Annotated in this window: 219 protein-coding genes, 3 tRNA genes, 3 rRNA genes, 3 pseudogenes and 1 riboswitch (2 of these 229 only partly in view); of the genes and pseudogenes, 86 read left to right on the top strand and 142 right to left on the bottom strand. The window is 69.0% G+C overall.

From position 1 onward, the window contains the following. From mobF to BLT44_RS15160, 3 genes are all read right to left on the bottom strand, one after another. On the bottom strand, window positions 1-846 hold the start of the coding sequence (mobF, locus tag BLT44_RS04470; RefSeq protein WP_010155290.1) for a MobF family relaxase. The gene continues 3084 nt to the left of window position 1, outside the view; the window shows 846 of its 3930 coding nt (coding positions 1-846); the start codon lies at window positions 844-846; its stop codon lies off the left edge, out of view. A gap of 501 nt (window positions 847-1347) precedes the next feature. Then, on the bottom strand, window positions 1348-1980 hold the full coding sequence (locus tag BLT44_RS04465) for a hypothetical protein (protein ID WP_010155291.1): 633 nt from the start codon (window positions 1978-1980) through the stop codon (window positions 1348-1350). An 8-nt stretch (window positions 1981-1988) separates the two neighbouring features. Beyond that, window positions 1989-2351 carry a hypothetical protein gene (locus tag BLT44_RS15160; protein ID WP_143025975.1) on the bottom strand — a complete coding sequence of 121 codons (363 nt, stop codon included), beginning with the start codon at window positions 2349-2351 and terminating at the stop codon, window positions 1989-1991. A 355-nt stretch (window positions 2352-2706) separates the two neighbouring features. Here BLT44_RS15160 and BLT44_RS15770 point away from each other — a divergent pair, with 355 nt between their 5' ends. From BLT44_RS15770 to BLT44_RS15150, 3 genes are all read left to right on the top strand, one after another. After that, complete coding sequence (locus BLT44_RS15770; RefSeq protein WP_218130073.1) at window positions 2707-4203, top strand: hypothetical protein; 1497 nt, start codon at window positions 2707-2709, stop codon at window positions 4201-4203. A gap of 71 nt (window positions 4204-4274) precedes the next feature. Continuing rightward, window positions 4275-5009, top strand: a complete 735-nt coding sequence (locus BLT44_RS15765) for an LPXTG cell wall anchor domain-containing protein (RefSeq protein ID WP_010155292.1) — start codon at window positions 4275-4277, stop codon at window positions 5007-5009. A 2-nt stretch (window positions 5010-5011) separates the two neighbouring features. Continuing rightward, window positions 5012-5524: a hypothetical protein gene (locus BLT44_RS15150; RefSeq protein WP_143025973.1), complete on the top strand. Its 513-nt coding sequence runs from the start codon at window positions 5012-5014 to the stop codon at window positions 5522-5524. Window positions 5525-5612: 88 nt separating this feature from the next. Here the strand turns inward: BLT44_RS15150 and BLT44_RS04445 are convergent, their stop codons facing one another. From BLT44_RS04445 to nrdH, 5 genes are all read right to left on the bottom strand, one after another. After that, window positions 5613-5801 carry a hypothetical protein gene (locus BLT44_RS04445; RefSeq protein ID WP_010155294.1) on the bottom strand — a complete coding sequence of 63 codons (189 nt, stop codon included), beginning with the start codon at window positions 5799-5801 and terminating at the stop codon, window positions 5613-5615. Window positions 5802-5893: 92 nt separating this feature from the next. After that, a complete protein-coding gene (locus BLT44_RS04440) occupies window positions 5894-6565 on the bottom strand; it encodes a hypothetical protein (protein WP_029608087.1) in 672 nt (223 codons plus the stop codon). A gap of 157 nt (window positions 6566-6722) precedes the next feature. Then, the gene (locus BLT44_RS04435) at window positions 6723-7274 is read right to left on the bottom strand and encodes a thermonuclease family protein (protein WP_010155297.1); all 552 of its coding nucleotides are present in this window, start codon (window positions 7272-7274) and stop codon (window positions 6723-6725) included. 15 nt (window positions 7275-7289) lie between these two features. Continuing rightward, window positions 7290-7691 (bottom strand): hypothetical protein, encoded by a 402-nt coding sequence (locus BLT44_RS04430; RefSeq protein ID WP_010155298.1) that lies wholly within the window; start codon window positions 7689-7691, stop codon window positions 7290-7292. 60 nt (window positions 7692-7751) lie between these two features. Then, entirely contained in the window at window positions 7752-7979 is a 228-nt protein-coding gene (gene nrdH, locus BLT44_RS04425; protein WP_010155299.1) for a glutaredoxin-like protein NrdH, read from the bottom strand. Between the two features lie 558 nt (window positions 7980-8537). On the opposite strand from nrdH, the gene BLT44_RS16150 reads away from it, so the two are divergent. From BLT44_RS16150 to BLT44_RS04390, 9 genes are all read left to right on the top strand, one after another. After that, window positions 8538-9050, top strand: a complete 513-nt coding sequence (locus BLT44_RS16150; protein ID WP_363746167.1) for a DUF6153 family protein — start codon at window positions 8538-8540, stop codon at window positions 9048-9050. Window positions 9051-9323: 273 nt separating this feature from the next. Further along, entirely contained in the window at window positions 9324-10163 is an 840-nt protein-coding gene (locus BLT44_RS04420) for a F510_1955 family glycosylhydrolase (RefSeq protein ID WP_010155300.1), read from the top strand. A 328-nt stretch (window positions 10164-10491) separates the two neighbouring features. Next, window positions 10492-11265: a M23 family metallopeptidase gene (locus tag BLT44_RS04415; RefSeq protein ID WP_081473296.1), complete on the top strand. Its 774-nt coding sequence runs from the start codon at window positions 10492-10494 to the stop codon at window positions 11263-11265. 226 nt (window positions 11266-11491) lie between these two features. Beyond that, complete coding sequence (locus BLT44_RS04410; RefSeq protein WP_010155301.1) at window positions 11492-11773, top strand: metal-sensitive transcriptional regulator; 282 nt, start codon at window positions 11492-11494, stop codon at window positions 11771-11773. 30 nt (window positions 11774-11803) lie between these two features. After that, window positions 11804-12160 (top strand): heavy-metal-associated domain-containing protein, encoded by a 357-nt coding sequence (locus tag BLT44_RS04405; protein WP_081473297.1) that lies wholly within the window; start codon window positions 11804-11806, stop codon window positions 12158-12160. 54 nt (window positions 12161-12214) lie between these two features. Beyond that, window positions 12215-14377 carry a heavy metal translocating P-type ATPase gene (locus BLT44_RS04400; protein ID WP_414531128.1) on the top strand — a complete coding sequence of 721 codons (2163 nt, stop codon included), beginning with the start codon at window positions 12215-12217 and terminating at the stop codon, window positions 14375-14377. A gap of 20 nt (window positions 14378-14397) precedes the next feature. Next, entirely contained in the window at window positions 14398-14859 is a 462-nt protein-coding gene (locus tag BLT44_RS16145; RefSeq protein WP_363746162.1) for a DUF6153 family protein, read from the top strand. Window positions 14860-14944: 85 nt separating this feature from the next. Beyond that, a complete protein-coding gene (locus tag BLT44_RS04395; protein WP_029608090.1) occupies window positions 14945-15544 on the top strand; it encodes a DUF305 domain-containing protein in 600 nt (199 codons plus the stop codon). 269 nt (window positions 15545-15813) lie between these two features. Further along, window positions 15814-16509, top strand: a complete 696-nt coding sequence (locus tag BLT44_RS04390; protein ID WP_050803087.1) for a DsbA family protein — start codon at window positions 15814-15816, stop codon at window positions 16507-16509. 158 nt (window positions 16510-16667) lie between these two features. Here BLT44_RS04390 and BLT44_RS04385 read toward each other — a convergent pair whose 3' ends face one another. Then, on the bottom strand, window positions 16668-18407 hold the full coding sequence (locus BLT44_RS04385; RefSeq protein ID WP_074689962.1) for a DUF262 domain-containing protein: 1740 nt from the start codon (window positions 18405-18407) through the stop codon (window positions 16668-16670). Window positions 18408-18857: 450 nt separating this feature from the next. On the opposite strand from BLT44_RS04385, the pseudogene BLT44_RS04380 reads away from it, so the two are divergent. Then, window positions 18858-19421: pseudogene (locus BLT44_RS04380) on the top strand (recombinase family protein); the annotation flags it as partial. 116 nt (window positions 19422-19537) lie between these two features. Here the strand turns inward: BLT44_RS04380 and BLT44_RS04375 are convergent. The 8 genes and pseudogenes from BLT44_RS04375 to BLT44_RS04345 all read right to left on the bottom strand — a co-directional run bounded on the left by BLT44_RS04375 (window position 19538) and on the right by BLT44_RS04345 (window position 25449). Next, window positions 19538-19942 (bottom strand): arsenate reductase ArsC, encoded by a 405-nt coding sequence (locus BLT44_RS04375; RefSeq protein WP_010155309.1) that lies wholly within the window; start codon window positions 19940-19942, stop codon window positions 19538-19540. A gap of 24 nt (window positions 19943-19966) precedes the next feature. Then, on the bottom strand, window positions 19967-20959 hold the full coding sequence (locus tag BLT44_RS04370; protein ID WP_010155310.1) for a metalloregulator ArsR/SmtB family transcription factor: 993 nt from the start codon (window positions 20957-20959) through the stop codon (window positions 19967-19969). Continuing rightward, a pseudogene (gene arsB, locus BLT44_RS04365) lies at window positions 20956-22052 on the bottom strand (ACR3 family arsenite efflux transporter). Before arsB ends, BLT44_RS04370 begins: the two are co-directional and overlap by 4 nt. Window positions 22053-22128: 76 nt before the next feature. After that, window positions 22129-23106 (bottom strand): thioredoxin-disulfide reductase, encoded by a 978-nt coding sequence (trxB, locus tag BLT44_RS04360; protein ID WP_029608093.1) that lies wholly within the window; start codon window positions 23104-23106, stop codon window positions 22129-22131. Window positions 23107-23669: 563 nt separating this feature from the next. Beyond that, a complete protein-coding gene (locus BLT44_RS16140; RefSeq protein WP_363746381.1) occupies window positions 23670-23765 on the bottom strand; it encodes a multicopper oxidase domain-containing protein in 96 nt (31 codons plus the stop codon). A gap of 32 nt (window positions 23766-23797) precedes the next feature. Continuing rightward, window positions 23798-23905, bottom strand: a pseudogene (locus BLT44_RS16135) (multicopper oxidase domain-containing protein); the annotation flags it as partial. Between the two features lie 71 nt (window positions 23906-23976). Next, complete coding sequence (locus BLT44_RS04350) at window positions 23977-25035, bottom strand: CPBP family intramembrane glutamic endopeptidase (protein WP_081473299.1); 1059 nt, start codon at window positions 25033-25035, stop codon at window positions 23977-23979. 21 nt (window positions 25036-25056) lie between these two features. Beyond that, entirely contained in the window at window positions 25057-25449 is a 393-nt protein-coding gene (locus BLT44_RS04345; protein ID WP_010155316.1) for a hypothetical protein, read from the bottom strand. A gap of 146 nt (window positions 25450-25595) precedes the next feature. Between BLT44_RS04345 and BLT44_RS04340 the strand changes: the two genes are divergently transcribed. Beyond that, window positions 25596-26204 carry a DUF5134 domain-containing protein gene (locus tag BLT44_RS04340; RefSeq protein ID WP_010155318.1) on the top strand — a complete coding sequence of 203 codons (609 nt, stop codon included), beginning with the start codon at window positions 25596-25598 and terminating at the stop codon, window positions 26202-26204. A 3-nt stretch (window positions 26205-26207) separates the two neighbouring features. On the opposite strand, the gene BLT44_RS16105 is transcribed toward BLT44_RS04340, so the two are convergent. From BLT44_RS16105 to BLT44_RS04310, 7 genes are all read right to left on the bottom strand, one after another. Beyond that, complete coding sequence (locus BLT44_RS16105; RefSeq protein WP_331270903.1) at window positions 26208-26534, bottom strand: CPBP family intramembrane glutamic endopeptidase; 327 nt, start codon at window positions 26532-26534, stop codon at window positions 26208-26210. 12 nt (window positions 26535-26546) lie between these two features. Further along, a complete protein-coding gene (locus BLT44_RS16100) occupies window positions 26547-27017 on the bottom strand; it encodes a hypothetical protein (protein ID WP_331270904.1) in 471 nt (156 codons plus the stop codon). A gap of 14 nt (window positions 27018-27031) precedes the next feature. Then, window positions 27032-29272 (bottom strand): heavy metal translocating P-type ATPase, encoded by a 2241-nt coding sequence (locus tag BLT44_RS04330; RefSeq protein ID WP_010155319.1) that lies wholly within the window; start codon window positions 29270-29272, stop codon window positions 27032-27034. Then, on the bottom strand, window positions 29269-31329 hold the full coding sequence (locus BLT44_RS04325; RefSeq protein ID WP_010155320.1) for a cytochrome c oxidase assembly protein: 2061 nt from the start codon (window positions 31327-31329) through the stop codon (window positions 29269-29271). Before BLT44_RS04325 ends, BLT44_RS04330 begins: the two co-directional genes overlap by 4 nt. Beyond that, on the bottom strand, window positions 31326-31559 hold the full coding sequence (locus tag BLT44_RS04320) for a heavy-metal-associated domain-containing protein (RefSeq protein ID WP_010155322.1): 234 nt from the start codon (window positions 31557-31559) through the stop codon (window positions 31326-31328). The genes BLT44_RS04325 and BLT44_RS04320 overlap by 4 nt, the downstream gene beginning before the upstream one ends. A gap of 88 nt (window positions 31560-31647) precedes the next feature. Continuing rightward, a complete protein-coding gene (locus tag BLT44_RS04315) occupies window positions 31648-32463 on the bottom strand; it encodes a M56 family metallopeptidase (RefSeq protein WP_010155323.1) in 816 nt (271 codons plus the stop codon). A 7-nt stretch (window positions 32464-32470) separates the two neighbouring features. Then, on the bottom strand, window positions 32471-32848 hold the full coding sequence (locus BLT44_RS04310; RefSeq protein ID WP_010155324.1) for a BlaI/MecI/CopY family transcriptional regulator: 378 nt from the start codon (window positions 32846-32848) through the stop codon (window positions 32471-32473). 85 nt (window positions 32849-32933) lie between these two features. Here BLT44_RS04310 and BLT44_RS04305 point away from each other — a divergent pair, with 85 nt between their 5' ends. Then, a complete protein-coding gene (locus BLT44_RS04305) occupies window positions 32934-33155 on the top strand; it encodes a hypothetical protein (protein WP_010155325.1) in 222 nt (73 codons plus the stop codon). Window positions 33156-33168: 13 nt separating this feature from the next. Here BLT44_RS04305 and BLT44_RS04300 read toward each other — a convergent pair whose 3' ends face one another. Beyond that, window positions 33169-33549: an ArsR/SmtB family transcription factor gene (locus BLT44_RS04300; RefSeq protein ID WP_010155326.1), complete on the bottom strand. Its 381-nt coding sequence runs from the start codon at window positions 33547-33549 to the stop codon at window positions 33169-33171. Window positions 33550-33692: 143 nt separating this feature from the next. Here BLT44_RS04300 and BLT44_RS04295 point away from each other — a divergent pair, with 143 nt between their 5' ends. From BLT44_RS04295 to BLT44_RS04285, 3 genes are read left to right on the top strand one after another with little or no spacing between them, the layout of a single operon-like run. Then, window positions 33693-34634, top strand: a complete 942-nt coding sequence (locus BLT44_RS04295) for a cation diffusion facilitator family transporter (RefSeq protein ID WP_010155327.1) — start codon at window positions 33693-33695, stop codon at window positions 34632-34634. Between the two features lie 31 nt (window positions 34635-34665). After that, entirely contained in the window at window positions 34666-35820 is a 1155-nt protein-coding gene (locus tag BLT44_RS04290; protein ID WP_010155328.1) for a heparan-alpha-glucosaminide N-acetyltransferase domain-containing protein, read from the top strand. A gap of 25 nt (window positions 35821-35845) precedes the next feature. Beyond that, window positions 35846-36202: a hypothetical protein gene (locus BLT44_RS04285; protein WP_010155329.1), complete on the top strand. Its 357-nt coding sequence runs from the start codon at window positions 35846-35848 to the stop codon at window positions 36200-36202. 111 nt (window positions 36203-36313) lie between these two features. Here BLT44_RS04285 and BLT44_RS04280 read toward each other — a convergent pair whose 3' ends face one another. The 3 genes from BLT44_RS04280 to BLT44_RS15760 form a co-directional block, all read right to left on the bottom strand. Then, window positions 36314-36529 carry a hypothetical protein gene (locus BLT44_RS04280; RefSeq protein ID WP_010155330.1) on the bottom strand — a complete coding sequence of 72 codons (216 nt, stop codon included), beginning with the start codon at window positions 36527-36529 and terminating at the stop codon, window positions 36314-36316. 62 nt (window positions 36530-36591) lie between these two features. Beyond that, entirely contained in the window at window positions 36592-37521 is a 930-nt protein-coding gene (locus BLT44_RS04275; RefSeq protein WP_010155331.1) for an SURF1 family cytochrome oxidase biogenesis protein, read from the bottom strand. Between the two features lie 108 nt (window positions 37522-37629). After that, window positions 37630-37830: a hypothetical protein gene (locus BLT44_RS15760; protein ID WP_029608095.1), complete on the bottom strand. Its 201-nt coding sequence runs from the start codon at window positions 37828-37830 to the stop codon at window positions 37630-37632. A gap of 65 nt (window positions 37831-37895) precedes the next feature. On the opposite strand from BLT44_RS15760, the gene BLT44_RS15755 reads away from it, so the two are divergent. Both BLT44_RS15755 and BLT44_RS15750 read left to right on the top strand, forming a co-directional pair. Continuing rightward, the gene (locus tag BLT44_RS15755; protein ID WP_029608096.1) at window positions 37896-38357 is read left to right on the top strand and encodes a hypothetical protein; all 462 of its coding nucleotides are present in this window, start codon (window positions 37896-37898) and stop codon (window positions 38355-38357) included. Window positions 38358-38544: 187 nt separating this feature from the next. Further along, the gene (locus BLT44_RS15750) at window positions 38545-38682 is read left to right on the top strand and encodes a hypothetical protein (protein WP_196794981.1); all 138 of its coding nucleotides are present in this window, start codon (window positions 38545-38547) and stop codon (window positions 38680-38682) included. A gap of 25 nt (window positions 38683-38707) precedes the next feature. Here the strand turns inward: BLT44_RS15750 and BLT44_RS04265 are convergent, their stop codons facing one another. The 23 genes from BLT44_RS04265 to trxA form a co-directional block, all read right to left on the bottom strand. Continuing rightward, a complete protein-coding gene (locus BLT44_RS04265; protein ID WP_074689958.1) occupies window positions 38708-39994 on the bottom strand; it encodes a M23 family metallopeptidase in 1287 nt (428 codons plus the stop codon). 37 nt (window positions 39995-40031) lie between these two features. Beyond that, entirely contained in the window at window positions 40032-40379 is a 348-nt protein-coding gene (locus tag BLT44_RS04260) for a DUF6804 family protein (protein ID WP_010155336.1), read from the bottom strand. Beyond that, window positions 40376-41017, bottom strand: coding sequence for a signal peptidase II (locus BLT44_RS04255; RefSeq protein ID WP_143025971.1), 642 nt, complete (start codon window positions 41015-41017; stop codon window positions 40376-40378). Before BLT44_RS04255 ends, BLT44_RS04260 begins: the two co-directional genes overlap by 4 nt. After that, a complete protein-coding gene (lnt, locus tag BLT44_RS04250; protein ID WP_010155338.1) occupies window positions 41014-42672 on the bottom strand; it encodes an apolipoprotein N-acyltransferase in 1659 nt (552 codons plus the stop codon). The genes BLT44_RS04255 and lnt overlap by 4 nt, the downstream gene beginning before the upstream one ends. Before the next feature lie 49 nt (window positions 42673-42721). After that, window positions 42722-43729 (bottom strand): c-type cytochrome biogenesis protein CcsB, encoded by a 1008-nt coding sequence (gene ccsB, locus BLT44_RS04245; protein WP_010155339.1) that lies wholly within the window; start codon window positions 43727-43729, stop codon window positions 42722-42724. Between the two features lie 2 nt (window positions 43730-43731). Next, complete coding sequence (locus BLT44_RS04240) at window positions 43732-44472, bottom strand: DsbA family protein (RefSeq protein ID WP_010155340.1); 741 nt, start codon at window positions 44470-44472, stop codon at window positions 43732-43734. Further along, the gene (gene resB / locus BLT44_RS04235) at window positions 44469-46190 is read right to left on the bottom strand and encodes a cytochrome c biogenesis protein ResB (RefSeq protein ID WP_010155341.1); all 1722 of its coding nucleotides are present in this window, start codon (window positions 46188-46190) and stop codon (window positions 44469-44471) included. Before resB ends, BLT44_RS04240 begins: the two co-directional genes overlap by 4 nt. Beyond that, the gene (locus tag BLT44_RS04230; RefSeq protein WP_010155343.1) at window positions 46171-46935 is read right to left on the bottom strand and encodes a cytochrome c biogenesis CcdA family protein; all 765 of its coding nucleotides are present in this window, start codon (window positions 46933-46935) and stop codon (window positions 46171-46173) included. The genes resB and BLT44_RS04230 overlap by 20 nt, the downstream gene beginning before the upstream one ends. Further along, entirely contained in the window at window positions 46932-47513 is a 582-nt protein-coding gene (locus BLT44_RS04225) for a TlpA family protein disulfide reductase (protein ID WP_010155344.1), read from the bottom strand. Before BLT44_RS04225 ends, BLT44_RS04230 begins: the two co-directional genes overlap by 4 nt. A 121-nt stretch (window positions 47514-47634) precedes the next feature. Next, window positions 47635-48024: a hypothetical protein gene (locus BLT44_RS04220; protein ID WP_010155345.1), complete on the bottom strand. Its 390-nt coding sequence runs from the start codon at window positions 48022-48024 to the stop codon at window positions 47635-47637. Window positions 48025-48140: 116 nt separating this feature from the next. Next, entirely contained in the window at window positions 48141-48518 is a 378-nt protein-coding gene (locus BLT44_RS04215; protein WP_010155346.1) for a hypothetical protein, read from the bottom strand. Beyond that, the gene (locus BLT44_RS04210; protein WP_010155347.1) at window positions 48518-49438 is read right to left on the bottom strand and encodes a cytochrome c oxidase assembly protein; all 921 of its coding nucleotides are present in this window, start codon (window positions 49436-49438) and stop codon (window positions 48518-48520) included. Before BLT44_RS04210 ends, BLT44_RS04215 begins: the two co-directional genes overlap by 1 nt. 49 nt (window positions 49439-49487) lie before the next feature. Further along, the gene (locus tag BLT44_RS04205) at window positions 49488-50243 is read right to left on the bottom strand and encodes a M23 family metallopeptidase (RefSeq protein WP_010155348.1); all 756 of its coding nucleotides are present in this window, start codon (window positions 50241-50243) and stop codon (window positions 49488-49490) included. Window positions 50244-50703: 460 nt separating this feature from the next. Then, entirely contained in the window at window positions 50704-51126 is a 423-nt protein-coding gene (locus BLT44_RS04200; protein ID WP_010155349.1) for a hypothetical protein, read from the bottom strand. A gap of 64 nt (window positions 51127-51190) precedes the next feature. Next, the gene (locus tag BLT44_RS04195; RefSeq protein ID WP_081473301.1) at window positions 51191-53245 is read right to left on the bottom strand and encodes a heavy metal translocating P-type ATPase; all 2055 of its coding nucleotides are present in this window, start codon (window positions 53243-53245) and stop codon (window positions 51191-51193) included. After that, complete coding sequence (locus tag BLT44_RS15850) at window positions 53242-53418, bottom strand: recombinase family protein (RefSeq protein ID WP_010155352.1); 177 nt, start codon at window positions 53416-53418, stop codon at window positions 53242-53244. The genes BLT44_RS04195 and BLT44_RS15850 overlap by 4 nt, the downstream gene beginning before the upstream one ends. Window positions 53419-53674: 256 nt before the next feature. Next, window positions 53675-54277, bottom strand: a complete 603-nt coding sequence (locus tag BLT44_RS04185) for a cadmium resistance transporter (RefSeq protein ID WP_010155353.1) — start codon at window positions 54275-54277, stop codon at window positions 53675-53677. Then, a complete protein-coding gene (cmtR, locus tag BLT44_RS04180; protein WP_010155354.1) occupies window positions 54274-54633 on the bottom strand; it encodes a Cd(II)/Pb(II)-sensing metalloregulatory transcriptional regulator CmtR in 360 nt (119 codons plus the stop codon). Before cmtR (BLT44_RS04180) ends, BLT44_RS04185 begins: the two co-directional genes overlap by 4 nt. A 193-nt stretch (window positions 54634-54826) precedes the next feature. Next, the gene (locus BLT44_RS04175; protein ID WP_010155355.1) at window positions 54827-55198 is read right to left on the bottom strand and encodes a rhodanese-like domain-containing protein; all 372 of its coding nucleotides are present in this window, start codon (window positions 55196-55198) and stop codon (window positions 54827-54829) included. A 23-nt stretch (window positions 55199-55221) separates the two neighbouring features. Continuing rightward, window positions 55222-55743: a DUF4395 family protein gene (locus BLT44_RS04170; protein WP_010155356.1), complete on the bottom strand. Its 522-nt coding sequence runs from the start codon at window positions 55741-55743 to the stop codon at window positions 55222-55224. Window positions 55744-55760: 17 nt separating this feature from the next. Next, window positions 55761-56537, bottom strand: a complete 777-nt coding sequence (locus BLT44_RS04165) for a sulfite exporter TauE/SafE family protein (protein ID WP_010155357.1) — start codon at window positions 56535-56537, stop codon at window positions 55761-55763. Between the two features lie 17 nt (window positions 56538-56554). Beyond that, a complete protein-coding gene (locus BLT44_RS04160; RefSeq protein WP_010155358.1) occupies window positions 56555-57973 on the bottom strand; it encodes an MBL fold metallo-hydrolase in 1419 nt (472 codons plus the stop codon). A gap of 143 nt (window positions 57974-58116) precedes the next feature. Further along, window positions 58117-58485, bottom strand: a complete 369-nt coding sequence (trxA, locus tag BLT44_RS04155; RefSeq protein ID WP_010155359.1) for a thioredoxin — start codon at window positions 58483-58485, stop codon at window positions 58117-58119. A 296-nt stretch (window positions 58486-58781) separates the two neighbouring features. Here trxA and BLT44_RS04145 point away from each other — a divergent pair, with 296 nt between their 5' ends. Both BLT44_RS04145 and BLT44_RS04140 read left to right on the top strand, forming a co-directional pair. Next, window positions 58782-59075: a metal-sensitive transcriptional regulator gene (locus BLT44_RS04145; RefSeq protein ID WP_010155360.1), complete on the top strand. Its 294-nt coding sequence runs from the start codon at window positions 58782-58784 to the stop codon at window positions 59073-59075. Further along, window positions 59075-59425 carry a DsrE family protein gene (locus BLT44_RS04140; RefSeq protein ID WP_010155362.1) on the top strand — a complete coding sequence of 117 codons (351 nt, stop codon included), beginning with the start codon at window positions 59075-59077 and terminating at the stop codon, window positions 59423-59425. Before BLT44_RS04145 ends, BLT44_RS04140 begins: the two co-directional genes overlap by 1 nt. Before the next feature lie 267 nt (window positions 59426-59692). Here the strand turns inward: BLT44_RS04140 and BLT44_RS15145 are convergent, their stop codons facing one another. The 3 genes from BLT44_RS15145 to BLT44_RS04135 form a co-directional block, all read right to left on the bottom strand. Further along, on the bottom strand, window positions 59693-60397 hold the full coding sequence (locus BLT44_RS15145; protein ID WP_143025970.1) for a DUF6338 family protein: 705 nt from the start codon (window positions 60395-60397) through the stop codon (window positions 59693-59695). Window positions 60398-60664: 267 nt separating this feature from the next. After that, complete coding sequence (locus tag BLT44_RS15140; protein ID WP_143025969.1) at window positions 60665-60991, bottom strand: TM2 domain-containing protein; 327 nt, start codon at window positions 60989-60991, stop codon at window positions 60665-60667. A 392-nt stretch (window positions 60992-61383) separates the two neighbouring features. Then, a complete protein-coding gene (locus BLT44_RS04135) occupies window positions 61384-61665 on the bottom strand; it encodes a hypothetical protein (protein ID WP_010155363.1) in 282 nt (93 codons plus the stop codon). Window positions 61666-61801: 136 nt separating this feature from the next. Between BLT44_RS04135 and BLT44_RS04130 the strand changes: the two genes are divergently transcribed. Both BLT44_RS04130 and BLT44_RS04125 read left to right on the top strand, forming a co-directional pair. Then, window positions 61802-62239 carry a LexA family protein gene (locus tag BLT44_RS04130; protein ID WP_029608101.1) on the top strand — a complete coding sequence of 146 codons (438 nt, stop codon included), beginning with the start codon at window positions 61802-61804 and terminating at the stop codon, window positions 62237-62239. A gap of 4 nt (window positions 62240-62243) precedes the next feature. Next, the gene (locus tag BLT44_RS04125) at window positions 62244-62444 is read left to right on the top strand and encodes a Y-family DNA polymerase (RefSeq protein WP_010155365.1); all 201 of its coding nucleotides are present in this window, start codon (window positions 62244-62246) and stop codon (window positions 62442-62444) included. A gap of 96 nt (window positions 62445-62540) precedes the next feature. On the opposite strand, the gene BLT44_RS04120 is transcribed toward BLT44_RS04125, so the two are convergent. Further along, on the bottom strand, window positions 62541-62930 hold the full coding sequence (locus BLT44_RS04120) for a heavy metal-responsive transcriptional regulator (RefSeq protein ID WP_010155367.1): 390 nt from the start codon (window positions 62928-62930) through the stop codon (window positions 62541-62543). 104 nt (window positions 62931-63034) lie between these two features. On the opposite strand from BLT44_RS04120, the gene merA reads away from it, so the two are divergent. The 5 genes from merA (at window position 63035) to BLT44_RS04095 (ending at window position 66898) form a co-directional block, all read left to right on the top strand. Beyond that, window positions 63035-64459, top strand: a complete 1425-nt coding sequence (gene merA / locus BLT44_RS04115; RefSeq protein ID WP_010155368.1) for a mercury(II) reductase — start codon at window positions 63035-63037, stop codon at window positions 64457-64459. A 20-nt stretch (window positions 64460-64479) separates the two neighbouring features. Beyond that, complete coding sequence (merB, locus tag BLT44_RS04110; RefSeq protein WP_010155369.1) at window positions 64480-65130, top strand: organomercurial lyase MerB; 651 nt, start codon at window positions 64480-64482, stop codon at window positions 65128-65130. A gap of 89 nt (window positions 65131-65219) precedes the next feature. Continuing rightward, window positions 65220-65459 carry a hypothetical protein gene (locus tag BLT44_RS04105; RefSeq protein WP_010155370.1) on the top strand — a complete coding sequence of 80 codons (240 nt, stop codon included), beginning with the start codon at window positions 65220-65222 and terminating at the stop codon, window positions 65457-65459. Next, window positions 65456-65974 carry a TlpA family protein disulfide reductase gene (locus BLT44_RS04100; protein ID WP_006947551.1) on the top strand — a complete coding sequence of 173 codons (519 nt, stop codon included), beginning with the start codon at window positions 65456-65458 and terminating at the stop codon, window positions 65972-65974. Before BLT44_RS04105 ends, BLT44_RS04100 begins: the two co-directional genes overlap by 4 nt. 3 nt (window positions 65975-65977) lie before the next feature. Continuing rightward, a complete protein-coding gene (locus tag BLT44_RS04095) occupies window positions 65978-66898 on the top strand; it encodes a cytochrome c biogenesis CcdA family protein (RefSeq protein WP_006947554.1) in 921 nt (306 codons plus the stop codon). Between the two features lie 225 nt (window positions 66899-67123). Here the strand turns inward: BLT44_RS04095 and BLT44_RS15135 are convergent, their stop codons facing one another. The 3 genes from BLT44_RS15135 to BLT44_RS04075 are packed head-to-tail and all read right to left on the bottom strand — an operon-like array spanning window position 67124 to window position 71128. Next, a complete protein-coding gene (locus BLT44_RS15135) occupies window positions 67124-69712 on the bottom strand; it encodes a hypothetical protein (protein ID WP_143025968.1) in 2589 nt (862 codons plus the stop codon). Next, window positions 69705-70061, bottom strand: coding sequence for a helix-turn-helix domain-containing protein (locus tag BLT44_RS04080; RefSeq protein WP_010155374.1), 357 nt, complete (start codon window positions 70059-70061; stop codon window positions 69705-69707). Before BLT44_RS04080 ends, BLT44_RS15135 begins: the two co-directional genes overlap by 8 nt. Further along, window positions 70058-71128 carry a tyrosine-type recombinase/integrase gene (locus BLT44_RS04075; protein ID WP_229119376.1) on the bottom strand — a complete coding sequence of 357 codons (1071 nt, stop codon included), beginning with the start codon at window positions 71126-71128 and terminating at the stop codon, window positions 70058-70060. The genes BLT44_RS04080 and BLT44_RS04075 overlap by 4 nt, the downstream gene beginning before the upstream one ends. 502 nt (window positions 71129-71630) lie before the next feature. Here BLT44_RS04075 and BLT44_RS04070 point away from each other — a divergent pair. From BLT44_RS04070 to BLT44_RS04060, 3 genes are read left to right on the top strand one after another with little or no spacing between them, the layout of a single operon-like run. Beyond that, window positions 71631-72686 carry a tyrosine-type recombinase/integrase gene (locus BLT44_RS04070; RefSeq protein ID WP_040505147.1) on the top strand — a complete coding sequence of 352 codons (1056 nt, stop codon included), beginning with the start codon at window positions 71631-71633 and terminating at the stop codon, window positions 72684-72686. Beyond that, window positions 72676-73011 carry a helix-turn-helix domain-containing protein gene (locus BLT44_RS04065; protein ID WP_010155377.1) on the top strand — a complete coding sequence of 112 codons (336 nt, stop codon included), beginning with the start codon at window positions 72676-72678 and terminating at the stop codon, window positions 73009-73011. Before BLT44_RS04070 ends, BLT44_RS04065 begins: the two co-directional genes overlap by 11 nt. A gap of 6 nt (window positions 73012-73017) precedes the next feature. Then, window positions 73018-74979 (top strand): hypothetical protein, encoded by a 1962-nt coding sequence (locus BLT44_RS04060; RefSeq protein WP_231291505.1) that lies wholly within the window; start codon window positions 73018-73020, stop codon window positions 74977-74979. Between the two features lie 51 nt (window positions 74980-75030). Here the strand turns inward: BLT44_RS04060 and BLT44_RS04055 are convergent, their stop codons facing one another. The 3 genes from BLT44_RS04055 to cmtR (BLT44_RS04045) are packed head-to-tail and all read right to left on the bottom strand — an operon-like array spanning window position 75031 to window position 77731. Beyond that, on the bottom strand, window positions 75031-75363 hold the full coding sequence (locus BLT44_RS04055; protein WP_010155380.1) for a thioredoxin domain-containing protein: 333 nt from the start codon (window positions 75361-75363) through the stop codon (window positions 75031-75033). A 41-nt stretch (window positions 75364-75404) separates the two neighbouring features. Beyond that, on the bottom strand, window positions 75405-77375 hold the full coding sequence (locus tag BLT44_RS04050) for a heavy metal translocating P-type ATPase (protein WP_010155381.1): 1971 nt from the start codon (window positions 77373-77375) through the stop codon (window positions 75405-75407). Next, window positions 77372-77731, bottom strand: coding sequence for a Cd(II)/Pb(II)-sensing metalloregulatory transcriptional regulator CmtR (gene cmtR / locus BLT44_RS04045; protein WP_010155382.1), 360 nt, complete (start codon window positions 77729-77731; stop codon window positions 77372-77374). The genes BLT44_RS04050 and cmtR (BLT44_RS04045) overlap by 4 nt, the downstream gene beginning before the upstream one ends. A gap of 90 nt (window positions 77732-77821) precedes the next feature. On the opposite strand from cmtR (BLT44_RS04045), the gene BLT44_RS04040 reads away from it, so the two are divergent. Together BLT44_RS04040 and BLT44_RS04035 are read left to right on the top strand one after the other, a co-directional pair. Beyond that, window positions 77822-78826 carry a DUF4113 domain-containing protein gene (locus BLT44_RS04040; protein ID WP_342341527.1) on the top strand — a complete coding sequence of 335 codons (1005 nt, stop codon included), beginning with the start codon at window positions 77822-77824 and terminating at the stop codon, window positions 78824-78826. Beyond that, window positions 78823-79032, top strand: coding sequence for a hypothetical protein (locus BLT44_RS04035; protein ID WP_010155384.1), 210 nt, complete (start codon window positions 78823-78825; stop codon window positions 79030-79032). Before BLT44_RS04040 ends, BLT44_RS04035 begins: the two co-directional genes overlap by 4 nt. Window positions 79033-79044: 12 nt before the next feature. Here BLT44_RS04035 and BLT44_RS15125 read toward each other — a convergent pair whose 3' ends face one another. After that, window positions 79045-79239, bottom strand: a complete 195-nt coding sequence (locus BLT44_RS15125; RefSeq protein ID WP_143025966.1) for a hypothetical protein — start codon at window positions 79237-79239, stop codon at window positions 79045-79047. Between the two features lie 723 nt (window positions 79240-79962). Here BLT44_RS15125 and BLT44_RS15120 point away from each other — a divergent pair. Together BLT44_RS15120 and BLT44_RS04025 are read left to right on the top strand one after the other, a co-directional pair. Then, window positions 79963-80379, top strand: a complete 417-nt coding sequence (locus BLT44_RS15120) for a hypothetical protein (RefSeq protein WP_143025965.1) — start codon at window positions 79963-79965, stop codon at window positions 80377-80379. Between the two features lie 2 nt (window positions 80380-80381). Continuing rightward, a complete protein-coding gene (locus tag BLT44_RS04025; protein WP_074689955.1) occupies window positions 80382-81524 on the top strand; it encodes a tyrosine-type recombinase/integrase in 1143 nt (380 codons plus the stop codon). A 39-nt stretch (window positions 81525-81563) separates the two neighbouring features. Here the strand turns inward: BLT44_RS04025 and BLT44_RS04020 are convergent. The 4 genes from BLT44_RS04020 to BLT44_RS04005 form a co-directional block, all read right to left on the bottom strand. Further along, window positions 81564-81654, bottom strand: a tRNA-Ser gene (locus tag BLT44_RS04020). Window positions 81655-81716: 62 nt separating this feature from the next. Beyond that, on the bottom strand, window positions 81717-83024 hold the full coding sequence (locus BLT44_RS04015) for an LCP family protein (RefSeq protein WP_029608105.1): 1308 nt from the start codon (window positions 83022-83024) through the stop codon (window positions 81717-81719). A gap of 208 nt (window positions 83025-83232) precedes the next feature. Continuing rightward, window positions 83233-84885, bottom strand: a complete 1653-nt coding sequence (locus BLT44_RS04010; RefSeq protein WP_074689953.1) for a hypothetical protein — start codon at window positions 84883-84885, stop codon at window positions 83233-83235. Between the two features lie 114 nt (window positions 84886-84999). Then, window positions 85000-87660 (bottom strand): helix-turn-helix transcriptional regulator, encoded by a 2661-nt coding sequence (locus BLT44_RS04005; RefSeq protein WP_074689951.1) that lies wholly within the window; start codon window positions 87658-87660, stop codon window positions 85000-85002. A 97-nt stretch (window positions 87661-87757) separates the two neighbouring features. Between BLT44_RS04005 and BLT44_RS04000 the strand changes: the two genes are divergently transcribed. The 9 genes from BLT44_RS04000 to BLT44_RS03960 all read left to right on the top strand — a co-directional run bounded on the left by BLT44_RS04000 (window position 87758) and on the right by BLT44_RS03960 (window position 99095). Beyond that, window positions 87758-88636: an exodeoxyribonuclease III gene (locus tag BLT44_RS04000; RefSeq protein WP_010155392.1), complete on the top strand. Its 879-nt coding sequence runs from the start codon at window positions 87758-87760 to the stop codon at window positions 88634-88636. Window positions 88637-88702: 66 nt separating this feature from the next. Then, window positions 88703-89560: an exodeoxyribonuclease III gene (locus BLT44_RS03995; protein WP_010155393.1), complete on the top strand. Its 858-nt coding sequence runs from the start codon at window positions 88703-88705 to the stop codon at window positions 89558-89560. A gap of 62 nt (window positions 89561-89622) precedes the next feature. Next, entirely contained in the window at window positions 89623-90630 is a 1008-nt protein-coding gene (gene trpS, locus BLT44_RS03990; protein ID WP_010155394.1) for a tryptophan--tRNA ligase, read from the top strand. Between the two features lie 32 nt (window positions 90631-90662). Beyond that, complete coding sequence (locus tag BLT44_RS03985) at window positions 90663-92834, top strand: bifunctional lysylphosphatidylglycerol flippase/synthetase MprF (protein ID WP_010155395.1); 2172 nt, start codon at window positions 90663-90665, stop codon at window positions 92832-92834. A 146-nt stretch (window positions 92835-92980) separates the two neighbouring features. After that, a riboswitch (FMN riboswitch) is annotated at window positions 92981-93121 on the top strand. 58 nt (window positions 93122-93179) lie between these two features. Further along, window positions 93180-94385: a bifunctional diaminohydroxyphosphoribosylaminopyrimidine deaminase/5-amino-6-(5-phosphoribosylamino)uracil reductase RibD gene (gene ribD, locus BLT44_RS03980; protein WP_074689949.1), complete on the top strand. Its 1206-nt coding sequence runs from the start codon at window positions 93180-93182 to the stop codon at window positions 94383-94385. Beyond that, entirely contained in the window at window positions 94385-95098 is a 714-nt protein-coding gene (locus tag BLT44_RS03975) for a riboflavin synthase (RefSeq protein WP_010155398.1), read from the top strand. Before ribD ends, BLT44_RS03975 begins: the two co-directional genes overlap by 1 nt. Further along, the gene (ribA, locus tag BLT44_RS03970; protein WP_010155399.1) at window positions 95095-96402 is read left to right on the top strand and encodes a GTP cyclohydrolase II; all 1308 of its coding nucleotides are present in this window, start codon (window positions 95095-95097) and stop codon (window positions 96400-96402) included. Before BLT44_RS03975 ends, ribA begins: the two co-directional genes overlap by 4 nt. Window positions 96403-96489: 87 nt before the next feature. Next, window positions 96490-96978, top strand: coding sequence for a 6,7-dimethyl-8-ribityllumazine synthase (ribH, locus tag BLT44_RS03965; RefSeq protein WP_010155400.1), 489 nt, complete (start codon window positions 96490-96492; stop codon window positions 96976-96978). 152 nt (window positions 96979-97130) lie between these two features. Beyond that, the gene (locus BLT44_RS03960; RefSeq protein WP_074689947.1) at window positions 97131-99095 is read left to right on the top strand and encodes an ABC transporter ATP-binding protein; all 1965 of its coding nucleotides are present in this window, start codon (window positions 97131-97133) and stop codon (window positions 99093-99095) included. Between the two features lie 9 nt (window positions 99096-99104). Here BLT44_RS03960 and BLT44_RS03955 read toward each other — a convergent pair whose 3' ends face one another. Further along, on the bottom strand, window positions 99105-100232 hold the full coding sequence (locus BLT44_RS03955; RefSeq protein WP_010155404.1) for an acyltransferase family protein: 1128 nt from the start codon (window positions 100230-100232) through the stop codon (window positions 99105-99107). Window positions 100233-100272: 40 nt separating this feature from the next. Here BLT44_RS03955 and BLT44_RS03950 point away from each other — a divergent pair, with 40 nt between their 5' ends. Both BLT44_RS03950 and BLT44_RS03945 read left to right on the top strand, forming a co-directional pair. Next, on the top strand, window positions 100273-100881 hold the full coding sequence (locus tag BLT44_RS03950; RefSeq protein ID WP_010155405.1) for an SOS response-associated peptidase family protein: 609 nt from the start codon (window positions 100273-100275) through the stop codon (window positions 100879-100881). A 181-nt stretch (window positions 100882-101062) separates the two neighbouring features. Beyond that, a complete protein-coding gene (locus tag BLT44_RS03945) occupies window positions 101063-101725 on the top strand; it encodes a TetR/AcrR family transcriptional regulator (RefSeq protein ID WP_010155406.1) in 663 nt (220 codons plus the stop codon). A 97-nt stretch (window positions 101726-101822) separates the two neighbouring features. Here the strand turns inward: BLT44_RS03945 and BLT44_RS03940 are convergent. From BLT44_RS03940 to BLT44_RS03925, 4 genes are all read right to left on the bottom strand, one after another. Further along, window positions 101823-101894 (bottom strand) — tRNA-Thr (locus BLT44_RS03940). 71 nt (window positions 101895-101965) lie between these two features. Continuing rightward, window positions 101966-103564 (bottom strand): alpha/beta hydrolase, encoded by a 1599-nt coding sequence (locus tag BLT44_RS03935; RefSeq protein ID WP_010155407.1) that lies wholly within the window; start codon window positions 103562-103564, stop codon window positions 101966-101968. Window positions 103565-103575: 11 nt separating this feature from the next. Next, window positions 103576-104745, bottom strand: a complete 1170-nt coding sequence (locus BLT44_RS03930) for a DNA polymerase III subunit delta' (RefSeq protein WP_010155408.1) — start codon at window positions 104743-104745, stop codon at window positions 103576-103578. Between the two features lie 276 nt (window positions 104746-105021). Beyond that, window positions 105022-105669, bottom strand: a complete 648-nt coding sequence (locus BLT44_RS03925) for a YigZ family protein (protein ID WP_010155410.1) — start codon at window positions 105667-105669, stop codon at window positions 105022-105024. 52 nt (window positions 105670-105721) lie between these two features. Between BLT44_RS03925 and BLT44_RS03920 the strand changes: the two genes are divergently transcribed. After that, the gene (locus BLT44_RS03920; RefSeq protein ID WP_074689945.1) at window positions 105722-106102 is read left to right on the top strand and encodes an RNA-binding S4 domain-containing protein; all 381 of its coding nucleotides are present in this window, start codon (window positions 105722-105724) and stop codon (window positions 106100-106102) included. Here BLT44_RS03920 and BLT44_RS03915 read toward each other — a convergent pair. Continuing rightward, the gene (locus tag BLT44_RS03915; RefSeq protein ID WP_074689943.1) at window positions 106099-117990 is read right to left on the bottom strand and encodes an isopeptide-forming domain-containing fimbrial protein; all 11892 of its coding nucleotides are present in this window, start codon (window positions 117988-117990) and stop codon (window positions 106099-106101) included. The genes BLT44_RS03920 and BLT44_RS03915 overlap by 4 nt on opposite strands. Before the next feature lie 269 nt (window positions 117991-118259). On the opposite strand from BLT44_RS03915, the gene BLT44_RS03910 reads away from it, so the two are divergent. Further along, window positions 118260-119246 carry a hypothetical protein gene (locus BLT44_RS03910; RefSeq protein WP_040505154.1) on the top strand — a complete coding sequence of 329 codons (987 nt, stop codon included), beginning with the start codon at window positions 118260-118262 and terminating at the stop codon, window positions 119244-119246. A 71-nt stretch (window positions 119247-119317) separates the two neighbouring features. Here the strand turns inward: BLT44_RS03910 and BLT44_RS03905 are convergent, their stop codons facing one another. Together BLT44_RS03905 and BLT44_RS03900 are read right to left on the bottom strand one after the other, a co-directional pair. After that, window positions 119318-120382 (bottom strand): Rv2578c family radical SAM protein, encoded by a 1065-nt coding sequence (locus BLT44_RS03905; protein ID WP_029608110.1) that lies wholly within the window; start codon window positions 120380-120382, stop codon window positions 119318-119320. A 49-nt stretch (window positions 120383-120431) separates the two neighbouring features. Further along, window positions 120432-121358, bottom strand: a complete 927-nt coding sequence (locus BLT44_RS03900) for a helix-turn-helix domain-containing protein (RefSeq protein ID WP_081473302.1) — start codon at window positions 121356-121358, stop codon at window positions 120432-120434. A 198-nt stretch (window positions 121359-121556) separates the two neighbouring features. Between BLT44_RS03900 and fdhA the strand changes: the two genes are divergently transcribed. Then, window positions 121557-122768 carry a formaldehyde dehydrogenase, glutathione-independent gene (gene fdhA, locus BLT44_RS03895; RefSeq protein ID WP_010155416.1) on the top strand — a complete coding sequence of 404 codons (1212 nt, stop codon included), beginning with the start codon at window positions 121557-121559 and terminating at the stop codon, window positions 122766-122768. Window positions 122769-122822: 54 nt separating this feature from the next. Here fdhA and BLT44_RS03890 read toward each other — a convergent pair whose 3' ends face one another. The 4 genes from BLT44_RS03890 to BLT44_RS03875 form a co-directional block, all read right to left on the bottom strand. After that, on the bottom strand, window positions 122823-123125 hold the full coding sequence (locus BLT44_RS03890; protein WP_010155418.1) for a chorismate mutase: 303 nt from the start codon (window positions 123123-123125) through the stop codon (window positions 122823-122825). Window positions 123126-123139: 14 nt separating this feature from the next. Next, entirely contained in the window at window positions 123140-124426 is a 1287-nt protein-coding gene (locus tag BLT44_RS03885) for an adenylosuccinate synthase (RefSeq protein WP_010155419.1), read from the bottom strand. Between the two features lie 143 nt (window positions 124427-124569). Further along, a complete protein-coding gene (locus BLT44_RS03880) occupies window positions 124570-124986 on the bottom strand; it encodes a DUF3151 domain-containing protein (RefSeq protein ID WP_010155420.1) in 417 nt (138 codons plus the stop codon). A 30-nt stretch (window positions 124987-125016) separates the two neighbouring features. Beyond that, on the bottom strand, window positions 125017-125505 hold the full coding sequence (locus BLT44_RS03875; RefSeq protein WP_010155421.1) for a YajQ family cyclic di-GMP-binding protein: 489 nt from the start codon (window positions 125503-125505) through the stop codon (window positions 125017-125019). A 410-nt stretch (window positions 125506-125915) separates the two neighbouring features. Between BLT44_RS03875 and BLT44_RS03870 the strand changes: the two genes are divergently transcribed. Further along, window positions 125916-127337 carry a dicarboxylate/amino acid:cation symporter gene (locus BLT44_RS03870; RefSeq protein ID WP_050803091.1) on the top strand — a complete coding sequence of 474 codons (1422 nt, stop codon included), beginning with the start codon at window positions 125916-125918 and terminating at the stop codon, window positions 127335-127337. Between the two features lie 121 nt (window positions 127338-127458). On the opposite strand, the gene BLT44_RS03865 is transcribed toward BLT44_RS03870, so the two are convergent. Genes BLT44_RS03865 through BLT44_RS03855 form a run of 3 tightly spaced genes read right to left on the bottom strand, consistent with a single transcriptional unit; the run spans window position 127459 to window position 129436 of the window. Beyond that, window positions 127459-128169, bottom strand: coding sequence for a hypothetical protein (locus tag BLT44_RS03865; RefSeq protein WP_010155423.1), 711 nt, complete (start codon window positions 128167-128169; stop codon window positions 127459-127461). Beyond that, complete coding sequence (locus BLT44_RS03860) at window positions 128166-129080, bottom strand: ABC transporter ATP-binding protein (protein WP_010155424.1); 915 nt, start codon at window positions 129078-129080, stop codon at window positions 128166-128168. Before BLT44_RS03860 ends, BLT44_RS03865 begins: the two co-directional genes overlap by 4 nt. Then, window positions 129077-129436, bottom strand: a complete 360-nt coding sequence (locus BLT44_RS03855) for a GntR family transcriptional regulator (protein WP_010155425.1) — start codon at window positions 129434-129436, stop codon at window positions 129077-129079. Before BLT44_RS03855 ends, BLT44_RS03860 begins: the two co-directional genes overlap by 4 nt. A gap of 204 nt (window positions 129437-129640) precedes the next feature. On the opposite strand from BLT44_RS03855, the gene BLT44_RS03850 reads away from it, so the two are divergent. Further along, entirely contained in the window at window positions 129641-130459 is an 819-nt protein-coding gene (locus BLT44_RS03850) for a siderophore-interacting protein (protein ID WP_010155426.1), read from the top strand. Window positions 130460-130664: 205 nt separating this feature from the next. Here the strand turns inward: BLT44_RS03850 and BLT44_RS03845 are convergent, their stop codons facing one another. The 9 genes from BLT44_RS03845 to BLT44_RS03805 form a co-directional block, all read right to left on the bottom strand. Then, a complete protein-coding gene (locus BLT44_RS03845) occupies window positions 130665-131231 on the bottom strand; it encodes a hypothetical protein (protein WP_074689941.1) in 567 nt (188 codons plus the stop codon). A gap of 50 nt (window positions 131232-131281) precedes the next feature. After that, the gene (locus BLT44_RS03840; protein ID WP_074689939.1) at window positions 131282-131848 is read right to left on the bottom strand and encodes a hypothetical protein; all 567 of its coding nucleotides are present in this window, start codon (window positions 131846-131848) and stop codon (window positions 131282-131284) included. Window positions 131849-131912: 64 nt separating this feature from the next. Then, on the bottom strand, window positions 131913-132479 hold the full coding sequence (locus BLT44_RS03835; protein ID WP_010155429.1) for a hypothetical protein: 567 nt from the start codon (window positions 132477-132479) through the stop codon (window positions 131913-131915). Beyond that, the gene (locus BLT44_RS03830; RefSeq protein ID WP_010155430.1) at window positions 132476-134029 is read right to left on the bottom strand and encodes a hypothetical protein; all 1554 of its coding nucleotides are present in this window, start codon (window positions 134027-134029) and stop codon (window positions 132476-132478) included. The genes BLT44_RS03835 and BLT44_RS03830 overlap by 4 nt, the downstream gene beginning before the upstream one ends. 3 nt (window positions 134030-134032) lie before the next feature. Continuing rightward, a complete protein-coding gene (locus tag BLT44_RS03825; protein WP_029608113.1) occupies window positions 134033-134323 on the bottom strand; it encodes a hypothetical protein in 291 nt (96 codons plus the stop codon). A gap of 307 nt (window positions 134324-134630) precedes the next feature. Next, the gene (locus BLT44_RS03820; RefSeq protein ID WP_010155432.1) at window positions 134631-135272 is read right to left on the bottom strand and encodes a response regulator; all 642 of its coding nucleotides are present in this window, start codon (window positions 135270-135272) and stop codon (window positions 134631-134633) included. Continuing rightward, a complete protein-coding gene (locus tag BLT44_RS03815) occupies window positions 135269-136600 on the bottom strand; it encodes a sensor histidine kinase (protein WP_074689937.1) in 1332 nt (443 codons plus the stop codon). Before BLT44_RS03815 ends, BLT44_RS03820 begins: the two co-directional genes overlap by 4 nt. 99 nt (window positions 136601-136699) lie before the next feature. After that, window positions 136700-137617, bottom strand: a complete 918-nt coding sequence (locus BLT44_RS03810) for an ABC transporter permease (protein WP_010155436.1) — start codon at window positions 137615-137617, stop codon at window positions 136700-136702. Next, window positions 137614-138498, bottom strand: coding sequence for an ABC transporter ATP-binding protein (locus tag BLT44_RS03805; protein WP_040504932.1), 885 nt, complete (start codon window positions 138496-138498; stop codon window positions 137614-137616). The genes BLT44_RS03810 and BLT44_RS03805 overlap by 4 nt, the downstream gene beginning before the upstream one ends. A gap of 168 nt (window positions 138499-138666) precedes the next feature. Here BLT44_RS03805 and BLT44_RS03800 point away from each other — a divergent pair, with 168 nt between their 5' ends. Beyond that, complete coding sequence (locus BLT44_RS03800) at window positions 138667-139737, top strand: threonine aldolase family protein (RefSeq protein WP_010155438.1); 1071 nt, start codon at window positions 138667-138669, stop codon at window positions 139735-139737. Between the two features lie 225 nt (window positions 139738-139962). Here BLT44_RS03800 and codB read toward each other — a convergent pair whose 3' ends face one another. The 5 genes from codB to BLT44_RS03775 form a co-directional block, all read right to left on the bottom strand. Next, window positions 139963-141246 carry a cytosine permease gene (gene codB, locus BLT44_RS03795; RefSeq protein WP_010155439.1) on the bottom strand — a complete coding sequence of 428 codons (1284 nt, stop codon included), beginning with the start codon at window positions 141244-141246 and terminating at the stop codon, window positions 139963-139965. Continuing rightward, window positions 141243-141749 (bottom strand): nucleoside deaminase, encoded by a 507-nt coding sequence (locus tag BLT44_RS03790; RefSeq protein WP_010155440.1) that lies wholly within the window; start codon window positions 141747-141749, stop codon window positions 141243-141245. Before BLT44_RS03790 ends, codB begins: the two co-directional genes overlap by 4 nt. A 138-nt stretch (window positions 141750-141887) precedes the next feature. Beyond that, entirely contained in the window at window positions 141888-143465 is a 1578-nt protein-coding gene (locus tag BLT44_RS03785; protein WP_010155441.1) for a tripartite tricarboxylate transporter permease, read from the bottom strand. Between the two features lie 2 nt (window positions 143466-143467). After that, window positions 143468-144142, bottom strand: a complete 675-nt coding sequence (locus tag BLT44_RS03780; RefSeq protein ID WP_010155442.1) for a tripartite tricarboxylate transporter TctB family protein — start codon at window positions 144140-144142, stop codon at window positions 143468-143470. Next, window positions 144139-145140 (bottom strand): tripartite tricarboxylate transporter substrate binding protein, encoded by a 1002-nt coding sequence (locus BLT44_RS03775; protein ID WP_010155444.1) that lies wholly within the window; start codon window positions 145138-145140, stop codon window positions 144139-144141. The genes BLT44_RS03780 and BLT44_RS03775 overlap by 4 nt, the downstream gene beginning before the upstream one ends. 192 nt (window positions 145141-145332) lie before the next feature. Here BLT44_RS03775 and BLT44_RS03770 point away from each other — a divergent pair, with 192 nt between their 5' ends. After that, window positions 145333-146568: a sensor histidine kinase gene (locus BLT44_RS03770; RefSeq protein ID WP_010155445.1), complete on the top strand. Its 1236-nt coding sequence runs from the start codon at window positions 145333-145335 to the stop codon at window positions 146566-146568. Beyond that, on the top strand, window positions 146565-147395 hold the full coding sequence (locus BLT44_RS03765; RefSeq protein WP_010155446.1) for a response regulator transcription factor: 831 nt from the start codon (window positions 146565-146567) through the stop codon (window positions 147393-147395). Before BLT44_RS03770 ends, BLT44_RS03765 begins: the two co-directional genes overlap by 4 nt. Before the next feature lie 19 nt (window positions 147396-147414). Here the strand turns inward: BLT44_RS03765 and BLT44_RS03760 are convergent, their stop codons facing one another. Beyond that, window positions 147415-148134 carry a FadR/GntR family transcriptional regulator gene (locus BLT44_RS03760; RefSeq protein WP_010155447.1) on the bottom strand — a complete coding sequence of 240 codons (720 nt, stop codon included), beginning with the start codon at window positions 148132-148134 and terminating at the stop codon, window positions 147415-147417. 275 nt (window positions 148135-148409) lie between these two features. Here BLT44_RS03760 and BLT44_RS03755 point away from each other — a divergent pair, with 275 nt between their 5' ends. Continuing rightward, a complete protein-coding gene (locus tag BLT44_RS03755) occupies window positions 148410-150164 on the top strand; it encodes a 2-isopropylmalate synthase (protein WP_010155448.1) in 1755 nt (584 codons plus the stop codon). 25 nt (window positions 150165-150189) lie between these two features. On the opposite strand, the gene BLT44_RS03750 is transcribed toward BLT44_RS03755, so the two are convergent. Then, window positions 150190-150804, bottom strand: a complete 615-nt coding sequence (locus tag BLT44_RS03750; RefSeq protein WP_029608117.1) for a LysE/ArgO family amino acid transporter — start codon at window positions 150802-150804, stop codon at window positions 150190-150192. 90 nt (window positions 150805-150894) lie between these two features. On the opposite strand from BLT44_RS03750, the gene BLT44_RS03745 reads away from it, so the two are divergent. The 3 genes from BLT44_RS03745 (at window position 150895) to BLT44_RS03735 (ending at window position 153473) form a co-directional block, all read left to right on the top strand. Then, window positions 150895-151773, top strand: a complete 879-nt coding sequence (locus BLT44_RS03745; protein WP_010155450.1) for a LysR family transcriptional regulator ArgP — start codon at window positions 150895-150897, stop codon at window positions 151771-151773. A 25-nt stretch (window positions 151774-151798) separates the two neighbouring features. Further along, on the top strand, window positions 151799-152803 hold the full coding sequence (locus BLT44_RS03740; RefSeq protein ID WP_074689935.1) for an AEC family transporter: 1005 nt from the start codon (window positions 151799-151801) through the stop codon (window positions 152801-152803). 94 nt (window positions 152804-152897) lie between these two features. Continuing rightward, on the top strand, window positions 152898-153473 hold the full coding sequence (locus BLT44_RS03735; protein WP_010157804.1) for a nitroreductase family protein: 576 nt from the start codon (window positions 152898-152900) through the stop codon (window positions 153471-153473). 21 nt (window positions 153474-153494) lie between these two features. Here the strand turns inward: BLT44_RS03735 and BLT44_RS03730 are convergent, their stop codons facing one another. The 9 genes from BLT44_RS03730 to BLT44_RS03690 form a co-directional block, all read right to left on the bottom strand. Further along, on the bottom strand, window positions 153495-153914 hold the full coding sequence (locus BLT44_RS03730) for a hypothetical protein (RefSeq protein WP_010157803.1): 420 nt from the start codon (window positions 153912-153914) through the stop codon (window positions 153495-153497). A 3-nt stretch (window positions 153915-153917) separates the two neighbouring features. Then, a complete protein-coding gene (locus BLT44_RS03725; protein ID WP_029608395.1) occupies window positions 153918-154709 on the bottom strand; it encodes a uroporphyrinogen-III synthase in 792 nt (263 codons plus the stop codon). Window positions 154710-154878: 169 nt separating this feature from the next. Beyond that, a complete protein-coding gene (locus BLT44_RS03720) occupies window positions 154879-155139 on the bottom strand; it encodes a DUF3618 domain-containing protein (RefSeq protein WP_010157801.1) in 261 nt (86 codons plus the stop codon). Beyond that, on the bottom strand, window positions 155136-155600 hold the full coding sequence (locus BLT44_RS03715; protein ID WP_010157800.1) for a phage holin family protein: 465 nt from the start codon (window positions 155598-155600) through the stop codon (window positions 155136-155138). Before BLT44_RS03715 ends, BLT44_RS03720 begins: the two co-directional genes overlap by 4 nt. Beyond that, window positions 155597-156046, bottom strand: a complete 450-nt coding sequence (locus BLT44_RS15840) for a YtxH domain-containing protein (protein ID WP_010157799.1) — start codon at window positions 156044-156046, stop codon at window positions 155597-155599. Before BLT44_RS15840 ends, BLT44_RS03715 begins: the two co-directional genes overlap by 4 nt. Window positions 156047-156159: 113 nt before the next feature. Next, a complete protein-coding gene (locus tag BLT44_RS03705) occupies window positions 156160-157635 on the bottom strand; it encodes a hypothetical protein (RefSeq protein ID WP_143025963.1) in 1476 nt (491 codons plus the stop codon). Beyond that, the gene (locus BLT44_RS03700; protein ID WP_010155454.1) at window positions 157628-158836 is read right to left on the bottom strand and encodes a CPBP family intramembrane glutamic endopeptidase; all 1209 of its coding nucleotides are present in this window, start codon (window positions 158834-158836) and stop codon (window positions 157628-157630) included. The genes BLT44_RS03705 and BLT44_RS03700 overlap by 8 nt, the downstream gene beginning before the upstream one ends. 268 nt (window positions 158837-159104) lie before the next feature. Then, window positions 159105-160490: a glycine--tRNA ligase gene (locus BLT44_RS03695; protein WP_010155455.1), complete on the bottom strand. Its 1386-nt coding sequence runs from the start codon at window positions 160488-160490 to the stop codon at window positions 159105-159107. A 135-nt stretch (window positions 160491-160625) separates the two neighbouring features. After that, window positions 160626-161096, bottom strand: coding sequence for a CBU_0592 family membrane protein (locus BLT44_RS03690; RefSeq protein WP_010155456.1), 471 nt, complete (start codon window positions 161094-161096; stop codon window positions 160626-160628). A 147-nt stretch (window positions 161097-161243) separates the two neighbouring features. Here BLT44_RS03690 and BLT44_RS03685 point away from each other — a divergent pair, with 147 nt between their 5' ends. After that, complete coding sequence (locus BLT44_RS03685) at window positions 161244-162173, top strand: LysR family transcriptional regulator (RefSeq protein ID WP_010155457.1); 930 nt, start codon at window positions 161244-161246, stop codon at window positions 162171-162173. On the opposite strand, the gene BLT44_RS03680 is transcribed toward BLT44_RS03685, so the two are convergent. Next, window positions 162170-163135 carry a 2-hydroxyacid dehydrogenase gene (locus BLT44_RS03680; protein ID WP_010155458.1) on the bottom strand — a complete coding sequence of 322 codons (966 nt, stop codon included), beginning with the start codon at window positions 163133-163135 and terminating at the stop codon, window positions 162170-162172. The genes BLT44_RS03685 and BLT44_RS03680 overlap by 4 nt on opposite strands. Before the next feature lie 57 nt (window positions 163136-163192). Between BLT44_RS03680 and BLT44_RS03675 the strand changes: the two genes are divergently transcribed. After that, complete coding sequence (locus BLT44_RS03675) at window positions 163193-164035, top strand: endo alpha-1,4 polygalactosaminidase (RefSeq protein WP_029608118.1); 843 nt, start codon at window positions 163193-163195, stop codon at window positions 164033-164035. Window positions 164036-164163: 128 nt separating this feature from the next. Further along, entirely contained in the window at window positions 164164-164541 is a 378-nt protein-coding gene (locus BLT44_RS03670) for a hypothetical protein (protein WP_074689931.1), read from the top strand. 10 nt (window positions 164542-164551) lie between these two features. Here BLT44_RS03670 and BLT44_RS03665 read toward each other — a convergent pair whose 3' ends face one another. The 5 genes from BLT44_RS03665 to BLT44_RS03645 all read right to left on the bottom strand — a co-directional run bounded on the left by BLT44_RS03665 (window position 164552) and on the right by BLT44_RS03645 (window position 171098). After that, complete coding sequence (locus BLT44_RS03665) at window positions 164552-164824, bottom strand: helix-turn-helix domain-containing protein (protein WP_074689929.1); 273 nt, start codon at window positions 164822-164824, stop codon at window positions 164552-164554. A 149-nt stretch (window positions 164825-164973) separates the two neighbouring features. After that, window positions 164974-165090, bottom strand: a 5S ribosomal RNA gene (gene rrf, locus BLT44_RS03660). Between the two features lie 125 nt (window positions 165091-165215). Then, window positions 165216-168322, bottom strand: a 23S ribosomal RNA gene (locus BLT44_RS03655). A 466-nt stretch (window positions 168323-168788) separates the two neighbouring features. Then, a 16S ribosomal RNA gene (locus tag BLT44_RS03650) occupies window positions 168789-170314 on the bottom strand. The 16S, 23S and 5S rRNA genes sit together here, the layout of an rRNA operon. 699 nt (window positions 170315-171013) lie before the next feature. After that, a tRNA-Tyr gene (locus BLT44_RS03645) sits at window positions 171014-171098 on the bottom strand. A 115-nt stretch (window positions 171099-171213) separates the two neighbouring features. On the opposite strand from BLT44_RS03645, the gene BLT44_RS03640 reads away from it, so the two are divergent. Further along, on the top strand, window positions 171214-171675 hold the full coding sequence (locus BLT44_RS03640) for a GNAT family N-acetyltransferase (protein ID WP_010155460.1): 462 nt from the start codon (window positions 171214-171216) through the stop codon (window positions 171673-171675). Window positions 171676-171679: 4 nt separating this feature from the next. On the opposite strand, the gene BLT44_RS03635 is transcribed toward BLT44_RS03640, so the two are convergent. From BLT44_RS03635 to BLT44_RS03615, 5 genes are all read right to left on the bottom strand, one after another. After that, window positions 171680-175498: a proline dehydrogenase family protein gene (locus tag BLT44_RS03635; RefSeq protein ID WP_244887463.1), complete on the bottom strand. Its 3819-nt coding sequence runs from the start codon at window positions 175496-175498 to the stop codon at window positions 171680-171682. Window positions 175499-175558: 60 nt separating this feature from the next. Then, the gene (locus BLT44_RS03630) at window positions 175559-176350 is read right to left on the bottom strand and encodes an ABC transporter ATP-binding protein (RefSeq protein ID WP_010155464.1); all 792 of its coding nucleotides are present in this window, start codon (window positions 176348-176350) and stop codon (window positions 175559-175561) included. 4 nt (window positions 176351-176354) lie between these two features. Next, the gene (locus tag BLT44_RS03625; RefSeq protein WP_010155465.1) at window positions 176355-177413 is read right to left on the bottom strand and encodes an ABC transporter permease; all 1059 of its coding nucleotides are present in this window, start codon (window positions 177411-177413) and stop codon (window positions 176355-176357) included. A gap of 75 nt (window positions 177414-177488) precedes the next feature. Then, window positions 177489-178496, bottom strand: a complete 1008-nt coding sequence (locus BLT44_RS03620) for an ABC transporter substrate-binding protein (protein ID WP_010155467.1) — start codon at window positions 178494-178496, stop codon at window positions 177489-177491. Window positions 178497-178664: 168 nt separating this feature from the next. Beyond that, on the bottom strand, window positions 178665-179222 hold the full coding sequence (locus BLT44_RS03615; RefSeq protein WP_010155468.1) for a YbhB/YbcL family Raf kinase inhibitor-like protein: 558 nt from the start codon (window positions 179220-179222) through the stop codon (window positions 178665-178667). Window positions 179223-179452: 230 nt separating this feature from the next. Between BLT44_RS03615 and BLT44_RS03610 the strand changes: the two genes are divergently transcribed. Together BLT44_RS03610 and BLT44_RS03605 are read left to right on the top strand one after the other, a co-directional pair. Beyond that, window positions 179453-180256 (top strand): FadR/GntR family transcriptional regulator, encoded by an 804-nt coding sequence (locus BLT44_RS03610; RefSeq protein ID WP_040505161.1) that lies wholly within the window; start codon window positions 179453-179455, stop codon window positions 180254-180256. A gap of 10 nt (window positions 180257-180266) precedes the next feature. Then, entirely contained in the window at window positions 180267-181823 is a 1557-nt protein-coding gene (locus tag BLT44_RS03605) for a carboxylesterase/lipase family protein (protein ID WP_074689926.1), read from the top strand. A 65-nt stretch (window positions 181824-181888) separates the two neighbouring features. On the opposite strand, the gene BLT44_RS03600 is transcribed toward BLT44_RS03605, so the two are convergent. Continuing rightward, complete coding sequence (locus BLT44_RS03600) at window positions 181889-182632, bottom strand: MerR family transcriptional regulator (RefSeq protein ID WP_074689924.1); 744 nt, start codon at window positions 182630-182632, stop codon at window positions 181889-181891. Window positions 182633-182760: 128 nt separating this feature from the next. On the opposite strand from BLT44_RS03600, the gene BLT44_RS03595 reads away from it, so the two are divergent. Then, the gene (locus tag BLT44_RS03595) at window positions 182761-183699 is read left to right on the top strand and encodes a tRNA uridine(34) hydroxylase (RefSeq protein ID WP_010155472.1); all 939 of its coding nucleotides are present in this window, start codon (window positions 182761-182763) and stop codon (window positions 183697-183699) included. A gap of 203 nt (window positions 183700-183902) precedes the next feature. Here BLT44_RS03595 and BLT44_RS03590 read toward each other — a convergent pair whose 3' ends face one another. From BLT44_RS03590 to BLT44_RS03565, 6 genes are all read right to left on the bottom strand, one after another. Then, window positions 183903-184661 (bottom strand): ABC transporter ATP-binding protein, encoded by a 759-nt coding sequence (locus BLT44_RS03590; protein ID WP_010155473.1) that lies wholly within the window; start codon window positions 184659-184661, stop codon window positions 183903-183905. Beyond that, window positions 184658-185485 (bottom strand): ATP-binding cassette domain-containing protein, encoded by an 828-nt coding sequence (locus BLT44_RS03585; RefSeq protein WP_010155475.1) that lies wholly within the window; start codon window positions 185483-185485, stop codon window positions 184658-184660. Before BLT44_RS03585 ends, BLT44_RS03590 begins: the two co-directional genes overlap by 4 nt. Further along, window positions 185482-186303: an ABC transporter permease gene (locus BLT44_RS03580; RefSeq protein WP_010155476.1), complete on the bottom strand. Its 822-nt coding sequence runs from the start codon at window positions 186301-186303 to the stop codon at window positions 185482-185484. Before BLT44_RS03580 ends, BLT44_RS03585 begins: the two co-directional genes overlap by 4 nt. Beyond that, a complete protein-coding gene (locus BLT44_RS03575) occupies window positions 186300-187262 on the bottom strand; it encodes an ABC transporter permease (protein ID WP_010155477.1) in 963 nt (320 codons plus the stop codon). The genes BLT44_RS03580 and BLT44_RS03575 overlap by 4 nt, the downstream gene beginning before the upstream one ends. 96 nt (window positions 187263-187358) lie before the next feature. After that, the gene (locus BLT44_RS03570; RefSeq protein ID WP_010155478.1) at window positions 187359-188864 is read right to left on the bottom strand and encodes an ABC transporter substrate-binding protein; all 1506 of its coding nucleotides are present in this window, start codon (window positions 188862-188864) and stop codon (window positions 187359-187361) included. Between the two features lie 44 nt (window positions 188865-188908). After that, the gene (locus tag BLT44_RS03565) at window positions 188909-189733 is read right to left on the bottom strand and encodes a DUF1684 domain-containing protein (protein WP_010155480.1); all 825 of its coding nucleotides are present in this window, start codon (window positions 189731-189733) and stop codon (window positions 188909-188911) included. Between the two features lie 273 nt (window positions 189734-190006). Between BLT44_RS03565 and BLT44_RS03560 the strand changes: the two genes are divergently transcribed. Then, complete coding sequence (locus BLT44_RS03560) at window positions 190007-190993, top strand: hypothetical protein (protein WP_143025962.1); 987 nt, start codon at window positions 190007-190009, stop codon at window positions 190991-190993. A gap of 66 nt (window positions 190994-191059) precedes the next feature. Here BLT44_RS03560 and BLT44_RS03555 read toward each other — a convergent pair whose 3' ends face one another. Beyond that, the gene (locus BLT44_RS03555; protein ID WP_010155482.1) at window positions 191060-193036 is read right to left on the bottom strand and encodes a M13 family metallopeptidase; all 1977 of its coding nucleotides are present in this window, start codon (window positions 193034-193036) and stop codon (window positions 191060-191062) included. A 47-nt stretch (window positions 193037-193083) separates the two neighbouring features. Between BLT44_RS03555 and BLT44_RS03550 the strand changes: the two genes are divergently transcribed. The 5 genes from BLT44_RS03550 to BLT44_RS03535 all read left to right on the top strand — a co-directional run bounded on the left by BLT44_RS03550 (window position 193084) and on the right by BLT44_RS03535 (window position 197186). Beyond that, window positions 193084-194424, top strand: coding sequence for an MATE family efflux transporter (locus tag BLT44_RS03550; RefSeq protein ID WP_074689920.1), 1341 nt, complete (start codon window positions 193084-193086; stop codon window positions 194422-194424). A gap of 84 nt (window positions 194425-194508) precedes the next feature. Continuing rightward, a complete protein-coding gene (locus BLT44_RS03545; protein WP_010155485.1) occupies window positions 194509-195762 on the top strand; it encodes an MFS transporter in 1254 nt (417 codons plus the stop codon). 24 nt (window positions 195763-195786) lie between these two features. Next, the gene (nucS, locus tag BLT44_RS03540; RefSeq protein ID WP_010155486.1) at window positions 195787-196479 is read left to right on the top strand and encodes an endonuclease NucS; all 693 of its coding nucleotides are present in this window, start codon (window positions 195787-195789) and stop codon (window positions 196477-196479) included. A gap of 82 nt (window positions 196480-196561) precedes the next feature. Then, window positions 196562-196723: a hypothetical protein gene (locus BLT44_RS15555; protein WP_040505165.1), complete on the top strand. Its 162-nt coding sequence runs from the start codon at window positions 196562-196564 to the stop codon at window positions 196721-196723. A 136-nt stretch (window positions 196724-196859) separates the two neighbouring features. Further along, window positions 196860-197186 (top strand): DUF7882 family protein, encoded by a 327-nt coding sequence (locus BLT44_RS03535; protein ID WP_029608122.1) that lies wholly within the window; start codon window positions 196860-196862, stop codon window positions 197184-197186. Between the two features lie 69 nt (window positions 197187-197255). Here BLT44_RS03535 and BLT44_RS03530 read toward each other — a convergent pair whose 3' ends face one another. The 7 genes from BLT44_RS03530 to BLT44_RS03505 form a co-directional block, all read right to left on the bottom strand. After that, entirely contained in the window at window positions 197256-197459 is a 204-nt protein-coding gene (locus BLT44_RS03530; RefSeq protein ID WP_010155489.1) for a hypothetical protein, read from the bottom strand. 43 nt (window positions 197460-197502) lie between these two features. After that, window positions 197503-197649 carry a hypothetical protein gene (locus BLT44_RS15550; protein WP_155819007.1) on the bottom strand — a complete coding sequence of 49 codons (147 nt, stop codon included), beginning with the start codon at window positions 197647-197649 and terminating at the stop codon, window positions 197503-197505. A 133-nt stretch (window positions 197650-197782) separates the two neighbouring features. After that, entirely contained in the window at window positions 197783-198079 is a 297-nt protein-coding gene (locus BLT44_RS03525; protein ID WP_010155490.1) for a hypothetical protein, read from the bottom strand. 20 nt (window positions 198080-198099) lie between these two features. Then, window positions 198100-198444 (bottom strand): hypothetical protein, encoded by a 345-nt coding sequence (locus tag BLT44_RS03520; protein WP_010155491.1) that lies wholly within the window; start codon window positions 198442-198444, stop codon window positions 198100-198102. Between the two features lie 182 nt (window positions 198445-198626). Continuing rightward, complete coding sequence (locus BLT44_RS03515) at window positions 198627-198818, bottom strand: hypothetical protein (RefSeq protein ID WP_010155492.1); 192 nt, start codon at window positions 198816-198818, stop codon at window positions 198627-198629. Next, window positions 198811-199605: an alpha/beta fold hydrolase gene (locus tag BLT44_RS03510; protein ID WP_010155493.1), complete on the bottom strand. Its 795-nt coding sequence runs from the start codon at window positions 199603-199605 to the stop codon at window positions 198811-198813. Before BLT44_RS03510 ends, BLT44_RS03515 begins: the two co-directional genes overlap by 8 nt. Then, entirely contained in the window at window positions 199605-200246 is a 642-nt protein-coding gene (locus BLT44_RS03505) for a TetR/AcrR family transcriptional regulator (protein ID WP_010155494.1), read from the bottom strand. Before BLT44_RS03505 ends, BLT44_RS03510 begins: the two co-directional genes overlap by 1 nt. Window positions 200247-200385: 139 nt before the next feature. On the opposite strand from BLT44_RS03505, the gene BLT44_RS03500 reads away from it, so the two are divergent. Genes BLT44_RS03500 through BLT44_RS03485 form a run of 4 tightly spaced genes read left to right on the top strand, consistent with a single transcriptional unit; the run spans window position 200386 to window position 202902 of the window. After that, complete coding sequence (locus BLT44_RS03500; protein WP_010155495.1) at window positions 200386-200997, top strand: biotin transporter BioY; 612 nt, start codon at window positions 200386-200388, stop codon at window positions 200995-200997. Further along, window positions 200994-201743 carry an energy-coupling factor ABC transporter ATP-binding protein gene (locus BLT44_RS03495; protein ID WP_010155496.1) on the top strand — a complete coding sequence of 250 codons (750 nt, stop codon included), beginning with the start codon at window positions 200994-200996 and terminating at the stop codon, window positions 201741-201743. Before BLT44_RS03500 ends, BLT44_RS03495 begins: the two co-directional genes overlap by 4 nt. Next, window positions 201740-202423: a CbiQ family ECF transporter T component gene (locus BLT44_RS03490; RefSeq protein ID WP_010155498.1), complete on the top strand. Its 684-nt coding sequence runs from the start codon at window positions 201740-201742 to the stop codon at window positions 202421-202423. The genes BLT44_RS03495 and BLT44_RS03490 overlap by 4 nt, the downstream gene beginning before the upstream one ends. Window positions 202424-202440: 17 nt before the next feature. Then, window positions 202441-202902: an SseB family protein gene (locus tag BLT44_RS03485; protein WP_010155499.1), complete on the top strand. Its 462-nt coding sequence runs from the start codon at window positions 202441-202443 to the stop codon at window positions 202900-202902. Between the two features lie 108 nt (window positions 202903-203010). Here the strand turns inward: BLT44_RS03485 and BLT44_RS03480 are convergent, their stop codons facing one another. Further along, window positions 203011-203583, bottom strand: a complete 573-nt coding sequence (locus BLT44_RS03480) for an HdeD family acid-resistance protein (protein WP_010155500.1) — start codon at window positions 203581-203583, stop codon at window positions 203011-203013. A gap of 268 nt (window positions 203584-203851) precedes the next feature. Here BLT44_RS03480 and BLT44_RS03475 point away from each other — a divergent pair, with 268 nt between their 5' ends. Continuing rightward, a complete protein-coding gene (locus BLT44_RS03475) occupies window positions 203852-204157 on the top strand; it encodes a cupin domain-containing protein (RefSeq protein ID WP_010155501.1) in 306 nt (101 codons plus the stop codon). Between the two features lie 19 nt (window positions 204158-204176). Beyond that, window positions 204177-204668, top strand: a complete 492-nt coding sequence (locus BLT44_RS03470; protein ID WP_010155502.1) for a GNAT family N-acetyltransferase — start codon at window positions 204177-204179, stop codon at window positions 204666-204668. 3 nt (window positions 204669-204671) lie between these two features. Here BLT44_RS03470 and BLT44_RS03465 read toward each other — a convergent pair whose 3' ends face one another. From BLT44_RS03465 to BLT44_RS03450, 4 genes are read right to left on the bottom strand one after another with little or no spacing between them, the layout of a single operon-like run. Then, window positions 204672-205082: an acyl-CoA thioesterase gene (locus BLT44_RS03465; RefSeq protein ID WP_010155504.1), complete on the bottom strand. Its 411-nt coding sequence runs from the start codon at window positions 205080-205082 to the stop codon at window positions 204672-204674. 4 nt (window positions 205083-205086) lie between these two features. Then, entirely contained in the window at window positions 205087-206649 is a 1563-nt protein-coding gene (locus BLT44_RS03460) for a chlorohydrolase family protein (protein WP_010155505.1), read from the bottom strand. Beyond that, a complete protein-coding gene (locus tag BLT44_RS03455) occupies window positions 206646-207482 on the bottom strand; it encodes an ATP-binding cassette domain-containing protein (protein ID WP_010155506.1) in 837 nt (278 codons plus the stop codon). The genes BLT44_RS03460 and BLT44_RS03455 overlap by 4 nt, the downstream gene beginning before the upstream one ends. Beyond that, window positions 207479-208255, bottom strand: coding sequence for an ABC transporter ATP-binding protein (locus BLT44_RS03450; RefSeq protein WP_010155507.1), 777 nt, complete (start codon window positions 208253-208255; stop codon window positions 207479-207481). The genes BLT44_RS03455 and BLT44_RS03450 overlap by 4 nt, the downstream gene beginning before the upstream one ends. Window positions 208256-208359: 104 nt before the next feature. On the opposite strand from BLT44_RS03450, the gene BLT44_RS03445 reads away from it, so the two are divergent. From BLT44_RS03445 to tagD, 3 genes are all read left to right on the top strand, one after another. Beyond that, window positions 208360-208647, top strand: coding sequence for an MFS transporter (locus BLT44_RS03445; protein WP_010155508.1), 288 nt, complete (start codon window positions 208360-208362; stop codon window positions 208645-208647). 56 nt (window positions 208648-208703) lie between these two features. Further along, on the top strand, window positions 208704-208922 hold the full coding sequence (locus tag BLT44_RS03440; protein WP_010155509.1) for an SCO4848 family membrane protein: 219 nt from the start codon (window positions 208704-208706) through the stop codon (window positions 208920-208922). Between the two features lie 93 nt (window positions 208923-209015). Beyond that, on the top strand, window positions 209016-209414 hold the full coding sequence (tagD, locus tag BLT44_RS03435; RefSeq protein WP_010155510.1) for a glycerol-3-phosphate cytidylyltransferase: 399 nt from the start codon (window positions 209016-209018) through the stop codon (window positions 209412-209414). Between the two features lie 57 nt (window positions 209415-209471). Here tagD and BLT44_RS03430 read toward each other — a convergent pair whose 3' ends face one another. The 4 genes from BLT44_RS03430 to BLT44_RS03415 all read right to left on the bottom strand — a co-directional run bounded on the left by BLT44_RS03430 (window position 209472) and on the right by BLT44_RS03415 (window position 215563). Further along, window positions 209472-212708: a M14 family zinc carboxypeptidase gene (locus tag BLT44_RS03430; RefSeq protein ID WP_176783264.1), complete on the bottom strand. Its 3237-nt coding sequence runs from the start codon at window positions 212706-212708 to the stop codon at window positions 209472-209474. A gap of 139 nt (window positions 212709-212847) precedes the next feature. Then, window positions 212848-213627, bottom strand: coding sequence for an amino acid ABC transporter ATP-binding protein (locus BLT44_RS03425; RefSeq protein ID WP_029608124.1), 780 nt, complete (start codon window positions 213625-213627; stop codon window positions 212848-212850). Continuing rightward, window positions 213624-214652, bottom strand: coding sequence for an amino acid ABC transporter permease (locus BLT44_RS03420; RefSeq protein WP_010155514.1), 1029 nt, complete (start codon window positions 214650-214652; stop codon window positions 213624-213626). Before BLT44_RS03420 ends, BLT44_RS03425 begins: the two co-directional genes overlap by 4 nt. An 11-nt stretch (window positions 214653-214663) precedes the next feature. Next, a complete protein-coding gene (locus BLT44_RS03415) occupies window positions 214664-215563 on the bottom strand; it encodes an ABC transporter substrate-binding protein (RefSeq protein WP_010155515.1) in 900 nt (299 codons plus the stop codon). 283 nt (window positions 215564-215846) lie between these two features. Here BLT44_RS03415 and BLT44_RS03410 point away from each other — a divergent pair, with 283 nt between their 5' ends. The 3 genes from BLT44_RS03410 (at window position 215847) to BLT44_RS15545 (ending at window position 221627) form a co-directional block, all read left to right on the top strand. Continuing rightward, window positions 215847-218423, top strand: a complete 2577-nt coding sequence (locus tag BLT44_RS03410) for a helix-turn-helix transcriptional regulator (RefSeq protein WP_143025960.1) — start codon at window positions 215847-215849, stop codon at window positions 218421-218423. Window positions 218424-218461: 38 nt separating this feature from the next. Further along, window positions 218462-219370 carry an isoprenylcysteine carboxylmethyltransferase family protein gene (locus BLT44_RS03405; protein WP_010155518.1) on the top strand — a complete coding sequence of 303 codons (909 nt, stop codon included), beginning with the start codon at window positions 218462-218464 and terminating at the stop codon, window positions 219368-219370. Between the two features lie 64 nt (window positions 219371-219434). Continuing rightward, window positions 219435-221627, top strand: a complete 2193-nt coding sequence (locus BLT44_RS15545; protein WP_176783263.1) for a hypothetical protein — start codon at window positions 219435-219437, stop codon at window positions 221625-221627. Window positions 221628-221683: 56 nt separating this feature from the next. Here the strand turns inward: BLT44_RS15545 and BLT44_RS03395 are convergent, their stop codons facing one another. Continuing rightward, a complete protein-coding gene (locus BLT44_RS03395; protein ID WP_010155520.1) occupies window positions 221684-222067 on the bottom strand; it encodes an MmcQ/YjbR family DNA-binding protein in 384 nt (127 codons plus the stop codon). 193 nt (window positions 222068-222260) lie between these two features. On the opposite strand from BLT44_RS03395, the gene BLT44_RS03390 reads away from it, so the two are divergent. Together BLT44_RS03390 and BLT44_RS03385 are read left to right on the top strand one after the other, a co-directional pair. Continuing rightward, window positions 222261-223154, top strand: coding sequence for an ABC transporter ATP-binding protein (locus BLT44_RS03390; protein WP_010155521.1), 894 nt, complete (start codon window positions 222261-222263; stop codon window positions 223152-223154). A gap of 65 nt (window positions 223155-223219) precedes the next feature. Beyond that, on the top strand, window positions 223220-223245 hold the 5' portion of the coding sequence (locus BLT44_RS03385; protein ID WP_010155523.1) for an iron-siderophore ABC transporter substrate-binding protein. The gene runs 1027 nt beyond the window's last position; 26 of the gene's 1053 nt are visible here — the first part of the coding sequence; it begins with the start codon at window positions 223220-223222; its stop codon lies beyond the right edge, outside the window.

Raw genomic sequence — 223245 nt, 5'->3', positions numbered from 1 at the left:
GCGCTGCAGGACGTCTTCGACGGTCCACTCGATGCCGAAACGGGAGGAGAGTTCGTCCATGAGGACGCCGTCGTAGTACGCGCCGGCCGTGGCCACGGCTGGCATCAGGGACCAGCGGGAGTCGATCGTGCGCCAGCGGCCGTCTTCTCCTTGGACCCGGTTGGAGACGAGCATGTGCGTGTGGAGCTGCGGGTCTCCCTCACGGGAGTCCCAGTGATCGAACAGTGCGGCGGAGATCCCGCGCACGTGCGCCTGCGCGACACCGTCTGCCCCGGTGCGGGTGCGAATGATGTCGGTTTCGAGTTTCTCGATCGTTGCTTGAATCGCGGCGTGGTGGGCTTGCCGGATCTCGTCTTTCAGTGCGGGATCTGCAAGCGCCCACCACGAGCTCACGCTCTTGGGTGGGGAGAACACGAACTCGAACCCGGCCACGGACTGTCTCTCGGGCTTCTCGGTGACCTCTCGCCGGATCTGGTCTGCGAGCGCTTCGAATTCGGGCTCGCTGAGGTCACGGTTCTTCGGGTCGGCGGCTGCCGCCTGGATCTTCCGCTCGATGCGTTTCTCGAGCGGGAGGACGGTGTTGTATTTGCGGCCGAGCTGTTGCCCGGTGGTGGGGTGCACGCCATCCCCGAAAAGTGCGACGAGTTCGCGTTCTTCAACTGCCGTGCCGACGTCGAGGCCGAGTGCGGTGGCTCCGCTTCCGGCCCACGCGCCGGGTGGGGTGCCGTTCGACATGTAGTACGCGGCTTTGCCTTCGGCGCGGTCGATGGTGTGCTCGTCGGCGACGGTGTTCATGAGGTAGCCCCAGGCGTCTCGCGACGCACCAATGAGGGTGACGGTCATCATGGTTCAGTTCTCGTTTCTTCGGGCGGCTCGTTGGGCGCGTTTGCGGCATGTGGCGTCGCAGTAGCGTCGGCGCCGGCTCTTCCCGTGAGGGAAGGGCGTCATGCAGAACGCGCAGTGGACCGGGGAGAGATCGCTCGCTGCCCGGTAACCGCGCTTGCGGCACGTCGTGGAGCAATACATGTGGCGTGGATTGCGTCGATCCGGGAGGAAGACGTTGGAGCAGTGCGGGGCGGCGCACGAGTACAGCAGAATGCTGGTGAGGACGTCGACGCGTCGCGCGCGTGCTTTCTCGGCAAGGTTCTGGCAGGTGTTGCTGCAGTACCGCCGTTGCTTGGTGGGGGTCAGGAACGTGCGCTCGCATCCTGACCGCTCACACCGGGTCTCCCAACCGGTGCCTTCTGGTCGAGGAGCAGCCGGGTGGGCGAGCCCTCGTGACTGCCGGATGCGTTTCTCGAAATCGCGTTGGGCTTGCGTCTTTCTCATGGGGTCACCGCGGTTAGATCACACATACATCCACTCCGATCCCCATGCGACGTGGTGGCCGTCAGGCACGGGCTGGTGTGCTCGCTCTAGGAGCGCATCGACGTCTTGCACGGGGCCGGCGAGCCGGGTGCTGGGTGACGGAAGGTCGAAGTGCTGCATGAGGTCGCTGACGTCGGCTGAGTCGAATGCAGGGGCGACGATGTAGAACGACTCGATTGCGCCGACGACGATCTTGGGTTGCTGGGTCGGTTCGATCAGGAGCGACAGGAGCGGTGTCCATCCCCGCAACATGGCTTCGTTGTAGGCGCCCTCAACCTGCGACAGCACGGGTGCGTCGCTTTCGAGAGGCTCCGTGATTCTGAGGGAGAAGTCGGCACGCTTCGTGGCTTCGTAGAACCAGGGGTGCGCTGAGGTGAGTTGGGCGACCTGTGGGAACGGGAACGAGAAGTCGTTGTGCCAGGTGTGACGGATGATCGGGTTCATCCACTCGGGGACGCTTGGGTTGTCGCCGGACGGGTCTGCGAGCATCGCTGCCTGCCACGCCTCCCATTCCGCGGGCGACCACTTTCTCACGTAGTCGTCGTCGAGGCCGGCGACGTTCTTGAGCCAGGCGAGTGAGTGCTGCAGCTTCTTGAGTCGGGAACGGATCATGGGTTCTCCTATGCAGACGGATCGGTAGAGGGGCAGGGCAACCAGGCTTCTGAGTGGGAGAGCTCGATGCTTGCGCTGTCGAGCTGGCTCCGAGCGCGGTCGTGATCATGGCTGGCTAGCGCGAACGTGACTCCCTCGGAACCTGAATCCGCGGACGCAGCGTCGAGGCGGTTTAGGAGGGATCGAATTGCGTCGATACGTGCATCGGTGACGATGATGTCGCTTTCGGTGATCCCTCGCCAAGACCAGGCTTCAAGGGCGTCAGCCCGCGACGCGTACTGCGTGCTCGTGATGCGTCGGCCGGTGAGTTCGTCGTAGTCGTTGAACAGCACTCGATGGCACTCGACGGGGTGGGCTTCGATCTGAATCACGGTGGTTGGGAAGGGCAAGAGGGGCCTCCGGGATGGGTTCTGATGTGGACGTTCAAGGTGAAGATGTGCGGGGCTGCGCAGTTCGTGTCACGGAACGCGGGACGCGGTTTCCCTCGAATGCCAGTCGTGTATGGGTGAAAGTCCGGCGAAATGCAATGGAGCCGGACAGAGCAGCGCGAGGCGCTGCGGGCAGTGGCAGGCCGGAGGGCTGCACGTACAGATGGGGTTCGTGTGCGCAGTGAAACGAACGGTGGGGTGCGGGTGTGCTGATGGGTGAATAGCGGCGTGGCTGGCAGGAGCCGGGGCGGGGGTGTCGTCCTCCCCCTTGGTGCGCGCGTCGGCCTATCTACAGGGCATGAGCGATCACCCCACCCCAGCAGTGCCCGCGATCGTGCAGTGCACGTTCTGCCTCTGCCCCAACATCATCACCGCCGACGATCTCGAGGCGCTCTGCAAGAACTGCGGACTCGACCTCTCCCGCCTGGGCGTCTCAAGTGCCGCCCCGGCGCCGCCTGAAACTGATGGCACGGTCTTCTCGCAGGGGCCGGACGACACTCTCAACGGTGCTCAGGCGATCGCGACGCTCTTCGCTGATGAGACGTCACCCGACAAGGCTGCTTCCGTCGTCGATGCACCACCCATCGAGACGACAGCGACAGCGACAGCCGAGGCGGCCGCGAATCCAAAGCCGACCCCGATGTCGACGTCGACGCGGAGGTCGCCGATTCATCCGTGGGTCATCACTGGCGCGTTCGCGGTCCTCATCGTGGGCGCGATCATCACGACATGGGTGCTGCTCTCGACTCCCCCGAGCGTCGCGTCGGCCGACGCAGCGCCGAAGCAGGCGACACCGATCACCCTCGAAGGCTGGAACGCGACACCCGCCTGGACCTTCGACGCGACAGCAGAGGAGACCGCCGAGAGCGCTGACGGTGCGACACTGCTCGTCACGACCCGGGATGACGCTTCGATCGTGGACACGACGACCGGAGATCTGCTCGCGACGCAGGAGCTCGGCGGCGACACGTCGGCACGCGCCTACTGGGCAGGCGACACTGCCCTCGTCGTCGACGGCGACACCCTGCGCCTCTGGTCAGCAGGGCAAGGATCTGGCTCAGATGTATCGGGCGACACCGAAAGCGACCAGGCAGGGTGGGCGACGACGAAGCTCGGCGACGCGACAGTGTCGCTTCGCGGCGACGCGATCTTCGCTGTCGCAGAGGTCGGGGCAAAGTACGAACGCATTCACGCCGACGCGTCACGCGACGCCGTGACCGTTCCGACCGAGGGTGCTGTCCCTGTCGCGGCATCCGGCGACACGATCACCTGGGGCACCAACAAGGGTGTCGCCTACGTCACCGCCAGGGACGGGAGCGACAGTCGCGACACCGTCCTCGCCGCGCCCACAGACGCTGCGTCCGTGTCTCGCTGGATCAGCGGCGACACGAAGCATGTCTATGTCGTGTGGAGCGACGGCGACACTGACACGGTCGCCGTCCACTCGCTCGAGAGCGGTGATGCCGTTTCGACCCACCCCCTCTCTGCTGACCGAGAAGCGGCAGCGACATCGACCCGGGACGGGGCGCATGTCGCGTACGCCGGTGTGCTGATCGACGCGACGACAGGTGCCATCACCGAAACCAGCCACGACATCGACGGGACCGTGGGCGAGCGGTTCCTGACGACAGACCCGCTCACTCTCGTGAACCCGACCGGAGACGCGACGCCCCTCGAAGGCGACAGCGTGACCCTGGTGGCGATGTCGCCAGACGGAGATCTCGTCGTGAGTACCGGCGACGCGATCGCCTCCCTCGCTCCGGCATCCGCAGACGCAGGTGCGCGGACCCCGTGATCTGTCTCATGAAGCCGGCCCGAATGCGCGGACCTCCCACGAGGCCGGCCATCGACCACCACCCCACATTTATGGAGAAGAACCCCGTGAAAATCAGACCCTTCATCACTGCAGCAGTCGCTGCCGGCATCGTCCTCGCCCCGACCGCGGCGATGGCAGACGACACCATCGCAGACACCCCCATGACCACCGAGTTCCAGGAGACGGAAGTCTTCGCGAACGCGCAGGACTGCGAAGCGACACCGGCGCCCCCGGCCCCGGTCGCCCAGACCGTAGTGGCCGAAGATGCCGCCCCCGCCCCAGGGGATCTGTCTACCGAGAACACGGTGACGGCAGAGAACGTCAAGGTAGTCCCCGGTGACCTGCCTGAGGCGCCGGCCGATCCGGTCGACTGCGGAACCCCGACCATCCCGTCCCTCCCCGGTGATGGCCACATCGACCCGGTCGAACCTGTTGACCCGGTCAACCCCGTCGAGCCGGTCGATCCTGTCGCCCCGGTCGCCCCGGTGGATCCCGTCGTGCCGGTCGCCCCGGTGGATCCCGTGGTGCCGGTGGCGCCGGCAGATCCGATCGAACCGGTCGCACCGGTGGATCCGGGCGTGGTGCCCGGTGAGTCTGTCACTCCGGTGGGGTGGACCGAGACGCCGAATCAGAACATGCAGCAGATCTCGTACCCTGATGCGTTGGCGACGACGGGCGGGGAGCCGGCCAGCTGGCTCGGAGCCGCTGCAGCAGCGACGCTCGCTGCAGGAGCTGCCCTGTTCGCGTTCGGCCGCCGCAAGCGCGGTGCAGAGGCAGCGGTGTAGCGATGAGCACGGCGACTGCAACGACCAACATCATCGTCACGCACGCGTGCGGTCACGCTCATGCGCGGGATCTTTCCGACACTGCGGCATCGCTGCGTTCGGATAAGGCGAAGTGGTGGGCGACCCAAGAATGCAAGCCGTGTAATGCGGAGACGTTCGCCGCCCGGCAACGGGCAAAGCCCGTCTCCGCGGAAGTGAAGGCCGCGCGTGCGGCTCGCCTGCAAATGGCCCTCGATGATGCGCAGCGAATGAACCTGCCGCCGCTGCAGGGCTCTGAGAAGCAGATCCCGTACGGCACCGAGCTGCGCTACGACGCGATGCGGCTCTTGTACGAGGAGCTCGTGCAGTCGGAACGGATGACTGAGGACGAGTACGACGAGAAGGTCACGACGCTCGCGCGCAGGATCAATCGGGCGAAGTTCTGGATCGAGCACAAGGAATCGTCCATCGACGACTTCCTCCTGGACCTCGCGGACCCCGGCGATCAGAACATCGGCACGGAGAACCCGTACTAGAGGGAACTGGGCCACTCTCGTAACAGACAGAGCGCCCTGCCGCGGTGAATACCGTGGCAGGGCGCTCTGCTGTTTGGCAGGTGCGTTTCTAGTCGATGCGCTGCCAGCTCAGGAGCATCGCGTCTGCTGGAATCGGGCACGCGATCTTCGCGGCTTCCCAGGTGGATGCTTGGGCTCCCTCGATGAGTTCGCTCACATAGTCGTCAGACTTTCGGAGGTGCCGTTGGTCCTCAGCGATGGTGGAGGCGTTCGGGTAGATGAGAGCTGCAGCACGCATACGCTCAGGATAGATGCCTGCCTATAGATCAGAGCACCCTCGCGCGGTGTGAACCGCGCCAAGGTGCTCTGTGACGTTGACGAGCGCTGAACTCAGTACATCGGACCCGCCGATGGTGCCTGCCGCTGGTGCTGCGATGCCTGCGCGGTAGGGCCATGAAGGGCATCGTGTGTGGACTGCTCACGAGCGCGGTGGTTCACCCAGTCGGCCGTGAACTCGATGAGCGCTTCGACTTCGTCCGTTTCGTATGTGCGCGTCCCCCGCAGCTTCCACTCGGCACCGGTATGAGCGCGGGTGTACCGGTCGACCTCCCACGAATTCGGTATGCGGTCCGGGTCTGAAGAATCGGTGCCGATGTACTGCTCAGTGAAGGCGAGGCGGTGATCGTCGGCGGTGTTCTCGATCACATAGTGTCCGATGCCGAAGCTGTCCGGGTCTCCTTCGTACAGCGAGACGGCGTTCTCGTGCCGCGCGGTGATGACGCGGAGCGATTGATCAAGATGCGTCATCGCGGCCTCCCGGGTTTGTCGTTGACTGCTGGTCTCGAAACCGAGTTCGACGTCCTGGTGCTCGTCGACGCGGAGGATGTAGCCGGCATCGGTTTTCTGCACCCATCCGGTGAAGACCGTCTCACCGAATTCGTCGGTGAAATCAACCTTGCCGAAGTCATCCGAGGCGGCGCCGGCGCCGGTCGACCAGGGCTTGGGTTCGAGCCGGTAACCGGAGTCATAAGCGTTCACGTTTTCTGGCATCTGCGTCTCCATCGCTGGTGGTACTCCCCCGGTGATGATCCGCTGCACGGGATCTCGGGGCTCACCACCTAGACGCAGCACTCAGCGCACTTGCCCATCACGATCCGCCTCGAGCTATTCAGCACAGCTCGCAACGTTCACATGCCAGTCGAGCAGCCACTCAGCCTGCTCAGTTCGTGGGCGTGCAGGCTCCCCAGAGTCCCGCTCCAGCTTTGCGGGCGCTGTTCTCTGCATTGCGAAACTCGGCCTGGCCGACGTAAGGCTTGGAGTACGTGTACTCGTGTCCCGCGCCCTGCACGAGGAGCTGCTCGGCCACGTTGCCGGCGTCGGTGTGCAGGTGGCGCAGGAGACGCCCGTACCGGTCGACGTCTCCCTGGGACGGGTCGCTGATGAGGTCGACGTCCTGGCCGTCGAGCAGCGCGACGAGTGCGGTACGCGCTTCCTGCGCCCAGCGTTCGTCTACGGTGCCGCCCCGGCCGATTTCTGGGGTATCGATGCCGATGATGCGGACGCGGTTCACGGTGCCCTCGGCGTCGACGGTCTTGATCGTGTCTCCGTCGATCACGGCAACCACCTGCTGCGTCGATGAGTTCGTCGCAGTGCCGGGGTTCCTCCCCGGGGCGTCGACGTCGATGTTCTGTGCGGCGATGAAGGCAGCGATCGTTACGGCCACGAGCGTGACGGCGAGCTTCGTGATGCGGGTGACAGTGCGCTTGTTCACGGCGCTTCCTGTGATCTAGTTGCGGTAGCCGGCGCGGTATCCAATCGGGACGAACGCGATCCCAGTGTCTGGGAAGAGGTCGAGGTCGCCGAGTTCGTTGACGTACTCGTACGCTTCCTCATCTGTTGCGAAAACTCCGAGAATCCGGCCCTCGAATTCGTCGCTCGCCTGCGCGATCCACACACCTGGCTTGTCTGCCCGATGGTCAATGTCGCTGTTCGTGGTTCCACTGCTCGGCCGCCCCACGCGATATCCAATCGGGAAAAACACCGGCTCAGAAGGCGAGAAGGTGCCGGCAAGTTCTTCGACGAACTTCTGCCCGTCGTTCTCCGATTCGAAAACGCCCAAAAGGCGGCCGTCCCACTCCTCGGTCGGCTGCAGGATCCACACCCCTGACTTCGATGTCTGCTCTTCCATATCGCTGTCCTTTGTTCTTCAGGTGAGCTACCCCACTGCGGGGCACATGTCATGATTCAATCAGCCAACGAGGCCGGCGATTTTGTCGGGTCGAAACCCACTCCAGTTGTCGTCGTCGGTAACCACGACGGGGGCTTGCATGTACCCCAGTTCCTTGACGGTCTGGAGCGCGGCTTCGTCGGTCGAGAAATCCACGACGTCGTAGACGATCCCTTTGCTGTCGAGAGCGCGATAGGTCGCGGTGCACTGCACGCAGCTGGGCTTCGTGTACACAGTGATGGTGTTCATGGTGTGCCTCCTGTGACCTAGATGCGGTACCCCGCGCTGTTCGTGATTTCCTCCCTCACGTTTTTTGCCGTGAAGGCACGTATGTGCCTGCGGAGGCGCGCAGCGTGGAGCCCGACCGGAGGGGCACCCCTGCGTGGCGCAGACACGCGAGGGTGTACCGTCAAGCAACGCCGCGAAGCGGGGGTGCGACCGGTTGGGCGGAACGCGAAGTGGCCGTATGCTGCCGAAGGCTTCACTGCAAAAAACGGGGCGTAGCCCGAGAAGAAAAGAGCCGGCCTCCGTGCCGGCTCCTCCAGGCGCATGACGTGCGCACGATTCAATGAAGGGTGAATGTGAAGAGGTTGCTTAGCGTGCTGATCGCGATCGGCATGGTCGTCGCGGCTGCCTACGTGGCCCTCGTCATCCACATGGACACTACGTGCCACCTCCCTGACAAATTCTGCGTCAAGGAAGTTTCCTGGCTCAATTAAGCCATCGGCCTGGCAAGAACCAGTAGCTCTCGGCTTCTTGACTTTAGAGATACCCAGATAAAAGTGCTAGCGTGCACGGCAGTCCGAGATGAAATTGAGTACCGTGAACCCCATTCCGCAGCAACGCACAGGCCACCGGCCTCATGCGTATCTCTGGTTCGCGGCGGCTGGTCTCATCGTTTTGGTGATTGCCGGCCTCCTAGGGATGCACACACTGAGTGTCAGCTCCACGGAAAACGGCAGAGGCACGGATGCTCAACCTTCGGCCGTGACTTTCTCTGACGGCGTGGGGAATCATGGTGTTGACGTTCTAACTCCTGCTGCGGGCATCGGAGACCCAAGCTTGGTGAGTGGTACGGCGCACACCGATTCATCACCTTGTGGTGTGGAATGCGATCCAGTCGGACATTCCGATGAACACGGGATGCTGGCAATGGCGTGTGTTCTAGCTCTGATGATCGGGTTGCTCATACTCAGGCGGCCTCTCTTCAGACGCCTAACGAACCTTCACAGGGCAATATTTCTGCCCTTTTCTTACCTTTTTGTGGCGCGCTATGTCAGGCCGCCCTCCCTTATCTCGCTGTCAATCAGTCGAACCTGAATCGACCCCGGCGACCGCACGTGCGCTCTGAGTGACCTGTCTCGGTACGGCCAGTATTGGCCAATTCTTCCCGAGTTGAAATTGGGCATACCCATCGTTCCGTGTTGACTCTGAAACAAGAACGAGTCGAGCGCACCGGTCCAAATTTGCTTTGGACACTGCACGTGTATCCGAGCGCTTATTCATGCCCAGACGCGGAACTGAGCTTCTTGCAGCTCTGGGCTCAGACAGATTTAGGGCGTTTTACGCCTCAGTAGAAATTCGGAGAACATAGTGAAGAGATCTTTCGCTGCCTTCATCCTCACCATTGGAGCTTTCACTGTCGTGGGGTGTGCATCTCCAGGCAACCCCCCTGCTGATACGTCTCCGCCACGTATCGAGCATGTGCACTCCATCACGGGCGACCCCAGAAGCGAGGGCGTTCTCCTCGGCACACACAACGGCATCTTCACCGTCACCCTCGGTGGCAAAGTAAATGGTCCTGTGGGAGGCAACGACTTTGACGCGATGGGATTCACCCTTCTAGGGGACGCTTTCATAGCGTCGGGTCATCCCGGCCTAGAGACCCCAGAACAACTCGGTTCCCCAAACCTGGGCATCATTCGAAGCGATGATCAGGGCGAGAATTGGGAACCAGTGTCAATGAATGGTGTCGAAGATTTTCACGTGCTTACAGCTAGCACAGACGGCACTCTCTACGGCGTTGGCTCGTCGGAGCAAGTCCTGCTCAGAAGTTCGGATGCTGGCCTCACCTGGGAGAAAGGGGCCCGGATCGAAGCCGTTGACGTCACGAAGGCAAACGAATCGGTGTACGCATTGACCAAGGATGGGCTTCAACAGAGCGCGGACGATGGAGACACCTTTGTCCCGGTCGCTGAGGCTCCGCTCTTCTACGCAATTGAGGTGAAAAGCAATGGAGCGCTCGTCGGGGTCGATGTTGAAGGAACTCTCTGGCAAAACGACGCGCAAGGGGACTGGGTTCAGATTGCGCAGGCCGAGGGGACCGTACAAGCCCTCGGTATCGCACTCAATGACGCTCCGGTCTGGGTTGATGATCGTGGCGTGGTCGAACTCGCGACTGATGAAGTCAGAGTCATTGCCGGAAACGGCTAACGAGCGGAGTTACGCGCATGAACCCCAATCAGAACCCCTTCAAAAATTCCACTGCGTTTATCATCGCAATCCTTGTGCTGACGGCAGCTATTGCAGTCATAGGATATGCAGCGATCGGAGCACTGTTCTCGTGAATTTCTCATTTCCCACTGAGACCCAGCAGACACCCAAGAGCGCGGCATCCGCCTCAAGTAGTCGGACGGGTAGCGGCCGTGGCACTGTGCGACCACAGCAGCTGACTCCTCACGGCCGTCTGATCACGTCACCTCCCCGAGCGTCTGGCAGGCAGCGCGGTCGCACCAGACCAGGACCCTCAGGAGAGTCCTACATGACACCGCTCCCTGCCTGGAATATCAGCACCAAAGACACCTCATTCACCGGTCTTTCGACCGATGCCGATGAAACCTCTCATTCGGGGTTACCGACGAAACGCTCCTGGAAACGTATCGTCTCTGCGGCCTCATCATTTGTTTGTGTGGGAGCACTGCTCACTGCCACCCTCTTCCCATTGAACAGCTCAGCCGCCGAGCCCCTCACCACCCAGGCATCGATACAACCACAGAAATTGTTCAGTGAAGAAGACGCTGGACCCGTAGCGGATGCCTTGCAAGCAGTCTCCATCAAGACCATCCCCCTGCCGCCGAACGTAACCGCCGAGAAAGGGCTGGTCGACGCGAGTTCGCTCTCTGACTCATCCGTGCGATACCCCTTCGATGAGCAGTGGCCAAATACCGATAGTTTCGGCTATCGCACCGAGCCCGTCGCGCAATTCCACGACGCCCAGGACATTGGAGCGCCAGGAGGCACATCAATTCGGGCGATCGCGAGTGGTGTCGTCTTGGAGGCTGGGTTTGCAACTGACGGTTGCGGATTCGGCCTCAAGCTGCAGCACAACATCAATGGGCAAGACCTCACGAGCCGGTACTGCCACATGGAAGCCAACTCGCACTCCTATCAGGTCGGCGACACGGTCAAGATAGGTGATGAAGCCGGTCGAGTCGGAAACACCGGCATGTCCTTCGGACCTCATTTGCACCTTGCCCTGCGATTGAACGGCGAACCCATCGATCCGCTCCCGTACATCCAAGCGAACGAAAAGTGAGATAAAGGCCCTCTTGCAACGACGCTCTGGTTCAAGCCCCGAGAGGACCACATTGGATCCAGGGCGACCGTAGTCTCGTAGCCGTTTGCGAGGCATGGACGTGACCTCCGGGCGAGCACGAGCATTCCGGTGGCTAAGCAAAGCGGGAGGCTCACAAGCGGTCGGCGGCATGGGCGTCCAGCATCGCCTATTGAATTTTATACCCCCTGGGGGTATAGTGCATCATGTGAACGGCTACGAACAGAACAAGGATGACTTGCAGAAGCGATTGCGTCGCGTCGAAGGCCAGGTACGCGGAATCGCGCGGATGGTTGACGACGACAAATACTGCATCGACATTCTGACGCAAGTCTCAGCCGCGACGAAAGCGCTTGAAACCGTCGCCCTATCGCTCCTCGGCGACCACCTCAGCCACTGCGTTGCTGAGGCAAGCGCAGAAGGCGGCCAAGTAGCTGCCGACAAGATCCGTGAAGCTCAGGACGCAATCGCACGATTGGTCCGTTCCTAACCCAACCCGCTCGACTCGGAGGAGAACATTATGATTGACAGTTTCGATGCCCCGCAGGTGGCCATCATTTCGGGCTCCGCTTGTTGTGCGACGCCGGTCACCTCCGATACCACTCGTGCAACGACGGCCGAAGTGACCAACAAGATTCTCGTATCCGGCATGACTTGTTCCCACTGCGTTGCAAGCGTGACCGAAGAACTCACGGGTATCAGCAATGTCGAGAGCGTTTCTGTCGAGCTCAACGCCGGCGGTATTTCGCGGGTCACTCTCCAAGCCACGGCCCCGGTCGACGCTGCCGCGATTCAAGGGGCTATCGAGAACATTGGATATTCCGTTGAAAACCCGCTTGATCTAGCAGTCGGGTATTCCGACAATGAGAACGCCTGAAGCGTTCGACGCGTGATTTGTCACCGAAAAGGTGCATGTTCGAAGGAGACTTCAATGAGTCAGCTCGACCCTGAACAAAGCGAACCAGCAGACCACGGCGCTCTTCCAAGTGACGCTTCCACGTCAGGGAATACCCCTGGCCACATGACGCACGAGCATGTTAGCCACCGGGATCAGGCTCCTGCAGCCGGTCACTCCGAGCACGGACATTCGGATCACGGAGGCCACGCGGGTCACGGAGATCACGTCGCAGGGTTTCGGAAACTGTTCTGGCTCATGCTCATCCTCGCGGTGCCCGTCGTGGGATTTTCCACGATGTTCTCAATGCTTCTGGGCTATTCGCTGCCGGAGACTCAGTGGGTGAGCTGGGTATCCCCTCTCCTTGGTACCGTCATGTATGTATGGGGCGGCGCCCCATTCCTCACGGGCGCTGTCAGCGAGCTTCGCGCCCGCAAACCGGGGATGATGCTCCTCATCGCTCTGGCAATCACTGTCGCTTTCCTCGCTTCCTGGGGTGCAAGCCTCGGAATACTGCACCACGAGCTGGACTTCTGGTGGGAGCTGGCGCTACTGATCGTCATCATGCTTCTAGGCCACTGGATTGAGATGCGATCTCTCGCTCAGACCACTTCTGCGCTCGATTCGCTGGCCGCGCTTCTTCCTGACGAAGCGGAGAAGGTCGAAGGGCAGAGCACCATCACCATCGCTCCCGAGGATCTCGAAGTTGGCGATGTCGTCGTGGTCCGCCCGGGAGGGCGTGTACCTGCCGATGGGCGAGTCATTCAAGGTTCCGCCAGCATGAACGAGTCGATGATCACTGGCGAATCTCACCCAGTTCGTCGCAGCGTCGGGGACCAGGTCGTTGCCGGCACCGTTGCAACCGATTCAGGCATTCGTGTTGAAATTACGGCGGTAGGACAAGACACCGCGCTTGCCGGTATCCAGAAACTTGTTTCTGAAGCGCAAAACTCGTCGTCTCGGGCGCAGCGACTAGCCGACCGCGCCTCTGCATGGTTGTTCTGGTTCGCTCTCATCGCAGCAGCAATTACCGCACTCGTGTGGACCGTGGTTGGTTTACCTGATGCTGCGGTGATTCGCACGATCACTGTCTTGGTGATCGCATGCCCTCACGCCCTTGGCCTCGCGATTCCTTTGGTGGTCTCCATTGCCACTGAGCGAGCTGCACGAGGAGGCGTCCTCGTGAAAGACAGGCTCGCCCTGGAAAGCATGCGGACGATCGATACGGTGCTGTTTGATAAGACGGGAACCCTTACCGAGGGCGCGCCTGCTGTAACGGCTGTCCACCCGACGGGGCAGCTCGACTCAGATGCACTGCTGGTCCTCGCGGCGGCAGCAGAAAACGATTCTGAGCACCCTCTCGCTCGCGCAATCGTGAACGCAGCGAAGGTAAAAGAGCTCGCAATCCCGAACGCCACTGACTTTGAGTCTTCGCCGGCTGTCGGCGTCCGAGCTCGAGTCGATGGTCGCATCGTGCAGGTCGGCGGCCCCTACCTGTTGCAGCAGGAACATGTAGAGGAACTTCCCATTGCTGAACTGTGGCGAAAAGAAGGGGCGATCATCCTGCATGTTCTCATCGAGGGAGAAGTGGCCGGCGCTCTGCGGCTTGCCGATCAAATTCGGCCCGAGTCTCTTGCCGCCGTCACCGCTCTGAGAGATCGCGGCGTTGACGTCGTGATGATCACTGGCGACGCCGAAGCCGTCGCCGCGACTGTATCAACGGATATCGGTATTGATCGTTACTTCGCAGGCGTACGGCCCGAAGACAAAGCCTCCAAAGTGAAAGAACTGCAAAACGAAGGACGCAAAGTTGCCATGGTCGGAGATGGCGTAAATGATGCACCAGCTCTCGCCCAAGCCGACGTCGGAATCGCTATCGGTGCTGGCACCGATGTAGCGATTGCATCAGCCGGAGTGATTCTCGCAAGCGATGACCCCCGGTCAGTGGTGTCAGTCATCGAGTTGTCGCGTGCAAGCTATCGCAAAATGAAACAAAACCTGTGGTGGGCGGCCGGATACAACCTCATTTCTGTTCCACTCGCTGCTGGCATCCTCGCCCCTATCGGGTTCGTGCTTCCGATGTCGATAGGCGCCATCCTCATGTCACTTTCCACGATTGTTGTGGCCCTGAACGCCCAACTACTGCGCCGTCTGGACCTCCGCCCAGAAGCAGTTGCCAGAAAGCAACTCGCGAGCTAGCAGTACGTACGCTGGAATGGATGGAGGTGCACATGACTGTGGTCGTCACGATGGGACCTGTACGTGATTCGCGTTCGCGAGTTCGTGCACTCTTCAAAATGGTCGCCATCACGGTCGGAGTGATCGCGGGACTTCTCGCGATGCACTCTTTTAATTCGCACCTCGTGCCTGCTCGGCACAGTGCCACTGTGGAAACGCAGAACATTGTCGGGTTCGCCCACCCTGGTGCCGATGAAGCGGCGTCGGACAGTGACCCTGCAGGTACTCCTTCACACGGATGTATGAATTGCACTGGCAGCGTTACTTGGATGGAATGTGCTCTCGCGCTCCTCCTCACTGTCGCACTCTTCATTGGAAGCCGTTTGAGCTGGCGCACCAGTGTGTCCCGAGAAGGAAATAGCGCGCGCGTCTCGCGATGGAAAGCCCACATCCGACCCCTTCCGCCGCCTTCGTTGGAGGCGCTCGGAATCAGTCGAACTTGAATAGCGATGAGCCGGCATTAGCGCTGGCATTTCCCTCTTCTGCTCACTCGTATTGAGCATCCTCAGCGAATTGGAGAATCCATTCATGAAAACTCGTACCGCGGCGACCGCCGCGATCACACTTACTGCCATGCTCGCCCTCGCTGGCTGTGCCGGAAACACCGACACAAGTAGTGACATGACCGAGATGGACCACGGGAGCACCAGTAGCTCAGAAACCGCAACCACGGAAGCAAACGAAGCAGACACCATGTTTGCCAGCATGATGATCGAACACCACAGCCAGGCGATCGAAATGTCCGACACCATACTCAGCAAAGATGGTATTGATGAGCGGGTCGTCTCGCTCGCAGGCGAGATAAAAGATGCCCAGGCACCAGAAATCCAACAGCTGGAAAGCTGGCTTGAAGATTGGGGTGCCGACACCTCGGAAATGGGAAGCATGGATCATGGTGCCGGCATGATGTCCGAGACGGACATGCAGGCCCTCGACGAGGCGACGGGCGCGGAAGCCTCACGACTATTCCTTGAGCAGATGATCGAGCATCACCGTGGCGCGATCGATATGGCTCAGGATGAAGTTGACAATGGATCCAACCCGGATGCCGTTGCGTTAGGGCAGAAAATCATCGACGACCAAACAGGTGAGATTCAGAAGATGGAAGAGATTCTCGCGTCTCTATAGACGATAGGGTGGGGCGGCCATTTCTAGTCGCCCCACTCTCCCCCGCGGCGACCGTACAAGAGCTACGGTCCTTCCGGCCTATAGGGTCAGCTGATCCTGCGACCGTGGCCGGACTGCAAGTAGATTGCTTGTTGCAGCCGCGAGGTTAGTTAGCTGAAGCCGTGTCTCCGAAAAGAATTCGGTTCCCTCTGGCGCTGCATTGCGATTGGGACACCCTCTGGCCTCCCACGCCTCGTCCCATTCCCCCGCTTGTGTTCATCGGAGAAATCTTGGAGAAATCGATTCGCCCATCTTTTTGGGGACCGCTCAGTACGTCGACCAAAGCTGCGATCATCTCCGTGCCAGCAGTGTTGCTTGTTGCAGCCATCGCAATTTTTTGGACCATACTCAGTCGCCCCGAACCCGTTGCGTTGCCGACCGGCGACAAAGCGGCTCGAACGCTCGCCGAAGACTCCCACTATTTGGACTCAGCGGGACCGGATGCGCCCACCGTCGTCGAGTTCCTGGATTTCGAGGGCGAGGCCTGCGGTGCTCTCTACCCATACATTGAGCAAATGCGTGAGAAGTACGACGGCCGAATTAACTACGTCGTCCGGTACTTCCCCCTCAATGGTCACTTCAACTCCATGAACGCCGCCATCGCGGTTGAAGCTGCAGCCGAGCAAGGCAAGTACGAGGATATGTTCCATCTCATGTTCAAAACACAGAAGCAATGGGGGGAAGGCCGTGAGTCCGAGGCCGAACGATTCCGAGGGTACGCCGAGCAGATCGGCCTCGATATGGAACGGTTTGATAATGCGGTTGCGGCCCCTGATACGAAGGCTCGAGTCCAAAAAGACTTCGACGCAGGTGAAGCCCTCGGTGTGACAGGCACCCCGACCTTCTTCCTCGACGGGGAAACGATCGAGCTCACAGGCCCAGAGGACCTACCCAACGCGCTCGATGCTGCGCTCTCGGCGGAGTAGCGCCACGCCAAACTTGCCCGTAAGCCGATCCCTCAGCGGGCGCTCTCCCCGCTCCCTCGGAAATCGTGGGGTTTAGTGCTTTTGGCCGGGGTTCTGGAATTGCTGCGTTTCGCATTGTAAGTGTCTTGAAACAACGAGGTCACGAGACGCAGATCGGCCTAACGAGGCAATTTGGGCCACGTCGCCACCGCGAGTACAGCTAGCTTTTGCTGCCGTGTCTCTATGACGGAGGACGTCCAATCGGATTCGGCCCCAGCTTGACTGGTGAGGTGGAGCACCGACGACGTCAAGACGGATTTCTTCACTGGCCAACCCTTATTCCCGATCCGGTCATTCACACCCTTCTTCAGCAGGACATGATTTCCAACCCGATCAACAAAACTCCGACGGTCCTCGAGTGAGAAGGACGGCCAATCGGCGTCTTTAGCGTTCTTAGGGAGCACATGCTCGAGGTTTACAAGATCTACGTCGTCATTCACGATGAGTTCGGGTTCCGTGTCACCTCTTTCAGTGAGTTCAAGCGAGCGAAGCAGGTACCTAGACAATTTAGGCGTCGTCCGCCAGGCCGCGAATCCGGCCTGAAATACAGCATCGGAGGGAACGAGCGCTCCCACCTTTGTCTTCGTCAAAATGTCTTCTGTTGTTGTGACCCGGCCTCGCCGGATTTCGACTGCTGCGTCGCAAAACGCTGCCTCAGCTACACCACCGCTCAAATTGCCGGAGGACAGCATTCGTATGGACCACGAAACGAGTGTCGGCACAAAGCGTTCGATCTCTTTCGCATCAAAAGTCGTGAGCGCGGCTAAAACCAAAGGCCGGTATCGCTCGACCTTTAGGTCCGCCAGGATATCGGCTGCACTGCCAACGGATCCGGCAAACTCGGACCAATAGTCGCTATCTGATCGGATGATCGCGTAGTAAAGTCGCGAAGCGTCCTTCAGTTCTTGGGTGAACTTTACTGCCGAATCCGGATCGGTAACGACCCCCTTCAATTTTCCGTAAACCTCTCGTTCTCGCACTAGGCCGAACTTAGAGCTGAGCAAGTGTCGAGCAAATGTCGTGAACAGCCGGTTTCCGACCTTGTCGATTCCGAGATTGCTCAATGTGGCGAGCCAACCGGCCTGAACCTCATCCAATCTGGCTCCCGACTGACTGAAGAGAAAATTCTTCAGCAGGTCGGCGATTGTCAGATCGGCTCCCCGATCATTCAGAGTTTCGAAAATCATGAACGCATCGGCTTCAGTGGCGACCACAATTGCCACGACTTGGACGCTCTCGTCCAACCAAGTTTCGAGTTCGCCGAGTTTCAATGCCCAGTCCGGTCCGTAGCTGTCTGCAAAAGCATTTACTTTGCGCTGCAGAAAGTCGTACGCCTCGCTCAGGAGACGCTGGCTGAAGTTCGATGGTTCGACGCCGTTTTCGCCTTGAATAATGTGTCGCTGGTAGTAATCACGATCTTCGGAGTTGAGGATGAGCTTTGGAAGATCCGCTCGAGCGCGTTTGTCATACTTACCGAGAAACTCCTGTTGCGTGGAGTTCCCGTCGTTCGTTTCTCCCCCCGAGTGGTAACGGTTGCGGATAGCAGCCAAGAGCAAAGATGCCGTAGCGAGGCGCTGCTGACCATCAATAACGCTCTTGCGACCGAGACCATCTTGGTCGTTCCCCGCCAGTACGACCGTGCCCAAGAAGTAGCTGACTTGGTTAATGAAGCTACTGTGCAGATCGTCCCAGAACTCGACCACCTGCTGCTTGTCGATACTTGTGTCGCGTTCAGTCGCAGACTTCGAAACAGTCATCCATGAGTAAGACCGTTGGTATGCCGGTACGGACAGCGTGCGGGTACGCAGCAAGGCGGCAATCCCAGATGCCTCATATTGGAGAAACTCATTCTGCGACATTCGGGCTCCTAATCTTCGTGCGCCACGACAGCCGTAGTGCCTCGTTTCGACAATAGTGCCCAGGCAATAACGAGTTCGAGAGTCTAACCGCGCCAATAAGCCGTGCGAGTTAGCCACGAAGGTTCCTCTCGAAACTTTGAGATTCGAGGTGTTTCGCTATCCCTCCAACGACAGATGTCGGCAGGCGGGAGTTTTGGTATAGAAGCGATTCTTATAACTATGCGTCACAACCCTGTCTTCGAATTTCGATCTTCACCGACTGTCGTAACGCACCTGGAGATTTAGTCGTCATCGAATAACTTAACCACTGATGTACCGCCCGTAAGCCGGTCGCTCACCGGGCGCTCATTCCGCAGAAACCTCGCTGCGGAAACATAGGGGATCTAGGTGCTCGTATACCCCGCCCGATTAAATGCCCGCTAACGGGGCCATAAATGCGACACTAAGTACATGAGCGGGTTAAAAATTGGGTACGCACGTGTTTCGACTAGCGGGCAAGACCTCACCGCGCAGCGTGAAGGACTCATCGCTCTCGGCGTCGACGCGGAGAACATTCACGTCGACCATGGCCTGGCCGGCACGAATCGCAGTCGCCCCGGACTGCGCGAAGCGCTGGTCGCGGTGCGTGCCGGCGATACGCTCGTCGTCACCAAGCTCGACCGACTTGCACGGTCGCTACCCGATGCTCGAGATATCGCCGACGAACTCACTCGCAAGGGTGTCTCACTCAGCCTTGGTGGATCAATCTATGACCCCGCCGACCCGGTAGGCCGGCTCCTGTTCAATGTGCTCGGGATGGTCGCGGAATTCGAGGCAGATCTTATTCGAGCCCGCACTCGTGAAGGAATGGCGATCGCGAAAGCTGCCGGGAAGCTCCGCGGGAAGCAGCCCAAGCTCACGGCTACAAAGCGCCGCCATCTGCTCGCCACTCACGCGGCTGGCACCCATACGCAGACGGAGCTCGCCGAACTGTTCGATATCTCTCGCGCCACGGTGTACCGCGAGCTCCAACGGGCCTTACCCCCCCCCAGCCGGCGATCTAGCGTCGCGAAGAAGGTACCTCTTATCCTGCGGTGCGCCGTGACAACCTATGCTGCTCCTCACGAACGGTCGCTTCTAGGGTTTGTGAGCTACACCAATTCACTCACAAGCTGACTGATACGTATACGGATCTCGTCACGGATGGGTCGTACTGAGTCAAGATCCTGCCCGGCCGGATCATCAAGCTTCCAGTCCTCGTAACGTTTCCCGGGGAAGAACGGGCAGGCGTCACCGCAGCCCATTGTGATAACAACGTCAGAGGCCTGTACCGCTTCTGTGGTGAGTACTTTGGGCTGCTCAGAAGTGATGTCGATACCGAGTTCCGCCATCGCGGCGACGGCCATTGGGTTGATTTGATCGGCTGGCATCGAGCCGGCCGATCGAACCTCGATGCGGTCTCCGGCGATGTCGCGCAGGAATCCTGCGGCCATCTGGGACCGACCAGCGTTATGGACACAGACGAACAGTACGGAGGGCTTATTGGTGTCAGTCATAAATGCGTCGCTCCAGATAGTTGGTTAGTGGGTGAGGTCGTCGACGAGGGTGCGAACTCGGGCGGCAATGTCATCCCGGATGGCTTGCACGCCCGCGTCGGATGCGAGAGCGGGATCGCCCACGGCCCAGTCCTCGTAACGGACGCCCGGGATGATGGGGCATACATCTCCGCACCCCATCGTGATCACCACGTCTGCCGCACGAATCGCATCGTCGGTGAGGGGTTTTGGGAACCGGTCAGCTGCGGCACTTTCCCCTTCGATGTCAGCGATCAGCGACCGCACGTGAGGGTGGATCACATCGGCCGGTTGAGACCCGGCCGAGCGAGCGATAACGCGTCCGTCCGAGATCTGATTCACGAGCGCTGCGGCGAGCTGGGAACGACCGGCGTTTGCGACGCAGACAAACAGCACTTGAGGTGCGGATGTGTCGTGATGTTTCGTGAGGTCACTGATGCGTTGGCGGGCGAACCGTTCGGTGAGTGGGATGAGCGCAGTGGTCACTCGTGCGGTGCTGACGAGCGCTGTGTAGGACTCACGCACGATGGAGCGAACGATCTGTGCGTCGAGCTCGGGTACTTCTGCGGCGAGTTCGTCAGCGAGTCGGGTCACTCGGGCGTCAAAGTCCGGGCGCACCACGTCCGCTGACTGGGTATCCAGCGGCCTTGCCAGTGCGACCGGGGCGAAAGATTCGAGTAGCGCCGTGACTGCTTGCTGCCGGCCGGGTGTGATCCGGTACCAAACCCACGTACCGCGCCGCTGTGCCGTGAGGACGTCAACCTCTTTGAGTACTTTCAAGTGGTGGGACACGGTGGGTTGGGAGACGTTGGCGAGTTCGGCGAGATCGCATACGCACGATTCGCCGCGCGGGTCTGCCGCAATCGCGGACAGCATGCGGAGCCTGAGCGGATCAGCAAGCGCTTTCAGTGTGGCTGCGACCGTCGAGGCCGCTTCCTGCCCGATCGCGTGCGCGGCGATGGGGCCGCAGTCTTCGGCCGTGGTGAGGGTGGCGCTCATGCTGTCGTCCTTTCCGACGTATACGGGTCACTGTTGAACCAAGCTCTCGCGGCCCACAAGGACACATATACAAGCCCGACGAGCACAGGGACTTCGATCAGTGGCCCGACAACGCCGGCCAATGCTTGACCGGAAGTCGCGCCGAACGTGCCGATGGCGACAGCGATGGCGAGTTCGAAGTTGTTTCCAGCCGCGGTGAACGCCAACGTCGATGATCGGGCGTAGCCCAGCCCCAAGGCTTTGCCGGCAAAAAGACCCACGAACCACATTGCTGCGAAATAGACCAGCAATGGCAGCGCGATGCGGGCAACATCTAGCGGTCGAGAGATGACCTGATCGCCTTGGAGAGCGAACAGCAGCACGATCGTGAACAGCAATCCGTACAGGGCCCAGGGGCCGATCTTGGGGATGAACGTTTCCTCGTACCAATGGCGGCCTTGCGCTTTTCCCCGATGAACCGGGAAGCAAACCCAGCAATCAGTGGTACCCCCAGGAATATGAGCACGTTCAGTGCGATCTGTCCGATCGAGATGTCGAGCCCTTGCGAATCAAGCCCCAGCCACGCCGGGAGGATGGTGAGGTAGAACCATCCCAAGAGGGAGAACGCGACAACCTGGAAGATTGAGTTGATCGCTACGAGGACCGCGGCAGCTTCACGGTCGCCACAGGCGAGATCATTCCAGATAACGACCATCGCGATGCAGCGGGCGAGCCCCACGATAATCAGCCCGGTACGGTATTCGGGGAGATCGGGAAGAAACACCCATGCCAGAGCAAACATCAGGGCCGGCCCGATGACCCAGTTCAGCGCGAGCGAAGAGATCAAGAGTTTCCTGTCCCCGGCGACGGCTGCGACCTTGTCGTAGCGTACTTTCGCGAGAACGGGGTACATCATGATCAGCAACGCCAGAGCGATGGGGACCGAGATCCCACCAACTTCGAGGTGCGCGAGCACCGTAGAAACGCCAGGAATGAACCGTCCCAGTAGGAGGCCGGCGACCATGGCTAGCCCGATCCAGAGCGGTAGCCAACGGTCGAGCGTTGACAGCTTGCGTGTCGCAGATGGTGCGGTGGGGGTCGTTCGGGTGCTCATGCGTGGAGCGCCTCCATTTTTTCGACGATGACAGGCTCCGGGTGGGCATCGGTGACGGTAATGGTGGTTGCGAGAGTCATGCGAAAACCTCCTCGGACCGCGGATGGGTATCCATCATGTGATCGAGAGTGCTGAGGAAGTGTTGGGCGTCCTGGGCGGCAGCGCAGCCCGTCCCGGCAGCGGTTATGGCTTGACGATAGGTGTGGTCGACCAGGTCGCCTGCAGCGAACACCCCTGGGATGTTGGTGCGGGTTGATGGATGTGCGACTTGCACGTACCCATCGGCGTCTGTATCAATGGTGCCCGTTACGAGCTCCGAACGCGGGTCGTGGCCGATTGCGACGAATACGCCGGTGACCTCGATTGTTCGTAGCTCACCCGTTTGCGTGTCGCGCAGTGAGACTGCTCGCACCGATTCCTCTCCGGTGAGTTCCGCGATCTCGCTGTTCCAGGCGACATCGATTTTGGGATGGTCGAGGACTCGCTGCGCCATGATCTTGGATGCGCGGAACTCGCTGCGCCGGTGCACGATCGTGACCTTCGACGCGAAGCGAGTAAGAAAGAGTGCTTCCTCCATCGCTGAGTCACCTCCACCGACAACCACGATCTCCTGATCTCGGAAAAAGAACCCATCGCACGTCGCACACCACGACACCCCGTGGCCCGTCAGCCGCTCCTCGTCAGCAAGATGCAACTTCCGGTAAGCCGACCCCATAGCAAGAATGACGGCACGAGACTGGTACGTGTCTCCCCCACCGGTCACTGCTGTTTTGAGTGAACCGGTGAGGTCGAGGCTGGCCGCGTCATCGACAATGATGCGGGCACCGAATCGCTCGGCCTGGGCGCGCATCGATTCCATGAGGTCAGGTCCCTGAATACCGTCGACAAACCCGGGGAAATTCTCGACTTCGGTGGTGGTCATCAACGCGCCCCCGGCGCTGATCGATCCGGCAAGAACCACGGGTGCGAGTCCCGCACGAGCGGCGTACACCGCTGCGGTATAACCAGCCGGGCCAGACCCCACGATCAGAACGTCAACTTCTTGATTAGACATGCATCTATATTGACACAGATCGATACAGAGTGTGACCGTCCACGATGAATTTTGTGTGCTGCCGATCCGCTCGGACCGATTGCAGCCTCGCGTACGGCTCAGGGAACACCATGCGTCATCGGGATGTAGGCTAAACGCGCGTCCTTTACCGCCGCTCCCTTACGTGCGCTGACCCGTGAGAGGCTTCTGGCTTCCTCAGTCAGTCCTTCTGGTCGGCTAGTAGATCGCTGTGGCCGTGCAGTGTGCCTGTCGCGAACCCGATAGTCACGGGTTCTGATGCCCCGCAGCACGAAGCGTGGGATAGTCACGCGCCGGGCGACGACGCATTGGGAGGAGCGGGTGACGGTGTGTGCGTAGAACACGCTGCGGTGTTGGCCGCGTGCACGGCGGGATTCTGATCACGGTGGGCGGCTCCTAAGCATCGTGGATCACGATGAACTGCCCTATGTTCCCATGTCGTGATGCATGAGCCAGTGGCAGTGGCACATGTAGGGCCAGTCGAGGTCGGTGCTGTGACCGAACTCGGCGTTGAGGAGGAACAGGCTCATCAGTCCGCGGCCCACCTACGCTTCGGCGGTGCCGTGGGCGTGCGGGTGGTACCAGCAGGTCGCTGCCGCCTGCTCGACCTCCCACTCAGCGATCCATTCCTCGCCGGGGATGGGCCGGTGGGGCCGACGTCGTATTGCGCCGGGAATTTCACGCCATGCCAGCGCACGGTCGTCGTCTCGGGGAGCTCGTTGCGCACGACGATGCATATCCGATCGCCCTCGGTGGTTCGCAGCGTGGGGCCAGCGAAGGCGCCGTTGTAGCCCCGCTCGGCGCGAGGATGGCTTCAAACTGCGGCGTTCATCCGCTCAGCGCGGCTCCATGCTACGGCTCGGGGGTGGTCTCGTGTGGAGCGGCGGGGCTCTGGATGGGGTCGATGCGCTTCCTGCCGTGTCCGCCTCGGGTGAAGGCACGCAGTGTGAGCCACATAAAGAGGGCGAGGCCGGCGATCTGGCCGATCAGCCCGGCCGGCCTGCCGTCGCCTGCGATCTGCGCGGTCTCCCCGGTGAGACCCGAGGCCATGATGCCGAAGGCGACGTAATTGTTAACGATGTGGATCGCGATCGCCGCCTCGAGGCCGCCGGTGCGCCAGGTGAGCCAGGCGGAGACGACGCCGAGCAGCCCGACGGCGAGGAGCCCCCAGATGTCGTAGATATGGAGGAACGCGAATCCGATCGAGGGGATGAGGATCGCGAACCAGGGGTTTCTGAGCCACGCCCCGAGCACTTGCATGAAGAGTCCGCGGAAGACGACCTCCTCGGCGGTGGATTGCAGCGGCACCAGGATGAGCACGAGCAGCATCGACAGCACGGCGGCGCGCGCGTCGAAGACCGTGTCGCTGGTAGCAGCTGCGGCATCGGTGGCGGGATCGAGGAGCGCGCCTGCGGCGATGCCGACGAGGTTCATGACGGCGATCGCGAGCACGGAGACGCCGAGCAGCCTGCCGAGGAGCCCCCAGCGCATACGGGTGGCGACCGACCAGATCCGGCCGGTGGGTCGCATGCCCATGACGAGCATCGCGAGCAGCACGGCCGGGAGCATGATGATGATCGACACCATGCTCACGAGCACCGACACGGGCCGCTGGGTGTCGAGTGCGGCGGCGGTGCCTGCGGCGACCTGCGTGGGGTAGTCGGGATCCGTGAGCATCAGCACCGGGATGACGGCCACCGTGACCACCACGGTGAGGATGCCGAAGAACACGCCCGAGAGCAGGAGCAGGGCGAGCGGCTTCCACCACCGGTAGGCGGGGGCGCCGCGCAGCAGGCGATGGTAGTCGAGCGGTTCGGTCTTCACGGTGCGCAGCTGCTGCGACCCCCGCGCCCAGCCCCAGGACGGCGGCACCGCAGACGGCGGGCGCGGCTCGGGTGCGGGACTGGACATGCTGGGGTCTGCAGCTGCGGGTCAGGCGGTGGCGTTCGCCGGGTCTTGGGCGGCGCGGTAGCGGCGGGCGCGCACGAAAAAGGCGATGCCGGCGACGAGGAACACGAGGAGGACGACGAAGGTGACGGTGCTCGCGATCACTGCGTTCGGGCGCTCGGCGGTACCGGCGAAGAGCTCCCCGAGCTTCATCACGTTCATGGCGGTACCGGCGATGCCGAGGAGGGCGATCGCGAGGGCGGCGTGGAGCGCGTGCCGGCGGGCCTTCGGCGCGCGTGAGATGAAGGCGGCGATGAGGATGAGCACGCCGAGCGCTGCGGGGATGAGGGCGGTCAGGCTGCTCGCGTCGGAGGCGACGTAGGCGATCACGCCGGTGGCGGTGAGGATGCCGCCGACGGCGAAGGTGAGTCCGGTCATGGTCATTGTTCCTTTCGCGGACGCCGCAGGGGTTCTGGGCCGCGCCGGGCGCCCGGGGCGTGTCCTCCCCTGCCCCTGGTTCGGGGAACTGTGAGGGGTGCGGGCCTCGCCCGTACTCTACATGATGTAGTTGTAAGCTCGTGGGTATGCTGACTGCCCCGTGGAATCTGATCCTCACCGTCGTCTTCGCGTTCACCGGGGTGTACTGCCTCGTGCGCCTCATCGCGCATCGACCGTCGGCTGGGGCGCCGCGCGGCCCGGTGCTCGAGTCGCTGGCGATCCACCTCATGCACCTGGTGATGAGCGCCGGGATGATCGCGATGTGCTGGATGATGTCGATTCCGGCGGCATCGAACTGGGCGCAGATCGTGGTCTTCACCGTGCTCGCGCTCGCGCTGATGCCGGGACTCTGGAAGGCGGCGCTGTTGGCCCGTCGCGTGGATCTCGCCGGGCACATCTGGCTCGCGGCCGCGATGGTGTGGATGATCGCGGTGATGCCGCTGCTCATGGCGGACATGAGCAGCGGGGAGCATGGTGGCGGCCACGGTGAGGCCGCTGACGGGGCGATAATGATGGCGATGTCGACCCCGCTCTGGGTCGACGTGCTGAACGGGGTCTTTGTCGCAGGCAGTGCGGCGATCGCGCTGTGGTGGACGTACCGTGCGGCGACGATCCGCGGCGAGCGGCTGCATGCGCTCTGCCACTGCCTGATGGCGGCGGGTATGGCAGCGATGCTGCTGCTCATGAACGGGTAGCGGCTAGGGCGCGACTTCGAAGAGGGCGGGCCAGAGCAGCAGTGCGAGCGGGCAGCCGACGAAGCTGACGATGTTGAGCAGCCAGTGCGCGATGATGAGCGGCAACGACCGCCCCCAGCGGTGGTACACCCAGCCGAAGAGGAGCCCCATCACGATGTTGCCGATGAACGCGCCGATGCCCTGGTAGAAGGGGTAGCTGCCGCGCAGCAGCGCGCTCGAGACGATGGTGGCGAGCGGGCCGACCCCGAGCCGGCGCATGCGATCGAAGAAGTAGGCGACGACGATGAGCTCTTCGCCGAGGGCTGCGCGCAGAGCGGAGAGGATCAGCACGGGCACTATCCATCAGTAGGCGTCGAGAGCGGTCGGCACGACGTTCGCGTTGATGATGCGCGAGAAGAGATAGAACACGAGTCCCGGGATGCCGATCGCAGCCGCGAGCACGACGCCCCAGCCGGCGTCGGCCAGCCACCACTGGCCGCTCTTGCCGGGGAGCCGGCCGAGGCCGAGGTTCCCGAGGCGCGGGGCGGCACTGCGCCAGAGCAGGTACGCCACGAGTCCGACGGGCGCGAGTTCCCCGATGAAGCCGGGCAGCTGGTAGGCGAGGTCGAAAAGGGACTGCTCGGCGAGCGGCCGGTTGATCGTGGCGGTCTGTGAGGCGAGCACGGTCTCTTGGCTGAGGCGGCGCAGGATCGTGATGATCGACTGCACGCCCGCGTAGCCGAAGGACAGGGCGAGCACGATCGTGAGCTCCCAGCGCAGTCGGCGCTTCGAGATCGGGGCGACGTCGAAGCGCGCATACTGGGGCGGTCGCATCTGGGGCACCCCGGCTAGGCCCTGCGGCGGTAGTTCTGCAGCCGGAGGCTGTTGAACACGACGAGCACCGAGGAGAGCGCCATCGCACCGGCAGCGATCAGGGGGTTCAGGAATCCGGCGGAGGCGATCGGGATCGCGGCGAGATTGTAGCCAAACGCCCAGCCCAGGTTCACTCGGATGGTGCGCAGGGTACGCCGCGACAGCTCGATCGCCTCGGGGATCACGGCGAGATCTTCCCGCACGAGGATAATATCGGCCGACTTGAGGGCGATGTCGGTGCCGGAAACGACGGCAAGGCCGAGGTCGGCGGCGGCGAGGGCGACGGCGTCATTGATGCCGTCGCCGACCATGGCGACACGCTCCCCCGCGGCTTGCAGCTCGCGGATCGCATCGGCCTTCTCGGCGGGCAGCACTTCGGCACAGACGCGGTCGATGCCGAGGGTGCCGGCGATCTCCTCGGCGACGACGCGGGAGTCGCCGGTGAGCAGCACCGTGGTGAGACCCTGCTGCCGGAGCGCCTGGATCGCAGCTCGGGCATTCAATTTGATGGTGTCGGCGAGGCCGAAGCGTCCGATGAGGCGTCCCGCCTGGGCGACGAACACGGCCGATTCCGTGGGGTCGGCTTCGCTGAGGTAGACGCGGGCGGCACCGGTGGACACGCCCTGCTCGTTTAGGTAAGCGAGGCTGCCGATCATGACGGTGTCGCCGGCGACGGTGCCAGAAGCGCCCCGGCCGGGTACGGCGACGAAGTCTCTGACGGGGTCGAGGTCGGTGATCTGCTGATTCGCGGCCGCGACGATGGCTCGGGCGATGAGGTGCTCAGACCCTTGCTCGACTGAGGCGGCGAGGCGCAATAGCTCGTGCTCTGCGACGCCAGGGACGGTGGCGATGCTGCGCACGCTCATCTCGCCGGTGGTGAGGGTGCCGGTCTTGTCGAGCACCACGGTGCTGATCGTGCCGCTCGCCTCGAGCGCGTCCTGCCCCTTGACGAGGATCCCGAGGCTGGCGCCGCGGCCGATGCCGACCATGAGCGCGGTTGGGGTGGCGAGCCCCAAGGCGCAGGGGCAGGCGATGATGAGGGTGGAGATGCCGATCCCGAAGGCTTCCTCGAAGGAGCGGCCGGCGAGCATCCACCCGGCGGTGACGAGGATGGCGAGGACGATCACGCCGGGCACGAAGTAGCGGGTGACGCGATCCACGAGGGTCTGCACGCGCGCTTTGCGTGCCTGGGCTTGCTCGGCGAGGGCGGCCATCTGCGCGAGCTGGGTGTGCGCACCCACGGAACTCGTGCGCACCTCGAGGCGACCGTTGATGCTGATTGTGCCGCCGATCACGGTGTCACCGCTGCCGGCTGCGACGGGGAGCGGTTCGCCGGTGAGCATACTGGCGTCGATGTCGGAGAGGCCCGCGATCACGATGCCGTCGGCGGGGAGGGTTTCGCCGGGGAGCACGACGAACACGTCGTCGACGCGGAGTGCCGAGGCGGGCACAATCTCCTCGGTGCCGTCGCGTTGGATGCGGACGTGCGTGGCGGCGAGCTCGCTCAGGGCGCCGAGCACGTCGCCCGCTTTACGGCGGGAGCGGGTTTCGAAGTAGCGGCCCGCGAGCTGGAAGGTCGTCATGCCGGCTGCGACGTCGAGGTAGATGGCGTTCGCCCCCTCTGGGGTGGCGCCGATGCCGAGCCAGTACCCGGCCCCGCTCCCTTCGATGCCGAACAGCAGCGTCACGACCGACCAGCCGAAGGAGGCGGTGATGCCGAGGGAGACGAGGGTGTCCATGCTGACGTCGCCATGGCGGAGGTTTCTGAGGGTGGCCTTGTGGAACGGCCAGGCCGCCCAGGTGACGATCGGGACGGCGAGGGCGACGCAGAGCCACTCCCAGCCGGGGAAGCGCCACTCGGGGACGAGGGCGAGCACAATCGTGAGATCCATGAGCGGCACGGTGAGCACGGCGGCGAGGATGAGCCGTCTGCGTAGCGAGGTGATGCGTACCTCGGTGGCGCGCTTCGACCAGGCGTCGTCGGCGTCGTCGTGGATGCGGGCGCCGTAGCCGGCTTTCTCGACGCGCTCGAGGGCCTCGCTCGCTCGCGCGGTGCCGAGGCCGGAAACGATGGCGCGCTCGGTCGCGTAGTTCACGCTCGCGGTGACGCCGTCGACCTTGTTCAGGGCACGCTCGACGCGGCCCGCGCATGCGGCGCAGGTCATGCCTGAGACGTCGAGCTGCAGTGGCTCGGCGATGTCCGTGGCCGTGTTCACGGCTGGGGCTCCTCGTCGCTCTGGGGCGCGGGCCGTCTGGGGCCGGTGGCCTGGCGTCGGTTGGAGAGGGTTTCGAGCATCTTGTTGTAGTCGTCGAACTCCTCGTCGCGGCCGGAGTCCATGTGCCGATCCTTGCGGCGGGCCTCCTTCGCGTCCTGCCGCGACCATTGGATGCCGAGTGCAATGATGACGAGCAGCAGCGGCAGCTCGCCGCCGGCCCAGGCGACGCCGCCGCCGAGGTACTGGGAGGCTTGGAGGTCTGTCCAGGGCAGCCCGAAGTAGAGGTAGAAGTTCTCTGCGATCCACTCGCCGTCGGCCATCATCAGGATCACGCCGAAGAAGGCGTGGAACGGCATCGCTGCAAGTACGAAGCCGAGTTTGCCGATGTGCGGGAGGGGTCGAGGCGGCCGGTCGACGCCGATCACGAGCCCGTAGAAGAGGTATCCGGCGATGATGAAGTGGATGTTCATGAGCTGGTGTGCCCAGTGGAAGCGCATGCCCTCTTCGAAGATTCCGGTGAAGTAGAGCCCGTAGTAGGAGCCGACGAAGAGCGCGAACACGAACAGCGGGTTGAAGACGAAGCGGAGCACCTTCCAGTGCAGCACCCAGGTGATCCAGTGGTGCAGGCCTGCGGGCCTCGTCGGGTCGGCGCGGGTCGCGCGCAGCAGCAGGGTGATGATGCCGCCCATCACCAGAAGGATCGGGGCGAGCATGTTCAGGCTCATGTGCACGATCATGTGCGTGCCGAAGTCGGGAGCCGAGTACTTCCCGAAGCCGGAGCTCGTTGCGAACACGATGACGCACCAGCCGCCGATCCACGAGATCGTGCGGCCAAGCGGCCAGGTGTCGCCGCGTCTGCGCAGGACGCGCACGGCCCAGAGGTAAGCGGCGACGGCGGCGATCGCGAGCACGATGAAGAGGACGTTGGGCCGCCAGTGTGTGAACCAGACGAGCAGCGACGGCGGCTCATCGACGTTGAAGCCGAGGAACACCTGCGAGATCGTCGTGGGCTGGAAGTAGTGGGGCGGCGGGATCCTCGTCATCGCTGCGGTGATCCCGATCCAGCCGGTGATCGCGAGGGTCGCGATGGCGGGCGGTAGGAGCGCTGGCTGGGCCGGGTTCGCGCGCTGCGCCGCGCGCCAGCCGAGCAGAGCGACGATGAGGAGTGCCAGGCATGTCCAGCGGGCGAGGATCTGCCACCCGGTCTCGGAGTCGAGGAGGCCAGATCCGGCGAGCTTGAACCAGGTCAAGAGTACGTCGGTGGCGACGATCAGCGGGATGCCGACGAGCACGAACCTGGTGAGTCGGGTAACGATGACCGGGTCGAACCTGCGGCCCTGCGCGGCGCGGATGGCGGCGATGATGATGACGCCGAAGACCGCGCCGGTGGCGAGGGTCTGGTAGGTGCCGGCGTCGCTGCCGAGGTCGTGGTTCGGGCCGACGAGGATCTGCCCGACGACGACGGGGGCGAGGATGCCGAAGCAGGTTGCCCAGAGTGGGATGAGGAGCCCTGTCCAGCGGGTGACGAACTGGCAGACGAGCGAGGTGATGACGGCTGCGAGCAAGGACACCGTCCAGGCGCGCGGGAAGGCGCTCGTCTCGTAGAGGAACGCGAATGCGCCCGGCTCGCTGAGGCGCGCGAAGGGCATGCCGCTGCTGTCGAGCGCTTCGAAGACCACCATGGCGGCCGACACCATCGCCCAGGAGACGGAGGCGATGCGCAGCACGGTGAGCTCGAGGCACGGCTCGATCCGCTTGGCTTGTTTGCCGCGGGCGTCGCGGAAGAACAGGAGGTACAGCAGGGCGCCGAGGGTGAGCATGGCGGCGAGATCGCCGAGGCCCTGGCCGAACGCGGTCGGCACGGCGACGTCGAAGCCGGGGAAGGTGAGGTAGATCTGCTCGTAGGCGGTCGGTCCGATGCGGAGTGTGGCGATGATCGGGGGGACAATGATCGCGATGATCCCAAGTGCCACGATCGCCGGAGCGAGGGCGGTGCGACGTGGTGGGCGCTCCCCCGGTGTCCCGGCGGGCGCGATCGGGATCGCGCTGCTGCTCATCGTGCTCGCTCGCGGACGGCGGTGAGTTCGAAGCCTGCCTCGCTGACGGCCGCGGCGAGGGCATCGGTGCTGAGGGGGTGCGCGGCGTGCAGGATCGCCCGCCCGGAGGTCACGTCGACCTCGACGGTGTCGACGCCGCTGAGCGCGCTGACTGCCGTGGTCAGCGTCTGGGCGCAGTGGTCGCAGGTCATGCCGCTGACGGTGAGCTCCTGCTTGCTAGTCGCGTCCATCGCCCGTCGTCCTCTCCTCGGAATACTCGTATAAGACTACAAGATGTAGACGTATGGGAGCTTGGCGCGAGCGGCCGGCGCGCCGGGATCAGCGCAGCTGGGCGGCGGCGTGCATACCCTGCGGGATGCGACGACGCCGCGGGGTCGGCCAGCGCTTCCGGGTGAGGCGCTGGGCGCGGAGGGTCATGCCGACGTCCTGGGTTGCGGCCGCGAGAACGATGAGCGCATTCGCGAGGTGCGCGGCGCCGACCTGCCGGGCGGCGGCGTCGTCGGCGGCGAGCTCGATCTGCACACGGGTGGCGCGCTCGAGCGCTCGGCTGGCACGGGTACCCGGCAGGAAGAGCGCGTTGAGTTGGGCGATGCGGATGGCGAGCCCGTGCTGGTGGCGCAGGTGGGCGAACTCGTGTGCGAGCACGGCTTGCAGCTGCGGCCGGGTGAGGAGCTGCTCCATGGCGGAGGAGACGAAGATCTCGGGTCTCCTGCCGGGGACGGCATATGCTTCGGGAGTCTCCGAGTGGAAGCGGACGAGGGTGAAGCCGATGTGCTCGTCCCTGGCGTAGGCGATCGCGTGGGAGTGGGAGGCCGGACGGAGGGACTGCAGCGAGCCCGCGAAGGTACAGGCGAAGACGAGGATGACGCCGGCGATCCCGGCAGCGACCCAGATCGCCGCCGACACGGTCACGCTGGTGGTGTGCGGGAAGGCGTGCCGCAGCGACTCGACGGCGACGACGCCGAGGGCGATGCCGGCGAGGGCGGTCACGATGCCCACGCCGAACGACCCGAACCAGACCGTCAGTGCGGCTCTGGGGTGAAAGAGGTGCCAGCGTCCCACGGTGAGCACACGCGGGCAGAGCACGGCGAGAGCGACGGCCGTGCCCAGGAGAACGAGAGCGAGGAGCAACACGGTCGGGCTACGCTTCGTGCTTCGCCCCGCCGAAGGCGTCCATGAGCGCGGTAACGTCGTCGTCGGCGAGGTTGCCGGCGAAGGCGAGCAGGGCGGCCCGACGGTCGGCGGCCTGGTCGAGTGCCGAGGTCATCGTCTCGCTCGCTTCTTCTTCGCTCGAGCGCAGCGGGCGGAAGCTGATCTTGCGCGGGGAGTCGCCGATCCGTTCGACGCGGCCTTTCCCCTCCAAGCGGGTGAGGGCGGTCATGAGGGTCGTGTAGGCCGGCACGGGTTCGCTGAACATGGCTTGCAGCTCGCGTGCGCTCACAGCCCATTCCTGGGCGTGGAGGCGTTGCATGACCTCGTCTTCGAGCCCGCCCCATTTGCGTTTGCGCGCCCCTGCCATGTCGTCCCTCCTTGTCAGGTTTTTAACTCTACATCTCGTCGAGTTAGTGGATCGTTCTCACAGCATGCAACAGTAGCCTCTGCGCATGGAGAAATGGTGGGCGAATGCGCTCTGGTCGCTCACCCCATCGGTGATCATCGGCGCCTTCTTCTGGTTCGTGATCCGTGCGATCTCGCGGGCCGATCGCACGGAGCGCCGGGTCTATAAGCAGATCGAGGACGAGGAGCGGGCGAAGGCGGGTCTCCCGCCGAAGCAGCAGCCGTCGGCGGTCGCCGAGACGGGTCCTGCCGAGGAGCCGCCGCAGTGAGCGCGCTGGCCGATCAGTGAGCTCCGATGCCGTCATGATGCATGGGGCACAGACGCACCGCGTCTCCGGTGAGTGCGAGCATCTTCTCGGCCGCGGCGAGGATCGCGACGACGGCGTCGGGATGCGCGAGGGAGTACATTGAGGCCCGACCCACCGCTCGCGAAACGACCATGCCGGTGTCTTTCAAGCAGGCGAGGTGCTTGGAGACGGTGCTCTGGGAGAGCCCGAGGTGCTTCACTAGGTCGACTACGCGGTGCTCGCCGAGCTGCAGGTGCTGCAGGATCACCAGGCGGGACGGGTCTCCGAGGCTGTGGAAGAGAGCCGCTGCGGAGGTGAGCGCCTCGGCTTCGGCGATTGTCGGGAGCTCGTGCGATCGTTCGGCTTGCATCGTCATGTGACGATGTTATCTCCGATTCGGCAATCACTCTAGGCCAGCGATGCCCGCAGTCCACCCACGAAAGATAACATCGTCAAACGGCGATGTTATCAATATAATGAAGTGCATTGGCCGGTATCGAACACGAACGGAGATCCCGAATGGGTGCAGGACATGATCACGGGCCGAGCGCGGCCGAGGTGGGGCAGCCCGGCGACTACCGTCGCAAGCTCTGGATCGCCTTCGGCATCACCGCGACGATTGTCGTGGCGCAGGCTGTCGGCTCCGTCATCACCGGCAGTCTCGCCCTGCTCACTGACACCGCGCATGCCATCACCGACGCCTCGGGGCTGCTGGTCGCGCTGATCGCTGCGACGCTGATGCTGCGGCCGGCAACGTCGACGCGCACTTGGGGGTTCCGCCGCATCGAGGTGATCGCCGCACTCGGGCAGGCGACGCTGCTGCTCGTGGTCGGCTTCTACACGGCCATCGAGGGCATCCGGCGCCTCTTCGAGCCGCCGGAGGTGCCCGCGACCGAGCTGCTGGTCTTCGGCATCGTCGGCCTCGTCGCGAACATCACCGCCATCCTCATCCTCTCCTCGAGCCGCGGCGCGAACTTCAACATGCGGGCCGCGTTCCTCGAGGTGCTCAACGACGCGCTCGGCTCCCTGGGCGTGATCGTCGCCGCGATCGTGATCGCAATGACTGGTTTCCAGCGCGCCGATGCCCTCGCCGGCCTCTTCATCGCGGCGCTCATCGTGCCCCGCGCCTTCAAGCTGATGCGCGAGACGACGAGCGTGCTCATGGAGTTCACCCCCAAGGGCCTCGATCTCGACGCGGTGCGGGCGCACATCCTCGAACTCGAGCACGTCAAGGATGTGCACGATCTGCACGCCTCGACGGTCGCGACCGGCCTGCCGACGATCACCGCCCACGTCGTCGTCGAGGACGAGTGCTTCACCGATGGGCATGCGGCCGAGATGCTCCATGCGGTGAAGGCGTGCGTGGCCGAGCACTTCGAGGTGTCGGTCAACCACTCGACCTTCCAGATCGAGACGGCGCACATCAGCGAGGACGAACCGGTGGGCGTTACGCACCCATGAGCAGACGGCGCGGGAGCGACGGCGGAGCGTGATGGGCACCGTCACGGCTCCGCTGCGCTGTCGCATCGCGCAGAACTGGTATCGGCTGAACGGGCCTGGCCGGGTCGCGGGGGTCGACCTCGCCCGCGGTCTCGCAGTGATGGGGATGCTGGCGGCGCATCTGCTCTGGCTCGGCTCGCTCTCGTGGACGGAGCCGTCGACGTGGGGCTCCATCGTGAACGGCCGCTCCTCGATCCTCTTCGCCACGCTCGCCGGTGTCTCGCTCGGACTGTCCACGGGCGGCTCGACGCCCCCGCAGGGCGCCGGTCTCGGCCGTGCGAGGCTCAGGGTGGTGATCCGAGCCCTGCTGATCTGGCTGCTCGGCGTGCTGCTCATCAGCCTCGACGTGCCGGCGGCGATTATCCTGCCGACGTATGCGGTCATCTTCGTGCTGGCGCTCCCCCTGCTTGCACAGCGCGCCTCGCGGCTCTTCTTCGCGGCCGCGATCGTCGCGTTCGTGGCCTCGCCCCTGGTCGTGAGGGCGAACGCCTCGCCGTGGTGGGAGAGCTATGAGGGCTGGCTCCTCGGCCTGTACATCGGGTGGAACTACCCGTTTCCGCTGTGGGTCGCATTCACGCTCGCCGGCCTCGGGCTCGCGCGCGCGGGGCTCCGGTCTCGTCGGGTGCAGTGGGCGACGCTCGGTATCGGCACGCTGCTGGCGGTCGTCGGGTACAGCCTCTCCCCCGGCCCGGCGTCGTCGGACGAGTCGGCTGATCGCTCGTTCCTCGAGGCCTGGTGGACGGCGGATCCGCATTCGAGCGGGGTGCTCGAGGCGATCGGGAGCGGCGGCTTCGCGATCGCGGCGATCGGCCTGGGCCTGCTGCTGTGCGCAGGCGGCAGGTTGCCCTGGCTGACCTTCCCGCTTCGGGCGGTGGGGTCGATGCCGTTGACGGCCTATGTGCTGCAGATCGTGGTGTGGGCGGTCGCGTCGACGATGCTGCTCGGCTCCGCGCACGAGCATGCCTTCCGCGACCTCGACCCCTTCCTGCCGATCACGCTTGCGACGGTGGGGCTCTCCGTGGCGTGGAGTCTGCTGGTCGGGCAGGGGCCGCTGGAAGCGTTGATCGGTCGGCTTTCCCGGCTCGGCGGGCCGCCAGCCTCCTCTGGGGCAAATGCGCAGCAGCGCCAGAATAGTCTTGAGCCGTGACCGTCGACCCCGCCCTTGCCGCCGCATGATCGTCTGGTTCGGCATCGCCCAGATCGTCGTCGCCCTGCTCGCGATGCTCGTGTGCATCGTCGAGTACGCCCGCAAGCGCGGGCCGAACGACTACACGCTCGGGGCGACCCTGCTCGTCGGGGTACTGCTCATCGCGCAGCTCGTCGTCGGTATCGTGCAGCCGGGCGCGGGCCATCCCGCCGAGGGTGATCCGCTCGAGTTCTGGATGTATCTCATCGTTGCGTTGCTCATCCCGTTCGGGGCGGCGTTCTGGGCGCTCGTCGACCGCAAACACACCGCGAACCTCGTGCTCGTCGTCGTGAACTTCGCCGTCGCCGTCATGGTCTACCGCATGATGGTGATCTGGGGGTAAGCGGCAGGCGGCCATTCGCCAGTGGGGATGCGCGGATGTCGTCGAGCGACTGGCCACCCCAGGAGCCGAAGCACGAGACTGGGGCGGCTCACTGTCGCGAACAGGCTCTCGTCAGCGGCGCGGTGGCCGTTTCTCCCGCTTGCCGCGCTGCCGCCATCGGCGCTTGAGGCGTGAGCCGAGTCTGCGCGAGCGGTAGACGAAGTCGTCGAACTCCTCGCGCACGGTCGGGTCCTCGCGCCCGTCGCACGGGGGTACGCCGGCGACGCCGATGACGGCGATCAGGGCGGACATGATGAGCAGCTGCGTGATCCAGACGGCGATCTCCACGCCTGCTCCTTTCGATGGCCGGAATGGGACAATGTTCCGGCGTATGCGACCGATCGCGACCACTATTGATCAAGAAAGGCGTCTTCCTCTTCGGCGTCGGTGGTGCCGCGCTGAGCCTTGCGTGCGGCGACTCGTCGCTGCTGCCGCAGGACGGCTTCGCTGCCCGCGTTCAATCCGCGATGTTCCTGCCGGGCGGCGTAGACGACACCGAAGGCGGCGATGAGGATGAACACATACCACTGCAGCGCGTAGGAGAGGTGGGGGCCTTCGTCGCGTTCGGGCGGCTCGGGTAGCACCCCGGTTGCGGCGTCGGGGGTTTCGCGGATGAGCATGCCATACGCCCCGGTGTAGGCCTCGTCGAAGCCGCCCACTCGGGCGAGCTCGGGCAGATTGATGCTGGCGACCGTGCTGCCCTGGGAGAGGCGCCCGGCGACCTGCGGTTCGCTCGCACGGAGCCGGACATCGACCCCGACCGGCCCGGTGGGGGCCAGCGGGACGCGATCGAGCCAGTCCGTGTCCGTATTGGCCTCGTTGCCGTCCACCGGTACCCAGCCGCGATCGACGATGAAGACAAGCCCCTGACCGGTGCGCAGCGCTTGGAGAAGGTGGGAACCGACCCCCTCGGGGCCTGGACGGTTGCGGGCGAGGAAAGGCGCGCCGAAGTACTCGCCCTGCAAGGTGGCGGTCTGCCATTTCAGTGTGTCTTCGTCGAAGCTCGCTGGGTCGGGCACGGCTTCCTCGAGCGCGATGGCCGGGGCGTCGTAGTTCTGGTCGATGCGGGCGATCTCCGCTCGGGCCTCGGCTCGCCGGTCGAACTGCCAATCGGCGAGCCAGACGCAGATGACGCAGAAGAGGATGAGGAGGACGTAGTAGCCGAACCAGCGGCGCGAGCGCAGGAACGACCAGCCCGGGTGCGGTTGGAGCGAGTCGTGGGGGCGCTCGAAGCCGGCGGGAGCGGGGCGCTGCTCGGTGGTGGGGGTCGGTGTGGTCATGCCGTGCGAGGCGTGGTCAGCGCGCCGCAGTCGATGCGGAGCGTGAGGGCGGCAAGCATCATGCCGGTCATCCTTTCCTGAACCGCCCGGAGGTGGGCGGCCTCGCTGCTATGGCTGCGAGGTGAAGCCTACGAGTGCGACCTTCCCGACCGCCGTACCGCTCTCGATGAGGCCACGGGCTTGAGCGAGGGCGACGGCGTTGATCGCACCGATCGTGCTGGTCAGCGTGCTGCGGATCTTCTCGGCGGCGACGGGCTCGCCGACCTGCCGTAGGATCTCGCCCTGCTCGGCCAGTGCAGGCGGGAGCACCTGGACACGTCTTCGGGGTGCAGTGAGTCGCACTTGGCCTGGAACGCCTGAACGTCGAGCTCGGGGTGGTCGGTGTATCCGAAGCGGCCCTGCGGGGCGAGCAGCTCGACGATGTCCTCCTGCCGCTCCACCGACTCTGCGGTGGAGCGCACGAAGCCGGGGGCTTCGAGGTTAAATTCTGCCACCTGTGGGACGAGCGGTCCGCGGTGGTCGAGGACATGTGGGCACCGAGGTTCACGCACCACGCCTTCGTGATGGGGCGCGAACCAGTGGCGATCACGGTGGCCTTGGTGAAGGCGCGCGGCAACTGGAAGGCCATCGAGCCGACACCGCCGCCACCACCGATGAAGACAACGACGGATGCCGCGCCCGGGACGGGCCGCGTCACTTCGAGCCAGTCGAAAAGTAGTCCCAACGCGGTGAGTTGCCGCCAGCGGCAGCACGGCCGCTTCCGCATCGCTCAGCGAGGCGGGTGCATGGGCGGCGAGATGGGCATCGACGAGCTGATATTCGACGTTGCTGCCTGACCGGTCGATCGCTCCCGCACAGAAGACGCGGTCGCCGATAGCGAAGTGCTCGAGGAGCGGTTCGTCCTCCACGGAAGTCGCCGAACTTGACGATCGTGCCTACTGCGTCGTACCCGAGGACGCGAGGTGACCGGTACCAGTACGGGGTGGCGCGGATCGTGCAGTCCACCGGGTTCACGGAGACAGCATGCACATTGACGAGCAGATCGTGCCCTCCGGGTTGCGGCTGGGGCAGGTCGACGTCGACGAGTGTGCCCTCCTCGTCGATGGTGCCAGCGCGGGTATATCCGACGGCTTTCACGCCCCTTCTTTTCTTTCTGAGTAGTTGAGTTCCGAGTGGTGTCATCGGGCTAGATGAACGGGGTCGGATCAACGTAATTACCGTCTGAAAGCACTTCATAGTGGAGATGGCAGCCGAAGCTCATCCCGGTGTTGCCTACGTATCCAATGACGGCACCTGCGGGCACCCACTGTCCGTAGGACACCGGGGGTGTACCAATTTGATGGGCGAAGCGAGTCTGATAGCCGTTGTCCTGATCCAGATAGGTCATGTACCCGCCGAAGTTGTCAACCCATCCGGCAACGACCACAGTGCCTGACGACGGGGCTACGATCGGAGTGCCACAGCCGGCGGGCAGATCGAGTCCAGTGTGACTTGGTGGCTGCCGAAAGTAGGTGGAGATCCAGGAGATCGGTACCGGTTGATACCAGCCAGCGCCACCCGGTGCACCACCACCACTGCCACCGCCACCACCACCACCACTGCCACCGCCACCACCACCACCACTGCCACCGCCACCGCCACTTCCACCGCCACTGCCGCTGCCACCGCCATTGCCACCGCTCTGCTGCTGCTTACGACGCTCCTCCTCCTCGTCCCGCAGGCGCTCTTCGTAGCCAGCTACGGTGTCGGTGGTCGCGTCTTTTAGGGCGGCGAGCTGCGCCTCGAGCTCGCGCAGCTGTGCCTCTTGCTCGAGGAACTCGGTGCGCTGCGCGTCGAGATTCTCGGCGGCGGTCTGAGCAAGTCGTTCGGCCTCGGTGTTGAGTTGGTCGCGTTCTTTGCTCGCGGCCTCGGCTTGCTCGCCCAGCGAGGTCGCGGTGTTGAGGGCGTTCTCGGCATTCTCGGCGAGCGTGGTGTTGCGGCGGCTCGCCTGCTCCATCATCGCGAGGCGGTTAAGAAGCAAGTCGGTGGTGTCCGCATCGGATTCGAAAAACATGTCCGCGCTGCGGTCGATACCGCCGGAGCGATACATTTGTCCGACGAGCGCTCCGGCCTGATTTGCGGCCGCATCTGCTTCTTCGCGACTCTTCGTGGCTTTCGTTTGGAGGGTTTCTGATCTGAGTGCGGCTTCGGCAGCTGCGGTTTCGGTGTCCCGCCAGCGGGCGTTCGCCTGCTCGGTGGCGACGCGGAGCAGTTCGAGCTCGGCCTTGCTCTGCTCGATCAGCCCTTCGATTTCCTTCACCTTCGTACCCGCGTCGGCCTCATTCTGCTTCGCGGTTTGCACGTCATCCCAGGTGGGCAGCTCGACAGCGTTTGCGGGACTCACCCCGCCCCCGTAGAAAAGGGCAAACCCGATCAGGCCGACACAAACGGTGCCAATGATACGTCGTGTTCGAGCGGTTGTAGTGGCGCTCATTTCTCATCCCCTTGGTTGCTGCTAGACATGCGGGCGCTTACTTCTTGGGTGCGGTGTCACGGGACCGTTTGATGAGCGCACCGGCGATCAGAAAAGTACTACCGGCGAGTGGCTGGGCGAGGATCCAGAAGATGCCGCTGAACTCGAACGGGTAGACAGGGTTCCAGATCACGGCGATCGCGACGAAGACGGGCACCCACCACCAGTGACGGGCCTGTACCGCGAACCAGACGACGATGAGCGCGAGGATCGCGATGACAAAACGAAAGACGGTGAACCATTCGGTGCCAACGAAAGCGACGCCGACGACGAGCGTGGCGAGGGCAATAAATCCTGGGAGCAGCGCGTTGCGCTGATAGGACGGGGTCTGCTGTTTCTGACTCATGGATGCGTCGTCTCTGTTCGCGTCGCCACGGAATTGGGGGTCGGTGGGTCGGCTTCGTGATTCTCGACAGGATCGACGGTGTCTCGTGTGCGGGAGACCGCGTGGAGACGCAAGGCGCCGATGCCGTAAAGCACGACGCCGGCACCGATCGCGACATCGGCGATGTTGCCGATAAATAGCTGCCCATAGGTGAGGAAATCAGTGACCGCGCCGCTGCCGAATCCCGGCGGGGCGAAGATGCGGTCAGTGAGATTACCGAAAGCCCCACCGAGGATCAACCCGATCGAGGCGGCATAGATGCGGTGCTCCGTGCGGAGTGCGGCCCGGACAAGGAGCACGGAGGCGACGATCCCGAGCAACGTGATGAACGGGGTGAGCTGGGAACCGATCGAGAACGCGGCCCCGGTGTTGAAGGCGAGCTGCAGCCCAAAATGATCACCGAGCAGGGGGATGCGATTCTCTGTGTCGAGGAAGTGCAGGGCGAGCTGCTTGCTGATCACGTCGAACGCGATCGTGAGAGCGGCAATGGCGCAGCTGTAGACGAACAGCAGTCGGCGGGAGGGGCGACGGTTCCTAGGCTGCATCGGAGGGTCGGTACGCTCATCGGCGGGCGGGTGGTGTTGTGGTTTGTGGGTCATGATGCTTTCGTTGGGGGTTTGGCCGATGCGCCGCTCTCGGTCAATTCGGGCGCGGTCGGGTGGGGCGTCGTGCGGCTCCGTCGCCCCTTGAGCAGGCCCAGTGTGAGGAGCCCGCTTAGCGCGGCGATGGGGATGAGTAGGGTGAGGGTCGAGCCGACGAGGACGGCCGGGGTGAGCCCGGTGCGCAGCGGCACGGTGGTGATGGCGGCGTCCGGTGTATCGGCGGGGGCGCCGTCGATAAAGGTGCCGTCAGGGGTGATGACCTGGCTGGTGCCCACGGTCGAGACGTTCACGACGGCACGACCGGTTTCGATGGCGCGCATGCGTGCGAACTCGAGCTGCTGCAGGTTCTCATCGGTGCCTCGAAAGTCGGCGTTGTTGGTTTGAAAGACGTAAAACTTCGCCCCGCCACGCGCCCCGTCCCAGATCACCGTGTCGTAGATGACGTCAAAGCAGATCGCGAGACCAACCTGAATGCCGTCGACGGAGACGAGCGGTGGGTTCGTGCCCGGGGTATATTCGCGTTGGATGAGGCCGACGAGGTCTGGCACGATGCGTTCGTAGAACCACCGGTCGGGCACATATTCGCCGAACGGCACGGGGTTCACCTTGTCGTGCAGCTGCTCAGCATCACCGCCTTCCCAGAGCATCGAGGTGTTGTAGGTGTCCTCGCCTCGCACGGTGGCCGCGTTCATGAGGAGCGGGGCCCCGGCTTCGGCGACGACAGCGTCGAGGGTGCGGGCGGTGGCCGGGGTGTTCAGCGGATCGGAGTCGACGCCGCCCTCGGGCCAGACGAGCAGATCCATCGCTTCGCCGAGGATGGCGTCGCTCGCTGCGCGTTGGGCGGCGAGCACATCGCCGGGGCTGCGCGGGTCGAAGTAGCCGGCGGGCCCGTCGCCCTGCACCCAGCCGACGCGGAGGCTGCCCGCCTCGCTCGTGGGGAAGGCCGGCATGAGCAGGAGAGCGAGGATCACCGCTGCGGGGAGCAGCCTGGTGCGCGTCCGGGGCCGGATGGCCCAGTCGACGACGGTGGCGCAGAGCCAGACGATGAGGAAGGTGAGGCCGGTGACGCCGACCCAGGAGGCGGCTTCGGCGAAGGGGCCGCCCGCCTGGGACATGCCGATTCTGCCCCAGGGGAATCCGCTGTAGGGCCAGGTGCCGAGGAGGAGTTCGCGTGCGGCCCAGAGCGCCGCGATGAGCGCCGGGAGGAGCAGCGTGCGGGCGAGGCGATGCCGGAGGGCCGCGCCCCAGCGGTAGGCGAGCGCGATCGGGATCGCGCCGAGGGCGAAGAGCAGCGACTCGAGTCCGGCGAGCGCGACCCAGGGGATCGGGCCGAGGAACTGCACGACCCACATGAGGTGCGTGAAGTAGAACGCGGCACCGTAGGCGAGGCCCACGAGGAACGCACCCCCGACGCTGCGGCCCACGAGAGCCCAGAGGCCGCCGGCGATGCTCAAGAAGGCGAGCGGCCACCAGCCGACGCTCGGGAACGCGACGTCGAGCAGCAGGCCCGAGAGGGCGGCGACCGGGATCGCCGCGCCCCACGGCAGGCCGTGCGCGGCCGGAGTGCTGCGCGACGACGGCGCCGCGTGCGGTGCCGCTGCGTGGGGCGCATTGGGGTCGTCTTGTGCCGGTCGTGTCTCCGTGGTCGTCACCGCATCCTCCTTCCTGGTGCTCGTATCTCGGGCGTGGTCGTGGGGCGGCTCAGCTGACGCCGGAGTAGGCGTGCAGGCCCTGGAAGTAGAGGTTGACGATGGTGAAGTTGAAGATCACCGTGGCGAAGCCGATGAGCGACAGCCAGGCCGACTTCGTCCCTCGCCAGCCTCGGGTGGCGCGGGCGTGGATGTAGCCCGCGTAGATCACCCAGATCACGAACGTCCAGACCTCTTTCACGTCGAAGCCCCAGTAGCGGCCCCAGGACTCGTTCGCCCAGATCGCCCCGGCGATGAGGGTGAACGTCCAGAAGATGAAGCCGAGGATCGCGAAGCGGTAGGCGAGCGTCTCGAGCACGTCGGCCTTCGGGAGCGTGCGCAGGTAGCCGCGGTCGGGGGCCACCTCGTCGCCGCCGGCGGTCTTGATCCGTTCGCGGCGTGCCTGCAGCAGTTGCATCACGGAGAGGCCTGCCGCGATCGCGAGCAGCGCGGTGGCGAGTGAGGCGACGAAGACGTGGATGATGAGCCAGATGCTCTTGAGCGGATCCATCAGCGGGGTCACTTCGACGTAGAAGGAGATCGTCGAGCCGCCGAGGAAGAACACCACCATGCCGACGATGAAGACGCCGAGGAATCGGAGGTCGTACCAGCGCAGGGCGACGAGGTAGACGGCGACGATCAGCAGGGTGCCGATGAGGGCGAACTCGTACATGTTCGCCCACGGCACCCGTTCGGCCGCGATCCCGCGCGTGACGGTGGCGGCCAGATGGAGGGCGAAGCCGAGCGCGGTGAACGCGATGCCCAGTCGTGCGAAGTAGCGCCGTGACCGCTCGGCGCCGGGCACGCGGAGGCTCCCCTCCCCTGCCCCGTTCTCCGCTGCGGGCGTGGGGCCGCCGGCGGCTCCGACGAGCACGGCCTCTCGTTGCTTGACCGGTGCGGCTGAGGCGCGCTGCGAGAGGTCGTAGGCGAAGGCGAGGAACGCGAGGACGTAGATTGTGATCGCCGACCAGACGGCGAGCACGGAGAACTCGTCGAGTGCGGCCTGCAGTTGCAGATCCATGGCTACTCCTTGCTCTCCGCGATCGCCGCGTCGAGGGCGTCGGTGATGTCGGTGACGGACTGCGGCTGCAGCAGCTCGCCGTTCAGGAAGAACGTCGGGGTGCCGCGCACGCCGAGTGCCATGCCCGCGTTGTGATCCTCTTCGACCCTCGCCTGGGTCGCAGGATCGGCGACGGCCGCATCGAAGGCGGCCATGTCGAGCCCGAGCTCCTCGGCGTAGTTGCGGATCTTGTCGGCCTGGGAGGTCTGCTGCTCCGCCCATTCGGGCTGCGATTCGAAGAGCTTCTGGTACATCTCCTCGAACTTGCCCTGCTGTGACGCGGCCTCGACCGCGATGGCGGCGTTCATCGAGTTCGCGTGGTTGGTGATGAAGTAGCGGGGGACGTAGGTGATCTGGCCGTCGTACTGCTTACGGATTTCCTCGATCACCGGGTAGACGGCGCCGCAGGCTTCGCATTCGAAGTCGAGGAACTCGACGAGCACCGGCGCGCCCTCGCCGGCGTCGTCGAGGACGTGCGAGTTCTCCTGCACGAGCGGCACGTCGCTCTGCGTGGGGGTTCCGCCGCCCGTCCCGCTACCGTTCGACGACTCGCCGGGTGCCTGGACTTCGGGACGGTTGAGCACCGAGATGAGGATCAGGATGAGCGCGATGAGCAGCACGGCGGGGATCGCGATGAGCGCCGCTTTCTGCGAGGTGCTCAGTTTCTTGGTCGGTTTCTGCACGGTGTGCGGGGGCCGGTTCATGGGGTTCCCTTCTTGAAGTGTGGTGACGGTAGTTGCTCGGCGATGGCCGAGAGGTGGCTGGTGCGGAACTGCTCGATGGAGCGTTCGAGGGCGGGATCCTCGCCACGGGCGAGGCCTGCGTACTCGATCTTGACCTTGCGTTCGCCGACGACCGGGTCGGTGAGGGTGGCCTTCACCCAGAGTCGGCGGCGCGGTATGAGCAGGCCGGTGATGAGGCCGACGGTGGCGAGGATGGAGAAGATGAGCACCCAGGTGGCGCCGGTGTCGCGTTGGATCTGCAGGGAGACGAAGCGCTTGATCGGCTCCTCAGCGCCTTCGGTGACGGTGAGATCCTCGAAGGTGATGGTGCCCATCCCGTTCGGGAGGTCAGCGGTGTCGCCCGGGGTGAGCTCGATCGAGTCGACGCCGGTGTCGCCGCCGGTGATCTGGGTCATCGACTCGGTGTCGAGCTGGTACACCGAGCGCGGGGTGCCGTCGTCGATGCCGAGGTCGCCCGTGAACACGTTGAACGTCATCATCGGGTTGTAGAGATCGGGGAATACCGAGTAGTAGGCGCCGGTGTCCAGCGTGCTCTGCGTCGGGTACAGGAAGCCTATGAGCCCCACCTGCTCGGGGAGCCCGTCGGGGACTTTGATGACGCCGAGCGAGGTCATTGCGGAGTCCTGCGGGAGGAACGGCTGGGGCTCCTGGTAGACGACGTCGCCGGCGGCGTTGCGGATCGTGATCATCGGCGCGTAGCCGTTGCCGAGGAGGTAGATGCGGTCGCCGTTCACCTCGATCGGTGAGTTCACCCGCACTGTCTCGGCCCGGCTGTCGTCGTCGCCGGGCTCGCGGATGGAGAGGTGTGCGGCGAAGTTGCCCGCCTGCCCCGCGCCGGGCAGCCCCGGATCGACGTACTCGACGTCGAATCCGTCGAGGCTCAGCGCGTAGGGGGTGAGCGAGCTCCGGTCGAAGTTTCGGCCTGGCGAGAATGAGGAGTAGGCGCTCTCGCTGTTCACGAAGGTGGTGCCTTGCACGATGACCCGGTCGCCGGTGTAGTTGAGGCCGGTGCTCAGGAGCACGGTGACGAGGATCCCGACGAGTGCGGAGTGGAAGACGAGGTTGCCGGTTTCGCGCAGGTAGCCGCGTTCAGCGGAGACCGACCAGGAGCTCGGGGTGTCGTAGCGTGCGGTGCGGTATCCGCGATGGCGCAGCTCGCTCTCGGCGATCGCGACGGCATGGGCGACGTCGGCCTCGGAGGTGCGGCCTGCGACGATCTGCAGTTCGCTCGAGGAATAGCCGACCATGCGCTGCAGCCGCGCCGGGGTCTTCGGCGCCGGCGCACGGAGCGCTTTCGCATGATGCTTGATCCTCGGGATGATGCAGCCGATGAGGGAGACGAACAGCAGCAGGTAGATGGCCGAGAACCAGGCCGAGCTGTAGACGTCGAACAGCTGCAGCGTGTCGATGGTGGGGGCGAGCTCGGGGTTGTCGTCGAAGTACTTGACGACGCCGTTGGGGTCGGCCTGGCGCTGTGGGAAGAGCGAACCGGGGATCGCGGCGATCGCCATGAGCAGGAGCAGGATGAGGGCGGTGCGCATGCTCGTGAGCTGCCGCCATGCCCAGCGCAGCCAGCCCCGCCAGCCGAGCCCGACCTCGCCTCCGCCGCGTTCGGTGGAGTCGACGTGATCGCTCGGGCGTGCGGGGAGGGTGTCGTTGTCAGAGCGGGAGTTGGACATTCGCCATCACCCCCTGCAGGGAGGACATGAGACGTGTCCAGAGCCCGCTCACCATGAGCAGGCCGAGCAGGACGAGCACGACGCCGCCGGCGATGTTGATGGTGCGGATGTGGCGGCGCAGGAACGACATCGAGCGGGTCGCCCAGCCGAGCCCGAGGGCGAGCAGCAGGAACGGGATGCCGAGGCCGAGCGAGTAGGCGACGCCGAGCAGCCCCGCACGGATGGGATCGCCGAGGTTCCACGAGACGGAGATGATCGCGGCGAGGGTCGGCCCGATGCACGGCGTCCAGCCGATGCCGAGGGCGAGGCCGAGTAGCGGGGCTCCGGCGAGTCCCAGGCGTGCTCGGAAGCGGGGGCGGACGGTGCGCTGCATCTTGCGGAAGACGCCGACGAAGGCGAGGCCCATGACGATCACCACGACGCCGAGGATGCGGGTGGCGATGTCGGCGTAGGAGAGGAAGACTTGGCCGAAGACGCCGCCGAGCACGGTGACGGTGACGAACACGACGGAGAACCCGACGATGAACAGGAGCACGCCGAGGAGCAGGCGCCGGCGCTGTGCCGTGGTGCTGCCTGCGGGTGCGGTGCTCTGTTCGACGGGGGCGACGGCGGAGCCGAGGTAGCCGAAGTAGCCGGGCACGAGTGGGAGCACGCACGGGGAGGCGAAGGAGACGAAGCCGGCGAGAGCGGCGATGAGCACCCCGGCCCAGAGTGCGCCGTCGAAGACGAGATCGCTCGGGCTCATGAGGTCTCCGCGAGTGCGTCGGCGACGAGCGTGTCGAGGATGGAGGCCGATTCGAGTTGCCCGATGATGCGGGCCGTGACCCGCCCCTCACGGTCGAGCACGAGCGTGGTGGGGGTGGCTTGGATCGGAGTGACGCCGGCGAAGGCCTGCTTGACGCGGCCGTCGTTCACGTCGATCACGCTGGGGTAGGTGATGCCGTTCTCTTCGGCGAAGGCGACGGCGGTTGCGGGCTGGTCGTAGATGTTGATGCCGAGGAATCCGACGCCCTCGTCCTGGTAGTTCTGCCAGACCTCTTCGAGCATGGGGGCTTCGATGATGCAGGGGCCGCAGGCGGCGTACCAGAAGTTGACGACGTACACCTGCCCGGCGTAGTCGTCGCTTGACACGGGGTCACCGTATTCGGTGGTGCCGCTGAAGCTCACGGCGGCGCCGCGCTCGTCGACGGGGATCTCGACGATGCGGCCGTCGGAGGTGCCGCTTCGTACGCTGCCCTGCTGGTACTGTTCCGACATCGGCTCGGCGGCGGTGCAGCCGATCAGCCCGGTGCTGATCGCGGCGGTCGCCACGAGTGCGGTCATCAGCAGGTACGTCGTTCTGGACGTCCTCAAGTTCTCGGTTCTCCTCAATCCTCAACGCGCGGTCGCGGGCACGGCGGACGTGCCGGCCCGTTCCTGCCCCAAGGGGCAGCGTGAGGAGCGCTTAGATGCGCAGGAGACTGAGGTGGTGCAGGCCGAAGCGATGCCGGCCGCGATGGTCGAAGGCGGCAGCTGCGGCGATCGGGGCGAGCTGGGGTCGCTGGCGCTGGAAGCGCAGCTGTCGGCAGCGGAGCAGGAACACGATCAGCGTCGCCAAGGCGAAGCCGCAGAGGATCCCGAGCAGGCAGGTGACGACGCCGATCACGATGCCGTCGCTGGCGGCGGCCTCCCCCGCTGTGTCGACGAGGTGCCCGACGGCGACGTCGACGGAGGCGGCAGCGACCGTGCTCGAGGCGGCCGCCGGCGTGGACAGGCCGACGTCATCGGCATGGGAGACACCCCACAGGCCCACGACGGTGACGATTGCGGCGAGGAGCAGCGTTGCGGCTCTCATCGTGAATCGTCGCCGCGTTGTGCGGGCGCTGCGGGAAACTGGGAACACACCCCGATTGTAACGAGCGGGTGCTCGCTGATCATGGGAATGGACTGACTCGCACGCCATGCTGCGGCCTATTGGAGGGCGATGAGCAGGCTGAGCACACCCATCGCGAACGTGTAGGGGGCGAGCGTCATTTTCTCGTACTTGCTCTTGGAGAGCAGGCTGAGGATCACGCTGAACCCGAGGTGGGCGACGATGAGCCACATCACCCAGAAGCTGAACTCCTCGGGGAGCACAGCGATGGTGCCGCTGCGATCGAGGGCGATGAAGACGATGAAGGCGTAGCGGAGCACGGCGGAGATCGCGCCGAAGCGGAGGTTGAGCGGGAGGGTGGTGTGTTCTCCGCCCCAGGCGAACTTGCCGAGCGGCGCGCCGGCGGCCAGAGCGATCTGGAAGATGGCGAGCAGGCCGAGCATCCCGGTGAGCGCGAAGGTGAGGACGGTCGCCATCACTGCTCCTTTCCGAACTTAGAAGCGAGGTAGGCGTTGTAGGCGTCCAGCTCGGCATCCTCCTGCGCTTCGCGGCGTTTCGCTTGCCGCAGATCGCTGGTGCGCCATTTGGAGATGGTGACGATGAGCACGATGATCAGCGGCAGCTCTCCGTACGACCAGATCAGGCCGCCGGCGATGGCCTGGTCGAGGGCGCGGCTGATCTTCCAGGCGTCAGGGTCGGCGGCGTACCAGCGGAACATGGGCTCGGTGCTGCGCAGCAGTATGAGTCCAAAGGTCGCGTGGATCTGGATTTCGAGGAGCACGTCGACGATGCGCACGACGAATGAGGGGGCGCGCGGCAGTGGGTCGAGTGACCACAGCGGGGCGGCACCGATCATACCGAAGGCAAGGAACAGGGTGAGCAGGATGAGATGCCCGGACGGGAGCTCGAGGAACCAGCTCACCGTGTCGGTGAAGTAAAGGGTGGGGAAGGCGAGAACGGCGATGATGATCACGGTGGCCGGGTGCAAGAGCACCCGGGCGGTGCGCGAGCGGTAGGCGCAGAGGGCCAGGCGCAGCACGGGGCGCCCGACCCCGCGGCGCGGGGTGGAGCGCAGCAACAGCCGGCCCGGGGATCCCATGAGCAGGAACGGGGGCACGACGACCATAAGCGTAATCTGCTGAAAGAGCAGCACCGCGACGAGTTCCTCGGCGTAGGCGTTCGCGGTCAGGCCGGTTGCCGCAAACCATATGACGCATCCGAACGTGAACAGAAGCGTCGAACTGATACCCCATCGTTTGCGGCGCATCCATAGGGAGATCGCTCCCGCGAGGTATAGGGCGAGGCAGACGATGGCGAGCCAGGCGAGCGGCGACACGCTGAGCAGATCGAACTGGAAGAGGTCGCCGAGCTCGAGGCTGGCCTTCGCGGGATACACGGGCAGGGGATGTCCTTACTGAGGCCGGCGATCGCTCGCCGGGGAGGGGCTACTTCGAGTTCGCGGCGATGAACGGCAGCGGATCGACAGGTTCGTCTTCGACGCGCATCACCAGGTGCAGGTGGTTCCCGAAGGACATGCCAGTGGTGCCCACGAGCCCGGCTTGGTCTCCGCCCTTAACGGGTTGCCCAACCTGCCAGGAGTGAGAGTTCGCCTGCATGTGGCAGTACCGGCTAAACACGTTCTGCCCAGCGACCTGGTGCTGGACTTGCAGCGAGAAGCCGCACCCGTCGGAGGCCCAACCAGCCTCGGTAATCACACCGTCTCCGACGATGCGGATCGGGGTGCCGCCGGCGGCGCCCATATCCTGCGCGTCGTGGAAGCCTGCAACCGGCGCGGGGCGGTACCCGAAGCCATCGGTAAGGGGCACTTCCTGGGCGAAGGGGTATTCCAGCTTCGTGTCGGCGAGACCGCTGACAGTGAGCGACCCGCCGTTCAATCCGAGGTCAGGAGCGGCGATGGTGACCGGGGAGATCTGGATCTCGTCGATGAGCGATGGGGTGTCGGTGGTGTCCCCAGTGACGAAGGCCTGTTGTCGGTTTGCGAGCACGGGGCTGTCGGCGAGTGCGGCGGTGGTCGCCGGGAAGACGGCGCCTGCGACGAGTACGGCGACGCTGGCGAGCGCCGAGCTGCCGACGATGAAGCTGCGCAGCCTCGGACGACGCCGCTCCGGGCTCTCCTGGGCGACTGCCCCGCCACCTGGGGCAGTCGCCCCTCCGGTAAGGGGGTTAGCGATGGGCGGCATCGGAATCAGGGGACGCAGCGCCGATGGCGAAGCAGCGGCTGCATGCTTGGATCGGCGGGGCTGTGCCGAGGCTTCGGCCGGCCGGTCGTCGAAGACGACGGGTTCGACCCAAGTGCTCCGCTTAGGCTCCGCGGACTGCTCTGGGTACCGGCGGCGCTTCAAAAGACGACTCCGAGGACGAAGAACGAGGCGATGGCGCAGACGATGCTCGCGCCCAGGGTGCCAAGGGTGAAGAGGAAGTGCTTGGCTTCGATCGGTGAATCTGTGGAGTTCAAAGTGCTTTCTCCTGATCGGGGGCGCTCCTGCGCCCGCGTGAGGTTCGAGGATCCGCGGTGCCGGACGGCGTCACGCCGAGGGCAGCGCTCACACGGGGCCAGGGAAGCTCTCAGCGAGAATGCGGCACCTCGTCGAGGCGCGCGGAGCTTCGCGGGTTACCCGTGCGTGGGGTTCCCGGTACCGATCAGGTGCGAGAGATCGAGTGAAGTAGCAGCAGTGGCTGCGGGCGCGCGGGGGCGCGGGGCAGAGCGACCGCCCAGTCGCGGATCCTGCCGAGTCGCTGCTGCAGCCAGGGTCGCCGGGTGAAGAGGACGAACAGCATGAGGGTGGCGAGCATGCTGAGCATGCAGACCGTGAGGAGATCGAGGTGCCAGCTTTGCACACTGCCGTGGGCGGCGAGCTCGCCCCCTTCGACGATCGTGTCGCCTGGGGCTGCCGAGGCGGTGGTGCTGCTTGCTGCACCCTCGGCCACGACGGGGACGCTGGCGAGTTCGGTGCTGTGCGCCCGCAGCCCGGCCAGGCCGAGGACGACGAATGCACCGACCCAGACGAGGGTGAGGAGCGCACGCCGAGACAGCGGTCGTCGCGCCGCCGAGCGTGCACCCATCACTTCGTCACCTCCATAGTTATGTAACAATTTAGCATCGAAACCCTAAGGGGAGATAGGACTGCTACTTTGCGAGCGTGTTCTCAGGCGTGTCGACCGGCGTCGGCGTAGCGGTCGGCGACAGGGCCTGGGGCCTCGCACCTGTTGGCCGGCGCGCGGCCCGGATGCCGTTGAGGATGACGAGCACCTCGGCCAGCTCGTGCACGAGTACGACCCCGGCTAGGCCGAGCACGCCGAAGAGCGCCAGGGGGAAGAGCACGATGATGATGGCCAGGGCGAGTCCGATGTTCCACGTCATGATGCGTCGGCCGCGGCGTGCATGTGCGAGAGCTTGCGGGATGAAGCGCAGATCGTGACCGGTGAAGGCGACGTCGGCGGATTCGATGGCGGCGGCGGAGCCCTTAACCCCCATCGCGATGCCGACGGTTGCCGTCGCGAGCGCGGGGGCATCGTTGATGCCGTCGCCGACCATCGCCGTCGGCGACGCAGCCGCGAGTGCGCCGATGGCGCCGGCCTTGTCTGCGGGGAGCTGCTCGGCACGGACGTCTTGGATGCCGGCCTCGGCCGCCAGTGCGCGGGCGGTGCGTTCGTTGTCGCCGGTGAGCATGATGGGGGTGATGCCCATGTCGCGCATCATGCGGATCGTCTCGGCCGACTCCGCGCGAAGCTCATCGCGGATCCCGATGAGCCCAGCGAGTTGCCCATCGACCTCGACCACCACGACCGTCATGCCTCGTTCGGCCAGCTGCGCGGCGGCCTCCCGGTGCGCGCCCGGGTCGAGCCAGCGGGTGTTGCCGACGCGGATGCGGCGGCCGTCGACGACACCGGTGATGCCGTGGCCGGCTTCCTCTGCGACGTCTTGCCCGGGCTTCGCGTTCGGAGCTGCGGCGACGATGGCGGCAGCGAGCGGGTGGGTGCTTGAGACTTCGAGCGCGGCGGCGAAGTCGAGCACCTCATGTTCGGCGTAACCGTAGCTGGCAACCTCGACGACCTGCGGCTCATTGCGGGTGAGGGTACCGGTCTTGTCGAGGGCGACGGTGCGGATCGTGCCGAGCTGTTCGAAGGCCTGCCCGGACTTGATGACGACGCCGTACTTCGACGCGGAGCCGATCGCACTGATCACCGTCACCGGGACGGCGATCGCGAGTGCGCACGGGGAGGCTGCGACGAGCACGACGAGGGCCCGCTCGATCCAGGTGGTCGGATCTCCCACAATGAAACCGAAGACGACCACGAGCGCGGCGACGATAAGCACGGTCGGTACAAGCGGCCTGGCGATCCGATCGGCGAGTCTGGCACGCTCCCCCTTCCGGGCGTGCGCCTGCTCGACGAGAGCGACGATCTGGGTGAGCGAGTTGTCGCGGCCGTCGGCGGTTGCCTCGATCCGCAGGGTGCCGGAACCGTTGATCGCTCCGGCCGGAACTGCGTCGCCCGGGCGCACCGCGACGGAGATGGACTCGCCGGTGACGGCGGAGGTGTCGATGCTCGAGGTGCCGTCGACGACGATCCCATCGGTAGCGACCCGCTCCCCCGCCCCGATGATGAGGATGTCGAGCTCGCGCAGTTCCGCGACGGGGATCGTTTCTTCGCCGTGCAGTCGGGAGATGCGCGCGATGTCGGGGATGAGCGAGAGTAGGGCGCGCAGGCCTTCCTTGGCGCGATCCATGGCCCGGTCTTCGAGCGCCTCGGCAAGGGAGAAGAGGAAAGCGAGCGCCGCAGCTTCACCGACGTGCCCGAGGGCGACGGCGCCGATTGCGGCGATCGTCATGAGCAGGCCCACGCCAACGCGCCCACGGATCAGGCGTCGCACGGTGCTGGGGACGAAGGTGTAGGCGCCGAAGAGCAGCGCGACCCATTGCAGCACGAGCGCGGGGATCTCTACGCCGCTCGACTCGAGGAGGTAGCCGATCACGAGGGCGGTGCCGGAGAAGGCGGAGGGCAGCAGTGCCGGGTCGCGCCACGAGGGGGGCCGCGTCGCATGCTCGCCTTCTTCCTCCTGAGACTTCGCGAATACCGGGGGCAGTTTGGGGCCGCAGCACGCATCGCCGTCGAGCACTGGAGCGGCGGGCTTGGGTCTGATCGTTTTGGACTCGTCGGGACCGCAGCACTCCTCGCTCATCGGCCCATCCCCTCGGTGATGGGCATGGCTTCGGCCTTGACGCCGCAGCCGGAGGTGGTGCAGTCGCCACGATCGACGAACAGCTTCTCGCACCCGGACGAGCTCAACACATCAGTCTGACCTTCAGGGTTCTGCTCGCGAGTAGAGACACGGGCGTAACCGATCAGTGCCATATGCTCGGTGTATTACAGACGTACGTTGCGATACATGGGTTTACGACACGGTTTCTGTGTGACTTTTGCAGGTATGTGGCGGCATTCTTGCTGAGATAAATGGCGGCACAGGGCGTCCGCTCAGAAGTGAAGCTGTCCGCAACTTGGGGCCGGTGCCGATCACCAGGACGTCGGCATCGGCCATGGTCGGAGACCTCCTTGTGGTCGAGGCTGCCGATCTGCGTCACCGGCGCCGCGTGCGGGGCCGGTGACGCAGTTAGAAGCCGAAGGCCCTGCCGCTGACCAGAATGAAGGCACCCAGACCGATCAGCACGATGGGGAACAGGATGTGTTCCCAGCGCTCCAGGACCTCGGCGATCGGCCGGCGGGTGGCGACGAACTTGGCCAGGGCGACCAGCACCGCCACCAGCGCCAGGAACACGATGCAGTAAGCCACCACGGCGCCCGGGCCCACGCTGAGGAAGACCGGGACGTAGACCCCGATGTTGTCCCCGCCGTTGGCGAAGGTCACCCCGGCCACGGTCCACACCGCCACGTTCTTGCCTTCGACCTTGGCCTCGTCGTCATCGTCGTCGCCGTCCCCACGCCAGGCCTGCCAGGCGGCCCACAGGCCCAGGCCCAGGGGGATGAGTCCGAAGTACGGGATGACCTCCGGGGGCAGGAACGCCCCGGCCCCCAGGGAGACCAGCACGGCCGCGCCCAGGATGCCCACGAAGCCCAGATACTGGCCGACCAGGATGCGGGCGGTGGTCTCGCGCTGGCCCGCGCCGCGGGCGAAGAACAGCGAGAGCACGATAATGTCGTCGATATTCGTGGCGATGAACAGGCCGATTGCCTGCAAGATCGAGGACAGGATCATGCCTCCACCCCCGTGCTGCAGCATCCCGGCGCCGAGCAGGCCGGGTCCAGGCACGGCGCGTTCTCGTTGACCGCGAGGGTCACTTCGACCAGGGCGGTCAGCGCCCGGCTCAGATGCGGATCCGCGATCTCATACCGGGTCTGGCGGCCCTGGGGCACGGCGACCGCGAGCCCACAGTCCCGCAGGCACGCCAGGTGGTTCGACACGTTCGGCCGCGTCAGCTCCAGGTATCGGGCCAGCTCGGCCGGGTAGGCCGGGCGCTGAAGCAGGGTCAGCAGTATACGCGACCGGGTGGGGTCGGCCATCGCCCGCCCCAGCCGGTTCATCACATCCAAACGAGAATCTATAGTCAGCATACGCTGAACTATACAGCAATGACTGAACTGATCTGGAAGTCCACCGCAGTTGACCTGCGCGACGCCGTGCAAGTGAACGGAAATCCTTGATCCCCTCCTCCCATGGGTCAAATGTCGCTCCGCGTGTCTTATTAATGGACTACTTTTTGAGGCGCGCACCAATCCTCCACTTCTGGAGCGTGGGTGAGGATGGTCAATCAGTCTGAACGACCGATAGCCCCGTCGCGGCCGCGGCGTCTGCGAGCGAGCCGAGGTTGCGTACCTGGGTGAATCCCGCTTCTTCCATCAGCTCGACGGCGGCGGCGGCGCGTTGACCTGAACGGCAGTAGACGACGTAGTCGGCATGGGGGTCCAGGTCAGGGATTGCCGCCTGCAGCTCGCCGGCGGTGACGTCGAGCAGGAGTGCCCCATCGAGATGCCCTTTGGCGTGTTCGGCGGGTGTGCGGACGTCGATGACGATCGCATCCGAGCTGACCGCAGGTTGGGCGGTGGTTGGCGCGGTGCAACTCGTGAGCGCGAAGGCGGCGACGAGTGCGGTGACTGTAACGAGGGCGAAGCGACGCATGGGGTCCTTTCGGGGGTTTGGGGTTAGAGGTTGCAGGAGCGGTCGGCGCAGTGATGTGTGGGGTGTCGGCTGAGACGGCGGTGGAGGTGGCAGCCCGCGCACCAGCCGAAGATCGCTTCGAGAGCCAGGAGGGTGAAGCAGACACCGCATAGGGCGAGTGCCCCTTGGAGAGGGATGGCGCCGGAGCCCAGTGCGATGCACGAGGTGGTGGCGATGCCGACGGCCAGCCACCACGCGAAGGCCTTTTGTGGGGCGCCGACCCAGCGCGGGGAGTGGGAGCGACTCGCGAGTCGTCCCAACGCCAGGGTGATCGACAACCGATCACTGACGAGGAGGCGAGTCAGCACGTCGAGCAAGAAGAACATCCCGAACATTTGCAGCGGGCGAGCGGTCCCGAACGCGAGTGCGGCGGTGGCGGCAACAAGTCCGAGCGTCAGCAGAAGACCGGCCGCGACCCGGACCGCACGTTCGTCGATGACAGGCCCCTGGTAGCCCTCGATGAGGGCGCCGACCCGCGGGGGGACGGCAGCGGGGGTGACGGCCATGAGTGATTCCTGGAGGGTCAAAGAAGAGGTGCGAGGCGCAGGATCGTCGTTGTGAGCATGACGACGCCCACGGCGAGGACGAAGAAGCCGAAGCTTTTGCGGAGCACTGGGGCGGACAACTTCCTGGCGAGCAGCATCCCGGCGACGGAGCCGGCGACGGCGAAGGCTGTGAAAGGAAGAACGGTTTCCCACGGGATCGCGGTGGTGAACACCTGTGCGGCGAGTCCTGCGGTGGAGTTCAATGCGATGACGAGGAGTGATGTGCTGGTGGCCGCGGCGATGGGGAGGCCGAAGATCAGCAGCGCAGGGACGATGAGGAAACCTCCACCCGCCCCGAGCAGCCCGGTGAGGAACCCCACCGACACCCCGATGATCACGACGCGTAGGACATGAGAGCTGCGCGTTCGGGGTCGCTCGGATGAGGCGGGCGTACGACGACCGCGGATCATCGCGAGTGCCGTGACGATCATGACGCCGCCGAAAAGGACGGAGAGGAGAACGTCGGGAACGAACCGCCCCACGGATGCACCGGCGAGTCCGCCGAGCATCCCTGTCACCCCGAACGCGGCACCGACTCCCCATTTCACGGTTCTCGTACTCGTGCGCATCAGGACGGCGATGGTGCTGGTCACCGCGACGACGAAGAGGGAAGACGCGATCGCCTCTCGCGTTTCCATCCCTAACACCAGGGTGAAGACGGGGACGGCGAGGATGGATCCGCCTCCGCCGAGGAGCCCGAGTGAGACGCCGACCACCGTTGCGAGAATCATCGCGGTGATCACGGGCAGAGTCATTCGGGCTCCTCGAGGGGTCAGGCGGCGTTCGCGGCGGGCTGCGCCGTTGTGGCGGCGAGCCAGGCGCGGTAGCTGCCTTCGATCTCAACGACATCGTGACCGGCTCGGCGAAGCGCGCTGGCGATGACGCTGTTACGGACGCCGCTCTGGCAGTAGGTGAGGATGACACCCGAGGCGGGGAGCTCGTCGGTGTGCCAGAGGGCACGACCGCCGGAGAGTTGGGCGGCACCGGGGATGTGTCCGGCGTTGTATTCGGTGCGGTTGCGCACATCGAGCAGGAGGGCGTGCTTCACCTGGTCGATGTCCGTGGGCGCGATGGTCTTCGGCTGCATGAGCTGCAGTCCGTCGAGGGTTGCGATGGAGCCGTGGACGGTGTCGATCCCCACCCGCAGCAAGTGGTCGCGGAACCGCCCGGCCGCATCGGTCGAGTCTGCCAAAACGACGAGGGGGCGTGTCTCGGTTTCAGGGTCGTAGACCCAGGCGGCGTAGCTGGCGGCTTTCGCTTCGCCGGGAACGTTGAGCGCGCCGGGCACGGTGCCCTGGTGTACCTGTGAGTGGTGGCGGGTGTCGATGAGGATGACGCTGTCTTCCTCCAGCGCGGCGGACAGGTCGGAGGCGTCGATCTGCGGCAGCGGTGCGAGCTCGCCCAGCAGAGCGGGACCGGTGCGGTTCTGCCGCTTCATCCGGGCGAAGTAGGCGTGCGCGTCAGGCTGATCACCCAGGAGAGAGTCGATGAAGCCCTGCTCGTCACCGGCGGACAGGTACGGCGCCCACCAGGCGAAGCGTCGCTCGTATCCCACCGTGGAGGTGGGGACGGCGCCGAGGGCCTTGCCGCACGCCGAGCCGGACCCGTGTGCGGGGAGGACCTGTACGTAGTCCGGGAGGGTGAGGAAGCGGTCGCGGATGCTGGCGAACAGGTCGCGTGCGCCCTGGAAGCGGGTGTCGGTGCCGCCGGCGGCTTCATCAAGCAGGTCGGGGCGGCCGATGTCGCCGACGAAGACGAAGTCGCCGCTGAGGAAGTAGCCCGGGTCGGAGGTGGCGGCTCCATCGGTGACGAGGAAAGAGAGGTGCTCGGGGGTGTGGCCGGGGGTGTGCACTGCTTCGAGGGTGATGTTGCCGAGGGTGATGCGCTGACCGTGCGTCATCCGGGTGGCGTCATCGAATCCGGGACCGTACTGCCAGTCGGGCCCGCCTTCGGCGGAGACGTACATCGTCGCTTCGGTGCGTGCGGCGAGTTCGCGGGTGCCGGAGAGGTAGTCGGCGTGGATGTGGGTTTCGGTGACGGCGGTGATGGTCATGCCGTGCTTCGCGGCGAGGTCGAGGTAGACCTGCACGTCGCGGCGGGGATCGACCACAATCGCTTCACCGTTCCGCTGGCAGCCGATCAGGTAGCTGGCGTGCGCGAGGTCGTCGTCATACAAGCGTTCGAGGAGCATGGGGATCTGCTTTCGCGGGGGTCAGTGCGCGCAGGTGCAGCGCTGGTCTTCGGGGACGTCGGCGAGGGCATCGTCGATGTGCTGGCCGCAGCCGGCCCACGTGGGCTTGCCGCAGAAGGGGCAGGTGATTTGAGCGCACACGATCAGGCAGCCGTCTTGGAGGCGGCGATCTGGCGGCGGACGTCATCCATGTCCAGCTCGCGGGCCTTGGTGATCAGCAGCTCGAGCTGCGGGGCAGGCAAAGCACCAGGCTGCTTGAACACCAGCACGCCGTCGCGGATCACCATCAGCGTCGGGATCGAGGTGATGCGGTGAGCGGAGGACACCTCCGGTTCAGCTTCGGTGTCCACTTTCGCGAACACGATGTCGGAGTGCTTCTCCGACGCCGCCTCGAACACCGGAGCGAACGAGCGGCACGGGCCGCACCAGGCCGCCCAGAAGTCGACGAGAACAATCCCGTCTCCCTGTGTCGCCGTGGCGAAGGTGTCGCTCGTGAGTTCAGTGGTCGCCATCGTCGGTCACCGCCCGAACAGGCGCGAGAAGAACCCGCCCTGCTTCGACTGTGCAGCCTGCACCTCACCGCGCGTGTGGTTGCCATTGCACCACTGCGACGCGGGCACCGACGCGCGTACCGAGGACACATGCTGGCCGCAGCCGGCCCAGGTCGTCTTTCCACAGGTTCGGCACTTCGTAGCTCGACACATGTTTTCTCCCTTTCCGGCAATACCCCCGGGGGTATCTTTAAAACCTTATGGACACCATACCCCGGGGGGTATAGTTGTTGTCAACTCGACGGAAGGAAACACTGATGAGCAGTGCATCTGAAAGCCCCGATTCGCTGGTGCACGATCAGGAGGCGAAGCGGAAGGTGCTCAACCGTCTGAAGCGTGCGCAAGGACAGCTCACCGCGGTGATCGGCGCCGTTGAAGACGACGCTCACTGCCGCGACGTCGTGCAGCAGCTCTCCGCAGTCTCTAAAGCTCTGGATCGGGCCGGTTTCCTCGTCATTTCCACCGCTCTTCGCGACTGCATGACCACCCCGGACGCAGACAACGCCACCAATCCCGACGAGCTGGAGAAGCTCTTCCTCTCCCTGGCCTGATGACCACTCGGAACGGACTCGTCATCCACGTCCTCGCCGAGGACGCTGGAGTCCTCACCGTCGCGTTACGCGTTGCACGAAACGCAGTCCACGATCTGGATCCCGATGCGATGGTCCAAGTCGTCGTCCAGGGCGGTGCAGTGCGCGGCCTCATTGCAGGCGGTGCCTACCGAGACGATCTCGTCGCGACAATCCACAGTGCTGGCGTACAGGTGCTGGCGTGTCAGAACAGCATGAGCCGAGAAGGCGTCGACGACGATTCGTTGCTCGACGGGGTGTCAACCGTGGCTGCGGCCGTGGGCTACCTCGCGCGACAACAATGGGCAGGCGCTGCCTACGTGCGACTGTGATGAGTCCAGCACCTGTCGCGTCATCCGCACGCGCCGGTATCGAAGCCTCCCCTGGCCATGCCTGACAGTCCGAAAGCGAAATGTCCCGCGCGAGACTTTTAGGAGTGCCCGCCGATGCGCATCCGTGCAGCAAGTCCGCCCGGCACCGACCTGAGCCTGGCGAGAACCAAGCTGCGAAGACACGTCACATAGCGACGTCAGAACGCCGCCACGGAGCGCTGTCATTCACAAATTGATAGCGCTTTATTTATGTCTCATAAACGACCGTTAATCTTGGTCAGTACTTCCTTCGTTCTGGTCCAACATCGCGACGTCATCTGCTGGAGCTTTCCTCAACGTTGCTTGCAATAGCTCTATCTCCGAAGCGGAGATAACCGCGAAGTGAGTCTCGGTTGGAGCTTCCTTCTCACCGCCGGCTTCTCGGTACATCGGATTGATGATCGTTATTTCCCGGTTCACATGTGGGTCTGGGTCATCATCGAAACTGTTAAGCACTCCACCTACCCAAGCGCCAGACTTGAGCACCAGAGATACGTCGACTACTTCGCCATCCTCATGCTTGAATACTTTCGTCCATGCAGATTCATCTCGTGGAGTAGGGGCGTCCCACAACTTCTTCAAACCCCCTTCGTAAATCCACTTCGAGCCAAGCGCAAAGCCGAGCAACGTTGTGAGCGCAATAATTCCGCATGCGAACAGGGCCGCAAGAAGTAGATTGTCTGACACCCAAGAGAAATCTCCTTGGACGAGCTGGAGTATGACCGTTCCTAAAGGACGAAACCAAATAGCGGCAAACAAAATGACAACGATGACAATGGCATCGCAAACGAAACTGACGAACACAAAGGTGACGGTTTCCCGCAGCACCGTCCTTTTCGCGACAGCGCGGTGACCCTCCCTAGCGAATGCGTAAGCAACCCCAGGAAAAAGAGCGGCGATATAGAGAGTGATACCCCATAAAGTCGTGGGCATTCTTAGCCTCCTGAGGCACAATTGACCGTAGGAGGTCGATCATGGCACAGATTCCAATCGGAAAACCAAGGCAGACCATGACTGGTCGATACGTCCGGTCTACATCTACAGGTAAATACATTGAACTTGGCCAGCAACCGGCAAAGATTCAATATCGCCCCATTGCACGCCCGTCGAACGCTACGCCACCCCCGCCGCCGCCCGCGGCAAAGACGAAGTAGCGCTTAAGTAGAAAGTGCCCCACCAAGGGTGGGGCACTTTCTACTTTCAGGAACGCGGAAGCTCTGACGGTAGCAATAAGCCGCCATCGAGACCAAGCCTCGCGTTGCTCTGAGCAACGTCCTTCTTCATTAAGAAGAGGTCCACGATCAAAATCAATAGCACTGCCCCACAAAGAACCCAATTTGCTAATGCAAGCGCTGGCAAGAAGACGGCTATCCCTATATTGATCGCGGTCAGGCAGGCCAACAGCACTGCTCGCCACGTGTTGCCTAGGTAAAAGTGATGGCCACCTATGGTGCCCATCAAAACGAGGAACGCAATGGCCTCCCCTACCTTTTTGGGGCTGAGAGCCACCGAAGCTGAAATGCTCACGCGGCATCATTTCTGATCTCTGGGCCTCGAGAAGGTTCGCCGACCGACGCGCCACCACTCCCCAGCGCGCTCCATCCCACCATTGCGGCTGGTTTCTCTCATTCAAGTACCACCCTGGAGCAGGGGAAGTCGTGTTGGTCATGCTTGGAATTTAGATGCAACCGGAACATTTTGCTGTGCACCGTCGCCTTCAGCAGGTACGGTTTGCACGGCTTCGTCGCTCGTACTCTTCGTCGCGATCCCGGACTGAACGTGTGCGCCGTTCGCCGTCAATCTGTGCGCGACGGATAGCTACGAGATCTTCGATCCGCTGGGCAACATCGCGGGTCGCCTCGTCCCTAGGACGCTACCTTCACCCGGATTGTCATCACTTGGATCAAGCACACTTACCCCTATCCGCGTGCCCCTGAGCGGGCGTCGCCATTTGCGTCGATCTGACGCTCGATTTCCAGACGAAGATCGCGAGCACGGTCTGCGAGCGCCTGATACTCAGATTCCTGACTTGGGATCACGGCAGTCTGCCCCTGCGCATCCCTATACCTTTCGTCATCGGCGTCATTCTGCATCGCCCCCTCGTACTCTTCGAGAGCATGGATGAGAACGGTGTAATCGTCATCATGTGAGAGATCGAGCAGGACAGGTTCGAACGCCGGCTTATCGCGATCAGTGGTCATAGCTCGGATACTATCCACCTACACCCTCAGATTCCACGTCATCGCTCCTCTCAACACGCCAGCAGATTAGCGCCCTGTCGGATGAGCGACGCATAATAGGCAGTCGAACATATGTTCGATGAGCGCGGGGGTGGTTATGTGGGTGGAAAAGGTCCGGGCACTCGATTCTGAGGCGCCCATCGGCACCGTCCCCTTCGCGGACGTCGAGGCCGCGTGCGGCTTCCCTTCCCCCGCGCAGGACTACGAGACGACCGAGATTGATCTGAATGAGCACTTGATGCCGAACCGGGTGTCCACGTTCCTGATCCGCGCACGCGGTAACAGCATGACCCGTGCCGGGATCTACGACGGCGACGAGCTAATCGTGGACCGCTCGATCCGCCCCGAGGACGGCCACGTCGTCGTCGCCGTCGTCGACGGCGAGATGACGGTGAAGCGCCTTCGCGTGACGCGGGCGGGCGTGGTGCTCTCGGCCGAGAACAGCCGTCACCCTGATATCGAGGTCGCGGAGCTGTCGGAACTCCACATCTGGGGTGTTGTGACGAGGAGCCTGCATCGTGTCCTCCGAGCGTAGGCGAATGATCGCGCTCGTGGACTGCGAGTCGTTCTACGCGAGCTGCGAGCGGGTCTTCGACCCCTCCCTGTACGGCCGCCCCGTTGTGGTGCTCTCGAACAACGACGGTTGCGTGGTGGCGATGTCGCGCGAAGCAAAAGCGCTGCAGGTCGAGATGGGAGCTCCCTGGTTCAAGATCAAGGACTGGGCGGAAAGCTATTGGTAGTGCGCGTTATTTGATTTGGCGCTATTTGGCGGACGGGGGATTCTGCACGACTTTCCGTTCTCGTCGCTTGGGAGAGCCGAGAGGATTTTCCGTGAGCTACAGGTACCGGCAGACCTGGTCCGCGCTGCACGAGTCGGGGTCGGGCTGCGCGGCGTCGTGCCTGAGCTCGGCGATGGTGTCTCGGAGCGCTGTGAGCTGGGCGATCTGCTGCTCGATCTCGGCGAGGCGCGCGTCGAGGAGATCGCGCACGTGCTCGCAGGGAGCAGCGCCGCCGTCGCGGATGTCGAGGATCTGGCGGATCTGGGCGAGGGTGAGGCCCGCGGCCTGGCCGCGGTGGACGAAGTCGATCCGGGCGGCCGTCTCGGGCGCGTAGTCGCGGTATCCGGACGGCGTGCGCTCGGCCGGGGGCAGCAGGCCCTGCTCCTCGTAGAACCGCAGCGTCTTCGCCGTCGTTCCCGCCCGCTCGGCGAGTTCCCCGATGCGCATCGCAGGCCCCCTTTTCTTTCGGCAGAAGCCTTCTTGACCTTCCCCTGCACTGGAAGGTCCAGTATGGCCGAGAAAGAAGAGAAACCCAAGTGACGGGAGCTGCGATGCCCACGAAGTACGACCTCGCCATCATCGGATCGGGCGGTGGTGCGTTCGCCGCCGCGATCCGCGCGACCACGCTCGGCAAGTCGGTGGTGATGATCGAGCGCGGGACGCTCGGTGGCACCTGCGTGAACACCGGCTGCGTGCCGTCGAAGGCCCTGATCGCCGCGGCCGACGCACGGCACTCCGCGGCCGACGCCGCCGACCGGTTCCCGGGGATCGCGACGACGGCGGGGCCAGTGGACATGCCCGCCCTGATCGCCGGGAAGCAGGCGCTGGTCGAGTCGCTGCGGGGCGAGAAGTACGCCGACGTCGCCGACTCCTACGGTTGGGCCGTCCGCCGCGGCGACGCCGCGTTCGCCGGCACCCCCGACGCACCGGTCCTCCAGGTCGCCGGGGACGACGGGAGCACCGAGACGATCGAGGCCGGGCACTACCTGGTCGCGACCGGCTCTCGGCCGTGGGCCCCGCCGATCGACGGCCTGGACCAGACCGGGTACCTGACCTCGACCACGGCGATGGAGCTGACCGAACTCCCTGAGTCCCTGCTCGTGCTCGGCGGCGGCTACGTCGCCCTGGAGCAGGCGCAGCTGTTCGCCCGGCTCGGCTCCCAGGTCACCGTGCTGGTCCGGTCCCGGCTCGCGTCGAAGGAGGAGCCGGAGGTGTCCAGGACGCTGCAGGAGGTGTTCGCCGACGAGGGCATCCGGGTGGTCCGCCGCGCGCTGCCGACGCGGGTGTCCCGCGACGCCGCGACCGGGCAGGCCGTCGTCACCGCGGACGTCGCCGGCGGCCGGGAGGAGTTCCGCGCCGACCAGGTGCTCGTCGCCCTCGGACGACGACCGGCCACCGATGGGCTCGGCCTCGACAGGGTCGGGGTCAAGACCGGGGACCTCGGCGAGGTGGTCGTCTCCGACCGGATGCAGTCCTCCCACCCGCGGATCTGGGCCGCGGGCGACGTGACCGGCCACCCCGAGTTCGTCTACGTCGCCGCCCACCACGGCACCCTCGTCGCCGAGAACGCGTTCGCCGACGCCGATCGGGCCGTGGACTACGCCCGACTGCCGAGGGTGACGTTCACCGGCCCGGCGATCGGCGCGGTCGGGATGACCGAGAAGGACGTCGTCGCCGCCGGGATCCGCTGCGACTGCCGCGTCCTGCCCCTGCACCACGTGCCCCGCGCACTGGTCAACCGCGACACCCGCGGCTTCGTCAAGATCGTCGTGGACGCCGACACCGGGAAGATCCTCGGCATCACCGCCGTCGCCAAGGACGCCGGCGAGCTCGCCGCCGCCGGGGTCCACGTGCTCGGCAAGACGGTCGCCGAGGTCGCCGACGCCTGGGCCCCCTACCTGACCATGGCCGAGGGCATCCGGATCGCCGCCAAGGCCTTCACCACCGACCCGTCGCTCCTGTCGTGCTGCGCGTGAACGAACTGGAGGAACCCACGATGTCTGACCTCAGCATGCAACTGCCCGAGCGGCTCAGCCGACTGGGAGAGACCGGCCTGCTCATCCCGCTGCTGCGGCTGCTCGCCGACGGTGACCCCGTCACCGTCCAACAGCTGTCCGTGGCTGCGGGCCGCACGATCGACGAGGTACGGCTCGGACTGGCCGCGATGCAGGACACCGAGTACGACGACCAGGGCCGAATCGTCGGCCAGGGCCTCACGCTGCGCCCTACACCGCACCGGTTCACCGTCGACGGTGAGGAGCTCTACACCTGGTGCGCCCTGGACACCCTCATCTTCCCGGCCCTCCTCGATCGCCCAGCGCGCGTGGAGTCCGTCTCCCCGGCCAGCGGAGAGACGATCCGCGTCACCATCGATCCGGTTGCCGGTGTCACCGGCGTCACACCCCCGAGCGCCGTGGTGTCGCTGGTGAACCTGGAGCAGATCACCTCGATCCGCTCGGCCTTCTGCAACCAGGTGCACTATTTCGCCTCCGTCGACGACGCCACCGGGTGGCTCTCTGAGCATCCCGGTGCCGAGGTGGTGTCGGTGGCCGAGGCCTACCGGATCGGCAACGAGCTCACAACGAGCCTGCTCGACCTGCTTCAGGACGACACCCCGGTGGCCGACGACTGTCCCCGCTGCTGTTGACCCGCGACACAGAAGGATTCGAGAACGCTATGACCTCCAAACACGACGACCGAACGCGAGGCGGTGGCCTACTCCTGGGAGCCGGTGCCGTGCTCCTCATGACGATCTGCTGCGCGCTGCCCGTGCTCATCGCCGGCGGAATGCTTACTGGCATCGGCGGGCTCCTTCTCGGCAACCCGTGGGTGATCGGCGTGGGCATTGCGCTCCTCGCGATCGTGCTGCTCGTCGTCGTCCGCCGCCGAACCCGCCGCGGCCGTGTCGAACCTGACTGCTGCCCGCCCACCGAATCCGCTCACCGCACCGACCCGAAGGGCGAACAGAACCAATGATCAGCTCCCGCGCCCGTCGTTCGCTCGCCACCCTCCTGCTCGCAGGCTCGCTCATCCTGACCGCCTGCGGCACCGTTGATAAGGATCCCGTCTCTGCCGAGACTGCCACCGCCGCGACGGTGACCAGCATCGACGCTCAGCGGATCAGCCTGCCCGCCGCCGGGAAGCCCACCGCGGTGTTCTTCTTCTCCGTCGGCTGCGGCGAATGCGTCGGCGGAGTCCGATCCCTCGGTCAGGCGGCAGCCGCGGCCGAGGAGGCCGGCATCGATGCCCAGTTCCTCGCCGTCGACATGGATCCGCGCGAACCTACCGAGACCATTCAGAGGTTCATGGAGTACGTCGACGCCGTGCATGTCCCCGCCGCCATCGACGAGGGCGCGGCGCTGTCCCAGCGCTTCGGGGTCGCCGCGCTGTCTACACTGATCATCGTCGACAGTGACGGACAGGTGACCTTCCGCGCCACCGACCCCGACGCCGATACGATCGTCTCCGCGCTCCACAAGGCCGGGGCCTGAGCGATGGGCGGACTCCTCGCCCTTGCCTTCGCCGCCGGGATGATCGCCCCCGTCAATCCCTGCGGCTTCGCGCTGCTCCCGGCCTGGATCACCCATGCGCTGGGCGACGCCGCCTCTTCCTCAGCCCCGGTGCGCCTGCTGCGCGCCCTACGGGCTGGCCTCGCGCTGACGATCGGGTTTGCGGGCACGCTCGCTTTGGCTGGCGTCGCGGTAAGCGCCGGCGCACGGGGCCTGATCCAGGCCGCCCCAGCCCTCGGCCTCGCCGTCGGGATCCTGTTGGTGCTGCTCGGCGGGGCGATGCTAGCCGGACGCTCTATGTCCCTCCGGCTTCCCGGCATACCCGGCCGCGCAATCGAACGGCTGCCCAGCGCCGTGCGCATGGTCGTCTTCGGCGTCGGCTACGCCGCGGCCTCGCTGTCGTGCACCTTCGGCGTACTCCTCGCGGTCATCGCCCAGGCCCAGGCGACAGCCAGTTTCGTCGGGCTGCTCCTCGTCTTCGCCATCTATGCCGCCGGCTCCGCCACCGTCCTGCTGCTTGTCGCCGTGGTCGCCGCCGTAGCCGGTTCTGTGCTGTCCAGGCGGATCGCCGCACTGACACGATTCGTTCCCAAGGTCACCGCCGCCGTCCTGATCCTCACCGGCGTCTACCTGGCTTGGTACTGGTTTCCAGTTGTCGTCGGCGATGCCCCTTCCGCAGGGCGCACCGACGTCGCCGCTGTCTCGGCGACGATATCGAACTGGCTCCAAAGCAACACCGGCGTCATCGCCGGCCTGTCTACCACCGTGGTGCTCATCGTGCTACTAAGCGGATTCCTTCATCAACGCCGTCGGAACTCCGGACGGAGGACCGAGGAGGACTGCTGCGACCCTCAGTCGACGCACTCTCCCGGGGACCGGCCGAGCGTGCCGACCGAGCGGCATTGAGCGGCTCCTGCACGTCAAGGTCATACGACGTGGTTGACCGGAACGACGAACTCGGACACCAGACGCCCTCCCACCCGACGCCGATCATCGGACACGGCGTGGGTGTTGTTCGTGGCCTATGTCGAAGGAGAGCGCGGCCACGATCAGGACGAGTTGACCGCCGAGCAGAATCGGTGCCGCCCGATTCTCACGACGTGACATCCCTGGAAACGTCATCGTCAGATTTCAGTGCAGGACGACTGGGAGGGGCATGCCGACGCGCTCGACGACCGCGGCGGCGTAGGCGGTGCTGTTCGCGCCGATCGCGTTGGACCAGGCGATCGCGGAGGAGATGTCCAGGCCAGTCAGCCGGCTGAGAACGACGGGTGGGAGTTCCTGCGCGAGCGCTATCAGCGCGCCGGTGCGGGCAAGTCGCGGCGGGATGCCGGCAGCGCGGAGCCGGGTATTCAGCGTGTCGGGGGCCATGTGATGCCCGGCCCGGGTTCCGGGATAGACCCACTCCTGTTCGATGCTCTCCACGAACATGCGAGGCGCGGTGCGGTTGCTGGCGGCTCCCGCGGCCGCCGGCGCGAGCTCGGCGGGGAGCACGAGAGGTTCCTGGCCGAGGCGGACGACCACGGCCTGGTCCGTGACGGTGACGTCTTCCGCGCGCAACTGGACGATCTTCGCCGCCCGGACGCCGAACATGAGCATCAGCCCCGCGGCGAGCTTCGTGTGCGGGTTGATGGACGGGTCGGAGGTGACATCGGCGAGCAGCCGCCAGCGTTCCTCGTCGCTCATGGCTTGCGGGCTCAAGGCTCCTGATGGCGGGCGTGGAGCGGTGAGCGGTCGGGATGCGCCGGCCCGTGCGGTCCAGGTCAGGAAGTGGTGCAGGAACGGGCGTCGGCCGCCGGTGAGCCATTCATCGACATCCGCCTGGGTGAGGGACACGAGAGAACCTCCGCGGGTATGGATCCATTCCAGCAGTTCGATGATCCCCGCGATCTCGAGCCGCCGCCAGGACAGCTGGCCTGATCGGGACGGCATCGTGTTGCGGCGCAGTGCGCGCAGGTGTCGCCATCGCGCGTATTGGGTGACGGTGCGCTGTTCACCCGGGTCGGGGATCTCGGCAAGTGCGCTGTCGAGCCAGAGCTCGAACCGGGCGAGCAGCTCGTCCCGCGGTGGGAGCAGCCCGTGGTCGATGAGCACGGACCGAACCGCTCGGGTCTGATACTCCGAGCCGGCCTGGTCGAGGTAGGCGTGAGTGCGCAGGGATGGGGCGGTGAGCACTCGGGTGATCAGCGTGCAGGCGACGGTGCCGCGTTCGAAGGCGTAGACGATCTTCGACGGAGCACCCTGGAACCACCGCTCTCGCAGATGCGCGATGCGTGCATCGGAGGCGGCGAGCTCGTCGGGCACCATCTCCCGGATCATCTGATCGGCTCGGCAACGGGGGCAGAGCTTCGCGATCAGCCGTGTGATGGTCCCGCAGCTGGTGCAGGGGCGGAACGACTCCGGTTGGCGGGGATAGCAGAGCGGGCAGAACGGCCGGCCCTCGATCCGGCCGTTCACTATCCGAGCGTCTCCGCAGCTTGTGCAGGTCTCGATGATCGGCGGAACGCAGGCCCAGCAGAGATAGCCGGAGCCGTCTTCGGTGCGCTTGTGGCGCAGCCGGACCTCCCCGCAGCTCACGCAGGGCTGGCGAGGGTTGGAGCACTGCTCGCAGGCGGCGCGCGCGGTTCCCGGCCAGCGGCATTGCCGCTCGTTCCCGCAGATCGTGCAGGTGTCGACGCTGGCCTTGTCGGAGCAGGGTTTGCAGATCGCTTTCTCGCTGCCGTGGAACAAACAGGGCGCAAGCTCCCCGCAGTCCGTGCAGGTGTCCAGCCGGGAGGAGCTCCGACACGTTGAACACAGCGGGCCCTCCGGGCTGCGGTAGGCGATCAGTCGATGGTTGCCGCAGCTCACGCAGACGGCGTTCTCGTCGGGGAGCTTGTTCGTGCAGCGTTGGCAGAGTCGCCGCCCGTCGGAGAGCACCCGCTCCAGGTTGGTGACGTCGTCGCAGCCATCGCAGGGGGCATGGTGCGCGATCCGGTAGCAGCGTCGGCAGCTCACTCGTCCCTCGACGCGTTCGGTGAGCGTGCGCGTGGTGCCGCAGCCTCCGCAGCGTCGTTCGGGCAGACGCGCGCCGTCCGCGTGGAGAAGGTCGTAGAACGTGCCGAACAGCACAGAGCCCGCGGCCGGGTCGGAGAACCACTCCGCGCCGTGGGCCTGCAGCTCGAGCATCAGCCGCACTCGGCGGTCCCTCCCGTCCGCCGCCATCTGCTCCACCGCTCGAAGGATGGTCGCGGTCGCGACACGGCGATGGCGGCGGACTTGCTCGACGATGCGCTCGGCCGCTTCGGGTTTCATGTCGACCCAGCATCGTTTGCAGTACGCGCTCTCACCGGGCCCTGTCTGCACGCGGCGGGTGTGCCCGCAACGATCACAGAGTCCGCTCCTGGAAGCGAGACGGCGACCGCATGGAGCGCAGATCCGCCCGGTCGGCGTGCGCTGCAGCAGCTTCCGCAGCCCGCCGCAGTGTGCGCAACGCGGCGGTCGGACAGTCCGCGCTCCAGCCTCGTGGAGGCGAAGCAACAGACTTGCCAGAGCCGGCGTGGTCTGCGGATCCGCCGCGGTGAGCAGCCCGGGTTCCTGCGTGACCAGGTCGAGCGTCCGGCGGGCAACCGGCAGCTGCCGGAACGAGCCGTTCACGATCTCGGCGATCCGCTCACGCGGAAGAGCCTGCTCGACGGCGGCGATCTGCGTGGTCAGCGCGGCGAAGACCGGGTCAAGCATCCGGCGGGAGAATCTGCGCCCTACGCGGCTTCAGGCCCGACTCCCGGAGTCGGTTCGTCGCCGAATCGCCCCGCTCCGGCCCAGGATCGGTCGTCCCGGTCGCTGCGACCGCGCTGCCGAGGACCACCCGCGGCGCGAGCTCCTCGAACGTGCAATCGAAGATGTCCAGCAGCGCGACCAGCGCCTGCATGTTCATCCGCTCCGGCTTCTCCGCGGCGAGCCGATATACCTGGCTCGTCGACAAGTAGACGCCCCGCTCTTCCAGCAGCGGGACCAGCTTCGTCGTGGAGAACATTCCCGCCGCCGCCATCACCTCCCGAAGCCGCCACTCAAACCCGATCAGTCTCATCGCCCGCTCTCTTCCTCATCGCGCGGCCTGTGCCGCGTCTTCTCGATCGCCTGACTCATCATCGTGTTCATGTAGTCCGCGCTCACGCCCGTATAGATCGCCGTCGTCGACTGGTGCAGGTGCCCGACCTGACGTTGCACGAACGCGGGATCGACCCCGGACTCGATCAGGTGGGTCACGTAGGAATGACGCAGCGCGTGCGGCGTCAACACCTCATCCAGCCCCAGCGCCGTCCGGTAGACGGCGAACCTCGACGCCAGCTCCCGCGTGCGCAGCCTCGTCCCGCGTTCCGAGACCCAGAGCGCCGGCGACCCGTCCCGGACCATCAACGGACGCACCTGCTCGACATACTCCTGAAGAGCCTCAACCGCCCAGCCGAACAACGACACGACCGCCCGCCGTTTCGGCGGCCCGCCCCGCGACGACTTCCCGTGCCGGATCTGCATCACACCGAACTCCCCGAACTGTGGAGCCTTCGAATTCCTGTAGAAGTCGGTCACATCAAGCCCAACCGCCTCGCTCGCCCGCATCCCCCATGCGTAGACGACCTTGAACAGCGTCGCGTCCCGGAACGCAGGCAGAGCACCCTTGCGGCGCTCGTCCAGCAACCGCGTCACCTCGGCGTCAGCATGATCCAGCAAGCGCTGCAGCTCCGACCGCGTCAACGGGCGTCGCCCCGGCTTGCCCTCGTAATCCTGCAGGTGCGCGAGCGTGTTCCATTCATGGCAGACCTGAACCGGGTGCGTCCCGAAACGCTCCATGCACTCGTCAACCCAGCCGTAGTGCGGCGAGCAGATGTAATCGCAGAACGCGCGCACCGCCCCCTGGTACGACCGGATCGTCGACGCTTCGACCTTCCGTTGCGACACCAGCAGCGCCATCCACTCGTCAAAGTCGCCCGCGGACCACTCCCACGGCTTCTTGCCCGCGTACGACTCGAACCTCCGGACCACGCCCAAAGCGCGCGACACCGAATCCTCCTTGAGATGTCGGCCACCGATCTGCTGCATCCGCCAGCCCTCGATCATCGCCTCAAACACGGCCTCATGAGCGTTGAGGAACGACACCCCGCCCGCAAGATACAGTGACGACGCACCGTGTGGAACTCGTCCCATCAACCACCCAATCCATCCACATAACGCGCTAATCGTGCATTAGATGCGAATCTATCAGCCCGTCAGACCTCGTCGCGCGGAAAATCGCGGGGCTATCGAAACGACCGATAGCCTTTCTGACGCAGACGCCCGTTCGGATCTCGCATCTGATGCAATACCGCGGGGAAGCCGGCGTCGTCGCCCGCTCCAGCAATTACGAGCTGTACGGTTCGCTGTCTGCACGGGTGATGAACCATCGCATGTTGCAAGAGATGCAACTGTTCATGCTTGCAAACGACGACTATTGGCCGCTCTCGGTGCCGAACTGCCCTGACCTTAGCAAGCGAGATGGTGCGGTTGCGGGGTATCGACCTGACACGGTGATGCACTGCCCCATACTTTGTTGCATCTAATGCAAGATTTTGGCGGGTCTCCTGCGGCGCTTCGGCTGATCACATCGGCGTCGAACGTGACGTTGGCGAACCCGGAGCAGCAGGTCTTCGGCGCGATGGTGGACGGCTGGCGGAATCAGCAGCTGTCTCGCGGGCTGCGTGAGCAGACCATCAAGAACCGTTTGGCGACGGTGACGCGCTTCCGTGATTTCGCGGACAAGCCGCCGTGGCGGTGGACGGTCGCCGATGTCGATGAGTTCACGGCCGAGGCCGCGTCGAGCGTTCGGGCGTTGTCGACGCTGCGGCATCACCACGGAGCGATCCGCGGGTTCTGCGACTACCTCACGAACCCGTTGTACGACTGGATGGCGATCTGCGATCGGGAGTTCGGCGAGGTGCCGTCGCAGGTGTGTCTCCCGTGGAACACGGTCGCGCATCGGTTCGAGTTCGAGGGCGATGGGAAGCGTCGCCCGTTCACGTACGACGAGGTCGAGCGGCTGTTCGACACTGCGGATGCGCGGGTGGAAATGCTTGTGACGTCGGGGCGGAAGGGTGCGCTCGGCGCGTTGCGGGATGCGCAGTTGCTGAAGACGGTCTATGCGTTCGGTCTGCGCCGGACCGAGGCCGTGATGCTGGACACGGTCGATCTGCACCACAACGCGAAGATGCGGCAGTGGGGGCGTTACGGCGCGATCCACGTGCGGTGGGCGAAAGCGGCCGGCGGAGGCGCGCCGAGGCGGCGGACGGTGCTGCTGGTGCCGGAGTTCAACTGGTGGGTGCCTGGCATGCAGCAATGGCTCGAGCAGGCCCGCGACCGGTTTGCTCCGGGTGACGGTCTGGATGCGCTCTGGGTGACCGAGCGGCGGACTCGGTTGTCGGCTGGCTATCTCGACCGGAGGTTCGCGGAGCTGCGCGACGAGGCCGGCCTGTCGAAGGATCTGACGCTGCACAGCCTCCGTCATTCCTACGTCACGCACCTTCTGGAGTTCGGGTATGCCGACCGCTTCGTCCAGGAACAGGTCGGGCATATGCACGCGTCAACGACGTCGATCTACGCATCCGTCAGCTCCGACTACAAGAACCGAGTGCTCGCCGAGGCGCTGAGGGCCCTCATCGAAGGAGAAGCAGATGACCGTTGAGCTCGAGACCGGGTGGAACCTGCGAAGCGTGATGGCATCGCGCGGGATCTTCCAGACCTCCAAGCTGAAGCCGCTGCTCGAGGATCGCGGCGTCGACCTCTCGCGTGAGCAGGTCTACCGGCTGGTGACGCAACCGCCGCAGCGAGTGCGCCTCGACGTCCTCGCGGCGCTCTGCGATGCGCTGGAGTGCTCGCTCGATGACCTCGTGACGATCACGCGCCGCGAGGCGGCCGTCCCGGTCGCGGTGGGCGAGGAAGCAACGCGCGGGTCGATCGGCGATCTGCGTCCGGTCCGCGCCACCATCCGCCGGCCGCGCACGAAGTAGTCCGCGGTGGCAAAGCCCCCGCAGGAGCCGAGAATCGCAGAAATCGTCGCTCTCGTCCGTCCGATCGTCCCCCAGATTCAGACCGAACGCCTAGCGGAGATCGTGGTGGCGGTCGCACCCGTGCCGCTGACACAACGGCTGCTCGAGCTCGCACTCATCAAGCAGCCCGGGGTCCTCGAAGGGAAGCACCGGAACGTCCCGGTGACGGTCCAAGACCTGGCCCACGCGCTTGTCGACGAAGGAACAGACACAATCGTGCTGCCAACCTGCGAGTCGTGTGGACGCGCGGTGCGCATGCCCCACAAGACACCGACCGGCGGTCGGCATTGTTCCCGGTGCGAACGGAACGCCCGGTCCGTCGCCTGCGCGACATGCGGTCGCGTCCGACCGGTGCAGCGCACGATCGACGGGCGGCGTTACTGCCGTGAATGCTGGCGTGCCGATCCTCGATCGTTCGACGACTGCTCACGGTGCGGGCAACGCGCGACCATTGTCGTCCGTCGCCCCGAGCTCATCTGCCTGGGCTGCTACACCGCGCCGATCAAGACCTGCGGGCTCTGCGGAGAGCCTGGCCGCGTCGCCACGCACATTGACGGTCGGCGGGTCTGCGCCCGCTGCTACTACGCGATGCGTTCACCGCAGCCCTGCCCTGAATGCGGACGCAAGGTGTTCCTCACTGGATTCATGAACGGTCAGAAGGTCTGCGCCGAGTGCGCGGGCTCGCCGATCACGATGGCGTGTCCTGGATGCGGCTCGATCGAAGAGATCCGCAAGCATCACCTCTGCGTCGAGTGCCGCCGGCCGATCGCGATCCGGCAGCTCCTTGCGGATGAGGCGGGAGGGATTCGTGCCGAGCTGCAGCCGCTCGCAGAGTACCTGATCACGCACCATGGCAGCGCGGTTTCGCTCGAACGCTGGTTGCACAAGAGCAAGTGCGCGACGGTGCTCCGGGAACTCGCGGACGGAACCGTGTCCCTCACCGCCGACGCGATCATCACCAGAGCACAATCCGGCCAGTCAGTCGCGTTCTTGCTGTCGCTTCTGGTCCGCGCTGGCGTGCTGCCCGAGCTGGATGTCGAGGTCGCTCGTTTCGATCATTGGCTTGAACACTGGCTTCCCGGAATCGAAGATGTCGAGGATCGACTGATCTTGCGCCGGTACTGCACCTGGGAGCTTCTGCGGTCCACCCGAGCATTCCGGTCAACTCCCGGGAGCCGGTCTCGATCTGCGTCGGGCTTTCAGAAGCAGCGAGCAGCGATGAAGTATTGCGCCGCGTTGCTCCAGGAGATCCGGTCGCGGAAGGAGACTCTCGCGACGTTCCCCCAACGGTCCCTCGACGCCTACGTCACCGATTCTCCAAGCCAACGGGATGCGCTCGCGCCGTTCACTCGCTGGCTCCGACGCCACCGGCTGAGCACCCTCAAGGTCGAGTTCCGAATCAGTCGCCTGGAGGGCCGCGACTACGCCTCTGATCACCGGTGGCAGATGGCTCGGCGATTCCTCACCGATCCATCAGTGGACCCGAGTACCCGAGCCGCTGGACTGCTCGTGCTGCTCTACGGCCTCCATCTCACCCGCATCGTCACGCTCACCCGAGATCAGGTCGACGCGACCTCACGGCCCGTGAAGCTCACCATCGGGACCGAACCCATCGAGCTACCAGAGATCCTCGGAGAAGCGATCGTCGCGCTCGTCGAGAGAACCATGCAGCGCCCGGAGGCGTGGCTCTTCCCCGGCCGCAATCCCGGCCACCACCTCACACCCGGACCGATCAGCCGACGGCTCCGTGACGAAGGCCTGCGCTCAGGGAGCGCCCGCACGACAGCGCTTATCGAGCTCAGCCGTCAGATGCATCCCCGCATCGTCTCCGACCTGCTCGGCATCACTCCCGCCGCGGCAGCCGCTTGGGGACGCCTCGCCGGAGGGGACTGGACGGAGTATCCAGATCTCCGTTCCAAGGCAGACTGACCGCTCCCCGCGCCCAGTCTGACCTCCACCGCCGACGAAGGCAGACCTCACTTAAAGCGCACTGCCTTCACCCTGCCCTGTCGTCGCGTCCTTGATCGCAGCACGGAGCTGTGCGACGCTCGGAGACCCGGACGGGCCATCGGCAGTCCGATAGACCCTGCAGGCGAGACCGACGAAAGCATGCCCCTCGGCGAACGGGTCAACTCCATCGATAAGGACCGTCGGGGAGCCCCGGAAGCCTACCCGTGCCGCGTCCTCGGGCGTTTCCACCGAATGATGGGCGATCGTCACGTCCCCGCCGCAACTGTTGAGCGCCTGAGCAAGCCGCTGCTCCAGCAGGTCACGATTCGGGCAGCCGTCGAAGGACTGAATCGTGATCTCCATATCGAGCTCCTCTCAAGAGCGTCGTGGGCTTGGTCCGAAGGTCAGACTCTTACTGGGGAGTCCGCGCGCGAGTCGACTGACGCGGTCAGCGCTACCCTCTTCGCACGGGCAGCACGCAGGCCGTTGGCGATGACGACAACCTCGGCGACCTCGTGGACCAGCACGACGGCCGCCAGGCCCAGGATCCCGGTGATGGCCAGCGGCAGGAGCACGGCGATGATCGCCAGCGACAGCACGATGTTCTGGTTCATGATCGCCCGTCCGCGGCGGGCGTGCCCGAGCGCCTGCGGGATCAACCTGAGGTCGTGGCCGGTGAAGGCGACGTCGGCGGACTCGATCGCGGCGTCGGAGCCGGTCGCGCCCATCGCGATGCCGACCGTGGCGGACGCCAGGGCGGGCGCGTCGTTGATACCGTCGCCGATCATGCCGGTCGGGCGTTGCGCCACCGACGCGGTGACCTCGGCGGCCTTGTCCTCCGGGCGCAGCTCGGCGCGGACGTCCGAAATGCCCGCGATCCGGGCGAGCGCGGCCGCGGTGCGGGCGTTGTCGCCGGTGAGCATGACGACCTCGACGCCCTGCGCCTGAAGAGCGGCGACGGCCTCGGGGGCCTCGGGGCGCAGCTCGTCGCGGACACCGATCACACCGACCACACTCCCGTCGCGAGCGACCATGACGCAGGTCTGCCCGTCGGCCTCCATAGCGGCGACCTGCTCGGCCAGCCCGTCGGGGGCGATCCATCGCGGGCTTCCGACCGCGATCTCGTGGCCGTCCACCTGCCCGGTCACGCCATGCCCGGGCTGCTCGGTCACCTCGGACGCCGTAGGCGCGCCGGGAGCGGCGCTGGTGATCGCCGTCGCGAGCGGATGCGTGCTGTTCTCCTCCAGAGCCGCGGCCCAGCCCAGCACGTCGTCGCGGGCGACCCCGGGAATCGTGGCGACATCGGTCACCGCGGGCTCGTTGCGCGTCAGAGTGCCGGTCTTGTCGACGGCGATCCGGCGCAGGGAGCCGAGGCGCTCGAACGCGGCCCCGCTCTTGATGATGACGCCGAACTTGCTTGCGGCTCCGATCGCCGACACCACGGTCACGGGCACAGCGATGGCCAGCGCGCATGGCGAGGCGGCCACGAGCACGACCAGGGCGCGGGTGATCCAGGTCTGCGGGTCGCCACTGAGCAGGGAGCCGAGCACCCCGACCAGCACGGCGAGGACCATCACGCCGGGCACCAGGGGTCGGGCGATCCGGTCGGCGAGCCGAGCACGCTGGCCGCGGTCCTGCTGGGCCTGCTCGACCAGGCCGACCAGGGTTGTCAGCGAGTTGTCCGCGCCGTCGGCGGTGGCGGTGATCTCCAGCGCGCCGGAGGCGTTGATCGACCCGGCGGCGACCTCGTCGCCGACCCCGACGTCCACGGGAATCGACTCCCCGGTGATCGCCGAAGTGTCCAGGCTGCTGCGACCCGCTGCCACGGTGCCGTCGGTGGCGACCCGCTCGCCGGGCCTCACCCGCAGGACATCCCCGGCCTTGACGTCGCGGGCGGGCACCTCGACCGCGGTATCGCCCCGGACGACCGTCGCCGTCTCGGGGACGAGCCTCAGCAGTGCCCGAAGCCCCGACCGGGCGCGGTCCATCGCCTTGTCCTCCAGGGCCTCGGCGATGGAGTAGAGGAACGCCAGGGCGGCGGCTTCCTCGACGTAGCCGAGGATCACCGCGCCGACGGCGCTGATCGTCATCAGGAGCGAGATGCCCAGCTTGCCCTTGGTGAACAGGCCGCGCAGCGCGCCCGGGACGAACGTCCACGCGCCGAGTAGCAGGCCGATCCACAACAGCGCCAGTGCAGTGATCCCGGCGGCGGCGCTCTCCCCGGCCGTCCATTCGGTGATCAGCCCGGCCAGGAAGAAGACACCCGAGGCGACGGGCACGAGGATCGCGGGATCGCGCCACCAGGGGCGTTCGACTTCTTCGCTCTCCTCCACGGCGACGGGGGCGTCGTGGTCGCAGCCGCATGCCGCGCTCATGCCTTCGCCTCCGTCCCGCAGCAGCCCGGCACGGAGCACCCGGGATCGACGCACGGCGCGCTCTCGTCTACCGCCAGCGTCACGTCCACCAGCGTCGTCAGCGCCGCAGCGAGGTGCGGGTCGGCGATCTCGTACCGGGTCTGCCGACCCTCCGGCTCGGCGACCACGATCCCGCAGTCGCGCAGGCACGTCAGATGGTTCGACACGTTCGAGCGGGTCAGCTCCAGCTCGCGCGACAGCACGGCCGGATAGCTCGGCCCGTCCAGCAGGGTCATCAGGATTCGGGAGCGGGACGGGTCGGCCATGGCGCGGCCCAGCCGGTTCATGACGTCGAGGCGAGAAGCAATGGTCAGCATGCAATGAACTATACAGTAACGACTGAACAGTCTCCACGTTCGCCGACTCCCGAATACGCGACTCGGCAACAATCGTAGCTACCAGTAGAGATCATCGGCAGGTACTCCGCGTGGCAGGAGGTGTATTCGATCGACGAGTCCTTCATCGGGATGCACGGCACGGTCTCCGAGCTCACCGCGATTGGGCACGAGATCCGCGCCGAGGTACTGCGCTGCACCGGGATCCCCGTCCGTGTCGGCATCGCCCCGTCAAAGACACAAGCGAAGCTCGCCTCGCGGGGCGCGAAGGCCGACCTCTCACTGGGCGGTGTGTGCCATTTGGGGGCGTACTCCCCCGACTGGTTGGAACGTATTCTCGCGGGCACGAAAACGACCGACCTCTGGGGCATTGCCGGCCGCACCGGGAAGCGCCTCGCTGCGATGAGCATCTTCACCGCGAAAGATCTCCGCAATGCTGACGCGAAGTGGATCAGGAAGAAGTTCTCCGTCGTGATGGAGCGCACCGTGCTCGAGCTGCGGGGCATCCCGTGCATCCCGCTCGAGGAGCAGCCACCCCATAAGGATCAGTTGATCTTCTCCCGTTCGTTCTCGCGGGCTGTGTCGACGCGCGAGGGGATGCAGCAGGTGTTCTCGATATACGCGCAGCGCGCGAGCACGCGTCTCCGAGAGAAAGGCCTGGTAGCTGGCATCGTGTCCGCGTGGGCGTCGACGAGCCGATTCCGGGAAAGAGAGTTCCACACCGCGCACGTCGCAGTTGGGATGTCGACCGAGACAGATGGCCCGATCGGGATATCGAAGGCAGCGTTCGCGGTGCTCCCGAAGATTCGGCCCGGCTCTGAGTACGTGCGAGCGGGGGTCGTGCTCACGGGGTTGCAGACCAAGACGAACGTCACTCCCCTGGCTTTGTTCGAGTCAGAGTATGAGGGTCGACGGATCGGGGAAACGCTCGATGCGATCACTCAGAAGCTCGGCCCGCGCGCGATTGGGATCGGCCGTGGCGGGCTCCAGGGCGCTCCGGTATGGACGATGAAACGAGAGATGCTGTCCAGGCGTGCCACAACGCATTGGGATGAGATGTGTGAGGCGAAAGCATGAAGATTAGATCGAGTGATGATTTCGGGCAGGACCGTTCCCGGTTTGACGCGGCGGCAGCCGATGAGACCCTCGCGGAACTCGAAGCACAGTATGCGGCGGGCGAGCTCGAACGGCATGCGTATTTCCTCAAGAAGCGCGCGTTGGTGCGTCAGTTCATGAAGGCAACGACGAACCCCTCGCGCCGGCTTGGCAGCGAGGGGTTCTGACGTCTCTGACGGCTAGCGTGCGGGTCTGCCCCGGCGGAGGTGCTCTGCACGCGGCTGGAGGCGTTCTCCGCTGTTGTAGGCAAGTTCGATGCGGTGGATTTCAGCTTCGAGCGCCTGCGACACGAATTGATGGAAGGTGGACACATCTTCGTGATACGAGGCTTCCTTATACGCAGCCCGCGCTCGGCCTTTCAGCTCTTCGCTCACTTTTACACCGAGCTGTACCTTTTGTCAGATTCTGTTTCAGGTCACGTGGGACTAAGAGCAGCTTTGGGTACGGCCTCCTTCATCGGAGTTGAGGGGAGCTCTGAGGCGCCTGTCTTCGGTGTCGAGAACGTAATCGATTCCGCAGAGCCTGGGGCCTTCTGCGGAGGTCGCCCTTGCCAGCAAGAATCGGCCCGCGCCCCTGGTCCGTATTCCCTGAACGTTTCCCGCTGGTCGCTACCCTCCGATTCCCATTTTTTTGAGCACAGGAGTCGGAGTGGCTGTCAAATTCATCGAATGAATCGGGCTCAAGATAAGTGTCGCGACGCTACTGTTCAGGCCCCGCTTAACCAGAGCAATACGCTCATGGCCGATGCATACATGAGTCGCATGCTAACCGGTTCCCCATGCGACCCGCTTCGTTCGCAGGCGGATACACACAACGGTAAGGCGCTCTTCAGGCGACTTCCGCAGTACCACCGCGCTCAGTACTTCGCAGCCATGCAAGCACGTCCGCCTCGACGTATAAAACTTTTCGGGGACTCGGCTTCAAGTACTTTGGCCCTGAAGCCTTGAAACGCAGCCCTGCCCAGTAACTGACTGTCGTGCCCGGAACGAGCTCCGTAAGCGATTGTGGAGTTAGCAACCGTTCGCCCACCATATCCCCCTTCAGCATTATGTACATGAAAAGTGTACATGTAGTTTTTGTTCCGATACACTTTTCGAATGAAACCGAAGGGCGTGGATGATCTCGACTTTGATCTACCATCCACGGCCGAAGGTGCCGGTGGGTCCGAAGCTGAAGGTGACGTTGCGATTCTGGCGGAAAACGTAGAGCGAGGCGAAGAGTTTGTGAAGTCCGCGTTCCCGATATCGCTTCTCGGAACAGAAGTGCTACGCGGGCTGGAAGACACGAGTCGAAACCCCCAAAGGTCGGAGAGAGCCACACAAGTGAGCTTTATGCATGTTCGCGTAGGTCGATGGACTTCTGCTCTTTTCCAAAGCGAGAATGCTGGCATCATCATTTCCGCGATGATGCGTGACGAAGAAATTGAAGCTCCACTGCCCGACCTGTCGTTCCTTCTAGCAGCAGGCAAGCACAACCAACAAGCCTTGCACTCCGCTGCAGTGCTCGAGGTTTAACCATGGGCAGCATCTCTGCCTATCGGACAGCAAAGGGCGAGAAACGGTATCGCATCATCTACCGGCGCCCCGATCATAAGCAAACCAGTGAACGGGGGTTCAAGCGGAAGCGAGACGCCGAGCTGCGACTCGCTGAAGTCGAGATCACAAAGGCCCGCGGTGAATACGTAACAGCCACCGAGGGCAGAGTCACTGTGCGCGAACTCGGTGCTGTCTGGCTTGCTTCTAAAGAAGGCGTCTTGAAGCCCTCTAGCTTTTCTTCCCTACAAGCTTCTTGGAAGAACTACGTCGAACCAAAGTGGGGCAATCGCGCGATCGCCGACATCCGTCATTCTGAGGTGCAATCCTGGGTGTCTAACATCGGCATGAGTTCCACGGTCGTCGCAAGAGCATATGGAATCCTCGCAGGCATTCTCGATTCGGCTGAGAGAGATCGACGCGTCGCGAACAACGTGTCCCGCGGCATCTCTCTCCCTCGAAAGTCACTTCAGAAAACGCGGCGATATCTAACGCATCGAGAGCTCTGGAAAGTGGCTTCAGCGGCAGGACAACACCAAGTGCTCGTGCTCACACTTGGCTATTGCGGCTTACGGTGGGGTGAGCTCATCGGACTCCAAGTATCAAGTATTGACTTCAACAAGAGCCGCATCAATGTCGCGAGGAATGTAGTCGAGGTAGACGGGAAATTTCACGAAGGCACGCCCAAGTCTCACGAGACTCGCGCGGTACCCGTTCCCGCGGAAGTGCTCGAGCGCCTCAGGGTTCGATCCACGACTAGACAACCAACAGACCTCGTTTTCGATAATGGGTACGGGGGCTACATGAAGCGGGTGCGAGCAAGTACAGGTTCGAAATCGTGGTGGAAGAGCGCGTTAGACGACGCAGGAGTGGATCGAATGGTGCTCCACGACCTTCGTCATACGGCAGCTTCGCTTGCGGTGAGCGCCGGAGCGAATGTGAAAGCGGTGCAGCGGATGCTCGGTCACGCGTCTGCAGCAATGACCCTCGACGTCTATTCCGACCTTTTCGAGGACGACCTCGAAGCGCTTACCAAGCGCCTCGATCAGGCCATTGCCACCCAGGGTGTTGTCAATTTGTTGCCAGAACCTCGGACGCAGAAAGCGAGAACCCCCGAACTCCGTTGATTTCTCAACGATATTCAGGGGTTCTCGGTGTTGTTCAATTGGCGGAGACGGGGGGATTTGAACCCCCGGTCGAGTTAACCCCGACCCTTCATTAGCAGTGAAGTCCATTCGGCCGCTCTGGCACGTCTCCATACACGAACAACGTCATCCACTCTACCCGAACGAACGGGTGCGGTGGAAATCGGTCGGGCCTCAATACACGGTGCGGCCCATCGAGCACACCGACTTGTCGGCCTGCACGCCCGTGACGTTCTCGGGGAGCGACGGCTCCTGCGTCGCAGGCTCCTCCGTCGGGGGCGCGGTGGCGTTCGGATCGGCCGGGGCCGTCTCCTCGGGAGCGGTGGTCTCCTCGGGAGCGGTGGTCTCCTCGGGGGCCGGAGTCTCCGCGCCCGTCTCGGGAGCCGCCTCATCGGCGCCCTCGACCGCGACGCCCTCGCCCACGGAGTCCACCGCGAACGGCTGGCCGCTCTTGATCAGCTCGAAGAGCGCGTCGCCGCTCGCATAGTCGGGGGTCAGACGCCCCGACTGATAGGGGTGGTCGAACGACGGGTACTGCACGAAGTTGATGTTCTCGAGATCGATGTCCTTGACGGTGTTCGCGACCTGCTGCATGAACGGCACGCTCGCCATGTTCTTCGAGAGGGTCATGTTCTCGACCGCGGCCTTCGCGAGGCCGTAGACCTTCATCGGGTCGGAGAGGGTGTCGGCGCTCTTCAGCTTCTGCACGAGGGCCGACATGAAGACCTGCTGGTTGCTGATGCGGCTCGTGTCGCCGCCGTTGCCGACGCCGTGGCGGGTGCGCAGGAACTGCAGCGCCTCGAGCCCCACGAGCGTGTTCTCGCCGGCGGGGAGGTCGAGATCGGTGTGCTCGTCGACGATCGGCTGCGCGAGGCAGACCTCGACGCCTCCGATCGCGTTCGAGACGCCGATGACCCCATCGAACGTGATGAGCGCGGCGTTGGGGATCTCCATGCCGGTGAGCTCGGAGATCGTCTCGGCCACGCAGGGCAGGCCGCCGTTCGCGAGCGTCGAGTTCAGCTGCTGCTCGCTCATCGCCGAGTAGTAGTCGGGCTCGCCGTTCGGCCCGGGGCAGCTCGGGATGGGCAGCATGAGGTCTCGCGGGAAGCTCACGACCGTGGCGTTCTTGTGGTCGGCCGAGACGTGCAGCATCATCGTGACGTCGTTGAGCTCGCCCTCCTCGCCGTCGTCGATCTCCTGCCCGGCGCGCGAGTCGGATCCCACGAGCAGCACGGTGAGCGCGCCGTCGATGGTGCTGTCGCCCACCCCCACGGCGGTCGACTCGTTGCCGAGCTCGACGGTGTCGAGGTCTCCCACGAGGCCGAAGACGGCGTACGAGACGGTGGCCACTCCGCTCAGCACCACGACGATTGCGGTGGTGAGCAGCACTCGAAGCGCGTTTCCCCATGCGCTCGAACGACGGAGCTTGCCATGACGCACGAACGAGTGGCGTTCGAGTGCTCCAGCAGGTTTCTGTGTCATTCAGCTTCCCAGAATCGCGCGGGCAGCGCTGATCGCGCCCGACATAACGACTCAATGTACCCCGTGGTACTGGAAGTGCGCTTGGAGAGTGCTGCGGCGCTTCCGATCGGTGCGCGGCCCGACGCGCACGTGCGGCCGGCGGCGCTGCGGGTCTTCCCGCCAGCACCACCGGCCGCGTCATTCGCGTCGTACGTCGTGCGTCGTGCGCCTAAGAGCGGCGCTGGCGCCGCACTGACAGCAGCATCGCTCCTCCGACGAGCGCCGTGAGCGTCGCGAGCGTCGCGACGGCGAGGTCCGCTCCGCCGTCGTCGGCTCCCGTCACCGCGAGCAGCGGCTGCTCCTCGGCGGCCCGCACGGGAGCCGGGGACTCGACGCGTACCGTCACCGGGGCCGGCGTGACCACCATCGGCGGCACGGCGGCCTTCGGCACGACCGGCACGACCGGCTCCACGGGCTCGGCCGGCGGCGCGGGCGGCTCGGGCGGCTCGGGCGGCGTCGGCGACTCGCAGCGCTGCACGGTCACCGAGGCCGATGCGACGGACTCGCCCGCCATCAGCTCCACGGTGTAGACGCCGGCGCCCGACAGCGGCAGCGTGTAGCTGCCGTTCCCGTCGACCGCGACGGTCGCCTCGCCCGCAGACCCGCCGCTGATCCTCAGCAGGTACGCGACCGCCTCATGCGCGGTCGCAGCGACCTCGTCATCAGTGAACCCGCTGACGGTCACGGCGATGGACGTCGGCAGTGCCGCGTCCACGGCGATGCACGGCAGCTCGGGAACCTCGAGCACCGGCAGCTCCGGCACGTGGGGGTCGGGGCAGCGGGCGACGACGACCGTCTCCGTGTCGGCGACCCCGTCGGCGGAGCCGATGGTCACCGTGTACGAGCCCTCGCCGTCGACCGGCACGGCGTAGGTGCCGTTGCCGAGCACCTCGACCGAGGCGCTGCGGCCGCCGGTGCCGGTCGCGGTCAGCGTCCACGCGCCGGATTCGGTGAGACCGGAGACGGTGACCGCGATGCTCTCGGGCAGCGGGTCGCCGAGCGGCACGCACGCGAGCGGTGCGATGGAGAGCACCGGCGCTTCCGGGTCGGGGTCGGGATCGGGATCGACCGGTGCGCATCCGTTGTTCCAGATCGCCTGGCCCGCCGCATCCCAGTTCTGGCCGCCGAACGACCCCTCCTCGCCGTGATCGTTGTAGGTGAAGGGAGGGATGATGTCGCGGCCATCCTGATGGCCGATGTGCCCGTTCGCAGTGCCGTTGGCGTTCACCGTGATCGACACGTACGGGTTCTTCTCGGAGCCGGTGGCGTGGCAGAGCGTCACCTTGTTGTGCGGGTTCTCGCTGCCGGTGCGCGTCTCGGTCTTCGGCGCGGCGTCGGAGGCCCGCGCTTCGGGCGCCGCAGGCGACTCGACCGCGGCATCGACCGCGGGGTCGGCGACGGGCTCCGCCGCCGGTTCGACCGCGGGCAGGGGTTCGGAGGCGGGAGCCTCGGGCGCCGCGGGCGGCTCGGGCAGGGGCGCGGCCGGGGAATCGACGACCGGGGCCGGGGCGGCCGGGGCTTCGACGACGGGCTCGGCGGCGGGCTCGACGACGGGCTCTGCGGCGGGCGGTGCCGCCTCCGGCGCCGCGAGTGCGGGCTCGGGCTCCGGTGCGGTGGCCGCTGCGGCCTCCGGCGCCGAGGCGGTCGACGCGGCCGACACCTCCGACGTCTCCGTCGCGGTGCCGTTCAACTCGTCTGCGGACGCGGCTCCGATGCCGGGTCCGACCGTCAGCGCGAGCGCGCCGATGAGGGCAATCGTCAGGCGACTGCGCTGCAATCGAGGTGCGGCTCCGATGCCGTCGCCCCGAACCGATGTGTGCATGATCCTTCTCGCTTCTCAGGTGCGCACGGCACTTGAGAAACCCCCCGGGCCGCGCATCTTCGGTCAACCTGATCGCAGGCTACGTGCGGGTTCGCGGCGGCGGATCCGGGGGAATTACGTACTTCGCGGCGGGGTCATCGCGGTGCGATTCCGGGCCACCCACTCGCGCAGCTCGTCGCGGTTCTCGACGCCGATCTTGGCGAAGGCGTGGGAGAGATGCGTCTCGACGGTGCGCGCGGAGATGGTGAGGCGCTCGGCGATGAATCTGCTGGAGTACCCGAGCGCCGCGAGCAGCACGATCTCCCGCTCCCGGGGCGTGAGATCGGGCGCGGGCGGCATCGGCAGCCAGATGCCGAGATCGGCGAGCAGGCGGATCTCGGGCTCCTCGCCCGCCGCGGCCCGCACGCCGGCCGGCGCCCCCGACCCGGGCGCGCGAGCGATCCGCGACAGGTGCGCGAGGAGCGCGACGCCGAGCGGGCCGTCGATCTGCGCCGCCAGCCGCTCGGCGGTCGTCAGCTCACCGGCTTCGACGGCCCGCGTCTCGTACGCGCGGGCGTGCCGCGCGAGCAGCTCGATGTAGGGCAGCCGTTCGCGCGCCGCCCAGTCGGCGATCCGCGCGGCTTCGTCGGCGGCCCGCGGATCCCGCAGCCACTGCCGGGCGCGCAGCGCGAGTACCCGCCGATGCCCGCCGACGGCCATCGAGACGCCCCGCTGCGGCGACTCCGATGCGCCGATCGCGCGCATCGCGCCGTCGCGCTCCCCGAGCACCGCCAGAGCGAGCCCGAGGGCGGCCTGCACGAGCGGGGCGAGCGCGTACGGATCGCTCGACGCCAGCCGATCCGCCAGGCGCTCCCCGCTCCCCACCGCCTCCATCCACCGGCCCTCCTGCACCGCGAGCAGCACGGCTCCGACCTCGACCAGCCCCGAGTAGTGGGCCTCGGCGTGCGCATCGGCCGACGCCTCGCCGGCGAGCCCCTCGTACACGCGTCGCGCACTCTCGCGGCTTCCGCTCACCCAGTACCCGAGCAGCGTGCAGAAGCCCTGGATGTCGACGAGGTCGCTGCGGGAGTGCGGCCCGAGCCGGCTCAGCGCCCGCGCGTGCTCGGCGCTCGCCACCGCCTGCTCCACGGCGCCGCGCTGATCGAGGATGAGCGAGGCCATCGCCCGCCCCGGGGAGCGGGCCCACTCGATGCCGAGGTCCGCCGACACCTCGAGCGGCGGGCACGCCTCGGCCGCCTCCCGCAGCCGCCCGGCCTCGGCGAGCACCTGCACGCGGGCGCTGCCGACCATCGCGCGCGCCGCCGCATGACCGGTCCGGGCCTCCAGCGCGTCGAGCTCGCCCAGCGCCGCCTCCAGGTCGCCGCCGTCGCGCACCCGCTCCTGCAGCACCGTGGTGATCAGCGCGACCTCCAGCGTCGCCGCCATTGTGGCGCGCAGTGCCGCATCGGCGAGCAGCTCCGCGACGCGGTCGAGCGCCGCCCGACGGGCCGGCTCGTCGCCGAGCAGGCGCCCGATGCGCACCGCCCGCAGGGCAGCGCTCCCCGCCTGCGCCCCGTCGGCGTCGGGATGCTCGGCGGTGCTGCGCGCCAGGCGCAGCACCAGTCGCGGATCGCCGCCCCGCGCCAGCGACTCGAACGCGCGCCAGACCCACGGGAACGGCAGGCGCCGCCCCGCCGCCGTGCCGAACACGACGAGCCGGATCAGCCGTTCGGTGTCGGCCACGGGGTCGCCGCCCGCGCGATCCTCGTCGAGCACGCCGAAGATGCGGTCGTCGAGCTCGATGCGCCGCACGGGCGACATGGCGGCGCGCACCGAGGCGGCGAGCAGCGGATGGCCGAGCGTGAGCGTCGGCGCCCCCGCACGCGTCTGCGTGACCACGAGGCCCCGCTCGAAGAGGGCGGTCAGCACCCCGGCGTCGATGCTGCGCAGCAGCGCGGTCTCGAAGATGGGCTCGGCCTGCGCGATGAATTCGAGCGCCTGCCATTCGGGCTCCGTGCACGAGGCGGCGAGCAGTCGCGCGTACTCCCCCGTCACGACGTCCTCCCGCCGCGCCGCCCACGCCGTGCCGCGGCTGCGGCGCAGGTCGCCGGCCCGGTCTGCGGCGAGCGCGAGCACGGCCAGCGCGTAGGCGTTTCCGCCCGACACCGCGTGCCAGCGCGCCAGCGTATCGGCGTCGATGCGATCCACGCCCAGCATGGAGCAGAGGAAGCCCGCGCTCTCCTCCAGGTCGAGCGCCCCGATGCTGAGACGCTGCACCTGCGGGCCGCTGCCGACGCGGTCGATCGCGCTCGAGAGCTGCCGAGCCGTCGCGATGATGCGCACCGTGCGCGTGCGGGCCAGCTCGGCGAGAACGCGCAGGTCGTGCGGCGGGTACTCGTCGATGTCGGGGGCGACGAGGATCACGGGCGCCCCCGCGTCCACGCCGCCGAGGGTCGCACCGACGTCGCCGTCTGCGCCCTCGGGCGGCGGCCGGGCGGCATCGTCGGCCGAGCCCCCGGACCGCTCCGCCGCCGCGCCGCCCGGGAACACCGACGGGATGCCGCTCGCCGGGCGCGACGGCCGCGGCAGCACCTCGACCGCGCAGGCGCCCGGCAGCTCTGCGGCGAGCGCGAGCGCCGCCTGCTCCGCCAGGTACCCCTTGCCGTTGCCGGCTTCGCCGATGAGCACCGTCACCGACCCCTCGGGGCGCGCCGCCTCGACGACGTCGTGCAGCCTGCGACGCGGAACCGCGATCCGGTCTCCACGCGCTCCCGCCTGCGATCCGCGCGCCGCCATGACGCTCCCTCCGGGCCCCCGAAAGCCTCGCGGGCCTTGCCCAGATTCTGACGGGGCCGGCCGAGTTGCGCAAGCACCCGGCGGTAGGCTGAATTCCATGCGCATCGCCACCTGGAACGTCAACTCGATCCGCACTCGTTTCGGCCGCGTGGTCGACTGGCTCGTGCGCGAAGACATCGACGTGCTGGCGATGCAGGAGATCAAGTGCCGGCCCGATCGGTTTCCGATCGCCGCGTTCGAGCAGGCCGGGTACGCGGTCGAGATCCACGGCCTCAATCAGTGGAACGGCGTCGCGATCGCCAGCCGCCACGAGATGACCGACGTCGCACGCAGCTTCGCGGGAATGCCCGGATTCGGCAAGCCGGTGAAGGGCCAGGAGTCCGTGCAGGGCGTCGGCCCCAACGGCCTGCCGCTCGAGGCCCGCGCGCTCGGCGTCTCCGTCGGCGACCTCCGCCTCTGGAGCCTGTACGTGCCCAACGGCCGGTCGCTCGACGACCCGCACTTCGCATACAAACTGGAGTGGCTCGCAGCGCTCCGCGAAGACGCCCGGGCCTGGCTCGACGCCGACCCGCAGCTGCCCCTCGCCCTCATGGGCGACTGGAACATCGCCCCCCGCGAGGGCGACATGGCCGACCCGTCGTTCCGCCCCGGCGCATCCACGCACGTCTCGCCCGAGGAGCGCTCGATGTTCGCCTCGTTCGAGACCCTCGTCACCGACGTCGTGCGCCCCATCGTTCCCGAGGGGTACACCTTCTGGGACTACCAGGCGGGCAAGTTCCCGAAGAACCAGGGCATGCGCATCGACTTCATCATGGGGTCGCCCGCCTTCGCCGACGCCGTGACGGGCGCCGTCATCGACCGCGAGGAGCGCAAGGGCGATGCGCCCAGCGACCACGTTCCCGTCGTCTGCGACATCGACGTCGACCTGCTCGGCGGCACCTTCGACGATGACGACGACCGCCCGATGGTGTTCTGACGCCCGGCGTTCTCGAAAGCTCCGCCCGCTCGATGCCGTCGTTGCGGTCGCCGTAGACTGGCGGGCATGGCTGAAACCCTGCGCGTCGCATCCGTCAACGTCAACGGCATCCGGGCCGCCTTCCGGAAGGGCATGGGCGAGTGGCTCGACGCGCGAGGCGTCGACGTGCTCGCGCTGCAGGAGGTGCGGGCCGACGACGCGCACCTCACCGAGCTGCTCGGCGACGACTGGCACTTCATCCACGACCCCTGCCAGATCAAGGGTCGCGCGGGCGTCGCGATCGCGAGCCGCGTGCCCGCCACCGGGCACCGCGTCGGGCTCGGCGCGCTCGACGCGCAGGAGCGCATCCAGTCGTCGGGCCGCTGGCTCGAGGCCGACTTCGATCTCGGGGGCACCCCCCTCACGGTCGTCAGCAACTACACGCACTCCGGCGAGGTGGAGACCCCGCGCCAGGAGGCGAAGTGGGCCTTCCTCGACGCGATGGGCCAGCGCATGCGCGAGCTCGCCGAGGAGCGCGACCTCGTCGCCATCGTGGGCGACTTCAACGTCGGGCACCGCGAGCTCGACATCAAGAACTGGAAGGGCAACGTGAAGCGCGCCGGCTTCCTGCCGCGCGAGCGCGCCTACTTCGACCGCTTCTTCGGCCCGGCTGGCGAGACGGTGGTCGGCGTCGACGGCACCGAGGGGCCCGGCTACGGCTGGGTCGACGTGGGCCGCCGCTTCCACGGCGAGGTCGAGGGCCCGTACACGTGGTGGTCGAACCGCGGCCAGGCGTTCGACAACGACACCGGGTGGCGCATCGACTACCAGGTCGTCACCCCCGCACTCGCCGAGCGCGTCGCGTCGTACACCGTCGATCGCGCCGCGTCGTACGACGCACGATGGTCGGATCACGCCGCGGTCGTCGTCGACTACCGCATCTGACGCCCGACACCCCCCCTCTCTCCCCAGCACCACGCTTCGCAGCACCTCCCCCAAGGAACCCCATGAGTGAACATTCCAAGCCCGTGCTCTTCTCCGGCATGCAGCCCTCGAGCGACTCGCTGCAGCTCGGCAACTACATCGGCGCGCTCAGCCAGTGGACGCAGATGCAGGAGGACTTCGACGCCTTCTTCTGCGTCGTGAACCTGCACGCCATCACCGTTCCGCAGGATCCGGCCGAGCTGATCGCCCGCACCCGCCGCACCGCGGCCCAGTACATCGCCGCCGGCATCGACCCCGAGAAGTCGACCCTGTTCGTGCAATCGCAGGTCGCCGCGCACGCCGAACTCGCCTGGGTGCTGAACACCATCACCGGCTTCGGCGAGGCCAGCCGCATGACGCAGTTCAAGGACAAGTCGCAGAAGCAGGGGGCCGATGCGGCGTCGGTGGGCCTCTTCACGTACCCGGTGCTGATGGCCGCCGACATTCTGCTCTACCAGGCGGAGCGCGTGCCGGTCGGTGAGGATCAGCGCCAGCACGTCGAGCTCACGCGCGATCTCGCGACCCGCTTCAACTCGCGCTTCGGCGACACGTTCGTCGTGCCCGAGGCGCAGATTCCGAAGGGCACGGCGAAGATCTACGACCTGCAGGAGCCCACCGCGAAGATGTCGAAGTCGGCCGAGTCGGAGGCCGGGCTCATCAAGGTGCTCGATCCGGCGAACGTCACGAAGAAGAAGATCATGCGCGCCGTGACCGACGCCGACGGCGAGGTGCGCTTCGACCGCGAGGCGAAGCCCGGCGTCGCCAACCTGCTCACCATCTACTCCGTGCTGAGCGGCCGCACCATCGAGTCGATCGAGCAGGAGTACTCGGGCCGGGGCTACGGCGACCTGAAGAAGGGGCTCGTCGAGGTCGTCGAGGAGAGCCTCGCGCCGGTGCGCACCCGCACCGAGGAGCTGCTGGCGGATCCGGCCGAGCTCGACCGGCTGCTCGCCCGCGCCGCGGAGCGCGCCGAAGCGGTGGCGAACCGCACCCTCGACCTCGTGTACGAGCGCATCGGCCTGATCCGCTAGCCGGGCCGGGGCGCGGTGCTTAGACTGAGCGCATGACCGCCCCCGAGGCGCCGGCGCGCCCCGACGAACGCCTCCGGCATCGCCGCCCGCGCGCGAGCCGGCCGCTGCGGGTGCTGCGGGTGCTGCGCCGTATGCCGTTCACGCTGACGTTCGTGGGGGCGATGCTCGCCGTCGGCGTCGCCACGGGAACGCTGTGGCGGCCCGCCTCCGAGCAGAGCTGGTACCCGCAGGTCGCCACCGGCATCCCCTCCTTCGCCGACGGCCGATGGTGGACCGTGCTCACCTCGCCGTTCTTCGTCGATCACCCGACCGTCCTGCTCACCCTGCTCCCGCTCGTGATCGGCGGACTGGGGTGGGCGGAGTGGCGGTTCGGGTCGCTGCGCACCCTGGCACTGGCCCTCGCCGGGCACATCGTCGGGGTGCTCGGGGCCGCGGGGATCCTGCTGCTCGTGTCGCAGACGGGCTGGCACTGGGCCGTTCGGCTCACGGAGACGCTCGACGTCGGCCCGTCGTGCGCGGCTTTCGCCGCCCTCGTGTTCGCGATCGCCGCGCTGCCCGCGCCGTGGCGTCTGCGGGCGCGCATCGCGATCGGACTGTGGGTCGGCATCTCCGTGCTCTACCTCGGCGAGCTGTACGACCTCGAGCACGCCGTCGCGATGACCGCGGCGCTGATCGCGAGCGGCTGGCTCCCGGCCTTCCGGCACCCCGCGGGGCGCCCGACGCAGCGGGAGTGGCGCCTCATCGCCCTCGCGGGCCTGATCGCCATCGGCGTCATCCAGGTCCTCGATCTCATCGTTCCGTTCGACGGCCCGCTCGGTCGGAATCACCCCACCGCCTCACTCGTCGACGTCGCCGTCGACGTCGTCGTGATCGCGCTCATCGCGAACGGCATCCGCTCGGGGTATCGGGTGGCGTGGATCGCCGCCCTCGGCGTCGGGGCGTTCAACCTCGTCACCGCCGTGCTCGGCTTCGCCCTCCTCCCGGCGCTCGTCGATGCCGGTGCGGTGGAGTCGCCGAGACAGGTGTTCGCGCTCCTGCTCCCGCCTGCGGTGCTCTGGGCGGCGCTCATCGTGCTCCTCATCGTGGGCCGTGGGGCGTTCCGCGTGCCGCTCCGCCGATCGCGGCGGGCGCTCGCCGCGGATCATGTGACGCGCGACGAGCTCGTGCAGCGGCTCGAGCGCTACGGCGGGAGCACCCTGTCGTGGATGGCGACGTGGGAGCCGAACCAGAGGATCGCGAGCGGCGCCGGCGCCGTCGCGTATCAGGCGCACGCCGGCGTGGCGGTGATGCTGAGCGATCCGATCGTTCCCGAGGGCGAGCACGGCGCCGCGCTCGAGCGGTTCTCGGATGCCGCGCAGCAGGCCGGGCTCGCCCCGTGCGTCTTCTCAGCGAGCGAGGCGTCGGCCGCCGCGAGGCCCGACGGGTGGCGGTCGGTGATCGTCGCCGAGGACACCATCGTCGACCTCCCCGGTCTCGCCTTCACCGGCAAGGCGTGGGGCCCGGTGCGCACCGCCATCAATCGCGCCGCACGCGAGGAGGTCTCGTTCCGCATGGTGCGCCTCGCCGACGAGCCGTGGAACGTGCTCGCGCAGGTGCGGGCGATCTCCGAGCAGTGGGCGGGCGACAAGGGACTGCCCGAGATGCGGTTCACGCTCGGTACGGTCGAGGAGGCGCTGGATCCCGAGGTGTACGTCGGCCTCGCCGTCGACGGGGGCGGCAACCTGCACGGGGTGACGTCGTGGCTGCCGGTGTACGGGCCCGCCGCAGCCGCGGGCGACGGGGATCGGGCGGAACCGCGCATCGTCGGGTGGACGCTCGACCTCATGCGGCGGCGCGATGGCGGCTTCGGCCCGGTCATGGAGTTCCTCATCGCCTCCTCCGCGCTGCACTTCTCGCAGGCGGGCTACGCATTCGTGTCGCTGTCGGGCGCACCGCTCGTGCGGCCGGACGCCGTCGACGCGGGCCCCGTCGATCAGGTGCTCGCGCGGCTCGGCGCACTGCTCGAACCCCTGTACGGGTTCTCGTCGCTGCACCGCTTCAAGCAGAAGTTCAATCCGCGCTCCGCCCCGCTGCACCTGCTGTACCGGGACGAGGGCGACCTGCCTCGCATCGGCATCGCCCTCACGCGCGCCTATCTGCCCGACGCGTCGATGCGCGACCTCGTGGCGTCCGCCGCGGGCACGGCGAAGCGCTCCGGGCACTGACCGGGGGCGCTCGGCGCGGGGCGGCGGGTCGCGCACGGGCTGCGCGCGGGCTGCGCGCGCACTGCGCCGTGCTGCGCCGTGTTGCGCCTCCCGCGAAATCATGACGGGCGGGTGCGCGCCGGCCGCGCATCGGGGCTACGATGATGATCGTGTTCCGGGGTCGGTGTGATTCCGAACCGGCGGTCAGAGTCCGCGAGCGTCGCACCTGCGATGCTGAACCGGTGGAATTCCGGTACCGACGGTGATGGACGCCCTGCGCGTTCGAGTCCGGATGAGAGGAACGCGCGAGCTGCGGACGTCCGTGGACCCTTGCGCACCCGGCACGTGACGGAACGGCGGATCGGGATGCTCGAAGCGGGCCTCGTCGAGGACGGGATGCGTCGCGGACTCGCGATCGCGCGCCGCGGCCCGTCGAGCACGCCGAACCCGCAGGTGGGCTGCGTGCTGCTCGACGGCGAGGGGCGCATCGTCGCCGAGGGGTGGCATCGCGGCGCCGGCACCCCGCACGCTGAGGTCGACGCGCTCGCGCACCTCTCCGCGGGCTGGCGCGCGCGGGCCGACGAGCTCACCGCCGTCGTCACGCTGGAGCCCTGCAACCACACCGGTCGCACCGGGCCCTGCGCCGAGGCCCTGATCGGCGCCGGCGTCGGTGCCGTCGCGTACGCGCTCTCCGACCCCGGCGATGCGTCGTCGGGCGGCGCCGAGACGCTGCGCGCCGCCGGCGTCGAGGTGCGCGGCGGGGTGCTCGCCGACGAGGCCCGCGAGCTGCTCGGCCCATGGCTCGCGGCGCAGGCCGTGGCGCAGGCGGCGCGGCCCCGCGTGATCGTGAAGTGGGCGCAGACGCTCGACGGCAGGGCGGCCGCGAGCGACGGATCGAGCCAGTGGATCACGGGCGCAGAGGCCCGAGCCGACGTGCACCGCCGGCGCGCAGCAGCCGACGCGATCCTCGTCGGAACCGGCACGCTGCTCGCCGACGACCCGTCGCTCACCGCCCGCGACGCCGTCGGCGGGCTGCTCGTGCCCGCCGACGAGCAGCCGCTGCCCGTCGTGCTGGGCCGCCGCCCCGTGCCCGCGGCCGCCCGGGTGCGCGCGCACCCCGCGCTCGCCGCGCGGGGCCTCGCGGATCCGGTGCAGCTCCCGGGATCCGACCTCGCCGCCGATCTCGCCGCGCTCGCGGAGCGGGGCGTGCGCAGCGTCTTCGTCGAGGGCGGGCCGACCGTGGCGAGCGCGCTCATCGCGGCGGGCCTCGCCGACGAGGTGCTCGTGTACGTGGCGCCCGCGCTGCTCGGCGGCCCGCGGCTCGCGATCGGCGACCTCGGCATTGCCGGCATCGACGGCACCATCCGCCTGGGCGAGACCCGCCTGGAGCGGCTCGGCGACGACGTGCTCGTGATCGCCTCGCTCGGCCGATCCGCACCGGCCGCCCCCGCCGCTCCCGCCGCCTCGCCCCGCGGAGCCGCTCCCGCCGCCTCGCCCCGCGGAGCCGCTCCCGCCGCCCCGGCCCCCGGCTCCGCCACCCCGACCCCCGGCTCCGCCACGGAAGGATCCTGATGTTCACTGGACTCATCGAAGAAATCGGCGAGGTCGTCTCGGTCGAACCCGTCGACGACTCGCTGCGCCTCGTCATCGCGGGGCCGACCGTCACGAGCGACGCTGCGCACGGCGCCTCGATCGCGGTCTCGGGCGTATGCCTCACGGTGATCGAGCGCGGCGCCGCCCCCGACGGGCGGCCCACGTTCACGGCCGACGTCATGGCGCAGACCATCGCGATGTCCACCATCGGAGACGCGACCCCCGGCACGCGCGTGAACCTCGAACGGGCGGTGCGCGTCGACACCCGTCTCGGCGGCCACATCGTGCAGGGCCACGTCGACGGAACCGCCGAGCTCCTCTCGGCCACCCCGCACGAGGCCTGGCGCGTGCTGCGCTTCTCGCTCGACCGGCAGCTCGCACCGCTGCTCGTCGACAAGGGGTCGGTGACGCTCTCGGGCGTCTCGCTCACCGTCTCGGCGATCTCGCCCGAGTCGGAGGCCGAGCAGTGGTTCGAGGTCTCGCTCATCCCCGAGACCCTCGTCGCGACGACCCTCGGCGATCTCGCCCCCGGCGATCGCGTCAACGTCGAGACCGACATCCTCGCCCGCCACGTCGCCCGCATGCTGCGCCTCGGCGTCGCGGGCCCGGGAGCTGCGGCCGCCGTCGAGGCCGACGCCGCCGCCCTCTCCGACGCATCAGCACACCCGCACACCGAAGGACACCGCGCATGAGCACCATCGATTCCGCCGCCGACTCCCCCGCCGCCCCGCGCACGCCCGGCATCGCGACGATCGAGGAGGCGATCGAGGCGATCCGGGCGGGCCGGCCGGTGATCGTCGCCGACAACGAGGATCGCGAGAACGAGGGCGACATCATCATCTCGGCGGAGCTCGCGAGCCCCGAGTGGATCGCCTGGACGGTGCGCTGGTCGTCGGGCCTGCTGTGCGCTCCGATGACGAACGCGATCGCCGACGAGCTCGACCTGCCGATGATGGTGTCGCGCAACGAGGATGTGCGCGCCACCGCCTACACCGTCACGGTCGACGCCGCGCACGGCGTGACGACGGGCATCAGTGCGAGCGACCGGGCGACGACCCTGCGCGCGCTCGCGAACCCCGAGGCGCAGCCGACCGACGTGCGCCGTCCCGGCCACGTGCTGCCCCTGCGCGCCGTCGACGGCGGCGTTCGCGCCCGCGACGGGCACACCGAGGCGGGCGTCGAGCTCATGCGGCTCGCCGGCCTGCGCCCGGTCGCGGCGATCGCCGAGATCGTCGCCGACGACGGCGAGATGATGCGCCTGCCCGAGCTCATCGTGCTGGGCGCCCGCGAGAACGTGCCGGTCATCACCATCGAGCAGCTCATCGCCTACCTCGACGCGCACGACCCGGAGGGCGCGCCCGCCGGCCAGCAGCAGCGCCGCGGTGTGAGCCTGCGCGCCGACACCCTGCTGCCGACCGAGCACGGCGCGTTCCGCGCGATGGCGTACCGCGACCGGCGCGCCGGCGTCGACCATCTCGCGCTCGTCGCACCGCTGCCCGACGGGTCGCTCCCCACGGGCGAGGCGCTCGTGCGCGTCCACTCCGAGTGCATCACCGGCGAGGCGTTCGGCTCGTTGAAGTGCGAGTGCGGGCCGCAGCTCGATGCCGCGCTCGATCGCGTGCACGAGGCCGGCGGCGTCGTCGTCTACCTGCGCGGGCAGGAGGGCCGCGGCATCGGCCTGGCCAACAAGCTGCGCGCCTACCAGCTGCAGGAGCAGGGCGTCGACACGCTCGACGCCAACCTGCAGCTCGGCTTCCCCGCCGACGCGCGCGACTACACAGCGGCCGCCGAGATCCTCGCCGACCTCGGCATCACCCGCGTGCGGCTGCTCACCAACAACCCCGAGAAGGTGGAGCAGCTCGAGGCGCACGGCATCACCGTGACCGAGCGCGTGCCCCTGCTCGTCGGGGTCACCGAGGAGAACCTCGCCTACCTCGCCGCGAAGCGGGACCGCATGGGGCATCAGCTGCCCGATGACGTGCGCGGCAGCCGGTAGGCGCCCTGCGATCCGGCCCGCGCACCGGGCCCGTACGACCCCACGCACTGCCCTCCATCCCACGCCTCACACTCGAAGGAGCACAACATGAGCGGAGCCGGAGCCCCGGATCTCACCGTCGACGCCAGCGGATTGCGCGTCGCCATCATCGCCGGCAGCTGGCACGCCGAGATCATGGAACATCTCGTCGCGGGCGCCCAGCAGTCGATCTCGGCCGCCGGAGCCGAGCACGAGACCTTCACCGTGGCGGGCGGCTTCGAGCTGCCGCTCGCCGCGCAGACAGCGCTCGCACCGCGCGAATCGGGCGGCGGCGGGTTCGACGCCGCGGTGTGCCTCGGCATCGTGATCCGCGGCGGCACGCCGCACTTCGAGTACATCAGCTCGGCCGTGACCGACGGACTGACGCGGGTGCAGCTCGACGCCGGCAAGCCGATCGGGTTCGGCGTGCTGACCACCGACACCGAGCAGCAGGCCCTCGACCGCTCGGGCCGGCCGGGCGCTCCGGAGTCGAAGGGCCGCGAGGCCGCGGAGGCCGCCCTGCACCTCGCGGTCGCGCTGCGCCGCATCGCCGCCTAGCGCGGCCCCGCCGACCCCGCCGACCCCTCCATCACGGAGCGGGGTCACTTCGGGAGGGTGTCGCGGCTGGAGAGGGCTCCGACACGCTCCCGAAGTGACCCCGCTCGCATGAGGGCGGCGGATGGCGGCGGCGGGCGGCGTAGGCTGGACGGGTGACCGGGCCAGCAGCACCAGCAGAGCGAACCACTTCAGACGGCGCCGAATCGGCCGACCCGCCGCGCCGCGCGCCCCGCGGCCCCCGCGCCTCGCTGCGGCAGCTGATCCCGTACCTCTTCGAGCAGCGGGGCCTCCTCGCAGGGGCGTTCGCGCTCGGCCTCGTGGCCGCCGTGGCCTCCCTGGTGCAGCCGCCGCTGCTGGGCCAGATCATCACCCGGGTGCAGGCGGGCCTCCCGCTCGCGGGGCTGCTCGCGGCGCTCTCCGCGATCGTCGTCGTCGGCGCCGTGCTCAGTGGCCTGCAGCACTACCTGCTGCAGCGCATGGGCGAGGGCGTGGTGCTGACCAGCCGCAAACGGCTCATCGCCAAGATCCTGCACCTGCCGATCTCGCAGTTCGACCGCCGCCGCACCGGCGACCTCGTGTCGCGCGTCGGCAGCGACACGACGCTGCTGCGCGCCGTGCTCACCCAGGGCCTCGTCGAGGCGGCCAGCGGTCTGCTCATCTTCGTGGGCGCCCTCATCGGAATGCTCGTGATCGATCCCGCACTGTTCGGGATCACCTTCGGCGTGATCGTCGTGGCGCTCGTGGTGGTGGTCGCCGTCTCCTCGCGCATTCGGCCCGCCGTCGCCCGGGCGCAGGAGAAGGTCGGCGATCTCGCCGCGCAGGTCGACCGCTCGATCACGTCGATCCGCACCATCCGTGCGGCGGGCGCCGCCGAGCGGGAGCAGGCCGCGACCGAGCGCGACGCGACCGAGGCGTACCTGCTCGGCATCAAGGTCGCCCGCATCTCGGCGTTCATCGTGCCGGTGTCGTTCCTCGCGCTGCAGCTCTCCTTCCTCATCGTGCTCGGTCTCGGCGGCTACCGCGTCGCGACGGGGGCGATCACGATCGCCCAGCTGGTGACCTTCATCATCTTCCTCTTCTTGATGGTGACGCCCCTCGGCCAGGCGTTCGGCGCGATCTCCGCGGTCAATCAGGCGCTCGGCGCGCTCGGCCGCATCCAGGAGATCGCGCGCCTGGAGACGGAGGCGGAGCGCGACGCGGAGCGCTCCCCGATCGGCCGCCTGGTGCCGCTCGCCGAAGCGCGCGAGGAGGGCGCGCCCGCGATCGAGCTGCGCGACGTGCGCTTCACCTACCGGTCCGCGGCTCCCGAGCGGGCCGACGCGCGCGAGCTGGTGCGCGGCGGCCGCGGTGCGCGTCGCGACGCCGAGGCGGCCCCCGCGGAGATCATCGAGACGGAGGTGCTGCGCGGCGTGAGCTTCGCGGTGCCGCGCGGGGCGCGCGTCGCCCTGGTCGGCCCGTCGGGCGCGGGCAAGTCGACGATTCTGGGGCTCATCGAGCGTTTCTACGATCCCGATTCGGGTACGGTGGCGCTCCACGGCGCCGATGTGCGCGCGCTCGACCGCGGCGAGCTGCGGCGGCAGATGGGCTACGTGGAGCAGGATGCTCCGGTGCTCGCCGGCACGCTGCGGGAGAACCTGCTGCTCGCCGCTCCCGATGCGAGCGACGCCGCCTGCGAGCGGGTGCTCCGGGCGGTGAACCTGGGCGGCCTGCTCGAGCGCAGGGGCGCCTCGCCGCGCGGCGACGGCGCGGGCCTCTTGAGCGCGCTCGACATGCCGGTCGGCGAGAACGGCGTGATGCTGTCGGGCGGCGAGAAGCAGCGCCTCGCGATCGCACGTGCGCTGCTCACGGCGCCGCCGATCCTGCTGCTCGACGAGTCGACCGCGAGTCTCGACGGCGTGAACGAGCGGCTCATGCGCGAGGCGCTCGACGCCGTCTCGACGGGGCGCACCCTCGTGGTGATCGCGCATCGGCTCTCGACGGTCGTCGACTCCGACAAGATCGTCGTGCTCGACGAGGGCGGGGTCGTGGGCGAGGGCACGCACGAGGAGCTGATCGTCAGCACCCCCCTGTACCGCGAGCTCGCGCAGCATCAGCTGCTGGTGCCGGAGGATCGCTGAGCGCTCGTCTCAGGCAGCCCCGCGATCCGACTCCTGCCGCGCATCGCGGAACAGGCGATCGAGGTTGGGGGCGAGCACCCAGCGGAAGGCCCGTTCGACGGGGGCGAGTGCGAGCAGTGCGGCGAGCAGCACGCCCCCGATGACGAGGATCACGACGCCGGGTGCGCCGAGCGCGCCGACGGTCTCGATGACGCCGAGCTGGCGCAGGCCCCACACGATGGGCCCGTGCAGCAGGTAGACGGAGAGCGTGCGCGCACCCCAGTCGGTGATGACGAGTCGGCGCCGCGGCGTCACCACCAGCACCGCGAGCGTCATGGCGGCGGCGAGCAGCAGCAGCAGGGCGGTGATCGCGATGCCGCCGAGCGTCGTCTCGACCCAGTGGTGCGGCGACCAGTCTCCGATCGGTGCGTCCGAGAAGCGGCGCGCGTACCCGTCGCGCCACGTGAGCCACCCGTCGAGCAGCCACCACGAGCGCAGCTGGGGCAGCACGACGAACAGCGCGGCGACCGCCGACAGCAGCGCCCACGACGCGGCGCGCAGCCGTCGTCGTGGCGCGGTGAACCACTCGCCGTCGAGCCACCCGCGGGTTCTCGCGAGCCAACCGGCGATGAAGAAGGGGAGGAACGTGAGCGTGCGGGCCGCCGAGAACTCGGTGCCGATCACGGGGATCACCCCGCCCGCGAGCGCGATCGCGATGGAGACGAGCAGCGGGTGCCGCAGCTGCGCCAGGTACGGCAGCAGAATGCGCATGGTCACGATGGTGACGAGGTACCAGAGCGTCCACGACGGCGACACGAGGAAGGACTGCGCGGGGGTCTCGTCGACCGCGGTGAACCCGATCGCCACCCAGATGGCCTCCCACAGCACCCAGAGCACGATGAGCTGCACCGTCGCGCGAACGGTCTTCGTCGACGCGTCGGCCCGCGAGAAGTAGCCGCTCAGCGCGATGAGGGCGGGCATGTGGAAGAGGAAGACGTAGGTGTAGACGCCGTAGGCCAGCGACGTGTCGAGCCGCACGGTGGAGATCGTGTGGCCGACCACGACGAGGGCGATGAGCGCGAAGCGCGCGTTGTCCCAGAGCGCGACGCGGGGCGCGCCCGCGCGAGCGGACGTCGGTGCCGTCGTCGGAGTGCCCATTTCTGTAGCCTAGCGACGACTCGCGGCGTATTCTGACCGCATGTGCGCTTCATACGGACTCGGCGGCTCGCTGCCCCTCGACCTCGAACCGCTCAGCGAGCCGGGCAGTGCGGCGCTCGTCGACGCCTGGCTCGCGGAGCGCTCGGGCAGCGCGAAGATCACGGGCAAGAACGCTCGCAACCTGAACCCGGTGATCACCGCCGATGCCTCGGGCGAGCGCCACGTGCAGCTCGCCTGGTGGTGGCTCTGGCTCGACGCGAGCGGGCCGGTGAAGTTCTCGGCCTTCAATTCGCGCGACGACCGGTTGCTGCGCTCGTGGAAGCGCCCGTTTCAGCACCGCGCGATCCTGCCCGCGACCTGGTACGTCGAGAAGCAGGGCCGCTTCCGTCTGCCCGGCGACGAGGCGTTCGGGATCGCCGCGCTCACGTCGACCATCACGCTCGAAGACGGCTCGGAGCTCATCAGCTATTCGATGGTGACGCGCGACGCCGTGGGCGAGGCGGCGGAGGTGTGGCCGCGCATGCCGCTCGTGCTGCCGCGCGAGATGCACGCCGAGTGGCTCGACCCCGAGCGGCCGGGAGACGCGTCCCTCGTCTCGGAGGTGCAGCACGCGTCCGACGAGATCTCGCGCGAGCTGACCGCCCGCTGACGGAGCGCGGGGGCGCGCCGGGGCGCGCGCCGACCGCAATCGGGCACGCCGCAGAGCCCGCGATCGCGCACGCCGACGAGCACGTCGCGGCCCCGCCCGGCCCGCGGGTCGGTACGCTGGTGGACGGTGGGTTCGGGTGTTCGCGGGTGTTCGCGACGGTGACGCGTGGGGAAGAGGAACAATGGCGGTCGAGCGACGAGTCGCATCGCAGGATCGCGGGCGGGAGACGCAGCAGCGGATCCTCGACGGCGCAGCCCGGGTGTTCGCGAGCGCCGGGTACGGCTCGGCCAGCCTGCGGAGCATCTCCGAGGCCTCCGGGGTCTCACTCGGGGCGATCAACTTCCACTTCCGGTCGAAGGAGCAGATCGCCCGGGCCGTCATCGAGGAGCAGCACGCGCGCACCGAGGGGCTCGCGCGCGACATCGTCGCCGCCCATTCGACGACGTTCGCCCGGCTGATCCACCTGTCGTTCGCCGCGTCGGTGCAGATGCACGCCGACCCCGTCGTGCAGGCGGGAGTCGAGTTGACGCTGCAGGTCGGCGACTTCCTGGATCCGAGTGCTCGCAGCGCGGACGGGTGGGATCGCACCGTCGCCGATCAGATCGCGCTCGGGCTCGAACGCGGCGAACTCGAGAGCGACCTCGGCGCCGCGGCCCTCGCCGAGACCTTCCTCGCGTGCTTCACCGGCGCGCAGATCCGCTCGCGCGTGCGCGACGGGCGCCGGGAGCTGCTGCCCGCCGTGCGCGACCTCTGGCTGCTCATCCTGCCCGGCGTCGTCGCACCCGCGCATCGCGCCGCTGCGAGGCGCACCGTGGATGAGGCGCTCGCGGCGCACGCGGCCTGACCACCGCCTGCGGGATCGCGCCCGTTCGGAGGAGTACACCCGCTCGCGGGGGCGGCCGAGCACGAGAAAGGCCCCCGCCGAGGCGGGGGCCTGATCGAGCCGACTTCGGGATTTGAACCCGAGACCTGTTCTTTACGAGGGAACTGCTCTACCCCTGAGCTAAGTCGGCCGAGTGCGAGAACGCTCTCGCACACGAGAGATCACTTTAGCACGTTCTGGGAGGCGATGCTGCACGCCCGTTCAGGAGCACTGCGGATCCGACGCGGGCGTCGCACCGGTGAGCAGGTACGCGTCGATCGTGTCGTCGATGCAGTCGTTCTCGCCGTACGCGGTGTGGCCCTCGCCCTGGTACGTCACGAGCACGCCGCTCTCGAGCTGCTCGGCGAGCGACTCGGCCCAGCGGTACGGGGTCGCAGGGTCGCCGGTGGTGCCGACGACGAGGATCGGCGCGGCGCCCGCCCCCGTGACGGGGCCGCGCTCCGAGGTCGGCTGCTCGGGCCAGGCCGCGCAGGCGAGGTCTCCGTACCCCTGGAACCTGCCGATGGTCGGCGCGATCTCGTCGAGCTCGGCCGCGTCGGCGCGCATCTGATCGCGGTCGGAGCTGCCGGCCGGGTAGTCGAGGCAGTTGATGGCGGTGAACGCCTCGGTCGAGTTGCTGAGGTAGGCGCCGTTCTGGCGGTCGTAGTAGAAGTCGGCGAGCATGAGCCCGGTGTCGGCGTCGCCCGCCGCCACGGTCGAGAAGAGCTCGTCGAGGTAGCCCCAGTTGCTCTGGCTGTAGAGCGGCGTGATGATCGCCGTGAGCATCGTCGACACGGTGAAGGCCCGCCCGTCCGATCCGGTCAGCGGCTCGGCCTCCACGCGGTCGAGCAGCGCGCTGATCTGCGCCATCGCCACGTCGACGGGGCCGTCGAGCGGGCAGTCGTCGCGGGTGAGGCAGTCGGTCGTGTAGGCCCGCAGCGCGGTCTCGAAGCCGCGCGTCTGCTCGCGGACCACGTCGGCGAGCGTGGCCGACGGGTCCATCGCCCCGTCGAGCACCAGTCGGCCGACGCGCTCGGGGTACGCGTCCGCGTAGCGCGCGCCGATGTAGGTGCCGTAGGAGTAGCCGAGGTAGTTGAGCTGGGGGTCGCCGGCGATGGCGCGCAGCATGTCGAGGTCGCGCACCGTCTCGGCGGTGCTCACATGCGCGAGCAGGTCGCCCGACTGCTCGAGGCACGCCTCGCCGAAGTCGCGCTCGTGCGCGAGCGCCGCGTTCATCCAGGCATCGCTGCCCATCTCGAGGCCCTGCTCGGCCGGGTCGACGCCGAAGAGGTAGTCGTCCATGGCCGCGTCGTCGAGGCAGGTGACGGGGGTGGATGCGCCGACGCCGCGCGGATCCCACGCGACGACGTCGTAGGCCTCCTGCACTTCGGTCTGCACCGCGCCGCCGACCCCGCCCGAGAGGTAGTCGATGCCCGAGGCCCCGGGCCCGCCCGGGTTGACGAACAGCGTGCCGATCGCGTCTCCGCCGAGGGCCTGCTGCTTCACGAGGCTGAGAGAGATGGTCTCGCCCGAGGTCTGCTCCCAGTCGAGCGGGGCGTGCACGACGGCGCACTCGAGCCCGTCGCCGCACGGAACCCAGTCGGGCTGCTGCGCGCCGAAGCCCTCGACGGTGCCGTCGGGCCGGGGCGGCAGCTCCGGTTCGCGGGCGGTGGCCTGCTGCACGAGGGCGGCGATCGGGGCGCAGCCCGTGATCGCGAGCGCCGCGGTGGTCGCGAGCGCGACGATGCCGAGCAGCCGCCGACCGCGCGCCGAGCTCGACCGGCGGCCGCGAAGCGGGGCGGCGCTCGGCGTGCGACTCATGGGCGTCCATCTCATCGGGGTGCTCCGATCTCGGCGGCGCCCGGTACGAGCGTGTCGGCACTGCTCTGCGTGGCGAAGAGGGCTTCGAGCACGAGCCCCGGGGTGATGCCGCGCCCGAGCCGCTCGCGGGCGACCTCGACCGCCGTCACCACGGCGAGGGCGCGCTCCGGCCCCCACCGCTCGGCGAGGTCGGCGATCGCTGCCGCGCGTTCGCGGTTGATGAGCGCCGGCTCGCCGTGCAGGGCGGTGAGCAGCACGTCGCGGAAGAGGGAGAGCAGGTCGGTGAGGATGCGGTCGATGCCGTCTCGCAGGCTGCGCGTCGCGCGCCGCTTCTGGTCTTCTTCGAGGGCGCGGATCTGGCTGCGCATCTGCGGCGGGATCGCCGCCCCGGCGGCCAGGCCGAGGCTGCGCAGGGCATCCTCGCGCTCGCGCTGGTCGAGGGCCTCCGTGAGGGCGGCGGCGTCGGCCTCGGCGACCTTGACCAGCGTCGCCGCTGCGCGCATCGCGTCGCCGAGCGTCTGCACGCCGAGGGCGGCGTCGAGCGTGCGCTCACGCCGTGCGAGCGCCTCCGGGTCGCTCGCGAGTCGGCGCGCCATGCCGATGTGGCTCTGCGCGAGCCGGGCCGCGCGCTCGGCGAGCTCGGCGTCCATGCCGTCGCGCTCGTGCAGCAGCCGCGCGATGTCGGCCGCGCCGGGCGTGACGAGGCGCAGCGAGCGCGCGCGGGAGCGGATGGTGGGCAGCAGGTCGGCCTCGCTCGGCGCGCAGAGGATCCAGATGGTGCGCTCGGGCGGCTCCTCGAGCGCCTTCAGCAGCACGTTGGACGTGCGCTCGGGCATCCGATCCGCGTCCTCGATCACGATGACCCGGTATCGCCCTTCGGCCGGCGAGTAGTGCGCCGTGGTGACGATGTCGCGTGCGGCCTTGATGTCGATCAGCAGCTTCTGCGTGGTGAGCACGCCGAGATCGGGGTGGGTGCGGGCGCGCACCTGGGCGAACACGGCCTCGCGATCCGGCCCGCGCGAGATCAGCGCGGCGGCGAAGCGGAAGGCGAGGTTCGAGCGGCCCGAGCCGGGAGGGCCCGTGATGAGCCAGGCGTGCGAGGGCGCCGCATCGGGCGCCGCGGCCGCGTCCAAGGTGCGCACCGCCTCCGGTTGACCCACGATCTCCGCCCAGTACTCCACCCCGGAATCGTATCGCGCCGCACCGACACCGGGATGGGCGCAGACGCCGCGGGTGAAAGTGCGGGTGAATAGTGCCGATCCGCCTCCCGATCGCCCGGGCGCGGTCGTATGCTGTTCAGCGGTTGAAGATTCGTTCCCCCGAGTTCAGACCATCCTCCCGAGCCGCACTTCCCCAATAGGCGCGGGAGACACGCCCCCGGCCCTGTCCCCCAGGACGCCGGGGGCTTTTTCGCGCCCGGCGCTCGGTGCCCGGCGCCCTGGGGGCCGGGCACCGACTCACGGCGCGAGGCGCCCCGCGCCGGTCGCGAGGTCGACGTACGCGGCGTCGCCCACCTCGACTGCGGCCGCACCGGCGCTCAGCTCCGCCGCGAGCGACGCGAACGCCTCGACCTCGTCGTCGGCGAGCGCGAAGCGCTGCACCACGCGGTCGGTGTACTCCGCGGCTCCCACGGCGTACCCCCGCCGCCGCGCCTCGGCCTCGATCTGGGGCGCGACGTCGTACGCGCAGCTGAGGGCGACGGATCGCCGCAGCCCGCGCCGCTGCCGCCGGGCGAGCAGCGTCGCGCTCGCCACGGTCGAGCGGTACGCCCGCGTCAGCCCGCCCGCCCCGAGCAGCACGCCGCCGAAGTAGCGAGTCACGACCGCCACGACATCGCTGAGGCCCGCCGAGACGAGCGCGTCGAGCATCGGTGCGCCCGCCGTGCCGCTCGGCTCCCCGTCGTCGTTCGAGCGCTGCACGCGCCCGTCGGGGCCGAGCACGAACGCCGAGCAGTGGTGCCGGGCTCGCGGGTGCTCGGCGCGCACGCGGGCGATGACCGCCCGCGCGGCGGCCTCGTCGTCGACCCGCTCGAGGCGCACGAGAAACCGCGATCGCGAGATCTCCTGCTCGGCGTCCACCGCCGCCGCGATCGTCTCGTACTCCATCGCCCTCGCTCCGACAGGGGGCGCGCCCTCCGCCCCGGCTACCATCGAGTCTATGGCCGGTGACAGCGTACGAGTCGACACATGGGTCTGGGGCGTGCGCCTCGCCAAGACGCGGAGCCAGGCCACCGCCGCCTGCCGCGCCGGGCACGTGCGCGTGAACGGCGCGACCGCGAAGGCGTCTCAGGCGGTGCGGCTGGGCGACGAGGTGCGCGTGCGCCGCAACGGCTTCGACACGATCTACCGCGTCGCGGGGCTCCCGGTGCGGCGCGGCAGCGCCGCCGACGCCGCGCAGCACTTCGACGACCTCACGCCGCCCCCGCCGCCGCGCGTCGAGCGGCCCGCCGAGATCGTGCGCGACCGGGGCGCGGGCCGGCCGACGAAGCGCGAGCGGCGCGACATCGACCGGCTCCGCGGCCGGGGCGACGCGGGCTAAGCCGCCGCCTCCCGCTCCCGGCGCCGCCGCGTCTCCAGCAGCACGCCGGCTCCGGCGAGCAGCATCAGCAGCGCGGCGAGCGCCGCGAACGCCGCGGTGTCGGCGCCCGTCGTGGCGAGCCCGGGCGCGGCCGCGACCGGCGCGGTGACCGAGGCGGCGAGCACCGCGTCCGCGGTCTGCGCGGTGGGCGTCTCGACCGTCGCGGAGTTCGCGACCGACGGGTACGCGCCCTGATCGACGTGCACGAAGAGCGCGAATTCGGCGCGCTCGCCGACCGCGAGGCCCTGCGGCAGCGTCCAGGTCACCGTCGATCCCGAGACCTGCACGGTGTCGTCGGGCGAGGAGGCGAAGCGCAGGCCGGCGGGCAGCGCATCGGTGACGGTGATCGGGCCCGGGTCGAGCGTCGGCCCGCGGTTCTCCACCGCGATGCGGTACTCCCCGATCTGCCCGACCCGCAGCTCACCGATCACCGTCTTCTCGGTGACGAGCGTCGCGACGGGGTCGACGCGCACGACGGCGCTCGACACGTCGTTCGCCGGGTTCTCGTCGTCCGCGGCGCTCACCGAGGCCACGTTCGCGAGCCCGTCAGCCGAGACCACGGTGTCGGCAACGGCGGCCTGCAGCGTGATCTCCACGGTCTCGCCGACCGCCAGGCTCGCGCCCGCGTCGATCGGCGTCCACGTCAGCCGCTCCGCGCCGGACGCGCGGGCGGAGGCCGGCTCGAGCGCCTCGGCGGGGCTCCCGGCGACGGAGACGCGGGCGCTTCCCGGCACGTACGACATGCCGAGGGGCAGCGCGTCGACGACCTCGATCGGGCCGCGCGCGATGCTCGGGCCCTCGTTGGTGACGAGCAGGCGGTAGTCGGCGGTGCCGCCCGCGTTCACGCGATCCTGCGCGCTCGTCTTCACGATCGCGAGATCGGCGCGCGCCGCCTCGTCGCTCGCGTCGTCGGCGACCGGACGGTTCGCCGAGTTCGCGGCCGTCGCGTCCGCCAGGTTGACGAGCGGTTCGCTCACGTCGAGGGCGGGGTCGGTGCGGTACGTGACGATGAAGGATCGCAGCTGCTCGGGGCCGACCTGCTGCGTCCCGGTCAGCGCGAACGTATCCCAGCCCGGGTTCGCCGTGCCGTCGGCACCCAGGCCGCCCGCGCTCCGCGTCCACTCGCCCGACTCGCTCGCCACGGCGACGAAGGCGAGGCCCTCGGGCGCCTGGTCCACGACGCGCACCTCTCGCGCGTCGGCCGGGCCGTCGTTGCGCACGGTGATGCGGTACGACACGTCGGTTCCGGGCACGACCCGCGGCACGGGGTCGAAGGAGGCGGCCGGCGTCCACGCGCCGTCGGACTGCACGACGCGCGTCTTCCAGAGCGTCAGACTCGTGCGGTCGTCGGGCGAGAACGCGGCATCGTCGGTGTCGTTCGCCGGTTCGGGATCGACCGTCGCACCAGCGCGCACCGCGGCGGTGTTCACGATCTCGCCGCCCGTCCACGCCGCGTCGACGACGCCGGTCAGCGCGAGGTCGGGCTCGTCGCCCACCTGCAGGGATGCGCCCGTGTACGTCCAGGTGATCGTGTCGCCCGCACGCGCCGCGCCCCAGCCGCCGGCGTTCGAGAAGCTCGCGCGCCACAGGTCCGTCGACGGATCCTGCGCGAGGGCCGAGATGCCCTCGGGGAGGGTGTCGGTGACGGTGATCGGCTGCGCCTGGGTGCTGCGCGCGGTCGACGGCCCGAGGTTGCGCGGCTCCAGATTCCACGTGACCGCGGCACCGGCGGTGATGTCCTCCGGAGCCGAGACCACGCGCTTCGCGAGCGCGAGATCGGCCTCGATGGCGACGTCGATGAGGTCGGCGGCGCGGTCGTTCAGCGGGTTGTTGTCGTTCGGGCCGTCGACGAGCGCGACGTTCTCGATGCCGGAGCCCGGCGCGAGGTCGGCGTCGATCGACGCGGTGAAGGTGACGACCACGGTCTGCCCGGGGGCGAGCGTCAGGCCGGCGGTGGTGTCGGCCCAGGTGAGCGTGCCGCCCGAGACCGCGGGTTCGACCGGTACGGCGTCGCCTCCCGCGATCGCGACCGAGGCGGAGCCGGCGACGTAGCCGAAGCCGGCGGGCAGCTCGTCGGTCACCGCGATGGGGGCGTCCGAGATGCTCGGCCCGTGGTTCGTCACGAGCAGCCGGTACTCGGCGGTCTCGCCGGCGACGGCGGCCGCGGTGCCCTCGGGGGCCGTGTGCGCCTTCTCGATCTCGAGATCGGCGCTGCGCGTCGGGGCGACGCCCTCGTCATCGCTCGCGTACGCCCGGCCTCCGTCTGCCGACCGCCAGTTCGCGGCCGAGGCTTCGACGGTGTTCACGAACGATTCGCCGTTCGGCATGGCCGGGTCGCTGCCGTAGGTCACGATGAAGGATCGCGCGTGCTCCGCGCCGCGCTGCTGCGTGCCCGCGAGCGCGAACGTGTCCCAGTCGTCGCTGCTGCCGGCGCTCGACGCACCGCCCGCCGTGCGGCTCCATGCGGCCGCGCCCTCCGACTCGTGGGAGTCGTAGCGCAGCCCCGTCGGGGCCTCGTCGACGACGGTCACGTCGCGCGCATCGGCGGGGCCGTCGTTGATGACGGTGACGCGGTAGCTCACGTCGTCGCCGGGGCGGAACGCGGGTACGGGATCCTGCTCCGCCGCGACGACCCACTCGCCGTCGACCTGCACCACCCGGGTCTTCGCCACGCGCAGCGCGGTGGCGTCGCCGGGAGCCGCGGTCGCGGTGCTCGCGTTGTTCGAGCCCTGGGGATCGCGCGTCTCGCCGGGCACCGCCTGGGCGGTGTTCTCGATCGCACCGCCCGTCCAGGAGGCGTCGATGGCGCCGGTGAGCGAGATGTCGTATGCGCTGCCGTCGAACGCCTCGCCCGAGCCCACCGGCAGCTCATCGCCGGTGAAGGTCCAGGTGATGGTGTCGCCGGCGCGCGCCGGGAACCCCGCCCGCTCGCCGTCGCGCTCGACGGTCGCGGCCCACATCTCGGTGGAGGGATCCGCGACCTGCGAGACGCCCGCGGGCAGGGTGTCGGTGATCGTGATGGGCGCGCCGCCCGTGCTCACCGAGACCGAGGGCCCCGCATTGCGGGGAGCGATGCGCCAGGCGATCGCCTCGCCGGCGGTGATGCCCGACTCGGGGGTGGCGCGCTCGTCGAGCGTCTTGGAGATCAGCAGATCGGCGAGGGGCACGACGGTGATCGTGTCGTCGTCGCACCCGGGGGCAGCCGGGGAGGCCGGGGCCGGAGACTCGGGCGACGCAGCGCACGCCTCGTTCGTGACGGCGGTGCGCGTGCCGATCTCGGCCGTGACGCGCGCCGAGAGCTGCAGCTGGGGCGCCGAGGCGCCGGGGAGCACCGTTCCGGCGTACGCGGCCACCACCGCGGTGGTGCCGTCGGCGCCCGGCGTCGCGCCGGTCACGCTCCACCCGTCGCCCGCGGCGCTGCCGTCGATGTAGGCGAGCCCGGCGGGCAGGGTGTCGGTGATGGTCAGCGTGTTCGACGACGAGGGCCCGCTGTTGCGCGCGTCGAAGGTGAACACGACCGTGTCGCCGATCTCGAACTCGTCGGGCGCCGCCGCGACGTGCCCCTTCTCGAGCTCCACGTCGGCGTTGCGCGTCACCTCGACGGCCGCCGAGTCGTCGTTCGGGTGCGGATCGCCGGAGGGCTCCGGCGTCTCCGACGCGACCGCGGCGGTGTTCGTCAGGGTGCCCGCCGCGAGGGTCGGCGCGAAGCGCGCCTCGAACTCGATGACGGGGGCGATGCCGCGATCCGCATCGGCCGCGGTATCGGCCGGGAGGCCCGCGGCGAGCGTGAAGGTGACCACCTGCGGCGTCTCGGCGTCGGCGTCGGATGCTCGTACGATCCAGGGGCCGACCGAGGTGAGCGCCTCGTCGATCGTGACGCCGAGCGGGAGGGTGTCGGTGACGACGATCGGGCCGACCGCATCGCTCGGGCCGAAGTTGCGCACCTGCAGGCGGTACCAGGCCGACTCGCCGGCGAGCACGCCGGCGTCGGCGATCGCGTCGCCCCCGGGTGCGTCGATCACGTGCTTCTCGATGCCGAGGTCTGCCGCGGCGACGACGGCGACGGTCGCCGCATCCTCGTCGCTGCGCGTTCCCGCACTGTCGCTCCAGGTGAGCTCGGCGGTGTTCTCGAGCTCGACGCCGGCGAGCACCGTCGGCGCGACCGCCGCGGTGACCCGCAGCGTGCTGCCGCCCACCGGGAGCAGGCCGTCGTTCTCCGCGTACGCGCACGAGGCGCTGCGCGTGCCCGGCGCGGAGGCGTCGCAGTTCCACCCGTCGCCCGAGACGGCCACGAGCGTCATGCCCTCGGGCAGTGCGTCGGCGATCTGCGCCGGCGCGGCGGAGGGCCCCTCGTTCGTCACCTGCAGCGTGTAGTCGACGGTGCCGCCCGCGAGCGCCGTGCCGCTGTCGGCGGTCTTCTCGACCGACATGGTGGCGGAGCGCACGAGGTCGATCGCATCCTCGGCGTGGTTGTTCACGGGGTCGGTGTCGTTCGGCGCCGACACGTCGGCGGTGTTGCGCACCGCGGCCTGGGGGGCGAGGTCGGCGTCGACGTCCGCGACGAACGTGATCACGGCGGCGGCCCCGAGCGGCAGATCGGCTCCGCCGGTGGCATCCGCCCAGGTGAGCGTGCCGTCGACCGCCGTCGGCTCGAGCGCGACCGGAGCCGCGCCGTCGACCGAGACTGCGGCGGTGCCGGCCCGGTAGGCGAAGCCGTCGGGCAGCGCGTCGGTGACCGCGATCGGGGCGTCCGAGTCGCTCGGCCCCTCGTTGGTGACGGCCAGCCGGTAGGTCACCGAGCCGCCCGCGGGCACCGCCTCGCCGGCCGCCGGAGCCGTGTGCGACTTCGCGATCGACACGTCGGCGCGGCGGTTCGAGCCGGTGCTGTCGGTGGCTTCGGGCTCGTTGCCCGAGTTCTCGGCGGAGGCGACCACCGCGTTCGTGATGGTGTTCAGCACGGACGGCGACGAGTCGTACGTCACGACGAACGAGCGCGTCGTCTGCGGGGCCTGGGAGCCCTGCAGGTCGAAGGCGTCGGCGGTCGCGGTGTGGCTGTCGCTCCACGCGGCGCCGTCGATCCCGACGTGGCTCGAGTAGCTCAGGCCGTTCGGGCGCGTGTCGGTCACGCGCACCGCGCGGGCGTCTGCCGGCCCGTTGTTCGCCACGTCGATGCGGTAGCTCACCGCGGTGCCGGGCACGAACGGCTCGTCCGCCGTGGCGGGGCGCCAGGTGCCGGCGTCGTCGACCACGCGCGTCTTCGTGACTCCGAGCGCGGTGCCGTCGTCGGGCGTGACGCCCACCTCGGAGGTGTTGTTCCCGTCGCCGCCGACGGGCTCGGCCGTGGCGCCCGGGGCGACCGCGGCGGTGTTCCGCAGCTCGCCGGTCTGCGATGCGAGCAACGTGCCCGTCAGCGTCACCTGCGCGGTCGCGCCGACCGGCATCGCAGCACCCTGGTAGGTCCAGACGATGTCGGTGCCGGCGTCCACGCCGCCCGCGGGAACGGCGCTGCCGTCGGCGAGCGTCGCCGACCAGTCGGCGTTGCTCGACGGGGCGGCTCCGGTCACCCCCTCCGGCACCGTGTCCGAGATGGTGATCGGGGCGTCTGCACTCGCCGCCGAGACCGACGGGCCGAGGTTGCGCACCGTGATGCCCCACGTGATCGGGGAGCCGACGACCGGGGCGACCGTGTTGACGACCTTCTCGACCGCGAGGTCGGCGATGGGATTCAGCGCCTGCTGCGCGGTCGACGTGTTGTCTGCGCGGCGGTTCTGCGCCTCGAAGGTGCGTCCGAGCACGTCGGCGGTGTTCGACAGCTGCGCCGCACTCGCCGTGGCCGTGGCGTTCGCCGTGACGTCGGCCGTGAGCACGATGCGGTCGGAGCCGTCGGCCTTCAGGCTCGTCGTGGTCAGGCCGACCGCCATCGAGCCGTCGCTGTTCAGTGTGAGGGGGAGCGCCGAGCCCGTGGTGTCGCTGGAGCTCGCGTAGTACCGCGCCGAGAAGGCGCCGGTCTGCACGCCGTTCGGCTGCACCGTGGCGTCGGTGAAGGCGAACGGGCCGAAGCTGGCGTCGGGGCCCTGGTTCGTCACGGTGACCCGCCACTGGGGCTGGGCGTAGCGGCCGCTCACGGGGCCCTGACCCGGCACCCAGGCGCCGGTCGCGAGCCCGTGCAGGTTCGTCGCCTGCGATCCCGTGCCGGTCACTCCGCCGACCGCCCGCTTCTCGACGTGCAGGTCGGCGTCGCGCAGGAACGCGCTGTCAGCCGCGTTCGCTCCCGTGTAGCTGCCCGACGCGCTCCCGGTCGCGTTTCGACGGTCGGTGGTGACCGCGCTCAGCGTGTTCGTGTGCGGGTTCGCCGAGCCGACGCCGGGCGCGGTGAGCGCATCGGGGTTCTTCGGCGTCGCCGTGTAGCGGATCGTGATGCTCTGGCCCGGCTGCAGCACGACCGGGGTCGAGGCGTCGACCGAGTCGCTGCCGAACGTCCACACGAGCGGGCCGTTCGCGCCGCCCGCGGGCGGCGTCGAGGCCACCGTCGCGCCGGCGACCGTGATGCGCTTCACCTCGGTGAACGTCCAGTTCGCCGGAAGCGTGTCGGTCAGCACCACCTTCTGCGCAGCACCGCCGTTCGCCGCGTTCGTCGCGGTGAGCACCCACTCGAACGGCTCACCGGCGTAGGCGGACTTCGATGTGTCGGCGGCCGCCTTGGCGAGGGTGACGCGGGGAAGGAGTGGCGTGACCGTGGCCTGCGCGGTCTGCGTCGACGTGAAGCGCTCGCCGTTCGCCGCGAACGACTCGTACCCGGCGATGCCCGCCGTGTTGCGCTTCGCGCCCGAGGTGAGCGTCGCCGACGGCGAGAACGCGGCCTCGTACGTGAGCGCGACCGTCGCGCCGGGTGCGACCGGGCCCGGAATGCTCCAGGTGATCGTGCTGCCCGACTTCGAGACGGCCCCCACGGGGGCGGCGGCACCGCCGATCTTGAACGTGGACTCGTCGACGACGATTCCCGCGGGCACCTGATCGGTGATCGTGGCGTTGTACGCGTCGCTGCGGCCGGCGCCGCTGCCGTTCACCGCGCGCACCTCGTAGGTGAAGCGCTGGTCGACCTGCCCGTTGGCGGAGGAGGTGTACGCCCCCGTGGCGCCGGTGCGCTTCACGCCCTTCGCCACCGTGAGCTGCGGGCGCAGGATGTCGACGCCGGCAGAGCTCGCGAGCGTCTGGAAGCCCGCGTTCTGCGCGGTGCTCGACTTCCACATGAAGTTCGCCGTGTTGCCGACCCGGGCGTCGGTCACGAGATCCTTCGCGATGAGCACGTCGTAGCGCAGCACGAGCACCCGCGCGTCGGCGCTGCTCGCGATCGTGCCGTCGTTCGCCGTGTACTCCCAGGTGCGGGTGTCGCCGCCGCTCGCGGTGATCGACCAGTTCGCGGTGTCGTCGGTCGCGGCGCCGCCCGCCGTCTCCACCGTCACCGACGCGTTCGAGATCGGCTGGCTCGTCTTGAGGCCGATGTCGTCGAGCTGCACGTCGTAGTAGTTGACGTACGGCTGCAGTGCGACGCGCACCTCGTACTCGGCGGTCGCGCCGACGGGCGCGCTCGCCGTGGGGCCGAAGGCCGCTCCCGACCCCTGCACGCGCACGTGCTTGGTGATCGCCGCCGTGTCGGCGGTGACGGTCGCCGCGCTCGACGCGGTGAGGGCGCCCCCGCGCTCGTGATCGGCGTCGATCGCGGCGGGCAGGGTGTAGCCCTGCACGTCGACGGTGTTGGTGTACGTCTGCCCGGCACCCGCCTGCGGGTCGAGCTTCGCCCGGTAGGTCAGGGTGACCGCGCCCGGCACCTCGCGCAGCTCGGCGATGTCGGCCGGGTCCCAGACGATGCTGCCGCTGCTGCCGTCGAGGGCGCCCGCGGCGATGTCGACCGAGCCCTGGGGCAGGGGCGCGCCGTTCACGGTGAAGGATGCGGGGTCGACCCGCAGCCCGGCCGGGAGCCGGTCGGTCACCACGTTGTCGTAGCTCTTCGGCGACGAGGCGCCGTTCCCCACGACGATCGTGAACGTGACCGGCTGGTCGACGTTGACCCCCGTCGCTTGGCTCGCCGACTTCGTCACGGCGAGCTTCGGCTCGACGGCCTGCACCGGCGCGTTCGCGGCCTTCGTGCGCTGCGCGCCGCCCGCCGGATCGTCGAAGGTGAATACCGCCCGATTCTGCAGCGCGCCGGGGTTCGTGTCGCCGACCCAGTAGGTCGCCTGCACGCGGAACACCTGGTCGCCGCTCGTGCGGTTCGTGTACGTCGCCGGGAAGCCGAGCTCGCCCGCTGCGGAATCGGAGCAGGTGAAGCCCGCGAGCGCACCGGTGCCGCACGCGTCGGGGATCGCCGTGGCATTGCCGGGCGCGAAGTACTGCGCACTGCCCGCGACGTACCGGGTCTCGACGGGCTGGCCCGCCGCGTTCGTCAGCGTGCCGCGGTCGGCGAGGGTCGCGTTCGACACCGACGTGCGCGCCGGAATCGTGACCGAGTACTCGAACGTCGCGTACTCGCCCTGCACGATGGCGCCGGCGGCGTTGTTCGGGTCGCTGACGTCGGCCGAGCTCGGCGAGATCTCGGTCGAGACGAGGGTCTTCGCCACCGCGGCGTCGGGGAGGTGGATCTCGGCCGCGTCGTACGTATCGGCGTCGCCGAACCCGACCTCGCCCGCAGCCGGGGTGCGGTTCGTGAGCAGCTGGCCGCCGCCCTCCCGCTGGGGCACCACCGTGGTCGGCTCCGCGGAGGATCCGGGGTGCGGGATGTCGTAGCTCACGATGCCCGCCGTGTTCTCGTAGCTCTGCGCCAGCTGCGCCGCGGCTCCGCCGGAGCCGTCCGGTACGTTCAGCGCGTACCCCAGCGTGAGCCCGCGCGTCACCGCGGCGGTCGTGCCGGCCTCGGGCGACGAACCGGGCACCTCACTCGAGATGGTCCAGATCACGACGGATCGGCCGGCGTACTCCGCGCTGAGCTGCGGCCCGTCGCTCGGCACCGCGTCGACGGCGGTCGCCGTGAAGTCGGCGGTGCCGAGCGGCGTCTCCGGGCTGCCCGGCATGCCGCCGTCGTAGAGGCTGGCCGTGAAGCTGCCGGTCGCGATGTCGGCCGCCGTCGCCCCCTCGGGCAGCACGTCCCAGATCTCGTAGCCGCTCGTCGTGTTCTGCGGAGCGGTGACGTCGATGCGGTAGGTGACGGTGTCGCCCTGCGCGACGGTCTCGCCGCTGCCGCCCTCGCCGAAGGCGCGGTTCGCGCTGCCGCCGGCGTGCGTGTTGGTCTCGATGCCCTTCTGCAGCGTCGCGCCCCAGTCGAGGTCGATCGTCGCGTCCGAGCGGCGGAAGGCGAGTTCTCCGTCGACGTTCACCTGCTGGTACTTCGCGTGGTTCGCGGGGCTGTCGAGATCGTCGGCGGAGGCGGACTGCGCCGTCACGACGCCCTCGATGAAGACCGTGAGGGAGCTCCCGAGCGGCATGAAGCGGAAGTCGCCGCGCTGCTCGCCCAGATCCCACGAGAGGTGCGCGCCGTCGACCGCGGGCTCGGGAATGTACGCCAGCGGGAAGCCGCTGTCGGTGCGGGACTGCGGAGCGGCGGTGTCGGCGGCGTCGGCCATGCCGGTGAACGCGTACTCCGCCTGCACGAAGTCGACGCCCGCCGGCAGGTAGTCGTCGAGCACCGGGTTGCGGGTCTCGGCGCCCTCGGTGAAGGGCACCTGAATGCGGTACCAGACCCGGTCGCCGGGTGAGAACGGGGCCGATGCCCGCTTCTCCCAGGCTGCGGGATCGGCGACGCCCTCGTCGAGGGTCCGGCCGCGGGCGAGCACCTCCTTCTCGATGTTCGTGAAGTGCGACGTGATGGTCGCCTGCGAGTCGTCGAGCGGGTGGCGCTCGTCGCCGACGCGCTCGAGCAGCGCCGCGTCGGCCGCGATCGCCGCGATGGGCGAGGTCGTGCCGGTGATCGACACCCGGTTGACGAGGCGGTCGCCCGAGCTCGTGCTGCCGTTCGCCCCGGTGTAGTTCGGGCGCTGCATCAGGGTGTACCGCACATCGGCCGAGGCGTTGGCCGCGATCGCGTCGACCGCGAAGACGACGGTGAACACGCCCGAGCCGGCGTCGAACACGATCGATTCGACGGTGGCCGCGTCGACGGCGGCACCGGTTTCAGCGCTCGGGTAGTCGCAGGCGGATCCGCGAGTCACCGCCTGGCTCCAGGCGGCTGCGTCTGCGTAGTCGCCCGCCCCATCGCCGTTCACGATGCTGAGCCGCGGCGCCGTCGACTGCTCGGGGAAGGCCGGGCAGAGTCCGTTGGGGATCACGTCGGTGAGCCGCACGTCGCGCGCATCCACGTACTCGCTCGCGCGCACCTGCAGCGAGTAGTTCGCCAGCGCACCCGTGGTGAAGGCGTCCTCCTGCACGCTCTTGATGACGTGCAGGTCGACGGCGTCGACGGTCTCGGTGTCGGTGTCGGACGTGGTGCGCAGGGCGTCGTCGTCGTCGAGCACCGGCCCCGTGAAGGCGCCTGAAGCGGTGGCGGCGTTCGTCAGCGCCTGCGCTCCCGCCGGGGCGGCGGCGTCCGCGCTGCCGTGACGCGTCGAGGGGCCCGTGTTGTTGCCGAGGTTCGCGCCCTGCAGCCCCGAGGCGGCGTCGGGCGCGGCCCCCTCCCACAGCGCGTTCTCGAACAGCGGCACCGCTGCGTAGTACTTGAGCTCCACGGAGCCCGAGGTGCCCGCCGATGCGGGGAACGACTGGGCCGTGCCGCCCGCGAGCTCGTTCAGCGTCCACGTCACCTTCGTGTAGACCCCCGCCCCGGCGAGTCCGAGCGCATCCGCTTCGGCGGCGGAGAGCTCGACGGTCTCCACGCGCTCGGCCGCGGCCGAGGCGAGGGGGCTCAGCGCGGGCATGCGCCGCGGCTGCCCGTCGACGCTGTACTCGCCCGATCCTGCCGCTGTGTTGTCTCCGCCCGCGAGCCCCAGGTACTCCAGCCCCGCCGGGAGGTAGTCGGTGACGGTCACGCCCGAGGTCGGGGCCTCACCCGTGTTCTGCACCCGAATCGTGTAGACGGTCGGGTGGTCGTGCACGCCGCGCAGCAGTTCGCGCTCGGGGCTCGGCTCCGACTTGGTGACGCGCAGCGCCCGCACGTCGGGCTGCGCGAAGTCGGCGTCGACGCCCGGCTTGGAGGTGTGATCGGAGGTCTTGGCCTTGCTCTCCGAGCCGTCGAAGGCGGGCAGGCGCGACGGATCATCGCTCGTGTACGCCGTCGCGTTGAAGGTGATGGTGCTGCCGACGGGGTACGCGGCCGCGTCGGGGCGCACCGTCACGTTGAGCGGTACCGTGCCGCCCTGCGGCAGGTCGTCGATGTTCGCCCACACCCACAGCTGCTGCCCGGCGGGCACGGCGCACCGGTTCGCCGGCCCGGCCGGATCGAGCTCGGAGGCGGGGATCAGGCCGCTCGCGGCGCAGCTCTCGGCGGTCGCCGGGGCGGTGCGCGATGCGTTGGGCAGCACCGAGAGCGGGCCGTAGACCTGCGTCGGCTGCTGCGATCCTCCGCCCTCGACGAACGAGACCGACTCGGGCAGCAGCGCAGAGACGCCGAGGTTGAACTGCTTGCCGCCGTCGGTGTTCGCGATCTCCACGGCGAACGAGGCGTCCTCGCCCGCGAGGATGAAGTTCTTCGCGCCGGCTCCCGCGCTCTCGACCGTCACCTTCGGGGCCCACTCGGCCGCGGCCGCCTGCTGCGCGCCGACGCCGACGGCGACGAGGGATCCCGCGACGATCGCGCCCGTCGCGATGCTCGCGATCAGTGAACGAATGCGGCTCCGCCGAGCTCCCACGACTGCTGTCACCATGTTGTCCACTGTTCCTTTGCGCGCACCAGGGCGCCCCGCCCGACGAAGTTCGAGGCGACGCTCGGTGCACAGTTCGCGCGTCGCCCGGCGGTGCGGGCACACGGCCCCCCACCACAAACTCGTTCAGCTAACCAGAACGGCAGCGCGTCGCAGCGCGCTTTCGCGCAACTTCACCCGCGTTTTCACCCGCTGCCGCCGTGTCGCCGCGCGGGCCGCGCGGGAGCGTCACGGCCGCGTCGCGCCCGCCCGCCGAGCGCTACACTCGCTGGGTGCCCGTCGTCGCCGTTCTCGATCCGCCCGAGTGGCGCGCACGCGAGCGCGCGCACGTCGAGCGGGCGCACGCACTGACCGCCGCGCACCGCGATCGGCGGCTGCGACGCGAGCGCCACCCGGTCGAGGACTTCCTCTGGACGTACTACTCCGTGAAGCCGACAGAGCTCGCCCGGTGGCACCCGGGGGCTGCCGTGCGGCTCGCGGACGCGCCGGATCGCGCAGCGTGGAAGCACTACCGCGCAGCGGGCGGCTGCGGCGCAGGCGGCAGCGCCGACACCGGTGCCGGTAGCGCCGCGGAGGTGGACCTGCGCGCCTTCTTCGAGCGGCGCGGCGGCACCGTCGACTACGTCGAGCGGCTGCTCGACGCGACGCTCTCCCGGCCGCCCCGCTTCGGCTGCTTCGGTCTGCACGAGTGGGCGATGGTGTACCGCATGACGCCCGAGCAGGTGCGCCACGCGATGCTGCCCCTCCGCATCGGTCACGAGGCCACCGACCAGGTCGTCGACTCCCACCCGATCAGCTGCTCCCACTTCGACGCCTATCGCTTCTTCACCGCCGACGCCTCGCCCCTCAACGCGCTGCGACCGACGCGCGAGACGCAGCCCGAGACCGAGCAGTCGGGGTGCCTGCACGCGGGCATGGACGTGTACAAGTGGGCGGCCAAGCTCGGGCCGATCATCCCCGGCGAGGTGCTGCTCGACGCCTTCGTGCTGGCGCGCGACATCCGCGAGGTCGACATGCGCGCCTCGCCGTACGACGTGAGCGCGTACGCGGGGGCCGACGGACGGCCGCTCGCGGCCGTCGCGATCGAGACCGCCGCAGGCAAGCGGGAGTACGCGCACCTGCAGCGCGGCTTCGCGGCGCGCGGCGATGCGCTCCGCCGGCGCGTGCTCGACGCGATCGCCCTGGCCCGCGCCGCCGCTCCCGGTGCGAGCGGGGTCACTTCTCGTGCCTGTCGCCCGTCCGACACGCACGAGAAGTGACCCCGCTTCAGGGGACGGAGCTCGGCGGAGCCGGGCGGGGCCGGGCGGAGCCGGGCAGAGCCGAGCGGCGGTCAGAAGAGCGTCGGCGCCGGAGCGCCCGGCGCCGACTGAGCGGCGGCCGACTGCGCAGCGGAGTTCTGCGCCAGGGTGCGGGTGCGCGAGGTGCCCGAGCGATCGAGCCCGTACCGCGCGATGAGCGGGCGGATGCGCGCAGCGAGCTCCATGCGGTACGCCTGCGGTGCGCGGCTCGAGGCGCCGGGGAACAGCGAGCGGTAGCGCGGCAGCAGCTCGGGGTGCTCGCGCTCGAGCCAGGCGAGGAACCAGGGCTTCACGTGCGATCTCAGGTGCAGCGCCCCGTAGACGACGGAGCGCGCTCCCGCATCGCGGATGTCGCGGAGCAGCCGGTCGAGCTGATCCGGGCCGTCGGTGAGACCGGGCAGCACCGGCATCAGGAAGACGTCGGCCGCGAGCCCCGCATCGCGGGCGGCGGCGATCGTGTCCAGTCGCGCGCGCGTGGTCGGGGTGCCCGGCTCGATCGACTGCTGCAACTCGGGGTCGCCCACAGCGATCGACATGGCGAGCTCGACCGGCACCCGCTCGCCCGCCTCGGCGAGCAGCGGCAGATCCCGCCTGAGCAGCGTGCCCTTCGTCAGGATCGACATCGGCGTGCCGCTGCGGGCCAGCGCCGTGATGATGCCCGGCATGAGGCGGTAGCGCCCCTCCGCGCGCTGATAGGGGTCGGTGTTGGTGCCGAGGGCGACGCACTCCCGCGCCCAGCCGGGCCGCGCGAGCTCACGCCCGAGCACTTCGGCCACGTTCACCTTGACGACGATCTGCGCGTCGAAGTCCTTCCCCGTGTCGAATTCGAGGTAGCGGTGCGAGCCGCGGGCGAAGCAGTACACGCAGGCGTGCGAGCAGCCCCGGTACGGGTTGATCGTCCACGAGAACGGCATCGACGAATCGCCGTGCACCCGGTTGAGGGCGCTCTTCGCCAGCACCTCGTGGAACGCCATCCCCGCGTACTCCGGCGAGCGCACGGTGCGCAGGTGCCCCGGCACCGCCGCGACCTGCGCTGCGTCCAGCCCCGGGAGCACCCCGTCCTCCGGCGCCGCCATCGTCTGCCCGCTCCACCTCATGCGACCATTCGAACATATGTTCGAATGGATTGCAACGCGGTATCTCGCGCTACCCCGCGCGCCAGCGCGTCGGCGAGCAGCCGTACGCCCGCGTGAAGGCGCGGATGAAGGCGGCCGAGTCGGAGTAGCCCGCCTCCTCGGCGATCGCCCGCACCGTCAGGCCGCTGCGCTCGCGCGCTTCGAGCAGCTCCGCGGCCCGGCTCAGCCGCACACGGCGCAGGTACGCCGCCGGCGAGTCGGATGCGCCGGCGAAGAGCGCGTGCACCTGGCGCACCGACAGGAAGTGGTGCGCCGCCAGACGCTCGACGGTGACGCCCGGGTCTGCGCAGTGGTCACGCAGCCACCGCTGCAGCACCGCCAGCCGGGCCCGCCGATCCGCCTCGGGCGCCGCATCCCTCGTCAGCGCGCGCATCACCACGGCCAGGGTGTCGCTCACCGCACGCGCGATGCCGGATCCCGCGTGCGCATCGAGCGAGAGCTGGCTCGACTGCAGGCTGAACAGCAGCGCCCGCAGCGCCGCCTGGCCGGGCACCGCGGCCCCGGTCGCCCGGGCCACCGACTCCCCGATCGCGCGATCCGAGAGCCCGAGCGACTCCCGCGTGAGCTGCAGCACGATGAGATCCTGGCCGCGCGTCGGCACCGACATGCGGTACGGCTCGCCGGCGTCGACGAACGCGATGGACCCGGCGCCGAGGCGCGCGCCGCGCCCCCGCTGCGACAGCGTCCACGCACCCCGCAACTGCATCATGACGAGCAGATGATCGGTGGCGTCGGCCTCGACCAGCGCACGCGGCCGCTCCGCCTCGTGCGCGTCGAACGAGACCCGGCTCACCCACATCGAGGGCGAGATGCGGCGCTGCGCGACGCGGGCCGAGAAGCGCGACCCGTCGCCCCGGCACTGGAGCGGCACGAACATGCGGCTCGCGACGCGCTGCCACGCGTCGACTCCTCGAACACTCAGCAGCTCCATTGGCATCCCCCGGCGCCTCGACACAGCTCGGTGCAACCCGTCATCCCGCACCGGGCCGACGCCGAGCCACCCGCGCAGATACGGCCAATGCTCTTGCAGAGGCGGCACATGCCGACCGGAGTCCGGTGCCCTACCGTGGTGCTACCGGTGATGCTACACGGTACCGAGCGGCGCAGCGCAGCGCCCCGTCAGAATGGAGTCTCCATGTCAGGCAACCGAATCGTCGTCTACAAGGGTCCGGGCGAAGTCGCCGTCGAGCACTTCGACTATCCGACACTCGAACTGCCGCAGGAGGTGGCCGAGGGCCTCGGCATCAAGCGATCCGCGCCCCACGCCGTCATCCTCAAGCTGGTCACCACCAACATCTGCGGCAGCGACCAGCACATGGTGCGCGGCCGCACGACGGCGCCCGTCGGCCAGACCCTCGGCCACGAGATCACCGGCGAGGTCGTGGAGATCGGCGACGACGTGCTCTTCCATCAGGTCGGCGACATCTGCTCCGTGCCCTTCAACATCGCGTGCGGCCGCTGCCGCATGTGCAACGAGGGTCAGACCGGCATCTGCCTCAACGTCAACCCGGCGCGGGCGGGCGCGGCGTACGGGTACGTCGATATGGGCGGTTGGCTCGGCGGGCAGGCCGAGTACGTCATGATCCCCTACGCCGACTTCAACCTGCTGAAGTTCCCCGACCGCGACGAGGCGCTCGAGAAGATCCTCGACCTGACGATGCTCTCCGACATCTTCCCGACCGGCTACCACGGCGCCGTATCGGCGGGCGTCACGACCGGCTCCACCGTCTACGTCGCCGGCGCCGGCCCCGTCGGGCTCGCCGCGGCCTACTCGGCGCAGCTGCTCGGCGCCGCGACCGTGATCGTGGGCGATATGAACGCCGACCGGCTGCGGCAGGCGGAGAGCTTCGGCTGCGCCGCCGCCGACCTGTCGAAGGGGGACGCCCTCGCAGACATCATCGCCGACATCGTCGGCGAACCCGAGGTCGACGCCGCGGTCGACGCCGTCGGCTTCGAGGCGCGCGGCCACGGCCACGGCGCGGCCGAGGCGCCCGCGACCGTACTGAACGACGTGATGAACGTCGCCCGGGCGGGCGCGTCGCTCGGCATCCCCGGGCTGTACGTGACGGGAGACCCTGGGGCGGTCGACGAGGCGGCGAAGCACGGCCAGATCGGCGTGCGCCTCGGCCTCGGCTGGGCGAAATCGCACCGCTTCGTCACCGGCCAGTGCCCCGTGAAGAAGTACAACCGGCAGCTGATGAACCTGATCCTCGCGGATCGCGCCCACATCGCGCAGGCGGTGGGCGCCACCACCATCGGACTCGACGAGGCCGCCGAGGGCTACGCGCAGTTCGATGCGGGCGCCGCGCAGAAGTTCGTGATCGACCCGCACGGCATGGTGTCGTGACGCAGCGGCGGCGCCGGGCTCGCGGTTCGCCGCGGGCCCGGCGCCGCGCGCCGGTTACGCCTTGTGCTCGTCGGCGATCTGCGTGTGGTGCTGAATGACCTCGGCCACGACGAAGTTGAACCACTTCTCCGCGAACTCGGGGTCGAGATGCGCCTCCTCGGCGAGGGTGCGCAGTCGATCGATCTGACGGGCCTCGCGCGCGGGATCGGCGGCGGGCATCTCGTGCTCCGCCTTCAAGCGCCCGACCTCCTGCGTGCAGCGGAACCGCTCGGCGAGCATGTGCACCAGTGCCGCATCGATGTTGTCGATGCTCGACCGCAGCCGGTCGAGGCGCTCGAGGGGCGTCGGCTCGCTCATGCGCGATCCTCCGCTCAGCCCAGCAGGTCGTGCAGCACCACGACCTGCTCGCGCTCGGGGCCCACGCCGACGGCCGAGATGCGCGATCCGCTCATCCCCTCGAGGGCGACGATGTAGTCCTGGGCGTTCTTCGGCAGATCCTCGAAGCGGCGCGCCCCCGAGATGTCCTCGTTCCACCCCGGGAACTCCTCGTAGATCGGCTTCGCGTGATGGAAGTCGCTCTGGTTGACCGGCATCTCGTCGTGCCGCACGCCGTTGACGTCGTAGGCGACGCAGACGGGAATCGTCTCGAGGCCCGAGAGCACGTCGAGCTTGGTGAGCACGAAGTCGGTGACGCCGTTGATGCGGGCGGCGTAGCGCGCCATCGGCGCGTCGTACCAGCCGCACCGGCGCGGCCGCCCGGTGGTGGTGCCGAACTCGAAGCCCTGCTTGCGCAGGTACTCGCCCGACTCGTCGAAGAGCTCGGTCGGGAAGGGCCCGGCGCCCACGCGCGTGGTGTATGCCTTGATGACGGAGATCACGCGGTCGAGCGCGTGGGGCGGCAGCCCGGAGCCGGTGCTCGCACCGCCCGCCGTCGCGTTCGACGAGGTGACGAACGGGTAGGTGCCGTGATCGATGTCGAGCATCGTCGCCTGGCCGGCCTCGAAGAGCACCGTCTTCTCCGCCTGCATCGCCTCGTGCAGCAGCAGCCCGGTGTCGCACACCATCGGCTCGAGCATCTCGCGGTAGCCGAGCAGGTCTTCCACGACCTCGTCGGCCGAGATGGCGCGACGGTTGTAGATCTTGACGAGCACCTGGTTCTTGAAGTCGAGCGCCGCCTCCACCTTCTGACGCAGGATGCCCTCGTCGAAGATGTCTTGGATGCGGATGCCGACGCGGTTGATCTTGTCGGCGTAGGCGGGGCCGATCCCCCGGCCCGTGGTGCCGATCTGGCGCTTGCCGAGGAACCGCTCCGTCACCTTGTCGAGCGTGCGGTGGTACGCCGTGATGACGTGGGCGTTCGCGCTCACCTTGAGGCGCGAGACGTCGACGCCGCGGCCGCCGAGCGCCTCCAGCTCGCCGCGCAGCACTTCGAGATCGACGACGACGCCGTTCGAGATCACGGGGGTGACGCCGGGCGTCAGAATGCCGGAGGGCAGCAGGTGCAGCGCGTACTTCTCGGACCCCACGACGACGGTGTGGCCGGCGTTGTTGCCGCCGTTGAACTTGACGACGTAGTCGACGCGGCTGCCGAGGAGGTCGGTCGCCCGACCCTTCCCCTCATCGCCCCACTGGGCACCGGTGATGAGCACTGCGGGCATTTCAGCCCCTTCCTTCGACAACGGCACGTACCGGGTCAGTCTAGCGAAGGGCGGCGGTCTCCCGGCGGGCGGGCTGTCGACGCGACGCGCGACGCGCGGGGCGCAGCCGCGCGACGCAACCGCGGTGCGTCAGCGGCTCGCCCTCAGCGGCTCGCCTCGATCGCGGCGATCGCCTGCGGGTCGGCGCCGTCGAGGAACTCGGTGAGCCGATCCACCTCGTTCGTCTCGCCGATGCGCGCGGCGGCGCGGCGCAGCGCGAAGAGCGCGCGCAGCACGCCGCGGTTGGGCTCGTGCGACCAGGGCACCGGGCCCGCACCGCGCCAGCCGGCCTTCCGCAGCGCGTCGAGACCGCGGTGGTACCCCACGCGGGCGAAGGCGTAGGCCTCGATCTCGCCGCCCTCGGCGTCGGCGGCGTCGGCGAGCAGCGCCCAGACGAGCGGCGACTCCGGGTGCTCGCGCACGACGGATTCGAGGTCTCGCGACGACGCGAGCGCCTGCGACACCGCGGTGTCTTCGGGCAGGAGCGTGGGTTCGGGTTCGAGCAGGTTCGCGCCGATCATCATGTCAGTGTAGCGGTGGCGCGGCGGCGCTCAGCGGTAGTTGACGAACTGCAGGGCGACCTCGATGTCGGCGCCCTTGAGCAGCGCCATCGTCGCCTGCAGGTCGTCGCGGCTCTTCGACGAGACGCGCAGTTCGTCGCCCTGGATCTGCGACTTCACGCCCTTCGGGCCCTCGTCGCGGATCAGCTTGTTGAGCTTCTTCGCCGTCGCCTGGTCGATGCCCTCCTTCAGCTGAGCATCGATGCGGTACTCCTTGCCGCTCGCGTACGGCTCCCCGGTGTCGAGCGCCTTGAGCGACAGCCCGCGCTTGATGAACTTCGAGTGCAGCACGTCGAGCACGGCGTTCGTGCGCTCCTCCGTGTTCGCCTTGATCTGGATCTTCTCGCCGGAGAGCGAGACGTCGGCACCGACGCCCTTGAAGTCGTAGCGCTGCTCGACCTCCTTGCGGGCCTGGTTCACCGCGTTCTCGACCTCCATCGCGTCGATCTTGCTCACCACGTCAAACGAAGAATCAGCCATGCGCCCAGCGTACCCGAGCGGGGGCACGGAGGGGGGCGCGCCGGGCGCGGCGGGGGCGGCGCCCTCCGGAGCGGGGTCGTTTCGGGAGCGTGTCGGCGTCCCGTCACCCGGCGACACCCTCCGCAACCGACCCCGCTGCGCCGACGACCGCAGATGAGCGCAGACGACCGCAGCCGACCGCAGACGACCGCACCCGCCTGCCTCACGGATCCACACAATGCGTAATGACAGACATTCAGCAACCGAATGATTTTGCTAAGCTGTCGGGGTTCCGGGGAACCGAGACGCACGCCGACCGCGTCGGCCGTGCCGCACCGCTCGCGCGATCCCCGCCGCCCCTCTCGAAAGGACTCATCACCGTGTCTGCACCTCAGGCCGCCCCGAAGCGGGCGCACCGGCTCCCGCGCTGGATGACGTCGTTCGGCTGGCAGATCCTCGCCGCGCTCGTCATCGGCCTCGTGCTCGGCGGCATCGCCATGTCGATCGGACCCGACGCGGCCGGCAACCCCAACGGGCTGCACGCCACGCTCGCCACCATCGGCAGCAGCTACGTGTCGCTGCTCCGCGCCGCCGTGATCCCCCTGGTCTTCACCGCGATCGTGTCGAGCATCGTCGGCCTCCGCAAGGTGACGAACGCCGCCCGACTCGCCGGTCAGACCCTCCTCTGGTTCGCGATCACCGCGCTCATCGCGGTGACCATCGGCATCGTGCTCGGCATCACGCTGCAGCCCGGCGCATCCGCGTCGCAGACGGCGCTGACACCCGAGGCGCCCGACTCGGTCGGCACCTGGTGGAACTTCCTCACCGGCCTCGTGCCGGCGAACTTCCTCGGGCTCGGAGTCTCGGGCAGCGTCGACGCGGCCAGCGGCGCGCTGTCGGCGAGCCCGAGCTTCAACGTGCTGCAGGTCATCGTGATCTCCGTCGCCGTCGGCATCGCGGCGCTGAAGATCGGCGAGAAGGCGGAGCCCTTCATCGCGCTCACCGAATCGGCGCTCGCCATCATCCAGAAGGTCCTCTGGTGGATCATCCGCGTCGCCCCGATCGGCACCATCGGCCTCATCGGCAACGCGGTCGCCGAGTACGGCTGGAACCAGATGGGCACGCTCACCTGGTTCGTGGGCGTGCTGTACCTCGGGCTCGCCATCGTGCTCTTCGTGGTGTACCCGATTCTCGTGAAGACGCACGGCCTCTCCGTGAAGCAGTACTTCTCGGGCGTGTGGCCGGCGGTGCAGCTCGGCTTCGTGAGCCGCTCGTCGATCGGCACGCTGCCCCTCACGCAGCGCGTCACCGAGCGCAATCTCGGCGTGCCGCGCGGCTACGCGTCGTTCGCCGTGCCGCTCGGCGCGACGACCAAGATGGACGGCTGCGCCGCGATCTACCCGGCGGTCGCCGCGATCTTCATCGCGCAGTTCTTCGGCATCGACCTGACGATCGTGCAGTACCTCCTGATCGTCATCGTCTCGGTGGTCGGTTCGGCCGCGACCGCGGGCACGACCGGCGCGACCGTCATGCTGACGCTCACGCTGTCGACGCTCGGACTGCCGCTCGAGGGCGTGGGGCTGCTGCTCGCGGTCGATCCGATCATCGACATGGGCCGCACCGCGGTCAACGTGGCCGGCCAGGCGCTCGTTCCCGCGCTCGTCGCGAAGCGCGAGGGCATCATCGATCTCGACCTGTACAACGCGCCGCGCCAGGGGCTCGCCTTCGACAACCGCGACGTCGAGGCCGAGCGCGCCGCCGACGCGGCCGCCGCGACCGACGCGATCGACGACGGCATCCGCACCGGCGACGGGATCCCCGCAGCCGACGAAGCGGTTTCGCGCCGGAGCTGACTCCGCGCGACCGAGGAGTCGGCACTGCGGCCTCGCCGCAGTGCAGCAGAGCGCCGGAGGGGTGGTGATCCCCTCCGGCGCTCTGCTGCGCGGCGACGCCGCGGATCGCGAGCAGCTCGAGCTACCGCACCGCCGCCCGCCGCATCGCGAACCAGGTGACGATCAGCGCCAGCGCGATCGCCGCGAGCGCCCCGACCGCGAGACCCGCGCGGGTGATGCCGCCGAGAATCTCGGGCAGCTGCGGGGCGAACACCAGCAGGAGCACGGCGAGCACGAGGCCGATGGCTGATCCGACGATCGCGGGGCCCTTCGCCCCGAAGCGCACCCAGATCGCGCCGAAGAAACCGCCGATCGTGAGGCAGCAGAGCACCCCGAGGAAGGCGGTGACCCCGAGCACCCACGGATCGCCCGCGCCCAGCAGGGTCACGTCGAGCACGTACACCGACATGAACCAGTGGTCGGTGGCGAGCTCGACGCCGAGCAGTGCGACGAGCAGCAGCGCGATGTAGGCGGCCTGCAGCACGTTCGCGAGCATCGTGCCGAGCACGAAGTTGCGACGCGTGGTGCCGAGCGTCAGCGCGAAGGGGTACGTCGTGGCGACCGCCTGCACGCCGTAGTAGACGAGGAAGCCGGGGAGCGACCACACCAGGCCGCCGTTCTGCCGGGCTCCGGCGATGTAGTCGGCGCTCCCCACCATCCCCGTGGCCCGCTGGATCGCGAGCGCGATCACGATGGAGATCACCATGACCAGCGCGACGATGACGGCGGGGACCACCACGAAGATGCCGATCTTGTTCATGTGCAGGCGCGTGACCTTCATGATGCGGTTCATGCTGCGCTCCGTTCCAGTTGCGATGCCGCGTCGCCATCGGCGGCCGTGTCGCCGAGGCCGTAGGCGGCGACGAGATCCTGCAGGGAGACCGGCGCGAGTTCGAGGCCGCCGGCGGCCGACCGGTGCTCGGCCGTCAGCGGGGTGTCGACCACGGCGGTCGCGAGCCCGCCGATGCGACGGCGGGAGAGGACGGGCAGGCCGGTGAGGAAGTCATCGACCTCGGCCGCCTTGCCGGCCACCTGGAACGCGCTGCCGCGCATCGCGTCCACGTCGTCGTGCCGCACTACGCGCCCCTGATCGATCACGATCACGCGCTCGAGCAGGCGGTCCATCTCGTCGATGAGGTGGGTGGAGAGCACGATGGTGCGGGGGTGCTCGGCGTAGTCGCGCAGCAGTTCGTCGTAGAAGATCGCGCGGGACGTCGCGTCGAGCCCGAGGTACGGCTCGTCGAAGAACGTGATGGGCGAGCGCGATGCCAGGCCGAGCACGATGCCGAGCGCCGACAGCTGACCGCGCGAGAATTTCTTGACGATCGGCTTGCTCGGGATGCGGAAGGCGTCGATCAGGCGGTCGGCGACCTCCTGGTTCCAGTGCGGGAACGAGAACCCGGCGGCGCGCGTGGCGAGCTTCAGGGTGTAATCGTCGGGGTAGCGCTGGTTGTCGCGCACGAAGCACATCTGCTCGATGGCCTCGGCCCGCTCGAAGGGATCGTGGCCGTCGACTGCGACGGTGCCCGAGCTGGGGCGATCCTGCGCGGTGACGAGCGACATGAAGGTCGTCTTGCCCGCGCCGTTGCGCCCGAGCAGCCCGGTGATGGTGTTCGCGTGGACCTGCACGCTGACGTCGTCGAGGGCCGTGGCACCTCGATAGCGCCGGGTGAGCCCGCGGGTCTCGATGGCGATGGGGGTCATTGTTCCGCTTCCTGTTCGATCAGTCGGATTACGTCGGTGTGCGCGAGGCCGAGCGCGCCGGCTTCGCGCAGGAGGGGGCGCACGAAGCGCTCGGTGAGCCCCTGCTGCCGCTCACGGGCGATACGCGCTCTGGCGCCCGGCGCGACGAACATGCCGATGCCGCGCTTCTTGTAGAGGATGCCCTGGTCGACCAGCAGGCTGAGCCCCTTGCCGGCCGTCGCCGGGTTGATGCGCATGTGGGCGGCGAGCTCGTTCGTCGAGGGAACCTGCTCGTCCTCGTCGTAGACGCCGCGCAGAATCTCGTCTGAGAGGCGATCGGCGAGCTGGAGGAAGATCGGACGGTTGTCATCGAACACTCCTCACCTCGTTTCGTTCGGGGAGTCCGCCCGGCTGGCCGCGCCGCCCGGCCTCCTTGGTTAGTTACTTCACTAATGAACCTAGGTGGTTAGCCGTGTCTTGTCAAGCGACGCTTGTGCGAGATTCATCTGATGAACTACCGTGGGGTGCGCCCGCCGCCCTCGCCGCGTCGCCTCCGCCGTCTCACGAGAGAAGGATCAGCCATGGCCTCCAGCAACATCGTCGTCGCCCACGCCGACACGGGACTCATCACCGCCGAGGTCGTGCGCGCCGCCCGCATCTCGCCGAACTTCGTGCGGCTCACCATCGGCGGCGACGACCTCGCGCGCTGGCGCCATCTCGGGTTCGACCAGTGGTTCAGGCTCGCGATGCCCGTTGCGGGCGACGCCACCCGCTTCGACCGCATGTCTGATCGCTTCGATACGCGCGGCTACCTGAAGTACCTCGCGCTGCCGAAAGCCACACGACCCGAGATCCGCAACTACACCGTGCGGGCGTTCCGGCCGGAGGCGAACGAGATGGACATCGACTTCGTCGTCCACGAGTCGAGCGACCCTGCGCACGCCGGCGTCGCAGCCCCCTGGGCCACGGCGCTGCCGGTCGGCGACCGCGTGGCGCTCATCGACCAGGGGTGCGGGTACCGGGAGGTCGCCGGCACCGAGCGCGTACTGCTCGCGGGCGACGAGACCGCGCTCCCCGCGGTGCTGGGGATCCTGCGCGACCTCCCCGCCGAGAGCACGGGGCACGCGATCATCGAGATTCCCGACGCGGCGGATCGCCAGACCGTGACGGCCCCCACGGGCGTAGATGTGCAGTGGGTCGTTCGACCGCCTCACGCCCGCCCGGGAGCGCAGGCGCTCGACGCCCTCCGCGCACTGCCGGAGTCTGCGGCCGACGGGCCGGTCTCGGCGTTCATCGCGGGCGAGCAGCAGCTCGCGACCGGCGGCCGGCGGCACCTCGTGAACGAGCGGGGCGTCGCGAAGCACGCCGTGGACTTCTGCGGGTACTGGCGCCAGAGTTGAGGGCCGGGGCGGACGGCACCCGGCGAATTACACGAGTGTAATTCTGCACAGGCGCGCGTCGCGGCTGTGGATAACCTCAGGAGTTGTGCCCTCTCGCGCGGCGCACTTCCCTGCTGTGACGCCGTTCTGGCGCTCCGGACGAGCGAATAACACGGGTGTAGTTATCCACAGTCCGGGTGTGGTGCCCGCCGGTGCGCGCCCACGTCTAGTACGCATCGTGCGGGCTGAAGTCCTTCGGCGGGATGACGCACGGACCGAAGCTGGTGAATGAGAGATCGTTCTTGCCGTCCAACGTGTTCGGAAGGAAGCTGACGTAGTAGGAGAACCCGTCGGGCGATTCGAGCACGAGGTCGGCCTGCGCCTCGTTCGTTCCATCCGCAGCCGCAACCTTCCAGTCGAGACCGCTCTTGCTCGCCGCGAACTGCTCGAGAATCGCAGGCACATCTGCGGAGTCGGAAAGATACAAATCCATTCCCCCCGTAAGCATGCGGGTTCCGGTCTCCTCCTTGAAGTAGGGTTTCCTGCCTCCCAGGTCGGTGTCGCACGACATTCCCATCGTTGCTTCGATCGGCCCCCACCGGTCCACGATCTGCTCGGCCGGAATCAGCGCCGCGAACTCTTCCAACTGCTCATTCTGGATCGTGCGCACCTCGGGAAACGTCAGCGGGGAGATCGGCTCGGGGTCAGGCTTCTGCACGGCGCACCCCGAGGCGACCAGGCCGGTGCAGGCGAGCAGTGCAACGGCAAACGCGTGGAAGAGGCGATGCTTCATGGCAGCTCCATCTCGGGCGAGGTGCGGACGTGCGGCCGCTAGCGGGGCCACTAGTACTTTCCATGCGGGTTGAAGTCCTTCGGCGGGATGACGCACGGGCCAAAACTGGTGAACGAAATATTGTTCTTGCCGCCCACCGTGTTCGGGTAGAACCTGACGTAGTACGAGAATCCGTCGGGTGATTCCAGCACGAGGTCGGCCTGAGCGTCGTTCGTTCCATCCGCAGCCGCAACTATCCAGTCGAGACCGCTCTTGCTCGCCGCGAACTGTTCGAGAATCGCAGGCACATCTGCGGAGTCGGAAAGATATAAGTCCATCCCCCCGGTGAGCATGCGGGTTCCGGTCTCCTCCTGGAAATAGGGTTTTCTGCCACCCAGGTCGGTGTCGCACGACAGTCCCGCAGTTGCTTCGATCGGCCCCCATCGGTCCACGATCTGCTCGGCCGGAATCAGCGCCGCGAACTCTTCCAACTGCTCATTCTGGATCGTGCGCACCTCGGGAAACGTCAGCGGAGAGATCGGCTCAGGGTCAGGCTTCTGCACGGCGCACCCCGACGCGACCAGGCAGGTGCAGGCGAGCACCGCAACGGCGAGCGCGCGAAAAAGGCGATGCTTCATGGCAGCTCCAGTCTCGAAGTGTGGTCCGGACGAACGTGATGACGTGCGGCCGCTAGCGGGGCCATTAGTACTTTCCGTGCGGGTTGAAGTCTTTCGGCGGGACGACGCATGGGCCATAACTCCTGATCGAGAGTTGATTCTGGATGCGCGTGTTCGGGCTGAATCTGATGTAGTACGAGAATCCATCGGGTGATTCCAACACGAGGTCGGCCTGCGCCTCATTCGTTCCATCCGCCGCGGCAACGCCCCAGTCGAGTCCGCTCTTGCTCGCCGCGAACTGATCGAGAATCGCCGTGGCGTCCGCTGAATCCGTCAGATACAGATAGATTCCCCCGGTGAGCATGCGGGTTCCGGTCGCCTCCTGGAAGTAGGGCGTGCGCCCGCCCAGGTCGGTGTCGCAGGACATGCCCGCCGTCGCCTCGATCGGCCCCCGCCGTTCCACGATCTTCTCGGCAGGGATCAGTGCCGCGAAGTCCTCCAACTGCTCATTCTGGATCCTCCGAACTTCGGGGAAGGTCAGCGATGAGATGGGCTCGGGGTCGGACTTTTCCTGCACTGCGCACCCCGGTGCGGTCAGAGCAAAAAAGATGAGCATCACGATGGCAATGGAACAACGAATGCGTAAATTCATGACTGCTCCAATTTCAGTTCGTCAACGAGTAAATCGAGAGCAGGCTCGTTGGCCTCGGGGCCCTTGCCCAGCCGTCCGTGCTTGTCGGGGCGGCTCTCCCCCGGGATCGGGGACTCGGGATGAAAGGGCGTGAAGATCTCGGGCATGCCGTGAATGGTGTTGAGCCCCTCGAACTGCGGATACTCATCGAGGGCGTTCAGCAGATCGCCGTCGTACCGGATGTCGCTGTATTCGGTGCCGGAGCGAGGCGTCCACCCGTCGGGCACGTACGAACCGCCGAGCGACACCACCCGATCGAATGCCGCGCCGTGCATCTCGGACGCCGCAACCACCGTCATGCCCGCGCTGTAGCCGACGGCAGTCTGGGGAAGATCGGAGATTCGAGCGTCGGTGCCGATCGCACCGGCGCCGAAGGCGGCGAGCTGCTCGCCTCTTCGGGCGAGACCCGCCTCATCCAGGTTGTCCGCCCACCCGACGCTCGGGAAGTCCTTGTACACGAAGATGATCGCATCGCTGTATTGCTCTTCGAGATGCACCGGCACACGCTTCGCGTCGCCGTTTGCGAAGTCTTCGAGCCGGGTGGTCGTTCCGGGAACGTACGTGATGACCTGGCTCGTGTCCGGGCCGATCTCACCCAGCATCTCGACGATGCGGTAGCGCTGCTTGTCGAGCACGACGAGCTGCACCTCTCCATCGATCACCTGTTGCCAGTACTGCTTCTCGGCCGCACTGATGCCGTCATCGTCGATGTACCGCTTCGCGGTCACGGCGTTCGCCTCGATGCGATCCTCGAACGGCACGCCGTCGAGGTTGCCCACGAACAGCGAGTACTGATGCTGCAACCGGTCGCGCTCGGCCTGCGACAGGCCCTTCCACCAATCGCCGACCTGCTCAGGACTCATGAGAGCGATGGTGAGGATGTCGACCGGCGGAAGCTCCGGGGCCCGAAAGCCGACGGTCTGCGCTCCTCCAGTCGCACCGCCCGCACCGCTCGCACCGCCGGCACCGCCCGCACCGCACAGGCGATTGAGATCGGCAGTGCAGGCGTGGATCGCGGCGGCGCACTCCGCATCGGCCCTCGTTCGCTGATGATCGAGCTCCGAGAGCCGTCGTTCGATCATGCGCAAGGAGGCATCGATCTCCTCGAGGTTCTGCTGGAGCGGGTGCGCCTGCCCGACGACCGCATCACCCCAGAAGTCGGGATCGGCGATCCGGTTCGCGGTTCGTGCACGCTCGGCTTCCGCGTCGAGCCTTCTCGACATGAACATGCGCGCCTCGAACTGCATGCTGGCGACCTGACCCGAATACCGCTGCAGGGCCTGGCCGGCAGCCAGCCGCACATCCGCGATCTGCTGCGCGCGGGTTTCGAGCGGCCGGCATGCGGCGAGAAGCGCGGTGAGGGCGCGCGCCTCACCGGCCGCCTGCACGTGCGCGATTCCCCGTCGCAGCCACGCCATCGTCTCCTGCAATTCGTCGAGGCGCGAGATCTTCTGCGCCACCGAGGCGACCCAGTCCATCTCGCCGCGCAAGACTCTCGACCCGGCATCCATCGGTCACCTCCCGTTCCCGGCCGGCACGCTCGCCGCCACCTGGGCGTCGAGCTGAGCGAAGCTCTCCTGCATCGAGCCGGCCGATCGCCCCCGTGCGGCGGCCTGCTCGCCGAAGCCCTCGGTCGCCCGAGGCAGCGCCGCGGCGAACTGGGCGAGCGCCTCCTCCACCTGCTCGGCACCGTAATCGGCGCCGACCTGCACACTGCCGGCGAGAGCGAACGCCGCGCCGGCGTTCACGAGCGCCGAACGGGCCTCGGCGAGAGCGTCACCGGCGATCCTCAGCCGTTCAGACATCGGCCCGCCTCGGGACCGGTCGATCGAACCGACGACGATCTCCCCACTCGCGCGGCCTGATGACACTCTCCGACATGGTGACGCTCCTTCGCATGAGGCCGCCGACGCACGCTCCGAGTCGAGAGGCGCGCGTCAGCGGTACCGAATCCCCACGTCTGCGGCGTGCGCGCACGGGGTTGCGTTCACGCTAGGAAACCGCGCCGGCGCCGCGACGCTCTCGCACGCATTGCAGTATCGAAACGTGCGAATTGCAGTAGCGCAGCCACTCGATTGGGTATCGGCGTGCCGCACGCGGCACCCGCGCCGATCAGAGAATCCCGCACTCCATCGCGCGCGTCACCGCGCGCGTGCGATCCGACACCCCGAGCTTCTCGAAGGTGCGCAGCAGGTGCGTCTTCACCGTCGACTCGCCGATGAACAGCGACGCCGCGATCTCGGGGTTGCTCATCCCGGCCGCCACCAGGCGCAGAATCTCGACCTCGCGCGCCGTCAGTCGCGGGCCGGGCTCCTCCCGCCGCTCGGCGCCGGAGTGCGCGCGGGCCACCAGCTGAACCGCGATCGACGGCGCGAGCACCGTCTGGCCCGCGGCCACCGCGCGAACGCCCGCCGCCAACTCCTCAGCCGGCGCGGCCTTCACGAGGTACCCGTTCGCGCCGGCCTCGATCGCCGCGAGAATCTGATCGTCCTCCTCGTACGTCGTGAAGATCAGCACGCGGGGCGCGGGATCCGCGGAGCGCGTGAGCCGCCGCGTCGCTTCGACGCCGCCCATGCCGGGCATCCGCAGGTCCATGAGCACCACGTCGGGCCGCAGCGTCGCCGCGATGTCGAGCGCCGTCTCGCCCGATTCCGCTTCGCCGACCACCTCGAAATCGGGCTCGGTCGCGAGCAGCCCCGCGATGCCCGCTCGCACGATGGGATGGTCGTCGACGACGAGAATGCGCACCGTCACCGGGATCCTCCCCGCTCGTCGTCGGTCGTGGCCGCCGCCGCGGCGAGCGCGGGCAACCGCACCTCGAGCCGGGCGCCCCGCTCGGGCCCCCGCCCGAACCGCACCTCTCCCCCGACTCCGCGAATGCGGTCGGCGAGCCCCGTCAGGCCGTAGCCACCGGCCGCGGCGCGCCCGTCGATCGGAGCCGGGCCCGAGGGCGTGGCTCCGGCCCTCGCACCCGCGCCGACCGGCACCGCGCCGGCCCCCGCCGGGCCGACCCCGTCGTCGTCGACGCGCAGCACCGCCGCACCATCGTCGGCGCGCGCGAGCGTCAGGACCACCGCTTCGGCGCGCGCGTGCTTGCGGGCGTTCGCGAGCCCCTCCTGCGCGGCCCGCAGCAGCATCACCTGCCGTTCCCGTTCCAGGGGGAGCTGATCGAGCTCGCACGTCACCCGCAGCCCCGTGTCCTCGCGCAGGCGGGTCGCCATGCGCGTGATCGCGGCCTCCAGTCCGCCGTCGCCGAGCGGCTGCGTCGTCGCGACGAGCGCTCGCGCCTCCTGCAACGAATCTCGGGCGGCGGAGCGCACCCGTTCGAGCCGATCCCGCGCCGCCACCACGTCGTCTGCGGCGAGCGCCCGGTCGGCCTGCTCGCTGAGCATCACCAGGCCCGTCAGTGTCTGCGTGAGCGTGTCGTGCAGATCGCGGGAGATCCGCTCGCGCTCCGCCGAGGCGCCCGCGGCCTCCGAGAGCGCGGCGACCTCGTGCTGCGAGCGGCGCAGCGCGTCGGTGAGTTCACGGTGACGCTCCCCCCGCGCGTACACCCCGGTGATCCACGTGCCCATCGCCAGGGCGAACACGAGCGACAGCGCCGCCACCGCGAGGGCTCCCCAGATGCCGCCCACCCGGTCGAACGGCTCACCCTGACCGATGAAGCCGATGCACACGGCGCACGAGAGCCCCGCGCTCCACGCCACCGCCTCGCGATACCGTCGCGCGATCGTCCACACGAGCGGGTATCCGATGGTCTGCAGCGTCGCGTACGAGGCGACGCCGTACGTGGCCGTGCCGATCAGGATCAGCAGCACCGCGAGGAAGACGGCGTCGGAGGGCCGGGGCGGCAGATCGCGCACGGCGCGCAGCAGCACGCGCCGGCCGACGGCGCAGTACCAGAGCGCGATGCCCGCGAGCGGTGCGAACGCCCACGCCGCCCCCGCCGCGCCGGTGCCCTCGAACTGCAGCTGACGCCAGCCGATGAGCGCCATCACGCCCAGGGTCACCGCGGTACTGGCGTCCCACCAGCGCAGCGGAAAGCGACCCGGCCCCGGGGCCGGCGTCTGGGGCGAACTCATGGCATCACTCTCTCACGACCTCCGCTCACCCCGCGCTTCGCTCCGTGGGCTGCCGCCGTGGGCGGCACCAGCGGCGGTCGCGAATGCTCACGCATTCGCCTATGACCTCCGCTGCCATCTGAAGGTGAGGAGGCTGAGCACGAGACCCACCACGAGCCAGACGCCGAGGTTCACCGCCACCCAGCCCAGATCCCACGACTCGCCGAGCTCCTGCAGTTCGAAGTGCTCCGGGAGGAACACGGAGCGCATGCCCTGTGCGAGCCACTTCAGCGGGAAGAGGCCGGCCACCTGCTGCAACCACTCCGGCAGCATCGAGAACTGCAGGTAGACGCCCGAGATGAACTGCAGCAGCAGCACGACCGGCAGGATCACGGCTGTCGCGCTCCGCGACGAGCGCGGCAGCGCGGAGAGCGCGACGCCGAGCAGCGCCATCGCGACGATCCCGAGCCCGAAGAGCCACGCGAGTCGCAGCCAGAGCTCGGGCTCCGTCGGCAGTTCGACCTGGAATGCGACCACCGCGAATGCGATCAGCAGCACGAGTTGGGCGAGCGCCGTGACGAGGATCATGCCGATCTTCCCGATGAAGTAGCTCACCGGCGAGAGCGGCGTGCCGCCGAGGCGGCGCAGCCACCCGTCGCTGCGCTCCCGGGCGATGTCGGTGGCGAGGTTCTGCACGCCGATCAGCAGGAGGCCCGCCGCCGCCATTCCGGGGAGGTAGTAGGCGGCCATCGTCACGCCCCCGGTGCCGTCGGCGCGCGCACCCACCTCGCCCGAGGCCTGGAACGCGACGCCGAAGATGCCGAGCATCACGAGTGGGAAGAGGAAGGTGAAGAAGACCGCATCGGGGGTGCGGAAGTAGCCGCGGAGCTCGAAGCCGATGCGCCGCGCTCCGGTGACGAGGATCCCGGGCAGTCGCGCGTCGCGATCCCCGGCGGGCCCTCGCGCGGTCGCGGGGTGCGCCGGGTGCGCCATCGGGTCCGCCGGGCTCACCGCAGGCTGGGCATCGTTCGTGGTCATCGTTCCGCTCCGTTCGCACCGATCAGGTCCAGGTAGATGTCTTCGAGCGCGGGCCGCCGCACCTCGAGTGCGTCCGGCCCGTCCGGGCGCCCGAGGCGCCGCGACTCGTGCATGAGCCGTTCCACGACGGCGCCGGGCGTCGGCGAACGCTCCTCGCGCAGCACGCCGTCGGCGTCGCGCCAGCTGACGACCGGGGTGCGCGCCTCCGCGCCCCCGAGCAGCGCGGGCGGCGCCTCCGTCACGATCGTGCCGCCCGACAGCACCCCCACGCGATCGGCCAGATGCTCGGCCTCGTCGAGGTAGTGGGTGGTGAGCAGCACCGCCGCTCCCTCGTCGGCGAGGCCGTCGAGCATCGCCCAGAACTGGCGCCGAGCCTCGGGGTCGAAGCCGGTCGTCGGCTCGTCGAGGAAGACGAGCTCCGGGCGCCCGACGATGCCGAGAGCCACGTCGAGCCGCCGCTGCTGACCGCCCGAGAGCTTGGTCGCCCGCGTCGTCGCGTGCGGGGCGAGGCCGACGAGGTCGAGCACCTCGTCGACCGGGCGCGGGCTCGGGTACAGCTTCGCGATGTGGCCGATCAGCTCCCGCGGGGTGTAGGGGCCGGGATCGCCGGTCGCCTGCGCGACGATGCCGATCCGCGCCCGCCACGCTCGAGACGCCGAGAGCGGATGCTCGCCGAGCACCGCGACCTCGCCGCTCGAGGCCCGCCGCACCCCCTCGAGCACCTCAATGGCCGTGCTCTTGCCGGCGCCGTTCGGCCCGAGCAGGGCGTAGGTCTCGCCCCGGGCGATCTCGAGGTCGACGCCGTCGAGCACCCGGGCATCGCCGTAGTGCTTCGTCAGACCGCGTACCGATACGGCCGGTGAACTGGATGTGGTGTGCATACTCCCAGATTCCCCGACGCGGAGCGGCGGCGGAACGACCGGACGGGCGAATCCGGGGTCCACCGGTCGGTGGACCCCGGGCGCCCTGCATCCGCACCGGCCGTGTGCTGCCGCCGCACCGGCCGCGTGCTGCCGCTGCACCGGCCGACCCGCGCGTAGGCTGGAGCGATGAGCCAGCACGCCGCCGCACCCGAAGCACCGCTCGAGCCCGTCTCCCGGGCGTTCGCCTCCGACAACTGGTCGGGCGCGCACCCCGAGGTGATCGAGGCCATCGTCGCCGCGAACTCGGGCCACGTGCCGGCCTACGGCGGCGACCCGATCACCGCGCGCTTCCAGCAGGTCGCCCGCGAGCTGTTCGGCGAAGCGGCCGAGGCGTTCCCGGTGTTCAACGGCACCGGCGCGAACGTGCTGGCGCTGCAGGCCGCGCTCCCCCGCTGGGGCGCCGTCATCTGCGCGCGCACCGCGCACATCAACACCGACGAGGCCGGCGCCCCCGAGAAGACGGGCGGGTTGAAGCTCTTCGGCGTCGACACCCCCGACGGCAAGCTCACTCCCGAGCTCGTGGCGCGCGAGGCGTGGGGCTTCGGCAGCGAGCACCGTTCGCAGCCGGGCGCGGTCTCCATCTCCCAGGTGACCGAGCTCGGCACCGTGTACACCCCCGACGAGATCCGCGCGCTCGCCGACCAGGCGCACGACCTCGGCCTCCTGCTGCACGTCGACGGATCGCGTCTCGCCAACGCCGCCGCGCACCTCGGCGTCTCGCTCCGCGAGATCACCGCCGACGCGGGGGTCGACCTGCTCAGCCTGGGCGGCACGAAGAACGGGCTGCTCGGAGCGGAGGCCGTGGTCGTACTGCGCCCGGGAGCGGCGAACGGCATCCCCTTCCTGCGCAAGATCGACCTGCAGCTCGCCTCGAAGATGCGGTTCATCTCGGCCCAACTCGTCGCGCTCTACGCGGGCGATCTGTGGCTGCGCTCCGCCGCGCGGGCGAACGAGTTGGCGCAGCGCCTCGCCGCCGGCATCCGCGAGCTCGAGGCGGCCGTGCCCGGTATCAGGATCGCCCAGCCCGTCGAGTCGAACGCCGTGTTCGTGGAGTTGCCGCAGGGCACGGCGACGCGGGCGCAGTCGGCGTTCGCCTTCGGCGCGTGGCCGACGCAGCCGGGCCTCTACCGCCTGATGTGCGCGTTCGACACGACCGAGTCCGACGTCGACGCGCTGCTCGAGGTGCTCGCCGCCTGACCCGCTCGGCGCGCCCCGCGCGCCCGCGCGATTCCCGCCCGCGGCCAGCGCGCCCGCGGCCATGCAGGGGATCCTGCGTCGTACAGGTCGTCGCACCCGGGCGGCATCCGGTTGAGCGAGGATCCACTGCAATTCGAGCGGCTGGCCGACGCCCACGTGCGGCGGGCGCGGCCCCATGCGCGCCGGGTGGGCGGGCTTACGCACTGCCCGGGCGCCGCCCTCTGCCTACGCGGCGACCGACCGGCGGGGCGACCAGCGGGCGAGGGCGAACGACAGGATCAGGGCCGCGGCGACGCCGATGATCGGCGGAATCCCGATCCCGAACTCGCCGGCGACCCACGCGAGCGCGCACGAGACCGCGTAGACGCCGAGGTTCACCCAGTTGGCGCGCGGCAGCGCCTCCCCCTCGGGCATCTGGGTGCGCCGCCACCGGGCGAGGTAGTCGCCGATGATGACGCCGCCGAGCGGAGGGATGAACGTGCCGAGCAGCCCGAGGTACTGCGGCAGGTGCTCGTTGACGCCGACGAGCGCGAGCGCCGTGCCGATGATCGAGCCGACGATGACGAAGCGGGTCTTGCTCGGCTTCTCGAACAGCTCGGCTCCGGCGACGCCGAAGGAGTACGCGGCGTCGGCGTTCGACTTCCAGAGATTGCCGAAGAGCAGGAACAGCCCCCAGCCGACCAGGCCGAGGTTGAAGAGCACGAGCACGAAGTCGCCCTCGCCGAAGGTGATGGCGCCGACCGCGCCGAAGAAGATCATCAACCCGTTGCCGATCAGGAACCCGATGACGCACGCCAGCACGGCCTGCCGCCCGGTGCGGCCGAACCGGGTCCAGTTCGGTGCCTGCGTTCCGGCCGAGACGAAGGTGCCCACGACCGCGGTCACGGCGACCGCGATCGGCATCGACGCGTCGGGGCGCACCGCGGCGAGCCCGGCCCATCCGCCCACTTCTTCGAGCGAGCGGAACATCACCCAGAACGCGAGGATGAGGATCAGCGGGGTCGAGATCAGCGACACCCAGTACATGCCGCGGTACCCGTAGACCGCGGTGGCGCACATCAGCGCGCTCACGACGATCATCACCGCGGCCTTCGCCGCGAAGCTCTCCCACCCGAACGCCTGCGCGGTGAGCTCACCGATCGTGCCGATCACGACGCCGTACCAGCCGATCTGGGTGCCGCCGAGCAGGATGGAGGCGAGCTTCGAGCCGCGCGTGCCCAACGTGTATCGGGCCATCACGACGGTCGTGAGCCCGGTGCGGGCCCCGATCCAGCCGAGCACCGCGACGTAGGCGCCGAGCACGGCAGAGCCGAGCAGGATCACGAGGAGCAGGTCGCCGAGCGCGAACGTCTGCCCGAGTGCGGCGCCGGCGAGCATCGTCGGCGTGAAGATGGTGAAGCCGAGCAGCACCACCATGAGCGAGAAGAACCCCTTGCGCGCGTGCTGCGGCACGGGGGTGACCGGGTAGTCCCGGTCGATGACCGCCTCGGTCTCGGCCGCTGCGCTCACGCGCCGGCTCGCACGCCGCCCGAGAGCTCGTCGGTCTCGATGCCGATGTCTTCGGCCCAGATCTCGGGGCGTTCGCGCATCATGCGATCCATCAGGCCGATGCAGGTCTCGTCGTCGGCGATGACGAGCTCAGCGCCGTTGCTCGCGAGCCACGCCTCGGAGGCCTCGAAGCTGCGGTGCTCGCCGATCACGATGCGCGGGATCTCGTACAGGATCGCGGTGCCGGCGCACATCGTGCACGGCGACAGCGTGGTGTAGAGGGTGCATTCGCGGTACACGCTGGCCGGCAGGCGCCCGGCGTTCTCGAGGCAGTCGGTCTCGCCGTGGCGGATCACGCTGCCCATCTGCACGCGCCGGTTTCGGCCGACGGCGAGCACCTCGGGGCCGTTCGCGCCGTGCCGCACGAGCGCGGCGCCGATCGGCACGCCGCCCTCCTCCCACCCGAGTCGGGCCTGTTCGATGGCGAGGTCGAGGTACGTGCGGTCTTCAGCGGAAATCGGCATGACTGCAATCGTATCGTCGCGGGCCGTGCCGCTCGGGTCCCGCCGCCCCGCGCTGGGGCCCCGCCGCCCCGCGCCGGTCGGAGATTCGGCTTCGGTGAGACGAATCGCCCCGCGAACGTCTCACCGAAGCCGAATCTCTCACCGAGCCTCGGCGCCGGACTCGACGCCCGACTCAGCACCCGACTCGACGCCCGCCGCGCCCGCCGCGCGCTCGGCCGCCGCGCGGCGCCGACCGACGATCCGCCCCCGCACCGCGAAGCCGAGCACGAGCACGAGCACCGCGTACAGCCCGAGCGCGATGGGCCCCTGCACGAGCACCGAGAAGTCGCCGTTCGCGCTCATCGCCGCGTCGCGCAGGCTCGTCTCGGCGAGCGGGCCGAGCACCATGCCGATGATGAGCGGCGCGATCGGGAAGTCGAGGGCGCGCATCAGGAACCCGACGAACCCGATGCCGAGCAGCAGGAAGAGGTCGAAGATCGAGCCCGACGTGGCGTAGATGCCGAGTGCGCAGAACAGCGTGATGCCGGCGTAGAGGTACGGGCGCGGGATCAGCAGCAGCTTCGCCCACAGCATCGCGAACGGCAGGTTCAAGATGAGCAGCACGATCATCGCGATGAAGAAGCTCGCGAGCAGCACCCAGACGAGGTCGGGGGCGCGCTCGAACAGGAGCGGGCCGGGCTGCAGCCCGTACTGGCGGAATGCGGCGAGCATGATCGCGGCGGTCGCCGAGATCGGCAGGCCGAGCGCGAGCAGGGCGCCCATCGCCATGCCGGTGGTCGAGTTGCCGGCCGCCTCGGGGGCGGCGAGGCCGCGGATCGCGCCCGTGCCGAAGCGCGGGTTCGCCCGGCGCGCGTCGAGTCGCTTCTCGAGCCCGTAGGCGAGGAAGGTCGGGATCTCGGAACCCCCGGCCGGCACCACGCCGAACGGCAGGCCGATCGCCGTGCCGCGCAGCCACGCGGGCATGGCCTCGCGAAACTCCGCCCGGGAGAGCCACGGCCGCCCCTTCGGCTTGATGATCGCCTTGTCCTGCATGTGCCGTTCGAGGCACGCGACGTAGATGACCTCGCCGAGCGCGAGCACGGCCACCGTCACGGTGACGAGCGAGACCCCGTCGAACAGGAACGGCGAGTCGAGGGTGAAGCGGGGCGCGCCCGAGGCGCCGTCGATCCCGATCACCGCGATGCCCAGTCCGATGAAGAGCGCTGCGAGGCCCTTCACCGCGTTGTCGGTGACGACGGACGAGGTGGCGACGAAGGCGAAGACGGCGAGTGCGAAGAACTCCGCCGGGCCGAAGCTCGACGAGAAGTCGGCGAGGGCTGGGGCGAGGAAGACGACGAGGATCGAGGCGATGAACCCGCCCACGAAGGCGCCGATCGCGGCGGTGGCGAGCGCCTGAGCCGCCTTGCCCCGGAGCGCCATCTTGTGCCCCTCGAAGGTCGACGCGATCGCCGACGCCTGGCCCGGGGTGTTCATGAGAATGCCCATGGTCGAGTCGCCGAAGAGGCCGCCGAAGTACACGCCCGCGAACATGATGAACGCGGCGGTGGGTTCGAGGGAGAAGGTGACGGGCAGCAGCAGGGCCACCGCCATCGACGAGCCGAGGCCGGGCATGACGCCGACGGCGGTGCCGAGCAGGCACCCGACGAGCACCCAGACGAGGTTCTGCCAGGTGAGGGCTCCGGCGAAGCCCTCCATCAGCAGCTGCAGCGATTCCACGATCAGAACCCCCCGCCCAGAATGCCCGAGGGCAGCGACATGCCGAGCGCCATGTCGAAGGCGATGTAGGCGAGCGAGCTCACCGTGAAGCCGGTGATGAGGCTCACGATGGGCTTCCGCGCCCCGAAGCCGCGGGCCACGCACCAGAAGAGCAGCGCGGCGGCGATCACCCAGCCGAGCACGTCGAGCAGCAGCGCGAATGCGGCGAACGAGCCGATGACCCACGCGAGGGATCGCCAGTCGATGGAGACCGCGCGCGCACCGCCCACGTCGCCATCGATGCCGTCAGAGCCTTCCGCGCCGAAGGCGCCGGCGCCGTCCGCGGCCGCGTCGTGCTCCGCGCTGAGCAGCTCGAAGTCGTCGACCATGCGGGTCGACGCCGCGCGTGCGGCGCGCTCGGCCCGCAGATCCTTCGCCGCCGAGACGATCAGGAGGATCGCGAAGAGCACCAGCCCGCTCGCGATGATCGCGGGGAAGAAGCGCGGCCCGGGGAACGCCGTGCCCTCGGGCACGCGCATGGTGAGCATGCCGTACCCGAGATACGCCGCGAAGGCGAGCAGCAGCGCGGGCATGATCAGGTGCTTCAGCCGCGCGGTGGTGCGAGGGTCGCCCGCCGCGAAGCGGATCTCCTCGCCGACGACCGCGGACATCGCGGTCGGATTGTTGGTCGGCGTCATTGCCCCATCTCCTCGTACAGGCGAGCGATGCGGTCGCGTTCCTCCACGAGGAAGTCGTCCAGCTCCTCGCCGGTGATCACTTGTTCGGTCCAGTGGTAGCGGTCGACCGCGGAGGCCCACTCGGGAGTCGCGAGGGTGTCTGCGACGAGATCGCTGAGGCCCGTGGTCTCCTCATCGGTGAGCCCGGCGGGTGCGGCGAGCATGCGCCAGTTCGCCAGGGTGATGTCGTACCCCTGCTCGCGGGCGGTCGGAATGTCGATGCCCGCGATGGGCTCCTCCGCGACGATCGCGAGCGCCCGCAGCCGGCCCGACTCGATCTGGTCGATGTTGTCGGGGTATCCGCCGGTCGCGGCCTGAGCGGTGCCGTTCAGCAGCGCGGCGACCGCCTCGCCGCCGCCGTCGGAGGAGATGTACGTGGTCTGCGTCGGCTCGATGCCCGCGGCGAGCGCGAGGTCGGTGACGACCAGCTGATCGAACGAGCCGCCTCCCGTCCAGGGGATCGATTTCGGATCGGCGCGCCACGCCTCGACGAGGTCGTCGAGGGTCTCGTAGGGCGAATCGGCGGGCACGACGATCACGTCGTACTCCTCGAAGACGACGGCGAGCGGCGTCACGTCGTCGAGCGTGGCGTCCGATCCGTATTGGATGGTGGCCGCCAGCAGCCCGGTGCCGCCGACGAGCATCGTGTTCGCCTGGCCTTCGAGCGTCGAGAGGTTGCCGAGCGCGATGGTGCCGCCGGCTCCCGGCATGTTGACGACCTGCACGTTGGCGCTCAGCCCGTTGGCGCGCTGCGCCTGCTGCATCTCGCGCGCGACCGTGTCCCAGCCGCCTCCGGCCGCGGCTGGGGCGATGATCGTCAGCGACGAGTGGATGTCGCTGCCGACCGTCGCCGAGCTGATCGAGCCGAACGCCGCCACTCCGACGGCGGCTGCGGCGATCGTGCCGCCGATGATGCAGAGCGCTGTGCGACGCGCGCCTCGCTTCGGGGTATCTGTCATGTTCACTCCTCTGTGCGGACGCCGTTGTGCCGCACCAACGCCTATAAGATGTCAACCATTTGCCGCGTGCGCGGGGCGCGCGCGATTTGTGCTCATAAGTGCTCACGGAGCCGGCAGCGCTGCCGACCGCTGTTGGCGGAGCGGCGGCCGGGCCGGTGCGCGGTGACGACGAGGGTGACGGGAGGTGCTGCGATGCCGCGTTGGACGATGTCGCGCTTCGCGCGTCTCGCGGTCCTCCTGCTCCCGACGCTGCTCGTGCTCGCGAGCGTCGGCGTCACGGCGAGCATCGCGGTGACGGTGCAGGAGTCGAGCATTCGGGAGGCGACGGGCGAGCGGGTGCGCGATGTCGCGACGAGCCTGGCACGGCTCGATCAGGTGCGCACGGTGCTCGAGCGCACCGGCGACGACGTCGCGGAGGCGACGCGCGAGCTGCAGCCGCTGGCCGACGTCGTCGAGCAGGCCGCGGGCGTCGACTACCTGGTCGTCACCGATGATCGGGGCATCCGCATCACGCACCCGACGCCGGAGCTGCGGGGCGGGCACGTGTCGACGTCGATCGACGACGTGCTCGACGGGCGGGAGTTCCTGGGAACGGAGCGCGGCACCCTCGGGCGAACGCTGCGGGCGAAGGTGCCGGTGCGCGACGATGCGGGGAGGGTCATCGGGTCGCTCTCCGTGGGCATTCTCGAGACGCGCATCGCCGCTGATTTCGAGGCCGCCGTGCGGCAGCTCCTGCCGTGGGCGCTGGGCGCCCTGCTCGTCGGCACGCTCGCGAGCACCGCGCTCGCCACCTTACTGGAGCGCCGGTTGCGGCGTCTCGAGGCGCTCTCCCGGGAGGCGGAGGGCATCCGCCGCACGGCGGCGGCGCTGCGCGAGCAGACCCACGAGTTCCACACGCGCCTGCATGTGATCCACGGCCTGGTCTCGCACGGCGATACGGCGGAGGCGCTCGCCTACATCGCCGGAGCGGCCCCGGTCGATGAGAGCGAGGGGGCCGCCGATTCGCGGTATCCGCTGCTGCGCGCGACGCTCGACGCGCTGCGCGCCGAGCTCGGGGGTCTCGGCGCGCAGCTCGAGACCGCGATCGATGTCGACGCCGATGTGGACGAGGATGTGACGCTCGTGCTCGCGAACCTCTGCCGCAATGCGGGCGAGGCGGGGGCGTCGCGCGTGCGCTGCACGCTGACCGGCAGGGGCGGCGTGCTGCGCGGAGAGGTCGCCGATGACGGGCCGGGGATCGCGGGGCCCGCGGCCGACCGCGTCTTCGCCCGCGGGTTCTCGTCGAAGCTCGACGCGTCGGGGCTGGGGCGCGGCATCGGGCTCGACCTGGTGCGGCGCATCATCGCCGACCGCAACGGCACCGTCGAACTGGGCCGCTCGGATCTCGGCGGCGCGAGGTTCCGATTCGAGATCGGAGGTCGCGCATGAGCGCCTCCCCGTCTGCGGAGATCCGCGTGCTCGTCGTCGACGACGATCCGGGCGCTCGTCGCCTGCACGGCCTGTACGTGTCGCGCGCTCCGGGGTTCGCGGTGACCGCCACCGTCGGCACGGGCCGCGCCGCCCTGCAGCACAGCCTGCGCGGCGACGTGGATCTCGTGCTCCTCGACATGCGGCTCCCCGATATCAGCGGCGTCGAGGTGCTGAACCGGTTGCGCACGGTGCGGCACGCGTCGCCCGATGTGCTGGTCATCAGTTCGTCGCGCGATCAGGTGACGGTGCGGCAGGCGCTGGCGGCCCGCGTCATCGGGTACCTGGTGAAGCCGTTCACCGAGCCGGCGCTGCATGCGCGGCTCGCGAGCTACCGCGCCGAGCACCGCGCGGCCGATGCGGGGTCGCGCGAGGTGGTGCTCGGGCAGGGCGAGATCGATCGCCTGCAGTCGACGGGGCGGATCGACGTGCCCGCGGCCGTTCGCGCGGCGCGGGGCTCGCGCTCCGGGCCGCCGTCGAATGGTGCGGTCGGGGCGGCGGCGGGAGCGGAGTCGGGCGCCGAGTCGGGTTCGCTGCCGATCGGGGCGCCGGGTGCACTCCCGAAGGGCATCTCCGAGGTGACGCTGAGGTCGGTGCTCTCGGCGCTCGATCCGGTGACGCCTCTCTCCGCGGTCGAGCTCGCGCAGCGGTGCGAGATCTCGCGCGCGACCGCGCGCCGCTACCTCGATCACCTCGTGGAGACGGGAGCGATCGATCTCGCGCACCGCTACGGCAGACGCGGCCGCCCCGAGGTGCTCTACCGCCTCGTGCCCCCGCCGGGCGGCTAGCGGCGGCGGTCGGGCCGGATCAGCTCGCGCGCGACCGGAGCGTCTGCAGGTGCGCGCGCGTGAGCCGCGCCGCAGCATCGGCGTCGCCGGCCTCGATCGCGAGGTACATCTGCTCGTGCGCGTCGTGGTCCGCGTCTCCGGAACGGGGGTCGGAGCCGGCGCCGTGAACGTCGGAGCGGTCGCCGCCGGCTCCCGCGGCCGCTCGCGATCGGAGCATGTCGATCATCGCGGCGCGGCTGCGCGGAGCGAAGCCGTCGAAGAGCTCGAGCAGGATCGGGCTGTGCGCGGCGGCGACGATGCCGCGGTGCACTGCCATGTCGGCGTCGACGAGCGCGTCGAGGTCGCCGCGGCGGCGCTGCCGCTCCTCGAGCGCGATGCGGAGCGTCTCCAGTTCTGCTGCCGTGCGCCGCCGTGCGGCGAGCGCGGCGGCTTCGACTTCGATCGCGGTGCGCGCTTCGAGCACGGCCGCGATGCCGGCGCGCTGCAGCACGGCGCCCCACCCTTCGGGCGCCTCGGCGGCGACGACGAACACGCCGGCGCCCTGTCGTGTCGCGAGAATGCCGCGGCCGGCGAGGATGCGGATCGCCTCGCGGGCCGTCGAGCGCCCCACGCCGAGCTGCGGCGCGAGCGTCGTCTCCCCCGGCAGCTTGCCTCCGATGGGCCATTCGCCGGCGCGGATGCGCTCGTGCAGCAGTGCGGCGGCCTGCTCGGCCAGGGATTCGCGTCGCACGATCGTCATGCGCACATTCTCCCATCGACCCCTCGCCGCCCCGCCGCCCCTGGCCCGCCGCCCCTGGCCCGCCGCTCCGTCGCCGCCGCAGGCCCCCGATCCAGCACGAACTTCTCAGCTTGTCTGAGGAGTGTGCTACCGTGGCCCTGTGCAGCGCATCGCCACCCTCCTCCTTCGTCGCCACGACGGGGCCTGACCAGACCGGCTCCCCGTCATGGAGTCGGTGAGCCGCAGAACGCGCAAGGCGCCGGTCGATCACGCAGACCGTCGATCAGGAGACCCCGATGCCCAGCAGCACCTTCCCCACGCTCACCACCCCCGCCGGCCCGACGCTCCCCGAGGCGCCCGCCTGGAACCGCCAGCGTCGCTCCGCCATGCCCGCGCACCGCTACCGCGACGCCCACTCCCGCGTCGACATTCCGCTCACCGACCGCGAATGGCCGTCGCGACGGCTGCTGCAGGCGCCGCTCTGGGTGCCGGTCGACCTGCGCGACGGCAACCAGGCGCTCGCCGAGCCGATGGACCCCGCCCGCAAGCGCCGCTTCTTCGAACTCATGGTCGCGATGGGCTACAAGGAGATCGAGGTCGGGTACCCGTCGGCCTCCCGCACCGATTACGACTTCGTCCGGCTGATCGCCGAATCCGACATCGCGCCCGACGACGTCACCTTGGTCGTGTTCACACCCGCGCGCCGAGACCTCATCGAGCGCACCGTGGAGTCGATCCGGGGCATCCGCAACGACGTGGTCATCCACATGTACACCGCAACCGCGCCGATCTGGCGCGACGTGGTGCTCGGGCAGGATCGCGCGGGGCTGCGGCAGCTGATCCTCTCGGGCGGGCGCGACGTGCTGCAGCTCGCGGGCGACCTGCCCCGCGTGAGATTCGAGTTCTCCCCCGAGGTGTTCACCCTCACCGAGCCCGACTACGCGCTGGAGGTGTGCAACGCGATGACGGAGCTCTGGGAGGCGAGCCCCGACCGTCCGGTGATCCTCAACCTGCCGGCGACCGTGGAGATCGCCACGCCGAACGTCTACGCCGACCAGATCGAGTACATGCACCGGCACCTCGATCGGCGCGACTCGGTGATCCTCTCCGTGCACCCCCACAACGATCGCGGCACGGGCATCGCCTGCGCGGAGCTCGCCGTGCTCGCGGGGGCGCAGCGCGTCGAGGGGTGCCTCTTCGGCAACGGCGAGCGCACCGGCAACGTCGATCTCGCCACCCTCGCGCTGAACCTGCACGCGCAGGGCGTCGACCCCATGATCGACTTCTCCGACATCGACGAGATCAGACGCACGGTGGAGCACTGCAACCGCATCGAGATCCACCCGCGCCACCCCTACGTCGGCGACCTCGTGCACACGGCGTTCTCGGGCACCCATCAGGACGCCATCAAGAAGGGGTTCGCGGAGCACCGGCGCCGCGCCGCGGCCGAACGCCGCCCGGAGCGGGAGATCGAGTGGCGCGTGCCGTACCTGCCGATCGACCCCGCTGATGTCGGCCGCAGCTACGACGAGGTGATCCGCGTCAACTCGCAGTCGGGCAAGGGCGGCATCGCATACGTGCTCGAGACGGAGTTCGGAATCGAGCTGCCCCGCCGCCTGCAGATCGATTTCGCCCGTCGGGTGCAGCAGCACACCGATGCCAGCGGAAGCGAGGTCGCGGGCGACCAGCTCTGGGGCCTGTTCCGCGAGGCGTATCTCGCCCCCGCGACCGAGTCGCCGGTCGAGCTGGTCGACTGCTCGACCTCCGGCCGCAGCACCAGCGTCACGCTGCGCGCGGGCGGCGTCGAGCGGACCACCTCGCGCGACGACGCGGGCACCGTCGAGGCCCTCACCGCCGCGCTGGCGGAGGCCGGGCACCCCGTCGAGGTGCTGAGTCTCCATCAGACCAGCATGAGCGCGGGCAGCACCGGCGACGCCCTCACCCTCATCGAGTACCGGCGCGGCCGCACCACGGGGTGGGCGGCGGGCCTCGACCGGTCGGTCCACAGCGCGACGCTGCACGCTGTGATGCGCGCGAGCGCAGACGCGTAGCGCGGGCGGCCCGCCGGGCGGCGTCTCAGTGCGAGACGCCGCCGAAGGCGATCCGCGCCGCGATCACGAGCATGGTGACCGCCACCACGGAATCGAGGATGCGCCAGGATCGCGGCGTCTCGAAGAACCGCGTCAGCGCTCGCGCGCCGTAGCCGAGCAGGAAGAACCAGCACAGGCTCGCGACGGCGCCGCCCAGCACGAACCACCAGCGATCCGGGTCGCCCTGGGCGTTGCCGAGGGAGCCCATCAGCACCATGGTGTCGAGGTAGACGTGCGGGTTGAGCAGCGTGATCGCCAGGCACGCGGTCACCACTCGGCGCAGCGGCGCGGGGTCGGCGGCGCCCGCGCTCAACGCCTGCGGGCGCAGCGCGCGCCGGGCCGCGGACCAGGCGTACCAGAGGAGGAACGCCACGCCGCCCCAGCGCACGATCTCGAGGAGCACGGGGGCGCGTTCGATCACGAACCCGATGCCCGCGACGCCGAGCAGCTCGAGCACCGCGTCGGCGAGCCCGCAGATGAGCACCACGGGCAGCACGTGCTCGCGCCTGATGCCCTGCCGCAGCACGAAGGCGTTCTGCGCACCGATGGCCACGATGAGCGAGAGGCCGCTGCCCGCTCCGACGAGAAAGGGAATGATCACGCTCACACGCTACGCGCCGCCTCCGCCTCGCGACGACTTCAGCGCACGTGAATCTTCTTCACCACCATGAATGCTGCTTAAGATCGCTCTATGGACTTCCCGGTCGAGCACCTCGCCACGTTCGCAGCCATTCTCGAAGAGGGGAGCTTCGAGGGGGCGGCCCGCCGCCTCCACATCACCCCCTCGGCGATCAGCCAGCGGGTACGGGCGATGGAGCAGCGCGTCGGCTCGGTGCTGCTGCAGCGCACCCGACCCGTCGCCGTCACCGCGGCCGGCGCCGTCGTGCAGCGCGCCGCCCGCCAGGTGCAGCAGATCGCCGCCGACGCCTCCGCGGAGCTCGGGTCGCACGAGTCGCCGGGCACCCTCATTCCCATCGTCGTCAACGCGGACTCGCTCGCGACGTGGTTCGTGCCGGCGCTCGCGCGAGCCGCCCGCGAGACCGGCGCGACGTTCGAGGTGCTGCGGGCCGACGAGAGCATCTCGACGGAGCGGCTGCGCAGCGGCGCCGCGATGGCCGCCCTCACCGCGACGTCGGCGGCCGTGCCGGGCTGCACGTCGACCCGCGTCTGCACCGACCGCTACTTCGCGGTGGCGAGCCCCGACTTCGCCGCGACCCACTTCGCCGACGGCGTCACCGCCGCGGCCCTCGCCACCGCCCCGCAGCTCGAATTCGATCGGCACGACGTCTTCCAGCGGCGCTTCATCCGCCGGGTGACGCGCGCCTGCCTCGCACCTCCCCGCCACTTCATCCCCTCGTCGGCCGAATTCGCCCACGCCATCGAGCTCGGCATGGGCTGGGGCATGCTGCCCGACCTGCAGTGCGCGGCCGGGCTCGCGGAGGGGCGCCTCGTCGCGCTGGGCGAGCGACCGATCCTGATGCCCCTCTACTGGCAGCGGTGGAAGCTCGACTCGCCGGCGCTCGACCGCCTCTCGCGCGTGATCGCCGAGGAGGCCGCCGCGGCCTTCTAGGATGGGAGTGGCCGGGAGGAGCTGAATGTTCGGAGTGCTGCAGGGGTTCGCGCTCATCCTCGGGATCATCGGAGCCGGGTACCTCACCGCTCGCTTCGGCGTCGTGCAGGGCGAACAGCGCCGCGTGCTCAACAACGTCGCGTTCTTCGTCGCGACCCCCGCGCTCCTCTTCACCGTGCTGCGGCAGAGCGACCCGAGCATCATGCTCTCGCCGGTCATTCTGATCACGAGCCTCGCGGCGATCATCGTCGCGGCCGTCTACGTCGTCGCGTCGCGGCTCTGGTTCAAGCGCGATCTGGCGACGACGACGCTCGGCGCGGCCTGCTCGGGGTACGTCAACGCGAACAACCTCGGGCTGCCCGTCGCCGTGTACATTCTGGGCGACGCGGCGTACGTCGCTCCCCTGATCCTCGTGCAGCTCATCTTCTTCGCGCCCACGATCCTCTCGATGCTCGAGGCGACGCGCACGGGCCGCCGCGTCGATGGGCCGACCGACGCGCAGGGCGACGATCGGGGCGACGCCGGCGCGGCGCGGGAGCAGCGGCGCGGGCGCGGGGCGTTCCGCGGGGCGCTCGCCGCGCTCGGGCGGGCGGCGTCGAACCCGATCATCATCGCGTCGGTGCTCGGGCTGATCGTCGCCCTCGTCGGCCTGCCCATCCCCGAGATCGTCTCGGCGCCGCTCGAGATGCTCGGCGACGCCGCCATTCCGATGGTGCTGCTCAGCTTCGGCATCTCGCTGCGCGGCCAGCGGGCGCTGCAGCCGGGCACGGGCCGCGCCGCCGTGTTCACGGCGTCGGCGCTCAAGCTGCTCCTCATGCCGATCGTGGCGTGGAGCCTCGCCACCGCGTTCGGGCTGGGCGCGCACGAGGTCTTCGTCGCGACGATCATCGCGGCGCTGCCCACCGCCCAGAACGTCTACAACTACGCGGCGACCTACCGTCGGGCCGAGACGACGGTGCGCGACGCCGTCTTCCTCACCACCTTCGCGTCGCTGCCGATCATCGCCGCGGTCGCGTGGCTGCTGGGCTGACCGCCCCGCGAGCGCGATCGACGGGAATAGTCGCGCCGCCGCGCTCGTTGCAGCCCTGCGGAAACATCATTCGCACGACCTGAGGAGCCCCACCGTGAGCCCGCGCACCGCCATCACCAGCGCACCCGTCATCGACCCCCTCGCCGAGCGGTGGAGCCCGCGCGCATTCGACACCACGCACTCCTTCCCCGAGGGCGCGCTCCGCGGCGTGCTCGAGGCGGCCCGCTGGGCGCCGAGCGCGAACAACACGCAGCCCTGGCGCTTCATCGTCGCCCGACGCGGCAGCGAGAACTTCAGCCGGATCGCCGAGACCTTCGTCGGGTTCAACCGCGAATGGGCCGTGAACGCGGGTGCACTCATCGTGAACATCGCCGAGACGGCCGACGCCGAGGGCAATGCTCGACCCTGGGCCGAATACGATCTCGGTCAGGCGGTGGCGCACCTCAGCGTGCAGGCCACCCATGAGGGGCTCCACCTGCACCAGCTCGGCGGCTTCGACCGCGAGGCGATCCGCGCCGCCTTCGCACTCGAGGATCGCCTCGTGCCCGTCTCGATCAGCGCGATCGGAAAGCTCGGCTCAGCCGACACGCTGTCGGAGCCGCTCCGCGAGCGCGAGCTCGCCCCGCGCACCCGGCGCGATCTCGAGTCGCTCGTGCTCGTCCGCGACTGACACCCGCGCCCGGGCGCTGCGTCAGCCCTCGGTGTCGACTGCCGTCGCGCCGCCGTCGAGACGCAGCGCCTGGATGAGCTCGCCGGCGTGCACCGACGACACGATGACTCGCGAGAAATGGTCGAATTCGCCGCGCCAGCCGTGATCCTCCTCCGAGCCCTCGGGGTTCTCGAAGTCGATGACCACCGCTTTGCGCCCGCGGCGCACCAGCACGAAGTCTCTGCCGGTGAAGTTGCGCCAGGTGCCGGCCGCGAGCCGGCCCGGCAGGGCGGCGCCCGGTGCGCGCACGCCGCGCACCCACACCCACGGGTCATCGGTGACGATCGCCGAGCTGATGGCGGAGCGGTCGAGCACCACGTCTCTGCGGCGCATCGCGGCGAACCGCTCGCTCGCCGTCAGGCGGATGACCACTCGATCGGGATGCACCTCGACTCGCGCCATGGGTCAGTCCAGCATGTCGCTCTGGTCGATGACCGATTCGACGGTCTCGATGAGCGCTCGCTTCAGGGGGTACTCGGGGTGCGACGGGTCGTCGGCGTCGGCGGGGAGGCCGAGCTCCGCAGCGGTCTCGAGGGTGTTCACGCCGACGCACGCGACGATCGTGTCGGAGGGGAGGTCGGGGAACTGGGCCGCGACCTCCTCGGCGATCTTCGCCGAGGCGACGAGCAGGGCGTTGATGCGGCCCGACTCGATGTCTTCGCGGATGTGCACCGATGCGGGCACTCCGACGGTGCGGAACGCGAGCACCTGCGTCACGTCGTGCCCGCGGCTCATGAGCCCCTCGGTGAGCACGGGGATCGCGACGTCAGAGCGCAGGGTGAGCACCTTCAGCACGGCGCCGGAGTCGATCTCGCTCCACTCCTCGAGCAGGGCGTGGGTGCTGTTCTCCTCGCTCGGCGTGCGCGTGATCGGGTAGCCCGCGTCGGTGAACGCGACCGCGGTCGCCTCGCCGACGAGTGCGACGCTCGTGCTCGGCGGAATCACCGCGTTGTGGTGCTTCAGCACGTCTGCGACGGTGGAGCTCGTGGCGGTCAGCCAGTCGAACTTGCCGGCCTCGAGGTCTTTCAGCGCACTGACGAGCTTGTCTTCCTCGCTCGTGTGGGCGAAGTCTACGAGCGGTGCGATGACCGTGTGCGCCCCGCGCTCACGGAGGGCTCTTGAGACCAGATCGCCCCAGGTACCGCCCCGAGGAACGAGCACCCGAAGACCACTGAGCGGCTTCGCCTCAGCAGACATACACCCCACTCACTCGATGCCAATACGAACGACCCGCGTGCGCAGCGTGCTGCTGCGTGCCGGCCCTTCCCGGAAAACCATTGTCCCTATTCTTACCCTGCCACCTCGCCGAAGCAAAACGACGGGGGTTCGCCGGGCGAACGAAATAGAACTGTGACCTGACGGCTCGTCAGCCGAATCGCTTCGCGACCGCCGAGGCGATGCCCCATACGGCGAGGCCGGCGAGCACCGCGGCGCCGGCGACACCCGCGGCGAACCCCGCCGGGTTGTCGCGCTTCTCCTCGGCGATCCGCAGCTTCGCCTCGTCCACGGCGTCATCGACGCGCTGCGCGTAGTTCAGCCGCACCTTGAGCTGCGACAGGGTGTCGTACAGCTCGGACCGGGCCTGCGCCGCCTCGGCGATGCCGTGACGCTTCTCTTCGGCGCTCATCGCCAGTTCCCTTCTTCGCCTACGCGCGGCATCTCTCGACCGGAGTGGTGGTGCACCGGGGGCTCCGCGTTCACGCGCACCTCGCCGATGGCCGAGATGTCCCCGCCGACCCGGTCGAGCGTCTCCTCGGGCACCGGGTTGCCCCGCTTGAGCAGGGCGACGCCGCCGAGGATCGCGAGGGCGGCGAGGAGCAGCAGCCCGGCCGCTACCACGAGCGCGGCCAGCCACCAGGGCCAGACGAGCGCGAGCGCTGCGATTGCGGCGATCACCAGTGCTTCGAGCATGAAGAACAGGAAGAACAGGGCGACCACGATCGCGCCCGCGCCGATCCCCGCGCGCTTCGCCTTCGTGATGATCTCGCGCTTGGCGTTCTGGTACTCGATCTTCGCGAGCGAGACGATCTGCTGCGGGAGCCGGGCGAGCAGCTCGAAGGTGCCCGCCTCATCCTTCTTTCGGATCATGCGTTCCCTCCGTCCGCCTCCGCGGACGAGTTCGCATCGGCAGCCGCTGAGCCGGGCTTCGCGGAATCGCTCGACGTGCTCGCGGCGTCGGCGGGCTTGGGGGTCGTGCTCGACGTCTGCGACGCGGAGTTCGCCGGGCTCGGGGTGCTCGACGGCCGCGCGGGCGTCGGAGCGGCGTGCTGCGATCCGGCGGAGGAGGACGACCGGCTCTGGGAGCCGACGAGCGAGGAGAAGGCGTTCTTGCCGGCGCGCAGCGCCGATTCCTTGACGTTCTCGACGGTGTCGCGCGTGGCGTCGCGCACCGCATCGACCCCCTGCTGCACGGGTGCGGTGTTCCACACCTGCTCCGCGCCGCGCTTGATCTGCTCGTAGCGCTCGCGCCCGGCTCGTGACCCCAGCACGTAGCCCACAGCTGCGCCGAGAACGAATGCGATCTTGCCCTTCATGATGCCTCCAGTTCGTGGCGTTTCCCGGTGTTCGCCCAGCCTACTCCCGGAACGAGGGCGGGTGCGGCGAACACGTCGTCGCCGCCCCCGCGGCTCGTCCCGCACATCGAGCCCTACTCCGCGATGCCCGTGAGGCGCCGGCGCAGGTGCACCGACTTCTCCCGAGCGTCGCTGACGGCTGCGGCGAGGTCTCCACTATGCACCTCGGGGCCCACCCTGAGGCAAGTGGATTCCCCTGCGCGTGGCGAAGTGGTATGGCCGATGGCCTCGTCCCGTGCGGCGGCGGTGGCGAAGAGCGCGGGCACCAGCCGGATCGATGCCGCAGCGCTCCCCTCACCCGGCTCGGCGCCCTCGAGCACCGCGCGCACCAGCGCGCCGACCGTGTCGCGCACCTCGGCGTCCGAGGCGTCGGAAGAAGGGCCGTCTGCGCGGCCGCCGGCCGGCCCGCTGAGACGCAGCCGCCACCCCGCGTCCGCCGCCGGCCCCCCGGCCGCGTCGCGCTCCCAGGCGGCGCTCCACCGCTCGCCGTTCGGCGCCATGACGATCTCGAGCGCCGCCGCCGGGCTCGCGATATCGGCACGGTCTGCAGCAGCGGAGCGGGCGAAGTCGGGCGTCGCCACATCCAGTTCGGCGATCCAGCGCACGGCCCGCGGGCTGTGCGCGCGCGCATCGTCGGGAACGCCGGGAAGCCCTGCCGCACGATCGCCGAGCACGACGGCGCTCGCGCGCACCTGCCCTCCCGCCTCGGAGACGAGCCAGGCATCCGGTTCGCCGGCGGCCCCTGCCCCGTCGCGCGCCGCGCTGGCGACGCCGGTCGCGGGAGCCTCGGCCACCTCGACGCCGTAGAGCGCGAGCCGCTCGAGCAGAGCGTCGCGCAACGCGGGCCACCCGCCCGCCGGCCGCACTCGGGTTTCACGTGCAACATGGCGCTCGGCATACGCGAGCGCGGCGCCGCAGAGCGACCCCGCCGTCGTCAGATCCTCGTTGAGCCCGGGCGCGGCGATGGCGACGTCGACGCGCTCGGCGTCGACGCCGTACTTCGCGCGCACGAACGGATCGACGAGGCGCTCGAGCGCCGCCCCGCCGAGGCGGGAGCGCACGAGGGCGCCGAGCGACCGCGTCTTGCCGATCGTCAGCAGCGGCCGCACACGGTCGAGAAACGCGCGCGCCGCCCCGCCGCCGCCGAGCAGCGCGATGCTCGCGCGAGACAGCGGCACGGCGGGGATGCCGAACACCGCCGGCGTCGGCTGCGCCCGCCACACGCGGTCCGCGCCGCGCAGCAGCACGGGAGCCGGAGGCGTCGCGACCGGTCGAGCCGCCGCGAGCGGGGCTCCACCGGGCGACAGCGGAGCGGCGACATGCTCCAGGAACTCGCGCAGCGTTCCATCGGGATCCGTCACCTCGCCCGGCGAGAAGCCCGCGGCGCAGGCATCCGCGTCGCCGGCCCGCCCAGCTTCGCGCGCGGCTCCCCCGCTCACCGGAGCCGGCGACGCCGCGCGGCCGACGCGCACGCTCAAGCCGACCTCCGCGAACTCCAGTGCCGCGGCGAGTTCGACCGGGCCCTCCCCGATGACGTACACGTCAACCACGGGGCTGCGACTCCTGCCCGGGTTCGGCGCCGAAGGCCGGCGCCTCGGCGGCCGCCTGCGGAAGCGGCGCGGGTACCCGGATGAGGTCGATGCGCGAGCGGCCGTACCCGTGCTTGCGGAAGATGCGCAGCACGAGCCAGATGAAGACGGCGTAGCCCACGACCGAGCCGAGGAAGGAGCCCGGGCCGCCGGTCGCCTCGACCTGCGCCGTCTCCCCGCCCACGGCGAACGTCATGAAGCCGAAGGCGATGAGATTGTTCACGATGTGGATCGCGATCGCCGCCTCCAGGCCTCCCGTGCGCCACGTCAGCCAGCCGGCGACGAGGCCGAGCGCCCCCACCGACAGCAGCCCCCAGATGTCGTAGATGTGGGCGAGGGCGAAGCCGACCGACGGAATGACGATCCCGAACCAGGGGCTCTTCAGCCACGAGCCCAGCACCTGCATGAACAGGCCGCGGAACACGACTTCCTCGGCCGTCGCCTGCAACGGCACGAGGAGCACGATGATGATGAGAGACGTCCAGGCGGCGGTCCAGTCGAAGTCGGCGCCCGAGGACGAGGTCTCGGCAGTCTCGCTCAGCGACGCCGGGTCCATCGCGATCTCGAACGCGATTCCCGCGACGTTCATCACGACGACGGCGAGCAGCGCGGCGATCGACACCCGCCCCAGCAGACCCCACCTGATCCGGCCCGCGACCGACCAGACGCGGCCCGTCGGCCGCATGCCGAGCGTCAGCATCGCGAGAATCACGGCCGGGATCATGATGATGATCGACACGAGGCTCAGCAGCACCGAGACCGGAACCTGCGTGTCGAGCACCTCGCCCTCACCCGTCACGATGCCGTCGAGATACGACGGATCCGTCATGAGGATCGGGATGAACGCGATGCTCACGATGATCGTGAAGACGCCGAAGTACACCCCCGAGAGCAGCAGCAGAACGAGCGGCCTCCACCAGCGGTAGTTCGCGACCCCGCGCAGCAGACGATGGTATTCCAGCGGCTCCGTCTCGACGGTCTGCAGCGCGACCTGCGGGCGCGCCCAGGCCCACTCCGGGGCCGGGCCGCCCGGCTGCCCGGGCGCCGAAGGCTCGGCTAGCGACTGCCCGAGCCCCGGCTGCGCCTGCGGTGGGACGGGACCGTGCGGCTGCTGGGACGGGAGATCGGGGCGCTCGGGAGGTTCGGATCCGGTGCTCGTCATACCGCTATCCTCTCATCCGCGCGCGCCGCGCTTCGAGCGCTCCCACCCCTCGCTGCGCTCCGCGGGCTGACGCTGCGCGTCACCGGAGCCGACCGAAACGCTGCGCGTTTCGCTAGGCTCCCACCCCTCGCTGCGCTCCGTGGGCTGACGCTTCGCGTCACCGGAGCCGACCGAAACGCTGCGCGTTTCGCTAGGCTCCCACCCCTCGCTGCGCTCCGTGGGCTGACGCTTCGCGTCACCGGAGCCGACCGAAACGCTGCGCGTTTCGCTAGGCTCCGCGCAAGCGCTCGGCGAGGAACGCGTGGAGCTCGGCGCGGGGCACGCGCACCTGCTCCATCGTGTCGCGCTCGCGCACGGTCACCGCGTCGTCGTCGAGGGAGTCGAAGTCCACCGTCACGCAGAACGGGGTGCCGATCTCGTCCTGGCGACGGTAGCGACGGCCGATCGCGCCCGAATCGTCGAAGTCGACATTCCAGTCGTCGCGCAGATCCTGCGCGATCTCGCGCGCCAGCGGCGACAGCGCCTCGTTGCGGCTCAGCGGAAGCACCGCGGCCTTGATGGGTGCGAGGCGCGGGTCGAGTGCGAGCAGCGTGCGCTTGTCGGTGCCGCCCTTCGCGTTCACCACCTCCTCCTCGCGGTAGGCGTCGACGAGGAAGGCCATGAGCGACCGCGTGAGGCCCGCGGCCGGCTCGATCACGTACGGCGTGTAGCGCTCATTCTTCGTCTGGTCGAAGAAGCTGAGATCCTTGCCCGAGTGCTGCGAGTGCGTCGACAGGTCGAAGTCGGTGCGATTCGCGATGCCCTCGAGCTCGCCCCACTCGCCGCCGGTGAAGCCGAAGCGGTACTCGATGTCGGCGGTGCGCTTCGAGTAGTGCGAGAGCTTCTCCTGCGGGTGCTCGTAGAAGCGGAGGTTCTCGGGGTCGATGCCGAGGCCGACGTACCACGCCATGCGCTCGTTCATCCAGTACTCCTGCCACTCCTCGTCGGTGCCCGGCTCGACGAAGAACTCCATCTCCATCTGCTCGAACTCGCGGGTGCGGAAGATGAAGTTGCCCGGCGTGATCTCGTTGCGGAAGCTCTTGCCGATCTGTCCGATGCCGAACGGCGGCTTCATGCGGGCCGCCTGCAGCACGTTCGCGAAGTTGACGAAGATCCCCTGCGCGGTTTCTGGACGCAGGTAGTGCATGCCCGCCTCATCGTCGACGGGGCCCAGGTAGGTCTTCAGCAGACCCGAGAACGCGCGCGGCTCCGTCCACTGGCCGCGCGTGCCGCAGTTCGCGCACACGATCTCGGCAAGGCCGTCCTTCGGGGCGCGCCCCTTCTTCTCCTCGAAGGCCTCGATGAGGTGGTCTTCGCGGTAGCGCTTGTGGCAGTGCAGGCACTCGATGAGCGGGTCGCTGAAGACCTCGACGTGGCCCGACGCCTCCCACACCTGCTTCGGCAGGATCACACTCGAGTCGATGCCGACCACGTCATCGCGCTTCTGCACCATGGCCTTCCACCACTGGCGCTTGATGTTCTCCTTCAGCGCAGTGCCGAGGGGGCCGTAGTCCCACGCCGAGCGCGATCCGCCGTAGATCTCACCCGCCTGGAAGACGAAGCCGCGGTGGCGGGCGAGGGCGATGACCTTATCGAGGCGGGACTGCTCAGCCATAGTTTCTGTATCACTCCAAGGTGCAAGCGGGGATCTTGGCGCCGCTCGCGTGACGCGGCGGCATAGAGGCCCAGTCTACCGACCGAGCGCGCCGACGCCGACGGCCACGGCTGCGCGTCGACGGCGCGCGCAGGCTCACGCGGCGAGCGCCGTCGTCCCCGCGCCGCTCGGAGCGATCCCGCGATCGCGCTGCGGCGACTCGGATCGCGGCAGCCAGGGCAGACTGATCGGCGCGGCGAGCGTATCGCTCGGATCCCACGGCGACTGCGGCATCGGCAGCACCGGGAGCGGCACCGTCACCGGCGCCGTCGCAGAGCCGGGCGACGCCGGGGCCGACGAGGGCTCGGGGCGGATCGCGTCGTGCCGACGGCGGAAGGTCGCGAACAGGCCGTACGCGCCCATCACTCCCCAGACGATGTTCGACGCGAACGACGGCCAAGCCCCGTAGGCGAGAGCGCCGCCCGCGGCGAGCAGCCCGCCGACGGCGTTGAGCGCGAGGTAACTGCGCGTCGACGGCGACCAGGTTCCGCGCAGCATCAGCACGTAGGCGACGAAGGTGCCCACCGTGCCCATCCAGCCCAGCATCGTCCCGATCAACGTCTCCACCGCCGCTCCCCCCGCTGTTTTCCGGCGCGCCGCTGAGACTCGAGGAAGAGTCGTGCTCTTCCGGCGCCCGCGACACGTCAATTCTCGGCGGCCCGCCGATCCAGCACAATCGAATCTTGACTGATCCGGGATGTAGAATTTCTGAACATGAGGATCGCGGTCTCGCGCTTGCCGTTCCTGCTGCAGATCGCCCGCAGCGGCGGGGTGCTGGCCGCGGCCGAGGCGCTCACGCTGACCCCCTCGGCGGTGTCCCAGCAGCTCGCCCGCCTCGAAGCCGAGGTCCGTGTGCCCCTCGTGATCCGGAGCCCCCGCGGGGTCACCCTGACGGCGGCCGGGCGCGAGCTCGTCGAGCTCGCGGAGAACGTGGAGCGCGAGGTGAACGAGGCGGCGCTCCGCGTGGGCGCCGCGAGCGAGCTGCCGAGCGGATCCGTGCGACTCGGCGCCTTCCAGAGCTTCATGAGCGGCGTGATCGCGCCGGCGCTCCCTCGCTGGCGCACCGAGCTCGCCGGCGTGCACCTCGAGACCGTGGAGGGCGAGATGCCGGATCTGCTGCGAGGCCTCCGCACGGCTGCGTTCGATCTCGTGGCCATCGAGCGCGACGAGTCCATTCCGCCGCCCCCGCTCGGGCCGGGCGTGCGCGAGGTGCCGCTGCTCGACGATCCCTGGGTGCTGGTCGCGCCGGCGGGCACGCAGGCGGCGATGGGCGTCATCGAGCTGGATCAGCTGCGCCTCCCCTGGCTCGAAGTCGACCGCAGCTCGGGGGTGCATCAGGCCGCCGCGCGCGTGCGCGACCGCCTCTCCTCCTCGACCACCTCGCCCCACCGCTACGCGAGCCATCAGTCGGCGCTCGCCCTCATCGCCGCGGGCGAGGGGGTCGCCCTGCTCCCGCAGCTCGCGCTCCAGGAGTTCTCACTCACGGGCGTGGAGACGCACGAGCTCCCCGGCCTCGGCTCTCGCCGCATCTCGGTGCGCTACCGGGTCGGGCGCAAACCCGATCCCGCGGTCGGGGCGGCCGTCGAATTCCTGCAGCTGCTCACGGCCCCCGGCGAGACGGCGGCGGATCACCCGCACCGCTAGGGCGTCGGCGATCCGGATCGTCGCTCCCACGACCCGAGCACGATGTTCTCGGGCGTCTCACCGCGCTGCAGGTGGGCGATCTGGCGACGGATGAGGGCGGACATGCGGGGCAGCATCGCGCTGGAGTCGCCGCCGACGTGCGGGGTGATCAGCACGTTCGGCGCCGTCCACAGGGGGTGCCCGGCCGGCAGCGGCTCGGGGTCCGTGACGTCGAGCGCGGCGCGCAGCCGCCCCGACTGCAGCTCCGCCACGAGCGCCGCGGTGTCGACGACGGGGCCGCGGGCGACGTTCACCAGCAGCGCGCCGTCCGGCATCGCCGCGAGGGCGGCGGCGTCGATCAGTCCCCGCGTGCCGTCGGTGAGCGGCACCGCGAGCATCACGATCTCGGCTTCCGCAAGGCTCTCGTGCAGCGACTCGAACCCGCGCACCTCGACCGATTCCCCGGCGAGGTTCTCCTCGCGTCGCGCAGTGCGCGCCAACCGCGTGATCTCGACCTCGAACCCGGCGAGCCGAGCCTCGATCGCCTGCGACACTCCGCCGTAGCCGATGAGCAGCACGCGTCGATCCGCGAGACTCGGGAGCGAGCGCAGCTGCCACCGCTCCTCCTCGCCGTCGCGCACGAACTGCGGAATGCCGCGCTGCGCGGCCAGTGCGAGCGCCATCGCGAGCTCGGCCGTGGAGCCCTCGTGGACGGTTGCGGCGTTCGCCAGCGGGAGCCCCTCCGGCAGGTGCTTCGACACTCCGTTGTACCCGATCGACTGCCACTGCACCAGACGCGCCTCCACCCCTGCGAGCTGTGCCAGGGGGCGGGCCCCGCCCCAGTAGGGAGGCACGACGATGTCGAGCTGCTCACGCGGCGCCGGCGCATCGAGATCCCACTCGACGAACTCGACGCCGTCGACATCGCCGACGGCGTCACGGAGGCCCGGGTCGGAGGGCAGGGACACGAGGAGGTCGCTCATGGCTGCGAGTCTAGCGTCAGCGATAGCATCGAAGCGCGGGGCAGAGGGGGCGTCTTCATGAGGTGGAACAGCGGTGCGCGCCGGGTGCTGAGCGGCGGAGCGCTGCTGGCGGGTGCGCTCGTGCTGTGCGCGGGGTGCGCGGCGCCGGCGCCGCAGACCGCAGCGGACGCGGGCCGGATCGAGCTGCCGCCGGCGAGCGGAACCCCCGACTATCAACTGGGCGGAGCGTACGCGCCCGCCGAGGCCGTCGACATCGTGGCGCGCGACCGTACGGCGGACCCCGACCCCGACCGGTACTCGATCTGCTACGTGAACGGCTTCCAGACCCAGCCCGGCGAGCGCGCGCTCTGGCCCGACGCAACCCTGCTGCAGCGCGGCGGTGCTCCGGTGATCGACCCCGAATGGCCCGATGAGATCATTCTCGACACGTCGACGACGGAAGCGCGGGGGCGCATCCTCGAGATCGTCGGCCCCTGGATCAGGGGGTGCTCCGCGTCGGGCTTCGACGCCGTGGAGTTCGACAACCTCGACACCTACACGCGCAGCGAGGGAGCGCTCGCGCGCGAGGACAACATCGCGCTCGCGACCGCGTACGTCGAGATCGCGCACGAGGCGGGCCTCGCAGCGGCGCAGAAGAACTCCGCTGAAGACGCCGAGTTGCTGCGATCCACTGCGGGGTTCGACTTCGCGATCGCCGAGGAGTGCGCCGCCTATGCTGAATGCGGCGCCTACACCGACGTGTACGGGGAGCACGTGATCGATGTCGAGTACGACGATGCGCTGCCCCGGACGTTCGCGGAGATGTGCGCCGACGGCGCGACACCCGCGTCGGTGGTGCTCCGCGATCGACAACTCGCCCTTCCGGGGGATCCCGCGCATCGCTTCGAGACGTGCAGCTGAGCGGTCTGTTCTGCGGGTGTCGGTGGCGTGCGGCAGAATGGTTGCTGTAGACCATGCGTCACATGCCTGTCGGTCGGTCGACGGGAATTGCGGGGGCAACGCGACGCGGAGAGGAACAGGAGTAGTGCATGGCACGCAGCATCGTCCCCCCACACCACCCGTTCGTGATCGCCCTGTTCGACGAGATCGACCCCGCCGGGTCGACCGTGGTCTACGGCGACGACCCCGAGCTCTGGGCGTGGCTCACACACCCCGTCATCTTCGCTGCGGGGCGGGAGTTCGCCGAGCTCGCGATCCCGGGAACCCGTGCGCGCGCCCACGTCACGATCTGGGCGCCCGAGAACGACAAAGCGCAGCACCTCACAAGAATGCCCGGCACACGAGCTCCGCACCCGTCACTGATCGAGCTCGATCTCGGCCCCGCCCAGTCGCTCGCGTTCCGGGCATCCTACGCCCGCCTCGTGCGGGCCATCCCGCAGGGGCGCGTGTTCGAGGGCGCGTGGTGAGAAGCGGGTGCTACCCGCGGCGCCGATCGGAGCTCGATAACGCCTGGGCACCCATCTCGAGCGTGACCAGCGAGAACAGATCCGATAACGGCACCTCGAGCGCGCCCGCGATCCGCGCGAGCACGTCCAGAGTGGGATTGCGGCGGCCGCTCTCGATCCCGCTCACATACGTGCGATCCAGACCGGCATGCAACGCGAAGGCCTCTTGCGAGCTCCACCCGCGAGCGACGCGCAACTCGCGAAGACGGGTACCGAAAGCTTTGCGATGCGCTGGAATCTCCACTCGACCACCCTGCCCCGAATGCGGACGATGAGTCCACCGACGATCAGTCACAACAAGTGCGGGGATACCCGCACGCACAAAAAAATTGAGGCCCGTGCCCGAGCGATCACCATCATGGTGACCACCCCAGCACGAGCCTCAGAAAAGGTGTCCGGCGGTGTCCTACTCTCCCACAAGGTCCCCCTTGCAGTACCATCGGCGCAGTCAGTCTTAGCTTCCGGGTTCGGAATGTGACCGGGCGTTTCCCTGACGCTATAGCCGCCGTAACTCTATTCACATATGACCACACCCACCCCAAGGGTGGCTGCGTGGCCGTACGTCTAGAACCACAAAGTGGACGCGAAACAATCGTTACAAACACACATCATGCCCCACCACAAAAGGGTGGGAAGAAATCAAGTCATCGGCTTATTAGTACCAGTCAGCTCCACACATTACTGCGCTTCCACATCTGGCCTATCAACCCAGTAATCTACTGGGAGCCTCACACACACAAGGTGTACGGAGATCTCATCTCGAGGCCGGCTTCCCGCTTAGATGCTTTCAGCGGTTATCCATCCCGAACGTAGCCAACCAGCCATGCCCTTGGCAGAACAACTGGCACACCAGAGGTCCGTCCAACCCGGTCCTCTCGTACTAGGGTCAGATCCTCTCAAATCTCCAACGCGCGCAGAGGATAGGGACCGAACTGTCTCACGACGTTCTAAACCCAGCTCGCGTACCGCTTTAATGGGCGAACAGCCCAACCCTTGGGACCAACTCCAGCCCCAGGATGCGACGAGCCGACATCGAGGTGCCAAACCATGCCGTCGATATGGACTCTTGGGCAAGATCAGCCTGTTATCCCCGAGGTACCTTTTATCCGTTGAGCGACAGCGCTTCCACAAGCCACTGCCGGATCACTAGTCCCGACTTTCGTCCCTGCTCGACCTGTCAGTCTCACAGTCAAGCTCCCTTGTGCACTTACACTCGCCACCTGATTGCCAACCAGGTTGAGGGAACCTTTGGGCGCCTCCGTTACTTTTTGGGAGGCAACCGCCCCAGTTAAACTACCCACCAGGCACTGTCCCAGAACCCGATCAGGGTCCGTAGTTAGATATCCAATATGACCAGAGTGGTATTTCAACAACGACTCCACCCAAACTAGCGTCTGAGCTTCACAGTCTCCCACCTATCCTACACAAGCCACACCGAACACCAATACCAAGCTGTAGTAAAGGTCACGGGGTCTTTCCGTCCTTCTGCGCGTAACGAGCATCTTTACTCGTACTGCAATTTCGCCGAGTTCACGGTGGAGACAGCTGGGAAGTCGTTACGCCATTCGTGCAGGTCGGAACTTACCCGACAAGGAATTTCGCTACCTTAGGATGGTTATAGTTACCACCGCCGTTTACTGGGGCTTAAATTCAAAGCTTCGACCCGAAAGTCTAACCTCTCCTCTTAACCTTCCAGCACCGGGCAGGCGTCAGTCCGTATACATCCACTTGCGTGTTAGCACGGACCTGTGTTTTTAGTAAACAGTCGCTTCCCACTGGTCTCTGCGGCCACCACACCCTTTCCGGAGTAAATCCGTATAAGTGGATGGCCCCCCTTCTCCCGAAGTTACGGGGGCATTTTGCCGAGTTCCTTCACCATGATTATCTCGATCTCCTGAGTATTCTCTACCTGACCACCTGAGTCGGTTTGGGGTACGGGCAACAGCAAACCTCACGTCGATGCTTTTCTTGGCAGCATAGGATCACCTGCTTCCCCTAACGGGTCCGCATCATGTCTCACCCAAAGCCGAAAACTATTCATAATCGACGGGCTACACATTTACACCGGGACAACCATCGCCCGGCACAGGCTACCTTCCTGCGTCACACCTCACGCTCACCACCCCAGTTCGGGTTCGCAACCGCCACCCGCACATCACCCGAAGGATCCGTAACAGGCTTTGGATAGCTGAGCACTACTGGTTAGGTCTTTGACGGTTTACCGCCGGTACGGGAATATCAACCCGTTGTCCATCGACTACGCCTGTCGGCCTCGCCTTAGGTCCCGACTTACCCAGGGAAGATTAGCTTGACCCTGGAACCCTTGGTCTTCCGGAGGACGGGTTTCTCACCCGTCTTTCGCTACTCATGCCTGCATTCTCACTCGTGTAGCATCCACGACTGGTTCACACCGCCGCTTCACTCGCCACACGACGCTCTCCTACCCATCCATACGGCTGGACCACGAAGGCCTACCTGTTATATGAATGCCACAACTTCGGTGGCGTGCTTGAGCCCCGTTACATTGTCGGCGCGGAATCACTTGACCAGTGAGCTATTACGCACTCTTTCAAGGGTGGCTGCTTCTAAGCCAACCTCCTGGTTGTCACAGCAACTCCACATCCTTTTCCACTTAGCACGCGCTTTGGGACCTTAGTTGGTGATCTGGGTTGTTTCCCTCTCGACTATGAAGCTTATCCCCCACAGTCTCACTGCTGCGCTCTCACTTACCGGCATTCGGAGTTTAGCTGACGTCAGTAACCTTGTAGGGCCCATCGGCCATCCAGTAGCTCTACCTCCGGCAAGAAACACGCAACGCTGCACCTAAATGCATTTCGGAGAGAACCAGCTATCACGAAGTTTGATTGGCCTTTCACCCCTATCCACAGCTCATCCCCTCAGTTTTCAACCTAAGTGGGTTCGGTCCTCCACGACGTCTTACCGTCGCTTCAACCTGGCCATGGATAGATCACTTCGCTTCGGGTCTAGGACATGCGACTGAACCGCCCTATTCAGACTCGCTTTCGCTACGGCTACCCCACACGGGTTAACCTCGCCACATATCGCTAACTCGCAGGCTCATTCTTCAAAAGGCACGCCGTCACAGATACAAAGCCTGCTCCGACGGATTGTAAGCAAACGGTTTCAGGTACTATTTCACTCCCCTCCCGGGGTACTTTTCACCTTTCCCTCACGGTACTAGTCCGCTATCGGTCATCTGGAAGTATTTAGGCTTATCAGGTGGTCCTGACAGATTCACACGGGATTTCTCGGGCCCCGTGCTACTTGGGATACACACCACGCGGTAAAACCATTTCGGATACGGGACTCTCACCCACTCCGGTCGCCCATTCCAAGGCGTTCTCCTATAGCTTCACTCTCACGCTCGAAGGAAAGCAGCCCTTCACGGCACGTCCCACAACCCCGACCATGCAACCCCTGCTCGGTATCACACATGACCGGTTTAGCCTGATCCGGTTTCGCTCGCCACTACTCCCGGAATCACTATTGTTTTCTCTTCCTGTGGGTACTGAGATGTTTCACTTCCCCACGTTCCCTCTACCCGCCCTATATATTCAGGCGGGAGTCACCAGGTACGCACGCGCCCTGGCGGGGTTTCCCCATTCGGAAATCCTCGAATCACAGCCCGTTTATCGGCTCCCCGAGGCTTATCGCAGATTACTACGTCCTTCTTCGGCTCCAGATGCCAAGGCATCCACCGTTTGCTCTTAGAAACTTGAAATCACATACATATGTTTGAAACACACACACCCCCCCGCAAACGGGACGGCATGTGCGACCAATGAAATTATTAGTATCAGCAGCACCACACCACACACACCCCCACACCCCAAAAGAGTGATCCGGTATCCATGATCTGACACTGCAAGATGCTCGCGTCCACTGTGTAGTTCTCAACGTACGGTCGATCCCACCCCCGAAGACAACACGTCCTCCGACAGCGGGTCAGGAACCAGTCCACCAAACCCAAAGGCTCAGCCGGCTGGTCTCCCAGGACCCAATAGTATGCACCCACAAGCACAGCCCGAACATTCCACCTGTTCCAACCATCCCCTCACGGAAACGGCGTACTCCAGCAAAACACCCAAACCGCACTCTTGTCATATGTTCCACCCATGAGCGACTCGCACAGAACATTCGCCTGTGAACGAGCCAATCTGCGGCACATAGTGCCGAGTGCTCCTTAGAAAGGAGGTGATCCAGCCGCACCTTCCGGTACGGCTACCTTGTTACGACTTAGTCCTAATCACCAGTCCCACCTTCGACAGCTCCCTCCACAAGGGTTAGGCCACCGGCTTCGGGTGTTACCGACTTTCATGACTTGACGGGCGGTGTGTACAAGGCCCGGGAACGTATTCACCGCAGCGTTGCTGATCTGCGATTACTAGCGACTCCGACTTCATGGGGTCGAGTTGCAGACCCCAATCCGAACTGAGACCGACTTTTTGGGATTCGCTCCACCTCACGGTATCGCAACCCTTTGTATCGGCCATTGTAGCATGCGTGAAGCCCAAGACATAAGGGGCATGATGATTTGACGTCATCCCCACCTTCCTCCGTGTTGACCACGGCAGTATCCCATGAGTTCCCACCATAACGTGCTGGCAACATAGGACGAGGGTTGCGCTCGTTGCCGGACTTAACCGAACATCTCACGACACGAGCTGACGACAACCATGCACCACCTGTTTACGAGTGTCCAAAGAGTCCTGTATCTCTACAGTGTTCTCGTATATGTCAAGCCTTGGTAAGGTTCTTCGCGTTGCATCGAATTAATCCGCATGCTCCGCCGCTTGTGCGGGCCCCCGTCAATTCCTTTGAGTTTTAGCCTTGCGGCCGTACTCCCCAGGCGGGGAACTTAATGCGTTAGCTACGACACAGAACCCGTGGAACAGGCCCTACATCTAGTTCCCAACGTTTACGGCATGGACTACCAGGGTATCTAATCCTGTTCGCTCCCCATGCTTTCGCTCCTCAGCGTCAGTTACGGCCCAGAGATCTGCCTTCGCCATCGGTGTTCCTCCTGATATCTGCGCATTCCACCGCTACACCAGGAATTCCAATCTCCCCTACCGCACTCTAGCTTGCCCGTACCCACTGCAGGCCAGAGGTTGAGCCTCTGGTTTTCACAGCAGACGCGACAAGCCGCCTACGAGCTCTTTACGCCCAATAATTCCGGACAACGCTTGCACCCTACGTATTACCGCGGCTGCTGGCACGTAGTTAGCCGGTGCTTTTTCTGCAGGTACCGTCACTTTCGCTTCTTCCCTACTAAAAGAGGTTTACAACCCGAAGGCCGTCATCCCTCACGCGGCGTTGCTGCATCAGGCTTGCGCCCATTGTGCAATATTCCCCACTGCTGCCTCCCGTAGGAGTCTGGGCCGTGTCTCAGTCCCAGTGTGGCCGGTCACCCTCTCAGGCCGGCTACCCGTCGTCGCCATGGTGAGCCATTACCTCACCATCTAGCTGATAGGCCGCGAGTCCATCCCGAACCGAAATTCTTTCCACCTACACACCATGCGGTGATAGGACATATCCAGTATTAGACGCCGTTTCCAGCGCTTATCCCAGAGTTCGGGGCAGGTTACTCACGTGTTACTCACCCGTTCGCCACTCATCCACCCCCAGCAAGCTGGGAGCTTCAGCGTTCGACTTGCATGTGTTAAGCACGCCGCCAGCGTTCGTCCTGAGCCAGGATCAAACTCTCCGTAAAAAACGATTGCCCCCCGCGCTCGGGAAAAACAAGCCACCGGGAAGCGAGTTCAATCTGGCAACAGAACCATCAAAACTGACGATTCTTGTTATCCAAAAAAGGAATCTCCCGCACCCGCACCAACGTGCGAGTGCCGGGGATTTTATATCAAATTGGCATATGACAATTTAAGTGCACACTATTGAGTTCTCAAAGACCAGACACCACCCGTCACCCCCAACCAAGAGAGCTCCGAACAGCAACCTGTCATCAACCCCCGGGAGCAGTAAGCGCTCCAGTTGGACCACCCTTCGGGTGTCCACCTTGCGGTGAGATCGGATCTCTTACTTTACACGCTCGAGCAAGACTTTCGCAAGTCCTGCTCTCGGTGATCTCGTGAGAGCCGATGTCCGAACCGAATCTCGGCCGCTTTCGCGCCGTTTTCCGTTTCGCTGACAAGGGAATACATTACGCCGATCCGCACCACCGGGCAACTGCGGCCCACATCCCGGGCGTGTCCGCCCGTATCGGCCCGCGAACACCGAGAACCGCGCCCGCTCGTGGCGCAGGCCGAGCGCTGGAATCGAAGGCGCGAGCGCGCCTCCATGCAGCGGCGCTGCACGGCGTCGGAATGGCCGCCTCCACGCCCTCCGCAGATCACCGATGAAACGCGACAGGCCCCGTCCTCGTCGCGCTTGCGATGAGGACGGGGCCTGTCAGTGGTGGCGGGTGAGGGATTCGAACCCCCGTAGGCAGTGCCAGCTGATTTACAGTCAGCCCCCTTTGGCCGCTCGGGTAACCCGCCGTCGGTCGCACGAGGGCGACCAGGAACCCACCCTAGCGGCTCCACTGCTCGAACGGAAATCGGGCGGGCCCGATCCCGCACACGACGGAAGCGCGCTTCGTGACAGGATCGGAGCATGACCGACCTCCCCGAACCACTGGTGCTCCGCTCCGCGCACGTCTCGGAGATGCCCCCCGCCGCCTTCTACCGCCTCGCCGCGCTGCGACAGACCGTCTTCGTGGTCGAGCAGAACTGCGTCTACCTAGACCTTGACGGGCGCGACCTGGAGGAGGGCTCGGTGCAGCTGTGGGCGGAGGACGCCGACGGCGAGATCGCGGCGACCGTGCGCATCCTCGACGAGGGCGCGGCCCCCGACGGTGCGCGCAGCATCGGGCGAGTCGTCACCGCCCCTGCGTGGCGCGGGCGCGGAGTCGCCGCCGCCCTGCTGGAGGCCGCCATCCGACAGTGCGGCGGCCGCCCGATCGAGCTCCACGCACAGTCGCACCTTGTCGGCTGGTACGCCCGTTTCGGCTTCGCGAGCGCCGGCGACGAGTACCTCGAGGACGGCATCCCGCACACCCCCATGCGGCTGGGCTGACCCCTCAGGGCTCGATTGCGTCATCGAGCCCTGGCACCGTCACCGCCAGTCCGTGCCGGTGCGCCCGCGCGGAGACCGCCTGCTCCCGCACCAGGGAGAGCAGCTCGACGGGGCCGGCCATCGTCACCGGCTCCGCCCAGATGGCCACGCGATCCTGCTGGCCGAGCCACTCCGCGGCGCGCACGCGATCCCCGTCGATGAGACGCACACGCAGCGCTCGCGTGCCGTCCGCCGCGACCGGCCCGGCGACCGCCAACCGCTCGAGCCAGTCGTCGTCGCGTTCGAGCGACACTTCAATGTCGTAGCGCTCCAGGAAGTCGGCGAGCTCGACGGGCAGCACCTCGCCCGTCGAGATCGATATCGGCGCACGCGCGAGGAGCGCCGCCGCGACCACCCGCGCGAGCGACACGATCGCACCGCCCTCCGCGAGCCGCACGTGAGTGGCGACGGGGCGGTGCCTCATGACGTTGCGCTCGATGCCCAGCCCGATCGCATCGCGGTCGACCCCGAACGACGTGCGCCAGGTGAGGGCGTCGGCGAGCGCGGCACGGCGCAGCTCGTCGAAGGCCTGGTACGGCAGCACCGGCTGGAGCGCCTCGATGAGCAGGCGCACCTCCGGCTCGAGCCCGCGCAGGTGCAGCGTCTCGCTGCGGCTCCCCTCCCGGAGCCGCCACGAGCCGAGTGCGATCAACCGGTTCGGTCCGCCGGCGAGGCCCGAGAGCCCCATGCCCGCATCGTTCCACCCGCCTCCCGGCTGGCGCTCCACCCGCGCCCGCGTCGTCGCGCGGTTGACCGACACCGCCGCAGCCTCGACGCCGTCGAGCCAGGCGGCGATCTCGTCGGCGTCGTTCGAGTGGATCGCGGCGACTCCGCCGCTGCCCGGGCTGTTCTGCAGCGCCAGCGCCTCGCCCAGCGAGTGCGCCGTCGTGATCCCGACGACCGGGACCGTTCGCGCATCGTCCCAGAAGGCGGCCCCCGCCGCCACGCCGGCTCGCACCCCGGGCGACCAGACCCGCTCCTCCGGGTCGAGCGGAGCGGGCGTCACGATCCACTCCTCGCCCCGGGCGAGCTCGGCGAGGGCGCGCCGCTCTGCGGCGTTCGGCGCCGCGTGGAGCGGGCCGACCTGGAGGCCGAGCACATCCGAGTCGACGTCGCGCCCGCTGTCGCCGGCGCGGAGCGCGCGCACCGCATCGGCGAGGCCCTCCCGGAACCGCCGCGAACGGGCCACGCTCCCGAGCAGGATCACGCCCCGGGCCGCGCGCAGACCGCCCGCCGCGCCCGAGAACGCCGAGGCGACCACGTCGGCGATCGCCAGATCGAGATCGGCGGAAGGGGTGACCAGCACGAACCCCCGCGCGCGGAACCGCCCCTCCACCCGGAGATCGGGGCGTCGGCGCGACAGCTCGAGCGCCTCGGCGCGCGAGCCGATGACGCAGGCGCGATCCACGCCCCGGTGCGCGGCCAGCTCGGCGACGGTCTGCCCGACGACGGCCGCCTCGAGCCGCACCACCCCGGGAGTGAGCCCGCCGACCTCGCACTCCTCCAGCACGGCGGCGGCCGATGCGCGCAGACGATGCGGCACGATCCAGAGCACCCCGCTCCCCGCGGCGAGCGCCGCGAAGACGGCCTCCGCCTGCGCCGAGAGCGGCGTCGGCGCGTCGGCGGCGACGAGCACGAGCGGGTCGGGCACGAAGGTCGCCCCGCGCACGGCGCCGAGGGCCTCGGCGAGCTGGCCGCTGTAGCGGGCCGCATCGACGAGATCGTCGACCTCCGCGTCGAGCTCCGCGACCGGAGCGCCCGTCTCGGTGGCGAGCAGCTGGATCAGCCGATCGCGAGCGGCGACCAGTGCGAGTGCGGATCGGCGGAGGCGCGAGGCGCGCGTGCGGAACGGCTGCGCCGACCACGCCTCAGCGCGCGACCGGGCTTCGGCGGCGACATGATCGGGGTTCAGATCGGCGGCCGAGAGCGCCACGGTGTCGTTCGCGGTGTCGAGGGCGCCGACCTCGGTGCGGGCGGCCCGGAACAGCTCGCGCGCCCACTCGCGGTTGCCGGCGACGGTCGCGTCGGTGCCGGGTTCGTTCGCGAATCCCGACTCGGAGACGGCGGGGATGGCGCGCGGCGGCGCCACCGCCTCGAGCGTGAACTCCCCGGTCGACCCGCGCGTCAGTCCGAGCACCGCCGCGGTGAGCCCGCCGGTCTCGAAGCGCGCGGGCTCGTCGGGCGCCCGGTAGAAGAGCGCGCTGTCGCGCTCCGAGGGATCCCACTCGCGGGCGCGATCCTGCGTGCGATGCGAGCCGGGCGCGGGCTCGGAGGCCCGGCCGAGCGCCGTCTGGAACTCGGCGAGCGCGCGGGACAGCGCGGATTCCGCACCCGGCTCCGCGTCTGCGCCCGGCTCCGCGTCTGCGCCGTCGGAGTCGCCGAGCTGCGGAATGAGCGCTTCGAGCCGGGAGAGGCTCGAATCGGGATCGGCCGCCTCGGCGGCAATGCCCACGAGCAGATCGACGGCGCCCCCGAACTCCTTGGGGGAGACGACGGGCACGGAGACGCGCACGTGCGACAGGGCGCCGCGCAGCACCGTCGCGAGGCCGGGGGCGACGCCGCTGCGCAGCTGCACGGCGCTCAGCTCGAGCGAGCCGAGCTCCTCCGCGAGCGCGATCGCCGAGGCCAGCACGAACACGTCCTCCGTGGCGAGCACCGGCCGCAGCACCGCGGCACGACCCGGGTGCAGGGCGAGCTCCAAGAGCCGGAGGAACTGGGCGAGCACGTCTGCGCGATCCTCCAGCACCGGCACCGGGAGGCCGGTCTCGATGGAGGCGATCCGCTCGGCCCCCGCGACGCCCCCGACTCCGATGACGACCTCCGCCGGCGCCCCGCCCTCGGCGACCCGGCGCTGCGCCCACCGGCTCAGCCGGCCGTAGTACTCGCGCGACTCGGGCAGCTCGGCGAGCAGCTGCACGCCGATGCGCGCCCGGTCGAGTGCGGGGTCGACGAGCGCCCGCACCGCGATGTCGGGCAGCATGCGCGCCCACCGCACGCTGCCGGCCGCGAGATGGATCGTGGTGCCGTGCTCCACCGAGGCGCGCAGCACGGGTTCGAGTGCGGCCGCCGCGCGCTCGACGTCGTCGTCGAACGACCAGTCCGAGCCGCCGGGGGCGATGCGCTGCGGGTCGACCACCAGGTGCGCGACGGCGGGGTGCGCGGCGAGCGCGACGAGCCGCTCCACCTCGCGCGCCGCCCCGGCGGGGCCGTGCACTCCCGTGCCGAGCGGCCGCGTCACGGGGGTGATGCCCGCGTCCGTGCAGCGACGGTTCGCCTCCACGAGCGCCGAACCGACGGAGGAGCCGAACCGCGCCGAGGGCGCCGCACCGCCCGCGCCACCCGCACCGCCAGCGCCGCCCGCACCGCTCGCGCCGCCCGGCAGTCGAACGGCGAGCACGAGCCCCGACACGCGATCCCGAAGCCATTTGCGGGCGACCGGCATCACCGCCCACGGGAGGCCGAGCGACGTCGCTCCGCCGGCGCGCACCGCGAAACGATCTCGCGCCGGGAGGGAGTCGGGCACCTCCTGCGAGACGGCGTGCAGGCCGAGCGCCGAGGCGAAGGCATCCTCCGTTCCCGCAACGAGTTCGAGCAGCCGTCGCGTGAACTCGAAGCTGTCGGGGTCGCCGCGCAGCCCTTCGAGCAGATGCGCCGAACCGCGGGCCTCCAGCGCATCGTCGGGCGCGCGATCGCGCAGCGCCGCGATCCACGCGTGCACGAGCGCTTCGGAGCGATCCGAAACGGCGTCCCACACCGACGCCGGGGCGATGGGTTCAGCTGCCATGACCCCACTGTATGAGGGTCTCGCGCGAATGCCGGGAGCGCGCGCCGAACGGCGGCGGGGTCAGGCGAGGAGCGCCCGGTCGTCGAGCTGGGCGCCCTTGATCTTCGCGAACTCCTCGAGGAGCCGCGGCACGGTGAGCTGCCGCTTCTCCGCCGCCGACGCCTCGAACACGATGTTGCCCTCGTGCATCATGATGAGTCGGTTGCCGAGTCGCAGCGCCTGCTCCATGTTATGCGTGACCATCAGCGTGGTGAGCGACCCCTGAGCGACGATGCGGTCGGTGAGCTCGGTGACGAGGGCGGCGCGCTGCGGATCGAGCGCCGCCGTGTGCTCGTCGAGCAGCAGGATGCGGGGCCGCGTGAACCCGGCCATGAGGAGCGACAGGGCCTGGCGCTGCCCGCCGGAGAGCAGCCCGACCTTCGCGGTGAGGCGGTGCTCGAGGCCCAGCTCGAGCGACGTGAGCTCCTCGCGGAAGCGATCGCGCAGCGTGCGGCTCAGCGCGAGCCCGAGGCCGCGGCTCCTCCCGCGGCGCTCGGCGAGCGCGAGGTTCTGCTCGATGGTGAGGTCGGGCGCGGTGCCCGCCATCGGATCCTGGAACACGCGCCCGATGTACTTCGCGCGCTGGAACTCGCGGAGCCGGTTGACGCGCTGGCCGTCGATCTCGATGCTGCCGGAGTCGACGGTGTAGCGGCCGGAGATGGCGTTCAGGAGCGTCGACTTGCCGGCGCCGTTGGAGCCGATCACGGTGACGAAGTCTCCCTCGTCGAGGCGCAGGCTGAGGCCGCCCAGGGCGCGGCGCTCGTTGACGGTGCCGGGGAAGAAGGTCTTCTCGATGCGGTCGATGGTGAGCATGCGGCTACCTTCCGGCGTGCGTGTCGGGTTCGGGGGAGGATCCGGCGGTCATCGGCGCTGCGTCGGCGTCGCCCCTCGGCGCGCCGGCGCGAGCGGCGGTGTCGTCGGCGCCGGCCGTCGCGGCGGCGGATGCCGGCGCGGTCACGTCTTCGAGCACGACGCGGCCGTCCTTGCGCCGCAGCATCGGGATCCTCCGCAGAAAGCCCCAGCGCGGCAGCAGCAGCGCGGCGATGACGAGCAGCGCCGTGATGAGCTTCATGTCGTTCGGGTCGAGGCCGGCGCGGAGGGCGAAGAAGATGATGAGGCGGTAGATGACGGCGCCGAGCACCACGGCGAGGCTGGCGAGCCAGATGAAGCGCTGGCCGAAGATGGCCTGGCCGAGGATGACCGACGCGAGGCCGACGAGGATCAGCCCGACGCCCATGCTGATGTCGGCGAAGCCCTGGTACTGGGCGACGAGCGCCCCGCAGAGGCCGACGAACCCGTTCGAGATCGCGAGGGTGAGGATGGTGGTGCGGTCGGTGTTGACGCCGAAGCTGCGGATCATCGGGCCGTTGTCGCCCGTCGCCTGGATGGCGAGGCCGAGGTTGGTCGAGAGGAACCAGTCGACGATGAACTTGAGCACGAGCACGGCGACGAGGATGATGGCGACGCCGCCCCAGGTGCCGAGCAGGTCGCCGTCGCGCAGCGGGGTGAACACGGTGTCGGCGCGCAGCAGCGGGAGATTCGCGGCGACCGCCGTGTCTTCTTTCGCGGTGCCCATGATGCGCAGGTTGATCGACCAGAGGGCGATCATGGTCAGGATGCCCGAGAGCAGGCCGTCGATGCGCCCCTTCGTGTGCAGCAGGCCGGTGACGATGCCCGCGACGAGCCCGGCCCCGCCACCGGCGAGGGTGGCGAGGACGGGGTTCTGCCCGGTTGTGATCAGCGCGGCCGCGACGGCGGCGCCCGTGGTGAAGCTGCCGTCGACCGTGAGGTCCGGGAAGTTGAGCACCCGGAACGTCAGGTAGACGCCCAGTGCCATCACCCCGTAGATGAGGCCGAGTTCGAGCGCGCCAATCATGCGATGGTCATCCTGTTCGTATCGTTCGTTGGGGAGGTCGAGCGGGTGGGAGGCCGCGAAGGCCGGGATCCCGGGTTACTCGACGGTCTCCGCCTGGTCGAGGATCTCCTTCGGGATCTCGACGCCCATGCGCTCGGCGGCGCCGGGGTTGACCACGTAGGTGAAGCTCTTCGAGGTCTCGACGGCGAGCTCGGCCGGGTCGGCGCCGTCTTCGAGGATCTTGATGGCCATCTCGCCGGTCTGGTGGCCCAGGTCGACGTAGTCGATGCCGAGCGTGGCGACCGCGCCGCCCTCGACGGTGCCGGCCTCGGCGCCGATCACGGGGATCTGCTGCTCCTCGGCGACCTGCACGAGCGAGGCGATGCCCGAGACGACGAGGTTGTCGGTGGGCACGTAAATGGCGTCGACGTCGCCGAGCGCCTCGGTCGCCTGCGCGATGTCGTTCGCGGTGGTGACGGTCTTCGTGACGATCTCGAGGTCGAGGTCGGCTGCGGCCTCCTGCGCCGCTTCGACCTGCACCTCCGAGTTCACCTCGCCCGAGGCGTAGACGATGCCCACCTTCTTCGCATCGGGCACGATCTCCTGCAGCATCTTGAGCTGCTCGTCGAGCGGCGCGAGGTCGCTCGTGCCCGTCACGTTGCCGCCGGGGGTCTCGTTCGAGTCGACGAGCTCGGCCGAGACGGCGTCGGTCACGGCGGTGAAGAGGATCGGCTTGTCGGTGATCGCCTGGGCGGCGGCCTGGGCCGCAGGGGTCGCGACGGCGAGCACCAGGTCGTTGTCGGAGGTCGCGAAGCCCTGGGCGATGGTGACGGCGGTCGCCTGCTCGGCGTTCGCGTTCTGCTCGTCGAAGTTGACGGTCTCGCCCTCGACGTATCCGGCGTCGATGAAGGCCTGCTTGAAGCCCTCGGTCGCCGAGTCGAGGGCCGGGTGCTGCACGAACTGGCTGATCCCGATGTTGAAGGTCTCGGCCGATCCGCCCTCTCCCGAGGAGTCGGAGGAGGAGCAGGCGCTGAGGGTGAGGGCTGCGGCGGCGGTGACGCCGGCGACGGCGAGTGCGCGGCGGCGGAACGAGGTCTGTCGCATGGGTATCGGATCCTTTGCAGGGGTGTCGCCGGGTCAGTGCGTCGGCGAACTGAGCGGGTCGGCGGGAGCCCCCGCCACTTCAAGCATCGTAGACCGCCATCCCCCCGCGGGAGCAACTCGGAGCCGGCTTCGTGACCGAGGCGTTGTAATTCCTGACCGAGCGGTCGGTCAGTTGACCTGGCCGAACTCCCCCGTGGCGACGATGATCGCCCGCGCCAGCACCGCATCCCGCATCGTGACCCCGAGCACGGCCGGCGTCGCATCCGGATCGACGTTCACGTGCTCCACGTCGAGCGCATGCACCACGAACCAATAGTGATGCACGCCCGTTCCCGGCGGCGGCGCAGCGCCCGCATAGGCCCGCTGCCGCCGCTCGTTCGGCAGGGTCAGCGCCCCGGCCGGCAGCAGCGCGCCGCCGGGAGCCCCCGCCCCCGCCGCGAGCTCGCGCGTGCCCAGCGGCAGATTCGCCACCGCCCAGTGCCAGAACCCCGACCCCGTCGGGGCGTCGGGGTCGAAGCAGGTGACGGCGAAGCTCCGCGTCTCGGCGGGGAACCCCTCCCAGCTCAGCTGCGGCGAGCGATTCGACCCTCCGGCCGCCTCCGCGAACTGCTCCGCCGGCAGCGGCTCGCCGTCCTGGATGTCGGTGCTGCGCAACGAGAAGCTCGGCACCGGCCGCATGCGCGCATACGGATCGATCTCACCGCGACTCGGATTCCCATTCGTCATGGCGCCCCCTCGTTCACCGACCGCCTCCGGCCGCCTCTGGCCCGGCTCCGGCCGGCTCCGGCCGTCTCTGGCCGTCTCTGGCCACCAGCCTACGGTCGCCGACCTGCCCCGCCAACCGCCGCCCCGAGACGCGCTCCCGCCCACCGGGACTCCCCGGCCGGCGCCGATCCCGCTCGATATACTGGATGCTCGGCATCGGCGCACCTGGCGCCCGACGAATCGGAGTGATCATGGCAGCGACCACAGGGTCAGATCGAGCACGCGCGACGCTCGCCTACCTGCGTCGCAAGATCACCACCGGCGAGTGGCCCGTCGGCGGGCGCATCCCCATCGAACCGGAGCTCGCCGAGCAGACCGGGGTGGGGCGCTCGACCGTGCGCGAGGCCGTACGATCACTCGCCAGCATCGGCATGCTCGAGACCCTCCCGGGGCGCGGCACGTTCGTGCGCTCGGCCGCGCCGACGAGCACGCTCCTCAACGAGTTCCTCACCGACTTCACGCTCGAGGAGATCCTCAGCTACCGTCGCGCACTCGAGATCGAGGCCGCCCAGCAGGCCGCCCTGCACCGCACCGACGAGGACATCGCGGCGCTCGAACGCGCAGCGATCGAGGAGGTCGGCTGCACGCGCTGCCCCGTGCTCGGCTTCGCCGCCGACGTCGACACGGCGTTCGACAGCCGATTCCACCGCCTCGTCTTCGACGCGGCCAAGAACCGACTGCTCGCCGCCCTCTACGCGGGCATCAACGACCGCCTGCGCACCCCCGAGCACCGCGGGCGCCTCGCGAACGTTGCCACCGGCGCGGAGATGGAGCGCGATCACGCGCGCGTGCTCGACGCGATCCGGCGCCGCGACTTCATCGACGCCGTGCACGCGATGGTCAACCACGTCGACCACGACGTCGTCATCGTCAACGACCAGCACGAGGTGATCCCGCCGCTCGCCCGCACCCCCGAGCAGCAGCAGCGCATCGACGAGGCGCAGATGGCCCAGGATCACGTGCTCGCGCGCGCCGAGGCCCAGGCCCGCCCCTGATCCTCCCGTGATGCCCGGCAGCGCACTCGGCGGAGCGCCGCGCCCCGTCGTGCGGACGACCGCGGGGGCCGTCCGCGGCGTCTGGGAGCCGATCGACGCCGCAGGGCCGACCGGGGCGAGCGCCGCGGTGTTCCGCGGCATCCCCTACGCCGCCGCTCCCGTCGGCGACCTCCGGTTCGCCGCCCCGCAGCCCCCCGCGGCCTGGGACGGCGTGCGCGACGCGGCCCGCTTCGGCCCGACGCCCCAGCGCGGCGACGCCGGCATCACGCTGATCCCCGAGCACTCCGTGCCGGGCGACAACACGCTGAACGTCAACGTCTGGACCCCCGACCCGGGCGCCGCCGCGCGGCTGCCCGTCGTCGTCTGGATCCACGGCGGCGGATTCATCTCGGGTTCGCCCGCCAGCCCCTGGTACGACGGGCGCGCCTTCGCCCGCGACGGCGTCGGGCTCGTCACCTTCTCGTACCGCCTCGGCTTCACCGGCTTCGGCTGGCTCGACGGCGCCCCCGCGAACCGCGGCGTGCTCGACTGGGTGCGCGCACTCGAATGGGTGCGGCAGAACATCGCGGCGTTCGGCGGCGACGCGGATCGCGTGACCGTCGCCGGGCAATCGGCCGGGGGCGGAGCCGTGCTCACCCTGCTCGGCGTGCCCGCGGCGCGCGGCCTCCTCCACGGCGGATACGCGATGTCCGCCGCCATCGCCGCCCCGTCCGTGGAGGCCGCCGCGGCGCGCACCCGCCACCTCGCCCGACTCGCCGGAGTGACCCCCGACGCGGCGGGCGTCTCGGCGCTGCCCGAGACGCGGATCCTCGAACTGCAGCGCAGGATCACCGCGCCCGCCGCTCCCCGGCTGCTGCGCGACGTGCACGGTCTGCTGCGCGACGGCCTCATGATCGGCCCCCTGGCCGACGGCGAGATCGTGCCCCATGATGCGGTGCGGGGCGCCGCGCTCGGCGCGAGCGCGCACGTGCCGCTCGCACTGTGCACCGCCGACGACGAGCTCATGGGCCTGTTCGCACCGCGACCGATCCTCGACCGCGCGCCGCGGCGCGCCGTGCTGCGCGGACTCGGCGCCTCCGCCGCGGCAGTCGACCGCTGGCTGGCGATCGACGAGATCAGCGCCACCACCAGCAGTGTCGCCCTCGTCGGACGCTACGCGACCGACGCCGTGTTCCGCTCGTGGGTGCCCCGCATCTCGCGGGCGCGCGCCGCATCGGACGCCGCGGGGGCGACCTGGACCTCGCGATTCTCGTGGCACGCCCCCGAGGCCGAAGCCGGAGCGCCCCACATCGCGGGGCACTGCAGCGACGTGCCCTTCGTCTTCGACCGGCTCGACGCGCCCGGGGTGGAGCGCGTCGCCGGGCAGGCGCCCCCGCAGGCGCTCGCGGATGCCGTGCACGGCGCACTCGTGCGCTTCGCGCGCGACGGCGCGCCCGGCTGGGGCGCCGACGAGGCGGGCGCCGGCCCGACCCGCGTGTTCGACCTGCCCGTGCGCGAGGAGACCGACGCGTACGCCTCGGCGGCGGCGCTGCTCGAGGAGGGCGAACCGCCCGGCCCAGCGAGTTGATGCGGCGCGGCGCGGCTGCCGAGGCGATCCGGCGCCGGCCTGCTGAGGCGGCCAGGCGCGAGCGACTACCGCCCGGAGCGCGGCCCGGCCGTCAACGCCGCGCCGGCGTGGACGCGCAGCCCGTCGCGCACGAACTCCGTCCCCGCCTGCCCGCCGTGATTCGCCGCGAAGCGCTCGTCGGCGACGTACAGCTCGCCGAGCCCGCGCACGTACCCCGCGACGTCGCCGTCCGGATCCGCGGCCGGCGTGCCGGGGATCCCGCGCAACCACGCGACGTGCCGGGCGGCGAGCGCCTGGGCCTCCGCTCGGTGCTGCGCCTGGTCGAATCCGTCGAAGATGTTCTCTGACATCAGTGCTCCTCTCGTCTCCGGTGTCCCGTTCTGCCGCAGCACCGCTGCGATGGTGCGCTCCACGGCGCCGATCTGACGGGCGATGCGCTCGCGCTCGCCCTGCAGGATCGCGAGGTGCGCCCGCAGGATCTCGGCCGCCCCGGACGGGGCGCCGCGATCCTCGCCGGCACGATGCCCCGCGCCGCTGCTCGGCCCGGCTCCGTGATCCGATCCGGCCCCGTGCGCGTCCTGCGCCGCGAGCACCCGCGCGATGGCATCGAGCCCCAGCCCGAGCTCGCGGAGCAGCAGGATGCGCTGCAGCCGGAGCAGTGCGGCATCGTCGTAGTAGCGGTACCCGTTCGCGCCGACGCGCGTCGGCGGCAGCAGGCCGATGCGGTCGTAGTGGCGCAGCGTGCGCGACGTCGTGCCCGCAGCGCGCGCCACCGCCTGCACGGCATGGAGTCGTTCATGGTCGTTCATCGTGGTGCCTCTCGCTTCGACCGCAACGTTACGGGTTGACGCAGCGTCAAGGTCAAGGCGCCCTCGTCGGGCAGGTGACCGCGGCCCGCGTGCAGGGCCCGCGTGCACGGCCCGCGTAGCATGGTCGGGTGAGCGTGCCCAAGATTCTGCTGTACTACGTCTTCGCTCCCGTCGCCGACCCCGAGGCCGTGCGCCTCTGGCAGCGGCAGCTCTGCGAGTCGCTGGGCCTCCGCGGCCGCATCATCATCTCGCCGCACGGCATCAACGGCACCGTGGGCGGCGAGCTCGACGCCTGCAAGCAGTACCTGCGACGCACTCGCGAGTACGCGCCGTTCGCCTCGCTCGAGCCGAAGTGGAGCGCGGGTACCGCGCTCGTCGACGCCCCCGAGGAGCGGCTGCACGGCGTCGAGCGCGGGGCCCGCTGGCAGCGCATCACCGATTTCCCGAAGCTCAGCGTGAAGGTGCGCGACGAACTCGTGGCGTTCGGCATCCCGGAGGAGACGCGGGTCGACGACCACGGCGTCGTAGGCGGCGGCGTGCACCTCTCCCCGCACGAGGTGAACGAACTCGTGGCCGAACGCGGAGACGACGTGGTCTTCTTCGACGGGCGCAACGCGTGGGAGGCCGAGATCGGGCGGTTCGCGGGCGCCGTGGTGCCCAACACCCGAACCACCCACGACTTCATCGCGCAGATCGACGCCGGCGACTTCGACGATCTCAAGGGGCGTCCGGTCGTCACCTACTGCACCGGCGGCATCCGCTGCGAGATCCTCTCGGCGGCGATGCGCACCCGCGGGTTCGGCGAGGTGTACCAGATCGACGGCGGCATCGTGAAGTACGGCGAGGCCTTCGGCAACGACGGCCTCTGGGAGGGCTCGCTCGCCGTCTTCGACGGGCGCGAAGCGCTCGACTTCGCTCCCGGCGCCGCCGTCATCGGCCGGTGCCGCGTGTGCGGCGCACCGTCGAACGCGGTGTCGAACTGCTCCGACCCGGCCTGCACGCACCGCTTCGTGGTCTGCGACGCCCACGCCGGATCCCCGTGCGAGGAGCACGCGCCGACGGCTTGAGCTCGACGCCCGATCTTGCCCCAACCCGCGAGCGGGGTCGATTGCGGAGTGTGTCGCCTACCCGACACGCTCCGCAAGTGACCCCGCTCCAGAGAGGCGGGGCAAGCCGGGCGAGAGAGGGCCGGGCGAGAGAGCCGGGCGGGCGGGGCGGGCCCGTCAGGCCGGGCGGGGCGGGCGGGAGAGAGCCGGGCAGGCCGGGCCCGTCAGGCGGGCGGGAGGCGCGGGATCGCCGCGATCAGGCGCTGCGTATATGCCTCACGCGGGGCCGCGAGCAGCGCCCCCGTCGCGCCCGACTCGACGACGCGGCCGCCCTCCAGCACCACCGTGCGATCGCACGTCGCCGCCACCGCGCCGAGGTCGTGCGACACCATGACGAGCGCGAGACCGTGGTCCGCGCGGAGCCGGTTGATCAGCTCGATCACCTGGGTGCGCGTGCTGACGTCGAGGGCGCTCACCGGCTCGTCGGCGACGAGCACCCGCGGGCGCACCACCGTCGCGCGGGCGATCGCGATGCGCTGCCGCTGCCCGCCCGAGAACTCGTGCGGGTAGCGGCGGGCGGCGTCTGCCGGCATTCCGACCGATTCGAGCGCGGCGCGCACGCGCTCGAGCGCCTCGGCGCCCCGGGCGAGGCCGAGCGACTCGAGCGGCTCTGCGACGATGCGGTCGATGCGCTGCCGCGGGTCGAGCGAGGAGTACGGATCCTGGAAGACGACCTGCACGCCGCTGCGGAACCGCCGCATGAGCGCGCGATCCCGCAGCCGCAGGGGCGCGCCGTCGAAGCGGATCTCGCCGCGCTGCGGCGACGCCAGCCCGAGCAGGAGGGAGAGGAGCGTCGACTTGCCCGCGCCCGACTCCCCGACGATGCCGACGGATCCGCCGGGCTCCACCGCGAGGTCCACGCCCGTGAGGATGCGCCGGCTGCCGTAGGAGAAGTCGACGCCGCTGGCCTCGATCACGCTCACTGCGCGCCCTCCGATCCGTTCGCGAGACCGCCTGACGCGCCGTCGAGCGCCGCGTCGAGCACCCGCGCGTGCGCGACGAGCTGCCGCGTGTAGGGGTGCTGCGGCGCCCGCAGCATCTCGCGCACGTCGCCCTGCTCGACGGCGACGCCGCGCTGCAGCACGAGCACCCGGTCGGTCATGCGCGACACCACGGCGAGGTCGTGGCTGACGAAGAGCAGGCCCATGCCGCGCTCGGCGACCAGCCGGTCGAGGAGGTCGAGCACCTCGGACTGCACCGTGACGTCGAGCGCGGTGGTCGGCTCGTCGGCGATGAGCAGCCGGGGGCGCGCGGCCAGGGCGATGGCGATCGCGACGCGCTGGCGCTGGCCCCCGGAGAGCTCGTGCGGAAACGCGCGCGCGAACCGCGGCTCGTCGAGGCGCACCTCCGCGAGGGCCGCCGCGACGGCGTCGTCGAGCGCGCTCCCGCGCAGGCCGAGATGCCGCCGCACGGGCTCCGCGATCTGCCGGCCGACGCGCATGAGCGGATCCAGGGCGGTGAGCGGTTCTTGGAAGACGACCCCGGCGACCGGTCCGCGGAGCGGTCGGAGCGCCGACTCGTCGGCCCCCACCGTCTCGACCCCGGCGAGGCGCACCGACCCCGATGCGCGGAGGCCGTCGGGGAGGAGGCCGGTGACCGCGAGCGAGGTGAGCGACTTGCCCGATCCCGACTCCCCGATGAGGCCGACCCGGCCGCCCGGTGCGACGTCGAGGTCGATGCCGCTCACCAGCGCGGCGTCACCCGCGCGAACGGTCAGCCCGCGCACGCTCAGCAGTGCCTCCGTCATGCGCTCCTCCCCCGTCGCGTCGGATCCGTCGCATCGCGCAGCCCGTCGGCGACGAAGTTCACCCCGAGCACCAGCACCACGAGCGCGATGCCCGGCGCGATCGCCCCGATGGGGGCGGTGAGCACCGTGCCCTGCGCCTCCTGCAGCAGGCGGCCCCATGACGCATTGGGCGGCGGCGCCCCGAGTCCGAGGTACGACAGGCTGGCCTCGGCGAGCACCGCCGCGCCGAACTGGAGGGCGAGGGTGACCGCGAGCGTGGGGGCCATGTTGGGCAGCAGGTGGCGGCGCACGATGCCGAGGGTGCGCGTTCCGCTCGTGCGCGCGGCGATCACGTACTGCGAGCCGACGGCGCGCTTCGCGAGGATGCGGGAGACGCGGGCCACGATCGCCGACATCGCGAGGCCGATCGCGAAAACGGCCGAGCCGAGCGAGGGCGGCTGCAGGGCGACGATCAGCATGGCGGTGAGCAGCACCGGGAAGGCGATCGCCACGTCGATGAACGCGGAGATCGCATCGTCGAACCAGGGCGCCGCGAGTGCGGCCACCAGACCGATGACGATGCCGAGCACCGCGGCGATCGCCACGGAACCCGCCCCGACGAGCAGCGCGATGCGCGCGCCGACCATGAGCTGGCTGAGCAGGTCGCGGCCGAGCTTGTCGGTGCCGAGCAGGTGCTCGGCGCTCGGGGCGGAGAGCCGGCCGCCGCTCGTGTCGTCGAGCGGATACGGCAGCCAGACGAGCGAGACCAGCGCCATGAGCACGACGATGCCGACGAGCACGAGCCCCGCGACGAGCGTCGCACTGCGCCGGGCGCTCACGCCCCCACCCCCACGGTGCGGCGCAGGCGCGGATCGACGATGCGCTGCGCCACGTCGGCGGCGAAGCCGACGAGCAGCACCAGCAGCGTGGTCACGACGAGCACCCCCTGGATCGCCGAGAAGTCGTGCCGGGAGATGCCGTCGACGAGATAGCTGCCGAGGCCGGGGAGGGCGAAGACGCTCTCGACGACCACGGCGCCGAGCAGGGTCGAGGCCAGTTCGATCCCGAGCACCGAGATGACCGGCACGGAGCCGTTGCGCAGCCCGTGGCGCCACAGCGCCTCGCCGAACCCCGACCCGTGCGCGCGGGCCGTGCGCAGGTAGTCGCTGCCGAGCACGTCGAGCGTCGCCGACCGCACGTACCGCGTCAGCGACGCCCCCATCACGCAGGCGATCGCGATCGCGGGGAGCGCGAGCGATGAGACGGCGCCGGCGGGATCGCCCCAGTCGTCGACCGGGAAGCCGCCCGTGGGGAACCACCCGAGGAGCAGGCCGAAGACCCAGACGAGGATGATGCCGACCCAGAACACCGGCACGGCGATGCCGAGCTGCGCCACGCCCGAGAGCAGCACTCCGTACCAGCGATCCGCCCGCACCGCCGCGGTGACGCCCCCGATGAGCGACCCCGCGACGGCGAGCAGGAAGGCGAGCAGGGTGAGCGGAACGGTGACGATCAACCGGGCGGAGATCTCGTCGCCCACCGACGCCCCCGTGATGAGCGACTCGCCGAGGTCGAGTCGGAGCAGCTGCGCCACCCAGTCGCCGAACTGCACCAGGATCGGCCGATCGGAGCCGACCTGCTCACGGGCGGCCGCGATCTGCTCGGGCGTCGCGTTCACCGACAGCAGCGCATTGGCCGGGTCGCCCGGGAGCAGGCGCAGCAGCACGAAGATGAGCACCATCGCAATGGCGAACGATGCGACGAGCAGGAGGCCGCGGCGGATCAGATACCCGAGCATCGCCCTCCCCTGCGGTGTCTGGACGCTCGTGCGCTGTGCGCGGCGCCGGTGATCGATGCGCGTCGGAGCCGGGGCGCTCCCCCGGCTCCGACGCGACTACTCCTTGACGATGTTATAGGCGAAGAACTGCGAGTTCAGGCCGTTCACCGGGTAACCGGTCACCGTGTCGGCGGCGACCACGATCTGCGGGTACAGGTACAGCCACGCGCTCGCCGCGTCGCCCGCGATCTGACGGTTCGCCTGCTTCAGCAGCTCGGCCTGCTCCTCCTCGCTCCCGGCCTGCTCGGCCTCGGCGATCCACTGCCCGACCTGCGCGTTGTCGTAGCCCCAGTAGAAGTCGGGGTTGCCGTACCAGACCACGTCGCGATCGTTGACGTGCTCCTGCAGCGTCGCCTCGAAGTCGTGCTCCTGGAACACCTTCGTGTACCACTCGTCGGCGCTGATCGTGTTGATGTTCACGGTCACACCGATCTGCTTGAGCTCCGACTGCACGAACTCGGCGACGGCCGGGTGCGGATCGTAGCTCGGGGTGTCGAGGGTGAACTCGAACCCGTCGCCCAGGCCGGCCTCCTCGAGCAGCGCCCGCGAGCGCTCCGGGTCGTACGGGTTGAGATCGTTCAGATCCTCGTACCACGGGTCGGTCGGGGGCACCATCGAGCCGATCACGGTGCCGTAGTCGCCCCAGATCGCGTTCAGCAGCTTCTCGCGGTCGATCGCGGAGTAGACGGCCTGGCGCACGCGGGCGTCGTCGAACGGCGCGACGCGATCGTTGAAGGCGAGCAGCTCCTTCGTGGTCGACTGCCCGTCCGTGATCGTGAACGTGCCCGACTCCTCGAACTGCGGCAGCGAATCGGGGTTCTGCACGCTGGTGATGAGGTCGATGCGGCCGCTCTGCAGCGCCGTGTCCTCAGCCGTCGCATCGGTGAAGTAGGTATACACGACCTCCGCGTTCTTCGCAGCGTCGCCCCAGTAGTCGTCCCAGCGCTCGAGCGTCAGCGTGCTGCCGCGCTTCCACTCCCCGAGGGTGTAAGGGCCCGTGCCGTCCTCGGCGTTCTCGAGGTCGGTCGCCTCCGAGTTCACGATCCAGATGTACGTGAGCAGGTACGGGAAGGAGATCGAGCGCTGCTTCAGCGTGAAGACCACCGTCTGGTCGTCAGGCGTGGCGATGTCGGAGACGACCTCCATGCTCGACTTGCGCGCCGACTGCGAGTCGGGCGCGGTGACGCGCTCGACGCTCGACTTCACGTCGGCCGAGGTGAGGGCCTTGCCCGAGTGGAAGGCGACGTCGTCGCGGAGGGCGAACGTGTACGTCAGCCCGTCGTCGCTGACCTCGTAGCCCGTCGCGACCAGCGGCTCCGTCGTGCCGTCGTCGTTGAGGCGGTAGAGCGCCTCGTAGACGTTGCCCGTGAGGGCCTCGGTGACGCCCTGGCCGCCGCCGGCCGTATTGCTGAGGTTGACCGGCTCGTACAGCGAGCCGATGCGGATCGTGGCGTCCTCGCCGCCGGCGGAGGCGCCGCCGTTCGAGGCGCACCCCGCGAGCGCCAGTGCGGCGACGGCGAGCGCCCCGATCGCGGCGAGCGCTGAGTTCTTGAGGGAGGGCATGGGGTTCCTTCGCATGTTGGGTGGAGGCTTCGGGCGTGCTGCCGTCAGACGGTGTAGATGTCGAAACCGCCGGTGAAGCGCGGCAGGCGCTCGCCGGCGAGCACCGGCCAGGGCAGGCGGTTCTGGGCGGGCGGCATGGGGCAGTTGTACTGCGCGGAGAAGCCGCACGGCGGCACGAAGGCGCGGTTGAAGTCGAGTCGCACCCGGCCCGGCTCGCCGAACTGCGACGCCTCGCGCTCCACGAACAGGAAGCGGCCCGATCCGTAGGTGCCGGTCGCGTCGTCCTTCCCGTTCGTCGGGTCGCCGAAGACGAGCAGCAGCTGGCCCGCGTCGTCGAACGCCGCGAGCGTGAAGCGCTCCCCGTCGCGCTCGAACGTGATGTCGCCCGGCACGACGAGGTCGCGGCTGCCCCCGGCGTCGCGGATGTGCTCGAAGGGCACTGTGCGATCCGCGGAGACGGGGGTGAACTCGGCATCGATGATCCAGTTCGGATCGAACGGGAAGGTCTCGATCCCGGCGAACGCGGCGATGGCGGGCGCGTGCGCGTTCCACACCCGGAGCCCGTGCTCGGCGCGGCCGCTCGCGATGTTCTTCCGCTCGACGGGCGTCACCGTCACGCCCTCCGGCGCGGCATCCCGCTCGGCGGCCACCCGGCGCGCCGCCTCGTCGGCGTCGACGTCGCCCGCGAACCAGCGCGTCTCGACCAGGCTCAGGTTGCCGGTGGCAGCGGTCACCGCCGCGTGCCGACCCGCGCGCCACGCATCGTGCGCCGACTGCGGCGTCTGCACCGGCCCGGGCGTCTGCACCGGCTCCGGCGACTGCGCGGACTCCGGCGACTGCGCCGCCGCTGCGTGCGAAGCTGCGTTCATGGTGGCTCTCCCTCTGCTCTCGGCGATCCCGCACTCCGGTTGCGGCGCTCCGGCCGCGATTCGACCTGCACCCCGAAACGAAGCTCCGCGAATGCGACGCATTCACGATCTGCAAGTATCCCGCATTCGCACGGAGCGCGCGAACGCTCATGCAGTCGAACGACACGGAGCGGGCGCGTATTCCGGGCGGGAGGATCGGCGCCGCGGCAAGCCCTGTTCGCTGGCAGCATGCGCATGCGCCGATCGCGCAGCGACGTGCTCTACCATTCCCGCATGGCCAGACCTACACGACGCGAACGCGCGATCGCTCGCATCATCCAGCCGCGCAGCAGTACGACCGGCGCGCCACGGCCGATCGTCGAGCGCTCGCTCGACGGGCTGCTCGCGATGCAGCGCCCGTCGGTGCTCGCCCACCTCCGCCGCATCCGCAGGAAGTACCCGCACGCCACCCCCGAGCAGATCATCCACGTGCTCGAGACGCGCTACATCGCGACCGTCACCGCGGGCGGAGCGGGAGTGGGCGCCGCCGCCGTGATCCCCGCGGTCGGCACCGGCATCGCCCTCGGCCTCGCGGGCGCCGAGACCCTCGGCTTCGTCGAGGCGACAGCCCTGTTCGCGCACTCGGTCGCCGAGGTGCACGGCATCACGGTGACCGATCGCGAGCGCACCCGCGCGCTGGTGCTCGCACTCATGCTCGGCAACGAGGGCGCCGACCTCGTGCGCCAGGTCACCATGCAGGCGGTCGGCGGCGGCGGCTCGCGACGCGACTACTGGGGCAAGATGCTCACCTCCGCCGTGCCCCGCTACGCCATGGGACCGCTGCTCGACCGCCTGAAGAAGTCGTTCATGCACCGGCTCGCCGCGGTCGGCGGCGCCTCGGTGGTCGGCAAGGCGCTTCCCTTCGGCGTCGGGGCGGTCGTGGGCGGCACCGGCAACCACCTGCTCGCCCGACGCGTCACGAAGGCGTCGCGGCAGGCGTTCGGCCCGCCGCCGCTCACCCTGCCGGTCGAGCTCGAGTTCACCCCCGGGCCATTCGCGACCGACCATCCGGAGGCGCAGCCCGCTCCGGGCGCGGCCCCCGCTCCGGAGGCACCGCGCTACGCGCCCCCGGTCGAGCCGTCGGCACCGCGATACGCGCCCCCGGTGCCCGAGGGGGGCGGCGCCTCCGGCGTCGGCGCGCCGAGCGGCGGGGCGCCAGGCGGATCCGGATCCGCCCCCGGCCCCGCCTACGACATCACGTCGCTGCCGCGCACCCCCTGACCGACGCCCGGCGGCCGGGCGCCCGGCGGCCTGGCGCTCTCAGACCGGGGCGCCCTCAGACCGGGGCTACCAGATCGAGACGCGCTCGGCCGGGTCGAGCCAGAGCCCGTCGCCCTCCCGCGTCTCGAACGCGGCGTGGAACGCGTCGAGATTGCGCACGATCTGGTTGCAGCGGAACTCGTTCGGCGAGTGCGGGTCGATCGTCAGCAGTCGCACCGTCTCCTCGGGGCGCGACTTCTGCTGCCACGCCTGCGCCCACGCGAGGAAGAAGCGCTGCGCCCCCGTCAGCCCGTCGATCACGGGCGGCTCGGAGCCCGCGAGCGACCGGAGGTACGCCTTCCACGCGATCTCGAGGCCCGAGAGGTCGCCGATGTTCTCGCCGATCGTGAGCTCGCCGTTCACCGTGCGCCCCTCGGCCCCCTCGGGCGAGAGCTCGTTGTACTGCCCGATCAGCGCGCCGGTGAGCTGCTCGAACGCGGCGCGATCCTCCTCCGTCCACCAGTCCGTCAGCCGGCCGTCGCCGTCGTAGCGCGAGCCCTGGTCGTCGAAGCCGTGACCGATCTCGTGGCCGATGACCGCCCCGATCGCGCCGAAGTTCGCCGCGGCGTCCCAGCTCACGTCGAAGAACGGGGGCTGCAGGATCGCTGCGGGGAACACGATCTCGTTGAAGCCGGGGTTGTAGTAGGCGTTCACGGTCTGCGGGGTCATGAACCACTCGTCGCGGTCGATCGGCTTGCCCACCTTGCCGATCTCGCGCACGAACTCGACCTCCGACACGCGCCGCGAGTTGCCCACGAGATCACCGGCGTCGACCTCGAGCGCGGAGTAGTCGCGCCACTTCACGGGGTAGCCGATCTTCGGCGTGAACCGGTCGAGCTTCTCGAGCGCGCGGGCCCGGGTCTCCGGCCCCATCCACGTGAGCCGCTCGATGGAATCGCGGTACGCCTCGATGAGGTGATCGACGAGGCCGTCCATCGCCGCCTTCGCGCGCTCGTCGAAGTGGCGCTCGACGTACAGGCGGCCGACCGCCTCGCCCATCGCGCCCTCGACGAAGGAGACGCCCCGGCGCCAGCGCTCGCGCTGCTGCGGCGCGCCCGTAAGCGCCGTGCCGTAGAAGTCGAAGTTCGCGCGCGAGATCTCCTGCGACAGGAGGGCCGCCGACGACCGCACGATGCTCCACACCAGCCACGCCCGCCACGCGTCGAGCTCGGCGTCGACGAGCAGCTCGGAGAGGCCGGCGATCGCGTCGGGCTGCGCGGCGACGACCTCGGCGAAAGCGGACTCGGGGGCTCCCATGGCGCCCAGGTACGCGGACCAGTCGAGGTTCGGCGTCAGCTCCTGCAGCTCGGCGAAGGTGCGCAGGTTGTAGAGCTTCTGGATGTCGCGGCTCGCCACCTTGTCCCAGTGGGTCGCCGCGATGCGGCGCTCGAGGTCGTAGGCGAGACCGGCCAGGCGATCCGCGTCGTCGACACCGGCGAGCTGCAGCATGCGCGCGATGTGCGCCCGGTACTGCTCGCGGATCGCGGCGAACTGCTCCTCGCGGTAGTACGACTCGTCGGGCAGGCCGATGCCGCCCTGCATGATGAAGACGATGTACCGGGCCGGGTCGCCCGGGTCGTTGTCGATGTACATGCCGGCGAACCCGCCGAGGCCCTGACGCTCGAACCGGGCGACGGCGGTGACGAGCTCGTCGATGGAGCCGATCTCGCGGGCGCGGGCGATGTCGGCCGCGATCGGATCGGCGCCCTGCGCGTCGGCGCGCTCCACGTCCATGAAGCTCGCGTAGAGGGCCGCCACCTTGTCGGCCTCGGTCGCCGCGCCCGCCCCGGCCGCCGGAGACTCGGTGCCCGTGATGATGTCGCGCACCGCCTCCTCGGCGTTCTCGGCGAGCACCGCGAACGAGCCGTACCGGGCCTTGTCGGAGGGGATCTCGGTGCGGTCGATCCACTTGCCGTTCACGTGCCGGTAGAGGTCGTCCTGCGGCCTGACCGCAGGATCGAGTTCGGTGAGGTCGATGCCGGAGGCGGGCGCTGCGTTGCTCATGCGACCACCCTACTGGTGGCGTCGGAGGCTCGCGTTAGCGTTATGGCATGACCTCAGGCGGCACCCGGGCGCAGCGCCGGACGATCGATCGGAGCATCGCGCACCTCGCGATCCCCGCGCTCGGCGCGCTCATCGCCGAGCCGATGTTCCTGATCGTGGACTCGGCGCTCGTCGGCCACCTCGGCGCCGTGCCGCTCGCGGGGCTCGCCATCGCGAGCGCCGTGCTGCAGACCGCGGTGGGCCTCATGATCTTCCTCGCCTACGCCACGACACCGCTCGTGGCGCGCACCCGCGGCGCCGGCGACCTGCGGGGCGCCGTGCAGTTCGGCGTCGACGGGCTCTGGCTGGCGCTCGGCATCGGCATCGCCGTCGGCGCGGGGCTCTGGCTCGCGAGCGGCCCGATCGTGGCGGCGTTCGGCGCGAGCGACGACACGGCCCGGCAGGCGCTCGCCTATCTCACGGTCTCGTGCCTCGGCATCCCGGCGATGCTCGTGGTGTTCGCGGCGAGCGGGCTGCTGCGCGGGCTGCAGGACACCCGCACCCCGCTCTTCGTCGCATCGATCGGCTTCGCCGTGAACGCGCTGCTCAACTGGTGGTTCATCTACGGGCTCGGCTTCGGGATCGCCGGCAGCGCGTGGGGCACCGTGATCGCCCAGTGGGCCATGGTCGCGGTGTACCTGATCGTGGTGGTGCGGCACGTGCGGCGCGCGGGCGCCGGCCTGCTGCCGCGGCGCGAGGGCCTGGGCCGGGCGGGGCAGAGCGGCGGCTGGCTCTTCGTGCGCACCGTCGGCCTGCGCGCCGCGCTCCTCGCCACGGTGTTCGCCGCCGCCGGCCACGGAACGGCGGCGACCGCGGGCTACCAGGTCGTCTTCACCATCTTCTCGACCGCCGCCTTCGCGCTCGACGCGCTCGCCATCGCGGCGCAGGCCCTCATCGGCGACGCGCTGGGGTCGGGCGACGCGCCTCGGGCGCGGGCGATCGTGCGGCGCAGCGTCTTCTGGGGAGTCGGCTGCGGCGTCGTGCTCGGCGGGGCGCTCGCGCTCGCGAGCCCGGCGGTCGGCCGGGTGTTCACGGACGACGCGGCGGTGCTGACGATCCTCCCCGCCGCCATCGTCGTGCTCGGCGTCTCGCTGCCGCTCGCCGGCTACGTCTTCGTGCTCGACGGCGTGCTCATGGGGGCGGGCGACGCCCGCTACCTCGCCTGGACCAGCCTCGCCAACCTCGGCGCGTACCTTCCGGTGCTGTGGGCGCTCACCGTGCTCGTTCCCGCGGGCGCGGGCGGCCTCATCGCGCTCACCGCGGGCTTCGCCCTCGTCTTCATGGCGGCGCGCGCGGCGACCCTCGGGTTCCGCGCCGCCGGAGACCGGTGGGTGCGGCTCGGGATCTGAGGCCCGACCCCCGGCGGCCCTCCGCGGGTTGATAGCCTGAGCTTCTCACGCCCACACATCTCGCAGATCTCGCACAGGAGCACCGTGTCACGTCCGTTCGACCACCGCTTCGCCGTGCGCTGGACCTCGGGCGTGCTCGTCATCTTCGCACTGCTCGGCTTCGGGTTCGGCAGCTGGCTCGGCCGCATCCCCGCGCTGCGCGACCACCTCGGCGCGAGCACGCTCGAGATGAGCTGGCTCGGTCTCTCACTCGCCCTCGGTTCGCTCACCGGCCTCGTCTTCTCGGGCCGCACCGTCTCCTGGCTCGGGCCGCGCCGCACCCTCGCGATCGGGATCTCGGGGCAGACCCTCGCGCTGCCCGCCGCCGCGGCCCTCTTCTGGGTCGACGCCACCGCCCCCGCCATCGCGTGCCTGGTGGTCTACGGGCTCATGTTCGGCACGTCGGACGTGGCGATGAACGTGAGCGGCGCCGGCGCGGAGCGCGCGCTCGGCAAGCCGCGCATGCCGCTGCTGCACGCCGCCTACAGCCTGGGGAGCGTCAGCGCCATGGGGGTCTCCGCGCTCGCCGAGACCTCCGGCATCATCGTGCCGGTGCACCTCGGCGCGACCTACGCACTGATTCTCGTCGCCGCCGTGCTCGCGCTCCCGCACCTGCCGCCGGGCAACGACGAGGCTTCCGCGCCCGAGCGCCCCGCGAGCGTGCACACCGGGCCCACCCGGCTCCCCGCGGCGACAGACCTCGACGCGGCGCCGGGCGGCTCGTACTCGCCGTGGCTGCAGCCGCGCATCCTCGTGATCGGCCTCATCGCGATGTCGATGGCGCTGGCGGAGGGCACGGCGAGCGACTGGCTGCCGCTCGCGCTCGCCGACGGGCGGAGATTCGCGAACGAGTCGGCGGCCCTCACCCTCGGCGTCTTCTTCGTGTCCATGACCCTCGTGCGCATCGCGGGATCGTGGCTGCTGATCCGCTTCGGGCGGGTGCGCGTGCTCCAGGGCGGCGCGATCCTCGTGATCGCCGGGCTCGGGCTCGTGATCCTCGTCCCCTTCGCCTGGGTGTCGGTCGTGGGCGCCGTATTCTGGGGGGTGGGCTGCGCGCTCGGCTTCCCGATCGGGATCTCTGCGGCCGCCGACCACCCGGCAACGGCGACGCGCGATGTCGCCGCGGTCTCGGCCATCGCGTACACGGCGTTCCTGCTCGGGCCCATGGGCATCGGCTTCCTCGGCGAGCACCTCGGCCTGCTGCACGCCTTCTGGCCGCTGGTCGCCTTCGCGGCGTTCGTGCTGATCGCTGCGCGCGCCGCCCGCGAGCCGCGCGGCGGGGTCGGCACCGCGCACTGATCCCGAACCGGTAAACTCCTGCGGGTGCGAATCGTTGTTGCAGACTGCTCAGTCGACTATGCAGGCCGCCTGTCGGCGCACCTCCCGCGCGCCAAGCGCGTGCTCATGCTGAAGAACGACGGCAGCATCCTCGTGCACTCGGACGGCGGCTCGTACAAGCCGCTCAACTGGATGAGCCCGCCCTGCTCGCATGCGCAGCTCGAGCTCGACGAGTCGCAGACGAGCGCCGGCATCGTGGAGGCGTGGCAGGTCACCCACAAGAAGACGGCCGACAAGCTGGTGGTGTCGCTCTTCGAGATCTTCCACGACAGCGCGCACGATCTCGGCGTCGACCCCGGGCTCATCAAGGACGGCGTCGAGGCGCACCTGCAGGAGCTGCTCGCCGACCAGATCGAACTCGCCGGAGCCGGGCACACCCTCGTGCGGCGCGAGTACATGACGCCGATCGGCCCCGTCGACATCCTCGCGAAGGACGCGGACGGCGGGTCGGTCGCGATCGAGATCAAGCGCCGCGGCGGCATCGACGGCGTCGAGCAGCTCACCCGCTACCTCGAGCTCATGAACCGCGACCCGAAGCTCGCCCCGGTCACCGGCATCTTCGCCGCGCAGGAGATCAAGCCGCAGGCGCGCACGCTGGCCGAGGATCGCGGCATCCGCTGCCTTCTCCTCGACTACGACGCGATGCGCGGCATGGAGGACAAGAACACGCTGTTCTGAGCGGGCGGGCGGTGCGCTGACACAGGCGGCGGGACTGCGCAAGGGCGCGCCGCGGAGTCGCAACCCCGTGTACGGTGGCGGCATGCGCGCACTGCTTCTGCTCCTCCTCGTCGTCTGGATCGTCGTCGCCGTGATCGGCTTCGTCATCAAGGGACTCTTCTGGCTCGCAGTGATCGGGATCGTGCTCTTCCTGGTCACCGGCGTCATCGGCATGCTGAAGGCCAAGGCGTCGAACCGGCCCTGATTCCCGTTCTCCCGCGACACGCCCGGACCCGCCCGATCGTGCACCGGGTGTATGTTCCGGGATGGATACAGATAGCCGAAGCACCACTTCGTCGCCGCCCATATGCCTGGGGCCGGGACTGTGCGATGCTTCGCACATGGGGTATTTGGTGTACGGGGGACAAGAGTTCGAATTCGAGGACCGATTACTGCTGCACCTGAAGTTCGTGGTCGGGCAGCGGCTGAAGAAGCAGGAGAGCTTCTTCCTGAGCTGGCAGCGCGGCGCCGAGGGAGCGGGGCGGGTGTCACTCTGGATGTCGCCCTACGCGACCCTCGCATTCGGGTTCTCGGGAAGCCGTGAACCCGCCTACAACCCGCACTGGGTGAAGGCGCTGCTCGCGATCTCGCACACGCCGCGCGGCCTCGTCGTCATCTCCGAGGAAGAGGCCGAGGCGTACGTGAAGAAGAACCCCGATCTGATGTAGCGATGGGCACGGGCGAGCCTCCCCGTCGTGAGTGCGACGGGGAGGCTCGTCTGCCGCGATCCGCGCCGCTTACGCGGATTCGGTCGCGGCGCCCGGATCCTGCTGGTCGGGCACTCCCGGAGCCACCGGACTGTCAAGCCCGGTGCCCTCCTCGTGCTCCTGCGCGAGCGGCTGCTCGGGCGCATCGGGATCGGCGAGCGGGCCGTTGCCCTCGGCGCCGAGATGCGCGCCCTCGCCCGCTGCGTGGTTCGGGTCGTTCAGATTCGTCGACATCGTGCTGCTCCTTCCGGTGAACGGTGAACGGATGCGGCCGGCGTCAGTCTGTCGTGGTCTCCGACTCCGCGTCGCGGGGCGATTCACCCGGCGCGGCGCCCTGATCGTGCTTCCGGTCGTCTGCGGCCTCGTTGCGGGCGCGCTTCACGGCGTCCTTCGTGCTGTCCGCTGCATCATCGAGCATGCTCATCGTGCACTCCTTCCGATTGGGGCTCCAGCTTCGCCCCTGGCCGTGGCCGCGCACCAGGGGGTTGCGCTGTCGCGCCCGCGCATCCATGCGCCCGCACATCCATGCATCTGCGCCGGGTATGCCGCCGACGGGATCAGGCCGCGAGGCGCTCCGCGATCCAGCGCACACCGTCGCGCCGCACCGCGAGCTCGAGCCGCTCGCCGCCGCCGTCTCGGCGCACCGAGCACCGCCAGCCCGTCTGCCGCTCGGAGACGTGCGTGATCAGCGGATGCATGTGGCCGTCGGGCACCTCGATGATCGGGCGGGGTTCGCCCTCGACCCGCCAGCGCACCCGCTCGAACACCAGCCGGGCGGGGCGCCCCTCGACGAACCAGACGACCACTGTGTCGTCGAGCAGCGGCATCTTCGGGCCGATGACAGATTCGAACATATGTTCGAGTGTAGACGATCTCACCGCGGACCGCGCGCCACCGACCGCGACGGGTGCGTCGCGTGCGACGGCGCCCGCGAGGAGTGCGGCTCATGCGCCGGATGCGCCGGATGCGTCGGGGGCAGACCGGGCAGCTGTGGCGAGCGCGACGGCCACGGCACCGCGGCCTCCGCCTCCTCGCGCGTCGGGTAGATGCCCACCATGCGCTGCCGGTGCCGCACCGGATGCCAGGCGAGCAGGAGATACCGGGCGTCGCCCGAGGTGTCGCGGATGCCGCGGATCACCGCCTTCGGGTACTGCGCGAACTCGCGCATGACGATCCACTCGTCGCTCGCGACCTGGATCAGGTTCGATCGTTGCCCCACGGGCAGCAGCGTAGGCGGCGCCGCCGACGCTCACGCAGTGGATTCGGGTTCAGACAGGAGGGATTCGGCAGCTGCGCCCGCTCTGCGCCGGATCTCCTGCATGACGCACGGCGCCGGGCAGCACGGCGCCGGGCAGCACAGGGCAGCACGGCGCGGGCCGGCACGCAACGGCCGCGGCGCAGCTACTCGCCGCCGCCCGACGGCATGCCGATGAGAAAACCTGCTACGGCGCCGACCGCGAGCCCGGTGCCGGCGCCCAGGCCGACGAGTCCGATCATGCCGCCCAGCACGGCTCCGATGCCGCCGCACACCACGATGCCCGCGGCGACCCACATCACGATCGCCCGCTTCGCCGCTCTCTCCTGCTCACTCACCGTGCCCAGGGTACTCCGATCGAGACGCCCCCGCGGAGCGTCGCCGCACGAAGTCGAGGATCATGGACGCCACCGGCTCCGGGCTGCGGATGATGGCCTCGTGCCCGCGGTGCGGGATGGATTCGAAGGCGCCATCGGGCAGGGCCCTCGCGACCTGCAGCACCCACTCCCGCGGGCAGACCCGGTCGGTCGCACCGCTGAGCACGAGCGTCGGCGCCGCGATGCCGGGGCAGATCCGCTCGAGGCGGTGCGCCAGCATGAAGCGGAGCTTGTTCAGGAACCACTTCGGGCTCGTCTTCGCGTACTCGCGCAGCCCGAGCAGGATGACCTTCGGGGATTCGCCGATCAGATCCTGCGCCATGCGCAGACCCTGGCGGATCGCCGAGCGCTCGCGCGGGTTCACGGTCGGGGCGATGAGCACGAGCGCCTCGACGAGCTCGGGGTGCCGGTACGCGACCTCCGCGACGATCTGCGTTCCCATCGAGTGCCCCACGAGCACCGCCGGCCCCGTCGCGCGATCGCGGACGAACCCGGCGACCACCTCCGCGGTCTGCTCGAGCGTCGCCGCCGAACCGGGTTCGGGCGAGTCGCCGAAGCCGGGCAGATCGATCGCGAGCACCTGCCCCTCGGGGGCGAGCTCTGCGCCGACCCCGGCGAACACCACCCGGCCCATGCCGATGCCGTGCACCAGTACGTAGGTGCGATCCGGAGCTCCGTCGAACTCGCGCGACTCGGTGTACGCCATCGAGACCGGGCCGAGGTCGTACGTGAGATCGCGAGACGTCATCAGTGCAGAATACCGTTCGCCGCGCCCGCGGCGGCGCCGGTCGCAGCTCGGGCCGGTGCGCCGCGGAGGCCCGCGATGATGATGTCGAGGCCCCGCTCGAACGAGGCGTCGAGTTCGGCTGCGGGATCCGGCGATGCTCCGTGCGCATCCGCGCCGCCCGCCGTTCGCCCGCTCTCGGGTCCGATCAGGGCGCCGAGCGAGGCGGCCTGCAGGTGCGTCTGCGTCGACTGCGCCTGCCCGAACGTGTAGAAGAGCAGCGCCCGTGCGCCGTCGGCGCCGACCCGCTCGGCCAGCCGCTGCTCGACGGCCGACGAGCCGAGCCTGAACGCGGCGGCGGTCGCGACGACGTCGGCGCCGTCGCGCACCGCCAGCATCGCGCGCCGCATCTCCAGGCACATGCGCCGGGCCGCAGCCGTCGCGTCGCTCGGACCCGCTCCGGGCGGCCCGCCCGCGCTCACGCCGCCCACGATCACATCGGCCATGCGGGCGAGCAGGGTCTGCTTGTCGGGCACGTGGTGGTAGAGCGCACTCGGCTGCACGTCGAGCGCGGCGGCCACCCGGCGCATGGAGCAGCCTTCGAGGCCCTGCTCGTCGAGCACGCGCAGCGCCGCGGAGACCACGTCGGCGAGCGTGTTGCGCATCCCCTCAGCCTACCGCTAACCTGAACACCGTTCACCAGAACACTGTTCAGGTTCGTCGCCCGGCATCCGCCGCATCGACGCCCGCACCACCGCATCCAGCACCCCCGCAGCCGCCAGACGGCCAGACCCCGGAGGCACCGTGACCACTGCAGACCTCACCACCGCGCAGCAGGAGGCGCGGCAGGCCCCGCGCCGCCGGCACGTCGCCACCGACCTCGCCCTCATCGCGACCTTCGCAGCGCTCATCGCGGTCTGCTCGATCATTCCGGGCATCAGCCTCGGGCCCGCCTCGATCACGCTGCAGACCCTCGCGGTCATGCTCGCCGGCGCCGTGCTCGGAGCCGGCCGCGGCACCCTCGCGGTGCTGCTCTTCCTGGTGGTCGGCGCCGCCGGGCTCCCCGTCTTCAGCGGAGGATCGGCCGGGCTCGCGCCGTTCGCCGGGCCCACCGTCGGCTACCTCGTCAGCTTCCCCCTCGCCGCCTGGCTCATCGGATTCGTCGTGGAGCGCCTGCCCCGCCGCAAGACCGCGACGAGCGTGCCGCTCGTCTTCGCCGCGGGTCTCCTCGCGAACCTCGTCTTCGTGCACACGCTCGGGCCGCTCGGCCTCGCCTGGCGCGCCGACATGAGCATCGGATCGGCCTTCCTCTTCGACCTCGCCTTCTGGCCCGGCGACCTCGTGAAGACCCTCATCGTCGCGATCGTCGCGTCCGCGGTGCACCGGGCGTTCCCCGCCCTCCTGCCGCGCCGATGACCGCACCCCCGGCGGGCCCTCGCCCGGCCAGCGCGATCCACCTGCAGGGCGCGGTCGTGACCGCCCCCACCGCTCACGCCGACGTCACGATCCTGCACCCCACCTCGCTGACGCTGCGCGAGCGCCGCATCGCCGTCATCGGCGGCAACGGCTCGGGCAAGTCCACGCTCGCCCGACTCGTCAACGGACTCGTCGAGCCGAGCGCGGGCAGCGTGAACATCGAGCTGCAGGGCGACGACGGAACGCGGTCGCTCGACACCCTTCGCGACGGCGCCGCCGTGCGCCGGGCAGTCGGCTTCGTCTTCACCGACCCGGCCGCCCAGCTGATCATGCCGACCGCCGTCGAAGACGTCTCGCTCTCCCTCCGGCGCAGTCACCGCGACCCCGGTGCGCGCCGCGCCGCAGCGCTGGCCGCGCTCGATCGCTTCGGCCTGCAGCCCCTCGCCGACCGCAGCGTGCACACCCTGTCGGGCGGTCAGAAGCAGCTGCTCGCCATCGCGTCGGTGCTCGCGACCGACCCGGCGATCCTCGTCGCCGACGAACCCACCACCCTGCTCGATCTGCGCAACGCCCGCATGATCAGCCGCCTGCTCATGTCGCTGCCCCAGCAGGTGATCGTCGTCACCCACGATCTCGAACTCGCCGCGCAGGCCGACCGGGCGCTCGTCGTCGACGACGGCCGCATCGTGTTCGACGGCGACGCCCCGGCAGCGGTCGCCCACTACCGGAGCACGGTGGCGCCATGACCTCGGCATCGCCGCTCGGCGAGTACATCGCCCGCCGGGGGCCACTGCACCGGGTGCGCCCCGGCCTCAAACTGCTCGGCCTGTTCGCATTCGCGATCGCGACCACCGCCACCGGCGGCCCCGCGGCCACGACCGTCGGCCTGCTGCTCGCCGCAGCCGCCGCCGCCATCGCCGGCCTCCGCGGCCGCGACTTCGGGCGCGTCGCCCGCCGCTTCGCCCTCGTCGCCGTTCCCCTGCTCGTCTTCACTGCCGCGAGCGCCGCCTTCGCCCGCGACGGCGGGTGGGGGCCGAGCGGGCTCGCACTGCCCTCCGCCGCAGCCTGGGCAGCCGGCGCCGCCCGCGGCTACTCCGTCATCGGAGACCTCTTCGCACTCGTGCTCGCCGCGAGCGCGGTGACGGCGAGCACCGCCGTCGAAGACATGCTCGACACCATCACCCGGGGCCTCGGCCCCTTCCGCCGATTCGGCGCGAAACCCGAGCGCTTCGCGCTCGCCTGCTCCCTCGTGATCCGCTCCATCCCGAGCATTCTCGGCATGGCGCAGGAGACCGCCGCCGCGGCCCGGGCGCGCGGACTCGAGCGGAGCCCCCGCGCCCGCGTCGTGCCGCTCGTGCTGCGCACCGTCGCGCACGCACAGCTCACCGGAGAAGCCCTCGCCGCGCGCGGCATCGGCGAGGAGTGAACCCGTAGGCTGGAACCATGACCGAGCAGCCGCCGATCCCCGAAGACGTGCACGCCGACTACGCGAACACCCCGGTGCGCGAAGCGCTGACCGCGCTGCAGCAGACCCCCGACTACACGCACCTCGCGGCGTTTCTGAACGCCCTCCGCGACGGCTACCTCGTCGTCGACGTGACCGGCGCCCCGTCGAAGAAGCGGGGGCACCGCGTGCGCATGATCCGCTCGACCACCGGCCAGCCCGTGCTGCCGATCTTCACCTCGATGGCCGAACTGCGCGCCATCGCCCCCGCCGGGCGCAGCGAGCAGGTGAAGGGCGCGGTGATGCCGGCCCGCGACGCACTCGCGCTCATCGGCTCCGACCGCTTCGTCGCCGCCGAGTTCGACAAGGCCTCGGCCTCGCTCGTCGTGCTGCGCAAATACGTGACGCTCGCCGCGGGCGATGACGAGATCACCGCCGAGCTGCTCGAGGGGATGCGCTAGCGCCGGTCGGCCTCGGCTGCCCCGCCCCGCCCCGCCCGTGAGCTTCGGGCGGCCGCCTTCTCGGGTTCAGGCCGCCGCGTTCAGGCCGCCGGGTTCAGACCGCCGGGTTCATGCCGCCGGCTTCATGCCGAACGCGCGCACGGCCTGCACGACGCCGAGCACCAGCATCGAGACGCCGAGCAGCAGCCAGAGCGTCACGGCGGCGAGCAGCGGGGTGAGAATGAGCACGGCGCCCGCGAGCACGCTGACCACGCCGTGGACGATGCTCCACGCCCGGCTGGGAGACTGCTTGAGCGTGGCGAACGCGAGCGCCCCCTCGAACACCCACAGTGCACCGACGGTGACCGACAGGAAGATCGCGAGGATCGCGGCCGTCGCACCGAGGTTCACCAGCATCACCACCCCGCCGATGATGTAGAGCAGGCCCAGCGCCACCCGCCCGGTGCGGGCCCAGCCGCGGATCGTGCGCGCGAACACGGCGGTGCCGAGGTACACCACGCCGACCACCAGCGCGTAGGCGGCGGCGAGCGCCGCCACGATCTGCATGGTCACCGCTCCCGAGGCCGCCGGGAAGCACACGATGAGCAGGCCGAGCACGATCGCGATGAGCCCGCCGATGCCGAGCGCGGTGCGGAGCCCGTCGCCGGGAAGGTGCTGCTGGGGAGTGGTTCTCGTGGACATGATCGCCTCCGAAGCCCGGGGAACGAGGCGCCGGTGCGCCCCCTTGCCTCACATCATGACCGTTGTGCGCGAAAAGCACGAGACCCGCGGCCGCCCCACCCGTGCGAGCGGGGTCGCTTTGCGTGGGTGTCGCCTCGCGACACCCACCGGAAGCGACCCCGCTCGCATGGTTGGCGCGGACGCCGGGACGGGGCGGGCCGAGCGGGCGTAGGCTGAGGGCACCGCGCGGCGCTCGAGGACGGCGCCGCACCACGATCGAGGAGGATGCATGAGCAGCGACGCGCACGGCACGGGATCGACGGGCGAGGTGCAGCTCGAGAACGAGTTCTTCCGCGTGACGCGGTGGACCATCGAGGCCGGGGGTGCGATCCCGATGCACCGGCACGACTTCGAGTACGTCGTCGTTCCGCTCGTCACCGACACGATGCACGTGATCGCCGCCGACGGGAGCGAGATCGTCGCCGAGCTCACGTTCGGCCAGAGCTACACGCGCCCCGCCGGCTCCGAGCACCGGGTCGAGAACCGCGGCGACGGCGCGCCGATCGTGTTCGTCGAGACGGAGCGCCTCGCATGAGTGAGACGGAGCGCCTCGCATGAGTGAGACGGAGCGCGGCAGCAGCGTCGTCGTGCGCGGTGTCGCCGCGGAGGATCGCGACGCGTGGGCGGCCCTGTACCGCGGCTACCGCGACTTCTACGGGAAGCCGCACGACGAGCGCGTGTACACGACGGTGTGGGGCTGGCTCGCCGATCCCGCCCACCAGACTCGCGGCCTCATCGCCGAGATCGACGGCTCCCCGGTCGGCATCGCCCACTACCGCGCCTACGCCCGCCCCATCATGGGCGACAGCGGCATCTACCTCGACGACCTCTTCACCGCGGCCGATGCGCGCGGCACGGGCACGGGCACGGCGATTCTGCACCGCCTCGCCGAGATCGCGCGCGACGAGGGCGCATCGCTGGTGCGCTGGATCACCGACGAGCAGAACACCACGGCCCGGAGCCTCTACGACCGCGTCGCGCAGCAGACGCCCTGGGTCACCTACGACCTGCGCCCCGCCGAGCAGCCCGGCCGCCCCGCCGAGTAGCCCTCACCGCTGCGACGGCTCGCGCAGCCGCTCCGTTCCCGCGGTCGGCTGCGTGCGGCCGTGCACGATCGGCGCGCCCGCCGAGTCGACCGCCACGAACACGATGCGCTCGAGCGTGAGGATCTCGGCGCCGGTCACGGCGTTCACGACGCGGCAGGCCAGCGTGATGGAGGTGCGGCCGTAGGCGACGATCGTGTACTCGAGCTCGAGCAGGTCGCCGCGGTCGGCGCGCGCCGAGAAGTCGATCGCCGACATGTGCCGCGTCACCACGTCGATGGTGCCGAGCTGCGCCACGGCGACGATGGCCGCCTCCTCGTCGACCCACTGGAGGAGGCGGCCGCCGAACAGCGCCCCGTGCTGGTTCAGGTCTTCGGGCTTCACCCATTTGCGAACGATCTGCCGGTACTCATGCATGCGGTCAGCCTAACGGCGGCCCCGGCGCGAGCGACGGCGCCGCCGACGCCGGGAACACCGGGGGGAAGAGCTCCGCCTCGCTCGAACCGAGCAGCGCGGCGCGGGCGTCGCGCTCGGGGTACGCGGCCCGCAGCTGCTCGAAGATCCGCTGACCCTCGCGCCGCAGCGCGGCGAGGTCGACGCCGGGGATCGCCCCGTCGCGCATGATCACGCGGCCGGCGACCATGCTGAAGCGCGCATCGCGGCCCGTGCCGGCGAGCACGAGGGTGCGGATCGGGTCGTCGACGGTGCCCAGCCGCACGTCGTCGAGCGCGAACGCGACGAGGTCGGCGGCGGCTCCGGGCGCGATGCGGCCGAGGTCGGGGCGGTGCAGCGCGCGAGCTCCGCCGAGCGTCGCCGCCTCCACGTACTCGGCGAGCATGCCCCGCCCGAGATCGCCGTGCTGGGCCTTCGCGAGCTGCACCCCGGCGTCGATCGCGCGCACGAGGTCGGGCGGGAAGGAGTCGGTGCCGAGCGCGATGTTCACGCCGGCGTCGAGGTACTGGGAGAGGCGCTCGAGCCAGAACGCGTATCGCGCGTTGGTGAGCGGGCAGTGCGCGATCGAGGCGCCCGCGGCGGCGAGCCGGGCGAGGTCGCCGCGATCCTCGCCGTGCACGTCGGGGTGCACGTCGAGGTAGACGCCGTGCGCGAGCGTGAGGCGGTCGGTGAGGAGGCCCGCGCGGTCGAGCACGTCGAGCGGCGCGCCGCGCCCGTCGCGGGCCAGCACCCCGATCTCGGAGTCGAGCCCCTGGGTGGCGTGCGCGCGCACGAGCACGCCCCTTTGCGCCGAGATGCGGCCGGTCTCGGCGAGGAGCGCGTCGCTCACCGTCTCGATGCGGCACGGCACGAGCACGCCGGTGACGAGCGGATCGCCGAGCGCGTCGACGGTGTCGAGGAAGCGCACGGCGTCGGCGAAGGCGGCCTCGCCCCGCGCCTCGTCCCAGTGGATGCCCGCCGAGCCGTCGGCGTGCGCGACGTGCACGCCCGACCGGTACGACGGGCCGAGGAACGTGCGGATGCCGAACTCGCTGGCGGTGCGGGCGGTGTCGAGCAGGTCGTCGTGCGTCTCGGCCCACGCCCCGTGGATCTCGGTCGAGATCGGCATCGCCGTGGTGATGCCGTGGAGGATCAGCTGCACGAGACCGTATCGGCGCAGCAGGCTGCGATCGGCGGGCGAGAGCACCTCGCGGGGCGAACGGGCGTACTCGGCCGACCATTCGAGGCGCGCCTCGTGCTCGGGGCTCCACCAGGAGTCGAGCAGCAGGTGGTCGATGTCGACGAGCCCTTCGAGGTCGATGAGACCGGGCATGAGCACGCTCTCGCCGAGATCGATCACCTCGGCGGCCCCGGCGGCGAGCGCGTCGCCGGCCGCCCCCTGGGCGACGGCGGCGATGCGCTCCCCCACGACGAGCACGACCGCGTCGCGCATCTCGACGAACCCGGGCCCGCCGGGGCGCTCCGCGTCGCAGACGACCGCGTGGGAGACGCGCACGGCCACCGACGCGGGCGCCTCCGGTCCGGCGCTCACGACGCCAGCTTCTCGCGCCGCTTCGGCCTCCACCCCGGGCCCGGCACGGCGGCGCGCAGCGACCGGGTGTAGGGGTGCGTCGGCCGCGCGAGCAGCTCGGCGGTCGCGCCCTGGTCGACGATGACGCCGTTCTCCATCACCACCATGCGGTCGGAGATCTGGTTGACGACGGCGAGGTCGTGCGAGATGAAGAGGTAGCTCACCTGGCGTTCGGCCTTGATGTCGGCCAGCAGGTTGAGGATCTGCGCCTGGATCGACACGTCGAGCGCGGCGACGGCCTCGTCGAGCACGATCGCCTTCGGGTCCGCCGCGAGCGCCCGGGCGATGGCGACGCGCTGGCGCTGCCCGCCCGAGAGCTCCTTCGGGTACCGGTCGAAGAAGCGCTGCGGCAGTCCGACGGAGTCGAGAATCCCCTGCGCCCGCTGCGTCACCGTGCCGGTGGCCGGTCGCGCTCCGGCCGCCTTCGCGTGCAGTCGCAGGTTCGACATGATGACCTCGCCGATGCGCTGGCGGCCGTTGAGCGACGAGTAGGGATCCTGGAACAGGTACTGCACCTCGCGGGCGCGCTCGCGGCGGGCGGCGAGGCTGCGGGGAGCGGCGGTACGATCCGCCCCGAGCACCGTCACCGCGCCCGAGGTGACGGTCTCGAGCCCCACGATCATGCGCGCGACCGTCGTCTTGCCCGATCCCGACTCCCCCACGATCGCCAGGCACTCGTCGGCCCGCAGCTCGAACGACACGCCGTCGACGGCGACGACGTCCTCGCCGCCCGATCCGCGCGGGGCGGGGAACACCTTGCGCAGGTCGTTCACGGTGATGATGGGTGCGCTCATGCGTCGGCCCTCGCCTTCAGTGCTTCGTGGATCTCGGGGGTGTACTCGAGCACGGGCAGGCGGTCGAGCCGCTGCTCGATGCTGGGCCGCGCCCCGAGCAGCTCGATCGTGTACGGGTGCTGGGGCGATGCGTAGACCTCGGCCCCCTGCTCGACGATCTCGCCGGCGTACATGACGGCCAGCCGGTCGCAGCAGGCGTTCGCGAGTTCGAGGTCGTGGGTGATGAAGAGCAGGGAGAGCCCGCGCGCCCTGCGCTGCTCGTCGAGGATCGCCATCACGTCGGATTGCGCGGTGACGTCGAGCGCGGTGGTCGGCTCGTCGGCGAGGATGAGCTGCGGCTCCGCGAGCAGCACGCTCGCGATCATGACGCGCTGCAGCAGGCCGCCCGAGAGCTCGTGCGGGTACTGCGCGAGCCGTCGCTCGGCGTGCCGCACGCCGACCTCGTCGAGCAGCTGCACGGCGCGGCGCTTCGCCTCGTCGAGCGGCACCCCCCGATCGCGCACGAGCGCTTCGGTGAGGAAGTCGCCGACGGTGTGCACGGGGTTCACGTGCGCCCGCGGATCCTGGAAGATCATGCCGACGTCTCGCGCACGGTACTGCCGCAGGCGCTCGCGCTTCATGTCGAGCACGGAGTCGCCGTCGAACCGCACCTCGCCGGTGGTGCGGAACCCGCGCGCCAGCATGCGGGTGATCGCGCGGGTGGTGAGCGATTTGCCCGAACCGGATTCGCCGACGAGGCCGAGCGCCTCGCCCCGGTCGAGCGTGAAGCTCACCCCGTTCAGCAGGTCGAGGCGCCGGTACTTCGTGACGAGGCTGGCGCGCGGCCTCGCTCGCGGTCACGGGCCTCGTCGGTCTCGGCTTCGCGCCGGCCGCGCTGATGCCCGCGAGCATCGCGATCCTCGGCGTCGCGCTGAGCGCCGCCTTCGGCCTGTCGATCGCGCTCATCGTCTTCACCTCCCCGAACGTGGCGCAGACCGCGGCGTTCTCGGCGATCAGCCAGGGCCTCGGCTACGGGGCCGCGGCGGCCGGGCCCCTCGTGCCCGGCCTGCTCGTCGAGGCGGGCGTGGGCTGGCCCGCGGTGCTGCTCATGCTGGCCGCCGTCGCACTCTGCGAACTCGCGTTCGGCCTCGCGAGTCTGCGCGCCTCCCGGCCCGCCGCGGCGTGATCGCGGTTCGCGGCCGCACCGCTGCGACGGCGCCCGGGCGCATCTACACTGAACAGATGATGGTCGTCTTCGCCGGAATCCTGCTGCTCGTCAACGCCTTCTACAACGTGGTCGTGTGGCCGCGCTTCTGGTCGCGCATCTCGAAGGATCCGCGTGCGCGCGACGAGCAGGGGCGCGCCACCACCTTCCTCACGGTGCACGCCGTGCTGATCGGCCTCGCCCTGCTCATCGCGATCGTCTCGGCGGTCGCGGGCGTGTGGGTGCTGGTCGCCTGACGCCTGACGCCCGACGCCCGTGGCCTGCGCCGGCTGGAGTCGGCGGCCGGGCGGTCGCGGATTGCGCCGCCCCGCGAACCGTACACTGGGAGCATGAAGCGGATCCTGACCTACGGCACGTTCGACCTGCTGCACTGGGGCCACATTCGACTCCTGCGCCGCGCCCGCACGCTCGGCGACTACCTCGTCGTCGCCGCGTCGACCGAGGCGTTCAACGCCGGCAAGGGCAAGCAGACCTATCACGACTTCGAGACGCGCAAGAACATGCTCGAGGCGGTGCGCTACGTCGACCTCGTGATCCCCGAGGACGCCTGGGATCAGAAGATCCGCGACGTGCAGAAGTACGAGATCGACACCGTCGTGATGGGCGGCGACTGGGAGGGCGACCCGCGATTCGAGATCCTGCGCGACTACTGCGAGGTCGTCTACCTCGACCGCACCGAGGGCGTCTCGACCACCAAGATCAAGAACGACCTCGGCGAGGGCGCGTAACACGCAGCGCGGGGGTGGAGGCCAGGCCCCCACCCCCGCGCCGATCGTGCGACCCGATTACGCGGCAGTCTCCTGCGCGCTCTCCGATGCGAGACGCTTGCGACGCGCCATCAGCACGGCGCCTCCGCCGAGCGCGAGCAGCAGCGCGAGCGCGATGCCCGCGGTGAGCTCCATGCCGCCCGTGTTGCTGAGCTCGCCCTGACGCCCATCGGCGCCCCCGTTCGCCGCAGCGCCGTCGGCCGAGGCCGATCCGCCCGCGGCCGAGGAGGTTCCGTCGGCCGCACCCGCGGCCGAACCGCTCGCGGTGCCGTCGGCGGCACCGGCCGTCGTGCCGTCGGCTGCGCCGGCCGCGTTCGCGCCCGGGTCGCCGCCGGGAACCTCGGCCGCCACCGCGACCGTGTCGTCCCAGCCGATGAGCACCGTGCCCTCGGCCTGCGTCGCGGCGATGCGCAGCTCGCCGGGCTCGATGCCCTCGGGGAGCGCATCGACGGTGAGCGTGTTGCCGGTCACCGTGCCCATCGCGACGAGCGACTCCGCGGCGGCTCCGCCCGACTCGGCGGGAACGCCCTCGCCGAAGTAGCTGAGCGCCACCTCGGTGCCGTCGGCGACATCGGAGAACGTCACGTCGAACGACGCGCCGATCTCGATCTCGGCCGGCACCTGCACGCCGCCCCGGGTGTCGTCGGTGAGGTGCTCCTCGCCGAGCACCACCGGCACCGCCGCGCCCGGGTTCGCGTTCACCTCGAACAGCGCCCGCGCGATCCACGGGTAGCTACCCACGGGATGGGTGCGGAAGTTCACCGAGGTGCCGAGCATGACGAGCTCGCTCCCCGACTCCGCGACCGCGGATACGGCCGACGCCTGGCCCGCGGCATCGGCGCGCGCCGTGCCCTGGGCCCCGTTGCCGCCGACATCGCGCCAGTGCCCCGAGACGAACAGGTTCTCCGCCGCGTAGCTCTGCTCGACCTCGGCGTTCTCGCCGAGATTCGTGTACCACACCGCCGGCGTGACGAACGCCGTGTCCTGCGCGTACGTCGAGAACAGCCCGCCCTCGGCGTTCTCCACGTGCACGATGCCGTTCGAGCCGCTGGTGCCCGCCTTCGCCGTCACCTGGGTGAGGCCGAACGCGGCCGCGAAGTTCGCGACCGCGGTGCCCCGGCCCGCGACGCCGTTGCCGGCGGCGATGAAGGCGGCCACGGCATCCGACCCGGCGGCCTGCGCCGGGGTGAACGCGAGGTTGCCGCCGACCCACAGCACGTCGACGCCGTCGAGCAGCGTCGGATCGGCCGTGAGCGATGCCGCGTCGACGCGCACCTGATCGGTGAAGCCGAGACGGCTCAGCGTCACCCGGTCATCCTGCGCGCCCGAGTACGCGACGCGCAGCGCCTTGAGCGGCGTGCTCGGCTCCGTGAGCAGGCGCACGCCCGTGGTCGCGGTGAACTGCACGCCGTAGGTCTCGGCGACGGCCTGGGCGGCCGCGCGCGAGGCCTCGTCGGCCCCGATGATGACCGAGCCGTCGGTGAACGAGGAGACGGCGACGCCCTGCGCGAGCAGCACGTTGATCGCCTGGTACTCCGCGGCGCCGGCGGTCGCGAGCTCGAGGTAGCCGGCCTCCTCCGGCAGCACGCCGGTCGGCGCCGCCTCGGCGACGAGCTCGAGGCCCACGCCGTCGAGCGACGCATCCTGCGATGCACCGACGGCGAAGACGTCGGCGCCCCACAGCAGCGCGAGGCTCCACGCCGACATGTCGTACATGTCGGGCACGCGCTCCGTGATGTCGGATCCGTCGGCGAGCAGCACGTTCGCCATGCCGCGGAGCGGCTGGTGCATGTCGACCACGTAGCTCCCGGCAGGGTACGTCGTCTCGCCCACGGTCAGCGGCGTGGTCGCGCGCGAGACCTCCACCCCGTTCGCGATCAGCTGGTCGACCAGTCGCGCGGCGTCGGTCACGGAGCGCTGCTGCTCCGTGTTCTCCGGGATCACGTAGGCGCGGGGGAACTCGGCCCCGTACACGTCCGTCTCGTCCCAGACGTCGATCCACTCGTGCGGAATGCCCGGGTAGTCGGCGGGGTTCGGATCGGCGGGGATGGTCTTGAGGGGCTCGCCCGCGTCGCCGCGACGGAAGATCTCCATCTGGTTCTGCAGCAGTGCCCCCGAGTTCTCGGCGAAGTAGGCGGTCGCGGTCTCGACCGTCACCATGCCGACCTCGACGTTGACGCCCGTGCGGCGCTCGCGCTCCGCCTGATCCGGGTTGCCGCCGCGACCGAGCGGCAGCTCGACCGTGTTGGTGACGGCGCCCTGGTAGGCGAGGAACTGCGGCGTGAACAGCGGGGGCCAGTCGTCCCACCCCGAGCGGATGTCGCGGTAGGGGATCAGGATGCCGCCGTCGTCGGTCAGCGGGTTGCCCTCGATGTTCGCGCCGACCACGGCCTCCTCGATCGCGAGCGCAGCCGAGTAGGCGTGCGGCAGGAAGAGGTCGTACTCGTAGTTCTCGCCGTGCGGCGGGCCGCAGGGCTCGATCTGCAGCACGTCGGTGTAGCCGTGGAGGTCGACGTAGAAGGTCGGCTGGATGACGCCCGCGAGGTCGCGGATCACGCGCGACTCCGGCGTCGCACCCGTGATCATGTCGCGGTTCGCGTCGAAGCCCTCGGCGTTCGCGCGCGTGCCGTTGACGCGGCCGTCGGGGTTGTTGGTCACGGTGAAGTAGAACCGGTACTGCTCGAGCATGTCGACGATCGCCGGATCATCGGAGGTGGCGAGCTTCTCGATGTACTCGAGAATGATGTCGGCGCCCTCCCACTCGTTGCCGTGGATGTTGCCGTTGAACCAGATCGGCACCTTGTAGCCCTCGGTGAGGGCGGTGTCGGCGGCGGCGCCCGCCGGATCCTGCTTGATGCGCTCCTTCCAGGCGCGCTGCTGCGCGGTCTGCTCCGCCGTCTCGGGGGCGGTGACCGTGACGAGCTGGATGTCGCGCCCCTGCACGGAGCTGCCCACCACCTGAGCCGACACGCGGTCGCTCTCGGCCATCAGACCGTTCACCGTGCGCGCCACCTCCGCGTAGGGCACGGCGCCGCGAACGAGCGACTGATCGTTCGCGTCGTCGGGCGACTCGGGGAGCGGGGTCTGCACCGGGTAGCTCGCCGGCCCCTGCACGCGGTCGGAGATCTCGTAGGTGATGGGGGTGGGCGCGTCGCCCGGTGCCGCAGTCGCCGCAGTGGGTATCGCCCCCGCGAACAACGCCGCGACCAGTGCCCCCGCACCGATCATGGCCGTTGATGACCGTTTCGTAACCATCGTTGCCTTTCTCTCAGTCCTCATTGACTCCGGCCGCACCGGGTTCGCACCCCGCACCGCCGGGTATTGCACACGTGGCGGGGGCCCATCCGGGCCCTCGCCACGATCCTCCGCCGTCGTGGCGGAGAGGTTCAGACGCCTACAGCACCTTCGACAGGAAGGCCTTGGTGCGCTCGCGCTGCGGGTTCGACAGCACCTCAGCCGGGTCCCCCGATTCCACGACGACGCCGCCGTCCATGAAGACGAGCTTGTCGGCGACCTCGCGCGCGAAGCCCATCTCGTGCGTCACCACGATCATCGTCATGCCGCTCTCGGCGAGCCCCTTCATCACGTCGAGCACCTCGCCCACGAGCTCGGGGTCGAGCGCCGAGGTCGGCTCGTCGAACAGCATCAGCTTCGGCTCCATCGCGAGCGCACGCGCGATCGCGACGCGCTGCTGCTGCCCGCCGGAGAGGTGCGCCGGGTAGTAGTCGTGCCGCTCGGCCAGGCCGACGCGGGCGAGCAGCTCCATCGCGCGCGACTTCAACTTCGCCTTGTCGCCCTTCTTCAGCAGCGTCGGGGCGACCATCACGTTCTCGAGCGCGGTCATGTGCGGGAAGAGGTTGAACCGCTGGAACACCATGCCGATGTCGCGGCGCTGCTCCGCGGCCTCGCGCGGATGCATCTCGTAGAGCTTGTCGCCCTTCTGACGGTAACCGACGAGCTCGCCGTCGACGGAGAGCCGGCCGGCGTTGACGGTCTCGAGGTGGTTGATGCACCGCAGGAAGGTCGACTTGCCCGAGCCCGAGGGGCCGACGAGGCAGAGCACCTCGCCGCGCTGCACCTCGAGCGAGATCGACTTGAGCACGAGGTTCGAGCCGAAGGCCTTGGAGACGCCCTCCGCCCGCACCATGGGCGTATCGGTCGCGTGCACGTTCATGCGCCTCCCCCTCCGGGTCGATGGTGCGGTGGCACGATGCTCTCGCCGCCGCCGGCACTGGGGTAGGTCGGGTGCGCCGGATCCTCCACGCCGACGACGCCCACCGACTGGGTCTCGACCGTCGGCTTCATGACGTCGGGCCGCTGGAGCACGCCGCGCGCGAAGTGCCGTTCGAGGAAGTACTGGCCGACCATGAGGATCGAGGTGACGGCCAGGTACCAGATGGACGCCACGATCAGCATCGGCACCGGCTGGTACGTCACCGCCGAGATGTCGCGCGCCCGGCCGTAGAGGTCGAGCGTGAAGGGCACCGCCGTGACGAGCGAGGTCGTCTTCAGCATCGAGATGACCTCGTTGCCCGTGGGCGGGATGATGACGCGCATCGCCTGGGGCAGGATCACGCGGCTCATCGTGTGCCACCAGCCGAGCCCGAGCGCGGTCGCCGCCTCGTTCTGCCCCTTGTCGACCGACAGGAGGCCCGCCCGCACGATCTCCGCCATGTACGCAGCCTCGTTGAGGGCCAGACCGATGACGGCGAGCGTGAAGTAGCTCAGCAGATCCTTGGTGTTGAGGGTGAACGCGGCCTCGGTGAACGGCACGCCGAGACTGATCGACTTGTAGATCGTGGGCACCAGGCCCCAGAAGACGAGCTGCACGTAGACCGGGGTGCCGCGGAAGAGCCACAGGAAGACCCAGGCGATCGACTTCACGACCGGGTTCGGCGACTGGCGCATCACCGCGATCGCGACGCCGAGCACCACGGCGATGATCATCGAGTAGACGGTGAGCTGCAGCGCGTAGCCCGCGCCGGAGACGATGCGCACGTCGAAGAGGTACTTGCCGACCTCGCCCCAGTTGAACACGGGGCGGTTGAAGGCGGCGTCGTGGATGAAGAGTGCGACGAGGAGCAGGAGCACCACGGCGAACACGGTGCGCCAGGGGTGGCGGAGCCGGATCGCCTCGATCGGCGCCGACTCCGGGTGCGGGGCGTCCGGCCCCGCACCCGAGGAGTGCGTATGCGTCATGATGTGCGCGACTACTCCGTGCCGGCGTTGATCTCGGCCTGCTCGACCGCGCCGTCCTCGATGCCCGCCTCAGTGAGGATGTCGAGGTACGTGCCGTCGTCGATGAGCGACTGCAGCGCCGCCTGCACGGCCTTCGTCGTCTCGCCGTCCTTCTGCGTCGCGAAGCCGTACGGGGCGGCGTCGAACACGTCGCCCACGGTCTCGAGCTGGTCGCCCAGCTTCGCGACCGCGTCGCCGGTGACGGGGAGGTCGGCGGAGAACGCGTCGGCGCGGCCGTCGACCACGGCCTGCGTGACCTCGGGCTGACCGTCGAAGCGCAGAATCTCGATCGCCTCCTTGCCGGCGTCGGTGCAGGCCTTCGACTTCGCCGGCAGCTCATCGGTGTCCTGCACCGTGGTCGCCTGCACGGCGACCGTCAGCCCGCAGGCGTCGTCGGGGTCGACGTCGGATCCGCTGGCGGCGGCCCACTGCGTGCCCGCGTTCAGGAAGTCGACGAAGTCGACCGACTGCTGGCGCTCGACGTTGTCGGTGAAGGACGAGGAGCCCATGTCGAGCGCGCCCTCCTGGATGCGGGGGATGATGCTGTCGAAGCCGAGGATCTCCCACTTCGGCTCGAGCCCGAGCTTCGCGGCGATCGCCTCGGCGAGCGTGACGCCCCAGCCGACCGGGTTGCCATCGGCGTCCTTGTACTCGTTCGGCGGGTACTCCGCGTCGGTGCCGATGCGCAGCTCGCCCGAGTCCTTGAGCTCTTGGGGCAGGAGCGCGACCGCGGCGTCGTCCGCCGTGATCTCGGCCGCCGGAGCGGCGTCGCCGGATCCCGCGCCTCCCTCGGACTCGGCGTTGTTCACGCAACCGGTGAGTGCGAGCACGGCCGCCGCGGCGAAGGCGGGAAGTGCGAAACGAATCTTCATTGATGTCTCCATGTTTCGGAAGGGACTGGGAGTCCGGTCTGAATCTCGCCCCCGAGCTTACTGCGCTCACGTAACGGATCTGTGACAGAGTCTCTCCCCCGGTCCAGACAGCGGCTGTCGCCGCGACGCGATCGCCGCAGCAATCCGCTGCTTCCCGGGCGCGGCGCGTGAGGTAACATTCCGGTTAAGCTGTGACCGGCTCGACCAGGAGCCGCTTGATTCGCGAAGCACCTCAGCCCGTGGTCGCGGTGCCGGACCGGGGCTGAAGAAGTGGGGATTCTCAGTGCCGGGGGAGATGGTGGCCGAGAAGATCGACGCGGTCGCGACGCACGGTCACGTGCGGCGCGACCACCTCGTGCACCGCCTCGCCCGCGCCGGACGCGTCACCGTCATCACCGCCGAGCAGGGCGCGGGCAAGACCGACCTCATGTCGCAGTGGCTGTCGCATCAGCGATCGAGCGCGTTCGCCTGGATCGCGCTCGACGCCGGCGCGGGCGACCCGCGCACGTTCTGGCTGCGCGTGCTGCAGGCGATGAGCGCGGCGCGACCCGAGGCGTTCGCCGCGCTCGAGCAAGACTACGCGCACGGCCGCATCCCCCCGGAGGAGGCGCTCCCCCGCATCACGTCGGCCTCGATGCGCGACCCGGAGCCGATGGTGCTCGTGATCGACGACCTGCACTGCGCCGCAGACTCGGTGCAGGATCAGCTCGTGTCGCTGCTGCGCCGGTCGCCGAACCTGCAGCTGCTCGCGGCCTCGCGCACGCGCACGCGCTTCGAGGTGCCCGTCACCGCGGCCGGTCTCGCCGTGACGGCGCTCCACGCCGACGCGCTGGCGTTCACCGCGGACGAGATCGCTCAGGCTGCGGCCGTGCTCCCCTACCAGCTGTCGGAACCCGAGATCGCCGCGCTGCGCCGCACCACCCGGGGCCACCCGCTCGCCGTGCGGCTCGCGCTGTCGGTGATGGCGAACCTGTCGCGCGGCGGCACCCGCCGGCCGCCGGCGGACGAGGTGCAGCGCGGCGTCGAGAGCATGCTCGCCGACTTCGCCCCCGAGTTCCCGTCCCCGCACGACCACGAGCTCGCACTCATCGCCTCCCTCGTGCCCGAGATCGACAGCGCCTTCGCCGAGCGGCTCGGCGGAGCGGCCTCGTGGGCCGAGTTCGAGCGCTTCGACGCCCTCGGGTACGGCCGCCTCGCGTCGCGGCACGGACGCACCGTGTTCCGCCTGCAGACGCTCATCGCCGGAGCACTCCGCCCGCGGGCGCTCGCCGAGCTCCCCGCCGAGCGCATCGCCGAGGTGCGGCGGCTCGCGTTCGCCCACCTGTACGAGCACGCCGACCCCATCGACATGCTCGAACTCCTCATCGACGGGAACATGGATCGCGCCATCTTCCCGCACTTCGTGCGCAACTTCACGGAGATCAGCCTGAAGCGCTCGCGCGAGCTCGTCGCGATGGCGGGGAGCATCTCCCCCGAGCGACAGCTGCGCGAGGGCACCATCCCGATCATGATCGCGGTGGCGCTGAGCGAGGACGCCCTCGTTCCGACGCCGCGCATGCGCGAACTGCTCGAGATCGGCATGCCGTCGCTCGAGCATCGCGCCGCCGAGGCGAGCGGCGCGGCGGGCGGGCTCCTGCTGCTCGCCCGCTTCGCCGGCCTCCGCGTGAGCCGCGCCTACGAGGAGGCCGCGGAGGCGGGCGAGCAGTTCCTGCGGCAGAGCGCGCCCGCCTCCCCGAGCTGGCGGTCGGGCATGAGCGCCGCCCGCCTGCAGATCATCGTCACGGAGATGCTCGCGGGTCGCGTGCAGCGCGTGCTCGACCTCGCCGAGGGCCTGGCCGACGACGCGCACCCGGGCCGGCAGGCCCACCTCCACGCGATCCTCGCCTTCGCGTACGCCCGCATGGGCGACCTGCGGGCCTCGAAGCGCGAGCTCGCCGCCGTCGACCCCTCGCAGGCGGGCTGGCTGGAGACGACGCACAGCATCGGCTGGCACCTCGCGACCGCGCTGCGCGCGGCGAGCCTCGGGCGGCACGACGACGCGTTCGAGGCGCTCGCGGCCGTCGCGCCGCGCATGGACGACTCCGAGCTGTGGCCGGCGATCGTCTGGACGCGGGGGAAGGCGCGGCTGGTCGCCGACCAGGCTGCGCTCGGGCATCAGGAGCTCGAGGCGGCACTCGCCGAACGCGAGCACCTGCCGGTCGCCGCGGGCTGGACGGAGGAGTTGCGGACGCTGCGCGGGGAGTTCCTGCTCGCCACCGGCGACCTCGTCGGCGCTCGCTCGGCGCTCGCCCACGACGGGAGAGCGGCCTCGACGCGCCTCTCACGCGCGCGTCTCGCGATTCTCGCCTCCCGGCCGGACGAGGCCCTGGCGCACCTCGACGCGCTCGACGCCGCGGCGCGCGACCCCCGCACCCCCGATGCGGGGCCGTTCCCCGCGCAGCTCGCCCAGCTGCAGTTGCTGCGCGCAGGCGCGCTGGCGCGTCGGGGCGACACGGAGTGCGCGACGTCGCTCGCCACGCAGGCGTTTCTGACCCTCGATCGCCTCGACAACCTCCTCCCGCTCCTCTGGATTCCGGCGGCCGAGCTCGCGCTCATCCGCTCCCTCGTGCCGCCCGACGTCTGGCGCATGCCCCCGGGGAGCCCGTTCGCCGGCGATGACGTCGTGCTCGAGCAGCTCTCGAAGCGCGAGGCGCTCGTGCTGCTCGAGCTGGCGCGGGGCGGGTCGATCGACGAGATCGCGGGCGACCTGCACGTCTCGTCGAACACGATCAAGACGCAGACCCGCAGCATCTACAAGAAGCTCAAGGTGTCGAGCCGCACGGAGGCGCTCGCGCGCGCCCGCCAGATGGGCCTGGTCTGAGCACTCGGAGCGGCGCCGCGGCCCGCGGATACTTCGCGGTGCAGGCGGCGGCCGGGGCGCTGTGGTGGGTGGGCGTCTTCTCGGTACCCGGGGTGCGACGGGCCACGCTGGGCGGTCTCGACCCGGTGATCGTGGCGGCCTTCGACCTGCCCCTCTTCGTCGCGGCCTCGCTGCTCGTCGCCCTCGGCGCGCGCTGGGCCGCGTGGATCGCGGTGCCCTGGACGCTGCTCGTCGCCGCCGGCATGTCGGGGTACGCGACGCTCACCGGGCTCGCGGGGTGGGGCGCGATCGCGATGCTGGCGGCAGCGGTCGGAAGCATCGGGGCGGGCGTGCTGCTGCGCTGCGGCCGCCTGCCGACCGAGCGGCTGCTCGTCGGCCCGTTCGCCTTCCGCGAGGCGGAGCGCGCGACCGAACGCCGCAATGCGGCGCGGACGGCGCGGCAGCTGGTCGTCTTCTGGGTCGTCTTCCTCGGCGTGCTGCCGCTCGGCATCGCGGTGCTGGAGGCCCGTTGGGGGGTGCGGCTCTCCCCTCCGGCGCCCCTCGTGTGGGGCGCGATCGGCGGCGTCTGCTTCGCGGCGGCGAGCGCCCTCGGCATCTGGTCGGCGCTCGCCATGTCGACGCGCGGTGAGGGGACGCCGCTGCCCTCGGCCGCTGCGCGGCGCCTCGTCGTGGTCGGCCCGTACCGCTGGGTGCGCAATCCCATGGCGCTCGCGGGGATCGCGCAGGGCGTCGGCGTGGGTCTCCTGCTGGGCTCGTGGCTCGTGGTCGCGTACGCCCTCGCGGGGTCGCTCTTCTGGAATCACGCGATCAGGCCGCATGAGGAGGCGGATCTGCGCGCGCGGTTCGGCGGGGAGTTCGACGCCTATGCGCGCGACGTGGCGTGCTGGCTGCCGCGGATCCCGCGCCCGCGCAACGCGGGACACGCGGGAGATGATCGGACGTTGTGAAGGGTAACCTAACTTTCGTATGATGAGCGGTCTGTCCACCCGCCTCCTCCAGAGAGATCGCCGCATGCGAACCCACGCCCCCCTCCCGCTCCGAGCCCTCGCCGTCGCGCTCACCGCGCTCCTGCTCGGCGGGCTCGCCCTCATCCTCATGCCGCAGCCCGCCCACGCGGCCGCATCGCAGTTCGCCCTCGCCGGCACGCACGGCGTCGGCGAGGTCAGCCGCACCGCCGTCGTCGACGACGCCCGCCAGCGCGTCTACGTCACCGTCGACAGCAGCACGGGCGGCACCCCCCGCGGGCAGATCGCCTGGTTCGACATGCAGACGGGCGCCCCCTCGGCCGAGGTCATCGACCTGCCGAAGGCCGAGCCCTCCGACCTCGTGCTGAGCGCCGACGGCCGCAGCCTGTACGTCTCGCACTCCCGCACCGGAACGATCAGCGTCGTCGACCTCGACTCCGCCGAGCACGACGTGCGCGAGATCGCCGGCGTGCCCGCACTGCCGAGCGGCATGGTCGAGGATCGCGACACCGGCCTGCTGTACGTCTACGACTCGAGCGCCCTCACCCGCGTGAACCCCGCCACCGGCGAGGTCTCCGCGCCGATCGCGATCAGCACGGAGCGCTACCCGCTCATCAAGGATGCGGTCTACGACGCGGCGAACCACATGATCTGGATCGCCGAGGGCCGCGCGAAGGTGATCACCGGGTACAGCACCATCACGAGCACCTGGGTCGACTCCCTGGCGTTCCCCGTCTCCGCCCTCGTCGTCGACGGGGCGCCGGTCGGCGGCCGCGCGGCGGCCCTCGCGATGGACGAGGGGCTGGGCGAGCTGCACATCGCGGTGTCGCCCACGCTCACCGACTCCTGGGAGCGCTCCAAGGTCGTGAGCCTGCGCGTCGCCGACGGCCGCTTCGTCGGATCGCCGATCGAGGTCGGCGAGAACGTGTACGAGATGGAGGTCGACCCCACCACGCACGAGGTCTTCACGACCGACGGCTTCTCGAACGCGGTCTCCGTCATCAGCCCCGACACCTGGACGGCGCAGCAGGCCGTCGACTTCACCGCGGCGGGCGTGACCGGCGGCACCGGGTCGGGCAATGCCGACACCTGGGGCCTCGGCATCGGCGCCGGGGGATCGCGCATCTTCGTGACCCACCCCTACACCGACCGGCTGAGCGAGCTCGTGCGGACGGGCGACATCGTCGAGCCGACGCAGCGCGCCGTCACGCCCGGGCAGGAGGCGGAGCCCGAGCCGCCGGCGGAGAACGGCCCCTGGGAGGGCCCGGCCGCACCCGAGCCGGGCGACGCGCCCGCCGAGGCGACGACGATCGACGACGGCGGGCTCGCCTGGGCGGTCAACGACTACATGCTGGCGTGGTCGCCGCGCCCGCTCGGCGCGACCACCCGTGAGAACGCGGAGTTCGCCTTCGCCGACGGCGCCGGGTGGGTCGACACCGCGACGGGGGCCGCGGACCTCGTGTGGCGCGACGGCATCTTCGTGCAGCACTACCCGGGCCTCGCACCCGAGGTCAGCACGATTCTCGGCAACCCGCGCCTGCAGATCGCCGCCGACGGCACCGGGTCGCTGTCGTTCGACGTCGCGTGGCGCGTCACCGGCTCGCTCGCGAGCGACGGCTACCGGCGCGTGACCCTCGCGACCTTCTCGAACGCCGAGGTCTCGCGCGACGGCGACCGGCTCACCATGACCGCGACGCCCGAGTTCGCCGGGCGCGCCCTCGAACTCGGCGGGCGCACGTACCCCGACTCCTACCCCGCCGACTTCGTGCAGTGGCTCGATCCGCAGCTGCAGCCGTGGTGGCTGACGACCGGCGCGGCCATGGACGCCGAGAAGGTGCCCCTGCCGTTCTCGGTGACGGCGACGGTCGCGGCCGACGCCGGCGAGACGGCCGACGGCGGCGCTGACGGTGGCGCGGGTGGATCAGCCGGATCGGCTGACGGCGGCGCTGACGGCGGCGCGGGCGGCGCGGCCGGATCGGCTGACAGCGGCGCTGACGGCGCCGCGGCCGGCGCAGCCGACGGCGGCGCTGCAGGAACCGCCGATGACGGCCCCGGCGCGACGCCGATCCCCGACGCGAGCGGCGAGGCGGCTCCCGCTTCCGCCTCCGCACTGTCGGGTTCGGCCGAGCTCGCCGCGACGGGCGCGCCCATCGCGCCGTGGGCGTGGGTCGCCGCCGCGCTCCTGCTGGCCGGCGCCCTCGTGCTCGGTGGCAGCGCGGTGCGCCGCTCCGCGCGCTGAGCGCACCCGCCCGCTCGGCGACTGCCCCGCGACTCTCGTCGAGTCGCGGGGCAGCGCTATGCGCGGCGCCCGAAGGTCGCGGGGTCCACGGGCCGCAGCCGCCGCGGCAGTGTCTCGACGACGAGCAGGTACGACTCCGTCACGAGATCGTCGAGCAGCTCGGGTGCGAGCGCTCCGCCTCCGGTGACGGTGATCCAGTGGCGCTTGTTCATGTGATAGCCCGGCGTGATCTCGGGGTAGGCCTCCCGAAGCACGTTCGCGTCGGCCGGCGCCGATTTCACGGTCACGATCGGGGTGCCGCGCAGATCCGACATCAGCATGAAGACCTTGCCGCAGACCTTGAAGACGTCGAAATCGGGGCCGAAGGGGTGCTCGAGGGCCGCGCCCGGCAGCTCGTCCGCGCGCAATGCGGCTCGCCGCTGCATCGTCTCGCCGTCCACGCATCGATTCTCGCGCACGGTCGGCGCCCCCGCCACTGGAGACGCCGCGCGCATCCCGCCGGTCCAGCCGGCGCATGGAAATTGCAGAGGAAGCGCGTCGACAACTGTCTGATGTAAGCAAGGCTGCCCTAAGTTGCTCGGAGCAACCGACTCGGAAGCGCCGCACCGCTCCTATCGATTCAGGATCCGCCCCATGCCCCCAGCCGCACCTGCGACCGCGTCTGCCCCGGCCTGCACGCCCGTCACGCTGACCGGCGATCACCTCGACCTCGCCTACGGCAAGACCGCCGTCGTGCACGACGTGTCGGTCTCGCTGCAGCCGGGCCGCGCCACCGCCCTCGTCGGGCCCAACGGCAGCGGCAAATCGACCCTGCTGCGCGCCCTCGCACGCCTCCACCCCGCCCCCAGCGGCGCAGTCACCATCACGGGCGCCGGCAGCTCCGAGCCGCGACCCGTCTCGATGCTCACCGCCCGCGAATTCGCGCACGAGGTCACCCTCTTCTCGCAGTCCCGCCCGGCGCCGCGGGGCCTCACCGTCGGCGAGGTCGTCGCGTTCGGCCGCCACCCGCACCGCCGCCGGTTCGCCGGCCTCACCGAGGCGGACCGCCGCGCGATCGATCACGCCCTCGGCGCGACCGGCGTGCGCGACATGGCGACGCGCCCCGTCGGCGAGCTGTCGGGCGGCGAGATGCAGCGCGTGTGGCTGGCCGCCTGCGTCGCCCAGCAGACCGGAGCGGTGCTGCTCGACGAGCCCACGAACCATCTCGACCTGCGCTACCAGATCGAGACCCTCGACCTCGTCAGAGACCTCGTCGAGCAGACCGGCGTCGCGGTCGGCATCGTGCTGCACGACCTCGACCACGCGGCGCGGGTCGCCGACCACGTCGTCTTGATGGATCACGGTCGCGTGCGCGCATCGGGCTCGCCCGCCGACGTGCTCACCGCCGAGCACCTCACCGAGGTGTACGGCATCCCCGTCGAGGTCGACGTCGACGAGCGCACCGGCCGCGTGCGCGTCGACCCGGTCAGCAGGCACGCCCCCCGCACCGCAGCGGCGCCGGTTGCGGCCGGCGCCGCCCGACGGTGACCCCGCAGCGCGTCGCCCCCGCAGCTTCAGCTCCACCCCCATCCACCCCCTCCGAGAGGACCCCCATGATCCGCGCCCTCCGCACCGCAGC

Source organism: Leucobacter chromiiresistens, from assembly GCF_900102345.1.
In the GTDB taxonomy this organism is placed as follows: Bacteria; Actinomycetota; Actinomycetes; order Actinomycetales; family Microbacteriaceae; genus Leucobacter; species Leucobacter chromiiresistens.
The sequence above is the reverse complement of the archived record's forward strand: the minus strand, read 5'-3'. Positions and strand labels throughout refer to the sequence as shown.

Excerpts from the sequence above, each read along its gene's own strand:
- BLT44_RS04465 (WP_010155291.1), bottom strand. The coding sequence starts at position 1,980 with ATGATCCGTTCCCGACTCAAGAAGCTGCAGCACTCACTCGCCTGGCTC.
- BLT44_RS15770 (WP_218130073.1), top strand. The coding sequence starts at position 2,707 with ATGAGCGATCACCCCACCCCAGCAGTGCCCGCGATCGTGCAGTGCACG.
- BLT44_RS15765 (WP_010155292.1), top strand. The coding sequence starts at position 4,275 with ATGGAGAAGAACCCCGTGAAAATCAGACCCTTCATCACTGCAGCAGTC.
- BLT44_RS15150 (WP_143025973.1), top strand. The coding sequence starts at position 5,012 with ATGAGCACGGCGACTGCAACGACCAACATCATCGTCACGCACGCGTGC.
- BLT44_RS04445 (WP_010155294.1), bottom strand. The coding sequence starts at position 5,801 with ATGCGTGCTGCAGCTCTCATCTACCCGAACGCCTCCACCATCGCTGAG.
- BLT44_RS04440 (WP_029608087.1), bottom strand. The coding sequence starts at position 6,565 with ATGGAGACGCAGATGCCAGAAAACGTGAACGCTTATGACTCCGGTTAC.
- BLT44_RS04430 (WP_010155298.1), bottom strand. The coding sequence starts at position 7,691 with ATGGAAGAGCAGACATCGAAGTCAGGGGTGTGGATCCTGCAGCCGACC.
- nrdH (WP_010155299.1), bottom strand. The coding sequence starts at position 7,979 with ATGAACACCATCACTGTGTACACGAAGCCCAGCTGCGTGCAGTGCACC.
- BLT44_RS16150 (WP_363746167.1), top strand. The coding sequence starts at position 8,538 with ATGAAATTGAGTACCGTGAACCCCATTCCGCAGCAACGCACAGGCCAC.
- BLT44_RS04415 (WP_081473296.1), top strand. The coding sequence starts at position 10,492 with ATGACACCGCTCCCTGCCTGGAATATCAGCACCAAAGACACCTCATTC.
- BLT44_RS04405 (WP_081473297.1), top strand. The coding sequence starts at position 11,804 with ATGATTGACAGTTTCGATGCCCCGCAGGTGGCCATCATTTCGGGCTCC.
- BLT44_RS04400 (WP_414531128.1), top strand. The coding sequence starts at position 12,215 with ATGAGTCAGCTCGACCCTGAACAAAGCGAACCAGCAGACCACGGCGCT.
- BLT44_RS16145 (WP_363746162.1), top strand. The coding sequence starts at position 14,398 with ATGGAGGTGCACATGACTGTGGTCGTCACGATGGGACCTGTACGTGAT.
- BLT44_RS04395 (WP_029608090.1), top strand. The coding sequence starts at position 14,945 with ATGAAAACTCGTACCGCGGCGACCGCCGCGATCACACTTACTGCCATG.
- BLT44_RS04385 (WP_074689962.1), bottom strand. The coding sequence starts at position 18,407 with ATGTCGCAGAATGAGTTTCTCCAATATGAGGCATCTGGGATTGCCGCC.
- BLT44_RS04375 (WP_010155309.1), bottom strand. The coding sequence starts at position 19,942 with ATGACTGACACCAATAAGCCCTCCGTACTGTTCGTCTGTGTCCATAAC.
- BLT44_RS04370 (WP_010155310.1), bottom strand. The coding sequence starts at position 20,959 with ATGAGCGCCACCCTCACCACGGCCGAAGACTGCGGCCCCATCGCCGCG.
- trxB (WP_029608093.1), bottom strand. The coding sequence starts at position 23,106 with ATGTCTAATCAAGAAGTTGACGTTCTGATCGTGGGGTCTGGCCCGGCT.
- BLT44_RS04350 (WP_081473299.1), bottom strand. The coding sequence starts at position 25,035 with ATGTCCAGTCCCGCACCCGAGCCGCGCCCGCCGTCTGCGGTGCCGCCG.
- BLT44_RS04345 (WP_010155316.1), bottom strand. The coding sequence starts at position 25,449 with ATGACCGGACTCACCTTCGCCGTCGGCGGCATCCTCACCGCCACCGGC.
- BLT44_RS04340 (WP_010155318.1), top strand. The coding sequence starts at position 25,596 with ATGCTGACTGCCCCGTGGAATCTGATCCTCACCGTCGTCTTCGCGTTC.
- BLT44_RS16100 (WP_331270904.1), bottom strand. The coding sequence starts at position 27,017 with ATGCGACCGCCCCAGTATGCGCGCTTCGACGTCGCCCCGATCTCGAAG.
- BLT44_RS04325 (WP_010155320.1), bottom strand. The coding sequence starts at position 31,329 with ATGAGCAGCAGCGCGATCCCGATCGCGCCCGCCGGGACACCGGGGGAG.
- BLT44_RS04320 (WP_010155322.1), bottom strand. The coding sequence starts at position 31,559 with ATGGACGCGACTAGCAAGCAGGAGCTCACCGTCAGCGGCATGACCTGC.
- BLT44_RS04310 (WP_010155324.1), bottom strand. The coding sequence starts at position 32,848 with ATGGCAGGGGCGCGCAAACGCAAATGGGGCGGGCTCGAAGACGAGGTC.
- BLT44_RS04305 (WP_010155325.1), top strand. The coding sequence starts at position 32,934 with ATGGAGAAATGGTGGGCGAATGCGCTCTGGTCGCTCACCCCATCGGTG.
- BLT44_RS04300 (WP_010155326.1), bottom strand. The coding sequence starts at position 33,549 with ATGACGATGCAAGCCGAACGATCGCACGAGCTCCCGACAATCGCCGAA.
- BLT44_RS04295 (WP_010155327.1), top strand. The coding sequence starts at position 33,693 with ATGGGTGCAGGACATGATCACGGGCCGAGCGCGGCCGAGGTGGGGCAG.
- BLT44_RS04290 (WP_010155328.1), top strand. The coding sequence starts at position 34,666 with ATGGGCACCGTCACGGCTCCGCTGCGCTGTCGCATCGCGCAGAACTGG.
- BLT44_RS04285 (WP_010155329.1), top strand. The coding sequence starts at position 35,846 with ATGATCGTCTGGTTCGGCATCGCCCAGATCGTCGTCGCCCTGCTCGCG.
- BLT44_RS04275 (WP_010155331.1), bottom strand. The coding sequence starts at position 37,521 with ATGACCACACCGACCCCCACCACCGAGCAGCGCCCCGCTCCCGCCGGC.
- BLT44_RS15750 (WP_196794981.1), top strand. The coding sequence starts at position 38,545 with ATGCACATTGACGAGCAGATCGTGCCCTCCGGGTTGCGGCTGGGGCAG.
- BLT44_RS04265 (WP_074689958.1), bottom strand. The coding sequence starts at position 39,994 with ATGAGCGCCACTACAACCGCTCGAACACGACGTATCATTGGCACCGTT.
- BLT44_RS04260 (WP_010155336.1), bottom strand. The coding sequence starts at position 40,379 with ATGAGTCAGAAACAGCAGACCCCGTCCTATCAGCGCAACGCGCTGCTC.
- BLT44_RS04255 (WP_143025971.1), bottom strand. The coding sequence starts at position 41,017 with ATGACCCACAAACCACAACACCACCCGCCCGCCGATGAGCGTACCGAC.
- ccsB (WP_010155339.1), bottom strand. The coding sequence starts at position 43,729 with ATGGATCTGCAACTGCAGGCCGCACTCGACGAGTTCTCCGTGCTCGCC.
- BLT44_RS04240 (WP_010155340.1), bottom strand. The coding sequence starts at position 44,472 with ATGAACCGGCCCCCGCACACCGTGCAGAAACCGACCAAGAAACTGAGC.
- resB (WP_010155341.1), bottom strand. The coding sequence starts at position 46,190 with ATGTCCAACTCCCGCTCTGACAACGACACCCTCCCCGCACGCCCGAGC.
- BLT44_RS04230 (WP_010155343.1), bottom strand. The coding sequence starts at position 46,935 with ATGAGCCCGAGCGATCTCGTCTTCGACGGCGCACTCTGGGCCGGGGTG.
- BLT44_RS04225 (WP_010155344.1), bottom strand. The coding sequence starts at position 47,513 with ATGACCGCACTCGTGGCGACCGCCGCGATCAGCACCGGGCTGATCGGC.
- BLT44_RS04220 (WP_010155345.1), bottom strand. The coding sequence starts at position 48,024 with ATGAGAGCCGCAACGCTGCTCCTCGCCGCAATCGTCACCGTCGTGGGC.
- BLT44_RS04215 (WP_010155346.1), bottom strand. The coding sequence starts at position 48,518 with ATGGCGACCGTCCTCACCTTCGCGCTCACCGGGATGCTCGGCCTGCTC.
- BLT44_RS04205 (WP_010155348.1), bottom strand. The coding sequence starts at position 50,243 with ATGCCGCCCATCGCTAACCCCCTTACCGGAGGGGCGACTGCCCCAGGT.
- BLT44_RS04200 (WP_010155349.1), bottom strand. The coding sequence starts at position 51,126 with ATGGGTGCACGCTCGGCGGCGCGACGACCGCTGTCTCGGCGTGCGCTC.
- BLT44_RS04195 (WP_081473301.1), bottom strand. The coding sequence starts at position 53,245 with ATGAGCGAGGAGTGCTGCGGTCCCGACGAGTCCAAAACGATCAGACCC.
- BLT44_RS15850 (WP_010155352.1), bottom strand. The coding sequence starts at position 53,418 with ATGGCACTGATCGGTTACGCCCGTGTCTCTACTCGCGAGCAGAACCCT.
- BLT44_RS04185 (WP_010155353.1), bottom strand. The coding sequence starts at position 54,277 with ATGATCCTGTCCTCGATCTTGCAGGCAATCGGCCTGTTCATCGCCACG.
- cmtR (WP_010155354.1), bottom strand. The coding sequence starts at position 54,633 with ATGCTGACTATAGATTCTCGTTTGGATGTGATGAACCGGCTGGGGCGG.
- BLT44_RS04175 (WP_010155355.1), bottom strand. The coding sequence starts at position 55,198 with ATGCGTCGCTTCGCCCTCGTTACAGTCACCGCACTCGTCGCCGCCTTC.
- BLT44_RS04170 (WP_010155356.1), bottom strand. The coding sequence starts at position 55,743 with ATGGCCGTCACCCCCGCTGCCGTCCCCCCGCGGGTCGGCGCCCTCATC.
- BLT44_RS04165 (WP_010155357.1), bottom strand. The coding sequence starts at position 56,537 with ATGACTCTGCCCGTGATCACCGCGATGATTCTCGCAACGGTGGTCGGC.
- BLT44_RS04160 (WP_010155358.1), bottom strand. The coding sequence starts at position 57,973 with ATGCTCCTCGAACGCTTGTATGACGACGACCTCGCGCACGCCAGCTAC.
- trxA (WP_010155359.1), bottom strand. The coding sequence starts at position 58,485 with ATGGCGACCACTGAACTCACGAGCGACACCTTCGCCACGGCGACACAG.
- BLT44_RS04145 (WP_010155360.1), top strand. The coding sequence starts at position 58,782 with ATGAGCAGTGCATCTGAAAGCCCCGATTCGCTGGTGCACGATCAGGAG.
- BLT44_RS04140 (WP_010155362.1), top strand. The coding sequence starts at position 59,075 with ATGACCACTCGGAACGGACTCGTCATCCACGTCCTCGCCGAGGACGCT.
- BLT44_RS15145 (WP_143025970.1), bottom strand. The coding sequence starts at position 60,397 with ATGCCCACGACTTTATGGGGTATCACTCTCTATATCGCCGCTCTTTTT.
- BLT44_RS04135 (WP_010155363.1), bottom strand. The coding sequence starts at position 61,665 with ATGACCACTGATCGCGATAAGCCGGCGTTCGAACCTGTCCTGCTCGAT.
- BLT44_RS04130 (WP_029608101.1), top strand. The coding sequence starts at position 61,802 with ATGTGGGTGGAAAAGGTCCGGGCACTCGATTCTGAGGCGCCCATCGGC.
- BLT44_RS04125 (WP_010155365.1), top strand. The coding sequence starts at position 62,244 with ATGATCGCGCTCGTGGACTGCGAGTCGTTCTACGCGAGCTGCGAGCGG.
- BLT44_RS04120 (WP_010155367.1), bottom strand. The coding sequence starts at position 62,930 with ATGCGCATCGGGGAACTCGCCGAGCGGGCGGGAACGACGGCGAAGACG.
- merA (WP_010155368.1), top strand. The coding sequence starts at position 63,035 with ATGCCCACGAAGTACGACCTCGCCATCATCGGATCGGGCGGTGGTGCG.
- merB (WP_010155369.1), top strand. The coding sequence starts at position 64,480 with ATGTCTGACCTCAGCATGCAACTGCCCGAGCGGCTCAGCCGACTGGGA.
- BLT44_RS04100 (WP_006947551.1), top strand. The coding sequence starts at position 65,456 with ATGATCAGCTCCCGCGCCCGTCGTTCGCTCGCCACCCTCCTGCTCGCA.
- BLT44_RS04095 (WP_006947554.1), top strand. The coding sequence starts at position 65,978 with ATGGGCGGACTCCTCGCCCTTGCCTTCGCCGCCGGGATGATCGCCCCC.
- BLT44_RS15135 (WP_143025968.1), bottom strand. The coding sequence starts at position 69,712 with ATGCTTGACCCGGTCTTCGCCGCGCTGACCACGCAGATCGCCGCCGTC.
- BLT44_RS04080 (WP_010155374.1), bottom strand. The coding sequence starts at position 70,061 with ATGAGACTGATCGGGTTTGAGTGGCGGCTTCGGGAGGTGATGGCGGCG.
- BLT44_RS04065 (WP_010155377.1), top strand. The coding sequence starts at position 72,676 with ATGACCGTTGAGCTCGAGACCGGGTGGAACCTGCGAAGCGTGATGGCA.
- BLT44_RS04055 (WP_010155380.1), bottom strand. The coding sequence starts at position 75,363 with ATGGAGATCACGATTCAGTCCTTCGACGGCTGCCCGAATCGTGACCTG.
- BLT44_RS04050 (WP_010155381.1), bottom strand. The coding sequence starts at position 77,375 with ATGAGCGCGGCATGCGGCTGCGACCACGACGCCCCCGTCGCCGTGGAG.
- cmtR (WP_010155382.1), bottom strand. The coding sequence starts at position 77,731 with ATGCTGACCATTGCTTCTCGCCTCGACGTCATGAACCGGCTGGGCCGC.
- BLT44_RS04035 (WP_010155384.1), top strand. The coding sequence starts at position 78,823 with ATGAAGATTAGATCGAGTGATGATTTCGGGCAGGACCGTTCCCGGTTT.
- BLT44_RS15120 (WP_143025965.1), top strand. The coding sequence starts at position 79,963 with ATGAAACCGAAGGGCGTGGATGATCTCGACTTTGATCTACCATCCACG.
- BLT44_RS04025 (WP_074689955.1), top strand. The coding sequence starts at position 80,382 with ATGGGCAGCATCTCTGCCTATCGGACAGCAAAGGGCGAGAAACGGTAT.
- BLT44_RS04015 (WP_029608105.1), bottom strand. The coding sequence starts at position 83,024 with ATGACACAGAAACCTGCTGGAGCACTCGAACGCCACTCGTTCGTGCGT.
- BLT44_RS04010 (WP_074689953.1), bottom strand. The coding sequence starts at position 84,885 with ATGCACACATCGGTTCGGGGCGACGGCATCGGAGCCGCACCTCGATTG.
- BLT44_RS04005 (WP_074689951.1), bottom strand. The coding sequence starts at position 87,660 with ATGGCGGCGCGCGGATCGCAGGCGGGAGCGCGTGGAGACCGGATCGCG.
- BLT44_RS04000 (WP_010155392.1), top strand. The coding sequence starts at position 87,758 with ATGCGCATCGCCACCTGGAACGTCAACTCGATCCGCACTCGTTTCGGC.
- BLT44_RS03995 (WP_010155393.1), top strand. The coding sequence starts at position 88,703 with ATGGCTGAAACCCTGCGCGTCGCATCCGTCAACGTCAACGGCATCCGG.
- trpS (WP_010155394.1), top strand. The coding sequence starts at position 89,623 with ATGAGTGAACATTCCAAGCCCGTGCTCTTCTCCGGCATGCAGCCCTCG.
- BLT44_RS03985 (WP_010155395.1), top strand. The coding sequence starts at position 90,663 with ATGACCGCCCCCGAGGCGCCGGCGCGCCCCGACGAACGCCTCCGGCAT.
- ribD (WP_074689949.1), top strand. The coding sequence starts at position 93,180 with ATGCTCGAAGCGGGCCTCGTCGAGGACGGGATGCGTCGCGGACTCGCG.
- BLT44_RS03975 (WP_010155398.1), top strand. The coding sequence starts at position 94,385 with ATGTTCACTGGACTCATCGAAGAAATCGGCGAGGTCGTCTCGGTCGAA.
- ribA (WP_010155399.1), top strand. The coding sequence starts at position 95,095 with ATGAGCACCATCGATTCCGCCGCCGACTCCCCCGCCGCCCCGCGCACG.
- ribH (WP_010155400.1), top strand. The coding sequence starts at position 96,490 with ATGAGCGGAGCCGGAGCCCCGGATCTCACCGTCGACGCCAGCGGATTG.
- BLT44_RS03955 (WP_010155404.1), bottom strand. The coding sequence starts at position 100,232 with ATGGGCACTCCGACGACGGCACCGACGTCCGCTCGCGCGGGCGCGCCC.
- BLT44_RS03950 (WP_010155405.1), top strand. The coding sequence starts at position 100,273 with ATGTGCGCTTCATACGGACTCGGCGGCTCGCTGCCCCTCGACCTCGAA.
- BLT44_RS03945 (WP_010155406.1), top strand. The coding sequence starts at position 101,063 with ATGGCGGTCGAGCGACGAGTCGCATCGCAGGATCGCGGGCGGGAGACG.
- BLT44_RS03935 (WP_010155407.1), bottom strand. The coding sequence starts at position 103,564 with ATGAGTCGCACGCCGAGCGCCGCCCCGCTTCGCGGCCGCCGGTCGAGC.
- BLT44_RS03925 (WP_010155410.1), bottom strand. The coding sequence starts at position 105,669 with ATGGAGTACGAGACGATCGCGGCGGCGGTGGACGCCGAGCAGGAGATC.
- BLT44_RS03920 (WP_074689945.1), top strand. The coding sequence starts at position 105,722 with ATGGCCGGTGACAGCGTACGAGTCGACACATGGGTCTGGGGCGTGCGC.
- BLT44_RS03915 (WP_074689943.1), bottom strand. The coding sequence starts at position 117,990 with ATGGTGACAGCAGTCGTGGGAGCTCGGCGGAGCCGCATTCGTTCACTG.
- BLT44_RS03905 (WP_029608110.1), bottom strand. The coding sequence starts at position 120,382 with ATGAGGTGGAGCGGGCAGACGATGGCGGCGCCGGAGGACGGGGTGCTC.
- BLT44_RS03900 (WP_081473302.1), bottom strand. The coding sequence starts at position 121,358 with ATGCCAATGGAGCTGCTGAGTGTTCGAGGAGTCGACGCGTGGCAGCGC.
- fdhA (WP_010155416.1), top strand. The coding sequence starts at position 121,557 with ATGTCAGGCAACCGAATCGTCGTCTACAAGGGTCCGGGCGAAGTCGCC.
- BLT44_RS03890 (WP_010155418.1), bottom strand. The coding sequence starts at position 123,125 with ATGAGCGAGCCGACGCCCCTCGAGCGCCTCGACCGGCTGCGGTCGAGC.
- BLT44_RS03885 (WP_010155419.1), bottom strand. The coding sequence starts at position 124,426 with ATGCCCGCAGTGCTCATCACCGGTGCCCAGTGGGGCGATGAGGGGAAG.
- BLT44_RS03880 (WP_010155420.1), bottom strand. The coding sequence starts at position 124,986 with ATGATCGGCGCGAACCTGCTCGAACCCGAACCCACGCTCCTGCCCGAA.
- BLT44_RS03875 (WP_010155421.1), bottom strand. The coding sequence starts at position 125,505 with ATGGCTGATTCTTCGTTTGACGTGGTGAGCAAGATCGACGCGATGGAG.
- BLT44_RS03870 (WP_050803091.1), top strand. The coding sequence starts at position 125,916 with ATGACGTCGTTCGGCTGGCAGATCCTCGCCGCGCTCGTCATCGGCCTC.
- BLT44_RS03865 (WP_010155423.1), bottom strand. The coding sequence starts at position 128,169 with ATGAACCGCATCATGAAGGTCACGCGCCTGCACATGAACAAGATCGGC.
- BLT44_RS03860 (WP_010155424.1), bottom strand. The coding sequence starts at position 129,080 with ATGACCCCCATCGCCATCGAGACCCGCGGGCTCACCCGGCGCTATCGA.
- BLT44_RS03850 (WP_010155426.1), top strand. The coding sequence starts at position 129,641 with ATGGCCTCCAGCAACATCGTCGTCGCCCACGCCGACACGGGACTCATC.
- BLT44_RS03845 (WP_074689941.1), bottom strand. The coding sequence starts at position 131,231 with ATGAAGCATCGCCTCTTCCACGCGTTTGCCGTTGCACTGCTCGCCTGC.
- BLT44_RS03840 (WP_074689939.1), bottom strand. The coding sequence starts at position 131,848 with ATGAAGCATCGCCTTTTTCGCGCGCTCGCCGTTGCGGTGCTCGCCTGC.
- BLT44_RS03835 (WP_010155429.1), bottom strand. The coding sequence starts at position 132,479 with ATGAATTTACGCATTCGTTGTTCCATTGCCATCGTGATGCTCATCTTT.
- BLT44_RS03830 (WP_010155430.1), bottom strand. The coding sequence starts at position 134,029 with ATGGATGCCGGGTCGAGAGTCTTGCGCGGCGAGATGGACTGGGTCGCC.
- BLT44_RS03825 (WP_029608113.1), bottom strand. The coding sequence starts at position 134,323 with ATGTCTGAACGGCTGAGGATCGCCGGTGACGCTCTCGCCGAGGCCCGT.
- BLT44_RS03815 (WP_074689937.1), bottom strand. The coding sequence starts at position 136,600 with ATGAGTTCGCCCCAGACGCCGGCCCCGGGGCCGGGTCGCTTTCCGCTG.
- BLT44_RS03810 (WP_010155436.1), bottom strand. The coding sequence starts at position 137,617 with ATGACCACGAACGATGCCCAGCCTGCGGTGAGCCCGGCGGACCCGATG.
- BLT44_RS03805 (WP_040504932.1), bottom strand. The coding sequence starts at position 138,498 with ATGCACACCACATCCAGTTCACCGGCCGTATCGGTACGCGGTCTGACG.
- BLT44_RS03800 (WP_010155438.1), top strand. The coding sequence starts at position 138,667 with ATGAGCCAGCACGCCGCCGCACCCGAAGCACCGCTCGAGCCCGTCTCC.
- BLT44_RS03790 (WP_010155440.1), bottom strand. The coding sequence starts at position 141,749 with ATGCCGATTTCCGCTGAAGACCGCACGTACCTCGACCTCGCCATCGAA.
- BLT44_RS03780 (WP_010155442.1), bottom strand. The coding sequence starts at position 144,142 with ATGACGCCGACCAACAATCCGACCGCGATGTCCGCGGTCGTCGGCGAG.
- BLT44_RS03775 (WP_010155444.1), bottom strand. The coding sequence starts at position 145,140 with ATGACAGATACCCCGAAGCGAGGCGCGCGTCGCACAGCGCTCTGCATC.
- BLT44_RS03770 (WP_010155445.1), top strand. The coding sequence starts at position 145,333 with ATGCCGCGTTGGACGATGTCGCGCTTCGCGCGTCTCGCGGTCCTCCTG.
- BLT44_RS03765 (WP_010155446.1), top strand. The coding sequence starts at position 146,565 with ATGAGCGCCTCCCCGTCTGCGGAGATCCGCGTGCTCGTCGTCGACGAC.
- BLT44_RS03760 (WP_010155447.1), bottom strand. The coding sequence starts at position 148,134 with ATGACGATCGTGCGACGCGAATCCCTGGCCGAGCAGGCCGCCGCACTG.
- BLT44_RS03755 (WP_010155448.1), top strand. The coding sequence starts at position 148,410 with ATGCCCAGCAGCACCTTCCCCACGCTCACCACCCCCGCCGGCCCGACG.
- BLT44_RS03745 (WP_010155450.1), top strand. The coding sequence starts at position 150,895 with ATGGACTTCCCGGTCGAGCACCTCGCCACGTTCGCAGCCATTCTCGAA.
- BLT44_RS03740 (WP_074689935.1), top strand. The coding sequence starts at position 151,799 with ATGTTCGGAGTGCTGCAGGGGTTCGCGCTCATCCTCGGGATCATCGGA.
- BLT44_RS03730 (WP_010157803.1), bottom strand. The coding sequence starts at position 153,914 with ATGGCGCGAGTCGAGGTGCATCCCGATCGAGTGGTCATCCGCCTGACG.
- BLT44_RS03725 (WP_029608395.1), bottom strand. The coding sequence starts at position 154,709 with ATGTCTGCTGAGGCGAAGCCGCTCAGTGGTCTTCGGGTGCTCGTTCCT.
- BLT44_RS03720 (WP_010157801.1), bottom strand. The coding sequence starts at position 155,139 with ATGAGCGCCGAAGAGAAGCGTCACGGCATCGCCGAGGCGGCGCAGGCC.
- BLT44_RS03715 (WP_010157800.1), bottom strand. The coding sequence starts at position 155,600 with ATGATCCGAAAGAAGGATGAGGCGGGCACCTTCGAGCTGCTCGCCCGG.
- BLT44_RS15840 (WP_010157799.1), bottom strand. The coding sequence starts at position 156,046 with ATGAAGGGCAAGATCGCATTCGTTCTCGGCGCAGCTGTGGGCTACGTG.
- BLT44_RS03700 (WP_010155454.1), bottom strand. The coding sequence starts at position 158,836 with ATGACGAGCACCGGATCCGAACCTCCCGAGCGCCCCGATCTCCCGTCC.
- BLT44_RS03695 (WP_010155455.1), bottom strand. The coding sequence starts at position 160,490 with ATGGCTGAGCAGTCCCGCCTCGATAAGGTCATCGCCCTCGCCCGCCAC.
- BLT44_RS03685 (WP_010155457.1), top strand. The coding sequence starts at position 161,244 with ATGAGGATCGCGGTCTCGCGCTTGCCGTTCCTGCTGCAGATCGCCCGC.
- BLT44_RS03680 (WP_010155458.1), bottom strand. The coding sequence starts at position 163,135 with ATGAGCGACCTCCTCGTGTCCCTGCCCTCCGACCCGGGCCTCCGTGAC.
- BLT44_RS03675 (WP_029608118.1), top strand. The coding sequence starts at position 163,193 with ATGAGGTGGAACAGCGGTGCGCGCCGGGTGCTGAGCGGCGGAGCGCTG.
- BLT44_RS03670 (WP_074689931.1), top strand. The coding sequence starts at position 164,164 with ATGGCACGCAGCATCGTCCCCCCACACCACCCGTTCGTGATCGCCCTG.
- BLT44_RS03640 (WP_010155460.1), top strand. The coding sequence starts at position 171,214 with ATGACCGACCTCCCCGAACCACTGGTGCTCCGCTCCGCGCACGTCTCG.
- BLT44_RS03635 (WP_244887463.1), bottom strand. The coding sequence starts at position 175,498 with ATGGCAGCTGAACCCATCGCCCCGGCGTCGGTGTGGGACGCCGTTTCG.
- BLT44_RS03630 (WP_010155464.1), bottom strand. The coding sequence starts at position 176,350 with ATGCTCACCATCGACCGCATCGAGAAGACCTTCTTCCCCGGCACCGTC.
- BLT44_RS03625 (WP_010155465.1), bottom strand. The coding sequence starts at position 177,413 with ATGATTGGCGCGCTCGAACTCGGCCTCATCTACGGGGTGATGGCACTG.
- BLT44_RS03620 (WP_010155467.1), bottom strand. The coding sequence starts at position 178,496 with ATGCGACAGACCTCGTTCCGCCGCCGCGCACTCGCCGTCGCCGGCGTC.
- BLT44_RS03615 (WP_010155468.1), bottom strand. The coding sequence starts at position 179,222 with ATGACGAATGGGAATCCGAGTCGCGGTGAGATCGATCCGTATGCGCGC.
- BLT44_RS03610 (WP_040505161.1), top strand. The coding sequence starts at position 179,453 with ATGGCAGCGACCACAGGGTCAGATCGAGCACGCGCGACGCTCGCCTAC.
- BLT44_RS03605 (WP_074689926.1), top strand. The coding sequence starts at position 180,267 with ATGCCCGGCAGCGCACTCGGCGGAGCGCCGCGCCCCGTCGTGCGGACG.
- BLT44_RS03600 (WP_074689924.1), bottom strand. The coding sequence starts at position 182,632 with ATGAACGACCATGAACGACTCCATGCCGTGCAGGCGGTGGCGCGCGCT.
- BLT44_RS03585 (WP_010155475.1), bottom strand. The coding sequence starts at position 185,485 with ATGACGGAGGCACTGCTGAGCGTGCGCGGGCTGACCGTTCGCGCGGGT.
- BLT44_RS03575 (WP_010155477.1), bottom strand. The coding sequence starts at position 187,262 with ATGCTCGGGTATCTGATCCGCCGCGGCCTCCTGCTCGTCGCATCGTTC.
- BLT44_RS03570 (WP_010155478.1), bottom strand. The coding sequence starts at position 188,864 with ATGCCCTCCCTCAAGAACTCAGCGCTCGCCGCGATCGGGGCGCTCGCC.
- BLT44_RS03565 (WP_010155480.1), bottom strand. The coding sequence starts at position 189,733 with ATGAACGCAGCTTCGCACGCAGCGGCGGCGCAGTCGCCGGAGTCCGCG.
- BLT44_RS03560 (WP_143025962.1), top strand. The coding sequence starts at position 190,007 with ATGGCCAGACCTACACGACGCGAACGCGCGATCGCTCGCATCATCCAG.
- BLT44_RS03555 (WP_010155482.1), bottom strand. The coding sequence starts at position 193,036 with ATGAGCAACGCAGCGCCCGCCTCCGGCATCGACCTCACCGAACTCGAT.
- BLT44_RS03550 (WP_074689920.1), top strand. The coding sequence starts at position 193,084 with ATGACCTCAGGCGGCACCCGGGCGCAGCGCCGGACGATCGATCGGAGC.
- BLT44_RS15555 (WP_040505165.1), top strand. The coding sequence starts at position 196,562 with ATGCGCGCACTGCTTCTGCTCCTCCTCGTCGTCTGGATCGTCGTCGCC.
- BLT44_RS03535 (WP_029608122.1), top strand. The coding sequence starts at position 196,860 with ATGGGGTATTTGGTGTACGGGGGACAAGAGTTCGAATTCGAGGACCGA.
- BLT44_RS03530 (WP_010155489.1), bottom strand. The coding sequence starts at position 197,459 with ATGTCGACGAATCTGAACGACCCGAACCACGCAGCGGGCGAGGGCGCG.
- BLT44_RS15550 (WP_155819007.1), bottom strand. The coding sequence starts at position 197,649 with ATGAGCATGCTCGATGATGCAGCGGACAGCACGAAGGACGCCGTGAAG.
- BLT44_RS03525 (WP_010155490.1), bottom strand. The coding sequence starts at position 198,079 with ATGTTCGAATCTGTCATCGGCCCGAAGATGCCGCTGCTCGACGACACA.
- BLT44_RS03510 (WP_010155493.1), bottom strand. The coding sequence starts at position 199,605 with ATGACGTCTCGCGATCTCACGTACGACCTCGGCCCGGTCTCGATGGCG.
- BLT44_RS03505 (WP_010155494.1), bottom strand. The coding sequence starts at position 200,246 with ATGCGCAACACGCTCGCCGACGTGGTCTCCGCGGCGCTGCGCGTGCTC.
- BLT44_RS03495 (WP_010155496.1), top strand. The coding sequence starts at position 200,994 with ATGACCGCACCCCCGGCGGGCCCTCGCCCGGCCAGCGCGATCCACCTG.
- BLT44_RS03490 (WP_010155498.1), top strand. The coding sequence starts at position 201,740 with ATGACCTCGGCATCGCCGCTCGGCGAGTACATCGCCCGCCGGGGGCCA.
- BLT44_RS03485 (WP_010155499.1), top strand. The coding sequence starts at position 202,441 with ATGACCGAGCAGCCGCCGATCCCCGAAGACGTGCACGCCGACTACGCG.
- BLT44_RS03480 (WP_010155500.1), bottom strand. The coding sequence starts at position 203,583 with ATGTCCACGAGAACCACTCCCCAGCAGCACCTTCCCGGCGACGGGCTC.
- BLT44_RS03475 (WP_010155501.1), top strand. The coding sequence starts at position 203,852 with ATGAGCAGCGACGCGCACGGCACGGGATCGACGGGCGAGGTGCAGCTC.
- BLT44_RS03470 (WP_010155502.1), top strand. The coding sequence starts at position 204,177 with ATGAGTGAGACGGAGCGCGGCAGCAGCGTCGTCGTGCGCGGTGTCGCC.
- BLT44_RS03465 (WP_010155504.1), bottom strand. The coding sequence starts at position 205,082 with ATGCATGAGTACCGGCAGATCGTTCGCAAATGGGTGAAGCCCGAAGAC.
- BLT44_RS03455 (WP_010155506.1), bottom strand. The coding sequence starts at position 207,482 with ATGAGCGCACCCATCATCACCGTGAACGACCTGCGCAAGGTGTTCCCC.
- BLT44_RS03445 (WP_010155508.1), top strand. The coding sequence starts at position 208,360 with ATGCCCGCGAGCATCGCGATCCTCGGCGTCGCGCTGAGCGCCGCCTTC.
- BLT44_RS03440 (WP_010155509.1), top strand. The coding sequence starts at position 208,704 with ATGATGGTCGTCTTCGCCGGAATCCTGCTGCTCGTCAACGCCTTCTAC.
- tagD (WP_010155510.1), top strand. The coding sequence starts at position 209,016 with ATGAAGCGGATCCTGACCTACGGCACGTTCGACCTGCTGCACTGGGGC.
- BLT44_RS03430 (WP_176783264.1), bottom strand. The coding sequence starts at position 212,708 with ATGGTTACGAAACGGTCATCAACGGCCATGATCGGTGCGGGGGCACTG.
- BLT44_RS03425 (WP_029608124.1), bottom strand. The coding sequence starts at position 213,627 with ATGAACGTGCACGCGACCGATACGCCCATGGTGCGGGCGGAGGGCGTC.
- BLT44_RS03420 (WP_010155514.1), bottom strand. The coding sequence starts at position 214,652 with ATGACGCATACGCACTCCTCGGGTGCGGGGCCGGACGCCCCGCACCCG.
- BLT44_RS03415 (WP_010155515.1), bottom strand. The coding sequence starts at position 215,563 with ATGAAGATTCGTTTCGCACTTCCCGCCTTCGCCGCGGCGGCCGTGCTC.
- BLT44_RS15545 (WP_176783263.1), top strand. The coding sequence starts at position 219,435 with ATGCGAACCCACGCCCCCCTCCCGCTCCGAGCCCTCGCCGTCGCGCTC.
- BLT44_RS03390 (WP_010155521.1), top strand. The coding sequence starts at position 222,261 with ATGCCCCCAGCCGCACCTGCGACCGCGTCTGCCCCGGCCTGCACGCCC.